Genomic DNA, 230686 nt, shown 5'->3' on the forward strand with positions numbered 1-230686 from the left:
TCGTCTGACTTCTTGATCTCAACCGTGATCATCTTCTCAACTCTTACAAAAGACAAGTATCCTACTCACAAACAAGATAGCATTTTGAAAAGAACTTTAAGGGCACCTCGATCAATTATTTTATTGCAAAAAAAGACCTGGTTACAAAAGGCTATTCCCAATAAGCACCACTAATTTTTCGAGGTGCTCTAAACACATTGCCAAAGTTCTATGGCAATATTATAGGGTAAACCAACTTAGATAGTATGATGATGAGTAAGTTTTTTATTTATGAGTTATGAGTATAATCAAACGAATTTGATATGCCCACCACAGAAGCAGAGTTTCGTGGGGCTGTACAAGCTCAAGGTGACGACATTAAAGAAGATGGGGGTTATACTCGCTCTTGGGCGCGGGATATTTCTGTGACGGATCAAGAAGGATTAGAATTTCTTGCTAAGATTGAGGGACAATGTAGTGAGTCACAGAAAGAACAACGAAATATAGCTTTTGCTAAAGCTAGACGTTTTATTAAAAGTGCTGGTGAACTTGGAGGTGTTAATCAAGATTCTCAACCCCATCCTTTTCAAAATCCTAGACGTACTGTTCCAAACGCTCGTGTTGATATTGAAATTCGCAAAGGTTTGACTTTTATTCCTGCTAAAAATTTGGAATGACAATACTTTATACCAAAATTCAAGCAATGTCAGACTCTACCAATTTGGATAGAGCAAGGGATGAGCTTGACAAAATTTCTATTAATTTTGGTGTCGTAGATGAACATATAAGAATTTTTTCATTTTTACTAGCAATTGCTGAAGAAAGTATTGCTGAGATTGCGTTAGGTATATTAGTTAGAGGAATAATGAGATATGAGCCCAATAAGGTTAATAATGAAGTTCTTTGGCTACTTTTAGCAGCCGTTTTGTCTCGTTCAAATATTAAACCTACCAGTGCTTTAAGAATTAGTCTTTTAGGAATAGTATCTCGTATTGAAAATTGGGGATCACCTATTTTTGCATTACTAGCTACCGCATTAGATAGTTTTTTACGCAACAGCCTGGAATATGGGGACCCTTTGATTGCAGAGCAAACTGTAGATTTTCTTGCGACTTGGGGTGAAAATTATGCTCAAGCACCTCGTACTTTAGAGCAAGTTGCAAAGGTCAATTCTTTAGCACGTTCAGTCTTAGAAAAAGTTGATGAACCCATTCTTCTTGAAGAATGGTCAGAAGGGTTAGATTCTTTTTTCAATATTGCTAGTAAAACAAAGTATTCGGATCAACGCATTTGGTCATCTTCAATAGAATTGCTTAAAATTCTTTATCCCATAAATATTTTAAATAACGATGAATATTCAGACAGGCACCGTCAAGTTCAAAAAAATATTCTAAAATTAATTGATTCTTCTCTGGCTGCAATCGGAACTATTTTTGTTAGAAGAGGCTTGTCTGTCGTAGTACACATTGAGCATTTAAATCAGGAAATAACATGGTCACTTGGAGCTAGTGCAATAGATAGAATCGAGCGTTTTTTTCAGGAAGTATCAAGCATTTTCAAATTAGGATTTCCTAAATTTAATCAAATACAATCAATTCAAGGTTCTTGGATTCAGGTTCTTAATCTTCCTATAACTTCTAGGGAAGCTGATATTTTAGCAACAGAAATTGCTTCTTTATCCTCAAAAAATCACAGACAAAGTGAGATTAATCAAAATACTATTGATAGTTGGCGAGAATGTGCAGAAGTCCTTAGTGAAAAGGACTTTAAAATCAACTTATCTGTTTCCACAAAAGATATAGAACTACAAATTATTCCTCCCATTTCTACAGAGAATTTTGCCAATATTTCTACAGGAGCAACTACTGATTCTAATGAACAAGAAAGAACACACATTAGAATTCTTTCTTGCGATGTTCCACAAGCTAATAATATTGAAAGAATTTTGGAACTCTCACAATTATTTGTTCAATATCCATCTTCAGCTCAAACTATTAGAGATAAGTTTCTTGAAATAAGAGGAACGAAAACGAGGGATTTTTCTTATTATCGTAGAGCAATTGAAATTCTTAACCTTATTGATTGGCGTGGGCATCCGACCAACGTCTGTTCTGCTTTGTCTCGCTTATCTAAAAAAGAAACAAAAATGAGACTTCTTGCTTATCAATTTATTTCTTCTAATGTTGGTTCTGCTTGGCTACTGTGGAAAAATGCCAATGATCTTTCAGAGATTAATCCTGATAGTGCAGAACAATTTTTAACGGCAACTTGTCCATCACTTTCTCAAAAAACAATTGAACGACGTTCACAAACATTAAAAGCGTGGCTCACTGTTTTTCTGCAATACTGGGATTCCTAACGATTTCAGTTAGAACTACGACTGATTTTCATGTTCTGGGATTTACAAAGGGAAAAAAATTAAGAGTCGATAGCCGCCCAAGAAACCGCCGAAGCCATTGTTACCCAGGGGAAAGCGGGCAATACGGACAGTGTGCTGGAATTTTGTCTTGGGGAAGTTACCTTTCCCGTTAAACTAGCCTACCTCCTCAGTGCCAGTGGCCTGTGCCCCAGCAGTAGTGAGGGTCGCCGCCAAATTAAGGGGGGAGCAGTGCGTTTAGATGGCGATCACCTAGAAGATATCAATGGGGAATACACACAGCCAGGGGATTTAGAAGGTAAAGTGCTTCAGGTGGGTAAGAAAAAATTTATTCGCTTCACCGTTGACTAATTCCCAAAACAGTAATTTCTAACTGCTCTTTCCGCGGTCGATCAAGGTAAAATTGGGTCGAAACAGACATCTTGAGACCTCTAAATCCGCCAATCTTTATCCCATTAGTCTCCACTGGTCAATATTAAACCAATATCGAGACAATTTATACTAACCCTAGCATTTAGGCACCATCCCTATGAACAGTTTTGTTTTAATGGCCACCGTCATTCGGGAGCCGGAACTACGCTTTACCAAAGATAATCAAACCCCTGTCTGTGAATTTCTGGTGGAGTTTCCCGGCATAAGGGACGATTCCCCTAAGGAAAGTTTGAAAGTGGTGGGTTGGGGCAATTTAGCCAACACCATCAAAGAAACCTACCACCCCGGCGATCGCCTTATTATCGAAGGGCGGTTGGGCATAAACACCGTAGAAAGGCAAGAAGGCTTTAAGGAAAAACGAGCTGAGTTGACCGCTGCCCGCATCAGTTTGGTGGATGGCGGAAATGCCATTAATGCCGGTGGATTTCCTCCCCCAGTACTTGAACCAGTGGACCTTAACAACACCGACGATATCCCTTTTTAACATCCATAACTCAGCTATTCCTAGTCAAATTTTTTCGTTAAACCTTAAACTTTCACAATGGCGGATTCCCTTCCCGATTTAGCCGATCTCACCCCCCTGCCTTTTTTAACCACAGCCGGAACAATCGATCCCAGCTACGAAAAACGCATTGGGGTTTACGCCATTTTTGACCAGCATCAAACCCTGCAATATGTTGGCTATTCCCGTAATTTGGCCATTAGTTTATTGCAACATTTAGTGCGCCAGCCCGACCATTGCCATGGGCTAAAAGTACACACTGTTGACCGCCCCGATCGCCAGCTATTAGTACAAATTCAAAACCATTGGTTAACAGGTCAATTTCCTCCCGGTAATGGCAGTGAGGCAAAACTCTGGTCTGAATCCATTAACGTGCAAGATTATTGGACTGCGGCGGAAGCTACCACCGTTGCAAAAAGTGAAGAGGGAGATAAACCCAAGCTATTAAAAAAAATTGCCCGTAGGCTAGAAGCTGAAATATTAGCCAAGCTAGAAGCCAGGGGAGTGCGGCAACAAATTCGGTTTAATCCCAAACTTAAAGAGCAAGGATTACTGGATGTTACCTAATGGGGTTAATGAACCCATCGAAGCCCATGGGCAATGAACTATAATCATGGGCATTGGCACCATTAATGTCCCCTCGGAAAATGGGTTTCCTCACCATTAAGCTTGACCCTTTAAACTTGTCCGATGAGCAGTTTTATCAACTGTGCCAAAATAACCGTGACCTACGCTTTGAAAGAAACTCCCAAGGGGATTTGTTGATTATGTCTCCCACCGGCGGGGAAACCGGCAACAGAAACCTGGAAATTGCCTATCAATTGCAAGCTTGGAATCGAGCTAAAAAATTAGGCGTTGCTTTTGATTCTTCAACGGGTTTTAAGTTGCCCAATGGGGCCAATAAGTCCCCCGATGTATCATGGATTCCCATGGCGAAGTGGAATGGTTTGACCCACGGGCAACAGCAGGGTTTTTTGCCCCTTTGTCCTGATTTTTTGATCGAATTAAGATCTAGGGATGATAGCCTAAAAATCCTCCAGGAAAAAATGCAGGAATACAGGGAAAATGGCACCCGTTTAGGTTGGCTTATTAACCGTCAAGACCAAGAGGTGGAAATTTACCGCCAAAACCAACAGGTGGAAGTTCTCCATGGCCCAATGCAGTTGTCTGGGGAAGACGTACTAGCTGATTTTATTTTAGATTTAATGCCAGTTTGGTAGGGTGCAGAAGTTGGTTTGCCCCCTTCTTGGCCAAAAAACTATAACCTAGGTAGGGAGAGTCGCAAGACTGTTTCACCACTCCCTGTTTACGGTTTTCCTATGATCAGCGTTGATTTGACCCTTAAATATTCCCCCATGCCCGTGTCCGTACAGCGCAAGGAAAAGGATGCGGCGGAAGCGCTCTATCAGACTATCATTGCCGCCATGCAGGGCGATCGCCCCCAACTGTTGGAACTAACCTGCGAAAAGCAAACGGAGAAAAAGGTGGCCATTATGAGCGATCAGATCAGCGCGGTGATTGTTTCCGAGAAAGATGGTTCCGCCTCGACGGGTAAGGTGCCGGGTTTTGCCGCGTTGGGCCAAATTGTCAATCAAGGTTAATGGAAAATTACGATGCCATTGTGGTCGGGGCCGGTATTACCGGAGCGGCGATCGCCTATGAATTACAAAACCAAGGGCAACGGGTATTGCTACTCGAAAAGCATCGTCAGCCTGTCAACGCCACAACCTTCAGCTATGGTGGCATTATCTATTGGGCCGGCACGACCCCTCTACAAAGGCAGTTGTGCCATGAAAGCCGTTACCGCTGGACCCATCTCAGTCAGGAATTAGGGGGAGAAACGGAGTACCGGGAACTGGAATTACTTCTCTATCTTCGTCCTGAAGATGACCCCCGGGCATTGGCCCAGCAATTTAACCATTGTTTAATTCGACCCCAACAGGTGGATCGTTTAACGGCGATCGCCATTGAACCCCAACTCAATCCCGATGGCATTGGCGGAGCGTTTGTGGTGCCCCAGGGCCATGTCCACGGCGGCAAAACCGTTAATGCTTATCTGCAAGCCTTTCTCCGGCTGGGAGGTATAGTCCGTATCGCTGAGGTGGAAGGGTTAATTACTAAACGAAACCGTGTGCAAGGGGTCCACAGTGGGGAAGGAAACTTTTTTGCCCATAAAGTGATTCTGGCCAGCGGGGGCCAAAGCCGCACCCTTCTGACTAGTCAGGGGGTAAATTTGCCCCTTTATTTCACCCATGCCGCCCTTCTGCAAACAGCCCCCACCAAAGAAAATTTGCGTTGTGTGATCATGCCAGCGGATCTACAACAGCGACCCAACTTAGAAGCCCTTGCCCCGACCTTGGATTGGCATCACCCCAATGACCATTGTGTGGCCACAGTTTTGGAACCGGGAGCAGTGCAGTTTTTCGACGGCCGACTATTCATTGGCCAGATCAGTCAACTGGTCACTTCCCCCCATTATCGCCCCGATCTAGCTTGGGCCCAACAGCAATTACAAACGGCGATCGCTAACATTCTGCCCCGCATTGCCCGACTACCGCTCACCGCCCACCATTGTTTAGTGGCCTTTAGTGGTAAACCTCTGCCCTTGGTGGGGGAAATTCCCCATTTATCCGGGTTGGTCTTGTTCACCGGTTTTACCCATCCCCTAGTCTATGTACCGCCCCTAGCGCAAAAATTGGCTCAACATTTAACCATTGGTAGGGAATGGGTGATTGACCATTTAGCGGCCCAGCTAAATTCCCTGCAAACGGAAAAGTAAGATTTGCGTTGTCTGATCCTCGCTAAAATTATCGTCACTGATGGCAATCAAACTAGCAGAACCATCCGGTAATCGAGGCCCCAGGGTAAGCCCCTCCAGATTATCCAATTCAATATCCAAATCCCCTAAGTTGAGCAATAACTGTTTTCGCATGGGGTTAATATCTCCCGTACCCGCTCGGAAACTGGCGATGCGGCTGGTGTCCGTGGCATTGGCATTGACCGTTTGAAAGAGCTTGCCATTGAATCCTGTCAGTCCAAAGGTTCGCTCTAAAGTGATGAAATAACCTTCCCTGGGGAGGGCTAGCATGGCGCTCAGGCCGTGGAGGAGGGTACCCGCTGGAGCAGGGTCAAGGGGGTAAAGATTTTCACTGACCAAAACGGGCGGCCCGACGGAATTAATCACGTAGTGCAACCAGCGCAGGGGGATTTCCTTGGGGGGATTATCGGGGTCAAAATCTTGGACCAAAACGCTTTCTGGGGCAGTGAAAAAACGAAAAGGGTCGTCTGCTAGGGTGCTGGTAGCGGCAATGGTCAAAGCTTCAAAACCAAAATTGTCTCGAATTCCCTGGGGCGGTTCCTTCTGCGGTAAAAATCTCCTAGGAATGGGCAACTTCTCCAACTCTTCCCCTGTTTGTAAGTCAAATTCCGCTATCGAAGGGGGACTTTGATTAGATAAAACCCCTTCACTGCTGATAAAAAGAGTCCGGCGGGGAGATAGGGCAATGCCTTCGGGATCTAATAATTGCTGGCCGTAGGTTTCTCCGTTGGCAGTTTTAAGGCGGGTTATATCTACCACCTCACCATTGCTAATCCCTATGCCCTGTGCTCCATTGTCTATGGTCAGACGCATCCTATAAAACCGGGGCGATCGCCGATCATCGCTGACAAGATAGTAAATATCCCGCTGGCGATCGTAGTTGATGTCAGATATGCCACCAAAGGGTAAATCTTCCAGTGTTTGCTTGGGCAGAGTGTAGCTGTCTAAAAACTCTAAGGAAAGGGGCAAAAATAGGCGAGTCTCTGCCTTAACCCCCCCCGGAAAGCCGCCCCAGATCACCAGGGTCAAACAGAAAATGGGCAGTAACAGCCTCAACAGAATTTTGGTCAGCAAGCTTGTCAAATCTCAATTCCTGCCATAACTCTAGCCAATAATTTGCGTTGCGTTGAGTAGTTTGACCAGAAAAAGTAGAAAGTCCCCATCTTCTAAAATCTGTAATCACTGTCTGAGTATTGTCAATAGCTTGCCACTAGCTATCGCCATTGGGAATGGCTGGGAATGGCAAAGATGGCATACTCACCATGATTGGGTACCAATGCTGTAGTCAGGATTATGGGCCAGAAACCTAGGAAAAGATCCCTTAGTTATAATGTGGGGGCCTTTGCCTCAACCGTTCATTGCTCAGGTTTTCCATGCAAAATCTCGGTTTACAGTACCCCCTATTTGGCCCAGAAATTCAGTGCCCCCATTGTCGGCAAACCATTCCCGCTTTGACCTTGACGGACACCTACCTCTGTAATCGCCATGGAGCCTTTGAAGTTAATCCCGACACAGAAGATTTAGTTCATTTACAATCTGGTCGCCACTGGCGCTTGTGGCAGGGGGAATGGTATCGCCAGCACACCCATCCCGATGGTATTCGCTTTGAAATCCACGAAGCCTTGGACCGGCTTTATACCGAAGGTTACCGGGCCACTAAGGTAATCATCGCCCACCGCTACTACGATTTGGTGAGTGTTTATCTGCAACGGCAAGGCACCTGGCGCAATCCCGAAGATAAGGATAATCCCCTCCCCCGTCTTTACGGCTTACCGGTGGAATTCAGCCCCCCAGGCACAGCGGATGATTGTTGGCGGGTGATCAATTTTGATCTGGAAAAAGAAAAGGGTATTCCCAAGCGCTATCCCTACTTCCGGTTGTTTGATTAGGATTTTCTTCCCCAGCGACAAAAGCGAGGAAGAATTTCAACAATGCCGGGCAAAGGGACTCGACGAACAAAAATTCCTGTGCTTAGGGATGGGAGTGTTGCAAGGGTTTCTAAATCCAACTCAAATAGCAAACAAATCCAGCGGAAAATAGCCGTAGGTTCCCGCCAAAGTATCTTCTTCGGTCTGGCAAGAAATTAATACTCCCCGATAATTCCCGTCATAACTGTCGAGATAAAAGCGCAGGGATTGGCTATTGCATTTCAAATACACTGGCCCTTCAATGGCTTTACCCGGTTCCATGGCGATCTCGCAGAGATCCGCTTTGCGGTGCGCCTCTCCGTAACCCAACGCCCGTAGATATTGCCCTAAAGCATTTTCTGCGCTGGCTTGGTCATCGGCACAAATACCAAAGTTTTCCGCTTCACTCTGGCCGCAAATCCAGACAATGGCTTGACGTAAATTTTCCCTTTCCTCCTCATTTTGGGGAATCCGGATTTCTAAACGACTGTAATCCTTTAACAACGCCAACTGAGGGGAAGCATCCATAGCAAAACTACCAAACTGTTCAGAAAAATTGCCCACAGCCCAGGTTACCACCGTTGGTCCTCTAAGCTGATGCAACTGAAACGGCGATCGTGGCGGATAATGGGAATATTTCGCTAACACCGCTTAAAAGCAGACGGCCTTAACTATTATATTTAACTGCCCCTAATTTCAGCCCATTATGCAAACGTCTCCCCTTCCCCGTCGTACCAAAATCGTCGCTACCATTGGCCCTGCGACCCAAAGCAAGGAAGTGCTGAGACAACTGATCCAAGCCGGTGCCACCACTTTCCGTCTCAACTTTTCCCACGGAGACCATGCTTACCACCAACAAAGTATCCGTTTGATTCGCCAGATTGCCTTTGAACTGAACCAACCAGTGGGGATTCTCCAGGATTTACAGGGGCCGAAAATTCGGGTGGGCAAATTTCTTAATGATGCCGGCTCTGTGCAACTAAAAAATGGCGACCCCTATACTCTCACTAGTCGTCCGGTGGAATGTACGGAAACCATTAGTTCCATTAGCTATGAATATTTAGCCGATGAGGTACCCGCTGGGGCAAGGATTTTGCTCGACGACGGCAAACTGGAAATGTTGGTGGAGGAAGTGGACACCGTGGCCAGGGATCTCCATTGTCGGGTGATTGTGGGGGGAACCCTTTCTAGTAATAAGGGGGTTAACTTTCCGGGGGTCTGCCTTTCGGTTAAGGCCATGACCGATAAAGATAAGGAAGATTTGATGTTCGGGTTAGACCAAGGGGTAGACTGGGTAGCCCTGAGTTTTGTCCGTAATCCCCAGGACATTGATGAGATTAAGGGCTTAATTGCGTCGGCGGGGAAATCCGTGCCGGTAATCGCCAAAATTGAGAAGCACGAAGCGATTAAGGATATGCAGGCGGTGCTGGAAAAATGTGATGGGGTAATGGTGGCCCGGGGGGACCTGGGGGTAGAACTGCCAGCGGAAGATGTGCCCATTTTGCAAAAAAAACTCATTGCCACCGCTAACCGGTTGGGCATTCCCGTTATTACTGCCACCCAAATGCTGGACAGTATGGTCAACAGCCCCCGACCCACCCGGGCGGAAGTATCCGACGTGGCCAATGCCATCCTCGATGGTACCGACGCGGTGATGCTCTCCAACGAAACGGCGATCGGTAAATTTCCTGTGGAAGCAGTGGCTATTATGGCCAAAATTGCGGAGCGCATCGAACAAGAAGATATCAATCCTTCCCAAGCGGAGGCCAGTCGCACCTCTATCCCCAATGCCATTTCCAGTGCTGTTAGCCAGATTGCCGAAACCCTCAATGCGGCGGCCATTATGTCTTTGACCAAAACCGGATCCACCGCCCGCCATGTGTCAAAATTCCGTCCCAAAACCCCGATTCTGGCGGTCACCCCCCATGTGGATGTGTCCCGTCAGCTGCAGTTGGTGTGGGGAGTGAAACCTCTGTTGGTGCTAGATTTACCCTCCACCAGTCAAACATTCCAGGCCGCCATTAACGTGGCCCAGGAAAACCATTTTCTCCGGGATGGAGATTTGGTGGTCATGACTGCTGGGACGCTACAGGGGGTAGCCGGTTCTACGGATTTAATCAAAGTGGAAGTGGTCAAAGCCATTCTGGGTCGAGGGGTAGGCATTGGCCAGGGAGCAGTTAGTGGCCGGGCCAGGGTAGCCAGTCATCCCCAGGCGATCGCCCAATTTACCCAGGGAGAAATTTTAGTGGTGCCTTCCACCAATGCCGATTGTGTGGAAATGATGCGACGGGCGGCGGGCATTATCACCGAAGAAGAAAGTTTGACCAGCCATGCCGCTATTATCGGTCTGCGATTGGGGGTGCCGGTCATCGTCGGCTTTAAAGGGGCAACCCAAAAAATCCGGGATGGAGCCATTGTTACCATTGATGCCCAAAAAGGGCTGATTTACTCCGGTGCATTGCCCCCGGTATCTAAAGCTTGACATCCTCTAATCGGCTAAGGCCGGGGGATTCATAGACCTCGTAATCCAGGCTTTCTGCTTCACAACCAGTTGACTACACCCTGTTGCCAAAGCAGCCGTCACCACCACTCCAGAGACATTTTTCACTCCCTGCTGCCCATGGCATGGGTACAAATTACTCAAGCGGTGGCAAGGGTCCCAGATTTAAAGGGACCAGATTCGGGATAATGGCGCATTCTTACAATCAAATTAGTAACACTCACATCTAATTTATAGTCGTTTCTAGTAAGACTGAGGCAGTCAAATTCACCGAAAAGCTTGTCAATAAAGACTTAAGCAGTCTCAAAATTATTTGAAATGACTATAATTTGTGGTCCGATTCCCTGTTAAGTGACCAATTTGGAACGGTGAAGACTGGAAAGATCCACTCGGCCAAAATGAATACTAAAGGCAATCTGCATATTTTCCAGGGTTCTCACCAACCAAGGCACCCCCTCCCGGGCCACCGATTCATAATGATTGAACAAAATTGAAAAGCGTTTTTCCAAGTAGGGTTTGACTTTAGAGCAGAACAACACAATTTTTAGTAATACTCCAACAGTCCTCTTAACGCCAATATTGGAAATTAAATCAATAAATACATAATGGTCAGGATTTTTACTACCTTCCACTACCAAAAAGTTGAGTAGCTGACTAGACGTCCGCATCATCAAAAATTCTGTAGGTTTCTGTTGATTACATTCCGGGTAAGCATTTTGGAACAGGTCAAACAATTTTTTATTAAAACTTCCATGCCTATATTTATCTTGGAGAGAACCGCGGATATATTCATAAAGCTCGTCCTTAAAAGCACCGAAAGATTGGGTATAGGCCACATGGTTACGGAAACTTTTAGAAAGGGATTGATAGCTCTGTCCGTTTTCCACCGAACCTACAAAATGTTTAAGGGAACTGTTGAGATCCCGGTCGCTCAAGAGGGTAGGATTTTTGACCGGTGTGATCAACTCTTGATCTGGCAAAATTAAACTGGACTTATTGACCCTGGCCAGACGCACCCGGTAAGTGACATATTGGGAAAGGTTGATTTCAAACTTACGCTCATTTTGAGCTTTGATGCGGTGGACTGTTTGACGGTGTTCCCGGCTGCTGTCGTCTCCCATTAAGCAATAGTCATATAGGTAGGGATAACGATGGATTAGGGTACCAACAGAGGTAGATTTGGTTTCAAATTTGGCAGCAATGACGGTGCCTAGTCTTTTCAGTCGGACAAATTGCTCACTGAGGGTAAAATTTTTAATCAGTTGACGAATATTACCTCTGGCATTACCGTTAGCACTAATGTTGGCCACCCCGTTTTCCAACATTTTTACCAGCTGAGGAATGGTGCGTTGGGTCTGGGGAGAAAGTTGCCAATAGTTGATGAGAATGTAGCAACAACGGTTGAAGAAATAGTTGAAATCTTCCTGGTTGTACTTAACTTTAATTACTTTTTCTAAATGGACGGAAACCTGTCCGCCGGAACTACCCTGGCCAGCTAAAAAGATTTCCCCTATTATTTCTAGAACCCTTTCCCCTTCTGCGGCTTGGACTAGGTCCAGCAGATAATCGTAAACTGCCTGCTCATCATTGACTTTCTGGGGGGGGTTAGGCTGGAGGTAGTTATGGTTCACAGTGGCAACCCTCCTGGGTGGAAAGGGAGCAGATTAGGGTGGTGGGAGAATGATAATGAAAATGGAAGTAGGCAATAAGCTCAACGATAGTCCGGAGACGGGTCAGGCGCCACTGGGAATGGTAATATACACCCTGATCACACTGTAGTAAATCAAGATCTAAACTACTAATCCTTGTTGATTGCTAACTCTTTTTGATCCATTTCTCTTCTAATGTAAGTGATGGGGGCACCAATGGGAAGTGATCTAGATCACAGATAAAAAATGCCAATGATTTTGAGCTTCAAAATGGATTTTAGCTTGCTTTTTCTTAACTATACTTTTTAATCTTAACTCCTCCTATGAGTCCTAAACTTTCCTTATTTGACATCCGTACATTCCTAGAAAATTGTTTGTTGTCTGTTTCTGACTTTTCCGAGGATATACGGATAAATAATATTTGCACAGATACAAGGGCTTTGGTGCCGGGGGATGTGTTTCTGGCCCTGCGGGGGGAAAGTTTTGACGGCCATAGTTTTATTCCCGAGGCAGTGGCGGCGGGGGCGATCGCCGTGGTGACGGATCGACCGGTGCGGGAAGTGGGGGAGACGGTGGCCCAATTTTTGGTTGAAGATACTCTGGTGGCTTATCAAAGGATAGCGGCGGGATGGCGACAAAGATTTACTATCCCGATTATTGGGGTGACTGGTTCCGTGGGCAAAACCACCACCAAAGAGTTGATTGCAGCGGTGTTATCCCAGTTTGGCAGAGTGCATAAAACCCAAGCTAATTACAATAATGAAATTGGCGTACCCAAAACTTTATTGGAGCTCTCCCCAGACCATGATTTTGCCATTGTGGAGATGGCCATGCGGGGAAGGGGACAAATTGCCCTGTTGGCGGACATTGCCCAGCCCACCATTGGTCTAATTACCAACGTTGGTACGGCTCATATTGGTCTTTTGGGATCGGAGTTGGCGATCGCCGAAGCTAAATGTGAGTTGCTGGCCCATCAACCGGCCGAAAGTACGGCTATTCTCAACCACGATAATCCTTTGTTGATGGAAACTGCCCCACGGTTTTGGCAGGGAAGAACCATTACCTACGGTCTCCAGGGAGGAGATGTACAGGGAACAATGGATGACCAAAATTTAATCCTCGACGGGGTCACTTTACCTCTCCCCCTAGCGGGTATTCACAATGCCTCCAATTACCTGGCGGCGATCGCCGTAGCCCAATGTTTAGATTTGGATTGGCAAAGGTTGCAATCAGGACTGACGGTGGAATTGCCCAAGGGTCGGGCCCGTCGTTATTCCTGGGGCGAAGACGTGGTGCTATTGGATGAAACCTACAACGCAGGACTGGAATCCATGTTGGCAGCGTTAGATCTACTGGCAGCCACTCCAGGGCAAAGGCACATAGCCGTGTTGGGAGCCATGAAGGAATTGGGAGATTACGGCCCGCAGTTCCATCAACGGGTAGGGGAAAAGATAAAAGCCCTAGGTTTAGATGGTCTATTTCTTTTGGCCAATGATCCCAACACCACTGCCATTGCCAAAGGGGCCAGCAGCATTCCCACCCAGTCCTTCAGTGATGGCCCTAGTTTGGTGGCTGCCCTGAAAACCACTCTTCAACCGGGCGATCGCCTCTTGTTCAAAGCATCCAATTCCGTCGGGTTAGGGACGGTAGTCAGTCGGTTATTGGAGGAAAATCCGACTTCTGTTTAGCGACAAAAGGGTGTAAAAAGTTCAAATAAATTACCTAGCACCGACTGTTGCTACAGTACAGCATCATGACTTTACGGAGATTCTTAGATGTAAATAACTTATGTTTGCCTATTGGCTTTATTTCACCTCAACAATTTGAGGATATTTTCCATATCGCCTTACCGAAAAAAGGGTGTAAAGCCCCCGAATTTATCCGTAGAGATATAAGCCGAGTGAGCGTAACGAATAAATTGTTTTATCATTTCCTTTGCACGATAGGGTAATGAGATGGTGGTGAGAAAAGCCAAGCTGCTGAATGGGATACTAGGATAATATTCTGCCCTTGATGGTACTATTCTTACCGCACGGTTCATTATGGACAAACGCACTCCGTACTGGATGGATAATTAAAATTTATGGAAGCTTGCTTTGTGTGTCCACTCTAAAGACTTAGCTAAGAAATTTGAGTTTGCAAAAAAGCTTAACTCAACTGCTCGTCAAGCAAGTACACAAAGAGCTTGGGCTTCTATATCTAACTTCTACTCTCGTTGTCACAAAGGGGTAAATAAAAAGAGCTACCCACAATTCAAAAAACACTGTCGTTCTCTATAGTACAAATAATCCGACTGGAATTTGTTTAATGAGGGAATGCAATTGTTGGGCATTGAGTGGGAAAACAGTACGCAAAGACGTTGCGGAACTGCCTTGGAAGAGAGAAAGATTGGGGAGACTATAACCTCTACATTGGAATCAAAAGTGAACAGTGCAAGTGATGTCGCCGAGCCAGTGACAATAATGCCCAGGATTTAGTCATGAATAATATTTCAAAACTATCTAATTCCATTGTCAACTTTTTCGAGTCAATGCTACACATTTAATTAAGTTCCCATACTCTATAAACAAGGTATGATCGGATGAATTGTATTAAATGTATTGTCCACTGAGCAGAAAAGGAAGAAACTAATCTTCCGGATAGGGGCGAGCCTTTAACCAGTTTAAGAATGCAAGCGACTTTTGAATCTGATCCTTATCAGTTAGAACAAACTCTGTACAATTAATATACTTTCTTTGTTGAGAAGTACACATTGCTCCCTTGAAAGATACTTCTATCCATCGGGAACCATTTAGATTTGCACCGGTTAAATTTGCGCCATTGAGGTTTGCCTGATACAGAACTGCATCTTTCATCTCGGCATCCGTCAAATTGGAATTTTCAAAATCTGTCTTTACTATCAAAGCTCCTGCGCGACTATCATCGCTTAATCCCATGGCTTCCAGAATATCATCGGCACTATTGTTTTGGGTTCCTTCACTAGCATTAGTTAGGATAACGTAGGGGCTAAGACGAGATAGGCGCAAATTAGCACCTTTAAAAATCGTTTCATCGAGCCGGGCTGAGCCCAGGTCGACAGCTTCAAGATTAGCATAACTAAAATCTGCCTTACTAAGTCTTGCTCTACCTAGGCTGGCTCCCATTAAGTTGATATGAACTGCTTTTGCTTCTAGAAAATCAGCGCTTTCCAGATCTGCACCACGGAACAGCGCATTACTGAGATTGGCACGCACAAATAGTGTCGATTCTGCATCAGAACCCTCCAAATCTGCATTCATGAGATCTGCTTCAGAAAAATCAGCACTCTCCATATCGACATCTCGGAGAAAAGCACCTACCAGCCGGGCACCGCGCAAATTGGCAGATTCCAGGTCTGTCCCAATCAATGTGGCATGACTGAGGTCAGCTCCCCGCAGATCTGAATCAGATAAAATAGTGCCAGTGAGTTGGGCTCTACGGAGATTGAATCCCTTTAGATTTGCTGACGAGAGGTTTAGCATTCTCAGATCAGCACCCTCACAATTCCGCTCCGCTTGTTGCAGGCATTCTGAACCCTTATTCTTTCCCCAGCTTAAAAAGGAATCTGATCGGCAACTGACAATTAGGGGAGATACAAGCGCTAGGACAACTAGGATATTGGCTTTCATAGATTTTTAGTTGGGGTCAGAGAACTGCGATGCTGGGGTTGGTTGATAGGTGCTAGCTAATTATCGATATTCCCAGTATTACTGACATACCTCTCAGGTAAACTTATTTGAGTAAGTAGCGAGAAGTTGTATCAGGTTTCAGACAAAACAAACATAAATAGCTTGAATATTCTATTTATGCTTTAGCTGTCATCCGTCTTGAGTCTTCACCACTATAGATAACATTACTCTTATTTTTACCTCCTCTAGCGACCAGAGGCTATGACCAGCAGAAATCAAATACTTGTCTATTTTCTAGACCTGATACCTTCTCCATCTCTATCTCTGGAAATATTTTTCTTTTTATATTTGTAATTAATTCCAAATGTAAATATTTTAAGTACTCGAAACTTTTGACTTTTGCAAGCAAGTCTTTGTAAGCTTAACAATATTGATTGGTGATATATACTATTCTGGGACTAAATACGACCGTACGCTACCTCTAGTTTCCAATCTTTTTGCCCATTGTATAGTCGTTTCTAGTAAGACTGAGGCAGTCAAATTCACCGAAAAGCTTGTCAATAAAGACTTAAGCAGTCTCGAAATTATTTAAAATCACTATATCTTTCTTTCTCTGATAGAAAAGCGATGGTAAAAAAATCCCTCCCTGTAAATCAGGAAGGGAATAATACTTTTGTCAGAGTTTTAATTCTAGTAATTTCAGTTCTTCAGTTACTACACTAGAAGCGCCAATTTGGCATTGTTACTAGCAAGAAGAGTCTGCAACTCTTCAGAATCAACGGTTTCTTTTTCCACTAGCATTTCTGCTAATTGATCCAGAATGCCTCGGTTTTCTACTAAGACTCGTTTGGCCCTTTGATAGGCTTGGTCTACCAATTGGCTCACTTCTTCGTCGATCGCCGCGGCGGTTTCATCCGAAAAGTCTCGGTCAGAGGCAATGTCCCGGCCAAGGAACACCCCACCACCCTGACGACCCAAAGCTACGGGGCCAAGGCGATCGCTCATGCCAAACCGGGTTACCATCTGGCGAGCTACCCGGGCCACCTGTTGCAGGTCATTGGAAGCACCGGTGGTGACTTCTTCTTCACCGAAAATAATTTCTTCGGCGACGCGGCCCCCTAGGGCAACAGCCATCTGATTTTGTAAATAGGAGCGGGAATATAAACCGGATTCCATGCGGTCTTCACTGGGGGTGAACCAGGTTAAACCACCGGCCCGGCCCCGGGGAATGATGCTAATTTTTTGCACGGGATCGTAGTCCGGCATTAAAGCACCCACCAAAGCGTGGCCGGCTTCATGGTAAGCCACTAGGGTTTTACGTTTTTCGCTCATCATCCGGTTTTTCTTCTCGGGACCAGCTAACACCCGGTCAATGGCATCGTTGACTTCGTCCATGGAAATTTCGGTCAAGTTGCGACGGGCAGCTAAAATGGCGGCTTCGTTCAACAAGTTGGACAGGTCAGCACCGGTGAAACCAGGGGTACGACGGGCAATTTTATCCAGATCCACATCCTGGGAAAGGGTTTTACCCCGGGCATGGACATTGAGGATTTCCCGGCGACCAGCATAGTCAGGACGATCCACTACCACCTGGCGATCGAAACGACCGGGACGCATCAAAGCGGAGTCCAAGACATCGGGGCGGTTAGTGGCGGCCACAATGATGATGCCGGTATTACCTTCAAAGCCATCCATTTCGGTTAGTAACTGGTTGAGGGTTTGTTCCCGCTCATCGTTACCACCACCGAGGCCAGCACCTCGTTGACGACCCACTGCATCAATCTCATCGATGAAAACAATACAGGGAGCATTGGCTTTGGCTTGCTCAAACAAATCCCGCACCCGGGAAGCACCAACGCCGACAAACATTTCCACAAATTCCGAACCGGAGATGGAAAAGAAAGGCACACCAGCTTCCCCAGCAACAGCTTTGGCTAGGAGGGTTTTACCGGTACCGGGGGGCCCCACTAGGAGTACGCCTTTAGGAATTTTGGCCCCTAACTCGGTAAAGCGGTCCGCATTTTTCAGGAAATCCACCACTTCGGTGAGTTCTAGTTTGGCTTGCTCAATGCCGGCCACGTCCCCAAAAGTAACCTGGGTTTGGGGTTCCATTTGCACCCGAGCTTTGGATTTACCAAAATTCATCGCTTGGGAGCCGGGGCCACTCTGGGCCCGACGGAAGAGGAAGAAAATCCCCACCAAAAGCAAGATGGGCAAAAATAGGGTGCTGGCTATGCGGAACCAGAAACCTTCGTCACTCTGGGGCTGGACCGCAATATCCACGTTGTGTTGGGTGAGGATATTGATCAAGTCGGGGTCATTGGGCAAATTAACCAAGTAAGGAGGGCCGCCGCTGGGGTTAGGCACTTGGGCCTGGGTGCGGTCGGCGCTGAGGTTAACCCGTTCAATTTGATTGGCCTCTACCCGATTGACGAAATCACTGTAGCTCAGGGTTTCTCTGGTCTGGGTCGGGCGATCGAAAAATGCCGATGCCAGCGCCAAAACGACAATTAACAACAAGGCATATAGGCCTGCGTTACGCCATTTTTTATTATTTTTGCTCACGCTAGAACTCTCCAATAGTGAGTGTAGTAATTATATTTCACCAATTGGCAATGCCCTGGTGAAGAATAAACAGTTGTTAACTTATGTTAACGCTTCTCAGAAACAATTGGTTACCGTGCCGGAAAAATGCTAGGGGCATGGGCCATGTTACTTTTATTCCCCCTGGGTTGGGGTGAAGCGTTTAAACTCCTGTTCCAGGGAGTCCTGGTCGGTGCGGTAGGTGATGTCCGCTGGGGTAATAACGGTGGTGGTGGCCCAATCCTGGGCGAATTCTAGTTTAGCTTTGAGGGGAGGGGAGGGGGGTTGTAAAAGTTTGGCCCGCTGTTGCCGATCGCCGTTGCGCTGTTCCAGTTTTTGATTGCGCTGCTGCAACCAGAAATATCTGATCAGGGGAATGCCTAGGAAGCCCACAGCATAGGCCAACAGGATGCCGTAGATACTCTGGACGAAATAAACCAATGCTCCCAAGTCAAGCTCGGCCCCGTAGGTTTTCAACATTACTCCCAAACTCAACGCCAAAACTAGGTTGACTCCCCCCAGGGCGATCGCCGCTATTTTTTGCCCAGAGGAAGCTTGGCTAAATTTCCAGGGCTTTTCCCTTAGGTAGGAAGCCAGGGTTGTGGATTGACGCTCCTGGGCACTGATTTGCAGATCGGGGAAAGTGTAAATTAGCTCACCGTTGGGGGAAACCTGGGGGTAACCGTTAAAGCGGGCCAGGACAGGAATCATGTAATCTTCATTTTCCCGATTAAATTTGGTCACATTATCCAAATAGGGAGAGGCCTGTTCTGCGGCGATCGCCCCACCATTATTGCGAATTAAACTACCCAGGGTTTGCCAGCGCCTCTCTTCCAAATCTTCGTTGGGATTACCGTCTCCAAATAGGAACGAGAAAATTGCTTCGAGGAAATTAAGCTCGTTTTTGGCTTTATTTTTCTTAGTCCGCTTTTGGCGATTGCCATCGGGGGAAAGGAGCCAGAAAATGTCGCCGGGCCAAAAGAATAACCCACCGCCTCCACCGCTACGATTATTGCCTCCAGAAAAATTAATGCCCCCATCGTTATCATTGTCAGATTTGGAGTTGACGGCGATGATAATGGCAATGATGGCCACCAGCATTAACAAAATGGAAAGAATGAGAATAATGCCAAAGGAAATACGGATCAGGTAAAACAAGACTTGCCAAATGCTCTGGAGCCAACTCTGGAACCTTAAACGCCAATACTTATTGCGGAGGATAGTCCGAAACTGTTTAGGAAAGGCAAAAACTATTTCCCCCGACTCTGCCACCTGGAGATGGCCCTCCACCTCCGAAGCTAGGGTTAATAGCCCCTGTTGGGTTTGGTTAATTTCCAACCCAGCCCGACTGGCCACGTCCCCTACGGTTACGACGTAGTCCAACTGCTCCACAGCGGTCATAATTTGCGGATTAAAGGCGACACCCATGCTACTGCCCCCAGCTCTGACAATTCCTAAAAGTCTTCCTCTAGTATAGGGAGGAAAGTTTGTGCCGATGCGTTGGCGAATTGACCATGAATGTGCGTTTTCCTCACCTGTGTTTTAGTTTGGCCTTTGCTAGTTTACTGACGGTGGCCCCTTCCCTGAAAGCGGCGGAACGGGTGGTGCTCACCTATAGCGTCTTGCAGGAATCCATCTCCATTGAGGAGTTGGGGGAGTTGAGTCGCACTGGGAAGGTCTCCCCCTCCCTCAAGGCCTATTTAAAGATGGCAAATAAAAACCCGGAGGAATTGCGGGGTTGGCTCAATCAACCGTTTCAGGCCGATCCAGTTACCCTCTCCCGGGTACTCAACAGTTTTGCCGGGGAATATGTGCTCAATCAAGTAGGTCAGGTAATCCACACCCCTTCTAAACGGGACAATAAAGAAGCTTTGCGGGGAGCCATTATCACCTCGGCGGAAAAAGATAATCAGGTGCGGCTCATTGAAGTGCTGGAAAATTATCCCACCCCGGAACTCCACGTCAATGGCGATCGCCTGATGGAACTGTATCAACAGGTGGAGGGGCTGACGGCGTTACTGGGGCGTTTACCCTTTTGACGCGATTTGTTATCAAAATTCTTCCAAACTTGGTTTGTGGAGTTTGCCGACAGACCCTAATCTAGGGCAATGGTGTTTCGATTCTCCTTTCCGCTATTTACCTGGGGTAACCACTTAATAGCTTCCGTTGGGTTGGCCCTAGCTCAACCAGCCGGAGCAGAAACCTTCAGCGTCCATTTACCCCCTCCCAATTCTGCCTCGGACTTATTATGGAGGCAGGAACCTAAGGTGGTACAAAGGGAATCTTTGGAACAAGCACAGGGGGAACAGGGAACCGAAACCACATCTCCCCCGGAGCCAACGCCGGCCAATCTGGAAAATGAGGATGATTTATTCGAGCGGGTCTTTGGTCGTCCGAGGCCGACCGGGGTGCAACGGTTGGTGGCGCCGTTTTTCATCAACGATTTGCAACAGGGGCAAATTGTGGTGTTTGTTTCCCTGGGAGGTAGCAGTAGCCTACAAATCACCGCCTCTACCTTATTGCCCAAAATGGAGGAGTATGCACGCCCCGACATACAAACAAGGTTAGCTAGTTTAGTGGACGACAGTGGTAATTTGACCCTAGCGGCCCTGCAAAGCGTCGGGCTAGATGCCACCTTTAACGAGCAATTATTGGAACTGAGGATTGTTATTCCCCCTAATCTGCGGAAAACCATCGTTTACGGTTCTGGCAATTTAAACCTCCCCCCGGGGGCCGCCACCGCTCTGCGGCCGAGCAATTTCAGTGGTTTTGTCAACTTAGTGGGGACCCAACCCTACGCCTGGGATGGCACCGGTGATTTGGGGCGACAACCGCTCAACTTGGGGCTGGAAGGGGCCCTTAACTACCAAGGCTGGGTGCTAGAAGGTAGCGCTAGTTTTGCGGAGCAGAGCAGCAATCCCTGGACCCGCTCCGATATTCGTTTAGTCAAGGATGATCCGGATAATGCGGTGCGCTATGTTTTGGGGGATTTATTTAGCACTGCCCGCAGTTACCAATCTTTTGTGCCCATGGTGGGGTTTGCGATGTTTCGTAACTTTTCCCTCCAGCCCTATTTGACCACTAGGCCCACGGGACAATTTGAATTTTTGCTCGAAAGTCCCGCTAGGGTGGAAATCTTTGTCAATGGACTGTTACGACAAACTTTGCAATTACCGGCCGGCCCCCAGGATATTCGTAATTTTGGGCTGAATACGGGTCTGAACAACGTAACGGTGAAAATCACTGATAGTGCAGGACGGGTGGAAGAACTATCTTTCTCTGCTCCCTTAGCGACGGATTTGTTGGCAGTGGGTTTGAATCAGTTTGGTTTGGGGGTGGGCATGCCGGCTTACACCACCAATGGGATACGCAGTTATGACACTTCCCGCCCTATTATTAGTGGTTTTTACCGCCAGGGTGTTACTCCTACCCTCACTTTGGGGGGTTATCTCCAGGCGGCGGGTTCCCAACAGGTGATTGGTACAGAAGGAACTTTGGCCACGTCGGTGGGCAATTTTGGCTGGGATGCGGCCCTGGAAAATGACGACAACGGTTTGGACCATGCTTTTCGAGTGCGGTATCAGTTTTTGGCCCTGGGAGGCAACCAAGCTCGGCTACCCAACTTCGGTTTGGAAATAGAATATTTGGGACCTTACTTTCAACGTTTTGGCAATTTTCCCATTGGTTTTGTCGGCGATCCGTTTGCTATTTTTAGCACCTCCACCAATGATATTTCCTGGTCCTTTGGGGCCAACTATAGCCAAACTTTGATCGATGGTTTGGGTATTAATCTGGGCTTGGGTTATCAACTTGGTAGTTTTGGCCAGCCCAATGCTTACCGGGCGGCGATCGGCTTCACCACTAACTTGGGTCGGGGTTTACAGGCTAATCTAACCCTGAATAATCGCTTGGACCAATCGGGACAGACAGAAACTCAGGTATTATTCAACTTTTTACAAACTTCCCAGTTTCAATCTCTGACGGCCCGCAGTAATCTGAGCAGTCAACGGGAGCAGGCCAGCACCCTCACTTGGACCTCCCGTAGCCCTGCCCAATATAACAGCGTTAACACCACTGTGAATCTGAGCAATAATCCCAATCCTGGCTATTTGGGCACCGGCTTGGGCCTGACTTACCGGGGTTTTGTGGGGGATATTAATTTAAACCATGACTATGACCAGTCCAGTCATCGCACTAATTTAAATTTTGGGACGGCTTTGGTTTATGCCGATGGACGTTTTGGCTGGAGTCGGCCGGTGCGGGATAGTTTTGTCATTTTCAGCCGTAACCCTAATTTTTCAGATCAGTTGGTGTTGATTAATCCTGGGTTGTACGGCCCTGTTGCCGAGGCTAATTATGTGGGGCCTGGGGTGGTGCCGGATCTGAGCTCCTATACTTTGACCACCATGCGGGTAGATGCCCCCAATATGCCCCTCGGTTACGATTTGGGCAATGCGGTGTTTAATCTTTTACCTAGCTATAAAAGTGGTACTTTGATTACGGTGGGCACTGAATCCACAGTGTTTTTGCGGGGTACTTTGGTGGACAAAGGGGGAGAACCCATTGCACTTCAGGTGGGGCGAGTTAGTTCCCTCTCCGATCCCAACTGGCCAGCGTTGGAGTTGTTTACCAATCGAGCAGGACGATTTGCCCTGATGGGACTGGGTCCAGGGGAATATGAGTTACAACTGTTCAGCAATCCTCCCCAAACTGTCCGTTTTACGATTCCGGCTGAGCAAACGGGTATCTATGATATGGGCACTATCACTGTGGGAGGTTGAGATAGTCCGTACTAATTATGCCCAATCAATTTTTGTGGCCCAGGAGGCGATCGCGCAAATGTTTAATGCGGTCTCGGTAGGTGGCCGCCGCTTCGAATTCCTGTTTTTTAGCCGCTTCCTGCATTTTTTCTTCCAATTGTTGAATTAAATCGGGAATTTTTTCTAGGGGTAAATCCTGGGCTTGTTCATACACTTCCTCCAACTGTTGACTATTTAAACGGCGGGAAATGTCGAGAAATTGCAAAATAGCGTTGTTAGCCCGCTTATTAATCGGTTGGGGAGTAATGCCATGTTTTTCGTTATATTCCTGCTGAATTTTTCTTCTCCTTTCCGTCTCGGCGATCGCCTTTTCCATACTATCGGTAAAATTGTCGGCGTATAGAATAGCTTGTCCCCGGATGTGACGGGCGGCCCGGCCCATGGTTTGAATCAAGGATCTTTCGGCCCGTAAAAAGCCTTCCTTATCCGCATCCATAATGGCCACTAAGGAAACTTCGGGTAAATCTAACCCTTCCCGCAGTAAATTGACCCCAATTAGCACATCAAATTCCCCTTCCCGTAAAGCTTGTAAAATTTCGATCCGCTGAATAGATTGGATTTCGGAATGGAGATATTGGACTTTGATACCCCGCTCGGAAAAATATTCCGTTAAATCCTCCGCCATGCGCTTAGTTAAAGTGGTGATTAATACCCGTTCTTTGAGTTTTACCCTTTGCTGAATTTCCCCGTATAAATCATCCACCTGGCCCATGGTGGGACGGACAAAAATTTCCGGATCTAAAACCCCAGTGGGACGAATTACTTGCTCGATTACCCTTTCTTCTGATTGTTCTATTTCCCATAGCCCCGGAGTAGCGGAAACAAAGACACATTGCTTCACTTTTTGCCAAAATTCTTCCGCTTTTAAAGGGCGATTATCCGCCGCACTGGGGAGCCGAAAACCATGGTCAATTAAGACTTTTTTTCTGGCTTGATCGCCGTTATACATGCCCCGCAGTTGGGGAATGGTCACATGGGATTCATCAATTACCAACAGCCAATCGTCGGGAAAATAATCCACTAAACATTCCGGTGGTTCCCCCGCCTGGCGATCGGCTAAATAGCGGGAATAATTTTCTACCCCGTTGCAATAGCCCACTTCCCGCAACATTTCCAAGTCATAGCGAGTCCGTTGACTGAGCCGTTGAGCTTCCACTAACAGATTATTTTTTTCTAAAAAAGCCACCTGTTGTTCCATTTCCGTTTGGATTTGCTGGCAAGCTTTTTCCAAGGTTTCTTCCGGGGTAACAAAGTGACGGGCGGGATAAATGCTAATGCGGTCTAAACTTTGCAAAATTTCGCCACTGACGGGATCAATTAACCGTAGAGCTTCCACTTCGTCACCAAAAAATTCAATGCGAATGACCCGGTCCTCGTAGGCGGGCACAATTTCCAGCACGTCCCCTTTGAGACGAAATCGTCCCCGTTGTAGCTCCACATCGTTGCGACTATACTGCACGTTGACCAAATCCCGAATCACTAAGCGGGGATCGTATTCAGCCCCCACCTGGAGGGGAACTGCCGCCTTGAGATATTGACTGGGAATACCTAAACCGTAAATGCAACTGATGGAGGCCACCACAATTACGTCCCGCCGTTCAAACAGGGAACGGGTGGCGGAGTGGCGTAACATATCAATTTCATCGTTGATGGAAGCCGTTTTTTCAATGTAGGTGTCCGTGACAGGAATATAGGCTTCCGGCTGGTAATAGTCGTAATAACTAATGAAATATTCCACCGCATTTTCGGGAAAAAATTGCCGTAGTTCGTTACATAGTTGGGCCGCCAAGGTTTTATTGTGGGCCAATACTAATGTTGGTCTTCCCAACTCCGCAATCACCGAAGCCATGGTGAAGGTTTTCCCTGTACCCGTTGCCCCCAGCAGGGTCTGGAACTTGTGTTGTTCCTGTAAAGAATTAATCAAACTGGCGATCGCCGTGGGTTGATCCCCGGTGGGACGAAAGGGTGCATGGAGGGAGAAGAGGTCTGAAGACATCGCGGCAAAGGGGCTATAGTCTGGGATAATGGGGCTGATTAAAGATAACTATCTTGGCTGGCCATTCAGCGGTGTATCTTTGAAGACAAGCAGAGTAATGCTAACAAAACACGGTGGGTGGCCTGTCTGTCTCGCACGGTGGTTTATTGTCAATCAATTAATCGAATATTTATACTAAGGAGATAAACAGCATGACTGAGGAACAGCAGGGGCCCAACACCACCCCCAATGAAGAAACCACCAGCAAAACCGCCGCTACCGCTAATAGGGGCCGTCGTCCCAGAGCCGGTGCCAGCAAGGATGAGTCTGCCCTGGTGAAACCTAAAAACGTCGGTGGTCTTGACCTACTGCCCACCCCCAAGGGCATGCCCACCAATCGTCCCATTGAAGCCAGTAAGATCCATGTGGTCAGTACCTATGGTTCCATGGGGGCCACCCGTCCCGTGGGGGCCAGCACTATGGAAGTCAGCAGTACCATGACCATTTCCGGTAATCGCCCCATTGCCCTGAGCCATCTCCACATCAGTGAAATTACCGCGGGTAATCGTCCAGTGGCTTCCAATGAGATTGATGATCCCAACACTCTTATGGGTTACCTAGATTAATTTTTCGGTGGGAATTTTTGCGGTCTTCCCTTGCCCCGGGCTTGAATTTAGGCGATCGCCACGGGCACGACGCACCAAAATAAATCTACTAAAAATGAGCCTCCAGCTTCGGAAACTATCGCCGACTGGAGGTTTTCACTGTCTGATTTATCCAAGGAAGAACCTAGGAACGGGTGATTTTGTCTTTTTGGCTGATGAAAATTAACCCGATGGTGGCAGGGATCACCACAATGGAAGCACCCAACACCAGGCTCCAGAGAAAGTTTGCTAAAGAAGGGGTCATATCGCGTTAACCTCATTTTATAAAGACATCGCTCCCCATTCTATCGCCATCGGATGTCAAAATTAGTCCGGTGAGGGCAGGATTGCCTTGGCCCCCAAGCCCCTGATTTTTACCCTATGTTGGCCATGCCAAATCCGTCGGATAGCTTGAGTTTCATTTCTCCCCCGGTTGCCCTAGAAGATATTGTCCAGCCCCGTTGTTTGTCCCTTGGGGTGATGGCCTCCGGCAGTGGGAGTAATTTTGAGGCGATCGCCAGGGCCATTGAGGCAGAACAGCTCAATGCAGTGGTGAAATTAGTGATTTATAACAACCCTGACGCTGGGGTTAAGGGGCGGGCCATTGACCAGGGAGTGCCCCATCTATTGCTCAACCACCGGGACTACGACTGTCGGGAAGCGTTGGATCAAGACATTGTGGAGCATTTTCGCCAAGCCGGGGTGGAATGGGTGATCATGGCCGGTTGGATGCGGATTGTGACTCCAGTGTTGCTGGATGCGTTTCATCGTCGGGTGTTGAATATCCACCCCAGTTTATTGCCTAGTTTTCGGGGAGTGCGGGCGGTGGAACAGGCCCTGGCGGCGGGGGTGAAAGTGAGTGGTTGCACCGTACATTACGCCGAAGCAACGGTGGATAGTGGCCCGATTGTGGCCCAGGCGGTGGTGCCCATTCTCCCGGACGATAATGCTGACCGTCTTCACCAACGCATCCAAGTCCAAGAACATCGTCTTTTTCCCCTGGCGATCGCCCTGGCCGCCCAGCAAAGCCCATGACTGCTCCTTACTTTTCCCTCAGCCAAGGTCATCTACAACTGTTGAGTATTTGTCCACCCCAATTTCAACGGCGTTATTGGCAACAGTTGGGCAGTCTATTGGAACCCCAACGCCAGGCCAAAACGGAATGGGGACAAAATTTTCACCAACTGGTTCAACAATGGACTTTGGGTTTACCCCTGGAAACGTTAGCAACCCACAACCTTGACCCCCAGGAAGTAAGCCTATTAAGTTCCTTGAAAAATTTGATTGCCACAGTGCCGGCTTTGAACCTGCCCCCTGGCCAAAGGCAAGCGGAACATCAACGGACGTTAGCTAGGGACGATGTGCTGTTGACAGTGGTCTATGACCTATTGGTGCTCACCCCGGATCAGGGAAAGATTTTTGATTGGAAAACCTATCCCCAGCCCCCCAAACCGGAAAAACTCCACCACCACTGGCAGACCAAGCTTTACCTATACGTTTTGGCAGAGACTAGTTCCTATGCACCGGAACAGCTATCCATGACCTATTGGTTTGTGCAATCCCCGGAGAAAATTCAGCATTACACCATTGCCTACAATGGAGCTCAACACCGGGCTACTGAAAGGGAATTAACTGATTTACTCCAGCAATTTCGCCAAGGGGTAACAGCTTGGCAACGGGAACGGATGCCCCTGGGCCATAGACATGATTGTCAACGCTGTCCTTACCATGACCAGTTTTTTCCAGCCGATTGGTGACTAAATCTATGACTTTCAGCGAAGAATTTGAGTTATTACTCCGGGCCTGTTATCCTCTGCTCTACATTCCCACCCAGGAAGAAGAACGGTTGGAAATGGCGATCGCCAGCAGTGCGGAGAAGCTGGGTAATCGCTCGGTTTACCATTGGGATTTTGTCGAAGGGTACCAGGGCAACCCCAACGGGGCCAATGTGGGCCGCCGCAATCCCCTGCAGGCATTGGAATTTATCGAAAAATTACCCGCCAGTAGTAAAGGCATTTTTGTCCTGCGGGACTTTAATCGTTTTTTGGACGACGTTTCCATTTCCCGCAAACTACGTAACCTAGCCCGGCGGCTGAAAGCAGAAGCAAAAAACATTGTCATTGTTGCCCCCCAAATTTACATTCCCAATGAATTAACCGAAATTATCACTGTCGTGGATTTTCCCCTGCCCAGCGGTGCCGAAATCCAAGGAGAAATTGAACGATTGCTGACGGGTTTGGGGCAAAGGTTAGATCCTTCTTTGCGGGACGAGTGGAGCCGGGCGGCCCAGGGTTTATCCATGGAAAGAATCCGGCGGGTGTTGGCCCGTTGCCTTGCCGACCATGGCCAGTTGGGGGCAGACGATGTGGAATTAATGCTGGAGGAAAAACGCCAATCCATCCGCCAAACCCAAATCCTCGATTTTTATCCCGCTAGTGAACGCATCAGCGACATTGGCGGCCTCGATAACCTCAAAGATTGGTTGCTCCGGCGCGGGGGAGCCTTCAGTGAACAGGCCCGCCGCTATGGTCTGCCCTATCCCCGGGGTTTACTACTAGCTGGCATTCAGGGCACCGGTAAATCCCTCACCGCTAAGGCGATCGCCCACCATTGGCATCTACCCCTGTTGAGGTTGGATGTGGGGAGACTGTTTGGTGGTTTGGTGGGGGAATCGGAAGCCCGCACCCGGCAGATGATTAACCTGGCAGAAGCGCTGGCCCCCTGTGTGTTTTGGATTGATGAAATTGATAAGGCCTTTGGGGGCATGGACAGTCGGGGGGATGGGGGCACCACCAGTAGAGTATTTGGGGCCTTCATCACCTGGCTAGCGGAAAAAACTTCCCCAGTCTTTGTGGTGGCCACCGCTAACAATGTCCAAAGTCTGCCGCCGGAACTGTTGCGGAAAGGTCGCTTTGACGAAATTTTCTTTGTGGGACTACCCAATAGGGCAGAACGGGAAGCTATTTTTGCTGTTCATCTCCAACGTCTGCGGCCCCATCGCTTGGGAGAGTATGATCTGGGCCGTCTAGCCTACGAAACCCCAGATTTTTCCGGGGCAGAAATTGAGCAAATTCTGGTGGAAGCAATGCATATTGGTTTTAGCCAAAATCGGGAATTCACCACCGATGATATTCTTTCTGCTGCTAGTCAAGTAGTGCCCCTGGCCCGCACTGCTAAAGAACAAATCCAATTTTTACAGGAGTGGGCCGCCGCTGGTAAAGCCCGTTTAGCTTCCAGGGATGGCGGTTTTCCCACCCTTTAACCCCTTTGATTAATTCCCATGGCCAACTCCCCCCGACCCACAGAGCAAACGAGAGAATTTTTCCAGCAATGGCAAACCTATCAACGGTTAATTGAGCATAATTACATGGCCCATCGGCAGATCCAGCAGGTGGTGGGGACATTAATTCAGCAACGGTTCGATCGCCCGTTTGACTTATTGGATCTGGGCTGTGGCGATGCCCAGGCGATCGCCAAAACTTTAGTGGGAAGTAAAATTAGCGCCTATACGGGGGTAGATTTATCCGCCAATGCCCTGGCCTTAGCCAAGAAAAACTTGGCCGCTTTGCAACGGGTAGCACTGATTGAAGCGGACTTTCTTACCTACTTGGACGACAAAAAACGAACCTCGCCAGCCAGCTTTGACCTCATCCACGGGGGATTTGCCTTGCATCACCTCTTTTTGGAGGAGAAAGAACAATTTTTTGCCCATTGCTTTTCCCTGTTGCGCCCGGGGGGATGTCTAGTCATCTATGACGTTTTTCGCCAGCCCCAGCAAAATCGACAACAATATATTGAAGCTTATTTAGCCAATGCCCAAAGCCAATGGACTGCCCTTGGCCCTGACCAACTCCAGGCGATCGCCAAACATATAAACGGGTGCGATTTCCCAGAATTAGTGGCTACCATGGCAGAAATTGCCCAAAAAGCGGGATTTTTGCCACCGGAACCCCTATTTACTGAATCCAATGGCTTCCACCATTGCCTGGCCTTCCCCGTTGGTTAAACTGGAAAAGCCCTGGCCCAAGACGGGGTGTAAAAAGCAATTTTCCGATAATATGGGCAGAAGCTAAACAGTGCCCCAATATGGGAAGCTGTGGGCTGTAAACATTCAATCCGCATAATACAAGGACTGGTTGAAGATGGAAGAACAAAAAACAGCAACCGCTGGGGTTAAAACTGATCTCGGGCCAATTACTGCTCCCAAAAAATCCCCAATCACCGACCAGGCTTGGCAGGAATGGCTACAACCGGTGTGGGAAGTATTGGGGAAAATTCCTCAAATGACCGGGGAGTTTTTTGAGGACAACAAGCAACCCCTGATTTCCCTGGGCATTATCCTGCTGGGTATTATCAGCGTCAAAATCTTGATTGCTGTGCTCGATGCCATTAATGACATCCCTTTGTTGGCACCAACTTTACAGCTGATCGGCATGGGCTACACCGCTTGGTTCATCTGGCGTTACCTCTGGAAAGCCGAAAAACGCCAAGAGTTAGCCTCCGAGTTTGGTGCATTAAAGGAACAAATTTTTGGGGGGTAATGTTCCCAGACCACCCCAGCCCCCTTTTCCTGCCCCTATCCTCCGGGTTTGATGTTCGGGGGATTTTTTCTGGCCCATGGCCGACCGCCCATTCTACCGGTGTGGGATAGTTCGCCCTTCATTGGTATTCTAGGAGTTAGTTTTTCGCCATTCTTCCTCCCCTTCTTTCAGGAGCGATGAGCAACTCCCCGTCTGTTCTCACAGAGCTATTGCAGACTTTACCCAATCTGCGGGCCCAAACCTATTTCAAATCTTCTCTCACGGCCTTGTCCCACGCCATGGAAGACCAGGTACTGGCGGAAAGCACAGCGGGCAATCCCCTGATCATTGCGGCTTTTCAGCGGGAGAGATTTTATCGTCAGGAAGCCCACCGCTATCGACGCATTGCCGATAAGAGTAATCAGGTTTACGTACTCTCCGCCCCAGAAACGGAATTTAAACATAGCTCTGGCATTTACGAAACCATTGCCTTCACCCCAGAAGATAGTCTCGCCCAGGAATGGCATTTGATTGTCATTGGCGATCGCTATGCCAGTTGTTTAATTTGTCGGGAACGGCCCACCCAGGATAAATGGGACAGTAACCGCCGTTTTGAGGGTATTTGGACGTTCGAACGCCAGGTGAGTCGGGTGGCAGCCCAACTATTACTGCAAAGGATTTTAGCCTACCGTCCGGAGTTGAAACAGAAAATTGAACAGGCGGAACAAACTTGGCTCCAGCCTTCTTGTACAGTGCCGCCCCGGGGCATTGATGATAACCCCGATCCCTTTGTGCAACGGTTAATTACCTATCTCCAGGCGGGACAGTATAAATTAATCAAGGCCAACCGCAACTTACAGGATAAGGAAGAACGGGAAAGATTGCTCAATTCCATTACTTCTGCGGTGCGACGTTCCCTCGATCCCGAGGAAATTATGCAGGTGGCAGTGGAAAAATTAGGCCAAGGCCTGGGTATTTGTCGCTGTGTCATTTACCGTTGTAACGCCGACGATGCAGTGGCCACCATTAGCCATGAATTTCTCAACACCGGTGTTGGCTCCATCAAGGGCTATCCCTGGCCCCTCAAGGATAATCCTCTCTTTCAGCAGGTGGTGGCCCTCAAAGAGGTGATCGCCATTGATAACATTGACCAGGACCCCAGGCTGGCGGAGTTGGAACCATCCAGTGGCGAAGTAAAAACCCTGGTGAAGAGTTGTGCCATCCTCTCTTGGATGTTAGTACCCATTTTTTACCGGGAAAGGCTGTTGGGCATGATGGAATTTCACCACTGTGGCCCAGGCCCAACGGAATGGGATGGCGATGCCCTGACCTTAGTGGATGGGGTGGCAACGCAAATCGGGGTGGCGTTAATCCAAGCGGAAGCCTACGCTAATTTACAAGAATTGAACGAGCAATTGGCCGCCCTGGACCGCACCCGGTCTAACTTAGTGGCCATTACGGGCCATGAACTACGCACCCCCCTTTCCACTATCCAAGTTTGTTTGGAAAGTTTGGCCACGGAGCCGGATATGCCCCAGGAGTTGCGGCAGGTGATGCTCAATACGGCCCTGGAAGATGCGGAAAGGATGCGGAAACTGGTGCAGGATTTTCTTACTTTGTCCCAACTGGAAAGCGGCCGGGTGGAATGGAATGCGGAACCCATTTCCCTGGAAGAATGTGTAGAACTTTCCCTCAGCCATATCCGAGCCCATAACCGGGACCGGGCAGTACCTGCCATTGTCAATGAAGTTAATGGGGCAACCCCCATGGTGGAAGCGGACGGGGAATGGTTAGTGGAACTGTTGACTAAACTTTTAGACAACGCCATCAAATTTACCCCCACCAATGGCCAAATTTCCATTGCCGTTGATCGCCCCAATGCGTCCCAACTAGAAGTCACCATCACCGACACAGGGCGGGGCATTGAGCCCAACCGTCTGGAAACAGTCTTTGATCGTTTTTACCAGGAAGAGGGAGCTTTGCGCCGCAGTACAGGGGGCACGGGCATTGGGCTAGCCATTTGTCGTCAAATTGTCAGTGGTTGGGGAGGGGAAATTTGGGCCGCCTCCGATGGCAAAGACCATGGCACCCAATTCCATTTCACTGTTCCCATCGTTATGCCGGAAAATCCAAATCTTGGCGTGGAGGAAATTGCCCCGAAAAAACGCAAAACGTCGCCTCCCCGCATTGCTTCCCGGAGCAAAAAGAAACAGAAGTTTTCCTGATTTATTCTAAAAAATAGCCCTTACCTTTACTGAATATCCGCCATCCCCTGACGGTGGCACCAGTCTTAGTCCCCGTATGGAGTTTAAAAAATTTTTCGATGCTCTACCCCTTGGTGTTTTCGTTGTTGATGCCCAGGGGCGACCGCTCTATGCTAACTTGGCCACCATTGATCTCCTGGGAAAAGGGCTGTGGCCCGAAGCGGCGATCGAGCAATTAAATGATATTTACCAAGCCTATCAAACGGGCACCAATCAACTCTATCCCCTCACAGAACAGCCTCTGCTTAAAGCTCTCCAAGGAGAAGCCTGTCGGGTGGACGATCTGGAAATTCGTCAGGGGGGCCAAATTATCCCTTTGGAAGTGACCGGTACGCCCATTTTTGATGACCAGGGCCAATTGCAATACGCCATGGTGGTGTTGCGGGATCTGCGCGATCGCCAACGGAGGAGTCAACAACAGATTTCCTTGCAACAGGATTTATTACGGCGCAACCAAGGATTAACCCAGGAAAATGCCACCCTCAAGCGCAAATTGGCCGATTTGGAGGCAGAGCTAAATTCTCAACAAACTCAGTGAAATGTAAAAATCTCCAGATGTTGGCGGGGATTCGTTGCCCATGGGGCAGAGGGCAATGGGGAAAGATTAGGCCCTACCACCGCTCTTCCTCGATAATGGCCCCTTGATCCATTGCAATCTAGCCTGTGTCTTCCTCCGGTAAATCTTCCCGCTCCCTGGCCAACATTGCTGGCATTGTGGCGATCGCCACCTTGGTCAGTAAAGTTTTTGGTTTATTCCGTGAACAGATCATCGCCGCCGCCTTTGGGGTGGGAACGGTGGTCAACGCCTATGCCTATGCCTATGTAATTCCAGGCTTTTTGTTTATTTTGCTGGGGGGCATTAACGGCCCCTTCCACAGTGCGCTGGTGAGTGTGCTGTCCAAACGCGATCGGGAAGAGGCGGCCCCCTTGGTGGAAACAGTCACAACTTTAGTCAGTGGGGTATTGCTGGCAGTAACAATTATTTTGGTGTTGGGGGCGGGACTATTTATCGATCTGTTGGCACCGGGGTTGGAACCGGAAACCAGGCGCATTGCAGTGCAACAGTTGCAAATTATGGCTCCCATGGCCTTGCTGTCGGGCCTAATTGGCATTGGCTTTGGTACTTTGAATGCAGCGGATCAGTATTTATTACCTAGTATTAGCCCCCTGCTTTCCAGCATCACGGTCATTTTAGGGTTGGGGGTAGCGGTGTGGCAGTTGGGGGATCAACTAAACACTCCCCCCTACTGGTTATTGGGTTCCCTATTGCTAGCAGGGGGGACCACAGCGGGGGCGGTATTGCAGTGGGCCGCCCAGATCGTACCCCAGGCGAAAGCAGGCATGGGTAAATTGCGGCTCCGGTTTAATTTTGCTCTGCCGGGAGTGAAAGAAGTTTTGCAGGTGATGATTCCCGCCACCCTTTCTTCGGGCATGCTGTATATCAATTTTGCTACTAACCTCTTTTTTGCTTCCTTTATTCCCAATGCGGCGGCGGCCATGCGCTATGGCAATTTTGTCGCCCTCACTCCCCTGGGTATTATTTCCAATATGATTTTGGTGCCCTTTTTGCCCGTATTTTCCCGCTTAGCGGATCCCCAGAATTGGCCGGAATTAAAGATTCGCATTCGTCAGGGAATAATGTTGAGTGCCCTGACCATGTTTCCCCTCACCGCAATTTTGGTAGGTTTAGCCATTCCCATTGTCCAGGTCATCTATGAACGAGGGGCATTTGATGCAGAAGCGGCGGCGGAAGTTTCCCCGGTATTGGCCGCCTATGGTTTAGGCATGTTTTTCTACCTTGGTCGGGACGTATTAGTTCGGGTGTTTTATGCGTTAGGGGATGGGCAAAGTCCTTTTCGGGTCAGCTTATTTAATATTTTCCTCAATGGTTTACTAGATTTCCTTTTCTACAAACCCTTTGGCACAGTGGGTATTGTCATGGCTACTGTGGGGGTCAATCTTTTTTCCATGGCTATTTTTATTTGGATGCTCAACCGTCGTCTATCAGGGCTTAGTCTACTGAGTTGGGCCATCGATCTGGGTAAGCTTGCGGGCATTACGGCGATCGCCAGTGTGGCCGGGTGGCAGGGCAGTATTCTTTGGCAAAAAATCTGGGGAGTGAATAGCCTGGTGGAGAATATTCTTGAGGTGCTGACCATGTCCAGCATTATCCTAGTGGTGTTTGCTGTGGGGACAGCCTTTGCTAAGGTGCCGGAAGTGGAACTCCTCGGCGATCGCCTCTTGAAAAAGTTCAAGCGGTTTTAGAGCTCTTCGGAGAGACTAGCCAAGGACGGGAACAACTGATGGCCACCTCTTTCTTAAACTAACCATAATTTTTGCCAGAGTAAGCTGGGGTAAAATTTACCTAATCGTTGTATTCCCTACCATTGGGGTTGTGCTTCCATGATCCAAGCTATGGCCTCTGCTCCCACCGTTAATTTTCAAGATCCTTCTTACTATTTTAATCGGGAGTTAAGCTGGTTGGCTTTCAATCAACGGGTGCTCCATGAAGGGTTGGATGACCGTACTCCCCTCTTAGAACGGTTGAAGTTTTTGGCAATTTTTTGCTCTAACCTGGATGAATTTTTCATGGTCAGGGTGGCGGGCTTGAAGCAACAGGTGGAAGCTAACGTCACCAAACTTACTGCGGACGGTCGTACTCCTTCCCAGCAGCTCAAGGAAATTAGCAAAGCCCTCCGGCCTTTGGTGTGTCAGCAACATCAGGTATTTGAATATGTACTGAGGGAAAAATTAGCCGAGGAGGGGATTTTCCTCAACGACCATGTGGATCTTAGCCAGGAAGAACGGCATTATCTCCATCGGTTTTATGATGACCACATCTTTCCGGTTTTAACCCCTTTGGCGGTGGATCCAAGCCACCCCTTTCCCTACATTTCCAACCTCAGTCTTAATTTAGGAGTGGTGGTAAGGGACCCGGAGACCGACGAGGAATTATTTGCCCGGGTCAAGGTACCCCCTACTCTGCCTCGCTTTGTGGCTCTGCCGGAAGATGTTTGTCAGCCGGATCCCGGTAAGCCGTGGCTCTGGACTGGCGTGCCCCTGGAGCAGGTCATTGCCCATAATCTGGAATCCCTCTTTCCCGGCATGATTATCCAGGAATGTCATCTCTTTCGGGTGACCCGTAACGCGGACATTGCGGTGGAGGAAGACGAAGCCGATGATTTACTATTGGCGATCGAAGAGGAATTGCGTAAACGACGGGTGGGCAAATCCGCAGTGCGTCTGGAAATCAATGCTTCTACCCCGAAAGCCATTCGCGATCGCCTGATGGCGGATTTGGGATTGGAGGAAATTGATGTTTACGACATTGACGGCATGTTGGGACTAAAGGACCTGTTCTTCTTCCTGTCCTTACCTGCCCCCCATCTTAAGGATGAACCCTGGGCTTCCGTTATTCCCCCCCGGCTTAAGCATGTCTATGAATTTGTCGATGGAAACGAAGACGGTAGGGTCCAGCAGGAAGGGGTGGATATTTTCACCCTCATTCGTCAGGGGGACATTTTGGTCCATCATCCCTATCAATCCTTTACCGCTTCGGTGCAACAATTTATTACCCAGGCGGCTTACGATCCCCATGTATTGACCATTAAAATGACTTTGTACCGCACTTCGGGGGATTCCCCCATTGTTAACGCTCTGATTGCGGCGGCGGAAAATGGCAAACAGGTAGCTGTGTTGGTGGAACTGAAGGCTCGTTTTGATGAGGAGAATAATATTAACTGGGCGAGGAAATTAGAACAGTACGGCGTCCATGTGGTCTATGGTCTAGTAGGACTAAAAACCCACACCAAAACGGTACTAGTGGTTCGCCAGGAAGGCCCGGACATCCGTCGTTATGTGCACATTGGCACGGGCAACTACAATCCTAAAACCGCCAGGCTCTATACCGATTTAGGGCTGATTACTTGCCGTCCAGAATTAGGCCATGACCTGACTAATTTATTTAACTTTTTGACTGGTTATTCCCGCCAAAAGGATTACCAAAAATTATTGGTGGCCCCGGTTAATATGCGGGAAAGAATGATAGCAATGATTGAGCGGGAAGCAGACCATTGTCTGAATGGGGGCACTGGTCGGATTGTGGCCAAAATGAATTCCCTAGTGGATACGCAAATCATTCGCGCCCTCTACGCTGCTTCCCAAGCAGGAGTACAGATTGATCTGATTGTGCGGGGTATTTGTTGCCTCCGACCAGGGGTGGAAAATGTCAGTGAAAATATTCGGGTCATTAGTGTCATTGGCCGGCTGTTGGAGCATTCCCGTATTTTTTATTTCCACAATGGCGGTGAGGAGGAAATTTACATTGGCAGTGCGGACTGGATGAGCCGCAATTTAACCAGACGGGTGGAAGCGGTGGTACCGGTGGAGCAAACCGATTTAAAACAGGAATTACAGTCCATTTTGGGTATTCTCCTGGCAGATAACCGTCAGGCTTGGGAGTTACAGCCCGATGGCACCTATGTGCAACGTCGCCCCCCTTCTCCGGAGCAGAGCCACAGTGCCCAGGCCATTTTCACCGCCCAGGCGATCGCCGAAAGTACGGAGGAAGCGGAAATTATTTGAGCAATGGGGCCAGTAAGGTCTGGCCGGGCTGAGTTAATTACCGGAATCCACCGGGGTTTCCTCTGGTTTGGCCGCAGGTTGGGCTGGGGTGACCGGAGGGATGATGCCTTTGTAATGCTGGTAAACGGTGCGGGAAATATCCTGAATGAGCAAACGGCCCGCCACATCGTTATGGGGTCGGGTAGCTAGCACAGCCCCCACATAGCGTTTTCCGTTGGGCATATCCACTATGCCCGCATCTCCCAAGACAGTGCCAATATCACCGGTTTTATGGGAAATGGTGGCGTCCGGCTCCAATCCCTGGGGCAAGAGGGTACGGGTTTGGGTTTCCTGCATGATCTTCAACAGGCGATCACGGGATTTGAGGGATAAAAGTTCTCCCCCCTGGAGTTTGACTAACAATAGAGCTAAATCCTGGGGGCTGGTGGTGTTGGTGCCCTCTAAATCCGGCAGGTAATTATTAATTTTGGTTTGGGGCATCTGCCATGCTTGGAAACGCTGGTTGAGAAATTCCTTACCCCCCAACCGCTTGATCAACATATTGGTGGCGGTGTTATCACTGATGACAATCATTTTGGTTACCACCTCTAGGGCCGGATAGCTGGACCGTTTACCCACGTCATACTGCATAGTGCCCGCTTCCCCCACAATCACATCTTCCGTTAAGGGCAGTTCTTCATGGAGTTGGATTTTGCCCTGGTCCACCGCTTCAAAAAAGGCGATCGCCACGGGAATTTTAATGGTGCTGGCAGCGGGTAGCTGGGTTTCTCCTTTGGCATTGGCAAAGCGACCGTTGTCTACGTCAATGAAATAGGCATAGGAATTGATGGCTGGAGCTTTGGACGTCCCCAGGGTGGTCAACTTTTGGGTTAGGGCCGGGTCTTCCTGGGTGGGCTGAATCGCGTCAGGAACAGCACTGGGGGCAGTGGCCACGGTCGTTTCCTGATTTTGTGCTGTTTCCGGTGTGGCCGTTGCCGGGGTTCCCCGTAATTTATCAGCTTCCGTTGTGACCCAACCCGCAATGGACGCTAGTACCTTTTGGGGGTAGATAACCTGTTTATCTTGATTTATTTGCTCTGAACCAGTGGTTGTGGCCAAAGGAGCCTGTTCTTGACCAGCCCGGATAAATTTAGTGGGGCTAAAGGTGGTGATAGTTGTGCCGGCGATCGCCCCAATACCAATACCCACAACCCCCAGACGAATGGAACCGAGCAAACCTTTTTGCCACCAGCTCAGGGGCCTACTCACCTTGCGGGGCCGTAGGCCAGAGGTTTTACCTTTGGGGACAAATTTCCCTGCTGGTTTAACGTCGGTGCCACTCACAACCTTAAACGGGTTGACCTTCCCCCCCCCGGACTTTGGGGTCAATGGTTGCAGTTCCCGGTCCACCGAATCCTCAACTTGTTCGGTAACTTCAGTAACGGCTTCGCCACTGGGGGATATGGGGGTGCCGGTAATGACCCGGAGATTACGGCGTTGGGCACGGCGAGACTTTGGACGACGGGGCATGGAAGTAATCATGGTGAGGCTTTGGGAAGGATATTATCCCGGAGGAAGAGGATTGGTTACCGGGGGGCGGCGTTTCCATTAGTTCAACACTCTAAAACGAAGAACCCATACAGGACAAGAACCAGACAAAAGTTTATTGGCCAGGCCATCACAATCGCCCCAGTAGTTGCTCGGAATGACTAATTCAAAGTTCAATTTGTTGCGTTAACCAGTCAATTTGCCCCAAAATTCCGCGCAATAGGGCCACTTCCTCAACATTCAATCCGGCTCGTTGATAAATTCGGCGTAATTTCGCCATTTTGCTGGGGGCGGTATGGGGATATAAAACCTGAATATTTAACAGGGTTTTTTCTAAGTGTTGATAGTAACCATCCAATTGGGCGTTGGTGGCCGGGGGGACGGGAGATAGAGTTTCAATTTCTGGGGGGGAGCTCTGCTTTTGTGGCAACGTGGCTAGGTTAGCTTGGTACAACTCATAGGTGCAGACTGCCACCGCTTGGGAAAGGTTCAAGGACGGGTACTGGGGATGAACGGGAATGCGGACAAAGCGATGGGCTTGATTTAATTCCTCATTAGTCAGTCCACTGTCTTCCCTCCCAAATACCAAGGCACTTTTCAGATTTGGGGCTAACAACCAAGGTAATGCTTGCCGGGGAGTTTCCGCCGGGGATGCCAATATTTGTTCCCGGGCACTGGTGGCAATGATACGCTGGCGATCGCCAAGGGCCGTGGCCAAAGTATCCACCACTTTTGCTTTAGCTAGGACATCTTTGGCATGGACTGCCATGGTTTGAGCCTCAAAGCTCTGGTGATCACAGCGGGGGTTGACCAAAATTAATTCCCCCAATCCTACATTCTTCATGGCCCTGGCGATCGCCCCTACGTTTCTTTCCCCCTGGGGTTCCACGACGACAATGGCAATGCGTTCCAAATTACTATCCTCCAAAATTTTTATTTGTTTGGGCGATGGGCCAGTGATTATTTTTTAACTGGGCATAATTTCCCACAAGGTTTTTCCTATTTCCATTTTCCCTAGGCAGAATATAAAAATTACTTTAATTGCTCTGGGTCTTGTTAAATGGTTTTTCCCATTGACTACGACTGCCAAAAATATAAGTGAACACAAAGGTGAATTCACAACCAATAAAAAAGACTTGAAAAATTAGATAAATCCACAACAACAGCACCATTACATTGCCCACAACTCCGTAGGCTTGCAAATTTTCACCAATGCGAATAATTCCGCTACTTACAGCATTTTGTAAGCCCACCATGGCTGCAGCCGTTAGAACTGCCCCTGGGAAAATATCCCACCATTGTAGCCGGATGGGAGGTAAAACTTTAAACAAAGTAACAATAACTGCGGTAATGACAAAGTAAGAAATACTAGTCTGTAGGGTAGCGATTAAACCTAAACTATCAAAGGCAACCCAGGGAATAGACTGTCCAAATTCCGCCAGGACAGTCAGAAAAATTTTAGCCGCCAAGTTGGCAAACATAGACAAAAGAAATACCATTACCGTGCTTAGCACCAGCAAAAAAGCAAGAATTTTATTCCTAATGAAATTGAAAGCGTGGTGTTTAACTCCCGCATTTTCCCTAGGTTGGTAAGCCACGGCCCAGATTTTTTTAACGCTTTGATTCAAGGCATCAAAAATGCGGCTAGCGGTGAGAACCAAAATGCCAAAGCCAATAATTCCAGCGCTAAAACTACTTTGGTTTAGATTGGTCAAGGCTTGCTGAAAAACCCGAAAGGGCTGTTCCGGTAAAATATTTTGGGCAAAACCAATCAACTGCAAATAATAGTTGGAGTCTGACCCCAATAATCGACCAGCAATGCTCAACATCACCAAGCAAATGGGAAAGAGGGAAAACAGCGCATAGTAAGCCAAGGCAGCCCCCATATCAATGCAATTATCCTTTTGCCATTTAAGAATAGTTTGCAATATCAACTGACTGATGCGGGCTGGTAAAACGACAGTCCGAAAGAGATTGATTAACCGCCTTATTTGGGTGAAATGATTCCCCATCAATCAGATAAAAGTTAAAAATCGGAAAGGTGGGCTTGAACCCACCTCTATGGTTGGATTGTGTCTCAGAAAACTCCTAGCATTAGGGTCGCTTTAGCCGGGCGATTTGGAAGACAAATGAAAACGCCGTCAACAAGTGCTTAGAATCCACTGCTGGAGGTTTGAGTCTGTCTCTCGAAGTTGCCATAATTGGGGCTAGTTAGGAGGACAGACTGATTGTTAGTGCCGGGCTACCATTTCCTTATCTTTGGCGAGAAATACTTCTAGTTCTTCCAGCATTTCCGCATCGACTTTAGTTTGCATGGGGCAGAATTTGGGCCCACACATGGAACAGAATTCAGCGGTTTTGTAAATATCCGCTGGCAAAGTTTCATCGTGGTATTCCTTGGCCCGCTCTGGATCAAGGGACAACTCAAACTGACGGTTCCAGTCGAAGTTATAGCGGGCTTTGGAAAGTTCGTCATCCCGATCCCTGGCCCCTGGGCGATGGCGGGCAATGTCGGCGGCGTGGGCGGCAATTTTATAGGCGATTAAACCGTTGCGTACATCTTCGGCGTTGGGTAAACCTAGATGCTCCTTGGGGGTAACGTAACAGAGCATGGCGGTACCGTGCCAACCGGCGATCGCCGCTCCGATGGCGGAGGTGATGTGGTCATAACCGGGGGCAATGTCCGTTACCAGGGGGCCAAGAACATAGAAAGGTGCTTCACTGCACTCTTCCATTTGCTTTTTAACGTTGAACTCAATTTGGTCAATGGGTACGTGGCCAGGGCCTTCCACCATCACCTGGACATCATGTTCCCAAGCCCGGCGGGTTAATTGACCGAGGGTTTTTAACTCAGACAATTGGGCATCATCGGAAGCATCGTGGGTACAACCGGGGCGCAGAGAATCCCCTAAGCTGAAGGAAACATCATACTTTTTGAAGATTTCAATAATCTCGTCAAAGTGGGTGTAGAGGGGATTTTGCTTGTGGTGATGCAACATCCATTTAGCAATAATGCCACCGCCGCGGGAAACAATGCCGGTGATGCGGGATTTCACCAAAGGCAAATATTCAATTAGTAGCCCCGCATGGATGGTCATATAGTCGACCCCTTGCTGAGCATGCTTTTCGATGATGTGGAGAAAATCGTCCGGGGTTAAATTTTCAATGCTACCGTGGACGCTCTCCAGGGCTTGGTAAATGGGTACGGTACCAATGGGGACGGGGGAAGCGTTGATGATGGCGGTACGAATTACATCCAAGTCGCCACCACCGGTGGATAAATCCATCACCGTATCTGCACCATATTTAACGGAAAGCAAAAGCTTTTCCACTTCCTCGTCAATGTTGGAGGAGTTGGGGGAAGCACCAATGTTGGCATTGACCTTACATTTGGAAGCAATGCCGATCGCCATCGGTTCCAAGTTGGTGTGGTTGATGTTGGCGGGGATAATCATTCGTCCCCGGGCCACTTCATCTTTAATCAAATCAACGGGCAGGTTCTCTCGCTTCGCCACATAGTCCATTTCCTCGGTGATCACCCCTTTGCGGGCATAGTGCATCTGGGAAACATTGGTTTGTCCCTGGCGCTTAGCAACCCAAGCAGTTCTCATACAAATTTCCTCGAATGGTGAGCTTCCCTCCGCTGGTATTACCCAGTCTCAGGTTCTAAGGGTTTTTCTCAGCCTAGCTTTCTAGACACCCCTAGCTATGGCAAATTTTAGCATCATTTTTCGGGGGACCAGAAAGCAAAATTCTGGCTTAACCCAACAAAGGCGGCAGATTAAGCAATGGGTGGCACTATTAGGATTGGGATTAACTACATTTAATCCACGATGATTCTAAATATTTTTGAGCCTGCGGCAACTGGAGCCTGGGCAGAAGAACGCATGATGCATGTTGAACTCACTGATGGCCGCATTATTGGTTTCCCTGGCGATAGTTTTCGTCTTCTGAAGCAGAGAACAAATGAGCAGTTGGCGGCGGTTAAGGTTGAGCTAAATGGTTATGCTTTAAGACGGGAAGGATTAGATGAAGATATTACGGTTCCTGGCATTGTAGCGGGTCGTTTTCAGCTTCCACTTTCTTGATGCAGACGATTAAAGTTTGCAATATGAAATATATCTTCTCGGGCATCGACGAAGATCGACAATTTGTTTTGTAATTAAAAATCTATAAACTCTATCGAATACTGTAGAAAATATACAATCATTCCGGTAAAGTTTCCAGGATGATATTCTCATAAATTTCGTCAACGGAGCAGTCAAATTCAAGGCTGGGAATATGGAAAACTTCATCACTACTATAGTCGCAATAGATCCAGATATCAGCAGTTTGCCGTTGATAAACTTCCACCAACACTTGATCGGTATTAACTAATAAATACTCTTGCAAACTAGGGATTTGTCGATAATATCTCAACTTGCGGGAACGGTCATAGTTGGCAGTACTGGGAGAAAGTACTTCAATGATCACCTTGGGATGTTGAATCCATTGGGTGGCGTTAAGATCCTGGGGATGACAACTAATCACCAAATCGGGATAAAAATAACGATCGCCTCGTTTTGCCTGCACTTTGACATCGGACATATTGAGACGGCAACCCCGATGCTTAATGTGGGGTCGCAGAATAGTCAGCAGATTAATGGCAAGGTCATTGTGGGGAATACTGCCACCAGTCATGGCCAGAATTTCTCCATCAATGTACTCGTGACGGATTTCTTGTTTTGCTTCCCAGGCCAGATATTCTTCTGGGGTAAGTGGCGGTAGTTGGGATTGGAGAGCAGAAATCATGGTTAATTTGCCATCAATGGGACAATCGCCATTGGGTTGATCAACAATTACATTTTAAAGACAAGTTTTGCAAAATCGCCCCAATATTGCCTTAGGCCTGTGGGAAAATCCCTTAAATCATACCTTTAATAATCTGCCCCTATGAAACGCCGTCAAATCCTTGGTCAATCGGCGATCGCCGCTGGAACCGCCGCCAGTTTAATTGCCTGTGGCCAGGCCACCACCTCCGACAGTAAAACCAGTACTGGGGGAGATTTGCCCAATATTCGTTGGCGCATGGTCACCAGTTGGCCCAAATCCCTCGACACTCTTTTTGGGGGTGCTGAAGACTTCTGCAAGGCGATCGCCGCCATGACCGGGGGAAAATTCCAGATTACGCCCTACGCCGCTGGGGAAATTGTGCCGGGGCTGGAAGTATTGGATGCGGTGCAAAACGGCACCGTTGAGTGTGGCCACACCGCCAGTTACTATTACATTGGCAAAAATCCGGCCCTCGGTTTTGCCTGTGTGATGCCCTTTGGTTTGACGGCCCAACAACAAAATGCCTGGCTCTATGCCGGGGGAGGGCTAGAGATGATGCAAAAGGTTTACAGCGACTTCAATATCATTAATTTCACTGCGGGTAACACCGGGGCCCAGATGGCCGGTTGGTTTAAAAAACCAGTGGAATCCCTAGCGGATTTGCGGGGCTTGAAAATGCGTATTCCCGGTTTGGGGGGACAAGTGATGGCCAAGCTAGGGGTTAACGTCCAGGTAATCCCTGGGGGAGAATTATTCCTAGCCCTAGACCGGGGTACCATTGATGCGGCGGAATGGGTCGGCCCCTACGACGACGAAAAACTGGGATTAAATAAGGCGGCGCGGTACTATTACTATCCTGGTTGGTGGGAGCCAGGCCCCAGCTTAGACGTATTGGTGAACCAAAGCCAATGGGCGAAATTACCTCCGGAATACCAAGCTATTTTCCAGGAAGCAGCCCGTAGTGCTAATCTGCTCATGCTATCCCGTTACGAAACTTTTAATAGCATTGCCCTGAAAAAATTAGTAGACGGGGGTACAATTCTCAAAGCATTTTCTCCGGAAATTTTAACTGTAGCCCAAGAAACTTCCCAGGCATTGTTAGAAGAATTTGCCGGCAAAGATATCCAATTTAAGGAGATTTATCAGCAATGGAAAGCATTCCGTACTCAAATACTTGCTTGGAACGTCATCAATGAGCTCAGTTATGCCCAACAGTTATCATCCCAGTAGCCCCTGTGCCAAAATAACGGGAGAGTTACTGTAACGGGTCAAAGGCATTCCGGTGGAAAAAGGTCAATTAGTTGAATTTCGGCATCAAGGGGAACGGCGGTTGGCAGTGGTCGATCGCCCGGATGGCAAAAAAGATTGGGTCGTCATTGACCAACAGGGACAAAACCATAAGTTAAAGCCCCAACGGGTGGAGTATGAAATTCCTGGGGGACCCTACACCGTTGCTGATTTACCGAGTTTTTTAGGGGAAGTGGAGCCATACCTAGACCCTTCTAGTTTGGAGGTGGCCTGGGAGCTATTGGTGGAAGACGGGGAAAGCATCACCCCAGCGGATCTAGCCCTGTTATTGTTTTCTGAGCAAAGCCCAAGCCAATGCTACGCCGCCCACGCCCTGCTAGCGGAAGATAAACTCTACTTCAAACAAAAAGGCGATCGGTATGAGCCCCGCTCCGCTAGTCAAATTGAGGAAATTAAACATCAAATCCGGGTGCAAGCCCAAAAAGAAGAGGAACAACAGGGTTTTATTGACCGGGTGAACAAAGCCTTGGCCGGGGAAACTGTTACTTGGCTAGGGAGTGATCGCCTGCGATTAGAAGCTTTAGAAAAATTTATTCTTTTCCCTGAACAAAACCATCGCCAAGCCTTGGACATTCTCCACACCCTTGGTAAACCTGGCCGCGCCGACGAAACCCAAAACCTCCTGATAGAATTAGGCATCTGGCAACGCCACGAAAATCTCTTTTTGCGTCGTAGCGCTTACCCGAATCAATTCCCCGCCAAGGTATCCGATGTGGCCCATGCTTACTTAATCAATCCTCCCCCCGACCCCGATCAAGAACGCCTCGACCTGACCGGTCTGAAAACCTACACCATCGATGATGAAAGCACTTCAGAAATTGACGATGGACTGAGCGTAGAGACTCTGGCCAACGGCGACCATCGACTCTGGATCCATGTGGCGGACCCCACCCGGCTGTTGAGCCCCAATGATGAACTGGATTTAGAAGCCCGTAAACGTAGTACCAGTCTTTATTTACCCACGGGAATGATTTCCATGTTTCCCCCGGAATTGGCCACGGGGCCGATGAGTTTGCTCCAGGGCCAACGGTGCCCTGCCCTCAGCTTTGGGGTCACTTTGGACGAAGCTGGAGCGGTGACTGACTTTTCCATAGCCCCCAGTTGGGTTAAGCCTACCTATCGTCTCACCTACGAAGATGTGGACGAAATGTTAGTGCTAAAAATCCAAGGGGAACCAGAACTGCCCCTTCTGGCCAACGCCGCCAAAAAACGGGCCCAATGGCGCAAATCCCAGGGAGCCATCACCATCAAAATGCCGGAAGCCATTATTAAAGTTAATGCTGACGATGAGGTGCAAATTTATCTCCAGGAAACTTCCGTTTCTCGTCAACTGGTGGCGGAAATGATGATCCTGGCCGGGGAGTTGGCGGGGCGTTTTTGTCAGGAGCATGGCATTCCGGTGCCATTTCGGGGTCAACCCCAGCCGGAATTACCCTCTGATGAGGAGTTATTGTCCTTGCCACCGGGCCCTGTGCGGGAATGTGCAGTGCGCCGTTGTATGCCCCGCAGTGAAGTGGGGATTACCCCCAGTCGCCACGCCAGTTTGGGGCTAGACCTCTATTCCCAAGCTACTTCCCCCATCCGCCGCTACACAGATTTGATTACCCATTTTCAAATTAAAGCCTACTTACGGGGGCAACCGTTACCTTTTTCTGGGGAGCAGGTACAGGAAATTTTATACAGCGTCATGCCGTCTTCCAAAGAAGCTACGTTGGTGGAACGCCAAACTAACCGCTACTGGAGTTTAGAATTTCTGCGGCGTAACATCAATGAAGTTTGGCAAGGGGTAATGCTCCGCTGGTTACGGGAGGATGATGGTTTGGGTTTAATCCTTTTAGAAGAATTAGGTTTGGAACTGCCCCATCGGTTCGATCGCCCCATTTCCCCCGGCGATCGCCTGAGCCTAAAAGTTAGTAACGCTGATCCCCATAGAGACGAAATTCGTTTTCGGGAATTGTTAGCCAACGAAGCCTAAACTGGAGTTTTTGAGTACTCAAAGATGCCATTAACCTCCCCCTAGTCCACCGATTTGGGGCAATTTTGGACTGGTTAAATGGGGGAAAGAAATTCTTTAAAACGGGGAAGCGGAACCCCATGAAAATTTTTCACCGCTTCCACCAGCGGGCTATGGGCAATCCCTGGCAAATTAAGAGCTAATAATCTTAATTGGTGATTTTATTAGGCAATGCTCAGCAAAAAATATTTTAATTCATAAGTACGGAAATTTTTTTGGACGACTAAAAATCCCTCTCCCATTAGCGTAGTTACAGAGAGTTTAACCTAAGTTAAACATTGAAATTTGACCCTAGTAAATGTAACAACAGATACCACCAAGCCAATAACTTTCACATAGATTGAAATGTAAAAAAACAATCAAGCATAGCTGGTTACTGTACAAGTGAGATAGTGCTTGATTTTGGGCGGAATATGGGGTTAAACTCTACTCATTAATTTCCGTTGTTCCCATGGCAAAATAGTTAACTTAGGATTAAGAAAATAGTTAACTTTAGCATTAATAATTAACTGACAGGTTTCACTCCACCCTTGATGGACTTTATCTGCCCAACCGCCATTTTGCCCCATGCAGTCTCCCCTGTCCTCTTCCCCGGCAACGAATCAGACCAAACTAGGGTTGGCCCATCCGCCGCCATCTCCCCCGAACGTTATGGAAGCTCCCCCCCCCTCCGTTAGTGAAAACCCTAACCTTTACCAGGTTTTGCACAATCTCATTGGCAGAGAGAGCTCTGGCAAGTTGATTGTCCATAGTGAGGGCAATCCCAACATCCAATGGCGGATCTACCTGGGTAATGGACGCATTCACTATGCGGGAAGTGACCAAGGACAATCGGAAAGGCTAAATTACCTGTTCCAACGCTACACCCCCACTAAAAGTATTCGCCTTGACCAGCCCATCACCAGCGATTACCAGTATCTCTGTGAATTGTGGGATTCCCAGCAATTTTCTTTTCAGGAAATTCGCTCTATCTTGGCAAAGTTAACCCAGGAAGCTTTGGTCCAAATTCTTTCCCTTTCCCAGCCGGTCTGCACATTTGAGGAAACGGTAGGTCTAGATCGCCTATTGCTCTATCTCGATTTCAAACAGTTAATGCAGCCGGTAGCTCCGGAAATTAGGCACTGGCTTAAGATCCGCAATGTTATCAACTCCCCTTTCCAACGGACGATCGCCGACAATACCGATGCCATTCTCCCGGGGCTGTGTAAGCTCGAGCACATTACCAGTGACCTGCTTAGCCGCTACCAGGCATTGCCGGAATTAGTGGACCAAAACATGTGTGTGTACGAAATTGCTGAATGTTTACACACCAGTAGCCTCAATGTGGCCATTATTCTCAAAACCTTAGTGGGCCAGGGAATAATCACCATGGGGCCCTACGAACCAGAACAGGAGGATAACCGTCCCGTCATTGCCTGTGTGGACGACAGCCCCTCCATTCAAAGGGTGGTGAGCTTTGCCCTAGAAGCCACTGGGTTTAAGGTTATCAACATCAAACAAGCCGCTAGTGCCTTAACCACTTTGATGCACGCTAAACCAGCCCTGATTTTAATGGACATTAATATGCCTGACATTGATGGGTATCAACTGTGCAGTATTTGCAATAAATCCGAGGCTCTCAAGCATATTCCCATTGTTATGTTGACCGGCCGCAGTGGGGTTTTAGACCGGGTAAAAGCAAAAATGCATGGCTCCGTGGGCTATATTTGTAAACCCTTTCAGCCCCAAGAATTGGTGGAAACGGTGCAGAGCTTTATCTCTGTAACTGCCTAATTACTTAATTACTGTGGGTAAATTGCTTGTCCAACTAGTTTTAATTACTGAGTTGCTTCTTCTATCCTATATCCTATGATTATCATCGTTAGCAATTGTTCAGGGAGATGCCAGTGAAAACTGTTTTAGTCGTGGAAGATACCAAATCTGACCAGCTGTTGGTTCAGGGTCTTTTGAAATCCATGGGCACGGAAACGGTCATTTGTAACAATGCCGATGAAGCCCTGGAATGGTTAGACAAAAATACGGTCCCCGACCTAATTATGTTGGACATCGTCATGCCAGATATTAGTGGTTATGATCTTTGTCGCAAGATCCGCGGTGAGTTGGCCCTTGAAGATGTGCCCATCGTTTTTTGCTCTACCAAAAATGAGGACTATGACCGCTTTTGGGCCCTGCGCCAGGGGGGAAATGCTTATTTGATCAAGCCCTATAGCCCCATTGAGCTGATGAAGACCGTTAAGCCCTACATTTCCTAGAAACTCGACAAGATTACGGCTTTTTCCCTTTAGTTGCAATTATTTTGTTGGTTTGGGCCTATGGTGACGGATTATTTTTGGGTGGATCTGGGTTTGGCGCTGACGGTGGCCATTCCTCTGGTCAAAACTCGGGAGGTGCTGTCCTTTCCCCTCAGTTCCCTTTGCCTAATTCCTGGGGTAAGACCGGAGTTGCTAGGGGTGAGTAATCAGCGGGGGAATTTGCTTTGGGTGGTGGATTTGCCCCGGTTATTGTCCCCTACCACAGCTCAACCCCTCAATTACCGTACCTTGAGCAATACTAAAGCCGTGGTACTGGTGGGGGAGTCGGCCCAGGCGGCGGCTATCGCCAAGGAATTTAAGGGAATTGTCAGCTTTTCTGAAGCGGAGTTAACCCCCATCAATGAGCCTTTTTTGCGATGGGAAGGTAACCGGGACGGGGAAGCCATTCTCATTTTAGATGTGGATCCGATTTTTGCTTGGTTTCAGGGTAGTAGCTCCCTCAAATTTCCCTAGCTATCGTCAAGGTAACCATTAGGTGAGGTTAATCTTTTAGGAAAAACTTTGAGTAATTTATCTTTTACTGCACTGATGGTTTTTACCTTAACTAAGCCTTAATTTTTATCGTTAATTCTGAAACTGTATTGATCCATCGCCCGATTATTTTCTAATTATTTTTAATCTTCATGGTTAGCACCTCCACTAAACCCCAATTTTCCCAAGAAATTCTGGAACTCCAAGCAATGGCTACGGCTACTCCAGATGATCTATTTGCCCAGATTGCCCTGGCCGGTGCCTTACAGGAAGAGGGTTTTTGGGAGGAGGCGGCCCAGTACTACCATCGGGCCCAGGAGTTGGACAGTGATGGTATTTACGGGGAGACCATTAGTAAGGCGTTAGCGGAGATTCAGCCTAATTTACCGGCGGTGGAGGAAAACTACGCTATCCCCCAATCCCTCTCTGAGGAAGAGAAAAAACAGGCTTATCCGCCAGAAATTCTCATGCTCCAGGAGACGGTGCGAGAAAGGCCCGAAGATTTAGTGGCCCAAATAAGTTTTGCCAGTGCCCTAGAAGCGGGGGGATTTTTAACTGATGCTCTCCAAGCCTATGAAGATTTAAAAATTCAGGATGAAGAAGGCATTTTTCACGCCACCTGTGACCAGGCGATCGCCGGCATTGAGGCACAATTGGCGGATCCAAATCGCATTATCCCGGCCATGGCTTGGGCTGGCACCCTCAAATACGCCGCCGCCACCGATGATTTAGCCCTAGATGAAGAACGATCCAACTTAACGTTGCAAAAACGCTGGGCTAACCTGCCCATTGCCACCAAGCAATTCACTGCCTTGTTGGTTTCCAGCGCCCTAACTGTGGTTGCAGTGGTGGGCACCGGGATGATGATCGCCATTTCTTCCGGCAGATTCCAACTGAAAAACCAGACCCTGGCGGAGTTGGTTGTCACCGAGGGCAATTACAACATCAAAATCAACCAGATGGGTTTTGGTTTTCGAGGCCAGTCGGACAACGTTGCCATCATCGAAGCGGCCCGACTCTACGGCAATAGGCAACCCATCCCCGCCAATTTAAGGAATCAGGTTCGTGGCATTTTGCAAAACGAAGTTAAATCGAGAAACATTGAGTACGCCACCCTCGTTGGCCAAGACCAAAGAATTATTGCCAGTGCCAACGCCCAGCGCAATGGACAAATATTTGACCCCAGTGACCTTGTAACCTTGAGACTTGGTTTTCCGGGCCAAATTAAATTCAGCACCACCATTAGCAAACAAGAACTACAGAAGGAGTCGGCTCCAAACGTTGGACAACTAGAACAAAAAGACGCTTTAATCCGCTACACCGTTACACCGGTCAGGGATCCCCAGTCGAAAGCTAATATTGGTACGTTGATTGCCGGGGATATCGTCAACGGTAAGGATGCAATTGTGCAGGGCACTGTGGATGATTTTGATGGGGGTTACAGTGCCATCTACTATTTAGATCCCGACGGCGCATTACAGTTGGCAACATCAAGCTTAAAAACCGGCAGTGGCCAAAACACCCAACTACTTAAAAATGTGCCTTTGCCTGATTTAAGTTTGCTCAAACAGGCCCAAGAAAATCCCGATGAGCCCGTAGTGGGAAGGCTCACAATTGATGGTGAACCCCTCACCCTCGCAGTTAAAGTCATCAAAAATATTCAGGGTCAACCCCTTGCCTTCTTGGTGCGGGGGACGTCTGAAGTAGAGTTCAATCAACTGCTGGAAAGAACCCTACTACTGCAAATGGGAGTGGGGGTCTTAGCTTTAGTTATTGCGGCGATTATTGCCTATTGGCTGGGGCAGACCCTAACAAAATCCCTCAAGAGTTTGCAGTCCACTGCCCAGAAGCTTGGGGAGGGAAGTACCGATGTACGAGCAGTGGTGGAGTCTAAAGATGAAGTGGGACAATTAGCTTTAACTTTTAACGCCATGGCGGAACAGGTGGAGGCTTCTACCCGTTCTTTACAGGAAACATCCCTGGAGCGGCAACAGGAGGCGGAGAAACAACGGCAATTAAAAGAAGAACTCCAAGATGGGGTGGTGCGTTTGTTGACGGACATTGAAGAATCTTCCCGGGGCGATTTGACTGTCCGCAGTTCCGTGGAAGCTGGGGCCGTAGGGGCGATCGCCGATGCGTTCAATGCCACTTTGGCGGGGTTAAGAAAACTGGTTAAACAGGTGGTGGATACGGCAACGGAGGTGAGTGGCCAAGCCCAGGAGGATAGCCAAGAAATCACCAGTTTGTCGGACAATGCCCTAGAACAAGCCCGGGCCCTGGAATCCGCCACTGCTTCCGTAGCAGAAATGGCCCAATCCATTGAGTCCGTAGCTAAAAGTGCCCAAACCGCTGCGGCGATCGCCAGACAAGGTAACGAAGCGGCCCAACAGGGGCAAAACACCATGGACGAAACGGTGGAAAGTATTTACAAAGTGCGGGGCCGGGTGGCGGAAATTTCCAAAAAATCAAAACGTTTGGCGGAATCATCCCTGGAAATTTCCAAAATTGTCGGGATTATTTCCGGTATTTCTGAAAAAACCAACCTGCTGGCTTTTAACGCCTCCATCGAAGCGGCAAGGGCAGGGGAAAATGGCCAGGGTTTCCGGATTGTTGCGGATGAAGTCCGGCGATTGGCGGAAATGGTTACTCTCTCCGCCCAGGAAATTGAACAGGTAATTCTCAGTATTCAAGAGGAAACCTCCCAGATGAGCCAACTGATGGAGGAAAGCACCAACGAGGTGGTCACCGGTACTCAATTAGTACAGAAAACCAAGGAAACCTTGCAAAATCTGGCCCAAATTAGTGAAGAAATTGACACGGTACTGGATTCCATCTCCCGCAACACAGAATCCCAACGGTTGGCATCCCAAATGGTAACGGAAACCGTACAAAACGTAGCCAGCGTCGCTAAAGCCACGTCGGATAAATCCCAACTGGTTTCCCAGTCCCTCCAGTCCCTTGCTAAAACCGCGGTAGATCTGCAAACCGCCGCCGGTAAATTCAAAGTGGAATAGGCGGGAATTTTTCTCCATGCCTTGTCAACACGCCTAACCCCGAATTTGGTCAACGTATGTTTGATGCCGCCACCCTCGCCGCCATTACCGCCGAAGCCCGCCAAGCTTTTTTGGAGGAAGATGCGCCGGAATGTTTGCAACAGTTGACAGTGGGTTTCCAGTCCTTAGAACGGGTATTGAATTCCGCCGGACAGTCCCAGCAACGGCAAAAGCTGATTCAAGATATGGGGCGGGCAGCCCATTCCCTTAAAGGGGGAGCAGGGATGTCTGCTTTAACTCCTTTGCAAACCCTCTGCCACAAATTGGAGGATTTGTTTGAAGCCTTGGAACAGGGAAGGGTGGAAGATAAAGCCATGGCGGTGGGCTTGATTGCCATGACCATTGAGGAAACCCAGGCCATGGTGGAGTTGGCCAATAGTGGTCGTTTGCAGGATACGGACGAGCCGCCGGAACTAGCTTTGGCCCTGGGGGAGTTTTTGGAAACATGTCAACCCCAACCTTCCCAGGAAGAAGCGGTTGCAGGAGATGTGTCCCAATTTGTGCGGACTTCTCTGACGGTGGAGCTAGAAGCTTGTTTGGAACGGGTGGAACGGCGACTGGAACGGGGCGGTACTGAGGGAGAGTTGCGGCAAAGTTTTAATCTTTTGCTTGAGGAATGTACTTTACTGGGCCAAGCCCTAAGTTGTGATTGGTTGGAGGCGACTGCTACGGAATTTCGCACCGCATTGACTCAGCCGGACTTGGATTTGCCTAGTTTTATGCCCCCGGCGATCGCCGAATTGAGGTCTCTACGGAAGCAATTTTTAGCGGGTGAGTTGACCCCGCCAACACCGGAAATTGTTGCGGAACCTGAACCGAAACCATTACCAGAGGTTATGCCGGTAACTACGGTCCCTGTCTCCGGCGTTCAAATTCCCGTTGTCGTTCCAGCTAAATCTTCCCCTGCTCCTATTCCCGCGACCCCGGCCCCCAGTGCCAGGCAGACTTTACGAATTCCCCTTGATCGCCTCAATAAACTGAGTAATACAGTTAGTGAGTTGCTCATTAACCAGGAAAGGTTATTGGAGTATGACAAGCAGCTACGGCAGGCCAGCCGAAATTTGAAAAAACGGGGGCAACAGTTAATCCCCATGCGGGAGCAAGTAGAATCCCTCTACGATGAACTTTCCTTCAGCGACCAAACTAAGATCAGGCCAAGTAACGGTGGTGGTGGCCAAAATGATGATAATCAGAGCAGTTTAGGTATAGCGGGGTTAGTGGACTTTGATGCGTTGGAAATGGATAGCTACACCGCTGTCCATGGCATTCTGCAAAGGTTTCAAGAACTGATGGTGCAGGTGCAGGAAATCCAGGAAGACGTGGATTTGGTGGAACGGGATTTACAGGAAACCCTGATCCAGATGAGTCAATCCCTCCATCAATTGGACAGTGAGCTAACCCAATCCCGCCTGGTGCCCTTTCGGGGCCTAGCTCAGTCCTTTGCCCAACCCCTGGAAAAATTAGGCGATCGCCATAAAAAGCCAGTACAGTTTGTGATCGCAGGGGAAAGCACCTTGATTGAGGTGGCCATTTTGGATCAGTTGCGGACCCCATTAACCCATTTAATTCGCAACGCCTTTGACCACGGTCTGGAATTTGTGCCGGAACGCCAAGCCCAAGGTAAATCCCCCCAAGGCACCATCACCCTTAGCGCTAGCACAGCCAATAACCAAGTATTAATTGTGGTGAGTGATGACGGCCGGGGCATTGATCCAGAAAAAATTGGTCGCAAAGCAGTGGAATTGGGCTGGCTAAGCCAGGATCAATTGGCAACCATGGCGGAGGCCCAAATACTTGAGTTCCTCTTTCAGCCAGGATTTTCCACAGCGGCGGAGGTGAGCAGCCTATCGGGACGGGGTTTGGGGCTAGATATTGTCAAACAAATGATCGAAGCTCTGCGGGGTACCCTGCAAGTGGAAAGCATCCCCGGCCAGGGCAGTCGTTTTCTCATCCGTATTCCCCTGACTCTGAACATTGTCCCCATCCTGCTGGTGCGCTATCAACAAAGGTTGCTGGCTTTTCCCTCTGAAAGTGTGTTGCGAATTTTGCCCTTGGACGATCACCCGATTAAAAATGGCTGGGTGGAATGGCAATCCCAAACCATGGAAGCTCGTGCCTTAGATGAAGTGTTACCCCAAATTTATCCCCAGGGCTTCAATCCTTCCCCCGGTCTACCCCACAAAGTTGGCTTAATGGTAAACCTCGGCGATCGTCCGGCATTGCTGACAGTGGAGCAAATTGTCGACGAGCGGCCCCTGGTGGTGAAAGCCCTCGATGCCATTACCCCCATTCCTTCCTATGTGGCTGGTTGCACTGTTCTAGGGACCGGTGAGGTAGTGCCCGTGTTAATTCCCAACAATTTTGGTGTGCTCTGGCGGAGCGAGCCAACTCTACCTCAGGATGCGGTTGGTTTGGGAGGCCGTCAAACCACCATTCTGGTTATTGATGATTCTGTTACGGTGCGACGAACGTTACAACGGGTGCTGGGGAGTAGTTTCCGTTTGATTGAATGTCGGGACGGGAAAGAGGCTTGGGATTTACTCAATCGGCAAAACCAAGGCATTGATTTAGCCCTGTGTGACATTGAAATGCCCAATATGGATGGTTTTAGTCTGCTCCAACTGGTGCGGGCCCACCGGGTTTGGCATAGCTTAACGGTGATTATGCTCACTTCCAGAGAAAATCCCCTCCACCGCAACCGAGCCCAAGCTTTGGGAGCCAGTGGCTACCTCACTAAGCCATTCCAGCCTAATCAATTGTTGAACACCATTGAGCAATTCTTGGCAAAAACTATGGCTAATTAGAGCTGATTTCCACAGTTCCATTGGCAAAAAGGGAAGTCAGGGAAAACTAAACCCTTCAGTATGGTAACCCTGGCAACAAATCAAAAAGAAACTTCCACTAAGTTTGACAGAAATTCTGGGCTTTCTTTCCCAGAATCAAAAACCATCAACAACATGATAACAATGGCATCAGTTCTACCGGTTACCGATGCCCATAAATCGCTTCGTTAACAAAAAATTTCTATTTCCCCACTGTTGAAATTAGAGATTTTAGAGACTATGGTGCTAACCAAGAAAAAGGAGCAAAGGGAATATTTCTGGCGACCCAGTAGGCCAAGATAGCTTGGAGGATGAACCAGATTAGTTGAGGGGGAACAAACCAGACTAATAAAGTTCGTCCAGTGATAGTTCTTAACCCATAGGCAACGTAGGAATAAACCATAAAAGGTAAGGAGATAACCATCAAAGGATTTAAACCAAAAGCTCCCACTAAGTTGCCATGTAATAACTGGTGCAATCCCCGTAATGTTCCACAGCCAGGGCAGTACAACCCAGTTAAACTGCGAAACGGACTGGGGGGAAACAATTTCGATGAGGCGGGATCGAATAGGAAAAGCAGAGTGCCAGCTACCACAATGGCCAGGGTAACCAGAGTGAAGCCTAAATATTCTTTGGCTTTAGGAGATAACGGAGATAACAAGGGCGATTGGGAATAGTTTTTCAAGCTAAACATGATATTCGTTGATGAATGGTGAATAGTAACAGAGCTACGAAAGTTTAATTTTGATCACTGACCAAAAATTGCGGCAATAACAACGAGCACAAAATAAATAGCAATGAAAATGATGCCAGCGCCAAAAGACCACCAACAGAACTTCTTGGCTTCATTGGAGGCCCGCACTGCTCCCTCGTAGTCCCCTGAAGCTAAACGGGAATTAACTTCCGATGCTTTAATAATGGCCACAATACCGAGGGGTAAACAACAAAATAGGGTTACCAGGATGGATTGGGCCAAATAATTTGGTACATTTTGATTTGTCATGCGATAAACTCACCTTCTACTAGGCTGCAATATAACAGCTAGGATAGACAGAAATTAGCAGAACGGTTCATTTTGTTGCGTTTTCTTCACAATTTGCCCTTTCTTAGTTAACGGTTTCAGGACAGTAGTAGCTTTGATGAATGAAATGGCTAGCTTTAAGATTGGGTAACCCCCTAATTTATATAAAAAGGTTACAATAGCCGTTTTTATGAAATATAAGATTGACCAGTTCATTAGCTCGTCTGAATTTACTCCTAGCTTTGTCAAACTTTCAGAACAAGGCAAAAATTCTTTGTCGTGCCAAGTAGTCAAAAGCTATTACATGATAGCCTCTACAAACTTAACTTCCACTCGTGAGTCTCTTAGGAGATGTCGTGATGAGAGTGGACAGCCACTTGGCTTAAGCTCTAGCGAATTAAAACCATCAAGTTATCGATTGGAGTTTGAACTAGTAGCACTAATTGCTTCAAATCTGACACAGATGCCAGATTTAGAGAGTCTTATCAAAAATGATAAAGAAACCACTAATGAAGATAAATTAATTTTATTGACTGCTTATCAGGGATTTAAAAGCAAAGTTGATGGATTATTTAAATTATTTGGTTGGCCATGCTTTGGATGTAAGCAAGAAAAAGAAACCTAAAAAATCTTATGTTTGTTTATCGTTTAAATTGTCACCAATTTTTGTGGGGATGTTGGGCTAAATTAACGTTGTAATAGCGGGCATCATCGGTCACTTCTTCTCCAATCCAGGGGGGTAAACTTATTTGTTCATCAGCTTGGGATAATTCTACTTCCGCCAAAATTAGCCCTTGGTTATCGCCCAAAAACTCGTCCACTTCCCAGGTTTTTCCTTGATAGTCGAGGCAATAACGATATTTTTCAATTAAGGGCGGGGCACAAAGTTCCGTCAAAATTTGATTGGCATCGACTGCGGGAATTTCATATTCAAATTCCAAGCGGGCCATACCACTATTTTTACCCTTAATAGTGAGATAGGCCCGATCGCCAATGGTGCGAATTCTGACCGTGGTTAGATCCTGGGTAGCAATGTAACCTTGACGGTACAAATAACCCTGGGCTAAATCCCGCCAGCGGTCATCTTTAACGAGAAATTTTCGTTCAATCTCGATGGCCATAGCCTCCGCCCCCCGGTGTTTTGATAATTAGGCGATCGCCAGGGGTTACATCCACCTGGGCACAACCCTCTAACCGTAACTCATCCCCAGAACGACGCAGTAACCAATTTTCTCCCACGGCCCCCGGTTCTCCCCCGGCCAACCCAAAGGGAGCTACCCGCTGCCGATTAGACAAAATGGCCACCGATAGGGGCTGAAGAAACTGAAACTGGCGCACAATGCCTTTACCACCAGAAAATTTACCTACACCGCCGCTGTGGGGCCGAATGGCAAATTGTTCCAGCAACACGGGGAAACGACTTTCCAAAATTTCTGGATCTGTCAACCGAGAATTGGTCATGTGGGTTTGCACTGCGTCGCAACCGGCAAAAGTAGGGCCAGCGCCACTACCCCCGGCGATGGTTTCATAGTATTGATATTGTCCGTTCCCAAAGGTGAGGTTATTCATGGTGCCCTGACTGGCGGCCAGACACCCCAACGCCCCATACAATGTGTCGGCGATCGCCTGGGAAGTTTCCACATTGCCGGCCACCACTGCGGCGGGATATTGGGGGTCAAGGAGGCAACCGGGGGGAATAATAATCTTTAAAGGTTTAAGGCAACCGGCATTGAGGGGAATGGGTTCCCGCACCAGGGTGCGAAAAACATACAAAACCACCGCTTGCACCACCGCTTTGGGGGTATTGAAATTATGATCGCCCTGGGGAGACGTGCCGGAAAAATCGATGGTGGCGGTACCCTGGGAACTATTAACAGTGATGGCCACCGCAATGCGAATGCCGTTATCCATTTCTGTGACAAATTGACCAGATTTGAGCTCGGAGATCGCCTGGGTTACCGCTTGTTCGGCATTATTTTGTACGTGGAGCATATATTGCTGAACGGTGTTTAAGCCATACTGGGCCACCATGTTTTCCAAACCCATTATTCCCCGTTGATTGGCGGCAATTTGGGCAGAAAAGTCAGCTAAATTTTGCTCAACATTACGGGCAGGATAGGGACTGTTGAGCAAATGAGCTCGAACGGCTTCTGTCTGCAATTTCCCTGCTTTTACCAATAATTGATTGTCGAATAAAATGCCTTCCTGGTTAATATTTTGACTATGGGGTGGCATAGAGCCGGGGGTGATTCCCCCCAAATCCGCTTGGTGACCCCGGGAAGCAACATAAAACAAAATTTCTTGACCAGTCAGATCAAATAAGGGGGTGATAACCGTCACATCCGGTAAATGGGTACCACCGTTATAGGGATTATTGGAGAGATATACATCCCCCGCTTCCAATTGCTGACGGCGATCCCGCAGAAGAGCTTTAACACTTTCCCCCATGGAGCCTAAATGGACAGGAATATGGGGGGCATTGGCCACTAAATCCCCTTGGGAATCGAAAATGGCACAGGAAAAATCTAGCCGTTCTTTAATGTTCACTGAGCTAGCAGTATTTTGCAAAACAATGCCCATTTCTTCGGCAATGAATTGATAAAGATTTTTGAATATTTCTAGCCGCATTGGATCGACTGGATTCCCATTGCTATCCCCATAACTATCAGTATTTACGTTGACCACAAATTCGTCTTTTTCATTAATTAAACGGAGAGCATTTTCCATCTTATTAACTACTTTTTCCAACACTAAATGACAAGGTTGAGGTTGCCCTGGGGATGCTTGACCCAACTGAGCTTGCCAACCAGGATCTATAACGATGGTGCCAGTACCTTCCACAATCATTGCCGGGCCGATAATTACCTGTTGGGGGGCTAGGTGGTGACGTTGGTACACAGGCATGGTATGCCATTGGCGATCGCCGTAAAAATTCACCATTTCGACGGCCTGGGCCGGTGCTGTTAACGGAGGTAAACATGGCTCTAGGGGCAAATCCAACGCTTGGATGTACTCCACACTAATGGCAGCAATGGTGAGGGATTGTCCTGGTTGACTAAACCCATAACGTTGTTGATGTTGCTCGGTAAATTGAGTTGTTAAATGAACTAAGTTTTGGCAAAAATCAAAGCTTAAACTGGTGTCAGTGCCTTGATATTTCAAATCAATTTGGCGGATTATAGCTGGTATTTGGTTAGATTTTTTTTCTTGATTGCCATTATGCTCATTCTCAGCAAAAGTGACGGTTAACTGGGCTTCTAAGCTTTGGTAATTAGTGAGTAAATTTTCTAAATTAACTTCCGTTAAAGGTTGCTCAATGGTCATGGCCCTGAGGGCTCTTTGTTCTGCTAAGCCCATGCCGTAGGCAGATAGAACACCACTGTAGGGATGGAGAAAAATCTTGCTAATCCCCAGGCGATCGCCTAACCGACAAACTAATTGCCCCCCTGCACCCCCAAAGCAACAAAGGATATAGCTTTCCAAGTCATAGCCCCGTTGTAAGCTAATTTTTTTAATCGCATTGGCCATATTTTCCACGGCGATCGTCAGAAAACCATCCGCCACTTCCTCTGGGCTAGATTTAAGTTGAGTTAGTGAGCCAATTCTAGTAGCTAAATCGCTAAATTTCTCTTTAACAATGTCAATATCTAAAGGTTGATTCCCCTCCGGGCCAAACACAGGGGGAAAATAGTTTTTTTGTAGTCTTCCCACCATCACATTGGCATCGGTCACTGTTAATGGCCCACCCCGACGGTAACAGGCCGGTCCAGGGTTCGCCCCCGCAGAATCGGGCCCCACTTGATATCTTTGCCCGTCAAATTGCAAAATGGAACCGCCCCCCGCCGCCACAGTATGGATAGCTAAACTCGGTACCCGCAGGCGCACTCCGGCAATTTCCGTTTCCCATAATCGTTCATAGGTACCGTTAAAGTGGGCCACATCCGTGGAAGTGCCCCCCATATCAAAGGTAATAATGTTGTTTAATCCTGCCCGCTGGGAGGTTTTCACTGCGCCCACAATGCCCCCCGCTGGGCCAGACAGGATACTATCCCGCCCTTGAAAATGCTTCCCATCCACCAAGCCCCCATGGGATTGCATAAACTGTACTGTCACCCCTGGCAATTGCCCCTGTACTTGGTCAACATAACGCCGCAGTAGTGGAGAAAGGTAAGCATCCACCACAGTAGTATCGCCCCGATAAATGTATTTAATTAGGGGGCTAACTTCCGAGGAACAAGAAATTTGGGTAAAGCCAATTTTTTCGGCAATTTCAGCAACGATTAATTCATGGTCCGGGTAGCGATAACTGTGCATTAAGGCGATCGCCACACTGCGAATTCCTTGGTCGTAGGCCTGTTGTAAATCGTGATTAATTTTTTCCCGGTCTAGGGATTGCAAAATTCGCCCCTGGGCATCGATTCTTTCCAGCGCTTCTATTACCTGGCAATGGAGCAAACTGGGCTTTTTTATCTCCAGAGCAAAAATGTCCGGCCGATGTTGATAGGCGATCGCCAACCCGTCTCGAAATCCCTGGGTCATTACCAACACTACCCGGTCTCCTTTTCGTTCCAATAGGGCATTGGTGGCGACGGTGGTGCCCATTTTTATCAGGCTTACTTTTTCCCGTGGGATAGATTGCCATGGCTCCAAACCTAAAATGGTGCGAATGCCATGGATGACAGCATCGCCATAAAGTTCAGGATTTTCTGATAATAACTTGAATAAAATTACCGTTTCTGTACTGGGCAAAGCAAATACGCTAAACCGTCCATCTTCAGTGCATCGCTGGGCTAACTTTTTGTCTTTGGTTATGGCAACAATGTCGGTAAAGGTTCCGCCCCGATCCACAAAGAATTTGGTCATGGTTACTTTTATTTCAGGCAATTAATCTCTGGCTAAACATGGCCAGTCAGACCAAGGCTGATCCCCTAGCCATGTTTTTGCTAATACAAATTAATTTTCCCGGGCAATGACCCAAATCGCATGGACAAGACCCAGGATATACAAACCAAAAATGGTCAGCAGTAGGTTGATCCAAAAATCTTTGCCAATGCCCACCTGTAGGAAAACCCCCAGGGGCGGCAATAGAATCGCACAAATGATCTTAACAATGTCCATTAGTTCACTCCAATATGTTGGGATAATCAGGGTCTTTTGACAGACCGAGGGAAAATGAGAACAGAATTGTCGCACTGACTATGCTATCCCATTGACTAATTTTGGTGAAATTAACTTTCACAGTACTACCGGAACCCAGATAAATTTTTCTTCGTTGTTTCCTTATAGTCTACGGCGATCGCCTAATGAAGACGGCTTTAACAATAATTTTAACCTATTGTATAATTGATTTAATTCAAAGTAAGATACTGACCAGGGCTAAAAGTGTCTTTGGTAAAGACCTTAGCCGTTTCAATCTACAAATCTTTTTTCCTTTCCTTCTGCCTGCCACTAGATTTTCTCCGACTCCCATTTTTCCTTGTCTATCTCCATAAACTTTTTTTCCTTTTTTTGACCAGGCATAAACACAAGCTTGGATTGTTTCAAATCCTGACTCATCTATGTATAGTCATTTCTAGTAAGACTGAGGCAGTCGAATTCACCGAAAAGCTTGTCAATAAAGACTTCAGCAGTCTCGAAATTATTTGAAATAACTATAACTCCCATTTACAGTTCTGTTTTAACAAATTCTAATAATCCTTATTCAAAGGAGTTTAGAGATTCTTATTCTTAAAGCGAACTATACTTTTGCGATAGAAACGCTATGGTCACCTTGATGTTCCAGACGTTTGCCAAAAACTTTTTCAACATTTTCCCAGTTCTTGGGCATAGGCTAAAGCTTCCTGTCCAGTCTTAATTTTGCCTTCAATGTGGGCGATGTGAATTTCTGTCAGTAGTTGGCCGATCAAGGGGCTAGGTTTAATCTGCAATTGTTCGATTAAATCCTTACCGGTAATTAAAGGTTGGGGATGGGCAAGACGATCGCCGGGGTCGAGGAAATGGGTTAACAGCTCAAAAATAAAACTGTGGTAATCGTGGGGTGAATGAGCTAGGGCATAGAGGACAAAGTGGGGTAAATATTTACCTAATTCGGCGAAAAAAAAGTATAGTTGCCGTAACGTGGGGCTGGCTTCTAAACAACTTAACTGGGGATAGGCCTGCAAAATTGCTTGCACAGAGCGCAATTCATGGCGGGAATATTTTAATTTTTGTAGCTCCGCCTCCGCTGTTTTTATATCGGCGTCCACTAAGCTGGCTAATTTAGCAATGGCAATACCCTTTTTACCCAATGCTTGAAAAAATTGTTGACGTTCCAGCAAGGTTAACTGGTTTTTGATGGCGGCGATCGCCAAATCTATGCAACCAATGGCGTTGAGGGAACTGAGGTTAGCGTGGGGGAACCAATGGGCTAACATGCCATCTTGCCAAGCGGCCAAAAGCCACTGACTACCCCGGGGACTACCCAGCAAATAGTTAAATTCCGCCTGTACCCGTTCTGCAGCCACCGTTTTAATGCGGGGAGCCAATTCCCGTAAAACTGTTCTTGTGTCAGGATCGAGGGCAAATTGCAGCTGGGCCGCCTGACGGTAAGCCCGCAGTAGCCGCAAAGGATCATCGGCCAGGTTCGCCGCCGCCACCATTTTCAGTTGACCCCGTTGTAAATCCCCCACCCCCGCCATGGGGTCAATTAGTTTATTTTGCTGGAAATTATAGGCAATGGCGTTAACGGTGAAATCTCGCCGGGCCAAATCCTGTTCCAAACTCATACCTTCCTGTTGGGCAAAATCCACCGTGCCATGGGTAAATACCACTCTGGCAATGTGTCGAGCCTTATCCAACACCACAAAACCAGCTCGATACCGACTGGCGATCGCCGATGCAGCTTCAATGGCTCCATTGGGAACGACAAAATCCCAATCCAAATATTCCCGCCGTCTTCCTAACAGAGCATCCCTTACGGCGCCGCCCACCAAACAGGCCTGGGGAGGAAGTAGAGCCAGATCAAAGGGAACCTGTTGACGTAAATCAGCCAGGTGGCTCACAGGACAAAGCATAATCAATAACCGTTACCCCAGGACAGTTTGCAGTTTAGGCACAATCTCTAAGTCTAAGCTAGAGTAGCGAAAAATAGGCCAGAATCGAGGTTTACCATGTGTATTTGTGTGAACTGCCATTACGTAGACCGCTGTATTACCTACCATGCGGTGGAACATCAACATCAACAACCCCATCTGAGCGATAACCCAGACTTTGATCCGGTTAATCCATCCATCAACGTTAATATCCGCACCCCTGACCACAGCATTGAAATGGAATGGGACGTGGTGGGTTGTGACAGCTTTACCGAAGAAATGGGCAAATGGAGCAAATTACGTCCCCATGAGTTGGTCCCAACCTAGGGTATGGAAATAATTGGCCAAATTTGTATTCCCTAAATTCCGACCCTTGATTTTTGTATTTCTATCAATAGGCCTATCTCCACCAGGGAAACTGAGCAAAGGTAACGCTATGGGTAAGTCCATGTAACAATAAACGCGGTATCAGTAACATATAGGCAATTTCGTTAACCAAGGTTTCAAGATGGAACTACTCTATCAATTAGCCTGGCTAATTCCCGTCCTGCCCCTATTTGGCGCAACGGTGGTTGGCATTGGCCTCATTTCTTTCAATCAAGCAACCAATAAACTACGGCAACTAAACGCCGTTTTCATCATCACCTGTTTAGGGGCTGCATTGGTGATGTCTGGGGCTTTGCTCTGGGATCAAATCCAAGGCCATGCCAACTATTCCCAAATGATCGAATGGGCATCGGCGGGGAGTTTCCATTTGGAAATGGGTTATGTGATCGATCACCTCAGCGCTCTGATGCTGGTGATTGTTACCTCCGTGGCTTTGTTGGTGATGATCTACACCGATGGTTACATGGCCCACGATCCGGGTTATGTGCGCTTTTATGCCTACCTTAGTTTGTTTGCTTCCTCCATGCTGGGACTGGTGATTAGTCCTAATTTGGTGCAGGTTTATATCTTCTGGGAATTGGTGGGCATGTGTTCCTACCTACTGATTGGTTTTTGGTATGACCGCAAGGCCGCCGCTGATGCTTGCCAAAAAGCGTTTGTCACCAACCGGGTCGGAGATTTTGGTCTATTGCTCGGTATCCTCGGCCTCTATTGGGCCACTGGAAGTTTTGATTTTGGCACCATTGGGGAACGCCTAGAAGGTTTAGTATCCTCCGGAGTCCTCAGCGGGGCGATCGCCGCCATTCTGGCCATTTTGGTTTTCCTGGGACCAGTGGCCAAATCCGCCCAATTTCCTCTCCATGTCTGGCTACCGGATGCCATGGAAGGCCCCACCCCCATTTCTGCGTTGATCCATGCGGCCACCATGGTGGCGGCGGGGGTATTCCTCGTTGCCCGCATGTACCCAGTGTTTGAACCGATTCCGGTGGTAATGAACACCATTGCCTTCACCGGTTGTTTCACTGCCTTCCTGGGGGCCACCATTGCGTTAACCCAGAACGACATCAAGAAAGGTTTAGCCTATTCCACCATTTCCCAATTGGGCTACATGGTCATGGCTATGGGCATTGGGGCCTACTCCGCTGGGTTATTCCATTTGATGACCCACGCCTATTTCAAAGCGATGTTGTTCCTCTGTTCCGGTTCCGTGATCCACGGTATGGAAGGGGTGGTGGGCCACGATCCTGTCCTCGCCCAGGATATGCGGGTGATGGGGGGATTAAGGAAATATATGCCCATTACCTCCGCCTGTTTCCTGATTGGCACCCTGGCCATTTGCGGTATTCCCCCCTTTGCGGGCTTTTGGTCGAAAGATGAAATTCTCGGTTTAGCTTTCCAGGCCAATCCCCTACTCTGGTTTGTGGGTTGGGCCACGGCGGGCATGACCGCTTTTTATATGTTCCGCATGTACTTCATGACCTTTGAAGGCGGTTTCCGGGGCAATGACGAGGAAGCTAAAGATGGAGTTTTAAGGTTCTACGGCTTAATTCCCAACTTTGGCCCAGGGGCAATGAACGTGAAAGAATTGGATCATGGATCTGGCCACGGTGACCACAGCCATAGTTCCGAACCCCATGAGTCTCCCTTGACCATGACCTTTCCCCTCATGGCCTTAGCCGTTCCTTCGGTGCTAATTGGTCTGTTGGGACGGCCCTGGGCTAACCAGTTTGAAGCCTTTATCCACGCCCCCGGTGAAGTGGTAGAACACGCTACTGAGTTTGAATGGGGCGAGTTTTATGTCATGGCCGGAAATTCCATTGGCATTGCCCTCATTGGCATTACCATTGCTTCCTTCATGTATTGGCAACATAAATTTGATCCCAAAGTGTTGTCGGATAAATTCCCGGCCCTGTACCAACTATCTTTGAACAAATGGTACTTTGACGACATTTATGACAAACTATTTGTCCAAGGTTCCCGTCGGGTAGCCCGGCAAATCATGGAGGTGGACTACAAAGTCATTGACGGGGCAGTTAACCTCACTGGTTTAGTAACCCTAGTGAGTGGGGAAGGTTTGAAATATCTGGAAAATGGTCGGGCCCAATTCTATGCCCTGATTGTCTTTGGGGCGGTCTTAGGTTTTGTCATTTTGTTTAGCTTGACCTAAGCTTGCTACGGGGAGCTGGTTGTCCAGGACTATCTCCCCAAAACAAATAGGGCGAGCTTTCCAGCTAAACCCCAGGCCTAGTGTGCTTCAACCATTTGGTTTCCATGCCAGATGGTTTTTTATTGCTCCCAAATTAGACAAAATTAATAGCTATCTTCCCCCTGGACAGTTTTGAGTACAAAACGTTGATTACCTTGCATTAGTAGGTCGGCGATCGCCGTTTTAAACCGTAGGGCCACGGAGGAATTGGCCAAGAAAGCCTGGGCCTGTTCCCGGTATTCTGCTCCCTGTACAGTTTCCGCTTGGTCTAGATTTTCCAATGCTTGGCAGAGGTCATGGATCTGGGCAGTGTGGTCAGACACGGTTTTGTTGCTCCAACGCAGTTTCCGGCCATGGTAACCCAGCTATCTAAAAACAAACCAAAAATAGAGCTTGGCTTAATGAAACTTTTGCGTTATTGCTGTTGCCACTGTGACCATTGCAAAGCTAGGCAAAAAAGAGCTTTCCCTTTTACCGAACAAGGGAAGAACTAGCCAGCGTTAAAATGGGAAAAACGAGATTCCCAACCAGGAGGTGTTGATTCGGTGTCCGGCAAAAAAAACGATTACGATGCCTTGTTAGCGAATTTCACTGACCGGGAAGGGGCGATCGCCCTACTGCGGCAACACCGACCCTACCTGGAAAAACTACCCAGTTTACGGCGGCCAGAACAAAGTATTATCACCATACCCTTGCCCATTGTCCGTTTGCGCCATCTTCCCCTCAACGATACCGACCAAGGCGGACGGCAAACCACGCCCCTGGCCAAGGTAATTCCCTGTGACCTGGCGATTTTGATGTGTGACCCGGAATGGCAGGTGAAATTAGGTCCGGAAATTTTGGTCTTTATCCACCGCCCAGAAGAGAATTTTTCTGACCTACTCAGTCGTTGGCGTCGGAGTCAAATTTATCTCGACCAGGATTATGAATGGTTAATGCCCCCCCAGGAAAAACACATGTTTAGTGAAGGGGCGGAGGAAATTTGTCCCCTTTTTATTATTTTTGAGCAAACCCCCAACCACATCCAAAAAGGTTTAGCTGGGGCCCGGTTGCCCTTTGTGCTCCACAGTGAAGGTAATTTGACAATGGCAGAAACCCCAGAACTAATCTCTGAGTAGTGGGTTGGGTGGACTTATAGTTGACTTAATTGAAAGTAAGACACCAACCAGAGCTAAAAGCTTCTTTGGTAAAGACCTTAGTAATCTCAATCTTACTTTGATTGACTATAAATCTAGAAATTTAAAGGGGATCCATCAGGTCAAACAAGCGAATTTTTAAAGCTTCAATTTGCGACAGAGGAGCCACCCCGGTGGGGCAAGAATCACTACACATGCGACAGTTGTTGCACCCCCATACCCCCTGTTTATCTTTGCCCAGGGCCTCAAGGCGGGCTTTGGTGGCTATGTCACGATTATCTAAAATTAAACGATGGGCTTTGGCTAGGGCGTGGGGACCGACAAAATTTTCGTTTTTCTTCTTTGCGTCACAGTCCGAATAGCAAACTCCACAAAGAACACAATTGCTCACATCGTCGAGGGCGGCCCTTTGCTCTGGGGATTGGGAAAATTCTGCTCCTTTTTCCCTTTGGTGCTTATTAATTAGATAGGGGTAAACCGCATCTAAACCAGCAAAAAACTTTTCCATATTCACCACCAAATCCTTGATGACGGGCAAATTGCCCAGGGGACTAATGGTGAAAACTCCGATATTTTCTCGGTTACTATTGGCGAGCCACTGGCCCGAGCTTTCAATACTTTCTTTGCAGGCCAAGACCGGGCGATCATTGACCCGTATGGCACAGCTACCACAGATAGCATTGCGACAATTTTTGCGGAAAGCTAGGCTGCCATCCTGTTGCCATTTGATCTGATTTAAACAATCTAGGATGGTGGCTTGGGGATCAACATCCAAAGAGTAATTTTGCCAATGGCGATCGCCATCAGTTAGTTGTCGTTGCACTTTAAAAATAATTTCCATGGTAGAGGAAGTTAACTGGGCGAAAAGGGCTCAACCTTCCTATTACCAAAGGGCCGGGGGCAATAATTTTTATTTCTGGCCCCAGCAAAATCCTGCAAATTAATGGGGAATTGTAGGAAGATGTTCTCCCTAAATTTTATCCCCCATTGACCATAGTAAATTAACCTTACTCTTCGTCGTCGTCGGCACCCACCTGCTTGAGATGAATGTGTTTGCGACCGAGGGTAATTTCAAATTCATCCCCCACGTTGAGGCTCATTTTTTTGGTGTAAGCTGCCCCGATGAGAAGATTACCGTTGGACTGCACACTAATGCGGTAACTGGCAGAACGACCACCCCGACCTTGGCCAGAGGAAGAACTATCTAAATCAATTCCTTGGGCATCCATTAGGGCGTTGTAGAACTTCATCATATTGACCCGGGGTAGGCCTTTTTTGGTGGAAGTTACATAACCGCAGATTTTAGCTTTCTCTTCTTTGGGCAGATCCCCTAATTCTTTAACTTTCTCGAGCAATGCTTCGCCAGTTAAAGGCTTGGTTCCGTTTGATTTAGCCATTAAAGTTTTTAGTGATTGAGATTGATCAGGATTGACAAGCAAGGTGGGGCTAGTCGAGGGAATAATTGACTCTTTTTCTCCTTGCTACCCTGCTTATATTACACGTTTCTAGCAATAATTATCTAGTTTGTTTAGGGAAATAGTTAATTTTATGGGGTAGTTGATGGACAAGGATGGCTTTTATACTGAAGGAATGAAGTTGACAACAAAAAGCCATTACAGTGTTAAAGCCTTGCTGGATTTAGCCTTACAACCAGACTATGGTCCCGCTTCGGTGAAGGCGATCGCCGAGCGACAGAATATCCCTGGGCCTTATTTGGAAAAACTTTTGATTATCCTACGGCGGGCTGGCATAGTGAACGCCTATCGGGGGGTAAGTGGAGGTTATCAATTGGCCCATACCCCGGATCAAATTTCCCTGGGGCAAATATTAGCGGCCCTAGGAGAAAGCTTGGAACCATTTCCCCAATATGGCGACGCCAAAAGTTTAGCGGAGGATTGGGTCACCCTGAGTGTGTGGCGACAATTACACCAAAAATTTGTCAAAGCGCTCTATTCAATTACTTTGGCTGACCTTTATTACGATGCCCGCAGTTGGCAAGCGGCCCAAGGGGAAGGGATTAATTTTATTGTTTGATTGATCGGAAAATAAGGGGAGGATATCAATCTTCAAACTACTCAATTGTTAGGTAATCGGGCTAAGCTTCCCCATCAACATCGGGTAACTGGACCCCTTCATAGGCCCGCCATTGGTTTCGACCTTTTGCTTTGGCTTCATACAGCGCCAAATCCGCCGCTTTGACCAGAGCGTTGGGGTTGATGTGGCGATCGGGAACACAGACGGCAATGCCGATGCTGAGGGTGACGTAGCCGGTGTCTGACTCACTATGGGGAACCGCTAGGTTAGCAACTCCGGCCTGGAGTGCCTTGGTGACATGGATTGCTCCTTCTAGATCTGTTTGGGAGAGGATAACGGCAAATTCTTCTCCCCCGTAGCGGGCCACTAGGTCGGTCGGTCTTTTGGCCACTTTTGCCATGGCATTGGCAATTTCCTTCAGACATCGATCGCCAGCGGGGTGACCGTAATTATCATTAAAACCTTTGAAAAAATCCACATCACAGAGGAGCAAAGCCAATGGTTCGGAGCCCCGTTGTAATCTTTGCCATTCCCTTTCCAAAGTGGAATCAAACAGGTAACGGTTACCCACTTGGGTGAGGGCATCCAAAGAAGAAATTTGCTGTAATCGGATGTTGCTGGCTTCCAACTGCTCATACAGTTCTCCCTGGTGAATGGCGATCGCCACTTGGGTGGCCAATTCCATCAACAATTGCAGGTCATCCTCTTGCCAATAACGGGGACTTTTACACTCGTGGGCAATGAGCAAACCCCAAAGATTTTCATTGAAAACCACCGGCACCACTAAATTAGCCTTGACTTGGTAATGACGTAGTAACTCCCTATGGCACTCGGCCAAATCAGCCATTTCGATGTCAGAAATGGCCCGCACCCTCCCTTCCCGATAAAGCCGCAGATAATGACCCTTAAAACAGGGGTCGTCAATTTCCTGATTGATAATTGACTGGCAAAAATCATTGTGGGACTCCGTCTGTACCCGCCCCGACCACTGGGAATTGAACTTAAACAACACCACCCGGTCAGTATTTAAGAATTGCCTCACTTCGGTCACAGTGGAATGCAAAATATCGTTGATGTTGAGGGAAGCGCGAATTTTATTAGCGATTTTCAGCACCAATTTTTCCTTGACATTCCGCTGTTGTAACCGTTCCTTGAGCAAAACATAATCGTGTAGTTTTTCTGTCCAGGGATTTTCCCGGTTGAGGGAATTGGGCAGGGGGGCATCTTCAACGTCCATATTTCCCTGACACTGGTCCGACTCGGTTTCTGCTGGGGATGGGTGGGGCGGGGGTGGAGTGGGGCCAAAATCGAGAATTTGCGGGTAGAAAAGATAGGTCATCATAGCTTCCGCCGGCAGGGGTCTAGTGAGGAAATAGCCCTGGCCCAGATGGCAACCCATCTTCCGCAAACGTTGCAGTTGGGCTTCCGATTCGATGCCCTCGGCGACAATTTCCAGGTTTAAACCATTGGCCAAATCAATCACGTATTGAATAATGGCGGTGTCGGCCCCTTCATTGAGCAAATCATCCACAAAGGATTTATCAATCTTCAGGCGGTGAATGGGCAATTGCTTGAGAATGCTTAGGGAAGAATAGCCAGTGCCAAAATCATCGATCGCCACTTGTACCCCCTCTTCCTGCAAACAATGGAGCAGGGTGACAGTACCCTTAATATCTTCCATCATCAAACTTTCGGTAATTTCCAGTTCCAGGTCCTCCGGCGGCATAGCTGTGCGTTTCAAACAGGCCAGGACGGAATTAAGCCATTTCTCATCCTGGAATTGACGAGCCGAAATATTCACCGCCATGCGTAGCCTACGCCCCGTTTCCCGGTAGAAATGTTGGTGGGTTGTACAGGCCGTTTCCAGCACCCATTGCCCCAAATGGTTAATCAGCCCCAACTCCTCCGCTAGGGGAATAAACACATCGGGGGCCACCTGCCCCAGTCGGGGATGTTGCCAACGAACCAAGGCTTCTACTCCTACTAATTTCCCTGTATCCAGAGCCACTTGGGGTTGGAAGTAGAGTACAAACTCTTCGTTAGTTAAAGCCTGCCGCAGGTCTGATTCCAAAGTCAGGCGATCAAGCATGGGGGCGGAATCCTGGGGACGATAAAACTGGTAAGTGTTTTTGCCCTGACATTTGGCCCTAGTAAGGGCAATTTCCGCAAACTTCAGCAAAGATTCCGCAGTTTCCCCATCGTAGGGGGCGGTGCTAATGCCCATACTGGCGGTGAGATAAATGGGTTGGCCCTGGAGGAAAAAGGGTTCTTGAAAGGTGCCCAACAGTCTTTCGCACAGGGGAATCATTTCCTGATTGTCACTGATTTTAGTCAGCAAAATAGTGAAGCCATCCCCATGCCAACGGGACAGGAGGGGATTGTAGGCCGCCAGGGGGAGCAATTTTTGATTGAGGCGATCGGCTACTTCCTGCAACAGACCATCGCCAGTTTTATGACCAAAGCTTTCATTAATGCGTTTGAATCTATCCATGGCAATAACCAAAACCCCCACCATTTTGCCTTCGTAGAGGGCATCAAGTAGGGCCAGGGTGAGTTGACGATTGAAAATGATCCAATTGGGTAATTGAGTTAGAGGGTCGTAGGCCGTTTGTTGGGTGATGAGTCTAGTCACAAACTGTTGGGTAATAGCCATATAAAGTTGGGTGCTGGCAACCTGGGCCAATTTTCTTTCCGCAGAACTCCAGGTGGGCACCAATTTTTGAGTTTCTTCCCAAGCTTCAAAGGAAAGACGAGGCAGCATATTTCTGCGGTCAACAATCCGCTTACCTGCCCAATGCTTGACTAAGGATTGCTCTTTGCGGAGCAGAATCAATCCCCCCACCCATTGCTGATCCGCCGCCAAGGGAACCATTAAAAAAGATTTGAAATTTTGCGCTTTCAAGGGTTCTTCTAGGGCAACCCAGTCACCCCTTTGTTCTAATTCGCTTAGGGTATAAACCTGGGGCACACAATTGGCGGGGGGCAGAGGCTTAACGCCGGTAAAAGGTTTAGGTTTTTCCCAGGAGGACTGTACAGAAGCTAGGGTACTAGTTGGGTTTGGTTTCCCCCGCATCAGCTCTTGCCAGAGGGCCATTTCGAGCCAATCTCCCCAGTCAAAGTTGAGATTCCATTGGTAGTGTTGGGCCGCAGATCCGGTCAGATCGGGGGCAATGTAGAGCACCCCCCCATCCGCTTCCATGGCTTGCCCTACTATTTCCAATGCATACTGCCAGGTTTCCGGACGATCGCCATACTGGGCTACGGTTCTTTCCAGCCGTTGAACCAAGGCTTCTTGTACCTGTTGCTGATGTACCTGTTGACTCAACTGGGACTGGGTAATGGCCAACGACACTTCCTTGCTCAGGAGGGCCATGGTTTCCCATTCCTGTTCTGTGAATCGCCGGGGTTTGCTGTGGTGTACTGCCATAATGCCCCAGAGTTGCTGATCCTGCATTACGGGCACCGTCAGCGAAGATAACACCCCCATGGCAAGGAGATATTGAATATGGCAACTGTCCACCGCCATATAATGCCCATTACCCTGGCCCATGGAGCTGACACGGCCAGATAAGTCATGGGATTTTTTACGACGGTGGGCCACATCCACCGCAATCATCTTTTTTTGCTTGCCCAACTCTTCCCTGGCGTGGGGAGGGATATCATCCGCAGGAAAATGCAAACCCAACAAAGATGGTAAAGATGTCCTGTCCACCGCTTCGGCCAAAACTTCCCCACTGCCGTCGGCAGCAAACTTATAAACTTTTACTCTGTCCACTTCCAAAAAGATGCGGGCCTCTTCCACAATTACCTGGAGGGTTTCCCGCAAAGTCAAAGCCCGGTGAAACTTATTGATGACATTACGGAGAAAATCTTCTAGGGATCGGTTAGGGTTCATGGTTCAACTTGGCGGGGAGTAGGCGGAGGCAAGATCCAAGATCATTGTTGTAACGACCAACAACAAAAGATCAATCACTGATAAAAACACAATGACAAAAGCAACCAAAACCGCGGCTGATCCCTCTGGTGGTCATGACATTAAGGGCAAACCTGAAAATTTTGATAGCTTTGCTTTGACCGTCTGTTTCTGTTTACCCCATCCCCTAAGGACCCAGGCCCACAGGCAAGGGAATAAAGTTCAATTCACAAATTCAAACCGTCAAGAAAAGTAAATATTGGTAATTGATCAAACTAGTTTGTCTCTATATGTTAACAAAACATGTAGCGGGGAGTCCCCTTCTTCACCCGCAGGTTTACTGGGACAAGTGGGTGGGGAATGTGCCTTGGGCCCTAGATTCAACCATTGATACTGTGATTCTTTGTAATACAGCAAAGGATAGAAAAAACTAAGCTAGATACATATCAAAATATTTTGGCCATCGTGGTTTTGACCCGGGAAACTGGGGAGTTTGCCGATCGCCAGAAAACAGCGAGTCCTATATTCTGGAATAGAAAGTAGTTCTTTAGGTAGGAACTTGCTTCCTAGCTTTAGCGGGCAAGAGTAGTTCATGGTTATAACCGTTATGGCTATGGGTATGGCTATGGGATTTTGTCGGGGCGGGGAGTTGCACATTGACCGGCTAGGATCAACAATGAAGCCAATTTGCAGGGCTTCGTGTCCCCAGCTTTATTGGCCATTCTTGTTAATATCACCCTAAATTCATTCTGTGATCGCCATTTATCCCGGTAGTTTTGACCCCATCACCCTTGGCCATTTGGACATTATTGAGCGGGGTAGTGGTTTGTTCGAGCAAATCATTGTGGCAGTGCTGTGTAATCCCAGTAAGCAACCCCTTTTTTCGGTGGAAAAGCGATTAGAGCAGATCCGCCACTGCACCCAACATCTGGCCAATGTGACGGTGGACAGTTTTAATGGGCTGACGGTGGACTACGCTAAGCAAAAACAGGCAACGGTGCTACTGCGGGGTTTACGGGTGTTGTCGGACTTTGAAAAGGAACTGCAAATGGCCCATACCAACCAAACCCTTTGGGACGGTGTAGAAACCGTATTTTTGGCCACTGCCAAGGAATATAGCTTTTTAAGTAGTAGTATTGTCAAAGAAATTGCCAAGTTCGGTGGTAGTGTGGATCATCTTGTGCCTCCGTCGATTTTGGCTGATATTTGTTCTTCCTACCCATCTCCCTAAAGAACTTGCGTTAAAACTGTCTTAATTTCGTTTTATTTGCCCCGTCAAGCGCCCAGATAACCCTATGACCCGCCGAGAGAGTGCCAATCCCGAAGTAACTGAGAACAGCGCCGTTGTGCCCGGTCAGGCGGTGGATTTCGACATTCAACAACAATTAGCTGAGCTTCAGGAATTACTCTATGACAGCTTTCATATTCCCCTGACGGCTTGGAGTGTGGTGGATGAGGAGAAAATCCTTGACCAAATTGACATCATTGCTGAGTTCATTCCAGGGGCTGTGCATCGGGCGATCGCCATTTTGGAAAGGGAACAGCAAATTTTACAGGGGGCCGAATTGGAGGCCCAGCGGCTGATTGAGGTGGCCCACCAGGAAGCCCAACGCATCAAGGATGAATCGGGCATTATTCAAAAGGCCCAATACGAAGCGGATCAGTACAAAGCCCAAGTTCAGCAGGATTGTGATGCCCTCCAGCGCCAGGTACAACAGGAGTGTGATGCTCTACAACGGCAAACCCAACAGGAATGCGATACCCTGCGGCGCCAAACCATGGGAGAACTAGAACAGATTAAGCAGGTTACCCACCAGGAAATTCAGCAGTTCCGTCAGCAGACGGTGCAGGAATGTGAAGCTCTTCAAAAGCAAACGGAACAGGAAGCAACGGAAATGCAACGGGATGTGGACACCTATGCCGATCGCCTGTTGAGCCGCCTGGAAGGAGAGTTGGGGCAGATGATGCGTAGTGTGAGCCAGAGCCGTCAGATTCTCTACGAAAATTCCGCTGAACATAACGCCACCATTACCAACCGTCCCCCTGTAGCGACCCCGACCCCTGTGATTCAACCTACTCCGGCCCCCAAACCCCCCCGGGGCGATCGCCCCCGCCGTCGTTCCCGTTAAGTTTGGGTAAGTAATTGTGTCAGCGAATTTAGACAAATCAGATCAAAAAGCGGCCTATTTTTCCCCCGATGGAGAGGATTTAGTCCAGTTCCGCCGGGAGTTGCTGGCCTGGCCCGGAGGTTTGCCATGGCAACCAGATGGGGATCAAGTCGAAGCCCTAGTTAAACTTTACCAAGGGGTGTTGGCCGGCAATGCTCGGTTGAATTTAACCCGCATCACCGCTCCCCTAGATTTTTTGGAAAAACATCTGTGGGACTCCTTGGCGGGCATTTTGTTGTCGGACCATTGTCGTAATTTATCCCAGCCAGAGGTGATTGATATTGGCACTGGGGGCGGATTTCCGGGATTGCCCGTGGCCTTGGTCTGGCCCCAATGGTCAGTGACATTGTTGGACTCCACCCGCAAGAAAATCAATTACCTAGAGGAGTTGGGCTATCGTTCAGGCTTAACTAATCTCAGTTATTTAGTGGCCCGGGCGGAGGCCCTGGGTCAAGAGGGTCCCCATCGCCAAAAGTATGACCTGGCTTTGATCCGGGCAGTGGGGGAAGGGGCGGTTTGTGCAGAATATGCCCTCCCTTTGGTGAAATTGGGGGGCATGGTGGTGCTATATCGGGGGCAGTGGTCGCCGGAGGAAGCGGAACAGTTAGAACGGGCCAGTCTGTTACTGGGGGGCAGGGTAATGGCAACGGTGGCGGTGGTTACTCCCTGGAGCAAAGCCCAGCGGCATTTTATTTATATGACCAAGGAAAAGCCCACTCCAAAAGATTTTCCCCGGGCGATCGGGGTGCCCCGTCAACATCCCCTGGGGATAGGGTCATAGATATTTTTCCGTTGGCAAAAATGTCATGACTTGTTAACAAAAAAGCTTTTGTTGGAGAGAAACACCATTGGGGATAGAATTTCTCGATAAGATGTGAGAAGTCTTACTCAGTTTTTCTCCTTTGCCCATTTCCAGGACTAAAGTTAACATCTACTAAGTTTGATGATGTACTTTAGTCTGCTGGGGGTGCCTTGGGGGAGCAGCCATCCAAATTTGAGGGTACGACCTTGGATCAACAGAAAATCCTCGGCTATTTTATTGAGGAAGCCCAGGAACATTTGGAAACCCTAGAGCGGGGTATTCTTGACCTGGGTAAGGTGGTGCAGGACTCGGAGCAGGTCAATGAAATGTTTCGGGCGGCCCACTCCGTCAAAGGGGGTGCGGCCATGTTGGGCTACACAAGTATCCAAAAAACCGCCCACCGCCTGGAGGATGCGTTTAAGGTATTGAAGGAACACAAGTTACCCGTTGATCAGAAGTTGGAGTCTCTGTTTCTCAACGGCTACGATGTCTTGCAGGATTTAGTGGAAAAATTGCAGAGTCCAGCGGGACTTCAGCCAGAGGAAGCAGATTCCATTGTGGATGGGGCTTCCCATCAGTTTGAGGAGCTACAAAATTATTTGAATTACCTCCTCACCCAGGGCAGTGCCCCGGTCACTTCCGCCCAGGCCCTCGCGGCCAAGTCCACCAATGTGGGTACATTCAATGAGAGTGATGTACCGGAGGAAATTAAAATCCTGTTGCACAAAATGCTCCAGGTGTTTAAGCAGGAAGCATCGGCCACTTCTAGGGAAAAACTACAGGAATATTGCACTCGCCTAGGTCGCTTGGCCCCCAAACAGGAGAATTGGCAACATTTGCTTTCCCTCAGTAAGCAGGCGATCGCCAATCCCTTACATTCCTACCGCACTTTGGCCCCGGTGGTGCTCAAGGATTTGAAACAGGGCTATGACTGTTTTACGTTGGCAAAACCAGAAAATATTAAGGTCAGCGATGGCTTGAAACAGTTGGCTTCTAGCCACGTGGCCCAGGTATTAGTTCCGGCGGAACCGACGGCGGCGGCGAATATTCTGATGAAGGTGTTTAACGATAGTCAACTGCGTCAATTGATTAAAAATCTTTCTTCGGCCCGTTAGTCGGAAGGTCTGGACTCAATCAAATAGCCACAGGTATGTTCCCCATTGTTGAGCCAATGGGTGCGTTCAATGGCGCAGTCCGGCAAAATGGCGGCAAACATTTCCAACTCGTGGCCACAAACGCTGGGATAGGATTCGGCCACGTCGGCGATCGCGCAGTGATGCTCAGACAAAATAAATTTTTCCGATTGTTCCACCGACAAAGGATGGAGTTCGGCCATGTAACCTTCCTGCCGCCGCAGCTCTACCAGTTTATGTACTCTTTTAGCTAAGGAGCCCTGGCCAATTTGCTGGCGATAGGCTTCTGCTTTCCGTTGCCATTGCTTTTTCAACACCGCTCCTAACTGTTCTTCCCCCACTGTTTCCACCAAAGAATCAATGAAGGAGAGGGCAAATTCACCGTAGCGCTGGGGAAATTGTTCCCGCCCCTGTTTACTCAACTGGTAGAGAAATTGGGGTCTACCCATGCCCTGTTTTTCCTGTTGATGCTCAATGAGCCCATCATTTTCCAAGTCCTTGAGGTGCTTTCGCATGGCCTGGGGACTAATGCCCAACTCTTCAGCCATGGCGATCGCCGATCCTTGTCCTTCTTTGAGGAGATAGCGCAGGATATCTTCTTTGGTGGAATGGGAAGAACTGAGGGTCATGGTCAACAAAAGGAGAGGGAAATTTGGGAACCGATGCGGTGGCCGTCCAGTAAACTGAAGGGACAACCTCTATGCTAAGCATGATTGCCTAAGTTAATTGTCGGGCCATTAGCCATTGGTAAGGTAAGGAAGCCCCAGGCGATCGCCAACCTCGGCACTTTGACAACAATCGGGTTGCTAATCTATTCTAGAATAGACTAAAACAACAAATAGGTTGTTTAACTCCCGTTCCTTGAGATTTATTGCGTCCCACTGCCCATCCATTGCTTGGGGCAGTCCCCCATCTGAATTCCCCGGAGAACACTGCATTCGATGAGTTCCACCATTGTTAAAAACCTTGTCAACCAACCCTATAAATATGGCTTTGTCACCGACATTGAAGCGGATGCCATCCCCCGTGGCCTGAGCGAAGACGTGGTGCGACTCATTTCCGCCAAGAAAAATGAACCGGAATTCATGCTGGATTTCCGCCTGCGGGCCTATCGCCACTGGTTGACCATGACGGAACCCAATTGGCCTGCGGTGCATTATCCCCCCATCAATTACCAGGATATTATTTACTATTCTGCCCCCAAGCAGAGTAAAAAAAAGTTGGAAAGCCTTGATGAAGTGGATCCAGCTCTGTTGGAAACCTTTGAAAAATTGGGTATTCCCCTATCGGAGCAAAAACGCTTGAGTAATGTGGCGGTGGATGCCATTTTTGACAGCGTTTCCATCGGTACAACTTTTAAGGAAAAATTAGCGGAAGACGGGGTGATTTTCTGCTCTATTTCGGAAGCGTTGCAGGAACATCCTGAGCTTGTGCAGAAATATTTGGGCAGTGTGGTGCCCACCGCCGACAACTTTTTTGCTGCCTTAAATTCTGCAGTATTCAGTGACGGTTCCTTTGTGTTTATTCCCAAGGGCGTGAAATGTCCCATGGAATTGTCCACCTATTTCCGCATTAATAATGGAGATACGGGGCAGTTTGAAAGGACATTGATCATTGCCGAAGAAGGGGCTTCCGTTAGCTATTTGGAAGGGTGCACAGCGCCCATGTACGATAGTAATCAACTCCATGCTGCGGTGGTAGAATTGGTGGCCTTGGATAATGCGGATATTAAATATTCCACTGTGCAAAACTGGTACGCCGGGGATGAAAATGGCAAAGGCGGAATTTACAACTTTGTCACCAAACGGGGGCTATGCAAAGGGGTTAATTCTAAAATTTCCTGGACCCAGGTGGAAACTGGCTCTGCCATTACCTGGAAGTATCCCAGTTGTGTGCTGGTGGGGGATAATTCCGTCGGGGAATTCTATTCCATTGCTTTAACTAATAATAAGCAACAGGCGGACACGGGCACGAAGATGATTCACATCGGCAAAAATACCCGTAGTACCATTATTTCCAAAGGGATTTCCGCTGGTAATTCCGCCAACAGTTACCGGGGTTTGGTGAAAATGGGCCCCAAAGCCCAGGGGGCACGCAATTATTCCCAATGTGACTCCATGCTCATCGGCGATCGGGCGGCAGCTAATACTTTCCCCTACATTCAAGTGGATAACAACACTGCCAAAGTGGAGCATGAAGCGTCCACTTCCAAAATTGGCGAAGACCAACTCTTTTACTTTGCCCAACGGGGCATTTCTGAAGAGGATGCGGTATCCATGTTGGTGAGTGGTTTCTGTAAAGATGTGCTCAACGAATTACCGATGGAATTTGCCGCGGAAGCTGACAAATTACTGAGCCTCAAACTAGAAGGCACTGTGGGTTAATCAAATCTATGGGTAAGGACAGTTGGCGCCGAATTATCCCAGCCCAGGCCTCTGACAATTACCTACTGTTTTGATCAAATGTGATTAAAAAACTAACTTCCTTCACCCAACTTATTTTTACTACTCAACTACTTAAGCAAATTGATTCATGAGCCAGACTGTTCTTTCGATTAAAAATTTGGCCGCCTCCGTTGATGGAAATCAAATTCTCAAAGGGGTTAACCTAGAAATTAAAGCAGGGGAAGTCCACGCCATCATGGGACGCAATGGTTCGGGAAAAAGTACCCTGTCAAAAGTGATTACAGGACACCCTGACTATGAAATTACCGGCGGTGAAATAATTTATCAAGGTCAAGATTTGTCGGCCCTGGAACCCCATGAGCGGGCCTTAGCAGGAATTTTTCTAGCTTTTCAATACCCATTGGAAATTCCTGGGGTAAGTAACTTGGACTTCCTCCGCATTGCCTACAATGCCAAAAGGAAACACCAAGGTTTAGAGGAATTAGACACCTTTGATTTTGAAGATTTAATTCAAGAAAAATTGGACGTGGTTAAAATGAACCCAGCTTTCCTAGAACGAAGCTTGAATGAAGGGTTTTCCGGTGGGGAAAAAAAACGCAACGAAATTTTACAAATGGCAATTTTAGAGCCAACTTTATCTATCCTTGATGAAATTGATTCGGGGCTAGATATTGATGCTCTCCGTATTGTGTCTGAAGGGGTAAATTTTCTCAAAAATCCCAATAATGCCACGTTGGTTATCACCCATTATCAACGGTTGCTTAATTACATTATTCCTGACCATATTCATGTAATGTATGACGGGAAAATTGTCATGAGTGGTGGTAAGGAGTTAGCCTTGGAATTGGAAGAAAAAGGTTATGACTTTTTAGATGAACAAGTTTTGGCTGCTGTTTAACCATTTTTTATAATACGATCGAGCTGAGAAATTTAAACCTTAACTAACCCTAACCACCATCGCCAAGGATATTTGTATATGACCGCCGCTATTTTAACCAATGCTTTAAGCAAAAATAGTCCCCACGTTGAAATGGACGAACGGCTACAAAGCCTTAAAGATCAAGCCTTGGTAGGGAAAGTTGAAGACGGAATTTTGTTAGCCAAACAAGAACGTTCAGAAAAGTTGCTCGCTGATTTACGTCTACCCAGTAGACGGGATGAAGAATGGCAATTTACCGATTTAACGAACTTAAAAGAAGTTGATTTTTCAGCGGCCCAAAAAGTTGATTTAGACGTTGCCACGGCGGAAAATTTCTATCTACCCGAAGCTAGTCACAGCCGTTTGGTATTCGTCAATGGTTTTTTCTCAGCAGAATTATCGGACATTAGCGATTTACCCGATAGTATTATCTGTGGAGCTTGGGCTAATTTACCCTTGAACCAACGGGAAAAGTTGGATCATTATTTAGCTCAACAAGTGGATATAGACAATGTTTTCAGTAACCTGAACACAGCAGGCTTGAAAGACAGTGCCATAGTTTCAATTTCCACCAATGTTGAACTGGAAATACCGATCCACTGCCTATTTTTGACAGTGGCTGATCCCACTCCCATGCTGGTGCAGCCCCGCTTACTTGTGGTAGCGGAGAGTAATGCTAAGCTAACCATTGTTGAGTCCTACGGAGCGATTACTAGCAATTGCACCGATCGCCCGCAACAACAGCCCTATTTCAACAACATTGTCAGTGAAATTTATCTGGGGGAAAATGCCCGGGTTACCCATGTCCGTAATCAACGGGATTCCGGTGATGGTTTTCACATTGCCACCACGGCGATCGCCCAAGGGAAACAGAGTCGCTACCAATTAATTGATGTTAATTTGGGCGCAAAGTTATCCCGCCATAGTTTGCAAATGGTACAGGAAGGGGAAGCCACGGAAACTGAATTTTTAGCATTGACTACCCTGGCGGGAAGACAGGTGAGCGACACCCACAGCACCATAGCTTTAAATCATCCCCATGGGATAACCAATCAACTCCATAAGTGTATTGTCGATGAACATGCCCAAGCCGTTTTTAGCGGTAAAGTTTTGGTGCCCCAGGCGGCCCAATTGACCAACGCCCAACAGTTAAATCGTAATTTGTTGTTATCTTCCAAAGCCCGCATTAATACAAAACCTGAGCTACAAATCACCGCTGATAATGTTAAATGTTCCCACGGGGCCACCGTTAGCCAGTTAGAAGCTGACGAGGTCTTTTATCTCCGCAGTCGTGGTTTAAATGATTACGATGCTCGCCATTTACTGATTGATGCCTTTGCTGGGGAAATTTTGGATCAAATTCCTTTAGCTTCTTTACGGGGACGTCTACGGCAATGTATTTCCTGTCGAACAGTTTAGTAAGTGAATAAACTTGATAACCATTTCTCCGTTCTTTTTATTAGTTAGTCCTAAGTTGTATTTGCCTTTTTATCTATGGTTGCCCTAGAAGTTCCTAGTCTCGCCCTCACTGTTCGTCAAGATTTTCCCATCCTAAACCAGCAAATTAATGGTCATCCTTTAGTTTATTTTGACAATGCGGCCACCTCTCAAAAACCGAAGGTAGTGCTGGAAAAATTGCTGCATTATTACGAAAATGATAACGCCAACGTTCACCGGGGAGCCCATCAGTTGAGTGTACGGGCCACCGATGCCTACGAAGGGGTGCGGAGTAAAGTAGCTGAGTTTATCAATGCCCGATCGCCAAGGGAAATTGTTTATACCCGCAATGCCACGGAAGCAATCAATGTGGTGGCCTATAGTTGGGCCATGAATAATCTCAAGCCGGGGGACGAAATTATCACCACGGTAATGGAACACCATAGCAATTTAGTGCCTTGGCAGATGGTGGCGGCTAAAACTGGAGCAGTGTTAAGGTTCGTTCAGTTAAATGAGCAAGAGAGTTTTGATTTAGAACAGTTTAAAAGCCTACTTTCCGAAAGAACTAAGCTGGTTACTGTTGTTCACATTTCCAACACCATCGGGTGCTTAAACCCAGTGGAAGAAATTACCAGATTAGCCCATCAAGTTGGGGCAAAAGTGTTAATTGACGCCTGCCAAAGTGCGCCCCATTATCCTTTGGATGTGCAAGTTATTGATTGTGATTGGTTAGTGGCCAGTGGCCATAAAATGTGTGCCCCCACCGGCATTGGTTTTCTGTACGGTAAGGAAGCAATTTTGGAGGCAATGCCCCCCTTTTTTGGTGGCGGAGAAATGATTGCGGAAGTCTTTTTCGACCATTTCACCACCGGGGAACTGCCCCACAAATTTGAAGCGGGTACCCCTGCCATTGCCGAGGCGATCGCCCTGGGGGCGGCGGTGGATTATCTCAGCAGCCTGGGTATGGAAACTATCCATAACTATGAGGTGGGATTAACCCATTACCTCTGGCAAGGATTGGAGCAAATTCCCCAACTGCGACTCTACGGCCCTAGTCCCTACCACGGCGATCGGGCGGCCTTAGCTTCCTTCAACGTGGCCGGACTCCATGCCAGCGATGTGGCCACCATGTTAGATCAAGACGGCATTGCCATCCGTTCTGGACACCACTGCACCCAACCATTGCACCGCTTATTTGATGCTTCTGGCAGCGCTAGGGCCAGCCTATATTTCTACAACACCAAAGAAGAAATTGATTTATTCTTGCAGTCTTTGCAGGCAACCATTAGCTTCTTCGGCGACGATGACTTCAGTGCTTAAGGCTATTTAGCCACGTTGGCAAACCTAATTTTGAGGTAATCATCTTCCATTTTTGCTCCAGCGGGGGCCAGCCCGGCCAAGGCTTGGGGCAGAACTAGGTTGCGACGGTGATTGCCAATGCGGACATTCAATTCATCGCCGGTTTTGTTCAGTTGAATTTGTTCTTTGGGAATACCCGGTAGATACAGTTCTAAACTGTAGTCATTGTTATTGCCTTGAACAATGTTAATGGTATTTTCCTTGTAATAAACCTGGGAGGGATCCTCATCTTTATAAAGCGTTTCCTTGAGTCGTTCTAGAGCAGGTAAACCACACATTTCTTCGGAAAATAGTGGCACTTCCTTCACTGGTAAAGGATGGAAATTGTCGTAGATTTCCTGTTTATAAACCTGTTGATTACTCTTCCAGCGTTGAAAGAAAGGATCATCAATGGCTTCCGGCAAAATCCGGTTAGCAATGACCAAATCCGTAGCCACATTGTACAAACTGAGATAGGCGTGGGCCCGCAATGATTCCTTTAGCACCATTTTTTCCGGATTAGTCACCAGGCGCACCGATGTCTGGGTGTTATCCGTCAACACTTTCTCCAATGCTTCAATCTGCTCATAGAACTCGTAGGGGGCATCCATCACCTCCTTATCCGGTAAGGAAAAGCCGGCGATCGGCCTAAATAGTGGTTCCACTAAGGGTCTCAGGGCCACCGACATACCCTGCAGGGGTTTGTAAAAACGACGCATATACCAGCCCCCCACCTCCGGTAAACTGAGCAGGCGCAATGCCGTGCCCGTGGGAGCGGAGTCAATAATCAGTACGTCGTAGTCCGCCTCGTCGTAGTGGCGTTTCATCCGCACTAGGCCGAAAATTTCGTCCATACCAGGGAGAATGGCTAACTCCTCTGCCTGTACTCCATCAAGGCCCCGAGCTTGTAACACCTGGGTAATATAGCGTTTCACTGCCCCCCAGTTACCTTCCAACTCCATTAGGGCATCCAATTCCGCTCCCCAGAGATTTTCTTTGACTAGGCGGGGCTCATGGCCCAGTTCCAGATCAAAACTGTCCGCCAGGGAATGGGCTGGATCGGTGCTCAGAACGAGGGTTTTATGGCCTAATTCTGCACAACGGAGGCCGGTGGCCGCCGCAACAGAGGTTTTGCCAACCCCCCCTTTACCTGTCATGAGAATTACGCGCATGAATAGATTTGCCTAGAAATGTGAAAAGATGGGGACGGAATGTTACATATTGTTAACTTCCATTTCTTCATTATGCCGGGAAACACTGGGCTTTGGGAAAAAGTATTGATTTTTGTCCTAGATTAGCAGTGGTTTTTGTCCAGATTTCCATATCGAACTTGAAGATCTGGGTACAAAATTTAGGCAAAAGGTAGATGATTGGCCACTAAGAGTCCATTTGTAAAGTGAAAGAAGCAGATGATCTTAGCCTGAAAAAGTGGACAGAAAAGTTAAGAGTGGATAGGTAGTAGAGAGAGATAAAAATTATCGTCAAATTGAGAAGGGGAAAGAAAGCTGATGGTGGAGTGTAATCGCTGGCGATTATAAAAGACTTCAATCCACTCAACAATGACAGTGCGAGCAAGGGCGCGGGTAGAGAAAGTAGCAGAGTGGATAAACTCAGTTTTAATAGTGATAAAAAAGCTTTCGGCTACAGCATTATCTCAGCAATTACCCCAACGACTCATACTACGGTTTATATTAACTTGTGAAAGAGCGTTTTGGTAGTCATGACTGGCATATTGGGAGCCTCGGTCAGAGTGGAATAATAAACCAGATTCCGCTGGCTTTCGTTGTCCCAATGCGGCATTCAGAGCAGTCAAGACCAATTCCGTACGCATATGTTCTGCCATAGACCATCCCACTATTTTTCTAGAAAACAGGTCAATAATGACTGCTAGATATAACCACCCCTCGGTAGTCCAGATATAGGTCATGTCTGCCACCCATGCCTTGTCAGGTTCTGTCGCTGTAAAGTTACGGGCCAAAACATTCTCCGCAATCGGTAGTGAGTGGTTTGAATCTGTTGTTACCTTGAATTTCCGTTTTAGGTGAGCATTAATACCGAGTTTTGCTATTAATCGTACTACTCGCTGGCGGCTTATGGGAAAACCCTGAGAGGCTAGCGCCGCCTGAATTTTCCGTGAGCCGTAGGTTTGACGGCTATCTTGGTGAATTTGTTGGATTTTTTCGGACAAGAGTTCATTCTCCTTATTTCGTGGGGATACTGGTCTCTTGCACTAGGCATAGTAGCCGCTTCTCGATTGCCGCAATACTCGGCACATCAGACTGATGGGGAAGTTTGCCTTCTCCGTATGGATTAGCTCATAGGGTCTGAGCTCTCCCTGGCAAAGAAGGTCGCTGACTTTTTTAGGAAATCCCGCTCCATTTCTACTCTTTGTAGTCGCGGCGCAAGGTATTTAGTTCTTTTCTTTCCACCGATGTTAATTGACCTTATCTTCCTCCTTGGATTTCAATTTTTGACTGGTTTACCCATTTTCTGTCAAACCCATTTCTCTTGCTACTTGGCTTATGGGTTTTCCTAATTGTTCTACTATCTTTACTGCCTCTGATTTTTGCTCGTCAGTAAATTGTCGTCTTGGTTTTTTCGCCATTTGAACATTCTCCTTGGTTGGCGACTCTTCTCGAATGTCCATTTTTTTCAGTCAGGGTCAATGCCGACTTGCAGCTTTTTCATTCACTACATTAAACGGGACAGGGATAGGACTGCGGTTAAACCAATTTTCACAACTGCGATTGGGATCAGAATCAATTAGGAGAACTTTTCCCTATCCGCTAAGTATCGTGCTGTGTGAATGCTGGTCATAGACTTTCCGCATCCACCCTTATAGCCGCTAATGGCGATTACTTTCATGATTGTATGCAAACTTGCATTTATTTTTTCATTAATGAATGACTCCCTTTCGCCGTCTTCCAGTTCCTATTATCTTGTTATTTTTTCTGCAAGTATGCTTTTAATCATGTGGCCATAAATAAATGTGAAATAATATTCTTGCAAGAAACTCAGAAAAAATTACTAGGGGTTATGACGAGAGTTAAATTTTTACTAGGGGTTTGGAATGAAAGATGAGCGTTATTCCCCCAATTGGCATCAGATCACCCTGGACAAAAAGCAGTCCGTTGGTTGGATTTGTGAACGGTGCGAGGTGTAATGTCTTCGCTTGGAGATGGCAAAGGGTTATCCGTTGGCAATCGGTATCGGCTTAAGATGGCAGTTCATGACTGTGATTATTCCCTTAGTAATTTCACGGCTTTGTGTTCCCCCTGTCATCTTCATCATCACCGTAGGCAACAGGGCAATATTTCATTGGGGCAATTGTCGTTGAAATTTTACTAGGGAAACAGTTTATAATTTTTGACTCTCACCCTATTCTTACCGGATTTTGCGCTAATTGTGGTTAATGTCTCAATGATTTTAATAACAATGACAGTTCTAATTCATGTTATCTTTTACGTCAAAATCAATTATAAAAACAAAAATTATTATCGCCTTGGGATAGAGAATAAATAGCAGATATTCACAACTTTGTTGATATTCAACACGCACTTAACGATCTAAATTTTGGTAAATGCTTACCTGATGCTGTCTACATTCACTACTCCACCATTTCCTATTAGCTATTTGTTTTACAACAATAGGAAAGCTATGCTCGACGTAATCCAAACAATCCACTGACTAAGGAAAAGACGATATCAATCCTGTTAAACTGCTAACCCTATTTTCAATAGCTTCAATTGTAAAAACTAGCTGAAATAATCCCTCTGTCGATAAAGCAAAAATAAAACATCTCATGCATTGATTTTGGAGAGTTAAAGATTGTTGATTTCTTCAGCAACTCGTAGGCCAGATAAATAAGCGCCATGGGCTGTAGCAAAATAATCACGTTCTGTTGCTTCCCCCGCAAAAAATATTTGGTCATTAAGAGATTTAGCCAGATGATCCCGCATATTAGGATGACTACCAAGGGCATTAAAAGAATAGGAACCTCTACTAAAAGGATCGGATTGCCAACGGGTAATTTGATAATCCGTAGGATCTGGAATATCGTCGCCAAAAAGATGTCGTAAAGTTTCCATCGCACTTTCAACAATTTCTTCATTTGTCCATGTTTCGATTTCTTTTCCCTCATTTGCTGCATTAAAACCGAGCAGAATTGGCAGTTGATTAACTCGGAAAATATTAACCCATTCTGACCATAAACCCCTCTGCGTTGGAACTTGTTCAATCCAGTCCACTTTTTTTGGCCAAAATACCTTAGGAAAACGTAAATAACATTTATTCAAAACACCCATACCAAGAATTTTGATTGCTTTTTGTTTAGAGGAAGGCAATTCAGGAATAAATTTCACCTGCCCTGATTTGAGAACACCAAGGGGCAGCGTAATAATGACTTGATCTGCGGTATAAGTCCTTTGATTGGTAATAACTGTCGGAATTTCTTCTGAGTAATCAATAGATTCAACAATTTGATTGAATTCGATTAAGATATCCTTTGCCAGATAATTCACGATTGCCTGGTATCCTTCCACAAAAATTGCATCATCACCACCAAAACCACCGTCTGCATCAAACCAATAAGTTGAAGTGTCTTCGAGGCTGCTAGCATATTCATGCTCAATAGTACTATTCATATACCAATCAATGATTTGTTTAGTCCCAAGGGGTTGATTCTCTAGACTAAATGTATTTTCAATGACAGCTTGTAAAGATTGATCTGTATCTCCATTTTGGGCGGTGGCGATCGCCCCTTGCCATTTTTTTTCTAGTTGTTCAATGATTTGTTCCTCCTTAGCAGTGAACGGCTGACCCCCAACCCCATAGGTGATTGCATTATCGTAGCTAGTCATCACTAGAGGTGTTGCAATTTTCTCAGCTAGTTTAGTAATCGGATTATCTTCAGTACCCTGAATCCAAGATGCCCCCATATCTAATGGCGCATCTTCCCAATAATTACTTGTCCAAGTCCGTCCACCAAGACGATTCCTCGCTTCCAACACTCGTACAGCATAGCCTTGTTTCATTAAGCTTTGGGCAGCAGCTAAACCGGCCAAACCTGCACCAATAATTAAAATAGATGGGGCATCACTCGCAGTGACTGGTGTATTATTTTTACCACAACTGGTACTGAGCAAATAACTTACAAACATTAACTGACTTAATTTTAAAAAACTCCGTCGCCTAATCATTTCATACGCTCACTAGATTTTATTCAATATAAAACATTAAAAATCAAATAGAGACAATTTGGATTGTCTTTAAGATATCAGTCCAAGGGTAATCGAATTCAAGGCCTGCCCCACTCTAATCAGAAAATTGCTAATTTTTCTTCTTGATGCTGAACAATTGCCGACACAGCTTCTAGCCTCAAAGCCATCATGTCGGGGTTGGTGATTACCCAAAAAAAGGAATACAAGCCTGGCCCTTTAAAGGGATTTTTATTAGGACAACGTGAGGATATTAACTCTTCTCCCTCTGGACTCAAGACAGGTTGAAACAGCTACGGTGCAAACAGGCGCAGAGAAGGCTAGAGAGACAATGGTTTATGGTCTAACCTTGAAGGCAAACAGTAAAATTCAATGGCTTATGTTTGGCTAGTCGCCGGAGGACATTCGGAGAGTTTAAATGGCCGTGGAGGGATGGTAAGACCATCTAGGGGGCACGATCCAAAGAAGCATTAACCCCATCCATTGACCAATACTCCAATACGTATTGTTAGATTGATGCGTGGTGGGCAATTCTAGCTCTTCAGGGCGGGGGGATGTGAACAGTGAGCTCAATTAACCGCTGACCCAGGGCCTGTACCATCAACTTGTCCCGCAGTTGGGTATCTCCTCGGCTCAAACCATAAACTATGCCAGTAATGGTTTCCCCTAGGTTTACCTTATCGTCAGCATGGCCCAAACGACTTTCCACCATGGCAATAATGGGTAATGGAAGAGATTGGCAAAATTCGAGCCATTGCTGTTGTTCTGCTTCAGTTTTATAGATGATAATGCCATGGGTTGCCTCGGCCATAATTAGCCGATTTTCTGGGGAAGGTTGCCCCCCTGTATCAGTTAAATTAATGGTTTCATTGGCAGAACGAACCCAGCCCGCTGCCATTGCTGCAAAAGCTGGGCTCCAGTGCCCTCGGTTTTGGGAGCGTAGGTCTTCTGCTAAGGGGGGATTGTTGACCTGGGTTTGGTGGAGCCAGGCCCCTTCCCCATCGGGACAGGCCCGGATGACATAGGGATAGGGTGCTCCCACCTGGGAGGAAATAACTTGCCGAATGCCTTCAATCAAACAGGATTTACCTACCTGGGGGAAACCACAGATGGCCACTTTTATTTGTCGGGAAATTTGCTGGGAAACTTTTATCGGTGCTTCAATGAGGCTCCCCAAGGGGTATTCCTTTACTCGTCTGATGGCCACAATATAAACCTTATAACCCCGACGACAGGCCTTGGGATCCATGATGGCGATCGCCCCATAGAGGGGAGCTAACCGTTGGGCAAGGGTATAGGCAACGGCAACGGATTGGGGTCCTTCTATTTTTAGTAAATTGCCTCCAGCTAAAACCCCCTGCTGGATCATTGCATCAATGCCGTGGGCCGCATCCATCACCAGGCAATCACCGGACGCGGGTTCTGCCCGATTGAAAGCCCCGTAGAGGGTATCCCCTTCCAAGCGCAAATGGTAGCTAGACATTCAACCAGAACATAAAAAAATCAGCATATCATTCAATGGAAAACCTGATTTCCAAAAGCCATCTAAAGTGGAATTAGTCCCACCGGAAAAGTCCAAAAATTATGGAATCTACCTTTGAGTATTCCCCCACAGTAGACCTACTTAGCCACCTAGTACCAAGGCAATCCCTGACCAGCCACATTTGTCTATCCAAAGCAGTGCGGCTGTGGGTGATGCTCCGCTCCATCTATGGCCACGAGTCTGACCCCATTTACTGCGACCTGGGCCATGGCTTCACCTTTCTAGACTGGCGCAATACTTTTTTCACTGATGTTCCAGGGTATCACCAACAATTTGATGGCAATAGCCTGGAGCACCTTAATCCCAGTTGCCATTGCAACAAAACTCTCCATAACTGGTTATTTGAAGGACATTTAAGGGAAGAAGAACAAAAATGGCATCAGGATTTTATTAATGTTTGTTGTCTGGAAAATGACGCGCCGGTAGCATCATTTCTACAATCCTTGACATGGGACCCGAAAGCCCCGGCTAATCCCTCAAAAAATCGTATCTTTGCCTGTGTGGGAAAAACCTTAAAAAACAATCTCAATGATCTAGTCAAATTGGGTTATCTAGACTATGAAAGTAAAACTTATTACCAAAAAGAAGACATCGCTAAAATTTATCAGCCCCCTGAGATAAAAAATAGCTCCCAGAAAAACATTGTCATCCCCATCATCCACGAAGATTTGAGTGAAGTACCAGGTATTTTTCAAGAAACGGTGGGAGAGAAGCAGCGCTTTTTTATGCACGTGGACTATGCCGTAGCAAGAAAAGACTTGGATAGTGATTTACTCTATCAGTTCAAAGAAATCTGGCAAGAAAACCCCTTTCCTGTAGTTAGCCTAGAATATGAAAGCATCAGTTTACATCGACTGGTGAAACGGATTATTCACCCAGTTTGCATCTATTACTATCAAAGGGCTTTGTACCTTTGCGGCTATGGTCAAACTCCCAAACATAAGGATGCAATTGATTGGTATAACTACCGCCTAGATCGTATCCGGCATTGTCAAACCCTGGATTGGTCTGACGATGCTATTCCTAACTTACTGAAAGACCAACAAAAAAAACCTTTCACTCCAAATTACATTGATCAACAATTACGGAAAGCTCTGGGATTTGACTTTTATAAACCCCAAAAAACTATGATCCTGCGGTTCAACCAGGAATTTTCAGAAAAATACATTGACGAGAGCTTCCGTCACGAAACCTTCGCTAAGTTTTCTAATCCCAAAGCCCTGGCAAGTTGGCAAAAAAAACAGACCCTATCCGCCAGGGAAAATCAACAACTGAACCAATACTTAGAACAATGGCAAGCCACAGATCCAGAAAACCCCACCCATAGTTATTACCGCATGGATTACCGAGTTGATGATAACAATGTGATCATGCGTCTACGGGCTTGGGGGCCGAATGTAGAAGTACTTTTTCCTTTGCCATTAAGACAACGGATGGCCGATGACAGTCATGCCATGGCAATCCTTTACTAGTCAAAATCAACATCACTACTCCAATTCGATGAATCCCTCAAAGTTTAATTGCCCTATCCTCATTTCCCGTTTTAGCAATGCTTTGGTATTGGCCAATCAACTCCATATCAATCAATTGCGTAAAGGTTCCCAAGTTCCCTACATTAGTCATCTACTCGGAGTCGCGGCCCTGGTGCTAGAAATGGGGGGCAACGAAGACGAGGCGATCGCCGCTTTGCTCCATGATGCAGTGGAAGATCAAGGGGGTGAAGCAACCCTAAAACTCATCCGTGAGCAATTTGGGGAAACTGTAGCAGAGTTAGTTCTAGGCTGTTCCGATAGTCAAGCTATTCCCAAGCCCCCCTGGGAAGAACGGAAGGAAAAGCACTTAACTAAACTACGCCATAGCTCTCTTTCTGTCCTGAAAATTTCCGTAGCAGACACATTACATAATGCCCGCACCATCCAAATTGATCTCCGCCGCCATGGACAAGAAATTTGGCCAAAATTTAGCCGTGGTAAATCTGGCATCCTTTGGTATTATCAGAATCTTTGGGAAATCTACCAAGACCGGAATCCCAATCCTTGGTCCATGGAGTTAGCTAATATTATTGATGATTGGCGCTACGAAAATCTCAAATGAACAGATAATTCAGCCAACAGGAAAAGGGTTTTTCCAATGCCGTGGTAGAAAGTAGATGTCGAGTTAATTCATCCACCATGCAACTAAAACATTGGCAGTCCCAAAAACAGGAGCAAAAAAAGAGCCCTGGGGCACCCAAAAAAGTGCGGCGACAAAAAGCCCGTCTGCAAGCCCTACGCAAAAAGCTCCATTCTTCTAGTGCTGGGGACTGACTTCAGTAAGCCATTCACCACAGTTCCTCATTTCCAACGGAGCAGCAAATAAACATGAACAGCATTTTCACCATTAACCCCTATTGGACTGGCAGCACCTGGGCCTTTGATGCCGAAGAAGTTGGTTTATTGGGGGAACCCTTTGTTTCCGGAGCTGATGCCATTTTGAGTGCCATTGTCAAACGGGAATTGGCATTGGAGACGCAACAAGGCAGTCAGTTCGAGCTAATCTTCAGTGCGGAGGGTTTCCCAGGTCACCACGCCTGTTTTGAGCGGCAAGAAGCAGAATATGGAGGCTATTGGTACAAAGTGATGGATGCGGACAATAATTATCAAGACCTCGACCACGGCGATCGGGGATGGTTATGTCCCGCTACCCTCTGCTTTTTCCCTGGCGGCCATCCCGAAAAACTCTATATTCAAGTGCGGGCTATTAATAAATAACAAAGCAACGCGGCAATAATGATATCTGTTTTTCATGTTCTAATCGGTTGCCCTACCAGTGGAAAATCCACCTTAGCAGCTTATCTCCATCAAGCCATACCCCAGAGCCAGATAATTTCCACTGACCAAATCAGGGAAGAATTGTTTGGGGATGCTAGTAAGCAAGAAAATTGGCCATTGATCCAAGCAAAAATTTCCGTTGACATTCAGCAGGCGATCGCCGCTGGAAAACAGATTATTTACGATGCTACCAATGCTAAAAAAGCTTGGCGCTCAGAATTATTACATACCTTGGAGCAGTTCAATAACTTACAAGTCATCGGTTGGTATTTAGAAACACCATTGAAAATTTGCTACCAAAGAAATAGAAAACGACAGGTTCCCTCGGAAGTTATTCAGACTTATTATCATGCCTTGGAACAGTTACCTCCCAGCAAAGATGAAGGATTCACCAAACTACACCATATTCCCTATGACCAGCTAGAAAGCATTGATTTTTCACGGTTAATAAGTTAATGGAAGAACCAATTTCCAACGGTGAGATATAACAATAAACGTCGAATGAATAGGATTAGAGAAGAGAAAATGACTACTTTTATCAACAATAGTTTATTCACCATCCAACCCTATTGGTTTGGTCGCACCTGGGTATTTAATGCTCCTAAGTTGGGAGTAATGGCGGAACCCTTTGTAGCGGGCACAAATATCGTTTTAACCCAATTAGCAAAAAAACACTTGGGCATTGAACCGGGTGACGGAGCCAAATTTCAATTAATTTTCAGCGCCCAGGGATTTCCCGGCTTACATTTAAGTTTTCAACGGCAGGAACCGGAATTTAATGGCTATTGGTATGTTAGTGAAGCTAAGGATTGGGCTTGGTTTTCCATGGCTATGACGAGCTTTTTCACCAATGGGCATCCTGAAGAACTTCATCTACAGGTTTTGAGGTAAAGGAACCATAGTCTTCCCCACAGACAAAGATGGTTTGATTCCCAAAAAACAGGGGAAAATTCAGCAGTTCAAACTAGACCGCCAATTACTGGGCAATGATGTTGCTTTTTTAAAGCAGGTGGCGCCAAATCAATACAATAAAACTTTTGTGGAAAAACAGCCCTTTTTCTTTTCGGGAGATGAAGCCATTGTTGAGGTACGTTCTGGCATGGAACTGGTTACCCTAGCCACGGAAAATTTTCTAGGCAAGCTCACCAACGGGGAATGGGAAAAACTTGGCTTAAATGGTTTTTTGGTTGGCTTATCGGCATCACCAGTTTTGCTTCCATTGTTATGGGTCTGAGTTTTGCTTTTTCGGCTGATACTCAAAAGTCCTACAACGATCGCCATCGGGAAAAGGTGAATCGCTTTTTCCAACGGGCCCGGATGGCCCTTTCCGCTATCCATGACGAGCAGCAACAGACATTGTTGAACCCTGACCAACCTTTGGAGCTAGAAGATGAACTTGGTAAATATAACTGATTTTGATCAAGCCCTAGCTCTGTTGGGTTTGTACGAACAGGAAGTAATGAAAACAAGCATTTGGGGTTATCTAGCTGAATGGCCCCAGCACCCTAGTCCCCCCCCGGCTAAGGCTGAACCTATGGAAGAAAACCCAACAAAGGCGATCGCCCCATCTCCCGATGGTGAATCGTTGAAAATAGCTGAGGTTGCCCCCACTCCAATTCCAGCATCAGTTCCCCCATTACCCGGCAATGTCAATGTGGACAATGCAGAGAATCTGACCGTCATTGTCAATAAAGCTCCTTTGTGCCCTAATGAACCTCCAGCAATAGTTGCGGTGGAGACTACCGCAGCAGAGCCAAACTTTGATGCCCAAAGGGAAGCATTGTCAGTGGAGCAGGAAAAGGAAAGACGGTTGTTTTATTTGTTTGTCCAAGAACTAGAACACACAGGGGATTTACGGAAATTGCCTACGGTACTACATCCCCCTGCCCGCTCGTAATTTACTCCCTTGATGCTCCACTCCTCTAGATGAAGTGGTTGTCCAGGTTTACCGTGCTACTGCGGGGGAAGTCCAAAAAGCCGTTGCTAATTCCGGCATTGACAGTGCTTTCGATTATGTCCCTGTGGGGGTTGGCCTTTACGTCGGCACCAAAACTAAGCCTTTCAATCTCCGGGCAGTCGAAGAACAGGTCAGGGCAGTGGAAAACCAAAATTTAGGACATTTACTGCTTGTGTACGAACATCTTCTACTCCATTATCTTTGTCCCCACTGGCTTGAGTTAACATCCTAAACTTCGACAAAGATAAATTAGAGGACTCAATTTTCCAAGATTTGAATTATTACAATGCTCCTAAGGCACTGCACAATGCGAACTAATGTTTATAAAAATAAGTAAAAACCTCATCTGACTATTGATCAAACATGAGGTTTCTAACTAATCTGATTTAATTCCATTGATAGGTTTTCTTAACTATTAATTAAGATTTGACCATTTGTAACCCTTGCTGTTTCCGACTAATCCGATTTAATCCAATCGGTAGGGTAGGGAGTACGTTAGAGGTCTTCACTCTCGCGCCAGACGTTTCCAACTAATCCGATTTAATCCAATCGGTAGGGATTAACTTACGGGACAAAGATTAATCCCTTACGTTTCCAACTAATCCGATTTAATCCAATCGGTAGGGCGTGCTTAAAGCACCACTAGCAGTCAAAATGATATGTTTCCAACTAATCCGATTTAATCCAATCGGTAGGGCGCAGAGGCAATCGAGCGTAAAAGCTCAATTGTGGTTTCCAACTAATCCGATTTAATCCAATCGGTAGGGTGCGGAAATTCTACCAGGGGTTTAAGCCGTACACCACGTTTCCAACTAATCCGATTTAATCCAATCGGTAGGGGATTTTTGAGCCATGTTGTGGCAATGGGCAGATGGTTCAGGTTTCCAACTAATCCGATTTAATCCAATCGGTAGGGAAGCAGTCGAGCTACACAGTTCCAGGGTAGATCTAAGGTAGAAGTTTCCAACTAATCCGATTTAATCCAATCGGTAGGGAGTTACCCTTTCAAACTTGCATCCAGAGCGGACTCCAGAGACAGTTTGCGAGGGCTACACATTTATACTGTCTCATTTCAGCTCCATCGTCAATCCAACAGCATTAAAACCCTTATAGGGCAAGACATCGAGGGCTGTAAAGTAATCAGTGGGTTTCAGGTCAATCATTGGAGTCCTCGCAGGGAAAAATTGGGCTAAATAATTACCGAAGATGAAGGCGTGGATAGAGGAGGTGACCCCCAAACCATAGTCTGGGAAAGCATAGATGGGGACAATGGATAAAAACGTATGCTATCTTCATTCTGATTAAATTGTTTGCGGAGCCTACGTTGTAACTCCTTCAGTTTTTTAGCAGAGAGGTAACACTCAAACACCGAATATTGCACCCGAACACCGTAACCTTCCAACAAATCTGCCACCTTTTTACGACGGCGATCATCGGGAATATCATAACAAATGATATAAAGCATCAACGAATACGATAAGGCTCATAGCCTTTAGAAGGAGCATAGACAAATCGTTTGTAGCATTTTACCTGCCGCAATAGTAAATGCCAACGGGGATGAAGTTGATTATCCACAGTTATTTCTTCCTCCATACGTTGGACAAAAGCTTGGAGAAAACATCGCCGACCAGACTCATTTAAAAAACAGCCCCCATCATGGAACTGGAAATGGAGATCAGTTTTAAGCGTGCCATTATTCACTAGATATAAAACCAAGGAATCTATCAAAGGAGCACGAAATTCCTCAATTAAATCCGAAGCTAAAGCTGCATGACGCTCTGAACCTTCATGCAAACAACCCTGGTAGGGATCGAGTAGATTCCTGACAAAGGCAGCGCGGGGAGAAAGGTACATGGGAAAACTCCGATTATGTTACTCCTTGGAAAACAAAAAAATAGAAAAACCCTTTTCCAGTGTTGTGGTTTACTCAGGGAACTCAAGGGCCTTGAAGTAAAGATAATGTGACAATTTAAGAATGAATGTAAATAAATATAAATATTCTTGCTTAGATCTTGATCTGAAATTGAAACATCAACTAGCATTCCTCTAATTGCTGCTCAGCCAACCCTTTGCCCCAGGTTCACCAACCAAAATTAGCCAATGACCAGCACCACCTACACTGCGGTTACGTTCGCCCCCGTCCAGGGCTTCATCGAAAAATCGAGGAAACTGCGGGATCTTTATGGTAGTTCATTTCTCCTGTCCTACTTAGCCAAAGCAATTTGTAATGCGGCGAAAGATCAAAATATGACTGTTATTTCCCCAGCCTTAATCAATGTGACTCAGGGGACACCCAACCAAATCATTATCAAGGGCAATTTTACTAAAAATGATGCAAAAGCTGCGTTGAGCAAATCATGGAATTATATTTGCGATACAGTTAAGCAATACATAGAAGATCAACTTCCCGATTTTCAAGATCAATTTCACTGGCAAAGAAATTGGAATTATACTAAATCCCATACCTGGGAGTTTTTCTGGGAACAGTCCCAAGTCAGTATTGAAGATGTAAGAAAAAGACTCAGTGAAAGTAAGCGAGAAAGAGATTGGACAGGTATTAATTGGCAAGGAGAAAGTTCTACCTTATCAGGGTTTGATGCTGTTGCTTGGTACGGTATGGCGGATAAAACTCACCCCCTCAATCATTCCATTCCGGAGCAAACCAGATTAATTCAGCAATTTTATCAACAATTAGACGATAAAGTTCAAGGCGGAATACTAGATAAAACCGAGCAGTTAAGCATTCCCGAATTAATTAAGCGATTGATTACTCTGCCCGATATTGCTAACCTATTAAATAATTTGACACCAGAAGAAATACCCAGTGTTGAGTATCCCAGATCATTTGTTGATTTAAATCGTAAAGAGCAATCTTTATACACTGGCTGGTTTCAAGGGGATGGGGATAACATTGGTAAATATTTAGCCGATCAGTCAAGACAGCTCGAAGAAGATATTGCTTTAGAGAAATTTAGTCGGGCGATGATGAACTGGGGTCGAGATTTAAAATACTATTTACCACCTCTGGCTGATCCTGTACCGAAGGTTCCAGAAAGGCGGCTTCCTCAACCCTTATTAAACAAAGATGGTCGTATTATCTACGCTGGGGGTGACGACTTTTTAGGGGTTCTCTATCGTGTTCCGCCCCAAGATAAACTAACGGCTAAGGAATGCTTAGACTGGTTATTTCGGTTTAATAATAATATTTGGTCTCAGCATAAAGTAACGATTACCGTTAGCATTGGCTTTGTCTGGGCCGCGCCGAATATTCCCCAAAGGGACGTACTGCAACATTGTCGAGAAACCGAAAAACTGGCAAAAGACAATGGGCGCGATCGCTTGGCAATCCGAATTTTATTTAACAGTGGTAATCATTTGGATTGGCACTGCCCCTGGTGGTTTTTACAAAAAATCTTAGAAGATTATCAAGATCGAGAAGGCAAGCAGAACTGGACACATTTTTATAATGATGTCGCTGTTTTAGAAACCCGCCATGCTTTTTCCAAAGATTCTGATCAAGTAGCCAAAGCATTATTTAATATTTATTTTCCCCATTGTTTTGAGGATCTTAAGCGTAATATGCTACCGAATAACAAGGAATATCAAACGCCAATCCTGCCCGATTCCGAACCAGAAACCTTAAACGACTGGGTAAGAAATCTTGCAAAAGTGGGGTTCCAAATTTATGCCTAACAAAACCGTGTCAAAACCTTTTTCATACCTTATACAAGTTACTCCCTTAGGCTTGCTTTACGGTAGTGCAGGACGTTTTCTTTCCCCGGAAAATCTCGTCGGGCGATCGGGAAATCATTTTCCCCCCAGCAGTGCCACCCTGTCAGGGCTTTATGCCCAACAACAAACCGCGGAAACCAAAGAGAAATTTACCCATCTACAAATTGCCGGGCCCTTTTGGGCTAAAGAAAGGGAGCCGCAAAACTTTTTTGTCCCCACCCCGTTAAATTACTTAGTCCCCAAAGAAAAATCAGAGATTGCTTATAAATTAAGTCCTGAATTTCCTACCACTGAGAATGAAACAATCCAATGGTTGCCCCAAGATCCGGCCAAACGTAAGGCCTATCAGGAAAAACCGGACAAATTCAGCGCTCGCCATTGGTTAGCCATTAAAGATTGGAATAAGGCAGAAAAAGTACATTCTTCCCCCTGGAAATTTTTGCCCCACCTCCATCCCCGCCTTGCCGAAGACCAAAGGAGAGTAGAACAGGATGGCGATCAAGGCAGTTTATTCCTGGAAAATTCTGTCCAACTTGGCCCTGATGTTTGCCTGATTTACCTCACCAATCATCCTTTGGAAGATGGCTGGTATCGCTTTGGAGGGGAAGGACACATGGTTGATATTCGCTCCCTTGAGCTTGATGGTAAAACCCAAGAGTTACTCAATGAACCCGTGGGGGAGAAATTTGCCCTCATTACTTCCGCAGTGTGGGGATCTAACCGTTTTTCGGAACGCTTCCCGGAACAGTGGTCAGTGAAAGCTCTATTGACAGACCGGGCCAGTCCTTTTCGTTACCGCTTGGGGGGAACCGGAAAAACCAAACGCCTCTCCCGAGGTCGCCATACGGTGCCAGCAGGAACAGTCTATGTGTTGGAAGAACCCATTGATCAGCCTTGGCATGACTGGTCAGAGGAATGGTTTCCCAAGGAAGGCTATTCCTTTAACCGATGGGGCTGTGGCCTCGCTTTACCCATTGCTGTCTAATTATTCACTTTGTCAAAATTCCATGTATCACAAGGCTTACGGCATTATTGAAACCCTCGCACCACTTCACGTCGGAGCAAGTGCCGGGGAAGAAACCGGTAACTTAAACCTAATTTTTCGGGATCAATTTACCCAAACCGGCATTATTCCCGGTAGTTCTATTCGGGGCCGCTTTCGGGCCGATATGCGATCAGATAATCCTGATGCGACCAGGACATGGTACGGACACGAAGCTGTTACTGGGCAAACAGACGGAAGAACCACCGAGGCGATCGTCAAGTTTGAATATGCTTCCTTGGTTTGGCTACCTGTATTCTGTCCCGGTCAACCAGTGGTGTGGATTAGCTGTCCTCGCTTGTTGAAGCGTTACTCTTTCCTAACTGGTATTTCCGCCACTGTGCCTAAACCTTACACTGGCTCTACTAACCTTAAAGCCCGCGCCGTTGGTAGCAAAAAAATCCTATTTTTCAACCTTGGGTTTATGGAAATTGAACATTCCCAAGATATGTCCCCCTGGGTTCCCGCTGGTACAACCCTCGATGAAGCCAATTTAGTGGTGGTGGGGGATAACGATATTGCCCAGTTGCATGACATGGCGCTCTATCGTCAAAGCCGGGTGAAATTGGCTGATGACATGAAAAAAGTTGAGGGGGGGGCATTTTTCAATGTGGAAGCCCTACCGGAAGGCAGTGTCCTGATTTTTCCCATTGCGCTTAAGGAAAAAGGTTGGCAACCCTTTGGCCAATCGACAACCCAAGACCTTTATTTTGGTGGTTTAGAGTCCATTGGCTTTGGCCACACCAGCGTTACATTAGGTGGAGACTTATAGAACCATGGCTTGGAAAACTTACGACTTGGATCAACAAGCCCAGAATCTGGTGCTAACAGCAAAAAAAAGGAACTCCGATTCCCTCAATCAAGCTTACAAAATGCGCATGGCGATCGCCTACGGGCTGGAACGCTTCTGGGGAGAACAATTGCGTTTAGCGAAACAGGACCCAGATAAGGCAGCTTTTTGGAAGGATACCTGGGCGGCATTGGTCAAAATTGTCGATAAAGCAGGCATTACCCTACCCAATGATGCAGTGAAAGCCGACAACACCCAGGCAGTACAAGCCATGAGTGAAAAACTTTGGAAAATTCCCCTAGAAGATCAGCGGGTGATTCTAGCAGTGCTAGCCCAGTTGTGTGATGCCATTGTTTGGTGGACTCAACGCTATAAAGATTAACCGCCCGTTGGTTGCCAATAGAACTGATTTTTTCCCTTCACAATCAATGGCGATCGTCGTCAATTGCCCGCAAATTATTTGGAGCCTGATGTCATGGTTAACATAACTGACCCCCATACTAAAATCCCGATGATGTTTCGGGCCCAAGTAGGGGGACGATGCCAACTAAATTACATCAACAACAAGGATGATAGCGACATTGACCGCTGGGCAAAGGAATGGGTGGAACGAGCCGATGACATCCCCCCCCAGTTCAGTGCCCAAGTGCAAACCAAAACCTATGAAATCGGTTGGCGCTTTGTCACCAATGGTGGGCAGGATGACGGGGTGATTCGTCCAGTGATGGGGGCCCAGGGAGTGCCCTTTTATCCCGGCAGTAGCATGAAGGGGGCATTTCGGCGGGTCTGTAATCTCAGTCAAAGGGAACGGTACTGCGGTAAACAAACCAGCAGTAAAGATATGGAGCCGGGAATTCTACGCTTCCATGGAGGCTATCCCACCGATAAAAGTTGGCAAGAAAAATTGGTTGACATTGTTCATCCCCAGCAAGGATGGCAGGTGCAAAGTTCAGAAAGGCCGGGCAGTGCTTTTGCCTTGATGTCCCTCTATCAACCGGAGTTGCGCTTTGGTATTTCCAGTACTATTACTTTGCCCGAGGAAGAATGGGACATCATCTGGCAACTCTGGGAAAAGGCCCTCACTACCGGCATTGGCTGTCGAGTAAGTGCGGGTTATGGCCAACCAAAAACTAGTGCAGTCAAACCTCTTTATCAAACTCAATTAAAAGGTCAAGGTATCGCCCCAAAACTTTTGGACGGTTCTGCGGAATTTCGTCCTAATATTTTTCGGGCGGCAATTCGGGGCCATGCTCTAAGAATTTTTGGTGGCTTAACCAATGCCGAAAATGCCGAAAAAGCGGTGGGTCAATTATTTGGTGACACGCAAAGGGATGGCGGAGTTGTAGGATTACTCACCATGGGGTTTGAGACGACTGAATTAGAGCTGGGTACTTTTGGCCAGGGCACGTGGAAAGTGCCGACCTATGAAGTAGAAGGAAAATTAAATTGGTTTTTAACCCAGAAGTCCTTGCCTTTGGATCATCAAAAAGCTTTGCTGAATTTGATTGCTTACCTAACCCGATTTGCCATGATTCTGGGGGGATTTGGTCGGTCTTGGCGACGGGTAGATCATCGCTTGTTTTATGAGGAGTACTATAACCCAGGGCCTAAAGGATTGATTGGTTGTCAGTGGGAATGGCAGGGCACCCAAGCATTAATGCGGGATGTGAAGGTCCGTAGGCCCGAGCATTTGTCCAAGTTTTTGGCAGAGGTGCAAACCATAGCCAGCACTTGGTTAGAGTTAAAGGGATTCCCCGTCAATCCAAATAACTATGCCCGTAATTGGCGAGAAGCTTGGCATCCTGAAAAAGTTAAAATTTTTGGTTGTCTAACTGATGGAGATTATTCCGAGGCGATCGAATGGTTTCATGGCCCTTATCGAGAGGCTAATTCTTCATTAGGAACCACCCAAGGCAGTATTTATAGGACATCAGTTACGGGGAGGATGAGTCAAATTGGCCGTATATGGCATCGCATGTACCCTGTGGTAAAAGTCATCCCAGATCCAGCAGCACCTAATGGTAGAGCCCCCCAAGAAACTGCAAATTATCTAGAATTTTTAACTATTTTTCCCGATGACAGCCCTGCCTCCAGGGACTTCGTTGATTTTCTGACAGCCCATGAAAAGTTTCAACTGCTCTGGCCCAATTGAGAATTGAGCTGGCGATCGCCATCCTTGGAGGCGTAATGGAGTTGATCAACTACTTCCTTTCGTCAATGCTTTAAAAAAACAAGGCCTAAAATATACCTGGGGAACGGAACCCAATTAAAACCTAATCTAATGACACGACTATGAACACCTTAGAAAAACTTGAATTATTAAAGGAGAACTGCGTTGATCAATCCGAACTAGACCGTATCCTAGGTCAACTTTTACAGGTAATGTTGACTCGATATTACCAAAAATTATCTGTTTATAATGCTGACATAGAAAAATTTGAGCAGGAATACAATCTTAATTCTGATGAGTTTGAACAACAATTTGACTCGGGAGAATTGGATGATGAAATGAACTTTTTTGAATGGTTTGGACTCTGTCAGTTGAGAAAAGAAGTTTCCCATAAGATTGAAAAATTGCAACAAGTATTATGAGGAATGCTGATGACTATCTGGCTTGGATCAAATCGGTGATTGCGCTTTGCCCTGTTGTTGTTGACCTTTCCCTCATTCGAGAAGAAACCTTAGCCGATAGAGGATTATGGCGATATCGTCTAACATTATCCGACGAAAGTTTATTAGAGCTATTTGAATTTTTTACTATTAAGTTCGATAAAATTAATGCTATTAAATATAGTTTTCATTGGCAAACCAAAGATGGGCAATTGATAAAACGTTGGGATAATGCAGCCCATCACCATGAAATTATTACCTATCCCCACCATCTGCATGATGGGATCAAAAACTTGGTTTTCCCCCATGAACCTGTTGATATTCAAGAAATTCTTAGCATGATTTCTGCTCAGATAACTTCCAGTTAATATTTTAATTTCTACCTATGTCCCGCGTTATTGTTTCCAGCATTGGTACTAGTCTTCTGAAGAAGGGTAATCCCGTCGAAAAACACTGGTATGCCCCTGGCGATCGCCGTCATAGGCCAGGAGTACGGAGAACTAAAAATGTGATTTAATCAACCTGTTATTCACCATGAAACTACTAATAACAACAACAGGGACATCTTTGCTTACAAATGCTGCCAAGCAATATGGGAAAAACAAAGCTGAAATCACTGATAATGAACTGCGCCATTACTTCGAGATTGCTGGTTCGGAAGCTGCATCAGCAGAGACCAATTCATTGCTGAAAATTGTTGAACCTAACGATTTTGTTTCACTCCTCCACACTGCCACCCCAGACGGCTCCCGCTGTGCTCAGCAAATAAAAAACTATCTCCAGAGCAACGGATGGAACAATGTAAGCCTACGGCAACTAGAACTTGAAGAAAACGAGTCCCAATTTGAGCGTCATGGTCTTCGTAACCTAGTCAATACCCTTATTGATGAAATTACGACGGGACAGCGGGAAGGTAAGGATGTCATGATCAATGCCACTGGAGGTTTTAAAGCACAAATTGCCTACACAACAATGGTAGGAACTATTTTTCAAATTCCAGTCAAATATATCTATCAAAATTTTCAAAAACCGGTTACTTTCCCTCCGTTGCCAATTACTTGGAACCTAGGCTTACTAATTCAGTATGATCATTTTTTTACCTGGATTGATGAAGAACCCCGTTCTATGCAGTTAGTTTGGCAACGACTACAAAGCATTCAGCCATCAGATAGGATTGCCATAGAACAGCTATTGCTTTTTCCCAATGAAAATGATAATAGCAATGAAATTTTTCTTTCGGCCGCTGGAGATATTCTTTGGCAACGCGTACAACAGCAAAGGCAAATTCCAGTTGGGGAACCACCACCATCGGATATTCCGACAGTAGATAAAATATCAAATTCTCTGACAAGGGTAAGACATCACTATCCCAGGGGAACTAGGGAGTTTGCAGAAACCGTGGCTTCTTTATCGGCTGTTGAAGAAATCATAGGAGGTCATTTTGAAAATACAACAAATCGACGCATCAAAAATGTCTTTGATGATGGAACTATTCGTGTTTTATGGGCTGATAATGAGAAAGCCACAAACTTAACCATCCGTACAACGGCAAGGGGACAGGCTCAAACTTTGCAATTTGCTGAGCGTTTCATCAAACCACTTTTGCAATAGTTTGTTACTTGTTTGTCTTGCTTGAATAACGCGGTAACCTAAAGGCAATCAGTTTTAAGTTCCTCCACCATGATTAAAATTATTACTTTCCTCGGCGATCGGGGAGGGCTAGACACAATCTATCAGCACCAGGGTAAAAACTATCGTGGACAGGTTTTTGCCGAGGCGTTGCATCAATTTTGTACCTATGATGCCATGCTAGTCTGTGTAACCGACAAAGCAAAAGAAAATAGTTATCCTATTCTTGCCGCTTATAATGACCCTCGCATTCAACCTGTTCACATTCCCACTGGATATACCACTGAGGAAATGTGGCAAACTTTTCAACTTATTACTGCCCAGATTAACGAAGGAGACCGGGTTATTTTTGACATAACCCATGGGCTACGTTCTCTGCCATTTTTAGTCTTCCTTTTTGCTGCTTATCTAAAAGCTGCTAAAAATATTGAGATCCAAGCTATCTATTATGGAGCCTTGGAGTTGCGAGAAGCAAAGGATAATCCTGCCCCCGTTATTGATCTTTCCGAATTTGTCGGTATGCTGGATTGGATTGCCGCCACTGATCGCTTTGTGAAAGTGGGGGACGGTTTACCTTTGGCAGAACTTTTGAAGAATGCTATTCCTGGCATAGAAAGGGCAAATGATCCGGCTGTCCGTCCTTTGGCAAGACAACTTGACCACGCTTCAAAAATTATTGGTGAAATTTCCCAGGCGATCGCCTTAGTTCGCCCCTTAGAAACATTAAAACTAACAGTAAGACTAGAAAAAATTTTAAATAAAGCCGATGCTAGCTTTGATCAACGGGCCAAACCATTCACTTTGATTGCCAGACAGCTTTTAGACGAATACGGTCAATTTGCCTTGTCAGACTCCCTGGATTCCGAAAACTTGAGCCGTAATCTTTGGCTTCAGTTTCAGATGATTGATTGGTATATGAAGCGGGGCCAGGTGATGCAGGCGATGACTCTAGCTGGGGAATGGTTGATTTCCGTTGTGGCTTATCGTTTGGGCTCAAATCATCTCCTAGACAATCGCCAGCAAGTGGGATTTGCCCTTAACAACGGGTCAGCAATTTTGCAAAAAAAACAGCCTCAAAAATCTTCTGAGTTTGACCAAGCTTTTCAAGCCTTGCCCGATTATAGGGAATTGAGCGATTTGCGGGGAAAGCTATCAGAAATTCGTAATGATCTAGCCCATGTAGGCATGAATAAAAATCCTAAATCAGCAAAGAATTTGATGGATCTAGCCAACAAAATTTTTCCTAGGTTACAAAGCCTAGCAGAAACTTTTCTGATTTCTGATAATTCTTCCTCAGTTGACGAACCTTCGTAAACTATTTGATCATAGCCTTTATTTTTACTATTCTTTTCCGTCAGCTCTTCCTCAGTCTTTGATTTTGGCTTATCCTTAATATCACCGTCCCTATCTTTGCTGTTCATTTGGCTGAATTTTTCTCTACTAAAGCTCTGATGATTGACCCGAAACCGATTGGTTATGTTACAGCCCTCGATGTCTTACTTCGTACTCCATCAATTGGATTAAATCAGATTTGTTAGAAACCTAAAATTAGCGCCTTGCGTGCGGAGAAATTCTCCCCAGCTACTGATTGGGTCAAGAATTAGTTAAAATTTGGCCGTCTCCGCCCATAAATCTTCACAGGTAATTTATTCTGATCCGAAGATAAATAATTCAGGTAAGCTATTTAGCTCCATTGAAGCCAGGGCTAGCAGTCTAACGGGCTGGATTATTAGCATTCTCTTTACCCTAGTGGGTTGATTGTTGGCATTACTGGGCAAAGTGACCTTTTTCCAAACTAAACAACTAACCCAATTTAACGTTACCTATAAACAGGGGCGATCGCCGAGGATGATTAGCTTTGACAACATGGAGGAGAAGATATAGTTGATTTAATTGAAAGTAAGACACTGACCGGAGCTAAAAGGCTCTTTGGTAAAGGCTTTAGTCGTCTTAATCTTACTTTGATCGACTATAAACCTTGGGTAGCGGAAAGTCGTCCCCATAATGCCATGGAATCGGGCACTCGTCAGGTGAAGGATGCAGACGGTTATTTTGTCGAAAATGGCATCCGTTTAAAGGAACATTGGTCGTTGGCGATCGCCAGCACAATCTCTTTCCTATTCCTCCTGATGGTGGAGCACATAAATTTGAACGGCGACACACTTTCGCTAGGGAAACAAAAACTTGGTTACGTTGTTGGTAAAGTTTTTTTACAAGGTTATCAGAAAAATGGGTTTAAAACCCCCTCCTTCAGGAGGGCTTTAGTTGGTTTTGTATGTAGAGTCTAAGCATTTCGATAGGAGCACCACCAACAGTAGAAGCGAAATAAGAAGGACTCCACAAAGAATCTTTGCCATAGGGTTTAGGGAGGTTCGCTTGTCCATATCGACGACTAGAGACACCTTTTAAGGCGTTGACTATTTGCGACACAGATAGCTTAGGTGGAAACTCAATTAAAGCGTGAACATGATCTGACTCGCCATTAAATTCAATCACTTGGAAATTCATCTTCTTTGCGACATCATTAAACGACTTTTCTAGTATAGCAAGCCCTTCTGAAGTTAGGACTTGACGACGATACTTGGTGACAAAAACCAAGTGAATTTTTAAGCTAGATACACTGTTTCTCTCCCTACGCAAATTAGTTGTCATTTTGGGGTTGTCTAAGCTAAAATTAGATACATACCCATTTTAGCTCAAGCAATGAAGTTAAGATATCAATACCGTTTCTACCCAACAGACCAACAGCGACAGAGTTTAGCTCAGTTGTTCGGTTGTGTCCGTGTAGTCTGGAATGATGCTTTAGCTTTTTGCAAAGATTCAGAGAAATTACCCTCGTACAATGTTCTGTCTAAAAGATTGACGGAGTGCAAGCAAACGGAGCAAAGAAAATGGTTGACTGATGTTTCGGCTGTTCCATTGCAACAGTCCATTAGGAATCTCAGTACAGCCTATAAAAACTTCTTTGATTCTGTTAAAGGGAAACGCAGGAGCAAAAAGGTTAATCCCCCTAAGTTCAAGAGTCGAAGATCAAAACAATCTGCTACTTTTGTTAACTCAGGATTTACCCTCAAAGACAATGACAGAATTTACCTTGCCAAAATTGGATTTCTTGATGTGGTGTGGAGTCGTCCTTTCCCATCAAAACCTAGTTCAGTAACGGTAATCAAAGATGCGACTAATCGGTACTTTTTGAGCTTTGTTGTTGAAGTTAACCCAGAACAGTTGTCCGACAATGGGCAGTCTGTAGGGATTGACCTGGGCATCATTGACTTTGCCACTTTAAGTACAGGGGAAAAGATTAAATCCCCCAAGCCCTTAAAGGCGAAGTTAAACCGACTCAGGAAGTGCCAGCGCAATCTTGCCCGTAAACAAAAGGGCAGTAAACGACGGGAAAAGGCACGGTTAAGGGTTGCAAAAGTTCATGCAAAGGTAAAAGATACCCGCACCGATTTTTTGCATAAATTGTCCACCAGATTGATCCGTGAAAACAAAACGGTGATTTTGGAGGATTTAAACACCGCCGGGATGATGAAAAATCGTTGTCTTTCCCGTGCCATTTCTGACCTTGGTTGGCGTAGCTTTCGCACTATGTTAGAAGCCAAAGCAGAAATGTATGGTAGGGACTTTCGGATCATCTCTCGTTGGGAACCGACTTCTCAACGTTGTTCCTGTTGTGGTGAAATTGGCGGCAAAAAAGAGTTAAATATCCGTGAATGGACTTGCCTTTTCTGTGGGGCAAACCACGACAGAGATATTAATGCCGCAACAAATATACTGGTCGCCGGAGGACATTCGGAGACCCAAAACGGACGTGGAGGAAACCATCAGACTACTTCGGTAGCGGCATCCTGTGAAGCGTCAACCCACCGAAAAGCTATTCAGTTAAATCTGTTTGCTTCGTAGGAATCCTTCGCCTTTAGCCTAGGGAGGATGTCAAATACCAAAGTTTTATATCTATTGTTAATTCTCTGTATAATCCGTAGTCAGATTGCCCAACAAAAACATTATGCCTCCAAGCTAATTAATGATTATGTATGGCGGTAACTACTTTCGTGTAAAACAGTCTCAAACATTATCAGCGTTCTCCTAGGTTAATTTAGATATAGTGACCCTGGGTCACAAACCTGCCAGTGAGTGGTGGCATAAGGCGGACAACTATCCTGATACCTGACACTCCAGTAAAGGAAGTCATATTTTTCCAGCCGATACTCACTATATCCCCCCCATGGAGACATCCTCTAACGTCAACTTTCGAGCCGCTATCCCCCAGGATGACGGGGTGATTGCCGAGCACTTTTACCACCTGTGGCGCGACCTAGGTATAGCCGATGCGGTGACTAAGCCACAGTGGGCCACCCTCTCCACCGAGTTTATCGCCCAGGCCCGTCAGCACCTGCACTATCAGGCCTTTGTGGCAGAAGTAGCAGGGACTATTGTTGGCTCGGCCGGAGGGCAGCGCTTTGATGGGCTTTATCCCTGGATTTTTTCTTACAGTGATCGCCAGTACGGCTATATATGGGGTATCTACGTGGAGCCTGACTACCGCCATCGGGGCATTGCCACCCGACTAACCCAGCTCACAGTGGAGCATTTGCGCGGCATCGGCTGCACTAGAGTAGTGCTAAATGCTGCCCCCAAGGCTCGCCCGCTTTACCAGCGCTTGGGCTTTATCGACAGCAATCTGATGCAACTTGATCTGAACGAAACTAAACTCCCATGACTCTTCTTCTCTCTCCAGAGTCTAACCATTTGGCAAACCATCTCTCTCCCTCAGCGGTAATTGACTGGCAACATCCGACCACTCTGCCCCTAGCGAAATACCTAACATCATTCGATGGTTAGGGCTGATATCGGCTAAGGCCTTTACCAAACAGCTTTTTAGCTCCGGTCAGTATCGTACTTTCAATTAAATCAACTATATGCTTTAGGAATAAGAATCACTGAGATATGTTTTGAAATTCATTCTGCAACTGCCTTATCCTTATTAAAATATCAGTAATTTCTTGACCAAAACTAGTAAGAAAATATTCAACCCGAGGCGGAGTTTCAGGATAGGTGAATTTCTGAAGAATTTTGTATTCGACCAATCTTCTTAAACATTCATTCAAAACTTTAGTAGATAGTCCTTGATTCTTCTTTAATAAAATTCCCGGACGATTAAAACCATCAGAAATACTGACAAGAATTGATATTGTCCACTTGCAACCAAGGCAGTCTTCAAATATGGAAATTAAGCTAGAAGAATCCTGGCTCCCTATTTTTACATCTTCTACTTCTTTAGACTTCATATTTATTACCAAAAAGTATCTATGTTACTAAAAAGTGCTTACTTGTCAAAGTATTGGGCGATTTCTATACTAGCTTTCATGAAATTACAAGGATGTAGAAAATGTTCAAAGTTCACGATGAAAGTTCCGCTCCAGAAGCATCTAAGCCTATTTTGACACAGGTCAAGAATGAGTTTGACATGATCCCAAATTTGGAAAGGGTTATGGCTGAAGCACCAGCTTTATTGGCAGGATATACCCATCTATGGAATTTGTTTGACACAACGAGCCTAACACCAATCGAGCGTCAAGTAGTTTACCAGACAGCTAATTTTGAGAATGAATGCGAATATTGTATTCCTTGGCACACAAAACTGGCTCAGATATCAGGGATGCCAGAAGTTGAGATTGAAGCTCTGCGGGATGGTTCTGGACTTTCAGATAGCAAGCTTGAAAGTCTAAGACGATTTACTCGAACCTTAATTACAGAACGAGGTAAAGCGAGTGGGAATGACATAGAAATTTTTTTCTCGGCTGGTTACAGCCATCAGCAAGCGTTAGAAGTAATTCTTGGTATTGCAATTAAAGTCATGAGCAACTACACAAACTCTATCGCTGAAACACCCATTGATCCACAGGTAGAAAATCTTCGTTGGAAAAAACCTAGGAAGTAATCATGGGATAGATCTATCTTTTTGGGGCAAGTAGTTTTGAAATTATCTTTACAGTCTCATTAAAATACTCTGAAGGTTACTTCAAACTCATGTCCAACATAATTATCACAGTTTTTGCAATTTCGTAAATTTCTTGATTTAATGAAAGTCATGTAGATGACGATGATTCTTGGCGGAGTTTTGGGGTTCTGATCGCTTATCCGAAAAGAAGCATAACAAATCACTGCACCCGACTGTGAGTTAAACTATTCTTATCACCCAAAGTCAATGACGGTGGGTGAATTTTACCATTTGACCGCTTTTTGAAACTCTATTCAAAAATGCTTTATAACGGATTTAATATTTGTGGAAATACTTATGAGCAAAGTCAGAAATATTCTACTAGTTCATGGTTTTTGGGCGGATGCCTCTTGTTATAGTGATCTCATCCCACTCCTTTTAGCGGAAGATTATCAGGTTATCGCTGTCCAAAATTCACTTATCTCTCTAGAAGATGATGTAGCTGCAACGAAACGTGCTCTGGATCGCATTGAGGGAAATTGTATTTTGGTTGGTCATTCATGGGGTGGTTTTGTCATTACTACAGTTGGCAATGACGAACGAGTTGCTGGTTTGGTGTATATCGCAGCGCTTGCTCCTGATGCTGGTGAATCCATGGTTGATCTTATGAGTAAATATGGCTCACCTTCGCCACATTTTCAAGAGAAAAATGATTTTGTTTGGATTTCTAAAGAAGGTATTGATGAAGTTTTGGCAAGTGATCTTTCAGAAGAAAGAAAGGCATTAATCTATGTGACTCAAACAACACCATCTACATCATTAACGGAAGTAAAGGCAAGTTTGCCCGCTTGGAAAAATAAACCAAGCTGGTATATTTTAGCGACAAAAGATAAAGCAGTTCCGCCTGATTTGCAGTGTGATATGTCTCGGCGAATGAATGCAAAAACAGTTACGGTGGAGTCAAGCCATTTTCCTATGATTTCGCATCCAAAAGAAGTTCTGGGAGTAATCAGGGAAGCAACAACCAGTAGTCAATAAAAATGCAATCGAACAAGTCTAGTACAGCAGATTAAGCAAAGCTGTTTGTAGAGAATCCACAGCGGTTGGAAAGTGCCCAACAACTGATTGAGGCCTTATTGATTCAGCACTAGAGCCGAGACTGACGAAAGCACCTTGCAAACAATCATGCTCAATCACGTAACTTTGCCACCAACTCCGCTCGGGCTAATACCTCTAGCTTTCGAAACATGCGCTTTAATGCTTGCTTGACGGTGTTTTGCGTAATCCATAGTTCTGTACCAACTTCGACATTCGTCAAGCCTTTGGCTACCAGGTCAGCGATTTGCCGCTCGCGGGGCGTGAGTTGTTTTGCCAATGAATTATCGGGCAATGAATATGCAGGCGATCGCCGCAATGCCGCCAGACAGACCGAAACATGACTGCACACCGCTCCTAGGTCCGCTAAATCCTTGGTACTAGAGGCTGGAGTTCCGGACATCCGGGCAAAGTGAATTGTCCCGATCAGGTGCCCCTGCCCAACAATTGGCCCGGTCATGATGTGCTCATGGCCATACTCAGAGCAGCAATGTTGCAAGTCGGTCAGCCGTTAATGGATGCCTTCTGGGCACAAACCGAAGCTACTGCGGCTCAACTATAGTTCTAGGGAAAATTCCGTTGCTGGGAAGTGGCGATTCCTCAGTGCATCTGGCAAGCTTTTAATCCTGAGACGGGAAGCTATTGGAAAAGAGAGGCCAACTTTTGGATCCCTGTGACGACCACATCCTCATCCATTTCCGTGAAGGTGACATAATCCCATCGCTGATGCAAGCATAGGGCCCAGGATTCTCAGTGACCCCCGGCAACCAATTGGGCATATCGTGAGCTTTATCGACCGGATGCCCCTCGGCCAATTTTCAATTCTTGTTTAATGGGGGCTTGGGTTTAAGTTCCTTGCTTTTGCACTTTCCGGTAGTCGTATTTCAGCTTTGGGTATCTACACTTTTACTGGGATGGAAATCCGTAGAAATGCCATATTTATTCTTTTTGGCATGTAGTCGCATTCTGGCTAAAGTTAAGCTTGCTATGCCAAAGATTACGCCGTGGCACTTCTCACAGGAGCTAAAAATGACTGGATGCTCTGCTCACCTCGCTGTGCATTGCCCGTGGTCAAAAAGTCGAGGGTGGCTCCCTGAAATAAGTGAAACAGTGATCGTGCCAATGCTTCATCCCCCGTCAGAGCTGTTAGAGAATCAATCCACTGCCGGGTTTCCCGGTCTAGAAATTGCTGAGTTTCGACATCCCCTTGCATGGCCCGCAGGTTGAGATCCATTGTCAACTTCAACCAGCCCTGCATCTCTGGGGCGGTAAATTGCTCCCACATCGTCAATAGTGACTCAGCAACGGTATCAGCATCTGCTACGGCGGTGTTTTGTAGTGACTGTAGCTGTTCACGCAGACGTACCTCTAACCGGGCGATTATCTGGCGCTCTAGCTCTTGCTTCGATCCAAAGTGATAGACCAGCATACGCCCACTGGTGCCGATGCGTTTGGCGATCGTGTTAATGCTAGTATCCAGTGCTCCCGCCTCAATGGCCATCTCCAAGCACTTTTCGAGCAACTCGGCTTTCTTTTGGGGTTCGGTGGGACGACTCATTGTTGACAATTAACGTAATAGCTATTACATTTATGATTAACGTAGTAATCATTACATTAACACCGTTTTACAGGTAAACACCATGAACAGAAAAGATCGCTTGAGCTTCGTGTTGGTGGGTTTTGGCATTTGGGCGGCGGCCACTGTGGCCTATCGGCAGGTGGGTTCAGTCTTCTTTGAGCGCTCGATTATGGAATACTGGTTCAACGTTGCCAGCACTGGCGGGCTATACACGCTGGTCTTTGTCGGGCTGATGCGGTGGCGGCGCATTAAAACCAAAGAATGGTTGCAGGGCGCAATCTGTATTGCGTTGCCTGGAATGCTAGGGGAAATTCCCATTTTGGCCGGCTTTAGTGACTTGATGAGCAACATGCACCCCGAAACCGCTGGACGCTACGCAGCGTTCTTATTTTCTGGGTACTCAATCTTGCTGGGCTTTGCTTGGTTCATGGCGACCAAAGATGTGCAATCACCTGCCAAGAATCATTAAGGGATAAGGTTGATTCAAGTTGCATCCCATGAAAATTACCAACCTTCAATCACTAATCCATTGCCTTGAGGGTGACGTATTCAGCGGTATGTTCTGGAACATCTCCCGATAAAATTTGATAGACAATAACCACACCAACCAAAAAACCAATAACCGTTCCCATTGTGAAAATAAAACCAATAGAAGTATTCTCTGACCAATGGGTTTTCTCAAAATCAATAAATTCTGCCTTGGTTAAAACTTTGATATTTTTGGGTAAATTTTAAGGGAAAATCGCTTTGTTCAGACTAACGTTGCCCAAAACCCTCTCCCCGTCTGGTTTTTGTCCAGAGGAATAGTTCTCCTTTTTGTCCCCCGGCGGCCAGTTGGTGCCCTTGGGGATGCCAGGATAGACAGGCAAAGCCCTGAGAGGCTCCCCGAAAATTTTGAGCCTGGCGTTTAGCCTTTTTCCATAAATGGACACAACCGTCTGCCCCAGCCGAAGCCAATAATAGGCTATGGGGTTGAAAGCCGATGGATTGGATGGTTTCTTGATGCCCGACAAGAACGCGACCTTCCCAGCCGAGGGCCTCGTCTGCTTGTTTTTCCCAGACCACCAGGTCTTCCCCACTGGCGGATACGAGGAATGGAGCCTCCATGTTGGTAAGCCTATCTGACCAGGCAAGGTGACGAATTTTACCCGGAAAGCCGCTCATTACCCAGGGGTCAGGGTTGTCCCACTCCCATAGGGCGATGGTGCGATCCAGGTTGCCAGAGGCAATGTATTTACCATCAGACGACCAGGCGATCGCCAGAGTGGCGGAGGGAATGGTTAAGACAGAAGGGTCATCGCTCCAGTCCTCTGCTGTCCAGACTTTCACCCCCTGGTAGCCCCCGACACTTAATCCTTTGCCATCGGGTTGCCAGGCCAGGGCCAAAACAGAAGAGGCCTCAAACTTCAAAGTGGCGACCACATCCCGGAGGTTTGCGTCCCAAATCTGGACAATTTTTCCCTGGCTAAAGGCCAGGAGATTTTGGGTGGGACTCCATGCCAAATGATCTATCCAAGTGGTGCCATTGCCCAGGGTGGCGATCCGTTCAGGGCCAGCGGGGGTAATCTGCCAAATATTAACGTGTCCATCTTGTCCCCCCGTGGCAAGATATTGACCATCCGGGGAAAATGCCAGACAATCCACGGATTTCCCCATCACTGGCTGTAAATTTTGTCTTTCTAAACCGTTAATGGCTAATAACACCACCTCCCCGGCCCCAGAACTGGCCGCGAGGATTTTGCCATCGGGACTGTAGGCGATCGCCGTCACATAATCCGCCAGGGTGCCTTGCCAGTGGGGTTCAAACTGATCGGAGTGCCGGTTTTTTAGACGAGACATGCCCGAAAATCCTCTCTCAGTTGGGCTTCATTCAGGTTGCGACCAATGAAAACCAGTTCATTTTTGCGCTGTTCCCCCGGTTGCCAAAGGCGATCGGCCCGGCCATCAAACAGCATGTGAACCCCCTGAAAAACAAAGCGTTGGTCTTCCCCCGCAATGGTGAGAATGCCTTTCATCCGAAAAATATCTGGCCCTTGGGTTTGCAGCAACTGACCCAGCCAAGCATCCAACCTATTAGCATCTAATTCACCAGATTCCACGATCGCCACCGAACCGACAGTTTGATCATGTTCGTGGGCAGTTTCGTTTAAAATTTCCGGGTCAATCTCCAAGGCCCGCCCCAGGTCAAAGGCACGAATACCCAACAGGGCATCCATTTCCAGTTCGGCGTTACGGGTGCGGTAAATCTTGGCCAGGGCATTCATGCCGCGAATCCGTTCCTCCAGTTCGTCTAATTGATCCTCTGTAACAAGATCGGTTTTATTAAGCAGTAGCACATCGGCAAAGGCAATTTGTTCCTGGGCTTCCTCCGCCTCCCAATGCTGCCAGATATGCTTAGCATCCACCACCGTCACCACAGAATCCAGATGGGTCTGGGTCTGCACATCCTCATCCATAAAAAACGTTTGAATTACCGGAGCCGGATCGGCCAAGCCCGTTGTTTCAATCACCAGATGATCAAACTTGTCCCGTCGCTTCATCAGATTACCGATAATCCGAATCAAGTCCCCCCGCACCGTACAGCAAATACAACCGTTGTTCATCTCAAAAATTTCTTCATCGGCATTAATAACCAGTTGATTGTCAATGCCCACCTCCCCAAATTCATTAACAATGACCGCCACCTTCTGGCCATGTTCATGGGTGAGGATACGGTTAAGCAGGGTGGTTTTACCCGCGCCCAAATAGCCCGTCAACAGGGTAACGGGAACCGTTGTTATTGTCTCGGTTGTCACCATAGGTTAAAATTCTATTTTTTAATAATGAAAATCATTCTCATATTATACGCAATCGAGGCAAAGCCATTGCCACCAGAAAAATCGCCAACTGGGTGGTCACAATGCTGGGGCCAGAGGGTAAATTAAACGCAGCGGAAACCAGCATTCCCCCTGCTGAACTCAGTGCCCCCAGGCCGGCGGCTAGCAATAGATAGGTGGTAAAAGTCCGACTGAGTAAACGGGCAGCACAGGCGGGAATAACAACAAAAGCACTAATTAGTAACACCCCGATCGCCTTAATGGAAGTACCCACCACCAAAGACAGCAGGATAATAAAAGCCCGTCGGTGGGCCGGGGCAGAAATTCCTTGGGCAATGGCTAGGGGTTCATGGAGAGTCAGCAAAGTTTGGGATTGTAGCGTTAGCCCCACAAATAGGACACAGACCACCAACAGGGCAGTTCCCACCAATAAATCTCCCTGATCCATGGCTAAAATATCGCCAAACAAAATACTATTGATGCCTCCCTTATATTGGCCCACAAAGGTTAGTAAAATAATTCCGATCGCCAGGGAAGAAGAATAGACAATATTGAGCAAAGCGTCCGTCCAGAGGCGAGTATTTTCCAACAGGTAATTGACCCCCAGGGCAAACACCACGGAAAAAGGCAAAAGCATGGAGGAAGGAGTCAGACCCAGCAACAAGCCAAAACTGATCCCCAACAAAGCTGAATGGCCCAACGCATCACTAAAAAAGGATAATTGGCGCAAAACGGTAAAACTCCCCATCAATCCCCCCATCAATCCCGTCAGAATTCCCCCCAACAGGGCCCGTTGCATAAAGGGAAAATGGAATAGATTTAGGTTCTCAGCGAGGGACTGCATAGTGGATAGATTTAGTTAGAAGAGGTGTTTGTGAGGGTTGGCAAGGACCGTTCCTTATATCGATCAATGGTGATGGCGGTAGCGCACAAACTCTGATCCGTATACCGCCACCAGGTTATCGGGGGAAAGGGCATAATCCGGAGTTCCCTGACAGCGGATTACTCGGTTGAGGCAGAGCACCCGGTCACAGTTTTTTCGCACCATGTCCAGGTTGTGGGAAATTTGCAAAACAGCCCATCCCTGTTCCCGTTTCAGTTGATAAATAAGGCGATAAAACTCTGATTCACTGTGGATATCCAGCCCGGCGGGGGCTTCATCCAGAATTAACAGACGGCGGGGGCGTACCACACAATAGGCCAACAATGCCCGTTTAATTTCCCCCCCAGAAAGGTTGCTAATGGGTTGGGGGCCCAAATGGAGAGCATCCACAAGATCTAGGGCCCGGTGAACCGCCAAGCGACGTTTGTGACGGTTAGCCCAAGGAAGTTTTAAGCCTAATTCATCCCACCCCAGGGCCACCAATTCATTGACGGTGATGGGAATACGGCGGTCAAAGAGAAAGTTTTGGGGCAGATAGGCGATCTGTTGTCGAACTTGGGGGGGTAGTGTTCCCCGACGGCCCAGGGGCTGTCCTAATACCAATACATGGCCTTCGTGCCGTGGTAAAACCCCCAAAATAGCTTGGATTAGAGTGCTTTTACCGGCTCCGTTGGGGCCCACAATGGCGGTATCTGTACCTTCTTTGAGGGCAAAGGAAACATCCTGCACCGCAGGGTAGGTATCTCGGTAAACCGTCAGTCCTTCCACCACCAAAACTTCATTTCTCAAGCTCACCTCCTAAAACCGGACTCCTAACCTTTGGGGAGCCATGGCCACAGGCTGCAGAGGCCCCAGCAGGAACCATGACTGGGGTGATGTATTGGTCGATGCACTAAAGGATGAAGCAAGGTTGCTGACGTTACTACGCATGGTAGCCAGGTAATACTCCGGGTTAACCGCTTCGGGGCCCCCAACTTCTATGGGATTAAAAATACTGACCTGAATCCCCATATCCTTGGCGATCGCCCCCAAGCTATCTTCTCCAGCACTGGGCTCGGTCAGAATGGTTTTCAGATTAGAGGCTTTCACCGTATCCATCACCCGTTTGATATCCCCTGGGGCTGGTTTATCCGCCGGCACATCCACCAGAAACTCTGCTTCTAAAGCGTAACTCTGGGCAAAGTAGGGGGCAAAATCATGGAATGCCACAAAGGTTTTCCCTGCAAAGGGGGCTAGCTTATCGGTAATTTCCCCATCTAGGGCTTCTAGTTCGGCGATAAATTTAGCGGCGTTGGCGGTGTAAATGTCTGCTCCCGCCGGATCCACTGCAATTAGCCCATCTCTAATGTTTTGCACCTGCTGGATAGCGCGCTTGGGATCAAGCCAAATGTGGGGATTGTATTGGCCATGCTGGTGATGGTGGTCGGCTTCACTGTGCTCCCCATGCTCATCGTGATCGTGACCGTGGCTATGACTGTGACCGTGACCATGGTGTTCTTCCTCTTGATTCTCCAGAACGGCAATGCCTTGACTAGAATCAATCACCACCAGCTCACCGTTTTCGGCATTGGCGATTAGGTCCTCCAAAAAGAACTCCATTTCTAAGCCATTTTTTACTAAAACACTAGAATTGGCTAGATTCCTGACGTCGGCGGGACTAGCCTGAAAGTCATGGGGATCAACGTTGGTTGGCATTAAAGGAATTACCTCGGCCCGATCGCCTACCACAGCATTGGTAAATTGAGTGATGGGTAAAATTGTGGTCATTACGATCAAATCGGTGGCTGGAGTTTCCGCTTGGGGGCTGTCGGTTTCCCTCACGGCCTGGCCACAACCCGTAATGGCGATCGCCAGGGAAGAAACAACAAATAGTATGGTTTTGCGGATAGGAAAAATTTGAGTCAAGCTGGTCAGGGTTTCTAGCACCACCTTTTCTTGGTTGATCCGGCCCCGGAATCCCGCAGCTTTGCCTATCTTGTGACCATCTGGGAATCTTAAGGACGGGAAACTGGGAGCCATGGATAAAAAATGAGAATGATTATCATTTTGATACTACCACAGTAATTTTCAAAGGGGAAATCAAAGACGGAATCCAAAACAGTGTCCTTGATTTTTCCCTAGGTTCACCCCTGGGATGTTTTTCTGTTGAGCGTGAGGATAATCATTATCACCATCCATATCTATACCCGAAACCTTGCAGAAGTTCATTGATTTGGCGATCACCAAGCGGGATAAGCAACGCCTCGAAATTGCTAAAGTTTCCTACAGGTTTGGGGAAGGGGACAGTGAGCAATATTTAGCCCAGTTGAGTAGCTATGGTCCGCAAAAAGCCGCAACTTTTCAAGAATGGTCACGGCTTAGCAGTCAGGTTATTAAGGTTAAAACTCAACTTCAACAATCTTTTGTAAACAATCGTCAACACTTTTATAGTCGTTTCTAGTAGGACTGAGGCAGTCGAATTCACCGAAAAGCTTGTCAATAAAGACTTAAGCAGTCTCGAAATTATTTGAAATGACTATAGCTTCTATCAGTAAATCACTCCAATCATCAGGGGGATGACCGCTTTCCAGCATTTTCCTAAAGACTTTACAGGCATCTGTACTGCTTTCATAGGCTCGTTTCAAGTTTTCATCATTAACCCAAGCCAAAAGAATTATTTTACTTTCTTGGTGGTAGCGAAAAAATATTAGCTCTAAAATAACATTTTTGATTATTATTAACCCCAATGAAAACCCTGACTAATTTTTCTTCTGCTCCCCAACTTAACCGCTGTTTGGGATTAATTCAGGTTACCACCCAGGCGATCGCCGTTGTGGGGCCAACCATAACCGCTGTGATCAACATTCCCCAGGTCTATCTCAGTTCCGGGAACAGTAGTTGGCTCACTTACCTGATTGCCTGCCTTTGTATTTTGTTAGTGTCCCAGGTGCTGATCACCTTTGCTAAGCAGGAAGCGGGGACAGCGGGCTTAGCTGCCTATGTTCTGCAGGGTTTGGGAGTAACTTTTGCACGGTTAACGGGCTGGTTGCTCTTACTGGCCTATGGCGGCTTTGGCATACTACTGCTAGCCATGGCCAGTCAAAGTTTTGCAATTCTGATGGGGATGGCCGGACTCAAATTTCCTCTGTGGTTTTTTGTTGTGCTTTTGGGGGGAATAATTTGGTGGCTGGTGTCACGGGATGTGCGAGTATCCAATGGAATGATGTTAGTTTTAGAAAGTCTTTCAATTATTATAATTTTCTGGCTATGTAGCATTATTTTATTCCACCATAGTATTAAATTTGATTTGTCAGAATTTCAACTCACCAGCGCCACAGGCAACCAAGTACGTTCGGGCTTAATGATTGCTTTTTTGAGTTTTGTGGGATTTGAAAGTGCAGCTACCCTAGGACGTGAATCTCTCCATCCCCTCAGGGATATTCCTAAAGCTCTACGGATTGCTACTTTGCTCCCAGGGGGACTATTTTTAGTTTGGGCTTATGTTTTAGGACTAGGTTTTAAAGCAGCTCCCAGCAATATTCTCAACTCAGCTAGTCCCCTCGTTAGTCTCGGAGATTTTTTGCAAATTCCGACGGCGGCGGTGGTGATTAGTTTTAGCGCTTGTGTTTGTTTTTTAAGTGCGAGTTTAGGGGCATTCAGTGCCCTGGCTAGGGTTGGCTTAAGTTTAGGGAAAGAAAAAATTCTTCCTCCATTCAGCACCACAATTCATCCTGATTTCCACACTCCGATAGGCTCCTTAAAACTAGGATTAGGGATTTGTATTCTGGGTACTTTGGTCCTGTTGGCAACGGGGTTAAAACCCAACGACATTAACGATATTTGTGGTACTTTTGGGACTTTGGCATTGTTGTTGGTCTATAGTCTTGTTTCCATTTCCCTACTGCGAGACCACTATCGCCGTGGTATCCTTTCCCATTCCATTTTAATACTTGGTATTGCAACAATTCTACTATTAGCAACTGCCACCATTGCTTTTTTAAGTGGGCTAAATCAAGGGGACTTGATCAATACAGTGTTGATTTTCTTTGTTCTAATGGTTCTGGGCATTGGAATAATTGCTCGCCAAGGCGGTGGCCACCCCTGAAAATTGGAGAAAAATCGAGTCTGCTTTCTAGGGAAAGTTGAGGGGAGGTCTTGCCAGTCTCTGCCCGCATTCTTAACGTATGGTATTTCCCTCTAGGGGGCGTCCCCTAGACTCCGCAAGCTGTTTAAATCTGGAATGCTTATCATCGGGCATCAGCATCGTTAAAGTTACTACGGATAGGTACCTCAAATTTTAATTATTTTGATCAGCAACGAATTTATTAACCAGTTCAACATCAATATCTAACTCCTTGGCAATTTCGGCGATCGTAAGGCCCAATTTTTTCAGCAGGGGTATGGTTTCCAGCTTTGCCTCCAGCCGACCTTCTAGTTTCCCTTCCAGTTTGCCCTTGAGTAAGCCCCGTTGTTCCCCTTCCCGTAAGATTTCTTGATAGACAGCGAATTCCTTCATGATTTCACTCCTTAAAATTGTTCTAATAAACTCAGGGCTCAGCAGAATTCCTCCAAAAACAGAAGTTGCTGCCATCAGATTTGCCTTAACTCGATTATCCTCAATCTTTTCCAACGCAGTCGCCACTTCCCTTAATTTTAATGCGGGGTCAGAGGTCTGCGTCAATACTGCTAGGGGCAATAACCCTGGACTCTGAAGAAATACCTCTGATGGTTGCTCCCAAAGCCGAATCGCTTGATAACGATGTACAGTCTCCCCCACTTGAAAACTGTCCTGATAAACCAAGTCATTACTACTGGGTTTCAAGGCCATAAGGTTCTGTTAAATGAAAATTGTCCATATTGATAAACCATTGACCTTCTGGGGTTTGATGAAAAATATCCACAAAACGATGCTGCCAACGAATATCTGCCTCCTCATAAACGTAACGACTGTGAATGGTTTGAGAAAAACTTTCATCTAAGCCGGTGAAACTAATCCAAAGTTCTAATCTTAGTTGTTTATTTGTTGCTTCCAAAACCCCATAAAGTGGGCTATTACTGTCTATAGGATGCATAACTAACCAACTTAAACCGAAAACTGGAGTGTGAGAACGTAATAAGTTTAAATCATAAAAACGGCGCATTTTATGTCCTTCTTGGCTTTGCTCATCGCGAACTAAACTGACTCTAATTTGGGCTTCTAAAATACGATTATCCCTTTGATTAGCAGCGCGAAACATTAATGTTGGGATATTTTCAAAGGGGCAAACCACAGCAACTTCACTAAATAAGACCCTGGAGGTGGGTTTGGCAAAACGTGAAAACATTAATCCCGTTAAAATAGCCAGGCTGATCAATCCAACAAAAATTTCCACACTGACAACGATGTGAGCGAGCACAGTTTGGGGATACATAGAACCATATCCCACCGTTGAAAGAGTTTGAATACTAAAAAAAAATAGATCTAAAAATGATCCAGGTTTAGCATTAGCAATACCGTCTCCAATTAAGGAAAAAACTAGAGCAAAAAAGACATTTAAACCAAAATAAAAAAAGCCGACAGTCGCCAAAAATTTTGGCCAAGAAAGTACGAGTAACCAATGATATAGATCTGTCTTCATTGCCTGGGATTCTCTATGCCTAGGATTCCCTGATCGAATCGGACGCTGGTGGCGGATTGGATTTGCATAAGGAGTCGGCTTTAGTCCATGGGATTTACGCCAACGCCAAGGAAAGGGAAATTTCATCAATATTTTCCAGCCATCATTCATTTAAATCACCTTTACAATAAGCGATCGCCTAGAGATCTGCTATGCAGTGCGCCCGTTAGTAGCTCAGTAAGCCTGAAGGTCGAGAACTTTGGCAACAATTACAAAGGGTTAATGGCGATCGCCTAACCATGGATTTACTCGGATGGAGTTACAGTTTCGTAAAGATTGGTTACAGACTGATCCAGGTTAGTGCTCTTTACAGTGCCTTAATCTGCCTAACACGCTTTTGGAAGTAGATATACAGAAAGTTTCTGTATAATCCTTAGTTAGTCCTCTCATCTACGTGATTTTGTTAGTATCAAAAGAATTTGGAATCAACTAACTGGATTGAAGGTCAAGCTACGATTTACTGTCGCGCTAATCAAGCCAGATTGACGGTGGCTATAACTTCACCGTTAGGCTAATTTCGAAAAAAACATGAAAGAAGACTTTGGTTTCACACACATTGCTCTATCTGCAAAAAATATTGACTTGAGCATTAGTTTTTACAACCGCTATGCCAACATGTCCGTAGTGCATGAGCGATTAGATAAAGATACTGGTAAACGAGTTGTTTGGCTGTCTGATAAAACTCGTCCTTTCGTTTTAGTGTTAGTCCAAGACGAAAATCCAACCCCCATCCTAGGCCCTTTTGCACACCTAGGCATTGCTTGCAAGGATAAGAGCGAAGTTGATTGCTTATGCGAACAAGCTAGACAGGAAGGAATATTGGCTAAAGATGCCACAGATTCTGGCTATCCTGTTGGTTATTGGGCTTTTATCAATGATCCTGATGGACACACCCTAGAAGTCTCCTATGGTCAAGAAATTGGATTAACCAGCGAGGAAGCCCTTGCTGACTAGATAGCCCAGGCAAAAAACGGCGATCTCGCAGAGATCCGCTACGCGGTGCGCCGAGGAAAATGCTGGCCCCTGTGCCCGCCAGATTATCGGATGACCATCAACGGAATTTATAGTCGTTTTTAGTAAGACTGAGGCAGTCAAATTCACCGAAAAGCTTGTCAATAAAGATTTAAGCAGTCTCGAAATTATTTGAAATGACTATATGCTGTTATGACTCGCATTATGCTTCGTCGTCTTTCTTCCTCTTGTGCTTCTTTCACTTTATAAATGGACTCTTAGCGGTCTCGAAAATTATTTGAAGTGACTATAATAACAATTTTCTAATAAAACCGCCCACCTCCTAATCAAATTGGTTATTTAAACCATCAACTACGCCATCAAGGGGGCGAATAATTGCTTCCCCCTCGAGTAATTCTGGATCAAAAATAGCATCTATAGCTTCATCTAAGCTGTCTGCCATGACAATTTGATTGCCATAAACCACCACCACCCTGGCGAGGGTGGGCAGGCTATTTTTCTCTGCTTCCAGATAAATAGGTTCAACGTATAACAAGGATTCTTCAATGGGAATTACTAGCAAATTACCCTGGATTGCCCTTGAACCCCGACGATTCCAGAGGCTAATACGTTCGGAAATAACTGGGTCTTGGTTGACTAAGGCTTCAATTTGTTCTGGGCCATAAACCAGTCGTTCTTTGGGTAAGGTATAAAGCAACAATTTACCGTAATTTTGTTCGTCACACCGGGCAAAGAGTAGCGCAATGAGGTTATTCCTGGCGTTGGGAGTGTAAACCTGGGAAAGAACAAATTCTTCTTCTTTAGCATTAATTCCCGCCAATTTCATAATCAAGTAATAGGGGGCAATGGGCTGTTGCTCATCGGCATAGGTTTCCTGGGGAATCCGCCATTGGTCTTCCCGGTTATAGAACACGTCAATGTCTTCCATGTGGTAGGTCAACAAACGCTCCGATTGGGTGCTAAACATATCCACCGGATAGCGAATATGACTTTTTAAGGTGGCGGGCATGGCGCTAAAGGGCAAAAATAACTCAGGAAATATTTTTTGCCACGCATTAATTAGTGGATCTTGTTTATCAATGGCAAAAAAACGCACGTCTCCGTTGTAAGCATCCACCACAATTTTGACGGAATTACGAATGTAATTAAAGTTCCGTGCCGGTTGATTAACTTCTCCCTCCCCCGGATCAGAATAGGGATAATAATTGCTGGTGGTGTAGGCATCAATGAGCCAGTAAAGGGTGGAATGGCCTTCCCCAGGCACCGTTGCTGTGACAAGGTATGGATCTCGGTCAAAACGTAAAAAAGGAGCAATGTGACGGATACGACGATTAATGTTGCGGCGAAATAAGACTCTCGTGTCGGGTTTAAAGTTTTCCGTAAATAACATTTGCCAGTCTCGCAAATAAACCGCAAATAATAATTTTCTGATGGGAGAATTGAGAAAAATACCGCCCCGACCGTCGTAAAAGTTGTAAACATTTTCCTCCCCGCTGGGAAAATCCAGTTCAGGAATGGCAGTGTTGGTCATGATGTAGTTATCGGTAATTTCGCCAAAATAAATGCGGGGTTTACCGATGGGAATGCTGGTGCGAATTAATTCACTGGATGTGCGTAGGGCACCTTCATTTTGGTCTGTACCAATATCCTTGACAAAGTAGTAAGGAAGCCCGCCTTGATCGACTAAATTGACAGGGGAAAGGGTAAAACCGTAGCCATGGGTATAGACCAAATGTCTGTTCACCCAGGTTTGGGCTTTTTCTGGCACAGCGGTGTAATCCAGTTCCCTGGGGGCAATGAGGGTCTGTTGTTTCGCCATCGAGACCGTACTGCTATCTTGTTTCTGGACTTTGATGGTGTAGCGGTCTAGGTCAGCATCGACGAATTTGTAGTAAAGACGAATTTGTTGTAGTTGCCGATTGGTTTTCAGTAGGGGAATGGGGTCCCAGAGGCGAATATTGTCTAGGGTAACTCGATTTTTTTGTAAGCTAGCTTCGGTGAGTTGACCCCGACCGGTGAGGGTGGTGGGCTGGATAATCTGTAGGTTAAACGCTTCCCTGGTGGCGGTAATGTTACGGGCTAGATAGGGCCTTTCCCTAGTCAGTTGATTCGGTTGCACCACCAATAGCTCGATCGCCCAACCGCCCAGATTTTGCAAGAGTAGGGTTAAAAAATAGAGGGAAACGGGTAACCAGAGGGTGATCAGAGGCAATCGTATCCGTTGCGGGGAAGTGGCCTTGGCTACCGGCCAACCTTTGATACTTAACCAAGCCAACCAAACGGCGATCGCCGTGGTGAAAATCGCTAAGCCTGTTTCCACCGGTAAACGCCAATGGACATCGGTGTAGTTAGCACCGTAAACCACCCCATGGTTGGAAAAAAGATAACCATAACGTTTGAGCCAATGTTCCACCGCTAAAGTTAGGGCCACCGCAGAGCCTAAACCACTTAGATGCCTGAGCTGGGCCGGAGAAAAACCCCGAAACTTCCCTTCTGATAAACTATTGCCGGACTTGAGAATGATCAGGGTTACCCCCAACAAACTGAACAGAAATAGCCCCCGCCACCAACTCTCCAGCAATTGCCAGAGGGGGAGATGGAAAATGTAAAAGCTAATATCCCGGTGAAATTGGGGATCAATGGCATTGAAAGGTTGACCATTGACCGAAAGTAGTAAGCGGAACCAGTTGCCCGAAAGCAACATTCCCCACACGGCACTCAGTAGGAAAACCAGGCCCGGTAACAGTCTGGGGCCCCGCAAGAGCCCAATGAGCGTCAAAGTGCCAGCCAGGGCCGTAGCTGCCAATTGAGCTGGCAAATTGCTGAAATTGACGAACAGTAAGCGGATATGAAAGGGTTGGGGGACCGCTGGAGTGATGTTCGGCAGAGTATAGTCAGGGGTCCAAACCTGGATAGTAATGAAAACGTAGTACATCACCAGAGCCACTAGAATTAATTGGAGGCCGGTAATGAGGGGTAATAATATGGGCAGGAATAAGGGGCGGGAATGGGCTTTGCGGCCCATCAGTGGTTCGGGAATAGGCAGGTATCGGGAACCCGCCGCTACAGGCATAAGAATGGGAGTTGATTGGGCAACGGTGGCGCTGAGGACTGCTGCTTCCCTGTGGGCTAAGCGCTTAGCTATTCTTACTTGGAGGACAACAAAACCCCAGGAAATGGCTCCAGCAATTAGGGCAATGCTCCCCTGCCACTGGACTCGCTTCCAGAAAACAGACTGGAAGTGTAACTCCTGAAACCAGAGATTTTCCACATAGATGCGGGCAATAACCTCTAAGCAGACCAGGGCAATGGCTACGGCGATCGCCCCTTTGAACCACCGTTGCATGGTTTTAATTTCCTTCTTTAGCGGTAAACCATTGGGAGAGTTTTTTGATAGCCCAACTGCTGAGGGCCCCCAAAATTAAAATACTAATGGCGGGGTTAAACAAAGGTATCCAGAGTTTTTGCCAGACTTGATAGCCCAAAGGAATACCGGTAGATTCCCCCACTACCGCAATGGCAAACCAGAGAAATCCCAGCAATACCAGGAATACATCGGCGATTAAAATACGGTCTAGCCAGGTTAATAATAAATTTTTCATACCATTCCATGCCGGTTCCATACACTCCCCATCAGTTCCACCCCAATGAGCCAGTAGTATTGGTCCCTAACCTACTCAACTTCTGCTTTCCACTTTCTATCTTAATGCTTTGGTGGTGAACCCCCATGGGCTGGGCCAGAATTCGGCAACAGGATGACGGGGTGGGCGATCGCCAAGCTGTTAAGCTTTCGTTTGGGAAATAAACACCCAGGGTTTACCTTAGAAATACCTATCTAATCTGTTGCCTAAAATTTTGATTGGAGAAACAAATCACCATGGATTTAATCAGACAATTTAGCTATTTTCTTGTAGGGATAGTACTAATGGAAATGACCTTCACTGCGGCGATCGCCAGGGGCAATGACCGGGATGTGACCCCCCAGGAACAGCAACGTATTGTCCAGACGCTCAACGCCATGGGCTGTAGATCCTTCGACGATGCGGAGTATGACATTGACAAAAGGCGCTTTGAAATCGATGATGCCGTCTGTGCCGATGGTCGAGAATACGAAATTTATCTGAATAGTGATTATCAGGTAATCAAAAAAGAGCCTGAGGATTGAAATCTTCCTCTTGCCCCATTCAGGTTAGGTAAGTATAGCGTCGCAGACTCTGCTCATAATCTTCCAATAACCGTCGGGATTCTTCCAGGGTAATCTGACCGTTGCTGAGGGCCAATTCCGTATGCCGTCGCAGACCTTCCAACAAATCCTCAGAATCGTACTGCACATAGCCTAAAACCTCGGTCATGGTGTCCCCCCGTACCACCGACTCGATCTGATAACCCTGGGGAGTGGTGGCAATGTGAACCACATTAATATCACCGAATAAGTTATGTAAATTGCCCATAATTTCTTGATAGGCACCGACTAAAAACATCCCTAAATAGTAAGGATTACCATCATTTTCTAGGGGGTGAACTTCCAGGTAGGGCTTGACATCCCACAGGTCAATGAAGCGATCAATTTTACCATCACTGTCACAGGTTAAATCAGCTAAAATTACCCTCTGACTGGGTTTTTCATGGAGATGATGGATGGGCAAAATGGGAAAGAGCTGATCCAAGGACCAGGATTCCGGTGCTGATTGAAAAACCGATAAATTAACGTAATAAATATCAGTCATTATTTTGTCCAGGGCTTGAAAGTCTTCCGGTATATATTCCAATTGCCTGGTAATTTCAAAAATTTTACGGCAACAGGCCCAGTGAATCTGTTCTGCCTGCCCCCGTTCGGTCAAACTTAAATAACCAAAATTGAAGAGGCTACTTGCTTCCGCCTTGAGCTGTAGAGCATCGTGGTAAGGTTCTTGATATTGGTGGGGAGTAATTGTTTCGTAGCATTCCCAGAGATTTTTGAGCAGGGGATGGGCATTTTTATCTGGAGGGGTTGGTTCGCTAAAACCCATTTGATTGGTGCCCAAGACGTCAAAAATCAGCACCGACTGATGGGCCATGATGGCCCGGCCACTTTCGCTGACTAAGATGGGAGGAGAAATATTGCCTAGGTCACAAGCATCCTGAATCGCCGCCACAATGTCATTGGCGTAGTTTTGCATGTTGTAGTTTTTCGAGGCGGGATAATTAGTTTTGGAACCGTCATAATCCACCGCTAAGCCTCCACCCACATTGAGATAACGCATTTTTGCCCCCAGTTTGACCAATTGGACATAGAGCTGACTAGCTTCCCGCATGGCTTCTTTGATCAGGGCAATGTCTGAAATTTGTGTTCCCAGGTGAAAATGGAGCATTTTCAGACAATCAAGGCAGTTATTCTCCTCCAGACGATGAATCATCGTCACAATGTCCGGCATGGTTAGACCAAGCTTGGCCCGATCGCCTTTGGGGCTAGAAGTTTCCGACGATTTGGGGGACTGACAGCTCAACCGGGCCCGCACCCCCAGCATGGGCTTGATGTTTAACTGCCGGGAGATATGCAACACCCACTCCAGTTCCCGCAGTTGTTCGATGATGATAATGGGACGATGGCCCAATCGTTTGGCTAACAGGGCCGTTTCTAAATAATCCTGGTCTTTATAGCCATTGCAGATAATTAGAGGTTTGGCGTGTTTATCCTGGCGATCTAACGGGGGGGGCAGGGTCGCCAAGGCAATCATTAATTCCGGCTTGGATCCCGCTTCCAGTCCACACTGGGAAGTTTGGCCAAATCGCACAAGGGCTTCCACCAAATGGCGCTGTTGGTTGCATTTAACTGGATAAACCGCCTGATAAGTGTTGGGGTAGTTATAACGGGCGATCGCCTTGGCAAAACAACTATTCAATCTTTCCAGGCGATCGGCAAGAATATCAGAAAAACGAATTAACAAGGGTAACCCAAGCTTCCTTTGCCGTAGGGCTTCCACCAATTCCAACAAATCCAATGATCCGCCCCGATCGCCGTTGGGGGAGACGGTGACGTTACCCGCCGCATTGATGGCAAAATAGGGCGCTCCCCAGGCATCCACCCGGTAAAGAGCTTCACTTTCTTCAATACTCCAGGGAGCATTTTTTTTCTTCGATTTCTTTCCCAATGGTTTTTCCCCCGGCAAAGGTTCTTCCCCCATAATTCCTCTACTGACGATGGATGGATTTGTCTTCTAATGGTAACTGTCTGGAGTCCCTGGCGATCGCCGGTTTTTTCGGCAGGCAAAAAGCACCCCCCGATGATAGGAGAGTGCCATTTGCCGATTATTCAGTTGATGTTACATCAAGGAATTAACCGTTGATAGCAGGAGCGGTCAAAGCCACAGGAGCTTGCTCCCCAGACGCTAAGTCAAGGGGGAAGTTGTGGGCATTGCGTTCGTGCATTACTTCAAAACCGATGTTGGCGCGGTTCAACACATCAGCCCAGGTGCCGATTACACGACCTTGGCTATCCAAGATGGACTGGTTGAAGTTGAATCCGTTCAGGTTGAACGCCATGGTGCTTACGCCCATCGCAGTGAACCAGATGCCGATTACAGGCCAAGCACCCAAGAAGAAGTGCAAGGAGCGGCTGTTGTTGAAAGAAGCATATTGGAAGATCAACCGACCAAAGTAGCCGTGGGCAGCAACGATGTTGTAGGTTTCTTCTTCTTGACCGAATTTGTAACCGTAGTTCTGGGATTCAACTTCAGTGGTTTCACGAACCAAGGAGGAGGTCACCAAGGAACCATGCATGGCAGAGAACAAGCTACCACCGAATACACCAGCCACACCTAACATGTGGAAGGGGTGCATCAGGATGTTGTGCTCAGCTTGGAACACGATCATGAAGTTGAAGGTACCGGAAATACCCAAGGGCATACCATCAGAGAAGGAGCCCTGACCGATGGGGTAAATCAAGAAGACAGCGGTAGCAGCGGATACGGGGGCAGAGTAAGCCACACAAATCCAAGGACGCATACCTAAGCGGTAGGACAGTTCCCACTGACGACCCATGTAGCAGAAAATGCCGATGAGGAAGTGGAATACTACCAACTGGTAAGGACCACCGTTGTACAACCACTCATCTAAGGAAGCGGCTTCCCAGATGGGGTAGAAGTGCAAACCGATAGCGTTGGAAGAAGGTACAACAGCACCAGAAATGATGTTGTTACCGTAGAGTAAAGAACCAGCAACGGGCTCACGGATTCCGTCGATGTCAACGGGGGGAGCAGCGATGAAGGCGATGATGAAGCAGGTGGTCGCAGTTAAGAGGGTGGGGATCATCAAGGTACCGAACCAACCGACATAAATCCGGTTGTTGGTAGAGGTGACCCACTGACAAAACTGTTCCCACAAGGAAGCGCTTTCGCGCTGTTGGAGAGTCGTAGTCATTTGGTTATGATTCCTTATGTATTTGTCAAGGTTCGAAGGGTTTGGCGTTGAGTTCGGAGGTTTCCTCGCTCGTCAGCCGGTTTTGTATGTATGTAATCAACATAACAAGATTGTAACGATTTGTAAAGGCTTTTCTGAAAAAATCTAGTCCGAGCCTTGTCAATGGTTCAATTGAACCGGTAGCCTCATGGTTGATAAAATTAGAACAAATACACGAAATATTTAAAAGATTTCCCCAGGTATCTTGGAGATAGGCGAATGCCTTCGTTTTTCATTTGGCCCATCCTGGTTTGGGTGAAATTTAGACAATGGCCTCCAGGGCAAAGGGTTTATCATGGGGGTCTGTTGTTGAACTGCTAGCCATGTCCTTCGTCGGTCTTCATATCCATAGTGACTATAGCCTTCTAGATGGGGCTTCCCAATTACCGGCCTTGATTGACCGGGCCATTGAGCTGGGCATGCCGGCGATCGCCTTGACGGACCATGGGGTGATGTATGGGGCGGTGGAGTTGCTGAAAGTCTGCCGGGGCAAACCGATTAAGCCTATCATTGGCAACGAAATGTATGTAATCAATGGTGATATTGAAATCAATAAGCGTCACCGTCGTTTTCATCAGGTAGTTTTAGCGAAGAATAATCAGGGCTACAGAAATTTAGTTAAACTCACCACCATTTCTAACTTGAAAGGTATTCAAGGCAGCGGTATTTTTGCCCGACCTTGTATTAACAAAGAGTTGCTAGAGCAGTATAGGGAAGGTTTAATTGTCACCAGTGCCTGTCTGGGGGGAGAAGTGCCCCAAGCTATTTTAAAAGGTGATCTGGGTCATGCCCGTAAGGTAGCAAAATGGTATAAAGATTTATTTGGTGATGACTACTATCTGGAAATTCAAGACCACGGTTCAGTGGAAGATCGTTTGGTTAATGTTAACCTGGTCAAAATTGCCCAAGAGTTAAGTATCAAAATTGTTGCTACTAACGACTCCCATTTTATTTCTTGCAACGATGTAGAAGCCCACGACGCTCTCCTTTGCATTCAAACGGGCAAGTTAATTACCGAAGAAAAAAGATTACGCTACAGCGGTACAGAGTATCTTAAATCTGCCGAGGAAATGCACTTGCTCTTTCGGGATCATTTACCGGATGAAATTATCGAAACAGCGATCGCCAACACTCTAGAAGTAGCTAATAAAGTTGAACCCTACAGTATTTTAGGGGAACCCCGCATTCCCCATTACCCTATTCCCCCCAACCATAGCCCCGAAACCTATGTGGAAGACATTGCCTGGGATGGTCTGTTAGAACGGTTGAAATGCCGAGAGAGAAGCGATATTCCTGCGGTGTACAAAGAGCGTCTGGAATATGAATTAAGAATGTTAGAAAAAATGGGTTTTTGCACCTATTTTCTTGTAGTTTGGGACTACATTAAATATGCTCGAGACCATGGCATCCCCGTTGGGCCAGGGCGGGGCTCAGCGGCGGGATCTTTAGTGGCCTATTGCATGAGAATTACCAATATTGATCCGGTACACCATGGTCTTTTATTTGAAAGATTTTTGAATCCAGAGCGAAAATCTATGCCTGACGTAGATACGGATTTTTGCATCGATCGCCGGGATGAAATGATTGAGTATGTCACCCGAAAGTATGGGGAAGATAAAGTTGCTCAAATTATTACTTTTAACCGCATGACCTCTAAAGCGGTGCTTAAAGATGTGGCTAGGGTATTGGATATTCCCTACGCAGAATCAGACAAAATGGCCAAAATGATTCCTGTTTCCCGGGGTAAGCCAGCCAAATTAAAAGTGATGATTTCTGACCAAACCCCTGAACCTCAATTTAAATCCCGTTACGACAACGAACCCTGGGTAAAAAAATGGATTGACATGGCAATTCGCATCGAGGGCACCAACAAAACTTTCGGTGTCCATGCTGCTGGGGTGGTAATTTCATCAGAACCACTGGATCAAATTGTCCCGTTGCAAAAAAATAATGATGGGGCTGTAATTACCCAATATTACATGGAAGACGTGGAAGCCATGGGTCTTTTGAAAATGGACTTTTTGGGCTTGAAAAACTTGACCACATTGCAACGGGCAGTGGAGTTGATAGCAGAAAATAAGGGAGTGCAACTGGATTTAGACGATTTGCCCTTACAGGAGCGTAAAGCCCTGCAAATTCGAGCTCGCAATGGTTCTAAAAAGTTACCTGATGACGTTAAACAAACCCACAAATTATTGGAAGCGGGGGATTTGGAGGGGATTTTTCAGTTGGAATCCCAAGGCATGAAACAAATTGTGCGGGATCTCAAACCTTCGGGCATTGAAGATATTTCCTCCATTCTAGCTTTGTATCGCCCTGGACCATTGGATGCGGGACTAATTCCCATCTTTATTAATCGTAAACACGGTCGGGAAGAAATTTCCTATCAACATAAACTTTTAGAACCAATTTTGAATGAGACCTACGGTGTTCTGGTCTACCAAGAGCAAATCATGAAAATGGCTCAGGATTTGGCTGGTTATTCCCTAGGGGAAGCGGATCTACTGCGGCGAGCCATGGGAAAAAAGAAAGCTGAAGAAATGCAAAAACATCGGGCGAAATTTGTCGACGGTTCCACTAAAAATGGAGTTCCTTCCCGCATAGCTGAAAATTTGTTTGACCAAATGGTTAAGTTTGCGGAATATTGCCTCAGCTTTGACGCCGAAATTTTAACCGTTGAATACGGTCCATTATCCATTGGTAAAATTGTTGGCGAAGAAATTAATTGTTCTGTGTACAGCGTTGATCCCCAGGGTCGGATTTATACCCAGGCGATCGCCCAATGGCATGACCGGGGAGTGCAGGAAGTGTTTGAATATGAATTGGAAGATGGTTCGGTGATTCGGGCTACCCCTGACCACCGTTTTTTGACTACCGATTATGAACTATTGGCGATCGAGGAAATTTTTGCCCGGCAAATGGATTTGCTAACCTTAACGAACCTCAAGCTTGAAAATCTGGCTACTTTGCCCATTACGTCAGGGTAATTTCAAACTAATAATTGTTGATACTGATTGAAATATTGACGGTAAACAGCGGCGGTAACGGCAATGGTGCTGAGGGTATTGGTCAACAAAATTAAGAACATAATTAAAATCTGATAGACCGAGGCATTGAGGGGATCACCCCCGGCCAACACTTGCCCCGTTAACATCCCTGGCAAACTGACCAAACCCACCACCATCATTTGGTTAATGGTGGGAATCAAACTGGCACGAATGGCATCTCGACGGTAATTGGCGATCGCCTGCCCAGGGCTGGCCCCCAAACAAAGGTGGGTTTCAATTTCCCGAGGATTTTGTTGAATAGCACTGGCTAGCCTTTCGCCGGCTAAAGAGGCACTGTTCATGGTTTGTCCCAAAATCATCCCCGTCAAAGGAATCAGATATTGGGGGGAATACCATTGGGGAGGTTGAATAATCACTACCAGGGCGTAACCCAAACTAATGGCAGTGCTAGCCCCCAAAGAAAGCCAGAGCCAGCCGAATAGGGATTGACTCCGGGGATTAATGCGGTTTCTGGCCACCACAGCGGCAATGGTTAACATAATGGCCAGTACCAGCAGCACTGCCCCAGCATTATCTAGGGAAAAAACCACCGCCAGAAAATAGCCCACCACAATCAGTTGCAGAATGGTGCGCCCTCCGGCCCAGAGCAGTTGCCCTGTTAAATTTAGCCCCTGCCATTGCAACAGGGCGATCGCCGTGCCCAGCAGTCCCAACATCCAACCAATATCGGCCCAATCCAACTCGATTAAGGCATGTTCCATGGCCTTTTTCCACTTATTCCCTGAGCTACAACAATCCTAAATTTTTCAATGCATCCAGAGCCGCCTGTTTGGTGGCCATTTGTTTACTAGGGCCAGAACCCTTTCCTTGGACTTTGCCAGACACACTAACAGTGAAAGTAAATTCCCGGGCATGGGGAGGGCCTGCGGTATCGATCAGTGTGTATTCCGGTAACTGTTTGGTTTTCTCCAAAGCCCATTGTTGCAGCATATTTTTTATGTCCACCGTAGGGGAGGGTTTTGGCGATCGCCCGTCCTGGCTTTGTTCCCACTGTTCCAAAATGGGAATAAATAGCTCTTCAACAAAATCCCTCACAGTTTCCAAACCAGCATCCAGGAAAGAAGCCCCCAACCAAGACTCAAACACGTCCGCTAGTATGGAGGGATTATCCTGGCCGTCATCCCTTGCTAAACTGCGGCTTAGGCGAATTTCTGGGCCAATTTCCAAAAATCTGGCCAGATAAGCTAGCTGATTTTGGTTAACCAACTGGGCCCGTAAACGACTCAGCTCTGCCTCCGTAAAATGAGGGTAACGTTCAAAGAGAATCTGTCCCACTAAAAAGCCCAGCACCGCATCACCAAGAAACTCCAACCGATCATAGGAAGGAGTACCTGGATGTTCGTTGCTATAGGAGCCATGGGTCAGGGCCTCTAGCTTTAACTGGGGATCCCCAATGGCAGGTAAATCAGGATGGTTCACACGCCCCGTTCAATGGATCTTTCTGCTTGGGTAAATTCTAGTTGTAGACGCTTTTTCAACTTTTCGGGAATGGGGCGAGCACCATAGGAGGTGTAATAGCCAGCTAAGGAGTTGAGGGCCGTTTGCATGGTGGTGAAAGATTTCAGTCCACCGGCATTACCCTTGCGGCGGTAACGGGAAATGTAATCGTTAATTTGGGCCCGGGCAGTGTCCTGTAATTCCTGACGATTGGGGGCATCCTGGGGCAGATCAACTGCTTCCCGCAGAGTAGCAATAACAGTTAGGGTATCTTGGCTATAGTTGCCGGTGAGTCCTGTGCCACTGTCGCAGGCCGTCAGACCGATCGTCACTACTAAAACTAAAGCTAACAGCCGTGACAACTGATTTTTTAAAAAGGACATCACTGGGGGTTCCCTCGCTGGAATATTACTAGATTTTGCAGCTGAACTACCCCTCCCTGTTAAATCCAGGAAGGAGCTTCCTATCCAAAGAATCACTTTCCATTCCGAAAAATAGTAAGCCTTAGATTCTGCTGATAGGCGGACTCCCCAGTTCCTGAGGACAAAACCACGGTTACAAAAATATTTCGCTGTTTATTTAGCTTAGTTTTCGCTGTCCGTTGCCGTGTTAACAAGGTCACTTTATCAAAAATCGAAGCTAAGTCGCAAGGCACATCCCGCCCTCTGCTTCTCCCAGTAAACCAGCCTGTGGGGAGGGGGACTTCCCACAACATAATTTTGTTAAATTTTTGTTAAATTCTCTGACGGGTTCAACCCTGATCTGTGGATATGTTGAAAAGCTTGGCGGGAGTGGTGCTAAACTCGCTCCGTTGGGGTAATGGGGGGAATCTCCATTAAGCTAGCCCTATATTGGGGAAATTCTCCCATAAGCTTTTCGAGGTGGCGACTATCAAAATTTTCCAATGCTTTGATGATTTCATGCCCGTAGGCCTCTAAGCCATCCCAATGGTGTTCTTTTCCCAGCTTCCTGAGGCGATCGCCAAAGTTTCTGAGTTGTCGGGAAATGAGTGTGTGGCGCAGACTTTGCCAAATTTCGTTTTCCTGCTCTGTCAACAGGGAAATTAATTGTTCCCGCTGGCCTGGGGTCAGTAGGGGTACGGCGGTGGGTTGGGTCAACAGGGCGTTATCGATGCTTTCCGGAAAAGATTCTGCTGGAATAGAAGATTTACTTTGCTCAGCAATGTTCAGCTGGCCAGTCAAACCCAGGCGATCGCCGTCGACGGAGACAGAATTTTCCACCAAACGCACCGAAGGAAAACGTAAAATAAAAGTACTTCCTTCCCCCGGTTGACTCTGCAAACTGATGCTTCCCCCCAATAATGCTGTTAACCGCTTGGTAATGGTCAAACCCAGGCCAGTGCCACCATATTTTCGGGTACTTTGTCCCTGACTTTGGGTAAAAACATCAAAAATCCGGCTTTGATCTTCCGGTGCAATGCCAATGCCTGTATCGGTAACTTCAATGGCCAAAGAAACATATTGATCGGATTTTTGAATGTGCGTGTCCTCTACACCAATGTAAACAAAAACTTGACCTGTATCAGTAAACTTAATCGCATTACCCACCAAGTTAAACAAAATCTGCCGCAGACGTACCGCGTCAAAATAAATTTCTTGGCTTAAACTGGCATCTAATTGAGTGATTAAAATTATCCCCTTATTCTCCGCTGTGTAGTCAAAAATTTGTTTAATTTCTACCAAGGTTGATTTTAGATTCACCGGCTCCTCATTAATAATTAATTTGCCAGCTTCAATTTTGGAAATATCTAAAATATCGTCAATGAGAACCAATAATACTTTACTGCTGGAGTTAATGGCATTGAGATAACTTTCGGTCTGAGCTGGGCTAATATTTTTCTGCAGGAGTAAATCACAAAAACCAAGAATAGCATTCATTGGGGTGCGGATTTCATGGCTAATATTGGCAAGAAACTCACTTTTAAAGCGATTGGCAAATTCCGCATTTTCTTTTGCTTTCCTCAGCTCTATTTCAATGTGTTGACGTTCTTCAATTTCCCCCGCTAGCTGCTTATTAATTGCTATTAATGTGTTGGTTCTTTCTGCCACCCTAACTTCTAGATTGTCCCGAGCTTGCTTAATAGTTTTAAATTGATTTTGTAGGGTTGTCAACATTTCATTAAAGTTTTCATTCAGCGTCACTACTTCGCTGACTTCACTGTGGAGTGCAACGGGAGTTAAGCCCTGGTATTGTAACTTGGCTGGGATGTCGGTGGTAATCTTAGCTAAAGTTAATAATGGCTTAGCAACTCGCTTACTAATGCCAATGGCAATTACTAGGCCTATCAGGGTCAAACACAATAGTAAGCCTAGTTTTTGTACGGAGTGACTTTGCAATTGTTCAACGCTTTCCTGGGCAGGTAAACCAATGATTAATTGCCAACCATTAATATTTTCTAAAGAGCTAATATGATAATAGTAGGAATTGCGCCAACGGAGGGTTGGATTTGCCGGTTGATCCGGATACCAATGGTAAGTATTTTCATCAAGATTGCGGATTTCTCCTGCTTGGAATGGTTGGTAAACTTCCAGAGGTAAAAGGTTTGCAATGGTACTGGCTACCACTTGATTTTTGCCATCGGTGAGGGTAATGCTTAGTTGATCATTAACCCGGTCTGCATATAAAAGATTTTCTGCTTTAGATAAATTTAAAGAGGCATTGACAAACCCTTGTAAACCATTGTCATTCATCAGGGGAATGGTGATGCTTATGTGAGGCTTAATATCGAGGCTAGTACGATGCAGTGGCGAAATTTTCATTCCTGGTTGGGCAAGGGAAAAATTAGCCACTTTTTGCGATTGAATCAAGCCTAAGCGTGATTGACCCACTTCATTGAACTCAGGGGAGCTGGCAATTATTTTTCCTTGGCGATCGCCGATGTAAATATAGCTGAAACCATCGAAAGCTTTTTGGGTAGTTTCCGTTTCCAGGGAGAGGAAGAATAACTGTTCATCATTTCCCCGATTAACTTCTGTTAACAGAGGCAGAATTTGTTCGGAAAAAATCTCTGCTCCCCTTAAATGATTTTGATACCAGTCTTGAATGGAATTTTGAACTGGAATAGATAATGAGGTTAAATTCTCTGCCATTTGCTTTTCCATTTCCAAAAAAGATTCCTGACCGTTAAATACGGTAACAAATAGTAGAGGAAAAAAGATAAATGCAACTAGTAGATTAAATAAAGTTTGTTCAAAAGATAATCTTTGCCAGCGGGGGTAAGTAGGTTTTAAAAGAACAGGAAGTGTTACATTTGTCAGCCCAAAACTAGTAATTAGAAAGCTGGCAATTAAGCTATTAAAAATGCCATTAGTTGCTTGTTTTAACGTTACCAAACGAGCCGGCACCGGGGTCATATTTAAGCCCCAATGATAAAAAATATAAACCAGAGGCATACCGATTAATAGCCAAAATAAACTATTAAGCAGCACCAAGTTCCTTTGCTTCTGACGTAACATGATTGCCACCACTAAGGCTTCGAGTAAAATTACCACTAATGCATAGCCATGGTGCCAAATTAATAGGGTGTAACTACCGGCGATCGCCGCACTAATTAAGCCCCAAAATAAGCCGAAGTAAACGATAACTAATAGGGTGGCAATACTACCAAAAAGAAAATCAACACCAAAGAATAAATGTAAGCGAAAGTAATTTCCCCCATAACCGGCTAACAGCAGACAGGGCAACAGCCAATATTTTTGCAACAAAGGGAGAATTTTACCCATGGAAAACTGAAGCTAAGGCTAGGGAATGGCAGGAGAACGGCGGTAAAGAATCACCTCATTGTCTTGATATTCTGGCGCAAAAGCTGGGTCTTCGCTCACCTGTTGGGCTAATGTTTCTACGGTGCCCTGGGAATTTTCCCAACCGGCATAGTTTATCTGTAACAACACCGCATCAAAACGGTTTAAATCAAAGGGTGCTTCCGCTTCGATGGCTAATTCCAAGTCCGGTCGATGGCTGAGGTGAGCAGCAATGTGGGGGGAAGTCAACACTCGATCGCCTGGTTGAACCAACTGCACCGCCGCCTGTAAATTTTCTAACTGCCCCCAATGTTGCCAGTATCTCCCGAAAAAGTAGGTGTATTTGCCCAGGGCTAAAAAGGCGATCATCGTCCAGAGAATAATCCAGCGGGGTTGCTTGAGCCAACTACTGCCCCGGTACCAATGGGTCATCACCACCAATAATAAAAAGGGCAAGATGGGAATGGCATATTGATGAATTAAATCTTTTTGGGGTAAATAATCGGTAACCAGATTAATAAACAGAGCTGGAATAGCTGGGATAAACATAGCCCAAGCTCTACCCCAAATGCCCCAAATTACGGGTGCGGTTAATAGGACTAAATAAAATAAATTATCCAGGGTAAATAATGCCCCTAAAACAATTTGGGGTTTCAACACTAAGTTGATGATAATTTCTAGCACCGAATCGCCGAGAAAACTATAACGGCCCACCGCCGCCGCTTCTTCGCCGCTAAAAGCAGGAATAATCCCCTTAGTGGCAATGATAAACCAGGCTAAACCGGTCACTGTGGCAACTAATCCCATCAATCTTTTTCTTTCCCAAATCAGCAACCAAATGCCCAACATAAACACGGTTAGGGAAAGCACTGCTTTACTAGCTAAAATGACAATTAAACTAATGACAAAAATTGTCCATTTATTAGCCCTGGCACTCCACACCGCCCAGAGTAAGGCCGGTAAGGCCACCACCTCCGTATGGAAATCAAACAAATTAACATTAAAAATTAGGGGATATAGACCATAAACCAAAGCCATGGTTAAACTTTCTTTTTCCCCTAACCCCGTTTGTTTTGCCAATTGCCAGGTAGGCCAAGCCCCCAGAGCCAAGGCGATCGCCTGAATAAGAAATAACCAATAAACAGAAGGATAAATTTTATAAAAAATCGCCAGGGGATAGACCAAAAAGGCGGCGTGGTCCCCCAAAATATGAAAGCCCCGAAAGGAAACCCGGGGATATTCCCCTTGGCTAATCAGGTAAATGGACTGATCGAAAAAGCCCAAATCCAAAGCGGTGGACTGGAAAAGCCAATGGCGCACCGTGGCACAGATAAAGAAAATAAGGGCACCGATCGCCATGCCAATTAGCAGGGGACGGGGGAGAATAACTTGCTCAACGGGGGACTGATTTCCTTCCATGGGGGATAATGCGGGGTGAAAAATGCCCAAAACTCCCCCAAGATTAGCAAACCCTGGCCCAGGTTCAATTTCCCGGAACGGCGATCGCCAAAGGGAATTTAAGTGGGGAGTAGGATGGAACCAGGGACAGTATCAGCTCACCAAGTCAGGAGGTGTGAACGGTGGCCACAGCCCAGGTGCTATGTTTTGGCGAAATGTTGTTTGATTGTCTGGCCGACCAGTTGGGGCAACCGTTGGAATCGGTGCATTCCTGGACTAATTATCCCGGTGGTGCTCCCGCCAATGTGGCCTGCGCTTTGGTTAAACAGGGAGTTTCCTCCACCTTCATTGGCCGTTTGGGGATGGACAGGGCAGGGCAAGAATTAAAAAGTGTTCTCCAGCGATGCCAAGTAAATCTGGATGGCCTCCAAATTGACCCCCAGCGACCCACCCGTTTAGTTTACGTTACCCGCACATTGGACGGCGATCGCCATTTTGCTGGATTTGGGCAATACTCCACCGGGGATTTTGCGGACACTGCCGTAGATCCCAGCTTGATCCCTGAATCTTTATTTGCATCCGCTCAATATCTAGTAATGGGCACCATTGCCCTGGCCTATCCCGACAGTCGGGCCGCCACGGAGCGCATAGTAGCCTTCGCAGAACAGCATCAGGTAAAGATTTTTTTAGACATCAATTGGCGATCGGTCTTTTGGCAGGATGAGGCAGAAGCAAAGGAACGCATTCAAGCCCTGATTCCCCAGGCCGAAATTTTGAAATGCACCGACGAAGAAGCGGTCTGGCTCTTTGGTCGCCAAGATCCTGTCACCATCCACGACAAGTTTCCCCATCTCCAAGGGGTGCTAGTGACCGCGGGAGAAAAGGGTTGTGCCTATTCCTTGGGCGAAAACTACGGGGAAATTCCAGCGTTTAAAGTCAATGTGCAGGATACCACCGGCGCAGGGGATAATTTTGTGGCGGGATTTTTAGCCCAGGCCCTTACCCATGGGGAAAAGTTATTTACAGATAGCAATCTCAGTCGCCAGGCTGTGACCTATGCCAGTGCCATGGGAGCTTTAACCACCCTCCATCCAGGGGCGATCGCCAAATAATCATTGCCCATCAAAATGAAGTAATTGCAGATGAAACTTGAAAACTCAAGGTTAATGGGCCAAAATCTTCTACATATCATTATCTCGGAGAAGTTTATACAAAGTTTTTTATACAACTTCACCGCTCTCCAAAAAAGAAATCATGGCCAAATCCTTAACAGAAAAATCTTCCATCGAAGAAATTCGAGCACGGTTCGATGCAGATGTGGAAAGATTCTCCAATCTTGAAACAGGACAAGTCACCACCATTGACGCTCCCCTATCCATGGAGCTAATAACCCAGGCCGCCATTGCCGCCACACCAAAGATTGAGCGCATCTTGGACATAGGGTGTGGAGCGGGAAATAACACAATCCGCCTGGTTAGGGAATATAAGGGAAATTTTGCCTGTGATCTTTGTGACGTTAGTCAACCCATGCTGGAACGGGCAAAACAGCGTCTTTCTCAGGAAACAAACGATGAAATACGTCTTTTTGAGGGAGATTTCCGAAGTATTCAATTTGAAGAATCCAGTTACGATGTTATTATCGCCGCCGCAGTGCTCCATCATTTACGGGATAATGCCGACTGGGAGAACGCCTTCAAGAAAATTTACGGATTGTTGCGTCCCGGAGGTAGTTTTTGGATCACAGATTTAGTAATCCAAGAATCCGCTGCCGTTGATGCCTTGATGTGGCAAAGGTATGGCTCCTATCTTGAAGATTTAAAAGGAGCAGAATATCGGGAAAAAGTATTTGAATACATTGACAAGGAAGATTCCCCCCGTCCTCTAACCTTTCAGCTTGAACTTATGCGGCAGGTTGGCTTTCAATCCGTTGAAGTACTGCACAAAAATTCCTGTTTCGCCGCCTTTGGTGCCATTAAAGGAAAATAATCGGATAAGGCGATCGGTAATTAATCATTGCTATAGTCATTGGGAGATAATACGCAGCTCAATCCACAAGGTCAGCCAAGGTTGAGTTCTGAGTGAGCGGCGGCAAGATCTATCGGCAGTTTACTCCAGCCATATTTTTAGGTCGCTTTCACAGATCGCTCCTCCCAAGTTGCAACCAAAAATGCTGCCATTGAACCGGCTAAATTAACGGCAAGTGTAGCGTGCCGAGGAGAGGGTTTGACAGCTTTTTTGCCTCTACCATGAGCATCGCTTAGCCTATTTCGTAAAGTACCAAGCCCTTGAATTACTGACTCACAACCACCAAGAATTTGCTTAAAGATCTTTTCTTGATGCTGTTCAGGAGCCATATTAAGTTGTTTAGCAGTTTCTTTATAAAGTTTAGGCAAATCATCTTTATAGCTGTGAGCAATACCTGCTTCATCCAAAATATGTTTGCAGACTGATTCAATTAATGTGCGTGCCATAGTAATTGCTGCTTCTGGATCTTCACTACGCCGCTCAAGAGCTTTTTGCCAAGCAATGTGAACGTGTTCAATATCGAAATCGACAAGAATCGCAGAAATGTCGTCATCTGCTGGATGAGCTTCAATAACATTTTGCTCTAAAAAATTAATTAATGAACTAAATTTTTCCCATATGAACATCCTTCGTTCTTGGTAGGTATCAAAGCTTCCTTTAATGAAACCCCAAAATTTTGAGAGTTCATCGTAAGTCTTCACAAATTGAGGAAGACGATCTCTGACAGTGGGATCTCTTAATAATTTTAAACGGAGTTCACTGTACTTTTCCTCACTGGCATTACTATCTGTGGCGCGAGCAATTAATATATCTTGTAGTTGTCGTACTTTGTCTAATTTTCCCAAAAGTATTGTCATCGTTTCCAAAAGCTGAATTCTAAAATGTGCTAACCCAAGTTGTCCAACAACAGTCAAGTTAACACCAAAAGTCTATAGATAACCCCAAACAACAGCCTTAACCATTAACCACGTAACATTTTATCTCTATTGATTATACAAAAACTTTCCATGTGATGTTTCAAATTGAGTGATTGCAGAAAAACTTTATGTAATGCTTGAAATTATGGCGATCGCCAGTGAAACAGGTATTGGTTTATGATTCTTTGAATAGGACTAGTCATAATCTGATTCTTGCTGGTCTAAGGCCAAGAATAACTCCTCAGCATTTAAGCTTAAATCTTCGTCTGTCAAGGGTAGAGAATCAAAATGAGCTATTCGCCTGAAGATTTCCAATGCTATCTTTCTTTGTTCTATATTGGGTAACTTGTCAAAGTTATTAAGAATTTCTTGAGCTAAGGCAGTCATAGAATTATACTGAACACCTACTTTAAAGCCTAGCATAGTTGCCAGAACGTAAGCATATTTCCTTAGAATCGCTGCCAACATTGGTTTAAGGACATTTAACCTGTTCAAATAGGGTAATCGCAGGAAAATTTCCATGTAATACGTGAAATCATGGCGATCGCCATTTTGCTGGGTTTGGGGAATACTTCAGCGGGGACTTTGCCGACACTGCGGCATCCAGAGGCCGCCATTCCTAAATCACTATTTAACTCCGCCCAATATTTGGTGAAGAGCACCATTGCCCTGGCCTATCCCGACAGCCGGACCGCGCGGAACGTATAATCGCCCTGACAGAATAGGATCAAGGAAATATTTCAAGTGGTGATCGGTGGTGTGGGATGTGCCCCGTCGTCAGGCTGTAACCTATCCCAGTGCCATGGGAGCTTTAACCACTCTCCATCCAGAGGCGATCGTTGCTTCAAATACAGCTAAAATTTCCCCAACCCGATGAACTTCTCCAGGTAAAAGGTTTAAATTTGGGTAAGTAGGAGTCTGTCACCACTACAGGAAAAAGTATTGCAAAATACATAACTGGCAAATGAGGATGGGCAAAATATAGAAAGAAGCAAATCGCAAGCATAGAAAACGGCAAAGTTAAACCACTAAAACTATGGAATTTACATTTTTGCTCCCCCTCACCATTGGTTTAATGGTGGGCTATAAGGCCTGGGGTTCTCAGCACGACATTGCCCATCTAGCAGTGGTTTTTGCCATTGTTAATCTACTGGTGAGCTTACTATTGGCCCCGTGGGAAATACAAGTTGTTTTGCTAATCTTAATAGTTGTTTTAGCTGGGCCATTGTGGCAAAAATTTGACAATAAAAATAATTTTCAAGTTGCTCAAACTAACGAAGATAAAGATGCCACACTTCATTACCGTGGAGTTACCTATGAATCTCCAAAATCAGCTGTTTCCATAGAAGAAACCAAGAAAGTTACGAAGTGCTACCGAGGCATTGATTACGAATCCTCTGGAGCGTACACCCGAAGCGATAATGATCCCAAGGGCAAGGTAATTAAATATCGAGGCATTAATATAAAAACCAAAGCAGAAGACCAAGATTGACCGAATTATTAATGATTAAATGCTGCTGGTCAAATTCTCCCCCAAACACTCTGACAATTTCGGGGGAGTGGAAGATGCTTACCTCCCTATTGATAATGGCTTGGGAGGTGTGCTCAGTGCGATTAATAGTTAAGTCCGTTAAACCTGTACAGGGACATCCTTGCTAATTAACTTATCCCAACCTAATTCCCCTAATTGGGAGTTACGACGCAGAGGACGGGTGGCTAATTCCAAAATATCCCGAGCATTGGTAAAACCATGGATTTGGGCAAAGGTAAACTCCACTGACCATTTAGTATTAATACCCTGGGCTTCCAAAGGATTAGCGTGGGCCATGCCAGTGATGACCAAATCCGGTTGTAGGGCTTTAATCCGTTGAATTTGATTGTAATTATCCGGCTTTTCAACAATATTTGGTAAGGGAACCCCCATGTCAGCACAGGTTTTTTCCAGCAAAGCTAATTCCGCCGCTTGATAACGTTTATCCATATAGGGAATGCCAATTTCAGGACAAGTCATACCACAACGAATTAGAAAACGGGCTAGGGAAACTTCCAGTAAATTGTCCCCCATGAAAAATACTGATTTACCCCGAATTAACTTAATATAGTCCTCCAAACTTTCCCAAATTTGGGCTTCCCGTTCTGCTAATCCCTGGGGTTCAATACCCAAGACAGAACAAATTTTTTCAATCCAAGCCCTGGTACCATCGGGACCAATGGGAAATGGTGCACCAATTAATTTACATTTACGGCGACGCATTAAAGTGGTGGCGGTACGGCTTAGGAAAGGGTTAACCCCAGATACATAATAACCTTCGTCAATTACTGGCAGTTCAGTATAGCGTTTTGCAGGCAACCAACCGGATACTTTAACTCCCTGTTTCTTGAGCTCTAAAGTTAAATTAGTTACCACTGGATCTGGCAGGGAACCAAATAAAACTAATGGTTGATGATCCACATATTCCGATTCAACTTTTTCCGTATCAACCTTGCGGCCAAAGGTTAATAATTTCTGAATGGCATTGCGTTCTTCCTTGTCTTCCCCTTGCACCTGGGCTGAGGTGGGGCATTTATGGGCCATGGAAGCTAGCACCGTATCTTCCCCTTGGGTAAAGGCATAATCTAAGCCATTGGCTCGGGCGGTAACAATGGGAATGCCAATTTCTGCTTCCAGTTGGGGCGCTAAGCCTTCAAGGTCCATTTTGATGATTTCGGTGGTGCAAGTGCCAATCCAGACAATTACACTGGGGTTACGATCTCGTTTAATTTGTAAGCAAAGTCGTTTCAGTTCTTCATAGTCCTTTAGCTGGGCAGAAATATCCCCTTCTTCTAATTCCGCCATGGCGTAGCGGGGTTCCGCAAAAATCATTACCCCCATGGCATTTTGCAGAAAATAACCACAGGTTTTGGTGCCAATAACCAAGAAAAAACTATCTTCAATTTTTTGGTAGAGCCAAGATACGCAACTGATGGGGCAAAAGGTGTGATAATTGCCAGTTTCACAGTCAAAGTTAAGGGCGGAAGGGGCTTGTTGAGCAACAGTCATAGTTTAGGTTCTCCTAGGATAATTTTTATCTTGCCCCCCTAACCCCCCAATACTGGGGGGAATAGAGTTTGTGTTGTCTGAGTAATTTTTTCTAAAACTTTTGGTAAATCATCAATAACTTGATCGTTGGTAAATCGTAAAACATAATGACCAAATTCTTTGAGTTTTCCAGATCGATATTGGTCATACTCCTGTCGGCTATGATGAATACTTCCATCCACCTCTATTACTAATTTTAGTTGTGGACAATAAAAGTCAACAATGAAATTACCAATAGGATGTTGCCGACGAAACTTAAAGCCTAAAATTTGGCGATTTCGTAATGAATGCCACAAAATTTTCTCAGCCTGTGTTGCTCCTTTTCTCAAAGTACGAGCTGCTTGCTCAATTTCTTTAGTTGTTCCACGAATCCTATGGGAATCTTTCATCAGAAATGAATTCAAGCTTGTCTAAAATACTGTCGGCAACTCTTTGAAAATTTAGGGTTACCAAGTCCCCCAATTTTGGGGGATTTAGGGGGCTTAGTTATCAATCGACGGATCAGATTTAGGGGGGCAGGCCTAAACCATCATCAAGTCTAATTCTTTGGTTTGGCTAGCGGGCTGGGTAGGATTGAGGTAGAAATCAGAGAGTAGGCTAAACAAATCCCGATCCTGGGCATCCTTGGGCACTACTCCTTCCGGTTGGGCCAAAAGTTGATCCGCAATATTCAAATAATATTCACAAACGTATTCCAGGGAAGGGTCGGACTCGGCCATTTCAAATAAGGTTTTGCCTTTGACTCGGGAAACCCGAATGTCTTCAATTAAGGGCAAAATTTCCAACACTGGCATGGGAACGGCTTCCAGATATTTATCAATTAAGTCCCGTTTGGAAGTGCGATTGCCAATTAAACCAGCCAGGCGGAGGCTATGGGTACGAGCTTTTTCCCGCACGGAAGCAGCGATTCGGTTGGCAGCAAACAGAGCATCAAAACCGTTGTCTGTAACAATCAAACAATAGTCGGCATAGTTTAACGGGGCGGCAAAACCACCACAAACTACGTCCCCTAGCACGTCAAACAGAATCACGTCGTACTCGTCAAAGGCGTTGAGTTCCTTCAGCAATTTCACTGTTTCCCCCACCACATAACCGCCACAACCAGCTCCAGCGGGGGGTCCACCGGCCTCTACACAATCAACCCCAGCATAACCTTTGTAAATTACATCCTCGGGCCAGATGTCTTCGTAGTGAAAATCTTTTTCTTGCAACGTGTCAATGATGGTGGGAATCAAGAAACCGGTGAGGGTAAAGGTGCTGTCATGTTTGGGATCACAACCAATTTGGAGAACTTTTTTACCCCGTTTGGCTAACGCTGTAGAGATGTTGCAACTGGTGGTGGATTTACCGATTCCGCCTTTTCCATATACCGCAAGTGTCAGTGTCAAGGGAGTTGCTCCTAAAAAAATGCTAGGTCTGGGATGATGCTCAGGAAGTTTCATTCTCCGCTGGGCTGATCGCATTATTAGCGAGGTTTAAGGTCTTGGTGAAATAGATCAGGGCAGAAATTCAGCTTAAAAAAGTTCATTTATAATTTAAATCACATTAAAACATTCGTTTAAGTCTTTAAATCTATAAAAACGACTATTTTGAAATTTTGTGTTTATATTTTTATTAAAGTAAGACAAAAATAAAATATTGCTTTTGAGTAACTATACCCACGGCGATCGCCGATCAACTCTAGACCCCCCTTGCGTTAACTGTACTTAATCAAACTTGAGTTATACTCCTTAAGGATAGAGTGTTTAGAGATTAACTCAGGGAAGTTTCCACCAAAATGAACTATCTAAACTCCAACTTGTCCCATTGATCCCCAGAAAAATTTGGGCCCCTGGGCCGGGAAAAAAGCAGAGAAAGATTAATAAATGTGAATTTTTGCCAAAAGTACTCAAATCAGCCCAATACCGCAATCAAACTTAACGAATTCGGCCATAAGTTCCCAATGATTGAGGCCGACGGCGACGGGGTCCGGGGGCACCAAATTGATCACTAATATCCCGGAAAATATCTCGACGCACCACCGGATAATCCCCCACCCAGAGATCCAACTCCGGCAAATGGAGATCGCTGAGTTTATCCACCCGTTCCAACTCCGCATTTTTGGAGAACAACAACATTTCCGCCACCATGCCCGCACGAATTGCTTTATACGTCTTTTGTACCGGAGCCTGCACCACCGCCCGGAATCCCTGGCGATCGCCTACTTCAAGGTTAATGCGCCGCTCAATATTTTCCACCACCACTAAGCGACCAAACTGATCCGCCTGCTGGGTTTCATTAATAACCTCTTCGGTAATAAAAATATCCAGCACTTCCCCCCGCCAAAAACCCACATAGGGAAAACGACGGTACTGATTATTTCGCACACTGGCCACATACACTGGGCACCAGAGCCAATACATGCCGCCGATGATGAAACAAACCAATTCCACCCCCTGGGCTCCATGGCCAAAAATTAGGCCCACAATCCAGATGGAAACTACGATTAATAGGGAGATCAATAACCGGGCCAAGAGATTGTAGACCTTACCCCAGGCGAAGGAATATTGTGCCCCGGTGGCGATGAGTGGCACCACTTGATCAAACGTTTCTCTGGTTAGGGGAACGAGCATGGCATTAACGGCGATGGGCTATGGGGTGTATTATATCGAGCTTGGCTAAATGATCCCCGCCCTGCAAAGCAAAATTTTCCCGTGGCCATATTTTGATAAGATTGGCTACAAGTTAGCCGCTAACTTTGTACTATCCCGCATCAGGTGCGTAACTCCTATGGCTCTTGGCTATGTTGCCCTTGTCCTCCACGCCCATCTTCCCTTCGTTCGGCACCCAGAAAGCGATTACGTTTTGGAGGAGGAATGGTTATACGAAGCCATCACAGAAACTTATGTTCCCCTTATCCATGTATTTGAGGGTTTAAAGCGGGATGGGGTAGATTTTAAAATTACCATGAGCATGACGCCGCCGTTGGTTTCCATGCTCCGGGATCCCCTGTTGCAACAACGTTACGAAGCCCATTTATCTTTGTTGCAGGAATTATTAGAAAAGGAAATCGTCCGCAACGAACACAATGGCCATCTACAATATTTAGCTGATTTTTACGCCAAAGAATTTGCCGCTATCCGAGAAACTTGGGAGCGTTACGATGGCGATTTAGTAACTGCTTTTAAACAATTTCAAGATAGTAATAATTTAGAAATTATTACCTGTGGTGCCACCCACGGATATTTTCCTTTGATGAAAATGTATCCCCAAGCGGTGTGGGCTCAAATTAAAGTCGCCTGTGAACATTACGAAGAAAATTTCGGGCGATCGCCAAAGGGCATTTGGTTGCCGGAGTGTGCCTATTACGAAGGGGTAGAAAGGATGCTGGCCGATGCCGGTCTGCGGTATTTTCTGGTGGATGGCCATGGCATTTTATACGCCCGTCCCCGACCCAGATTTGGCACCTATGCTCCGATTTTCACAGAAACTGGAGTAGCCGCCTTTGGCCGGGATCACGAGTCTTCCCAACAGGTGTGGTCTTCCCAAGTGGGCTATCCCGGCGATCCGGTTTATCGGGAATTTTATAAAGATTTGGGCTGGGAAGCGGAGTATGAGTACATCAAGCCCTATATTATGCCCAACGGTCAGCGGAAAAATATTGGCATTAAATATCACAAAATCACCAGTCGGGATGGGGGGTTATCGGAAAAGGCTTGGTACGATCCTTACTGGGCTAAAGAAAAGGCTGCTGAACACGCCTCGAATTTCATGTACAATCGCCAGCAACAGGTAGGTCACCTATCGGGCATCATGGGTCGTCCGCCCCTAGTGGTGTCCCCCTACGACGCAGAACTATTTGGCCATTGGTGGTATGAAGGCCCGTGGTTTATCGACTACCTATTCCGTAAATCCTGGTTTGACCAAGACACCTTTGAAATGACCCATTTAGCGGACTATCTCCGGGGCAATTCCACCCAACAGGTATGCCGTCCTTCCCAATCCAGTTGGGGTTATAAAGGTTTCCATGAATACTGGCTCAATGAAACCAATGCTTGGATTTATCCCCATTTGCACAAAGCGGCTGAGCGCATGATTGAATTAAGCCATCGAGAAGCGGTGGATCAGTTGGAAGAACGGGCCTTAAACCAAGCGGCCCGGGAATTATTGCTGGCCCAATCCTCCGACTGGGCGTTTATTATGCGGACGGGAACCATGGTGCCCTATGCGGTGCGTCGTACCCGCTCCCATCTATTGCGCTTTGATAAGTTATTTGATGATATTCGGGCTAATAAAGTGGATTCCGGTTGGTTAGAAAAAGTCGAGGTGATGGATAATATTTTCCCTAGTATTGATTATCGGGTTTATCGCCCCATTTAGACTTTCTAAAAGCCCCCATGTTTAAGTTTTATTTACGTAAATTACTGGTGGGTTTAGGTCTGTTTTTAGCAACATTTACCATAGTGGCCGGTGTGACTTGGCTGGAGAAAAGTTCCCTGGCTTCCCCCAACAAAATTCGGGGAGTTTGGCTAACCAATGTTGATAGTAACGTACTCTATGATCCGGCCGAGCTAAGAACGGCGATCGCCGACTTGAAAAGCACTAATTTCAATACCCTTTACCCGACGGTGTGGAACGATGGCCATACCCTTTATCCCAGTGCCGTGGCTCAAGAATGGTTAGGGCAAACCCAGGATCCAAAACTTGGCGATCGGGACATGTTAGCGGAGGCAATTAACCTAGGCAAGGAACAGTCTTTTCGGGTTATTCCCTGGTTTGAATTTGGCTTTATGGCTCCAGCGGAGAGGGAGTGGATCAAAAACCATCCCCACTGGTTGACCACCAATGCCCAGGGGGAAACTATTTGGCTCGAAGGGGGCGTTATTCCCAGGGTGTGGTTAAATCCTCTCCATCCGGAAGTGCAACAATTAATTACTGCTTTGTTAGTGGATTTAGTCCGTCGCTATGATGTGGATGGTATTCAATTGGATGATCATTTTGGTTATCCCTACAATTTTGGTTATGACCCCATCACCGTTGAGTTATACCGCCAGGAAACTGGCAATGAACCTCCCCCTACCCCTGAGTTAAACCTCAATCAAAACTGCGTTAGCTCCGACCCGGCGTGGCAGCAATGGACCGATTGGCGATCGGCTAAAATTAGCCGTTACGTACAGAGTTTGGTGCCTATTTTAAAAGCAGTAAAACCGGATTTAATCGTTTCCATTTCCCCCAATCCCCAAACCTTTTCGAAAAATTGCTTTTTATTAGATTGGCAAACCTGGCATCAAGGGGGGGTAGTAGATGAGCTGGTTCTGCAAGTTTACCGGGAAAAACAAGCCTCTTTTATTGGGGAATTGCAACAGCCTTTGGTACAACAAACTAAAACGGAAATTCCTGTGGTGGTGGGTGTCCTCAGTGGCCTAAAGAATCGTCCCATTCCCCTCCAAAGAATTAAGCAACAGGTCGAATGGGTTGATGGAGATGGTTTTGGTGGCACCGCCTTCTTTTTCTATGAAAGTTTATGGAATCTGGAAGCAGAAGCTAACCCCAATCCCTTTGGTTTACGACAACAGTGGCAAAGATTTTACCGAGGGTTAAACCACCCATAAACAGCACTAAAGTCCAAATAAATTGATAGACTCTGCAAAACGATGGACTTTACCTCAGTTGTGGATCAGTAAGAGTTCTGCAACCGGTAAAAATAAGCTCGCCGACGTTGGGCCGCCTGTTTAAACACCGTTACATACTGTTCATAGCCACCGGGAAAGGCCACATTGATCTTCAATGGTTCTTCCGTATCTCGCATATCCCCTGGGCCGGCCACCACTTGGGTTTGTCCCGCAACGGTTTCCAGTTGTAGAGGTTGGCGGTTTTTCACTTCCCCTCGGGAACTGTCCACATACACCACTAAGTTGCCGTGATTTCCCAAATCCCCCAAATCTTGAATTAATTGCAAAAATTGGCGATCGCTCCCGCCGCGTCGAATTTCTCCCGTGGCTTCATCCACCTGGCTGGTGACCGTATCCCCTACCCCAATGATCAGGGGCATCAAGTCCGGATCAAATTTCGTTTTCACCAGATGCAACAGGTCCTGATGGGATGGTGGGGCTTGCCGAGCACTAAAACTTTCCCCCAAAGGATATTCCCCTGTCCGACTGTGGTAATAACGATTGAGCAGAGCCAAAACCCCTGCCTCTTTGACCCCCCCCCGCAACATAAATTGGAAGTCGGTGGTGCCGGAATCCCCAACTTTGGCCCAACGAACAATTTCCTTACCATTTTCATCCCGACCCAAATTGGGGGCATAGTGGATAAAAAAACTGTTTGCCAAACCCTGTTGCTCTGCCTCAGTTATTAACTCATCTAATAACTGAGCAATGGTTGCCTGCAAATCTCGGTAAACGTGTGGAACATCCTGCAATAAATTAGCCAAGGTATTCAAATTAGCCGTGGGGGAAGCCACATTATCTAAAACCGAAGCTTCTATGCCCATTTGCAGTTGTTCTGGGGACAAAGGATGGAGGCGATCGCCAAAGAAGGTTTTTAAACAATTGGTGATTTTCTTAGGCACCGCCGCTAAAAACTCCAACTCCACTGGCCCCACTCCGGGATGACCTACATTGCCATGGCGATCCTGCCACTGCACTCCCCCGGCCGCCAAACCCGGCAAATATAAACCTTCCCGTTGGACAAAGGAAACATCTCCAAAGGCCCGTTCCACAATGCCCTGAACTCCCCTTTTCCCCACGTGCTCCCCATTGGTCAACACATAAAAATGTCCAGCAAAAAGCCTAGTGGCCCGCACATAATCAGCATCAAGGCGACGGTTGAGGGGATCTTGCACTAGCTCCATGCAAACCCCGTCCAGGTCTTGGACGATGAGTAAATTTTCAGTTTGGGCTAGGGTGTGACAAAAAGCTCCATGGTCGAGGGAGAGATGTTTTTGGTGTAATACCATTATCAATCTGAGGGATTTTTCGCGTCTTGATTAGCTAAGGGTGGCGTAGGGGCAAAATAGGGCTATCAGTGCCCCGGCTCAACAACTCTGTGAAATCCGCCACCGGCAGAGGGCGACTAAAAAGATAACCTTGCAACTCGTCGCAGCTCATGTCCGCAATGGTATCGTATTCTGCCCAAGTTTCCACCCCTTCAGCCACTACCCGCAAATCCAGTTCATGGGCCAGGTTAATAATTGAGGCGGTAATAGTTTTATTTTTAGCATTTTGGTCAATATGCCGGACAAAACTTTGATCTATTTTGAGCACATCAAAGGGAAATTGTTGTAGATAACTAAGGGAAGAATAACCTGTGCCAAAGTCGTCGATCGCCACGCTAAAACCTTCAGCCCGGAGAACGTTGAGCTGTTCAATGGAATCCTGCACATTTTTGACCAAGAGAGTTTCTGTTAACTCCACTTCCAACTGTTGGGGGTCAATATGATACTTGCGGACGCCAGCCCTCAGAATGCCAATGAGATCTTCTCCATGGAATTGATCAGCGGAAATGTTGATGGCCACCTGGATCGGATTCAGCCCCAGACATTGCCATTGCTGACATTGGTTCAGGGCGGCCTCAATCACCCATTGCCCCACCACGCTGATAAAACCAGTTTTCTCGGCAATGGGAATAAAAATTCCCGGTGAAACAAAACCCTTACGGGGATGGTGCCAACGAATCAGGGCTTCACAACCCACCAAACAGTGATTGTGGATAGCCACCTTCGGTTGATAGTAGAGGTAAACTTGACCTGCGTTTAAACCCTCTTCCAACTCCCGCCAAATTTCCCCTTCCTCCGGGGTCAGGGTGGGGGTGCCAGAACGGTGGGAACGGCGACGCCTCTCAGTGGACAAACCAGGGGTTTCCGATTGGTAAAAAGCCGACAGTTTAGCTTTTTTTTGTAAACGACTATTAACCGCGGTTAATAAATCCTCTTGCTTGAAAGGTTTAATCAAATAATCATCTGCGCCGGAATTCATCCCTTTACGAAAATCCTGCATCGTCCCTAGGGCCGTCAGGAAAATGAAGGGAATGGCCGCTGTTTTAGGATTGTGCTGTAGAGCTTCAATTAGGCCATGGCCGTCCATTTCCGGCATCATGATGTCACAGATGATTAGGTCGGGCATCACCGGCAAAGAGTCGAGCAAACCCAGGGCCATGACACCGTTTTCAGCTTCTAAAACATCGTAGTTTTCCAAGCTGAGGGTTTCCCCAATCAACTCCCGGATAATGGCCTCATCTTCAACGATTAAAATGGTGCTCATGTATGTTAATCCATCAAATCCCTGTCAGGGTAGGGTAAACGAGGGTTCCTTGATGCTCTTAGCACCATCCACCGGCAGTTTACTCCATGGAACCCAGATTTTTTTCGATGGAGCAATTAATTTAGACCAAATTTTGGAAAATTGTTGATTATCGGAGCACCCAGGGGTCCCACCAGCCCAAGTTTTAAAACCTAATTCCTCCCTCAGCCAATACTTTCGGTAAATTTTAGGTTCCATTTTAACGACCCTCAGGTCAAGCTAAGATAGTGGCAGTTACAACCATCACCAATTTTTTCGTCCTCTGTGGGCGATCGCCCTGTCTAGACTTCCACCTATGAGCGCAAGAACCTTATTCGATAAAGTTTGGGATCTCCACACCATCACCGTTTTGCCATCGGGTCAAACCCAACTCTTCATCGGTTTGCATCTGATCCATGAAGTCACTAGTCCCCAGGCGTTTGCCATGCTGAAGGAGCGGGGCCTGCGGGTGATGTATCCAGAACGAACAGTAGCCACCGTCGATCACATTGTCCCCACAGAAAATCAGCAGCGGCCTTTCACCGATTCCCTCGCTGAAGAAATGATCCAGGCACTGGAAGAAAATACCACCGCTCACAGTATTCGTTTCCACCATATTGGTTCCGGTAATCAGGGTATTGTCCATGTCATTGCTCCAGAGCAAGGCCTCACCCAACCCGGCATGACCATTGCCTGCGGTGATTCCCACACTTCCACCCACGGAGCTTTCGGGGCGATCGCCTTTGGCATTGGTACTTCCCAGGTGCGGGATGTGCTGGCGGCCCAGAGTTTGAGTTTAAATAAGTTAAAAGTTCGCAAAATTGAAGTTAATGGTGAGTTGCCCCCAGGGGTATACGCCAAGGACGTCATTCTCCACATCATCCGTAAGCTAGGGGTGAAGGGGGGCGTGGGCTACGCCTATGAGTATGCAGGGTCCACCTTTGCTGCCATGGATATGGAAGAGCGCATGACCGTTTGCAATATGTCCATCGAAGGGGGGGCCCGCTGTGGGTACATTAACCCCGACCAAGTAACTTTTGACTATCTCCAGGGACGGGATTTTGCCCCCAAGGGAGAGGATTGGGACAAAGCAGTACAGTGGTGGCGCAGTATTGCCAGCGACGAGGATGCGGTGTACGACGATGTGGTTACCTTCCGGGCTGAAGACATTGAACCCACTGTCACCTGGGGCATTACCCCCGGCCAGGGCATTGGCATCAGTGAACCGGTACCGACCCTAGACAGTCTTGATCCCGACGACCAGGCAATCGCCCAGGAAGCCTATAAATATATGCAGTTTCAGCCGGGGCAACCGCTGAAGGGGACAAAAGTTGATGTTTGTTTCATTGGTAGTTGCACCAACGGCCGTTTAAGCGATCTGGAAGAAGCGGCCAAAGTAGCCAAGGGAAACCATGTGGCAGAAGGGGTGAAAGCTTTTGTCGTACCGGGTTCAGAACGGGTGAAACAACAGGCGGAAGCGGCGGGGCTAGACCGAATCTTTGAAGCGGCAGGTTTTGAATGGCGGGAAGCAGGCTGTTCCATGTGCTTGGCCATGAACCCCGATAAGCTCCAAGGGGATCAACTCAGCGCTTCTTCTTCTAACCGTAATTTTAAAGGTCGTCAGGGCTCCGCTTCTGGTCGCACATTACTGATGAGTCCAGCCATGGTGGCGGCGGCGGCTATTAAAGGTCAAGTGGCCGATGTGCGGGAATTAGTGCACTAATTTCTGCTTTCTGCCGGGTTATTGCCGAACTCAGGATTCAGTTCCAGCTAAAACAGCAAGGGAAAAAACAAGTCCCCCAAGATGTGAGCCTCAGGGGACTAAAAAGACCTAATTTACCCATTTACGCCCCTAGCTCATCCAGTGACTGGGGAGATTTAGGGAATTAATGCAGTTGGATCACTTTGGGTTGTTCGGTCATGTGAACGGTGTCCACAAAGCGGGCGGTGCTGGACTGGCTAGAAATTACCAAGCTCTGGGTCCGCACACCACCATGGAAGAACCGTACTCCTTCCATCAAGGTGCCAGGGGTGATGCCACAGGCGGCAAACAGAACGGTTTCGCCACAGGCCAATTCTTCGCAGTTGTAAACCTGGTCGGGATTTTTGATGCCCATGGAAGCTAAACGCTCTAGGTTCCCTTCCCGACTCTCACCGATTAGGCCGGTTTTAACCACTTCGGGATCATAAATTAACTGTCCTTGGAAGTGGCCACCAAGGCAACGCATGGCGGCGGCGGAAATTACCCCTTCAGGGGCGGCCCCGATGCCCATCAGAGCATGGATGTTTGTACCGGAGAAAGCACAGGAAATGGCGGCGGAGACGTCTCCATCACTGATTAGACGTACCCGGGCTCCGGCATTGCGGATTTCTTGGATCAACTCTTTATGGCGAGGACGGTCCATGACCACCACCACTAATTCCTCGATGCTACGGTTGAGGCAGTCGGAAAGGATTTTCAGGTTTTCGGTGGCGGATTTGTCGATGTCCACATGGCCTTTGGCTGCCGGGGGAGCTGCCAGTTTTTTCATGTAAAAGTCGGGGGCGGCAAACAAACCACCTTTTTCGGAAATGGCCAACACGGCCATGGAACCGTTCTGGCCATAGGCCACTAGGTTGGTGCCTTCACAAGGATCAACGGCAATGTCAATTTCCACTAATTCGTCGGGATTGCAGAAGGACTTAGCATCTTCCCTGGTGCAAATGCCTACTTCTTCACCGATGTAGAGCATGGGAGCATCGTCCCGTTCCCCCTCGCCAATGACAATCCGGCCCCGCATATGGATTCTGTTCATCCGTTCCCGCATGGCTTCCACAGCCACTTGGTCGGCGGTGTTCTTTTCACCTTTGCCCATCCATTTTGCCGAGGCGATCGCCGCTTGTTCTACAACTTCGATAATTTCTAAACCGAGGGTGCTATCCACTAATTAAATCCTCCCAACTGCTGATTAGGTTTCCCTAGCTTGTGATATAGGTTATTAGTCAAAAGTCTATCAGAGGGGGGGATCAGCGTACAGCATCGACTTGAGGAGACCCCCTAAATCGATGGTGGCGGTTTAATCGGCTATGGCCTGGGGAACTAATCCTCTAACATTAAATGTTGAGCACAATGTAACTGCTCAATTTTCTCTAGCTCAAGCGTAATTTGCCATGACTGAGTCCGTACTTTCCCAGGAAGATGCTTTCAACCAGGCGATCGCCAGATATAACGAAGGGGAGGAGCCCGAAACCCTAATTCCGGTGTTCAAAGAAATTGCCGAAGGTGCCCCCAAAAATGCAACGGTCTGGGCTTGTTTGGCTTGGTTATATCTCCTGGATGATAAGCCCAGTTTGGCGTTTAAAGCGGCCCAAAGGTCTATTAAAATTGACGGCTACCATCCCCAAGCCAGAATTAATTATGCCCTGGCCATGCTAGCCAACAAGCGGACAGGAGTAAGAGAGCAAGTGGAATTAGCCGCCCAAATGATGTCCTTTGACAAAGAAATTGCCGATGGGGTAATGGAAAGTCTTGAGGATGGACTTCAGCGGAAACCGGATTGGCGGGACATTGAAAAAATTAAGAAATGGCTGACTGAATAGCCTGACCTCCAAGTCCGTTGGGTCGGTTTTCATTCACTCATTAAAGCTCCGGCAGTAGCTAAGCCCAGAGCGCTCCTACCGCCTTGGCCAAAATACTCCCATGGACTGAAAGTTATAGTCAGTCAAAGTAAGATCGAGATGGCTAAGGTCTTTACCAAAGAGGCTTTTAGCTCTGGTCAGTGTGTTAACTTTCAATTAAATCAACTATGGTCTTCACCCATAAATGATTTGCATCTGCAGGAGTCAAGAACCTGTTTGTTTATCTACCCGCCAGACTCGAATACCTTGTCGGGGAATATAAACCGTCAGGGTTGTACGGTCAGCGCTGAGGGCCGAGGGGCCAAGGGGAAACCTGAGATCGCTCTTTGCCCTTTCCTCTGGTGGTTGTAAGTCCAGCTTTTGCCGAGCCTCCCCCGTTTGTGGATCCCACACCTGGAAAGCACCATCGCTACCCACAAAAATTCCCTGTTCCGTCCAATACAAAACTTCAGCCCGGTCAGCCTTGGCAATGCTCTTAATTTCCTTTGGCGATCGCCAATCCCAAATGGAAAGGGGTGAACCTTGACCCAGAGCAACGGCCAATTGTTCTCCATCGGGGGAAAATGCCAGGGATAAAACCCCCGCCGGCTGGTTACTGGTCAGGGCCGCAATTTGTTTCTGGTCGCCCATATCCCAGATTTCAATGCGATCGCCGTAAAGTCCAGGGGGAAAAGCCAGTAAACGACCATCGGGGCTAACCGCAATGGGTACACTTAATCGTTCCGTAGGGGCAAGGTCAGCATCAATGGTTTGTAATAATTTCCCAGTGTCTAAATCCCAAACCTTGAGGTTATGGGGTTCTGGCTCATTGGCCCAGGCATCCACCGATGCCAGAGTTACCAGCTTATTATCGGCGATCGGATAGGCCACTTCCCCTCCGTCTAAGCGCATTTGCACTCCACCGTTGGCCAAATTCCGCACTTGCACCTGTCGAACCGCCGCAGTGATTAACTGTTGGCCATCTTCACTAAATTCTAAGGATGAAAGAATATCTTTTAGGGTTACAGGGCCGTTGGGTTTTGTCCGAAAGGAATATAAAACTTTTCCACGGGGTAAATCCCAAATTTCAACCTTATCTTCCCCATATCTCACCGTCACCACCGCCAGCTGTTGACCACTATCACTGAGGGCAAGGTCTTTAGGCCCACTTTCATAACCCTTCAATTCAGCCACCACTGGAAAAGGATCACTCCCGGTCGGTTTGTCCATGACCAGTGCCGGGGGAGCCAGGCCAACGTAAAGGATAACAGTTGCAAAAAAGTAGGTTAGCAGCAAGATAATACCAATTAACCTTTGCCGCCTAATTTGGGAAGACTGCTTAGTTGCAAGGGTTGCACCGATAATAGCCCCAGTAATAGAACCGAGGGGAGCCAAAAACACAAACATCATCAAAAACCAGAGTCCTCCGTAGGGCCCACCAACAAGGGAAGCTTGATTGGCTTCGATGGGCAACAGGCCGATGAGTACCATGCCAATGAAGGAACCGAATATGGCCGGTTTGATTAACCATGCCCTGGGATTAGGGGAATCTGACAAATCCGATAAATTTTTTCCTCGCCAAATTAGAGTGGCGATCCAGCCCACCACTACCCCCACAACACTGGCGATTACAAAGCTAACCAGGGTCATGCGTAAAAGTTTAGGCAAAACCAATGTTATGAATGTGTCTAGGTTTAAATAGCTCATCAGTTTTGGCCAGATGGGGATTACAAAGAAAAAAGGTCAACTAAGCTTAAAATTTTGTTTACAAATCTTTAAATTTTTTCCTAACTAATATCGACCAACTGAAGTTAAAGCAACATCAATGAGATTTTATCTGTTTTTTCTCCCAACCAGGCGTTGGAAAGGCTTTATCAATAGACTCTGACAACTTTTCCCCAAACCCAGGGGAACCGGATAGATTGTTCATTTTCTCTGAATTCCTCGGCTATGGGTTGACTATTATTTATACATCCCTGGCAAGGTTGACTACAATACCAATACAATCAACTTGGATTAGTAGAATAGTAATTGCCTGTCTTCTATATTTAAGCAAAGCAGTTTATCATCAACCACTAAAGCAACATAAATATTTTAGTAAATCTTTACTTTAGAGTTTTTGGAAACTTAAGTTAAATGTTGTTACCCAATCAAATTCCTTTTCTTTTTAGTCAAAAAATTCAGATTGGACAACTAAATATACCAGTCGGAATATTTTTTTACTTACTGGCATGTTCCTCTGTTGTTGCAATTTTAAACTATAAATATCTACAAAAGTATAATCAGCTAATAACATATATCAAAAGACATTACCCAGACACCTATGAACAAATACGCCACAGACCAGACGTGGCAGGCATAGGCTATTCCAAAGGCTATAAGCGCTTAACACCATTGATTAAACTTTCCAAGGGCATAGATGAGTTTAACGACCCCAAGCTAAGTAAAATGTTGTTTGATTTTATTGAATTTGATAGAAGCTTCATGATTTTTAGCTCAGCTTTGATAGTTTTCATGATTATTGTTGGCTTAACCATTGGCATCTATTTATTCACATCTACAAATTGATAATTATCGTCAATTTTTTAACGCAATGGTTTTTATTGGTGTTTTGCTCTAATTAACTGACAAAGTTTGCTGGGCAATGGGACATCGGTTGGCAATGGGGAATTTTGAAAAATGAATCATCTTGTTTCCTTTGAGTAATGATGGGGAGAATATCACTTCCTTCAATAGCCGAAAATTTATCTCCTTCCCAGAAGGGAGTGTATAGTTGACTTAATTGAAAGTAAGACAGTGACCGGAGCTAAAAGCGTTTTTGGTAAAGACCTTAGCCGTCTAAATTTTACTTTGATTGAATATAAATTGATGCAGTGATGGCAGAAGTTGACATTTGATGAAAACTTGCTGATTAAAATCTTGTTAAGACTCCTATTGCCCTTTATTTGCTCTGCCTTGGTGGCCTGTAGCCTTTCTCCCGATGCTGTCCTAACTTACACAATCTTTGCTATAGCAAAAGTCGGGTGTGAGGTTATATTCTCGCCACCATATTCACCAGACTTGAACAAAATTGAGAAGTTTTGGATAAAGCTAAAGTGTTATGTTTCTCGGTGGATTAGCAATGGAGAGTCGCTTATTTCTTTTACATTAAATATAGGCTTGAGAAAGCCATCCTAACTATCTCGATCTTTGCTATATCAATCTAATTCTTGATAATATTGTTCACCGTTCTACCGACAGATACCGGCTAGCCTGGGGTAGATTGTAGTGTAGTAATGCACGGTCTTGGCGATCCAGGTTATAAACAGGTAAATCCTCAACGGAACAATTCAATGCTGCCCTAATCTCTTCTCCCAAAGCCTTGGCCAGCAAAGGCACAACGGAGTTACCGATTTCCCGAAAGCCGTGCCAGATGGTGTTGTGGAACTGGAACCAATCCGGATAGGTATGGAGTCTTGCGGCTTCTCTAATAGTAATACATCTAGGTAAAGCGTAGTGTATTGGCCTGGGAGCAGTGTAAGCACCCTTATCACTAGCAGTGCCGGCCCTTAAGGTATTACATAAACCAGTTTTTGATAAACGTAAAAACCGACTGGTTTTTTCTACCGTGCCAGGGATAGTATCGGCAAATCTTTTTATTGATTTTTCAGTATGTTGAGAACCAATATGGCCATAAACTAAATTATTGACTCGACGCTTATGGCAGAGGGAAAATGCTCCGTTTGCGTTGATGGCATAGCTTTTTCTGAGGGCTGAATAGTCTAATAAATCTGCCGAAATACCCAGATCTTCTCCTACTAAATAGGGTGTATGTTTAATTAGATCATCAATGGCTTCCCCACAGGTAAATAGAGGTTTACAAGCTATGTTAGAAATTAATTTTCCAGAACAATTATTTTGTTTTAATTCAGCAAGGTCAAAATGAAATGGAAGGGGATAAGTGACAGGCTTGACATCTTTTCTGGAGCCGAGAATGATTAACCTTTTTCGTTTTTGGGGAGCACCGTAAAGGGATGCGTCCATTACTAAAATTGGTTTTTCTATATGGTAGCCAATGGTTTCAAATTCGCTAATCAACTCTTCTAAAAATTTTTTATGTTTCCCCGATTGGATGCCCGGAACATTTTCAAATAAAAAATATTTGGGTTTGATATCCCGAATCATTCTCACATATTCAAACACCAACGAGTTACGAGGGTCATCCAACTGCCTTTTACCCATGAGGGAAAATCCTTGGCAGGGAGGGCCTCCGGCAATCAGATCTATGTCATTTGAGTAACCTTTATTATTTAACTTTCTCAGAATTTCGCCCGCAGTTACCAGAGCAATATCCCGACAAATAGTAACACCATAGGGGAAATTGTGATGATGCACCAAACAATGTACGGCATCAAATTCCACCGCGGCGACAATATCAAATCCAGCGGCTTCTAAACCCAAGGACATGCCGCCACAGCCCGCAAACAAGTCGATGGCAATGGGTCTGGCCATGGTTTTTCGGTTTTCTGCTAATGCCTAAATTTGACTGCGTTGCTTAAATTCGTTGCTTAAAATTGGGGAATTTACTTACATCTTCCCCATTGTTGTCATCATTCCCATTCAATGGTGCCAGGGGGCTTAGAAGTAATGTCATAAACCACCCGGTTAACTCCTTTGACTTCGTTGACAATGCGGTTGGAAATAGCTTCGAGAATATCGTAGGGAACCCGAGCCCAATCGGCGGTCATGCCATCCTCACTGGTGATGAAGCGTAGGACAACTGGATGGGCATAGGTGCGTTTGTCGCCCATTACCCCCACACTCCGGATGGGTAACAGTACAGCAAAGGCCTGCCAATAATCATGGTAAATACCCCGTTTGGAAATTTCGTCCCGCACAATGAAGTCCGCATCCCGCAAAATATTGAGCCGCTCTGAGGTGACTTCGCCAATGATGCGAATGGCTAGGCCTGGACCAGGGAAAGGATGACGACGGACAATTTCCTCTGGCAGTCCAATGGATCTTCCTAATTTTCGTACTTCGTCTTTGAATAGTTTGCGGAGGGGTTCCACCAGCTTAAAGCGGAGATTTTTGGGTAAGCCCCCAACATTGTGGTGACTTTTAATTTTCACCGCCACCCGTTCGCCGGTTTTGGGGTCCACATTGCTGTCAGCCGACTCAATTACGTCGGGATAAAGGGTCCCCTGGGCTAGGTAATCAAAGGGCCCAAGGCGGTTAGATTCTTCTTCAAAAACCTGGATGAATTCGTGGCCAATCAGCCGACGCTTTTCTTCGGGATCGGTCACCCCTTCCAGTTGCTTGAGGAAACGATCACGGGCGTTGACGTATTGAACGGGAATGTGGAATTGGTGATCAAATAGTTCCACTAACCTTTCCGGCTCCCCTTTACGCATGAAGCCTTGGTCAATGAACATGCAGGTGAGGTTATCCCCGATCGCCCGATGGAGCAGAAAAGCTAAAGTGGAGGAATCTACCCCACCGGATAGGGCCAGCAGTACTCGGCGATCGCCTACTTGGGCCCGCACTTCCCGTATGGATTCTTCAATGAAAGCGGCGGTGGTCCAAGTGGGTTCACAATGGCAAATGTGGTAAACAAAGTTACGAATGAGGGCAATGCCCCCCACAGAATGCACCACTTCCGGGTGAAACTGCACCCCAAACAAAGCCTTTTGATGATCGGCGATCGCCGCACAGGGAGTATTGTCCGTGTGGGCTAGAATTTCAAAGCCGGTCGGCAGATCCACACAGGAATCTCCGTGGCTCATCCACATGGTACTGTCGTTTTCTACATTGGTGAGCAAATCAGTAGGGTCGTCAATGTGCAAGCTTGCTTTGCCATATTCCCCCCGCTTGGCCCGCTCCACCCGGCCGCCCAATTGTTTAACCATCAGTTGCATGCCGTAGCAGACCCCCAACACAGGAACCCCCAACTGGAAAATTTCCGGGTCACATTGGGGTGCTCCCTGGTCGTACACGGAACTGGGACCGCCGGAAAGAATGATGCCTTTGGGCTTAATCTCCCGTAACTGCTCCGCTGTGGTGCGGTAGGACAAAACTTCGGAATAAACTTCAGTTTCCCGGATGCGTCGGGCAATCAGTTCTGAATATTGGGAACCAAAATCTAAAATAACAATGATCTGCCCCTTGAGGCGATCGGATATGCTGTCTGGCACAGAATGGTCGTTTACAACGGGAGGAATGGGGATTTGGGTAGTCACGGCGATCGGCAGTCAGGAATTTATACTGGAGGTGAGGGCGAATCCCCAGGCAAACCTCAGAGAGACTAGATTCGTGGTGTCGTTTCGGGGTCTAACTGACGGCAAGGCCATGGTCGTCAACAATCCCAGTATTCTAACCCAATACCTGGAGCCCAGAATGACCCACGGCAAATCTGCGCTAAGATGGGGGCGGAAAATTGCAGAAATTCTTCGCGAAGATTCCCTGGAGAGGTGGCAGAGCGGTTGAATGCGGCAGACTCGAAATCTGTTTTGGGGCAACTCAACGGGGGTTCGAATCCCCCCCTCTCCGTAGCTAAAATAATCCTTAACCCATTCATGTAGGTTCGATGGATTGGTGGCAGTTTGGGCCGATGATTACCCGACCTTCTTCCTAACTTCCTTGACCCTAGCTTGACAGAATTGATGTTAATGCAGTAGGAAAGGGCTTGTTGCCGAAACTATTCTCTTGTTAAGCTGGTCTTTTTTAATCAGATTCGGTCTCCCCGTGCCTACCCACCGCCGTGTTTAAATCCTTCTCCCGCAAACTTAAGCGCTCCACTGTCAACTTTCTCCACCAGTTAGCGAACACATTGGAAGTGGAGGAAGGGGGTCAATCTTCGGCGATCGAGGAAAAGGCTCTCCCCATTGAACAAGATTTTGAGTCCGAAGCAGAAAATTCCGTCGATGGTGATGATGAGTTGATCCCCCCTGTTGACGCCAATGCCACCAAAGTTGAACCTGGTTATGGCAGGGGAAGGGAGATGGTTACAGCCATCAATATTCAAAATGTTCAACACCATAGCTCAGCTAATGGGATAGTGTCACCGGAGCAAAGCAAAAAAAGCAAAAGTGGTGATGGTGGTCTAGGCCCATCCTCCAATCTTCCTGAAGAAATTAACCCTGTTCCCCCATCTTCTGCGACCGCCACATTGGAGCGGGGTAGCCGTCGCCGTCGACGCAGAAAAAAAGTTAAGAATAAGCAGTCCAAAACCCCCCTTGCCTTGGCCACAGGACTGAAAACCTTTGGGCGCTCGGTTTCCCGATTGACCCAACAGCCTCGATTTTGGTTTGTGTTTGGCTTTGGTCTGGGGGCTGGGATGGGGACTTCCGCTTTGGTTTGGGGTTTTTATCAGTTGGAGACCATGACCCAAGTAGCGATCGCCGATGTGGTGACCTATGCTCCTCCGGGCACTATGACCATCAAAGCAGCCAATGGTGCCATTCTCCAGGAAATTGGTAATGTTAGCCACGATAAGCTCACCATGGGTAAAATTCCCCCCCTCATTGAGCAAGCGTTCATTGCCAGTGAAGATAGTCGCTTTCGGGAACACCGGGGCATTGATCCCCAGGGCATCATTCGGGCTTCCCTATCCAATGTGCAATCAGGGGATGTGGTGCAAGGAGCGAGCACCATTACTCAACAGTTGGCCCGCCTGGTTTTTCTCACCCAAGACCGCACCCTAGCCCGCAAATTGAGGGAAGTGCGACTGGCGCAAAAAATTGAAACGGCTTTGCCCAAAGATCAAATTCTGGAACGCTATTTGAATCTGATCTATCTCGGCTCTGGGGCTTACGGTGTGGCGGATGCGGCCCATGCTTATTTCAGTAAGGCACCGGAGGATTTGACCCTAGGGGAAGCGGCTACTTTAGCAGGGGTAGTGCCGGCCCCGAGCGTTTATTCTCCCCGACAAAATTTGGAACTGGCCACCCGTCGCCGCAATGAAGTGCTGAATCGCATGGCGGAAGTAGGTTTTATCACCCCCGCAGAGGCCCAGACGGCGATCGCCGAACCATTGGTACTTAAACCCAGTCCCCTGAAGCGCTTTAACCGGGAAGCGGAATTCTTTGCTGATTACATTTTGGATGAGTTGAGGGCCAAAGTACCGGAAGAAGAACTCCAACAGGGGGGGATAACGGTGAACACCACCCTCAATCAACAATGGCAAGAAGAAGCTCAAACCATCCTCAGTGATGCAGTGCAAAAATATGGCCGTTGGCAACGGTTTTCTGAAGGGGCCATGGTGGCTATGGATCCCCGCACCGGGGCCATCAAAATGATGGTGGGGGGCAAAGATTACAACACTAGTCAATTTAACCGGGTGACCCAGGCCAAACGGCAACCGGGCTCCACCTTTAAACCCATTCTTTACGGAGCGGCGATCGCCGCCGGCATTTCCCCCAACAAAAGTTATCCCAATGTGCCCATTGATATTGGTGGTTACCAACCGGCCAACTATGGCGATCGCTATACTGGCGGCAACATGTCCCTGGGGGATGCCCTCACCAGTTCTGTCAATGTGGTAGCGGTGCGCTTACTGCTGGATGTGGGCTGGAATCCAGTGATCAATTTGGCCCGAAAAATGGGTGTTACTTCCAAGCTCGAACCCACCTACTCCTTGGCCTTGGGAGCTTGGGAAATGACTCCGTTGGAAATGACCAGTGCCTACGGGACCTTCGCCAATAAGGGCACCCATGTGCAACCCTACGCCATCCAAAATGTGGTCAACGCCAAAGGGGAAGTAGTGTATAAGGCAAAGCATAAGCAAACCCAAGCTTTAGATCCCGAAAGCAATGCCATCCTCACTTCCATGATGCGCCGCGTAGTGACTTCCGGCACTGGTCGCCCAGCCCAATTAGGCGATCGCCAAGTGGCAGGGAAAACTGGCACATCGGATGAAGCAAAGGATCTTTGGTTTATTGGTTATATACCCCAACTGGTTACGGGGGTATGGTTAGGCAATGACAATAGTCGACCCACCAATGGGGCTAGCACCACCGCCGCCATGGTTTGGGGACAATTTATGCGGGATGCCACCAAGGGGATGCCCGTGGAGTCCTTTCCTGCCCTGCCCAAAAATCTAGACCAGCGCAAACCCAGCATTAAGGCTGAACCCATCAAACGTCGAGTCAGAGCCCTTGCTCCTCCCAGCTCACCGGATAGAGAAGAGCAAACCACCAATGATCAACCCCGCCGTCGCCGTCGTAGTCAGACCAACAATACCCAGGCGGCTAGTAATACTTCTCCTCCCAGGGCATCGGCATCGGCCCCAGCTTCTGCGCCGTCAGCCCCTCCAAGGACAATCAGTGCCCCAGCCCCGGCTTCCGTACCCGCCGCTTCTTCCACCGCTCCCCCTGCTGATAGTGGATTACCGGCTCCCCCCTCAGCCCGCAAATCGGAATGATCAACCCTAAAACTGATGTCAAGGAATTTTATCTAAGTAATTTGGTATTGATGCTGCTCCACGGCAATGCTGGGGATTAGGTTTACTTTGCCTATGAGTTCGACAAAATACAACTCCACCCTTAAATCTGAGTAACGCCGACGAATTTCTGCTTCAGCTTGGTGGAGATAAGGGCTATGGAAACCTTGCTCCGACTGGCGATCGCCAAAGGGTTGGGGATGAACTCTAGCATAGGCTCCACAATCTTCATGATCGAAAATAATCACCTTATTGATGTTGTGTAACTGTTTGGACAGGGCCAACTGATCCCAAAATGTTTCTGCTTCAGCAGGGTGGGGGAAACCAGTCAAAGCGAGGGAAGCCCCCGCCAACGCAACCCAATCATAGGCTTGGTCCAAATTTTGCCGGCTCAGAAAAGAGCGCTGGTGGTCGAGGAAACGAAAATCAATGCAACTGAGCACCAACGCCTGGGCTTGGTATGGATTCGGCAGCTGGGAGGAAGTAACCAAGGGTGTTAATCCCAGCATTCCACTCGCAGCCACACCGCGGAGAAAACTGCGACGGGAAATAGAGTTCGTTGGCGAGCAACAAGCACAGAAAGAATGATGAGGGGCTTTAATCGGTGGAGCCATGGCTGGAGAATACTGGGATCAGTATTATTAAATTATTAAGGCCTGTGCTAGAATCAAACCTCAATAGATAACAGTATCAAGTCAGCCTAATTTTTGTCGCCTAAAAGTGTACTAAGTTTGCCTAACTTCTGTATTTAGGACGACAAAGAGCGGGGGAACCAATTCTGGGGCTTATTTCTAAGTAAATTAGGAAGGAAAAACTCTCATTTCTAGCCCGTCAGCTAACCCCGTAGGCATTGAGGGAGGACTAATAAATCATCATTGTTCAACGATGTTTTGACTTTATTCAGGAACTCAGCTACGGACGCGACTGTTATTTCATCCTGTTCTAAATAAAGTTGAGATTGATGATGAAAGAATTTTTTGATTAATTGTTGTTCATATTTGCCACTAACTGGGGAAAAGTTTTTGCCTCCTGGTTTTGTGCTAGTTACAGCCTAGTTATGCCCTGGTCTGATTGTCTGCAGGCTAGAAACTCTGGCTATTGCTTGTGGGCTAATTTTTTTGCTTTTGCTATTTTTTTAATCACGGCTTACTTTAACTTTAATCGTCCGGAGATTTTATGGTGGCCAATATACCTGCTTTGCTCTCCCTAGGGATTTTCATTGGAGTTATCCTCCTAATCATGTCGGAGAAACTCCACTTAACCATAGCGGCTTTTCTGGGAGCATTAATCCTCGTTTTTACCCATGTAATTACCCTTAAGGAAGGCATTGATTACATCAGCCAAAGTTATGCCACCCTAGCGTTATTCTTTGGGGTGATGGTCCTGGTGAGATCCTTTGAGCCGACTAGGATTTTTGAGTATTTAGCCACCCAAATGGTACTACTGGCCCAAGGGAGTGGGAAACTACTCCTCCTAGGGGTAATTGCCATCACCACCCCCATCTGTGCGGTATTGCCCAATGCCACCACGGTTATGCTTTTGGCTCCGCTAATTCCGCCCTTGGCTCAGGAAATTGGTGTGGATTTTGTGCCGATATTAATCCTAATGGTCTTTGTGGCCAACAGTGCCGGACTATTAACCCTAGTGGGGGATCCAGCAACTTTTATTGTCGGTGATGCCATTAATATTAGTTTTAATGATTACCTATTTAAACTCAGTTTTATGGGGGTTTTAGCTATTATTAGTATTGTGGTGATCACTCCTTTTTTATTCCGACATATTTGGCGCAGCCGTTTTACCCATCTAGAAGATTTACCCCATCCTAAAATCAATCATCCGAAGGTATTAATGGCCGGTGGGGTTATTATCGCTTTAGTGCTTATCTTTTTTGTCATTGGCGAAAATTTGCCAGTTCCCATTCCCCCTGCGTCGGTGGCTTTAATGGGAGCTTGCCTTGCTTTATTGCTGGCCCACCAAAGCAAAATTGATACTGTACATAATATTTTACGGGACGTGGATTGGAGTACTTTGATCTTCTTTATGTCCATTTTTGTCATTATTGGTTCTTTGGAAAAAACCGGAGTGACTGCTTCCCTAGCCCAACTTTTAGCTGTGGTGGTGGGTCAAAACATTGCTTTCGGCGCGATCGTTTTAATATTTACAGTAGGGTTACTATCCAGTGTGGTACCCAATATTACCTTGGTGGTGGCCATGGTGCCCTTACTCAAGCAATACGTGGTTAATATTGGCCTTGCCGGGCCAGAAGTGTTGAGCCCTGACTTTGCCGGACAATTTCCCCCTGCGGTGTTGCCATTGTTTTACGCCATGATGTTTGGCGCCACTTTAGGCGGTAACGGCACTTTGGTAGGGGCTTCCTCCAATATTGTGGCAGCGGGCATTTCTGAACAACACGGCCGACCAATTTCTTTTCATCGTTTTCTCCGCTATGGTTTACCGGTGATGGGGGTGCAATTAGTTGTGGCCGCCGCATTTGTGGCCTGGTTGATGTTAACCCAAGCAGGTTAATGGGAAGATTGAAACTCGTCTTGCGTGGGGGAGGGATGATTTTTATCCAAAGCCATCGTCTGCCCCACTGAGTTAGGGAAAGGCCAGGAAAAAAGACCAGCACAGGGAAGTTATAGTGGCCCCAGTCAAACGAGATTAACAATGACTAGTTCCCTTTACTTGAGCACCACCGAAGCCCGCAGTGGGAAGTCCCTAGTGGTGTTGGGCATTTTAGATTTAATTCTCAAAAAAACCACTCGCATTGCCTATTTTCGCCCCATTATCCAAGATCCAATCAATGGCAAACACGATAACAATATCATTCTAGTGTTGGAAAATTTTCGGCTCCAACAAACCTATACTGATTCCTTTGGTTTGTATTTCCATGAGGCGGTCAGTTTAGCGGGGGAGGGAGCCATTGATGAGGTCTTAGACCGCATTTTGGCTAAATATCGCCATTTGGCCGATCAGGTGGATTTCATTCTCTGTGAAGGTTCTGATTATTTGGGGGAAGAATCAGCTTTTGAGTTTAATCTCAATACCAAGATCGCCAAGATGTTAAATTGCCCTATTTTGCTGTTGGGGAATGCCATGGGCAATACCATTGAGGACAGTTTGCAGCCCATTGAAATGGCCCTCAATGCCTATGGAGAACAATTCTGCCAAGTGGTGGGGGTAATTATTAACCGAGTTCAGCCGCAATTGGTACCTGCAATTCAAGCTCAACTGGAAAAACTTTACGGCGATCGCCGGATGGTTTTGGGTACTATTCCCCAGGACACCATGCTGAAAAGTTTACGCCTGAGGGAAATTGTCAGTGGTTTAAACGCCCAGGTGCTCAGCGGTGCGGATTTGCTCGATAACTTGGTCTATAACCATTTGGTGGTGGCTATGCACATTGCCCATGCTCTCCATTGGTTGCACGAGAAAAATACTCTGGTCATTACCCCCGGCGATCGGGGGGACATTATTCTGGGGGTAATGCAGGCTCACCGTTCCCTCAACTATCCCAGCATTGCCGGTATCTTGCTCACAGCGGACTATCATCCTGAACCAGCAATTATGAAACTAATTGAAGGTTTGCCCGATGCCCCTCCCCTGTTGCTGACCAGTACCCATACCCACGAAACTTCCGCTCGTTTGGAGGCAATTCATCCCGCCCTCAGTCCCACGGATAATTACAAAATCCGCCATAGCATTGCCCTATTTCAAAGGCAGATTGATGGGGAAAAGTTACTTAATTACCTCAAAACCATTCGTAGTCAGGGGGTCACCCCTAAATTATTTCTTTATAACCTAGTCCAGGCAGCCACCGCCACCCAACGACATATTGTTTTACCGGAGGGAGAAGACGTTCGCATTCTCAAAGCCGCCGCTAGTTTGACTAACCATGGCATTGTGCGTTTAACTCTACTGGGTAACATTGAGGCCATCGAACAGGCGGTAAAAATTAATCATATTGACCTAGATCTGGGCAAAGTTCGTCTCATGGACCCCAAAACTAGCCCTGACCGGGAACGCTACGCGGAGACCTATTACCAGTTAAGAAAACATAAGGGAGTCACTCTAGCCATGGCACGGGATACCCTCACCGATATTTCCTATTTTGGGACAATGATGGTGTATTTGGGGGAAGCGGATGGCATGGTGTCTGGCTCCGTTAATACCACCCAACATACGGTGCGTCCAGCTTTGCAAATTATTAAAACTCAGCCCGGGTTTTCCCTTGTTTCTTCTGTCTTTTTTATGTGTTTGGAAGACCGAGTATTGGTATACGGCGATTGTGCGGTCAATCCCGATCCCAATGCGGAACAGTTGGCGGAAATTGCCCTTAGTTCTGCGGCCACGGCGAGAAATTTTGGCATTGAACCCAAGGTAGCACTATTGTCCTATTCTTCTGGTTCTTCTGCCCAGGGGGCTGATGTGGAAAAAGTGCGCCAAGCCACGGCGATCGCCAAGGAAAGGGAACCAGATTTGGCTTTGGCAGGGCCTATTCAGTATGATGCAGCGGTAGATCCCACTGTGGCTGCCCAAAAAATGCCTGGGTCAGCGGTGGCCGGCCAAGCAACGGTATTTATTTTCCCCGACCTCAATACGGGTAATAACACTTACAAAGCAGTACAACGGGAAACAAAGGCGATCGCCATTGGGCCAATTTTGCAGGGACTGAATAAACCAGTCAACGATCTCAGTCGAGGTTGTTTAGTGGAAGACATTATCAACACAGTGGTGATCACAGCTCTGCAGGTCAAATGACCGTGTTATGACAAAAAGTGGGCTGTTTAGGACATTTTCAATCTTCAGTAATCTCTCTATTCCCCGCTGAAAAGCGTCGGTGGTGGCAATTTTTTCGTAGGGCGCCTTGCCGTCAACATAGCAATCTGGATTATCAGGCCGGGCCCCCAACTCTGCCCCCAGGAAAACATAGCGAATTTCCGCCATCGGTAAATAGGCCTGCAATGCTTGCTTATTAAAATGGGGCAAGTAGGGACTATAGGAGGACGAGCGTACGTCTGCCAGGGCTGTAATACCATGACCATCCAAAGGTTTCATAAATTTTTCTTGACTATGGTTAGAATGGCCAATAGTAAATAGGGGTTGTACAGTTATAGTCAATCAAAGTAAGATTGAGATGACTAAGTCCTTTACCAAAGACGCTTTTAGCTCCGTTCAGTGTCTTACTTTTAATTAAATCAACTATAACCCTCTTTCGTCAGTCTGAGCAGGAAATTTCAGACCAAATCACCAAAACTCTTTGATAGCATAGGTTTTAGGGATCGTACTCAATAAAAATTCCATCTCCTATTTTTTCTCTTCAAATAATGCTGAGAGGCATACCTGGTAAGAACCTTAGCGATTCAAGTTTAAATTTGTTTCCGAGATCGACGGAAGGGGGATAATCCTCTATTTCGGTTTTTGCTTATAGACTGCCTGTTAACTAATCAATTTCCGGATCTAACACTTCCACTATGGGTTCTTCTGTCTCTTTTTCTAGAACCAAAGGGGCTTCTATTTTTTGTTGTAAAGGCAAGGGTTCCACCTGACGTTGAGGCACTACAGCCTTTTCTAATTCCGGCAGGGCCACCAATTGCCGTTGTTTTTCCCGAACCTGATTGGGCAGAAGCATGGGCAGAGGTTCATTCTCGTCCAACCAATAGGTAGCTACCGGCAGGGTATGTTCTAAGTCCTCCAGCAGTCGGGGAATAATCATCACCGCATGGAGCTCGCCGATCCTTTCGGCTTCCTGCATACCGACCTCGATCGCCATGGCTACATTAGCCACGGTTCCCCGGACAATGGCAGTGCAAAGGCCGTCTCCAATGATTTCGTAGGAAGCTAATTGCACATCGGCGGATTTCAGCATTGCATCGGCGGCCCCCACCATAGCAGGAAAACCCCTAGTTTCCAGCAGGCCAATGGAACGGTTGCTCAAACGACTGTAACCCCGCTGTTGTTGAGCGATTTCCACCAGATGACTACCAATGGGAAACACCGCCTGGAGGTTAGGCATGGGCCGGGGAATAACCAATTTTGACACCAACTGTCCAAACTGTTCCGCCGTTCTGGCCCCCTCTTCCACTGCTAGACGCACATCGGCGACCTTTCCTCGTACCACCGCTGTGCAGTAACCACTGCCAATTTTTTCGTAGCCCACCAGGGTCACTTGGGAAGATTTCAGCATCATATCCGCTGTCCCCACGATCGCCGGAAAGCTTCTGGTGGAAACCAATCCCAAAGCACTATCACTGGGCTGGTGCTGATTTATTGGTTGATAGCTGGTGCGGGGGGAACGGGCAATGGGGACACTAGTCATTGTTGGGAAATTCGGCACAACCGGAGAGGATTGGGGCCGCTGTGGCGATCGCCTTCCATAATAACTCACCGAGTTGGAAGGACTCAATTGAAGGCTGGGGGAGTAAAAACTAGACCCAATGGAATTACTTACTACAGCGTACCACCCAAAAATTCTTCAATCTCCCGATCGCCAAGGCGACAGAGCACGGGTTCCCGGTCAGTTTCCGAGCAAGAACGATAATCCGATTCCCACTGCTGTTCCGACTGTTGTTTTTGTAAGTTGGCCACCTGTTGCTCCAAAAGTTCAATGCGCTCCAACAGAAGACGAATTACTTTACCTTCCGAGTCTGGTAATTTGCCATGCTCCAAAGGATTTACCCTTTCCCCGGAAGGATGGACCATGCGGCCAGGCACCCCCACCACAGTGAAATCCGGCGGCACATCCCGCAAAACCACCGAACCAGCCCCAATACGTACATTATCGCCGATGGCAATATTACCTAAAACCTTAGCCCCAGCCCCCACCACCACGTTTTCCCCCAGGGTGGGATGGCGTTTGCCACTTTCTTTTCCCGTTCCCCCTAACGTTACCCCCTGGTAGATCAAGGAATAATCGCCCACAATCGCGGTTTCACCAATCACTACTCCCATGCCATGGTCGATGAATACCCCCTGGCCAATTTGGGCCCCCGGGTGAATTTCAATGCCGGTTAAAAAACGGGCAATGTGGGACATTAAGCGGGGGAAGAAAGGTAGCCCCAGAGTATAAAGGCGATGGGAAAATCTGTGTATTAGTAGAGCTTGTAAACCAGGATAGCAAAAAAGCACCTCTAACCAATTGCGGGCGGCGGGATCTCGCTCGAAAATAATCCGAAAGTCAGCAATTAGTGAATTTAGCACCCGGTCAATACCTACCTAAAATTTGCATTGTTGATGTCTATCGGACAAAAGCTTGAAGGGGTTTTCAACCAGTCTAACGGCCATGGTTACCGGGAACCCCGATAAATACGCTCCGCCTGTTCCTTCGGTAGATGACCAAAACCTGGCAGAGGGGAAAGTTGGGGGGAAGGGGACTTTTTCCCGTTGCCATTCTGGGGGGGAGTTTTACCAGGAACCTTGAAAGAATCGTAGGAAATCAAAGGGGAGTTAGGGTGTAATTCATACCCATATTCCGGTTCTAGAGCGTTAATGCGGCTTTGGGGCGGGACAAAATCGTGGAGCACTCCGTCATAAGCCAAAACCTCGCCGGTCTCAATGCGATAAATCCAGCCATGGAGGGAAAGATTACCCTTATGGAGCCGGGAATGGATGGCGGGATAGGTTTGGAGATTTTTCAGTTGGGTGAGAATATTTTCCGCCACAGTAACTTCAATCAAATCTTCCCCTTCCAGATGGCCATAGTTATCCAACACCAGGCGACGGGTAGCTTCTGTGTGCTTCAGCCAATCGAACACCAGAGGTAGTTTTTCTTGAAGAGAATTGAGTTTCAGCAAACCCTTCATGGCTCCACAATGGGAATGGCCACAGACAATGATCTGATTAATTTCCAGTGCCACTAGGGCATATTCCATAGCAGCCCCTTCCCCACCGTTGGCCGCTCCGTAGGGGGGAATGATGTTGCCAGCGTTGCGAATAACAAACAGATCGCCCACTTCCGACTGGGTGATTAGATTGGGATCCACCCGGGAATCAGAACAGCAGATGAACAAAATACGGGGATGTTGGCCGTGGGAAAGTTGCTCAAAGAGGTCACGGTGGGAGGAAAAATAACCCTCTCGAAATTTTTGTAGTCCCTCGATGAGTCTTTGCATACGATCGCCGTTAATGGAATTCCAGCCTCCCATTGTATCATTGAAGACTTGCGGCAGAAGGTCTAGGCCAAAGGGGCAATGGGCTGAAAATTTCGGCCAACGTGCTGGCCATAGACCGGCCTGGTTGGCAAAAAATCCAAGGGATAGCAAAGGCAAAATGGTGCAGGTTTTTCGGACAATAGCAGGGTTACAAACCTATCTCCGCAATGCTGGTCGGGGTAAATCCATTGGCTTGGTGCCCACCATGGGGGCCCTCCACGCTGGCCATGGTAGTTTGCTCAAACGGGCCATAGCAGAAACGGATCTGGTGGTGCTGTCTATTTTTGTCAATCCGCTCCAGTTTGGTCCCCAGGAGGATTTAGAACGTTACCCCCGCAATTTTGATGGCGATCGCCAATGGGCGGAATCTTTAGGGGTGGCAGCAATTTTTGCTCCGACGGTGGCGGATTTAGGCATTGACACCAAGGGAGGTCAAACCAGCGTACTCCCTCCCCCGGCTATGACAGAGATTTTATGTGGGGCCCATCGTCCCGGCCATTTCCAGGGAGTGGCCACCATTGTCACCAAATTGTTCACCATTATCTGCCCTGATGTGGCCTATTTCGGTGAAAAAGATGCCCAACAATTGGCCATTGTGCGTCGCCTAGTGCGGGATTTAAACTTAACCGTTAATATCCGTAGTTGCCCTACGGTACGGGAAGAGTCCGGCTTGGCCATGAGTTCCCGCAATCAATATTTGACCAGTCAGGAAAAGGAACAGGCTGCGGTGCTATACCGAAGTTTACAAGCCGCCCAACAACAATATCGCCATGGCGATCGCCAAGCGTCTTCCCTGTTAACCAGCGCTGAGGCAATTTTGGCCACGGAACCGGCCGTTAAGGTGCAATATTTGCAACTGGTGGAAGCTGACATCCTCCAGCCCATTACCGGGGAGTTACCTGGTCAAAGTCCCGTCCTAATGGCGATCGCCGCCTATGTGGGTCAAACCCGTTTAATTGATAATCTTGTGCTAAATAATCGACTGCCCATTATTGCCATTGATGGCCCCGCTGGAGCTGGAAAATCCACCGTAACCAGGCAAGTGGCGGACCGTTTGGAGTTGACCTATTTAGACACTGGGGCCATGTACCGGGCCTTGGCCTGGCTGATTTTGAATCAAGGCGTTGATTCCCAGGATGAAGCGGCCGTAGCGGAACTGACCAGCCCGGCTGAAATTGAACTAATTTCCCGCCCTGCGCCCCAGTTAACCGGCGTGAAGGTAAATGGACAGGATGTCAGCGATGCTATTCGTACCCCAACAGTAACCCAGTTGGTTTCCACCATTGCTGCCCAGGGAGCCGTTCGGGCCAAGTTGCTAAAACTACAAAGACAATATGGCGATCGAGGGGGAATAGTGGCGGAAGGTCGGGATATTGGTACCCAGGTTTTTCCCAATGCAGAACTGAAAATTTTCCTCACCGCTTCAGTGCAGGAACGGGCCCGCCGTCGCCTCAAAGATTTTGAAGCCCAGGGCAATCAGACCGTGGATTTATCCCAATTGGAAGCGGACATTGCCCAACGGGATTACCTCGACAGCACCAGGGCGATCGCCCCTTTGCAAAAAGCAGGGGATGCGGTAGAAATTGTCAGCGACGACCTCACCATTGCCGAGGTGGTAGAGATAATTATTGATCTTTACAAAGCAATTTAATAAGTTATGGCAAAGAGTAAGATAATCAGTACAGTTCTCTCAATGCTGTAGTGAATCAAAGTAAGATTGAGACGACTAAGGTCTTTACCAATGCTGCTTTTAGCTCTGGTCAGTGTCTTACTCTCAATTAAATCAACTATACATTCAATGCAGAAGAAATAAGCGACTCTCCATTGCTAATCAACCGAGAAAGATAGCGTTTTAGTTTTGTCCAGAACTTCTCAATTTTGTCCAATTTCGGTGAATATGGTGGCAAGAATATGACCTCACCCCCGGCTTTTGCTAGCAAGTTCTTTATTCTTTTCTAAGGGTAATAAAAATCCCCCTCCCAGTTAGTCAAGGAAGAGGGATAAAAGGCGACAGAGCCTTCAGATTAGCAATAATGGGCCAGCAATTCTATCGCCTAACAAACGGGGAAAATTTATATGGGTTTTATTACATCATGCCCATGCCACCCATGCCGCCCATACCTCCCATTCCGCCCATGCCACCCATATCGGGCATAGCAGGGGCCGCAGGTTCAGGCTTTTCCACCACCAAAGCTTCAGTGGTCAATACCATACCAGCAATGGAAGCGGCATTTTGCAAAGCGGAACGCACCACTTTGGCGGGGTCGATGATACCAGCGGCGATCAGGTCTTCAATTTTGCCAGTGATGACGTTGTAACCCTGATTACCCGTGGCTTCTTTGACCTTTTCGACAATCACAGAGCCTTCTACCCCAGCATTACTGCCCAATTGGTGGAGAGGAGCTTCCAGGGCTTTGGCAATGATGTCAGCGGCAACCCGTTCTTCATCGTTACTCAACTGTCCTTTAAAGCCTTGGATTTTAGCGGCTAAACGAATTAGGGTTGTGCCACCGCCGGGAACAATGCCTTCTTCCACAGCGGCTTTAGTGGCGTTGAGGGCATCTTCAATGCGGAGCTTACGATCCTTGAGTTCGGTTTCCGTAGCAGCACCGACTTTAATCACGGCTACACCACCGGCTAGTTTGGCGATGCGTTCTTGGATTTTTTCTTTGTCGTAATCAGAATCGGAAGCGGCATATTCCTTCCGTAACTGCTCAATGCGCTCCTTAACTCCAGCGGAGGCCCGTTTGTCGGCCCCAGCAACCAGGATGGTGTTGTCTTTTTCCAAGGTGGCTTTAACGGCTTGGCCCAATTGATCGAGGCTGACGGTGTCAAGACTCAAACCAATGTCTTCGGAAATGACGCTACCACCGGTGAGGATGGCAATGTCTTGCAGCACAGCTTTACGCCGATCGCCAAAGGCGGGGGCCTTAATGGCGGCTACGTTGAGTACACCCCGAGCTTTGTTAACCACCAGGGTGGCGAGGGCTTCTCCTTCAATGTCTTCCGCAATGATTAACAGGGGACGACCGGCCCGGGCAACGCTTTCCAATACGGGCACCAGGTCAGCAATGGCGCTAATTTTTTTGTCGGTGATTAGGATTAAAGGATTATCAAACTCCACCAATTGGCGATCACTATCGGTGATGAAGTAGGGGGAAATATAACCCCGATCAATCTGCATCCCTTCCACCACTTCTAACTCGGTGTTGAGGGATTTGGATTCTTCTACGGTGATGACTCCGTCTTTGGTGACTTTGTCCATGGCATCGGCAATCATGGCACCCACTTCGGGATCGTTGCCGGAGGATACGGTGGCCACCTGGGCGATCGCCGAACCTTCGACGGGTTTAGCCAAGGCTTCGATTTCTTGAACGAGAAAAGTGGTGACTTTTTCAATGCCCCGACGGAGAGCCACAGGGTTAGCGCCGGCGGCCACGTTCCGTAAACCTTCCCGGACTAAAGCTTGGGCAATGATGGTGGCGGTGGTGGTGCCATCTCCAGCAATTTCCTTGGTTTTGGAAGCAACTTCCTGGATTAACTTAGCCCCAGCATTTTCTTCCGGGTTGGAGAGCTCAATTTCCTTAGCGACGGTGATGCCATCGTTGACAATCTGGGGAGCACCGTACTTTTTTTCTAATAAGACGTTGCGACCTTTGGGGCCGAGGGTAATGCGTACTGCATCGGCCAGGGCATTAATCCCCGCTTCCAAAGAACGTCTGGATTCATCCTTAAAGGAAATAAGTTTAGACATAGACTAAAAAGTTACAAATAACATCAAAGGTGGCGCACAAGTCCATAAAGCACTCTAGCACTCTTGGCAGTGGAGTGCTAAGTCAGGCAAGGTTCGGTTTTCCGCTCTTGGGGCGGCTTCTGGATATTTCTGGCTCTTTTACTGGCTGGTGGTGATGCCCCGTTCCCGCAATTGACGGATGAAATAATCTTCTAGGGAAGGACGGGCCAGGTTCATGCTGATCAAACGGGCATTGAGGCTGGGTAGTGCATCCACTAGGGCTTGGGCATCCCCCTGGTAATGGCCGTGCCAAACATCCTGTTCCCGACTAAGATTGCGTAAATATTTGCTCAATTGTTCCTCTTCTCCGCCCTGCAACACCACTTGATAACCTTCGTCGTTGCCCAGCACTTCTGCGAGGGAACCACTGCAAAGCAATTCTCCCCGGGCCAAAATGGCAATGCGGTCACAAATTTGCTCCACGTCCGCCAAAATGTGGGAGTTGAAAAAGATGGTTTTGCCTTGCTCTTTGAGGGAGAGGATAATTTCCCGCACTTGGTAGCGCCCTAGGGGGTCTAAACCGGACATGGGTTCATCCAGGAAGACCACTTCGGGGTCATTGATTAATGCCTGGGCCATCCCCACTCTTTGCAACATACCTTTGGAGTATTGTCGCAACTGCTTCTTTTTAGCGGTTTTTTGGGCCAGGCCCACCAGGTCACACATGGCTAGAATGCGCCGTTGCCGTTCCTGTTTACCAATTTGAAATAGACTGCCGATATAGTCCAAAAATTCCCAGGCGGTTAAGAAGTCATAAAAGTAGGCATTTTCCGGCAGATAGCCTACCCGTTGCTTAGTCTGGCGATCGCCGATGGGTTTACCCAGTAAAGTACCCCGGCCGCCGGTGGAGCGGATTACCCCCAGTAAAATTTTCAATAGGGTAGTTTTACCTGCCCCATTGGGGCCCAATAGGCCAAAGGTTTCCCCCTCCTGAACGGCAATGGACAAAGGTTTAAGGGACTCTACTTTTTGGTTGAGCCAAAAACCGGTGCGGTAGGTTTTACTAATTTCCCAGGTTTCCACCACATGACCCTCAATGGAGGGTTTCTTTGCGGCGATCGGGGTTGACGCGACCATTAACTTTTTTCCTCCCTGAAAAATCTTTTTACAAGTGGACTAGCCAATGACATTAAAAACACATTGGTCTGTTTTGATCATGGTGGGAAAAGTCTTGAAAATCATTGTGCAGGACTTTACATATTGCTGGGCCCATCCTTGGGCGGCTTCTATTTGCTCCGGGGTTAACTTATCTTCTTTAGAACCTTTATAGCTTAGTTTAACGCTCTTTTTATCCACTTCAAATTGGGCAAACCATTCCCCTTTTGGCTGGGTTGACTGGAGATACCGACCAGCCATGGTATTACCGAGATAATGATTACCCAAATTGCCTAAATGCTCGAAAGTTAACAATAAATCCTCCACACTCAGACCATTGGGTAAAGGAGATTGATTCGTCACTGCCCGATTAACAGAGTTTGTGGCACCAACTTGGGCAACATTAGTTCCACTTTCCGTCACCTTTTTCAATGCCAATTTTTCTGGGTTAAAACCAATATCAAATCGAGTTTGGTCATTGTACTGGGCATCAGTCAACTTTGCTCCGGCCAAATCCGCCCCCGTCAATGAAGCTCCCTGTAAATAAGCCCCTTCAAGGTTGGCTCTGGTCAACACAGCCCCCACAAAAATAGCCTCTTCTAAGTGGGTTCCCCGCAAATTAGCCTTGAGCAAAAAAGTTTTGAGTAAAGATGCCCGTTTAAGGTTGGCCTCTTCGAGATTAGCCCCGGACAGGTCAGCACTGTTGAAATAGGCCTCTTGGAAGTTACAGCCCTGTAAATTTGCCCCCCGTAGGTTAGCTTCACCAAAGTCTGAGCCGCTGAAATCTGCCCCCACCAAACTAATACCGTGAAAATCAATGCGCCGTAGGGCCAAATTCTGAAAGTTGCGTTTTCCTCCCTGGTACTGACTGAGGATTGTTTGGACTTGACTATTATCTACCATCAGAATTTTTTCCGTTGCCAAGGTTACTGGTCAATCACAATTGTCTTTATCCAGTTTAACGAACTGCGTCACCAATCTTTTAAAAATTTCCGTTATCAGTCTTGAATCGCCTAAAGCTTAACTTAAAAAGGGGAATTTTTTGTTAGGCACAAGCTAATTGACGCCACCGTAGTTAACAATAAACCACTGCCAAACAATTGCCCGGCTAGATGTCGAGCCGAATCAAACACTTTTGCTTGCTCAACTTCCACTAACAAGACAAAACGATATGCGGGCAACCAACGATAAACGCCTAAAACAGGAATTTGATTATGATTCAAATACATAGCTTGGCCACTTTCTGTTCCTAAGCCTCTATCAATGCCATAACTTTCCAATCTAGGAATTTGGTTGTTATTCTTGTCATTATTTTTCCCATTCTGCCCCTGAGAAAAGTTGTTGCTGACAATGGTATTAGTGGTTAAGGATAGTCTTCCGACTAAATAACTTTCCATAATCGTCGCTAATTCCTTGATCTGTTCTGTTGGGACGATGGATTGACCCATTAATTGGTCAAGGTCAGATAAGTTCAAATCTATGGTCAGCACCCCCACCCTTTTTTCCGACTGGTTGAGGAGGGGGGTCGCCAGGGTAATGGCTGGCATTTGGTTAATAGTGGACTGGTAAAAGTTAGGGATAGCCTTATCAATATTTTCTAACTTAAAGTAAGTTGTAGTATTTTGTAAGGGCTGATATTGCCCTTCTCGGTCTGGATCGGTGGAAAAAATTACCATGCCATTGTTGGTAATTAAAGAGGTGGCAAGACGTTGCTGTCTTTGGCTAAAATACTGATAAAAATAACGGTAAGCTTCTTGATACTCCACACTATTATTCAATTTTTTACCTAGCAAAATATTGGCATTCTTTCTGACTTCAAAATTCTCTAGATCCGCTTTAAAATCAGTTTTTAATTGGTCAAACCAATGATCTAATTGCTCGGCTTTGAGTTCTGAGACTTGTTCCAAGCTCTCAAAGGTAGGTTCAACTCTGGCTTGGCGCAGGGTGATGTAGGTGGAGAAAGCAATCAAACTAGTCCAAAATAAACAAGCCAAAATCAAGTAGCTTAGGAAACGGCGTCGCCAACGTTGCATGGGCTTCCTACTTCCATTGACGAAAAATATTAGTTATTTTCTCTATAGCCTGATCTGTCGCCTTTTCAGGGGTTAATTTCTCAGTAGCAACGGCGTAAATGGCCTGCCCCCAGATATTCTGAGCTAAAACTTCACTATAGGCTGGGTTGTCCACCACATAGGAACTACGGGCATTGGCAAATTGGGTGATAGCCACGGAAATATGGGGATCCTTTCCATTAGACCAAAATTCACTCTCGGTGATCGCCGGCATAACGGGTAAAAAGCGGCCCTGGGCCCCTTGTAAATAGGTTTCCAAATTTTCCGGCTCGATTAGGAAAGCGACAAGACTTTTAGCCTCTTCCAGGCGATCGGTCTCCGCCAGAATGCCGATTTGTTTAACGGAAGTTACATAGCGCATGGGAGTGTTATTGGGCTTATTAGGCCAGGGAATTGTCCGCATCCGCTGAAAATAGTTAACTTCGTCTCCCCTTTGGGAGCCGGGGATGGACAAAGAACCGTTGGCTGTCATCAAAGCGCCATTACTCAAAAAATTAATATTATTGTCTGGGTCTCCCCATTCTGTGGCATTGGGGGGAACAAATTTGTTTAGATAAGGAGCGGTGTAAGCTTCCAGAGCCCTAATGATGCCCTGGCGAACCTGGGGATCATCCAAACGAAGGCTACCCTGTGCATCTAGAAGTTCCACGTCATAGGCTTCCAAAAACTGCTCAAACACCGTAAAAGTGTCCGTTGCCACCATAGACATTGGCAAACCAATGGCATAAATATCACTCACACCTTGGTTCCTGAGAGTATTCTGGGCCGTTTCCCATAGGCGCCAAAAACTTTCCCATTCTTTGGGCAGATTGCCCCCATCAACACCGGCTTGGATTAGTAAATCTTGCCAATAGTGAATATATGTTGTTTGTTGAGAAATGGGCACTGCATAATAGGAACGTTTTTTTGTTTGGTTGTTGAAATAGTAAACATTTTTGAGTGCTTCAGGGAAATATAACTGTTTGATCGGCTCAATAATGCTAGAAACATCAGCTAATTTTCCTTGCCAAGCTAGCTGGGGCAATAATACCAAGTCAATGCTATAACTATAGATAATGTCAGGAGGATTGCCAGCTTTCATGGCGTTTTCCACTTGTTGTACTAAATCTTTTTCACTAAAAAAAGTTATTTGGACATCAGTTTCATTCTCGGCTTTCCAGGCATTAACTGAGGCTTGAATTGCTTCCGTTTCCTCCGGATAATATCCTTCACTCCACCAGACATTTAGTACATTTTCATTGGCGTTAGATAAAATAGTATTAACTTGTCCATAGCGGCAGCCAACTAAACTAAGGGAGCTAAACGTGACTAGGCAGATGCCTAGGGAAAAGGACAACAACTTTGGCAACGGTTTGTACAAAATATTGAAACTAGTTAATTAATAATTGATGGAAAAGATAAAAATTGAACAAACTTAAGGGTAGCTTTATTAAGCTTACCAAGTAGCAAAGCCCCATAGCCAAAAGGGTAAGGTGGCAAATAATGCCAAGGAACTCAACCCCAAAGAAGTTACCACCAAATCCCTATCTAAATCATAGGCCTCCGCCAATACTAAAGTAGCGAAAGCAGAGGGCATTGCAGATTGCAACACCAATACTAGGCAAGAAGGTCCACTAAATCCCAAACTAGTCAGTGCCATAGCAATAAGTAAAGGGACTAAAAACATTTTAATTGAGACTGCGCTGAAAGCAATCTTGATATTACCCCAGGAGTCAAGCTGTTGCAGCCGCATGCCCATCAACACCAAAGCAGTCATTATAACTGACCAGGCAAACCACCCTAAACAAATATCTAACCAATCAGGAAAAGTCACTAGTCTCAACATTAAACCCAGAACAAAAGCAATTAGGCTAGGGTTTTTAATTAAAATTGCTAAATTATCCTTGAGCCAACGAATAATTCCGATCAAAATTAATCTTAAAGCACTACTTTTTTTTGCCTGCTTTGTAAAAGAATGGGATGGATTTGAGGAAAGTATATTCAGTTTGTTCTGCTTCAATAAAATGCTACGGTTAGCTAAAATTGATCCAAGGCCATAGGCGGCTAAAAAAGTTCCTAAAAGATCATATAAAATGGCCCAACCAAAATATTCTGGTCCCAGTTGGGGAAGCAGTAGAATAATCGGAAAGCCAATATAACCAGTATTGCCAACTGTACTGACTAGGGTGAAGCTAATTTGGGAATCGGAGGAAAAGCTAGGGCGACGGGTTTGCAGCCAGAGCCAGCTGAGAAAAAGTCCGAGCAAAATTGCACACCAAGCAACAATAGGAGATAGCCAAACAGCCCCCGACAGGTTTGCTTTACGAATAAAATTGATTATTCCTAGGGGAACCCCTAGCCAAAAAAGAAATTTCCCCAAATACTGAGCAGTGCTTGGGGAAAGCTGGACTGATTTTAAGATTTTACCCTGTAATTTTTCTAAGCAAAAGCTCAATGTAACGCCAATTAAAATAGCTACGGTAATGGGAAAATAAAGACGAATAATAATAGTAACCAGGGAATTCATTAAGTCAAGGGAAATGGCTAACGACAGATAATGAGTGGCTCTTGTAAAAAAGCAATATGCAGATCTTGAGATTTTTGATTATAGTATTTGCCATAGCTTATAGCTAAGTCCAAACATTTTTGGGGTGAATAATTTTTTAAATCAATGCCCCAAATGCCCAGCAAATTTATCCGTATATTTTTTCTTTTTAGTATATTTTTTAATAATGGAGGTAAATAGTTAGTTAGATCCGGATCAAGTTGAGCTAAATAATTCAAAACTTTTTGATTGTCAGTAGCAAGGAAAAATGTTTCAAATTTATGTAATAGTTTTAAACACCGCAAAGCTCTTTGTCCCCCTTCCCCTAATCCTTCCGAGAGATGATGTTGTTGCCGTAGTTGCTCGATTTTATTAATTAGTGGGGGTAAATTTTGTTCAGTAAGATAAATATTAAGCAATGCTTGAATCGATTGTCCTTCCTCGGTATAGTCATTGGCATAATTAGCCAAAGTAGCCTGTAGAAATTCCTTAGCATGGGTCTCATCCATGGATAGACCCCTCAGTTCTTGGATAATCAGGATTAAGTTGTTGATCATTACTAAAAAATCATCGATTTCACTGGTGAGTTGTAGATGGTGAGTCCAGGCAGTCAAGACTTCACGGCGATAATTTTTTACAATCCCCATGGCACTGTCTAAGCTTTGGCAGGTATTTAATTCTTTTTCGAGCAAATTAATTCTTCTACTAACTAGTTTTTGCAATACATCTAATTGCTTTTTGGTTCCTTGATTACCAATACCACCATGGTTTTGTTCTTCTCGACAGGGATTAAATAATAGGGCGACCCTCTGGCGGGGGGTATCTGCTAAGAGGCAATTATCTTCGTCGTCCCACTCGCATAAATATTGCAATGCCCTTGCTCCAGCTAATATATCAGTGCCTTTTTTTTTGTCTGTGTCCACCACCAAGATATGAATTTTTTCTGGTAAATTGACTGTGCGACTTTCCTTGGCGATCGCCGTTAGGGCTTGGCGATTTTTATCCTTTTGTCCAAACCAAAAGCCATTAATGGATTGATTTTGCAAAGAAACAATAGAAAAGCCGAGGGGATAGGTGCGGGCAATGTGGGGGGTCTGGGTTAAGAGGGACTGATTAAGACATTCTGCTAGGTAATCCAAAGTATGAACAAAGGCATTTTCTGTTTTTTTTCTGTTTGTGGGGGAATGGAGTAAAATTTTAGTACTATGGCTGCGACGGATAGCCTGGATGTTAGCTAATCCTACCACCAACATCTTATGTAAACCACCGCTCCCGCCCCTTATTTCGTAGGGGTGCAATTCCGTATCCCCCGCCACAATAGTGAGGTGATGTTGCCATAATTCCTGGGGCAAGGAAAGTTCGTATGTCTGAGTTGGAGTTAAGTTATCAAGAATTTCTACTGTGTTTTGTTTGTCTAAATTAATTTGATTACGATTAATTATATTGAGCTGATCTTTTATCAATAAATTTTCGTCCAGGTCAGACAAACTTTCATCACTAAATCCGGCGATCGCCTGGTGGATAGTATGTTCTAGCTGGGCAATAAAACTATTGATATTAGCAAAACTATGGGTGGAAATTTCCCCAAGATTTACTTGGTCTTGGACCTTAATTATAGCCTGAGGTTCCAATGGAGCTATTGTGGTTTGTTGACGAATAACAATCCCAGAAGAAACAATCGTTTTATATCGTTCCCTGCCTAAATATTGACTAATACTTTCCTCTGTCATAGGGGGATGAGTGCCCAAGCCAAATAATATTGTCAATTGCAAATTGCTGTGGCTTTTTTGAAGACAAAAAATTGCATCTAAGAGTAAATGAACTGCAATAGCTGTTCGGGTATTATCGGGTAAAACCAACAATAACTTCGCCGGGAGATAGCTATTTATTAAGCCTAATTTATCTAAAACTATTTGAAGATAATCAATGCAATTTGCCAAAACTTCAGCAGAACTAAAATCTGCATACAAATCTTTTTGAGCTTGTAAAAAATAAGCATTGGCTGGTAAATTCAAACTCAATTCTGGAAAGCTTTGCAAAGTAATCTGTTGTTGTTGTCCATCCCGTCTTTGCCCTGACCCCACTCTCCGGGGGGCGATTTGACAATAATCTGGCAGGGGGAGCATTGCCATGGAAAAATAAGAAATAATAGCGAAAGCGCCGAAGCAATTAAAGGCAAAATTGAAAAACTTTAATCTATCTGTCTATCTATCCAACACTGACTTGCTAATCATTGTCGGCAGAATCAAGGTTCATAACTAGACAACTAATATTTTTATCGCCCTTAACTTCATAAGTAAATTCATCCACACTTTGTAATGCTAAAAAAATTCCTAATCCGCCGATGGGCCGCTCTTCCGCCTCTAGACTAAGAATTGATTGATCAAACTGGCGATCGCGGGGATCATAGGCAATACCAGTATCCACCATGGTGACGGTCAATTTATTTTCATCTGCTTCCAATTCTATGCTAATTTGATTATGCCCTGGCGTTTGAGCATAGCCATAATTAATGATATTAGTAACCAATTCGTCCACCGCCAACCTTAACTTATAGGCTCTTTTTTTCGGTAATCCCACTGCTTGGGCCTGGCTTAAGATATGCTTGCCAATGCTATTTAAAGCATCTAAGTCAGCAGGAAAAGTTAAAATACTCATGGCATTAATTACGATAAACAGCAATCATGGTAATGTCATCAAACTGAATGGAATTATCAATATGACTAATTAATTCCTGCTTGATTACGGTTAAAATTTCTGTCCTTGCTGAGAAATTTTCCGTTAACATTGTCATTAGTCGTTGGCGACCAAAAAATTCTTTATTTGGGGATCTTGCATCGGTAACACCATCAGTATAGCCAATTAACATATCCCCAGTATCGATTGCCAAGCTATTGATGGTAAAAGTGGATTGGGGCATCATGCCCACCGCTGGACCTGTGGATTTTAATTTATGTTTAATGCCCTGAGAATTTAAAATAAAAACTGGCTCATGGCCGGCATTGATATAACTTAAGTTGCCGTTCTTAATATCAATGACCCCGAAAAATAAGGTAGCAAACATCACCATATCCCCATGTTCAGTGGCAATGTAATCATTGGTGAGTCGCACTGCATTTAAAAATTGAACAATAACTGTTTTTTTGCCGTCATCATCGTCATTATCACTAGCCCTACACTTATAGTTAGCATCCCGGATACAGGTATCCCCAGGCATAGTTGCCCCTGAAAATACCCTTAACAGGCTGCGAAATAGGCCCATAAACATGGCGGCGCCTACCCCTTTATCACAGACATCACCAATGACGATCGCCAAATAATCATCCCCCAATAGAAAAGCATCATAAAAATCACCAGAAACAGACCGCGCTGGCTCAAAAACTGCATTTATCTCCCACTGGGGTAGATTAGGTAAACTAATAGGTAGAAAGTTTTGTTGAATTTGTCGGCCTTTTTCTAGCTCTAGACGATTCATCCCATCCTTAATTTCCTGGGCAATCAAGGTTTTGATTTGATTTCTCATGTGGATGAAACTATTGCCCAAAATACCAATTTCATCCTCACCTCGTACTGTGATGGGATAGTCCAAATTTCCCTCAGCCATGGCCCGGGAAGCGCTGGTTAATTGCAAAATAGGAATAGTACTGTGATGAATAACCATCCAAGAAGAAACGGCAACAATAATACCAATCACCACCACTAATAGGTAACCAACTCGATTGATGTCGAAAATAGCCCCTTCAATACTGGCCTCTGAATCCTCTAAAATAATGCCCCAAGTTTTAGATCCCCGTAAATGGATGGGGGAAAGGTAGGCAAACTGACCTTCGCTGTAAATGATGCCATCGCGGTTATTGAGAAGCTGGTTAACGAGGGGAGAGTCCTGTTTATTTTCTAGATTAGTATATTTTTTAATACTTGTGTCCGCATAAATATAGCCCTGGTAATTAACTAATAAAATTCTGTCCAGCTCTGCATCTTTGGCTATGTTCTGCACTAATTCAGCAATAACTGGGAGAGGTAAACATTCAACAATAATGCCAATCTGGACCTTGGAACCGGGGCTAAGAATCGGCATAATCAGACAATCCTTGCTCTCATTGTAATCTTTGCCGGGAAACAATCGGTTTAAATGTCTATGTGCCTGTGCTACTTCCTCTGACCAACGCTTGAGAGGTAAAGGCTTGGTGGAATGATAGCCATCACTGCTGGCAACTATTTTTCCCTCCCGGTTAACTACGAGAAAGAAGCCCCGCCATTGGTGAAACTTAATAAATTCATTTAAAAAAAAACGAGCTTGCTCAGCTTGAAAATTGACTATTTCGGGTTGGGAGGCGACAAAGGCAGTATTTTCTTGGCGCTCTTCATCTAATCGGCGTATCATCTGAGCGGTCAGCTTGGCATGGCCTTCCAAATCTTTTCTGGCAATCTTTTTTAACTGTCTTTCTGTGTATAAATCCAGCAAAAAAATCCCTCCCAAAGTAGAGGGAATGAGGCAGAGTAGGAGGAGCCCAACAATGCGAAACCGAATTGATTTCATGAAAGATTGAATCAGTTTCATGGGGATGATTTACCGAGGATGGTTCGAGTTCCTGCTAACGCGATCTCCGCTCTATTTTGACGATGTTTACTCCTCCTGGGGAAACGAGACCTAGCTAAGTTGAATTAGGCTGAATGGGTTTCGGTTTTTAGGCCGTAAAGTCGTAACTATCCACCATGTGAAAACTTTGGTGTAATCCAGTTTGCTCGATGGTGTCGTTTACCATTTCCTGGGTTCCCACCAAGAAAATTTCCACCCCCGTTCCCATCTTTTGTTTGGCAAACACTAAAACCCTGAGCCCCGCACTGGACATGTATTCCAATTGATCCATAAATAAAACCAATTTGGTCGCGTTAGCCTCGGCGGCGGCTTCGATTTTTTCCTTGAACAATGGAGCAGTACCCCCATCCAACTCGCCAATCAGGGTTAATTTTGCTTGACCATTAATGGTCTCCAATTCAATGCTAAAAGCCATGGTTTAAAGGGATAATTGAACAGAATTAGGTTTACTTTAGCCGGTTATTTAGCGATTAGGATAACCACACTTCGATCGCCAATGAGCAAGGACGACTGGGATTCGAGGGGGGGTTCCTGGCCGGGGGCATGTATATCTTCCGGGGGCTGGGCTCCTGTGTTGGCAAAAACGTGCCAAGCTGTGCCCACTGGAGGAGCTGGCAGTTCAAACCAGAGACTCTCGTAGTGCATATTCATAGCCACATAGATTTGGTTATCTTTAACTCGGCCACCTTTAGCGTGTTGACCACAAAGCATAAAAGCTAGAACCCGGCCATCGGAGGACCAATCGGCATGCCAAGCCTTGACCCCATGCCAACTAATATCGGGAAATCCCACACCAAGGTAATCGCAGTTTTGGAAATGTTCACTATTGCGCAACACGGGATGGGCTAAGCGGAAAGCAATGCAGTGTTTGACAAACCGAAACCAATCCTGGTTTTGTTCGACTAAATGCCAATTGAGCCAATTCAAAGGGGAATCATGGCAATAGGTATTATTATTGCCCCCCTGGGTTTTGCCCATCTCATCCCCCATCAACAGCATGGGCACCCCCTGGCTCACCAACAAAATGGCGATTGCATTCCGCATTTGCCGAGCCCGGAGTTTAAGGATATCGGGGTTATCGGTAGCACCTTCCACCCCACAGTTCCAGCTGTAGTTGTCATTGGCTCCATCATTGCCATTTTCCCCATTGGCATAGTTATGTTTGCCGTTATAGGCTACTAAATCTGCCAGGGTGAAGCCGTCGTGGGCGGTCACAAAATTGATTGAAGTGGAGGGCGGTCGCCCGGCTCCCCGGTAAAGGTCTGGGGAACCCTGTAGCCGTTGGGCCATTTCCCCAATCACTCCCGCATCCCCTTTGATAAATTTTCGCACCGAATCTCGGTATTTTCCATTCCACTCCGCCCAGCGGCCATAACTGGGAAAAGACCCGACTTGGTATAAGCCACCTGCATCCCAGGCTTCAGCAATCAATTTAGACCGGGCCAAAATAGGGTCAAAGGCGAGGGTTTCCAATAGAGGTGGATTGGCCAAAGGATAGCCCCAGGGATCCCGACCCAAAATGGAGGCCAAATCAAAGCGAAAACCATCAATGTGAAATTCCGCTGTCCAGTAGCGCAGACAGTCCAGCACCATGCCCCGCACAATGGGGTTATTGCAATTGAGGGTATTGCCGGTGCCACTAAAGTTGAAATAGTAACCCTCCGGGGTAAGCATGTAATAGGTTTTGTTATCCAATCCCCGAAAGGAAATGGTGGGACCCCTTTCATTGCCCTCTGCCGTATGGTTGAACACCACGTCCAAAATGACGGAAATGCCTACTTTATGCAGTTCCTTGACTAGGTTTTTCAACTCATCAATCTGCATGCCAAATTTGCCAGTGGCCGCGTAACCTGCTTTGGGAGCAAAAAAATTAACGGTGCTATAGCCCCAGTAGTTAACTAAAAATTCCCCCGTTTCTGGATGGTAACGGCTATGTTCAAATTCATCAAACTCAAACACCGGCATCAATTCAACGGTATTAATGCCCAATTCCTGTAGATAGGGAATTTTGGCCAGAATGCCGGCAAAGGTCCCCCGGTGATTTTCCTTTACCCCAGAGGAAGGGTCTTTGGTGAAACCCCGCACATGCATTTCATAAATGACCATGTCTTCGAGGGGAACATCCAAGGGGGAGTCGTTTTCCCAATCAAAATCGTCAAAGCTGAGGCGTCCCCGATGTTGGTAGATATCGTCCCAATTAGGTTGGGTCCCCCAAACATCCCGGCCACTGACAACTTTGGCGTAGGGATCAAGAAGTACTTTACTGGGGTCGAACCAATGGCCCTGCTGGAAGTTATTGGGCCCTTCCATGCGATAGCCGTATTCCAGATTTTCGAAATCCAGGTCAAACACCACCATGCAATAGACATTACCAATGCGGAAGGATTCTGGAAAAGGAATCTCCACAAAAGGCTGGGGAGCCCGCTTCTCGAATAGTACTAGGGTGCAAGCGGTGCTATGGCTAGAGTAAATAGAAAAGTTGACCCCCCCTGGCACAATGGTGGCTCCGAAAGGAAAGGGCTGGCCGCAGCGGAGCTGATAACCGTTGCTGGTGTGGGTTGGATGGACATCAATGCGTTCCATAGTGGCCTAAGAAAATGCGTTTTTGCCTTCGGCAAGGGTGGGACAAATCGAAAAAAAGTCGAGAAAACCAGTCACAGCCATGGTGTCCAGCAGTTCTTCCGACAGACCGACTAAAACGAGCTGGGCCGAGTTGCCTTTGGTCTGGCGATAGAGGTATAGCAAAAGCCGGAGCCCAGCACTGGACATGTAGGGCACTGCGGTCATGTCTAAAAGTATTTTTGCTCCTGGTTCCGCTAGGGGCAGAATCACTTCATGGATTTTCGGGGCCGTGTTGGCGTCCACTTCCCCGCTAAGGGTGACAACGGTAATGTCTTCCTGTTGATTAATTTGAATATCCATGGGGCTTAGGCAGTGGGGACTAAACGAACTTTGATTTTGACCCGTTCTTGGCTGTCGGGTAAGGTCACAGTTAAGCCCTGGGCATCGAAATTTTCATAGGGTTTGCCGTCAATTTCCACACTGGCGATCGCCACACTGCCGGGGGGAAGAATATCGGGGGATACCCTTAGAATGCCGTCGGCGAAACCATTGGGTAAGGGCTTAAAGTAAAAATCCATGGGGTGCTTGGTGATCAAAAAGTTGGTATACACCGCCGCCAAATAACAAAGCTCGAAGGAATGGTAACCGCTCATGGAATGGCTACCTTTAGCCCGCTCATTGCCCCCTGCCAGGTAAGGAATGCCGTTGGCGAGTACATTGAAATAAATACCCCCATCTTCCAAATCCAGGAACCAGGCATTGTAAAAGGCCGCTGCTTCCCGACCGTGGCGATGGTATTCCCCGTCAGTCAAAATGCCACCCATGATCAGGTACGCCAGAATGGCTTGTTCCTGTTGCCACCAGGCTTTGCGGTCATGCCAAACAAATTGATGGCAACCACTATGGTTATTAAGTAACCGTTCCACCACATCGTACCAACCACCCCGCTGTTGGTCACTGCCCACCGCCGGCATCAAGTCGGCAATTTTTTTGGCCAGCTCCACATACTTGTCCTTGGGCTTGAGGCTATTCATCCGCATCAAATTCCAGGCAATTTTGAGATTATGGCCCACCACTGCCCGATTTTGTTGCCAGCCCCAGGTGGTGTCGTGGCTCCAGTCTTCCTAAAAACGCTCTTGGACAAAGGGACTATGGTCGTAGTCAGGGAAATATTTCTCAATGGTGTCGAAGGTATACTCCAACATATCGGCGTATTTTTCTTCCCCGGTGGCAAGCCAAAGATTAATCAAATAGGCCGGAGCATGATCCCCGACGGAGTTCCAGTTTTTCCGGGCCCGATTTGCCCCGAGGGATTCACTGCGGGGATCCAACATCAACGGATCTAGATGGGAAAAATAGCCGCCATATTCGCTTTTGTCCAGAAAGAATTTGTCGAATAGCTTAATAGTTTGTTCTGCGTCATGGAGAATACGGCGATCGCCGGTGCAACGGTAGGTTTGGATCGGCCCCGCCAGAGCATAAATCTGTTCGTAGGCGGGAATGGCATCATAGTCATCGCCAAATTCCGAAGCAAAGATTTTTTGTTCCTTTTCCCCCTGCACATCGATGGCGTGGTACCAGTAGACAATATCTTCGTCCTTATCAACAAAGCGCATATGCTCCCGCAGGTATTCCGTGCCCTTTTCCGCCGCTTCCAGAAACTGATCCTCTCCGGTCATCATAAACGCGGTGGCAAAGCCATAAACCAACCGGGAAATGGTGTCGGTTTCCTGGCGAAAATTCACAGCAGACCGTTGACCACTGACGGAAAGGTCAGTCCGATAATGGCGATAATCGATGGCATCCTCACCAAACTGGGCCTTCACATAAAATTTGCCCAGGGCGTAAACCTGTTTAATCCACCAATCCTGCTTTTCAAAAACATATTCCTCAATTTTTTTGCCGGCGAAAACCACTTGTTTGCCGTCAAAAATATCGCTGTCCGGATAAAAAACACCGTAAACAAATAGAAATCTGCCAGGGGTTAACCAGCTGCCCATGGTGGCGGTGGCATCGATATAGGCTTCATCAAAGTTTTGGATCACCTTGGCATAGGCCATGGGGCTGAGCTTGACCTGAAACTCCTGACCAGCGGAGGTTTTGAGACCAAAAGTGCCTCCTTGTTGGTCGTAACTTGTCACATAACCCGCAATCAGATCAGAAAAAGGAAAGTTAATTTTAGGACTCATATTGTTGATGCCACGGGAAGGCGGGAAATATTTTTTAAGCTTCAATTTGCTCGATAAAGGTCTTGACAAATTGTTCAATCATGCCGGGATGTTTGCCGGTAATTAGATCGCCGTCAATTACCAACTCGGCGGTCTGATCCCCTTCATAGACCACATCAGCCCCGGCATTTTCCACGTCACAAATAATGTTGTGGGCACAGGTTACTTTTTTGCCCTTAAGCAAATCTGGGTCGGCACAGAATAACCACAAACTATGGCAAATAGTTCCTAGTTTGAGACCTTTGGTTGCCACTGCTTGACGCAGAAAAACCACCGCTGGTGCCTGATTTTTTTCACCTTTTTTGACAGTGGCTTGGTACCTTAGGCGGTCCATAGCATAGGCTCCAATGGCAATGATACCTTTATAATCCACGGGATCTATGTCATTAACTTCCGTAGTGACAGTAACGTGGTATTCCACCTGATCATTTTCAGGGTTAGAACCAAATTTTAGTTCCGGTTGCCCCCACAGATGGCTAATATATTCCACTTCATAACCCTGGGCAGGAAAATATTCATTAAACCAGCGATATTCAGTGCCATCAAAATGTTCTTCAATTAAGACACCAATTTTGCCTTTCACGGTAGTCATAGTTACCTGTTTTCTCCCTTAAAGTGAGGGTAATTAGTTTTCTTAAGCAGATGGCTCAAAGATTTCTTTTAAGGCGGCAAAAGCTCCGGCAGCTTTATTAAATCCACCATAAACGCACATAAAGGAGAGCACTTCTTCGATTTCTTCCTTAGTAGCTCCCTGTTTCCGGGCCATATCCACATGGGCTTGGAAAGGGCCGTTTAGGGTTTGGTTGGCCACATCCACCGCAATGACAATTAGGGCTTTAGTTTTTTGATCAATCAACGGTAAGCCCCAGGCTTCTCCGGCTACCCTGGTGCAAAAATCACCAAATTGGGGATTAATCCCGCTCAAGCCTGCCTGGAGGTCTTTATCATCGAGCACAGCATTTTTAAACTCACTCATGGGGCTAGCTCCTAGGTGGTAATCAGTTTTAGTAAGCTATCGGGAGCAAACACGTCCCGATAAAAAGTGAGTTGTTCTGTTTTTAAGTAACAGCCCCCCCGGTGACCCCGGCGCACCCAGGTGACATTCCCTTTGGCAATGGTTTCGTGGGTTTCATCGTCCACACATTTCCATTCAAAAAAGGTGTGTTCGCCGTAGAACATAACAATGGGCCAGACCATGGTTACCCCCGGTTGAGCAATGAGGGCCCACCAATGTTTTTCCCTTTCCTGCTGTTGTTCCAAACCCGAATAGGGGCCATCTTGGCAAAAGTAGACTAGATCGTCCCGGTACTCCCCGGTCAGAATGTCCCCCCGTCCCTGTCGTAGGGCCTCACAATGGGTAGGCCACCAATCCTTATTTTCCTGTTCAATGGTTTCTAGGGTATAGTCAGCGTCAATGGCTGGTAAGGTAGCTTCTTTTTGGGCAACATAGGCAATGCCCTCGGCGATTAGTGTTTCTTTGAGGGCGTCAGGGACAAGACCGGGCTGGGAATAGTCCGCTTTCAAACCTAAGTAGTAATTTTTTCTTGATGACATAGATGGTTTGCCAAGATAACTAAAAGTAACCAGTTTAATTTAAGTAAAGCGGGGTTAAGTCCCTATGGGCGAGGGGCTTGAAAAAATTTCACCCATTCAGAACTGGGATACTCCACACCCCTAAGGGAGAATTCAAGGAGAACTAATTGGTGCAAAGCATAGCACAATCTTTTAACCAAACCACCACTGTAACAAAATGTTACTGAAGGCGAATTAGCCTGGCTTTTTCGACCATTATGTCTTCGCATTGGTCAATAATTCTTGACATTTAAATTGTCCTTTGGCGATCGCCAAAATTTATCTATGTAAATATTTGTAAATGTATCAAACAGAATTCTAGCAAGGTTTCTATAATGCGTGGTGACTGGCAAAATTTCGTGAGTAAGTTGTCTCTATTTCCTTAGGGAGCTCAGTCAGAATATTGCCTTATATACCCTGTTGATTTATCGGTACATTTGACCATGGAAGTTAATTTTTTCTTATCTGGCAACAGGACTTCCTGGCTAAAAAGAGGGTTTGCCCTGATCTTTACCCTTCTTGTCCTTGCTAGCGTTTTTTTGTTTCCATCCTCCAGCTGGGCTGATGCCACAAAAGCAGTTGACGATCCAATTGTGGTGGCAGGCAACATCAAAGTAAGGCCAGATAAAAGAGAAGAATTTATTGCCCTATCTCAAACATTTATTGAGCCTTCTCGGTCAGAGCCCGGCTGTATTTCCTACAGTTTTTACGAGGATGAAACAGAAGCTAACACCTTTCTATTTTTTGAAGTGTGGCGCAATCGATTAGCTCTAGACGAACATTTTCAGACCCCATACTTCCATGAATTTGTTGAAAAATCCCCGGATTTATTGGCCAAGCCAGCGGAAATTACAATTTATAAAATAGCTGAAACTCAAACTCTATAAATTTTGATCAAGTTCCGATTGAAGTTATGAAAATTTTGCGTTTACCTTCATTATTTTTTCAGTTATTTCTAGTTCTTGTAATCGCTTTAGGTGGTTTGACCATAGGCGTTCCCGGGGCTCTGGCGATCGCCACATTGGATAATTTTCCTACCCCCAACATAGATAAAACGGAAAAGATTCTGGGACCGGCGGGGGAGATTTTTGAATTTTCCACCTGTAATGCCGATGGCATTGGCTTTACCATTGCGGAAGCCCAGATTCCTCCGGGGGCAGGGCCATTACCCCACATCCATCACTACACCAATGAGTGGTTTTGGACTCCGAAAGGGGGATTACAATTATTTCAAAGTGTAAAGGAATATCCCGACTTGGAGAATCCCGCCACCGATGAACAGGCCGGAAATGCCACTGTATACACCGTTAACACTGAACCCAACCAGATTGTTTATGGGCCCAAATATCGGATCCATGGGTTTGCTAACACCACGATGGAAACCCGTCCTTTGACCTTTATTTGGTTGGAAGATCCCATTTCGCCTGCATACGAATTGCATGACGGTGGCATCCGCGAGTATTTCCAAGATGTGGGTATCCCCATTAAAGACTTAAAACATTTGCCCGCTATCACTGATCAATCCAAGATAGAATTTGTTAGCCAAGCTCCTCTCTATGGTATCAACCAAAGCTACTACTTTTTTCAGTATGTGGATGGGGTTAGCGGCAAATTACCAACGCCCCTGCTCAATCTGAACAACGATAAAAAGTTAAATCGCATCATCGAGACAATTAATGCCTATAATCAAGGCGATACTTCGATTCACTGCTTTTAACTTTGTTGCACAACTTTCTAGGGAAAATTTATGAATAAAGAATTGGGATTTGCCATTCTCGGAGGATGGATTTTAGGAGTAATTTTTGGTTTTTTTAAATTACCGTTGCCAGTTCCTCCCTTTGAAGGTTTGGTGGCAGCAGGGGCCTGTCTTTTGGGGCAGGTTACCTACACCTTTATTAAGCAGAAATTTGGTTTTTAGTTTTCCGATCTAAACTTAGCTTGGGGCAATGATTATGTTATTAAAAGTTAAACTTTGGGGTATTGGCCTGGTTTTAACTCTAACTTTGGGAGCTATTCTTTTTCTGCAAAATTTTAGCGTAGCTGCAGAACTAGAGATTCATACTTTTGATGATATTCCTATGCCTAAATTGGCAGATCCTCTGCTGATTTATACCCCCGCCAATGAAATTTTTGACATTGCTTCCTGTAGTGCTAAGGACATTGGTTTTGCCATTGCCCACGCCCAAATCCCCCCCGGAGGCGGTCCCATGCCCCACATTCACTATTTCATTAACGAGTGGTTTTGGACTCCAGAAGGAGGCATCGAACTATTCCACAGCACTAGACAATATCCCAATATGGATGAGTTACCGGTGGTGGGGGGAGCCGGTCGAGGAGATCTGTACAGTATTCAAAGCGAGCCAAAGCAACTGATTTATTCCCCTAATCACTATATGCATGGTTTTGTTAATCCTACGGATAAAACATTACCCATTGTTTTTGTTTGGATGCGCAATGAAGTGGCACCGGATTTTCCTTACCACGACGGCGGTATGCGGGAATATTTCCAAGCAGTGGGTCCCCGCATTACTGACTTGAATAATTTACCGCAATTAACCAATGCCCAAAGGGCCGCTTTTGCAACCGAGGCTCCCAAGTACGGCATTAACCAAAGCTCCTATTTTATGGAATATGTCAACACCATTAGCAATAAATTACCTGCTAAAATTGCCAGGCTAAAAAATGATAAAGATCTGGAGCGAATGGTAGAAGTAATTGAAGCCTTTAATCGTGGTGATAAATCGGTAAGCTGCTCATGATTTCTGCCCCAAAAATTAAATTTGGAGTTCATACTTTCATCTGGAAAAAAGAATTTCTTGGTGACGAAGAATATGTTTTCCAAGATGCCAAAAAGTGGGGATTTAATGGGGTAGAAATTGCTACCCACTATTTTGACCAAATCGATCCCCTCCAACTTAAAAGCTATGGCCAAAAGTATGGTTTAGAACTAACTTTTTGCACCAGTTTACCCCAGGGCTTATCCCTAACCGCCGAGGACAAAACCTGCTGGCGGGATTCCATTGCTTATCTACAAAGGGCAATTAAATTCTGTCAGCAATGCGGCATTACCCAATTGTCTGGCCCGTTTCCCCATCCCGTGGGCTATCTCAGTGGAGAACCTCTCCAAAAACAGGAAAATATTCGCATGCAGGAAGCCTTTAGGTTGGTAGCGGAAACCCTGGTCAAAACTGATCTAAAACTGGCGATCGAACCCCTAAATCGTTTTCAAGGTTATGCCATCAACACGGTGGCTCAGGGTCTGGAATTACTCGACGCAGTGGATTGTCCCCAACTGGGTCTGTTACTGGATTTATTCCATATGAATATTGAAGAAAAGGATGTGCTTGAGGCTTTTCGACAGGCAAGAGGCAGTTGTTTTCATATCCATGCCTGCGCTAAAGATCGAGGGACCCCTGGCAGTGATTCCTTTGCCTGGAATGATTGGTTTCAAGTTTTGCAAGAAATTAATTATTCTGGTTGGGTGACCATCGAAAGTTTTAATTTTGAGGACAAAGAATTAGCTTCCGGCGCTCGTCTGTGGCGCCCTGTGGCTCCTAGTAACAAAGTTCTAGCTCAAGATGGACTGAAATTTTTGCGGCAAACCTATCAAACTAACTAAATTTACTAAGTAAATAAACTATGAATAGCCCCTTTATTCCCACCACTCTGCCATCTGGATTTGAACACACCTACACCAACGTTGACGGGGTAAATCTCCATGCCATTGAAGGGGGAAACGGGCAACCATTACTTTTACTTGGTGGCTGGCCCCAAACCTGTTACGTCTGGCGGTTATTGCTGGAACAATTGGGAGAACATTTCCGGGTAATAGCTCTAGATATGCGGGGTCAGGGGGATTCAGATATTCCCGACGGCCCCTATGACTGCGGCACAGCGGCTAAGGAAATTAAAGCTTTTTTAGAACAAAAAGAAATTAATTCTTTTTACTTAGTAGGCCACGATGTGGGAGCTTGGGTGGCATTTACAGTGCTAAAGTTTTTTCCGGATGCGGTGCTCGGGACAGGGTTAATTGATGCGGCTATTCCTGGTTTAGTGAGTAGCGATTTCTTTGCCGTTGTTAATGCGCCAAAAGTTTGGCAGTTTTATTTCCACATGGTGCCAGATTTAGCAAGTAGTTTGGTAACAGGAAAAGAAAATGAATATCTCAGTTGGTACTTCACCAATAAATCTAAACGAAAACAAAACCTTACACCAGAAGTGATTGACTATTATGCCCGTTATTACAGTCGTCCAGGGGCTATGAAAGCCGGTTTTCTTTGGTACTCTGCTTTGGAAGAAACAACAAAAGCAAATACCCCGACGGTGGATACCCATTTTAACCAACCAATTTTCGCCATGGGGGGAGAATTTGCCACTAAATCGTTAATTTATAATGGTTTATCTCCCTATTGTGATGACATTACCGGTTATGTGATTGAGCAGTGTGGTCATTACATTCCCGAGGAAGCACCAGAGGAAATTTTCCAGGCAATTTTAACTACTTTTACAACCGCGAAGGAGTCCTGAACTATGCAAAGAAGAGAGCTGTTTAAATATGGTCTGGCCACCGGAGCTGGGGCGATCGCCAGTTATGGTTTCATGGGCAATAAACCATTGTTGGCGCAACAGTCTAATGCTGGTGGTGGCAAGTTTTGGCCCGATAATATTCGTCTGCCCATTTCCTTGTCTTTAATGTTTGAAACGGGCAGTCAACCGGCGAAAGGTGCCCCCACTCCCTTTGGTAATTTCACCCCGCCGCCGGATTACTACGATATGCCCACCATTACCTGGTATCGGTATGGCTATACGGAAGGGGTTCCCCGTATTCTTGATTTACTGGATAAGTACAAAATTAAGATTACGTCCCATATGTCCGGGCGCACGGTGGAAATGTACCCAGACCGGGCCAGGGAAATTGTCGAGCGGGGCCATGAAGCGGCGGCCCACGGTTGGAATTGGGACAATGAATTCAACATGACTGCCGCCCAGGAAAAAGATTTTATTCAACGCAATGTGGATATGATCCTAAAAGTTACAGGGCAACGGGCCGTTGGGTATAACGCACCCGGTTTACGGGGTTCTGTGAATGTTCTTTCTGTACTGAATGAACTAGGTTTTGTCTACCACATTGACGATGTTAGCCGGGATGAGCCTTTCATTGTTAACCTCAATAACGGCGGATCCATTATGGTGGTGCCCTACGCTGTTTATTTAAATGACATTCGTGCCTATGAGGCAAGGTTCTTTTCGTCTGAACAGTATTTAGCAGAGTTAAAAAACTCTTTCGATCGCCTTTATGAAGAGGCCGCTTACCGGCGAAGGATGATGGCAGTAACCATGCACGATCGCCTACAACGGCCGGAACACGTCTATGTATTTGAGGATTTCCTGAAGTATGTAATGTCGAAACCAGGGGTAGAATTTATGAAAAAAATTGACATTGCCAACTTTGCTTTAAATGACAAAAATACCATTCGGGAAGATATTCAAAATGTTTATCCCAATGTGCCTAATTTTGTCCCCGGCGCTACCAGTTAACTAACTGATAAATATGTCGGCAAGTTTATTGTCAAAAAGAAATTAACAAGGAATTTAACCATGCTCAAATCCACTTTTGCTCCGTTGTTAACCGCCATTTCTTTAACTGGTTTAACCCTACCGGCCTTGGCTCTAGAAGAAACCCCCGTTTTATCGTCGGACATTGCCATTAAAGCAGCCCAGTCGGCGATCGCCGCTTGTCGTCAGGAAGGTTATGGAGTTACCGCTACGGTGGTCAACCCCGAAGGCAATGTCTTGGTGGTCATTCGTAGTGATGGAGCTTTGGTACATACAGTACAAACTTCATTTAACAAAGCCTATTCTGCTGTTACTTTAGCCACCAACCATAATCTGGACAGTACTTCCGGCATTCTGGCATCAATGCAGGCTAAGGGAGCCCAGGGTGTGGGGACATGGCCTATGCCCGCCGATCCCCTCACGGGCATTACTCTTTTTCCCGGCGGAGTACGCTTACTTTCCCAGGGCAAAGTGGTAGGGGGTTTGGGGGTTTCCGGCACTCCCGTTGGTATGACGGATGAAGGTTGTGCCATCAAAGGTCGGGATGCCATATTACCGGATTTGCGTTAACTTTTGCAGTTAGTGACTATTGTAATTCTAGCAAAATAATGGTGCCGTGGTAAGCGGCGATCGCCAAGTTTTTGCCGTTGGGATGGAAAGAAACACTGCCCAATCTTTCTAAATTTGGGTCATATTGGTCCAATAATTGTCCCTGCAAATTCCATACTCTTAAAACGCCATCATCGGAAACGGTGGCAATTAAATTATTTTGGTTAATGGCAACTCCGGTGACCCAACCGTCATCGAGGACATCAATTTTTAATATTTCTTTGCCATCAAGATTAAATACCCGGGCCGTACCATCGAACCCGCCAGAAACTAATAATTGCCCGTCCTTACTAAAACGGACACTGTTAAGGCGGCCTTGATTAGTTTCAATGATTTTTACCACTTCCCCCGCCGGATTTAGTAAAGTGATTTCACCAATATCTTGGGTGACCGCAATTAAACTTGCCTGGGCATTAAAGTCCATATTACGACTGACCCCAGGGCGAGTTACCGAAAACAAGGGTTTATTCGTGTTTGACCAGCCTTGAATGGTACCATCATCGGAACTGGTCACCATCCCCATATCTTGATTAAAAAAAGCAACATCGGTAACAGCGGAAGTGTGACCTCTGATTTCCCCCAACACATTACCCTGTATATCCCAAATGCGGGCAACACCGTTGTAACCGGCGGTAATAATAGCTTTCCCATCACTACTAAATGTACCATTAAAAATCATAGCCACAGGGCTACCAGCAAATTCTTGCACCAATTGTCCGTCCGCGGTCCAAAGTTTGCCTAAACCATCGGTGGCCGTTGAAAGTAGATAATTGCCATCTTGACTGTGGTGAATTTGGATAATTGCTTCCCCTTTTAACTCATGGCCTAGGTAACTTTTAATTACCTGCAATTTAACCCGGGAGTCAACCTTGCTTTCCCTGACTAAAAAACTATCAGTCGGGGGATTTTTAGCTGAGACATCGCCGCCGGTAAAACTAATCGTTAAACCCAGCAAAAAAACGAACAAAAATTTAAGTTTCATATTGCTTTTACTACTCACTTAGATAGATGAAAAATCCACACTTGCCCTTGACTGCCGGTGGCCGCCAAATATTTACCATCGGGGGAAAAACTTAAACTAGTTAATCTGCCGGAACCCAACGGCAATTCATGCAGTAACTGGCCATCTTTGCCCCAAAGTCTGATAGCGCCGTCATCACTGGCGGTGGCAAGCCATTCCCCTTGGGGGTAAAACTGGGCACTGTTCACCCAACCAGTCGGCACAACTTTATATTCAGTGATTAATTCCCCAGCTAAATTCCATAACTTGGCAGAACCATTGGTGCCTGCGGTTAACAATTGCTGACCATCGGGGCTGAAATTAACATTATTAATTCGTCCCTGACCCGTGGCAATTTCCCGCTCAATTCCCCCCTGGGGATTAATCAAATATAAGGAACCACTATCGGAAACGCTGGCAATTAAAATACCCCGGGGATGGTAAGCCAAATTTCGGGCTGTGCCGGGGTTTAAAACCCCCACTAATTTTTCCCCTTGCCGAGTAAAAACTTGAGTTTGGCCGTCATCGGAACAGGTGACAATGGTTTGGCCATCGGGGCTAAATAGAGCATCGGCCACTGCCGCTCGATGGGGGCGTTGTTCCTCTATTAGTTCCCCCTGCAAATTCCACAGACGAATAGTGCCATCATAGCCGGTGGTAATTAACGTTTGGCCATCGGGGGAAAAGCGAGCATTGAACATAGGAGGTTTTTGCCCCCGCAGTTGCTTTAACATTTCGCCTTCTTTAGTCCACAAAGTCCCCACACCATCGGCGGAAGCAGTGAGCAAAAACTTGCCGTCAGGGCTAAAGTAAATCCTATTGAGGGCGACCTCAGCCCCGGTAAATTGTTTTTGTAAGTGGAGTTTGATGGTCGATTGCTGGTTGATAGAAGCCGCCTTGGGGACCTCTGCCTCCACTATTTCTACCCCCATAAGTGGCAAACTTAGGGCTAGTAAAACTGCTGGAAAAGTTCTCATCTATGGCACCAAACGGGATTTAATTTTTTCGATGCCTTTGATACCACAAATCTGGTCTAAATTGCCATTGGGGGAACCGGAAACCCCGATCGCCGCCACCAATTCGTCCCCCACTTTAATGGCCAGGCCGCCGGTGCTAAAACTCAGGCCAGTGACTGGGTCGGGGGCCAGGGGTAAGGAGCCTAGGGGCAGAGGAGTTGGGGTCATTTTTTTGGCGATCGCCTCGGTGGAATCCTCCCCAGTAATGGGGCCTAGGGTAATTAGGGTAAAAGCCTTGTACAAACTATATTCTATGGTGTGGGGGGTAGCGCCATCACCCCGGACTACGGCCTGCACTAAACCTTCTTGATTAACCACTGTGGCAGTGACATTGTAGCCATCCCGTTGACAACTATTCACCGCTTCCATGGCCGCCTCCACCGCCAGGGCCACTGGTAATTGATAGTAGGTTTTCAAGGCCAGGGCCCCGGAAGAAAAAGTCAAAGATAGGCCAAGGGAAATCCCCAGTACCAGACAAGGTCGCAAAATTATTTCTCTCAATTTCACAGGACACTCCCTTTGGTGAAACAATCCTAATTGTACTCACACCTAAGGTTTTTTTTAATAAATCTACTGCCCCCGCCCTAGGGTAGAATCCAATGGTAATTGCATTGCCAAAGGCCTTAATATTTAGTTTTCCCAGGACTTGATTTTATTTACGTTACTTAACTTTACATAAAGTACTAAGTTGGGGAAATTCCAGCAGGGGCAAGCACTTAATATTTCCGTTGATATTTTTCCAGGTATGCCCATGGCGTTTGATATTGCCGACAAAATAATTCTTGTTACTGGTGCCAATCGGGGCATAGGCAAAGTGCTAGTGGAGTCTTTTTTGGACCACGGGGCCGCAAAAGTTTACGCCGCCGTCAGAAAGCTGGCCAGTGCAGAACCCCTAGTGGAGCAATATGGCGATAAAGTAGTGCCCACCTTGATTGATCTAGCGGAGCCACAGTCTATTACCGCCGCCGCCCAAATCGCAATGGATGTGGAAGTGGTGGTCAATAATGCTGGGGTACAGAAAGTTGCAAATCCCCTAGCTGAAGAAGCGATCGCCTACCTGAAATTTGAAATGGAAACTAATGTGTATGGGTTGATTGCCATGGCCCAAGCCTTTGCCCCCATACTTCAAGCCAATGGGGGAGGAGCTTTTGTGCAACTTAACTCGGTGGTGTCCCTGAAGTCATTGCCCAATATTGCCACCTACTCCGCTTCCAAGGCCGCTGCCTATTCCATTACCCAGGCATTACAAGAACTTCTCCGTCGTCAAAATACTCTTGTTTTAAGTGTCCACCCTGGCCCCATCGCCACCGAAATGACCCATGCTTCTGGAAGAGCTGACATTGCCGAATCTCCCACCCTAGTGGCGGAAGCTATTATTTCTGGACTCCAATCTGGTGAGTTCCATGTTTTTCCCAACGACACAATGGCGAAAGAAATGGGTAATGCCTATCGAAGCTTTGCCAAAAATGTAGTCGAAGTCAGCTTTGACTGAAAATTGGACTTTATAATTCACAGCTAAATAACGGGAAATGTCAGTCATGAAACATTCACGGAGAAATTTCCTCGCTTTGGCAGGGGCCAGTTCCCTATTGGCGATCGCCGCCCCAAAGTTATGGGCCCAGGGTATACCCCAGGAAATTTTAAACAAAATTTTGCCCCTGCCCGGCCAATACGGTGAATATTACGGCCAGGCAAAAATTAGGGCCTTTCACCTCCACAATCAACCGGACACTAGCCCATTACATAAAGCTTTAGAAGAACTCTGGTTAGATGTATTTAAACAAACTGAGGGGGAACTATTTGTCACCCCTATCCCCCAAGATGCTTCCATTCCCGCCGGGGATCCCCAGGCTGTGCAATTTATTACCGGGGGACGTTTTGAAATTGTTAGCGTTGCCGGCCCCATTATCGATAAAGTAGCCCCCGATATTATCGGCGTTCAAAATTTTCCTCTCATTTATCAATCGTCCCAGGATGCTTTTGAGATTATTAATCAGCCCCTTTTTGCAGAGACTCTTAATGGTTCAGTAGCCCAATATAATCTAACCTATTTGCCCAATGGTACTTTCGACAACGGCATGAGAGTGGTCACCTCCATTGCCAAGCACCCCATTAATAAACTGGAAGATTTTCAAAATCTCAAAATCAGAATTCCCCCTTCCAATGACATGGAAATGACCATGAAAGCCCTGGGAGCCATTCCCGAGAAAATTACTATGAATCAAGTTTTTCGTTCTCTAGAAAATGGTACTGTCGAGGCCCAGGAGAATCCCCTTTCAGTGGCCCTAGGATTTGAACTTTATAAAGTAACTAAATATTTAAACATGACTAACCATGCTTGGTCAGGATATAACACTTTCTTTAATACTAGCTTTTGGAATAGTCTTTCCCCTGAAGTCCAGAATGTTATCAGGGAACTTCTGCCCATTTACCAAGCAAAGCAAATAAAAGCCCAGGAAGAATATAATCAACAGGCTTATCAAAAATTAACTAGTAATTTAGCTATGGTGGTAACGGAACCCAACCTATCCCAAGCCCATAGTCAATTGATTAAGGTTTATCAGTCGATGTATGGCAAGTTAAATCCCCAGGCTCAATCTCTGATCAGAAATAAGTTAGAAGAAAAAACTGGCATCAAGTTTACTTAGGCTAAAATCGACTTTGTAGTTAAGTTTTGTCAATTAGTTTTCAATAATGCTAGCAATATGAAGTTTATACTTGGTTTTGCCAATCCTTGGCTCTGTTCCACCTATTGTAAAAACATCAAACTTAAACGTTCGTCACTGACCATATTACTTTTGGTTAGCCTGTGGCTAATTCCTCAACAGGAACAGGTCTGGGCCCAGGAAAAACCCTTTGTGGTCAAAAAGATCGACCTAACTCATTATGGAACACCGGCTTCCATTGCCCAGGATCGGGAATCTCAACAATTGGCCATTGCTTTCTATAACTGCAATTTAGTTTTCCTTGATGGTAATTTGAACCAAGACCAGAAAAATAGTTTATTTCTTAAAGATTGTAAACGTTTTTTTCGGGCTAGATATGGGGAGCTTGGTGCGATCCCCTTTCTTATTTCTTCCATTTACACTGGAAGCAGTGTTTTGCATAACTCCCAGCAGAGTTTCGATATTCCCCTCCACAAAGCGGCGGTGACAGATTCCCTCATTGTCCAGGATTATCTATTATCATCTTCCGATGATGGTTCAGTAACCATATCAAGGTTAATCAGCCTTTCTCCCCCCAAAGTTAATACCTTAAAGCTTTACCAATCCATTGGTGTTGCAAGGAATTTGGCCTTTGTCCACACCCCAGATCCAGATGTTGGTAAAGTTGCCGTTAGTTACGATACTGGTGAAATTGTTATTTTTGATATTGACCGCAACACCGGTCTTAATCCAGTTGAGCCCACCATATTTAGAAATATCAATAGTCGAATTAACACTTTTAAGTTCACCGAAAATGGCTCCAAATTATTAATTGGCTACTTCACCGGGGAACTGGTGCAGTTGGATGTCGATAATAAGACTAGTAAAACCCTTTTAAAAGTTGATTCCTGGCTTAATACGTTGGATATTAACTCCCAAGATTTAGTGGCGATCGGTGACGATAGTGGTTTCGTCAAAATTATTTCTTTGTCCACTGGAAAGCTAATCAAGGAAGAAAAAATCTCCCAAACTGGCATTACTGCCCTGATTTTTATGGATGATCAAACCATACTCGCCGCCGATGCCGCTGGCATGGTTTACCTAGGAAAATTGTAACTACAGCAAAAAACCCGATCGCCGGGGTTAAACCCTCAACCATCGGGGCAAAATAGTTGGATGTAGGCATGGAAGTTGCTGGCAAGCCAAAGGGACTAGGACTAGGCGTAGGCGGCATCAGCAAGGGGGTAAATTAGCCCCGCATTTTCTGGGCCCAAACCTTGGTGGGTAGACCCCAGATATAGATGAAACCCTCCGCCGCTTTATGGTCAAATTGGTCTTCCATACCGTAGGTGGCTAGCTCCGCATCATAGATGGAGTAGTCAGATTTACGGCCAGCAACGTTAGCATTACCCTTAAAGAATTTCACCCGCACCATGCCAGTAACCCGTTCTTGGGTTTTGGTAATGAATGCATCCAAGGCATCCTTGAGGGGGCTGTACCACAATCCCCGGTAAATTAACTGGCTATAAATTTCTTCAACGGTGTTTTTGTAATGGGTCACATCGGCGGTTTGGGTCAAGCTTTCTAGGTCTCGGTGGGCATCGATTAGAACCAACAAGGCTGGAGCTTCGTAAATCTCCCGGGATTTAATCCCTACTACCCGGTTTTCTACCATATCCAAGCGCCCTACCCCATGGTTACCGGCGATTTCATTTAGACGCTCCACCAAGGCAACGGGGTCTAGCATCACCCCATTCAAGCTGACGGGAATGCCCTTTTCAAAGCCAATATCCACATATTCTGGCTCATCCGGGGTGTCGGCGATCGCCTTGGTCATCAGATAAATTTCTTCGGTGGGTTCCGTCATGGGGTCTTCTAGGGGCCCCGCTTCGATACTACGGCCGAGGATATTGCGGTCAATGCTGTAGGGTGAAGACTTTTTCACCGGGGATTCCACACCGTACTTTTCCCCGTAGGCAATGGTTTCTTCCCGGCTCATTTTCCATTCCCGGGCCGGAGCCAACACCTTCAAATTGGGATTGAGGGCCATAATGCTGATGTCAAACCGTACTTGGTCATTACCTTTCCCGGTACAACCATGGGCCACCGCATCGGCGCCATATTTTTCCGCCGCTTCCACTAACATCTTGGCAATCAAGGGCCGAGCCAGGGCTGTGGACAGGGGATAGCGGTTTTCGTAGAGGGCATTGGCCTGGATGGAGCGAAAAGCATAGTCCTTGACGAATTCTTCTTTGCCGTCAATAACCAACGATTCCACCGCACCACAACGGAGGGCTTTTGCCTGAATCGGCCCCAGTTCATCTCCCTGGCCCAAATCCGCCGCCAGGGTAATAACTTCCTCTACACCCCATTCGTGCATTAAATAGGGAATACAAACCGATGTATCTACCCCACCGGAATAGGCGAGAACGACTTTTTTGGCGCGGCCCATACTGCTTTTACCTGAAGAACTGATTCAATGTGCCATTCTAGCAGTAATGTCTTGGTCAAAATTGTTTGTTTTAACACCACGCAGGTCCTGGCTCTCGGCTATCTGCAAGGGGTTTCGCCTAGCTTACCGAATCTCCAGCGCCCGCAAATGTCAGGCTTTCCAGATAGAGCCCATCTAAACTAAGATCCACTCCGTTCGGCCATTCCACGGAACCGAAGACAATTCTTTTAGAGCTAAACTGACAAAGCAATAAATCTTACTAAGGCTAATTTCTACCATGGCTCAGCACTACCCGATAATGGGCCTTGCCGTTTTCTAAATGGGCGATCGCCTCGTTGATCTGGTCAAAACTGAATTGCTCCACCACGGGCTTAATATTGTGACGCACCGCAAAATCCAACATGGTGGTAATGGTGGCGGGACTGCCCACCGGGGAAGCGGCAATGGACCTTTGTCCCATCAAGAGGGGGAAAAGACTCAAATCTAAGGGCTCCAACACCACCCCAACAAAATGGAAATGGCCCTGGGGGGCCAGGGTGCTGATATATAAATTCCAATCCAACTTCAGGTTCACCGTGGAGATAATATAGTCAAATTTGCCCTGCGCACTGGCGATCGCCTCGGGATCTCTGGAGTCGATCACATGGTGGGCCCCCAACTCCAAAGCCTCTGTTTTTTTTCTAGTACTGGAGGTAAAGGCAGTCACCTCACAGCCCCAGGCCCGCAGGAACTGCACTGCCAAATGCCCCAGACCACCAATGCCAACTACCGCCACCTTAGCAGTGGGTTTTAAACCTAATTCCACCATGGGACTGAATACTGTAATCCCTCCACAAAAAAGAGGACCTGCCGTGGCTAAATCAATTCCTTCGGGTAATTTGACTACACTCACTCCCTTAGCCCGTACCCGATCGCCAAAGCCGCCATAATGACCAACAATGGTGGATTCCGCTGTGCCACAAAGATTGTGGTAGCCAGATAAACAACTCCGGCAGGTCATGCAATAGCCCGCATGCCATCCCAATCCCACCAGATCCCCCACCTGGACATGGGTTACATTTTCACCAATGGCCGCCACAGTCCCCACCACCTCATGGCCTGCCACCAGGGGATAACTGGAAATGCCCCATTCGTTATTAATCATGGACAGATCGCTGTGGCAAACACCACAGTACTGCACCTCAATTTCCACTTCGCTGGCCCCTAAAGCACCGGGATCGTATTCAAAGGACTCAAGTTTTCCATTGGGTTCCAGGGCGGCGTAGGCTTTAATCATTAGGAATAAGGTTCAAAATTCAATTCTTTATTGATATGCTCAAAGCCGGATTAAACGAAATTGGCGATTCAGATCCGGGGCTCAGTTTCCCAGATTGTAGTCCATTACCCAGGGGATGACACCGCAGTTCCAATCGCTTTCGCTAGTCTTCCCCATACAACTGGCTAACCTGCTCCACCGAGAGGCGGGACTGAATGCCCAAAGTCAAAGGGGAACGATCGCCGTTTTGGAAATGGTCGGCGGCGGCACAGGCAATCATCGCCGCATTATCGGTACAAAATTTCAGGGGAGGGAAAAAGACCCGTAATTGGTGTTCTTGGGCGGCCAATTGCAAATGGTGCCGTAAACGACTATTGGCGGCGACACCTCCCCCCACAGTGATGGTGGTCAGGCCATGGTCCAACGCACATTGAATAGTTTTTTTTGTTAGTGAACGGGCCACCGTCTCTTGGAAGCTGGCGGCTAAATCATCCACTGGTAAAGGGACAGAGCTTTGTTTGAGTTCTTGGGTGAGGCGCAACATGGCCGTTTTTAAGCCGCTAAAACTAGAGTCGTAGGGATGATAACCCCCTTGGGGCAAAGAAATTCTGCCTTCGGGTAACTTAAATGCCAAAGGATCACCCTTCTGGGCCGCCCGGTCAATGGCTGGGCCCCCTGGGTAGCTCAAATCCAGCAGGCGAGCCACCTTGTCAAAGGCTTCCCCCGCCGCATCATCCCTGGTGGTACCCAATTGTTGGTAATCACCACAACCTTGGACTCGGATCAAACTGGTGTGGCCGCCGGACACTAATAAACATAAAAATGGCGGTTGTAGATCCGGCTGACTGAGATAGCTAGCGTAGATATGACCCTCCAGGTGATGAACCCCCAGAAAGGGTTTTTGATGTACCATGGCCAAGGTTTTTGCCGCCGTTACCCCCACCATCAACGCCCCCGCTAACCCCGGGGCCACCGTCGCGGCGATCGCCCCAATGGCAGACCACGTTAAACCAGCATCCTGCAAGGCTTGGTCAAGGCAGGCATTAATTAATAGCAAATGCTGACGGGAGGCCACCTCCGGCACCACCCCCCCGAAAAGCTGATGGGTTTTTATCTGGGAAGAAACCACGTTACTGCAAACGTTACGATTATTTACAATTGCCACCGCAGTTTCATCACAACTTGTTTCAATTGCTAAAATGATTGCCATTCTCTGCTAGTTTGAGTTTGATCCAAAAGACGACGGTTTATTAGCCTAGTCTTTCCTATTATCGACTAACGATCCCTGGATCACGGTAATAGGTTGCCAATCTTGCTTATTTATTTAGCCGCCTTTTTAGTCTTTTGTTTAACCAAGGAAACGATTCTTATGAAACATTTGTTGGCGTTGCTCCTAGCCTTTACACTCTGGTTCAATTTCGCCCCGACCGCTTCAGCGGACGATTTTGCCAATCTGACCCCCTGTAGCGAGAACCCCGCTTTCCAAGCTAAGTCCCAAAACTTCCTCAATACCACCGACGATCCCAACTCCGGTAAAATCCGCGCGGAACGTTACGCCTCCGCCCTCTGTGGTCCCGAAGGCTATCCCCACTTGATTGTGGATGGTCGTTTCACCCACGCCGGTGATTTTCTCATTCCCAGCATTTTATTCCTTTACATTGCTGGTTGGATTGGCTGGGTTGGCCGTTCCTACCTCATCGAAGTTCGGGAAAGCAAAAATCCCGAAATGCAGGAAATTATCATCAATGTACCCCTTGCCATCAAAAAAATGTTGGGTGGCTTCCTCTGGCCCTTGGCCGCCGCTGGGGAATTTACCTCTGGCAAATTGGTGATGAAGGATTCCGAAATCCCCACCTCCCCCCGCTAATCATTAGTGATTGACTGGGAGCTATTGATATTAGCGTTTTATATCTAGGTCCCTCCAATTGCATTGTTATTTTTTGTTTACCTCAATTCTGGAGACTCATATTTATGGACGGTTTGAAATCCTTTTTGTCAACAGCTCCGGTCATGATTATGGCTTTGTTGACCTTCACCGCTGGTATTTTGATCGAGTTTAATCGTTTTTACCCCGATCTTCTTTTTCACCCCTAGTTTTACTGGGCAACTAAATTTCCCTCACTATTGTTTGTGGTGAGACAAGACTCTGGTTAGGATTTACAGTTAAGATCCTAGCCAGTTTTTTTTGCTAACAATTCCCTAAGAAATAGTTGAATTACTGTCGTTTCTAGTAAGACTGAAGCAGTTAAATTAACCGAAAAGCTCGTCAATAAAGACTTAAGCAGTCTCGAAGTTATTTGAAATGACTATGCCGGATCATTCTGTCAATTTACCTGGGTTGAGTAAATCAAGGGGATCTACTTGGCGTTTAAAAATTAATTGGGATTCCGGCAGGGGCTGTACAGAACCTCCAGCTAAGCTGTAGGTGTGGGGGTTAGCGATTCTTGCCCCTAAGGTTTGGTGGGCCGCCATAATCTCTTCTAGGCGATCGCCGTTGGTAAATTTAACTAAAGGAAAACCCGCTAGGCACATTACCCCTTGGATTCGCATCATTTCAATGTGGAACATAATCTCATCCTCGAATAGTTTTTCTAGGGTAAGAATTTGTTCTAGATCTTGATAGAAAAATACCTGGAGATAGGTCAGATTAAGGTCTACGGTCCTAGCCAAAAGGGTGGTGTGATTCCAATTGAATTCAATTAAATTAATTTTTTTGCCAGAGGTTTGGGGATTTTGCTCAAAAATAATTTCCCCTTTACTTGTCCTTGCTAACTCCCTAAAAGCAAACCAATCTAACTCAGAAATAATCACCATCACCCAATGGGCACCGGGCTGATAATAGTTTTTCAAGCCGCTGAAATATTGGGGAATGGGATGGCCTTGGATGGAAATTTCCCTACTGACAATGCCGTCTTGGTTAGCTAGTTCCTGGGCAAAGGCGATCGCCGATGATAGATCCGTAAAACTAACTATGGCTTCCCGCCAGGGCAGGGCTGGGGTAAGGGGCAAAGTAACTTCGGTGATAATGCCGTTGGTGCCATAGCCGTGGATAACCGGTTGGGCCCCTTGACCAGGTAAAACTAAGCGTTGGGGTTCCGCCTCCATGGTCAATACGGTCAGGCTCTGGACGTTGCCAGGGTCAAAGAGGGTGCCATAGTTCACTGCGCCGATGCCGGTACTGCCTCCGCTGACGAAGCCCCCCACTGTAGCGGTTTGATAGGTGGAAGGTAATAAGCGTAATTCCCAACCTATTTGCCTAGCCTGTTGTTCCAGCCTACCTAGTTTTACCCCCGGTTCCACCACCGCTTTCCCCGGTTCCAGGCTCATAATCCTTTGCATGGGAGACAAGTCCAAAACAATGCCCCCCTGGAGAGGAACACATTGGCCGTAATTACCGGTACCAGCCCCCCGCACTGTGAGGGGAATTTTGTTAGCTACACAACAACGGATCACGGCGATCGCCTCCGTTTCCGAGCGGGCCAATACCACCAGATCTGCCTGTTTGCCCTGTAACTGCACCGTTAAAATGGGGCTGAAATGGGCATAATCAGTGGATAGCTTTTTTCTTTGCTGGGGGTCTTGGATTACTTCCAAGCCTTGGGCGGTTAACGAGGCCGCAATGGCTGACCAATCCATTTTCATAATTCCTTGCTAAGTCTGGATTAGTTGCAGGCCCCCATATTATTGATTTGCACCACCAACTGGTCAATGGCCCGCACCAAGTTATCCCCAGAGCGGCTCCAATCATTGGCCAAAATACTGAAGACTACGGTGCCGTGGGAGGGAGTGTTGGCATAACCGGACAGGGCCCTTACCCCCCGCAGGGTCCCAGTTTTGGCAAAGACATTATTTTGGGCCGGGGTGGCTTTCATCCGCCGAGCTAAAGTTCCATCCTGACCGGCGATCGGCATGGAAGAAACGAACAAACTACTGTTGCTGGTGCGGTACATGGCCTGGAGGGTATCCACCAGGGAACGGGGGGTGGCCGCGTTATTGCGGGATAAACCAGAACCGTCTGCTACCCGGAAACCTTGGGGATTAACCCCTAATTCGGCCACCGCTGCCTTAACGGCCCCAGGGCCCCCCACCGTGTTAAGCAAAACTTCCGCATTGTTATTGTTAGAACTTTTGTTGACCGTCATCACCCAGTTGCGGATAGGTTGGGAGCGCACTGTGGCATTGGAGCCTAACCGTTGTAGGGCCGCCGCCGTGGTGAAGATTTTAGCGTTGGAAGCGGGAATAAAAAATTTGTTCTCATTATGGCTGTACAGCACTTGGCGATCGTCTAACCGTTCCACCAACACCCCCCAATTGGCCATGGCGTTGGCTCCCACAATTCGTTGCACAATGGGTTGAAATGTGGCTGGACAAGCCCCTTGGTAAATAGGAGAGCCAATATTGCCAAATCCCCCGGTCGGCACTTCCACTTCGATGGGAATCGAATTTCTACCCTGGAAATAGTCAACGCTGGCAAAGGTTTCTGGCTGGTCGGCGAAGGCTGGGGTGGCACCTAACAGAGCGGCACTGGTGGCCAAAACACCGACTTTTAACCAGGGGGGACACTTCTTAATCATGGGCTTCCAATAAAGTTCAGAACCGTGAACCATGGGAGAGCAAATCGCACCAGTTTTGATTGGCAGTACTTAGCAATATCGAAACTGACGGATTTTTCTTCTTCCACATCTAGGCTCGGGCTTTTTGTGGCGCACCATTTTTGATGCAACAAAGACAGGATTATACCACCATGGCCCACGGCGATCGCCTTTTTTCTGGAAACAACCAACACAAAGACCAGCCAACCATGCTTTTGGTGAGCCGTTCCAATGCTGGAACTAAGAGTAAAGTGCTGGGCCTAGTCCCTAGCGGCATTGACGGGAAATAATTTTTTCCACCATGGCCTGGCTTTCATGGACTAGGCTTTGGCAGGGACCAGGGGTCTGGGTCAGGGTAGGGACAAGATTACGGGCTTGGAGGGTCATGTGGAGTTGCAATTCCGCCACGTAATCACTGATGGCTTCTTGGTGCTGGGGAAGGTTTACCGGGCTCGCTGACACTGTCGTTTTTCCTCCTTGAGCAATGATGTTAACTAAAAAATAAGGGAAAAATGCTTAATCGAGGGACTTGCGATCCCTATAAAAACTACCATGGCCCTATACGGAGATGCATGGTTCTGCAACAGTCTTTAACATTTGGCTGTCTTTCCATCTAATATTGTCCCCCACGGGTGCTAGTTCTCCTAACCCAATCAGTCATTCACTTTTTCCATGTCAGAGCTTCAAATCCTGATCCGCCATATTCGTCAAGAAGCAGAACGGGAGCCATTTCCCCTGGACTCCCCTATTTATGAGCAGGCCGGCAAGGATGCCCTAGAGCCAATTCTGTTTGGCGGGAACCTCGGTGGCCAGCTTTGTTTTTTTGGTCGGGACCTGGGGGCGGATGAGGTGCGCCAAGGACAACCATTGATTGGGGCCGCGGGACGTTTAGTAAGGAAAGGTTTTTTTGAAGCTTGGCAGGGCCGTGCCCCCAGGGGTCAAGATGATTTACAAACGGTTTGCCAACGGATTTTGCTTACCAATACGGTGCCCTACAAACCACCGGAAAATAAAGCCTATTCAGTCAAAGTTAAGGAACGGTTTCGTCCCTTTGTCGAGCAATTGTTGGTGTGCCATTGGCAGGGTAGACAAATCATTACTTTGGGAACGGAGGCCTTTAAGTGGTTTGCGCCCTATGGCCCGAGGGGGCAGTTGGATGAATTTTTCCAGGGAGGCGATCGCTATGAATCCTCCTTGGATGTGTTGATCAAGGCGAAGACAGCCGCGGGCAAAAGTAGTCAAAAAATTGTTAAATTGATGCCTTTACCCCATCCCTCACCGTTGAATAAACGGTACTACGGACAGTTTCCCCAGATGTTGCAACGGCGCTTGGCGGAAATTGCTTTCTAGCTCCAGGTTGAGGGCGCTAAAATTACTTAAGAATCTATAAAGTCGATCAATTTTACCTATGAAAGTTTTAGTTATCGGTGCCACCGGAGAAACGGGCAAACGGGTTGTTAATACCCTGATTGATCGCCAAATTGCTGTGCGGGCTTTGGTGCGGAACTATGACAGTGCCAAGGCGGCGTTGCCCCCAGGGACGGAAATTATGGTGGGGGATTTGCTCGCCCTAGAAACAATTAAGGCGGCGATCGCCGGTTGCACGGTGGTGATTAATGCGGCCGGGGCTAGACCCAGTGCAGATTTAACCGGGCCTTTCAAAGTGGATTATTTGGGTACCCGCAACCTAGTGGATGTGGCTAAAGCCAGTGGCATAGAACAATTAGTGCTGGTGTCTTCCCTTTGTGTGTCCAACCTTTTCCATCCCCTTAACCTCTTTGGACTAATCCTAGTCTGGAAACAGTGGGGCGAAAATTATCTCCGTCAGAGCGGGGTTCCCTACACCATTGTGCGGCCGGGGGGCTTGAAAAATGAGGACAACAATAACGCCGTCGTCATGGCCGGAGCAGATACGTTATTTGAAGGCAGTATTCCCCGGCAAAAGGTAGCAGAAGTTTGTGTGGAATCTCTGTTTAGCCCCAGTGCCAAAAATAAAATTGTTGAAATTGTCAGTAAACCGGATATTCCCGTGCAGTCCTTGGAGGAACTATTCACCATGGTTAGCTGATCAAAAAATTATTTAATCTTTTCAGCTAAAACAAATAAAAAGTCCCCCAAGATTTACATCTCTTTAGGGGACGAGAGCTTCTTGATTAAAAAGCAACGACTACAACGCAACTATTGCATCTGGTTTTTGTAATCAATCAATTAACTTACTGTTTGGTCAAACGGGTTAATACCGCATTAGAACGTTCAATAAAGCCCTTCATGCCCTCCGCATCAAAACCTTTTTGGGCCATTAATGCCAGGTCATAAACGTGTTGACAAAGGGATTTAGCCAATTCCGCTGAGGGGGATTCCCCGCTGCCCGTGACAATACTGCCTTGGCTGAGGGAAAGAATATTTTGAATCAGGGGATGGTTAGTGTTAATGGCTAACACATGTTGTTCTGGGAAAGCCATTGCCTGCTGTTGCATCATGGCGGTCATTTCCTGGAGGCGACGCATGGCTTCCGGTAGGAGCACCATGGCTGGAGGTGTGGACTGGGGATCGTCGGATTTAAGGGATTGGGTTTTAATGTTTATGTTGGGATTATTCAAAGCCTTTTCAAAGATTTCTTTGATTTGCTCACTGCGGGATTTGTTGGTGGTGGGGTCCACAATGTCACTGGCTTTGTCTTCTTCAATCAAACTTTGGTCCAGTTCCGAATCCACCCGGGAAAATTTGACGTCACTGTACTCTTTTTCCAAGAAGGGAATGAAGTAATTAGTGTCAATGAAGGAATCCATAAACAGGACTTCAATGCCCTGGTTCTTATACAGTTCCACATAGGTAGCTTGGGTGGCTTGATCGGTGCAATAGAAAACCCGATTTTCGTGGCGTTCTTTATTGCGCTCTAGATAACGTTTTAGGCTGGTGTAACCTTCTTTTTCGTAAGGATTCACCCCGTCAGTCTGGTTGGTTTCAGCCCAGGCGTCGCCATCTTCGGTCAGAACTTCTACTTTTGGTTCCGCACTTTCCGCCTTAGCTTTATAGGTGGTGCGGTAGAGCAATAAATCCTCCACTTGTTGTTTGAATTTATCTTCCCGTAGGGAACCAAATTTGACAAAAGTACCAATGTCTTCCCAACATTTGAGATATTCCGCCGGATTTTCGTCGTACAAAGATTTGAGGCGATCGCCAACTTTTTTGGCAATGTAATCGGCAATGCGGCGCACGGTGCGATGGTTGGTGAGGGCACTGCGGGACACATTGAGGGGAATATCAGGACTATCAATGACTCCCCGGAGCGGCATCAGGAATTCGGGAATAACTTCTTCGCAATGGTCACTGACAAAAACCTGGTTACAGAACAGTTTAATTTGCCCTTTGGATACATCCACATCGGGGCGTAATTTGGGAAAATAGAGAATACCATTAAGCAGAAATGGGTAATCAGTATTTAAATGTACCCATAGCAGAGGATCTTCCTGAAAAGGATAAAGATAGCGGTAAAATTCTAAGTAATCTTCTTTGGTTAAATTTTGGGGCGATTCTTTCCAAATGGCCCTTTGTTTATTTAACGTTTCCCCCTCAAAGCGGATAGGCACCGCCATAAAGTCAGAGTAGGTTTTCACCAGTTGACGGATGCGGCCGGCTTCTAAATATTCTTGCTCATCATCCAACAAAGTTAGGGTTACCGTAGTTCCCACCTGTTGGCGATCGGAATCCATCAGTTCAAATTCCGGCGAACCGTCGCAACTCCAATGTACCGCCTGGGCCCCCTCTTGGTAGGAAAGGGTCTCAATTTCCACTTTTTTAGCCACCATAAAAGCGGAATAAAAACCCAAACCAAAGTGACCAATCAGATCATTGGCGGACTTTTGAAATTTTTCAATGAACTCCTCCGCACTGGAAAAAGCCACCTGGTTGATGTATTTTTTCACCTCGTCGGCGGTCATGCCAATGCCATTATCCGTAATGGAAAGGGTCTTATTCACCTTATCCACCACCAGCGTAATTTGGGGATCCGGCACTTCTCCAGAGCCATCACTGGCAAAGGCGGCCATTTTTCGTTTACTAATGGCATCAACAGCATTGGAGATCAATTCCCGCAGAAAAATTTCATGGTCAGTGTAGAGAGACTTTTTAATAATCGGGAAAATATTCTCGGTGTGGATCGTGATATTGCCTTTTTCGAGTACTGCCATAGGTCTTTAAAATGTGATGACCCCACCATCATACGAAGCCGGAGACAGTTTACTCAGCGGCAGTTCCCGACCTTAGGCATTTCGGTTATCCGTACCAAAAGTTATCCCGCAACTCAGCACCGAACCACCATGGCGATCGCCATTCCCATTTAGGAAGTTAGAACCCGTTTGCCAGCGGGAATTTCGGCCAAGAGTCCCTTTGCAGATGTCCCCCTCGGTTCTACACTTGACTTCGAAGTGTGTTGTTGGCAATCGAGAGGTCTGCTTGTGAAACGTGTCTTAGCGATTATCCTGGGCGGTGGGGCCGGGACCCGCCTCTATCCTTTAACCAAACTCAGAGCCAAACCCGCTGTGCCCTTGGCCGGAAAATATCGTCTCATAGATATTCCCGTCAGTAATTGCATCAACTCAGAAATCGTTAAAATTTACGTCCTCACCCAGTTTAACTCTGCCTCCCTCAACCGCCACATTAGCCGAGCCTATAATTTTTCTGGGTTTCAGGAAGGATTTGTGGAAGTCCTCGCCGCCCAACAAACGAAAGATAATCCTGACTGGTTTCAGGGCACGGCCGATGCCGTACGGCAATACCTCTGGTTATTTAGGGAATGGGACGTAGATGAATACCTCATTCTGTCCGGCGACCATCTCTACCGCATGGACTATGCCCAATTCGTTAAGAGACACCGGGAAACCAACGCCGACATAACCCTTTCCGTTGTGCCCGTGGATGAAAAAAAGGCACCGGAGTTGGGCTTAATGAAAATTGATGCCCAGGGCAGAATTACCGATTTTTCCGAGAAACCCCAGGGAGAGGCCCTCCGGGCTATGCAGGTGGACACCAGCGTTTTGGGTCTAAGTGCAGATAAAGCTAAGCTAAATCCCTACATTGCCTCCATGGGCATTTACGTCTTCAAAAAAGAAGTGTTGCACAATCTCCTCGAAAAATACGAAGGGGCAACGGACTTCGGCAAAGAAATCATTCCTGACTCGGCCAATGATCACAATCTGCAAGCCTATCTCTTCGATGATTACTGGGAAGACATTGGTACCATTGAAGCCTTTTACGAAGCTAATTTAGCCCTTACCAAACAACCGAGTCCCGACTTTAGTTTTTATAACGAAAAAGCCCCCATCTATACCAGAGGCCGTTATCTTCCCCCCACCAAAATGTTGAATTCCACCGTGACGGAATCCATGATTGGGGAAGGTTGCATGATTAAAGAATGTCGCATCCACCACTCGGTTTTAGGCATTCGTAGCCGCATTGAATCCGGTTGCACCATTGAAGACACATTGGTAATGGGCAATGACTTTTACGAATCTTCATCGGAAAGAGAAGCTCTCAAGACCCGGGGGGAAATTGCTGCTGGCATAGGCTCCGGCACCACTATCCGCCGAGCCATCATCGACAAAAATGCTCGCATTGGCAAAAATGTCATGATTGTCAACAAGGAAAATGTCCAGGAAGCTAACCGAGAAGAGCTAGGTTTTTACATTCGCAACGGCATTGTAGTGGTAATCAAGAATGTAACGATCGCCGATGGCACGGTAATCTAGGGTCAGTTCCTTTCCCTAAGCCCATGGCCATGACCGCTCCAGTTAAAGCAGTGAAATCATTCACCCAAAAATTTGCTCCTTTCCGTTCTCTCCTGAACCAGTTGGACGGACTGGGTATCCTTGCCTGGGGAGTACTAATGATTAAGTACTCCGTATCTGGGGAGTTGAGATTACTCATCCACCCCAACTATTTTGGCTTGGTGACGGTGACAGGTTTCGTCCTACTATTTTTGGGAGGCTTACGGTTGTTCCAAACAGGGCGCCGTTGGCTAAAAAGGGCCCGTCGCAGTGGAAGCAGTAACAATAACCAAGACAGCGTTACCCATGTGACAGTTTTACCTCTGGGTATGGGCACTGCCCTATTGTTGGTTACGGCCCTGATGGGTTTATTCATCACCCCTTCTGTTTTTACCAGCCAGTTAGCAATCCAGCGGGGTATTAGTACTACTCTGCCCCCCACCCAAACCCAGATATCCAGTTTTGCGACCCAAATCAAGCCGGAGGAGCGCACCTTAGTGGACTGGGTCCGCACCATCAGCGCCTATCCAGAACCAGATGTGTATGCGGGGCAAAAGGTTAATGTGACAGGGTTCGTCGTCCATCCGGACTATTTGCCGGATAATTACATTCTGATTAGCCGCTTTATTTTGACCTGCTGTGCAGTGGATGCTTATCCTGTGGCTTTGACTGTAAGGCTAGAAGGTTCCCGTAGTCAGTACCCTCCCGATACCTGGCTCACCATTCAGGGGCAGATGGAGGCAGCGACTCTACCAAGCTCAGCGGATCAGGGTAGACAGGGGGCAGACAAGCGGCAGGTGGTGGTGGAAGCTCAATTGGTGGAAGTAGTGCCCACTCCGGCCGATCCCTACAGTTATGCTGATTGAGCCATTAACCAAGGAACCTAATCTTCCCCCAACCCATCGATACAAAAGCGGGCATTCCGTCAGAAACGATTAGCTATTCGCTAAGATAACTCAGCATTGTTACGCAAATGTGTTGACCAGTATGAAAGGTTTGTCTGGGCTGTTACAGTTTTTCATCGGCTTTATTTTGGGGGTGACCTTGTTTGTGGGAGGTATTTCCCTAGCTGGTTATTTAGTTTTTAATCGTTTTGCGGCTAATCCGGAAAAGCCGCTATTTCCCGAAGAACAAAGTCAGCCCCAAGATGGCCAGTCTGTCCCGGAACAATCCGAGTCCCCCCAACCTCCGCCGAAACCTAGTCCGTCTCCCACCGATGAGCTTCCCCCTGGGGCCTATAAAGCCAAAGTCATTTGGAATGGAGGCTTGAATGTTCGTACCGATCCAGATCGGGAGTCAGAATCCCTCACTACCATTAGCTACAATGACGAGGTGGTGGTGTTAGCAACCCAGGGGGAATGGTCTAAGTTAAGGGTACCTGGAGGCACAGAAGGATGGGTGAGATCAGGCAATCTGGAAAAACTACCAACACCATAGCTATTCTCAGGGCAAAAACCTTGGTAAGGAGAAATAGTTGATCAATTCCGACCATCAGAACATTTAGGGGCAGGACATTGTATTGCATTGGTTTAATTAGTGGAACTTCTGTGGATGGTATTGATGCCTGCCTAGTCAAGATCAGCGGGTCTGGATTAGATCTGGAGGTGAAGTTAGTGCAGGGAGAAACCTATCCCTACCCAGTGGCATTGCGTCAGGAGATTCTAGCTTTGTGTGCAGGAACTCCCTTTAGCCCGGAGGCGATCACCTTTTTAGATGATGATATTGCCAAGGAATTTGCCCAGGCAGCCCAAAAAATTCAACAGTCTTTACCCCCGGCGGACTTAATTGGCTCCCATGGCCAAACTATTTTCCACCGTCCCCCTAATCCAGAGAAGGCTTTTTCCCTCGGTTACAGTTGGCAGTTGGGCCGAGGAGAGGCGATCGCCAATTTGACAGGCATTACCACGGTGAGTAATTTTCGGGCGGCGGACATCGCGGCCGGGGGCCAGGGTGCTCCTCTAGTTTCCAAAATTGATATTTGTTTGCTAAGCCATCAGTATGAACACCGTTGCGTGCAAAACCTAGGGGGCATTGGCAATGTCACCTATCTTCCCCCCCGTAGTCAGACAAATTGGCAGACAAAGATTTGTGGTTGGGACACTGGGCCCGCCAACGTGCTAGTAGATCTGGCTGTGCAAAAATTTACCCAGGGACAAAAAACCTATGATCAGGGCGGGCAATGGGCCGCCCAGGGTATTCCCCACCAAGGATTAGTCGATCACTGGCTACAAGAACCGTTTTTCCAGCAACACCCACCTAAGTCCACTGGCCGGGAACTGTTCGGGCCAGAGTACCTAGACCGCTGCTGGCAGCAAGCTCAATCCCACGGGCTTAATGAAAAGGATTTCCTGGCTACCCTGACAGAATTTACCGCCCGATCCGTTGTTACCGAATACCAACGGTTTTTGCCCCAACTGCCCGATCGCCTGTTGCTGTGCGGTGGTGGTGCCCATAATCTTTATTTGCGAGAACGACTACAGTACCATCTCGGTTCCAAAGTGTCGATTCAATCCAGCGATGATGTTGGTTTAAACAGCGATTTCAAAGAGGCGATTTCCTTTGCGGTGTTGGCCTATTGGCGTTACCAGGACCAGTTTCCGGGAAACTTGCCCGCAGTTACCGGCGCCGGCCAGGACTGCCTGTTGGGGGATATTCACCCAGCACTGGGGAAACCAAAACCTGGCAATTGTTAGAATTCCAGGCCAGGAAATTGTCTTTTTTTATTTAGTAAATGGAGCCGAGCAGAATTGAACTGCTGTCCAAACTGGGTATTAACTTTCCGTTCGTTCACAGGTTTAGTCCTTCTAGCCCTAGGACGGGGACCATCGATTATCCCTGATGGTGGGATGCTCTAGTCTAAGTCTTAATCGTCTGGCTAACTAGAGGAGAGCCAAACAAAGCATCCGTTGGGGTTAACCTCTAATCCTTAACGGAGTCAGAGAAGAAGTAAACGGTCTTTGACAAGAAAATGTAGCTTTTACAGACTAGGCTGCTACGGCTACCCGTTTGAAGCTGACGATGTTATTCGCAGTTACTTTCTTTTGAGCCTTTGATTTACGAGAGGAGACTCACTCTCGACCTGCATCACAGAAAAGCTTTCGCCAACCTGTCGAAACCATTGCGGCCCCTTGTTATGCGCTTCCCATTATAAACTACTTCCCTGGGGAACGGCAAAAGGAGAGTTGGGAAACCTAGAGAACCTGCTCCACTTCCGCAATTTCTGGAATCATTTCCCGAAGCTTGCGCTCAATGCCCATTTTTAAGGTCATGGTGGAACTCGGACAGGATCCACAAGCACCCTGCAAACGTACTTTGACAATGGGGCCGTCTAATTCCACCACCTCCACATTGCCACCGTCGGCCATCAGGTAAGGACGGAGTTCGTCTAACACCGTTTCCACATTATTTAGGGTGAGTTCCATGGCTCGCTAACCTCAGTTAAAAATTTGACTTTTGACTATGGCTATTATCCTAACGCTAACCCCAGGGCCAAGGTTGGCAAAAATCCCGGGGTCAACGATAGAGAAAAACAATTACCGGTCTTTCAACCAACTGAACATGGCCCGCAGGTCTTTGCCCACTTCTTCGATCAGTTCTTCCGATTCCCGACGACGCATGGCGGTGAAACCGGGTTTACCAGCTTGGTTTTCCAAGACAAATTCCCGGGCAAATTGACCAGACTGGATTTCGTCGAGAATTTTCCGCATTTCTTCCCGAGTTTCCTCAGTGACAATGCGGGGTCCCCGGGTTAAATCACCATACTCAGCAGTGTTGGAAATGCTGTCTCGCATTTTGGCCAAACCACCTTCGACAATTAGATCGACAATTAACTTAACTTCATGGAGACACTCAAAATAGGCCAATTCAGGCTGATAGCCAGCTTCTACTAAGGTGTCGAACCCCGCTTTGATTAAAGCCGTCAGACCACCACAGAGCACTACCTGTTCGCCAAAAAGATCGGTTTCCGTTTCTTCCCGGAAAGTGGTTTCTAAAATACCGGCCCTGGTGCCACCAATGCCTTTAGCGTAGGCCATAGCATAGTCCCGGGCTTGGCCGCTGGCATCTTGGTACACGGCAAACAGAGCAGGAACCCCTTGCCCTTGCTCATAGGTACGCCGCACCAGGTGGCCAGGACCTTTGGGAGCAGCCATAACTACGTCTACATCGGCGGGGGGCACAATCTGGGCAAAGTTAATGTTGAAACCGTGGGCAAACAAAAGCACGTTACCGGCAACTAGGTTGGGGGCAATCTCTGCTTCGTAAACGGATTTTTGCACTTCATCGGGCAGGAGAATCATAATTAGATCCGCCGCTTTGGCCGCTTCAGCCACAGATAAAACTTTTAGTCCGGCTCCTTCTGCTTTGGCTACGGACTTACTACCGCTGTATAGCCCGACGACCACGTTAACGCCACTATCTTTGAGGTTGAGCGCATGGGCGTGACCTTGGGAGCCATAGCCGATAATAGCCACGGTTTTTCCGGCTAAGAGGTCAAGATTGGCATCCTGATCGTAATACATACGAGCCATGTAACTATCTCCTTGCTGCGATTGAATGGTGCTCTGCAAACTTTTAATCATAGCAAAGGCCGGTCTGCTTATTCTGTCCTGTAAGTGTTGTAGGATCAGATTCTGCGCCCGTTAAATTTTAGCTTTTGGCCTATGCCTGCCCTAATCGATACTGTTAAATCTATTGATGATGAACTTTCCCGTCGTCCCATCGACCTAGACCCAGCCGGTTACTGGTTGGTGATGTTAGACCGGGAAGCCGGGCTATTGAAAGTGGAACACTACAGCAATGACATTAATGACCAGGGTTTAGCGGTGGACCCGGAAACGGGGGAGGTGATTGCCTGCCAAGGGGGGAGAAAAAGATTGCCCACTTTGACGTTAGCTGGTCGCACTGCTAAGGAATTGTGCGTGAAAATTTTTGAGGAGTTGGACTCTTGTCCAGTAACTATGCTTAACCATGCAGCTTACCTGGGCCGGGAGTTGATGCGGGCGGAATTGGCTCTAACTGGGGGCGGAGAATATATTCAGGATTAGTTAAAACGTCCTAGACAAGCAAATTTTGTCAACGGCAATCAATAGCAATAAATCTGGAGACTGAAACGATGGAAATTTTACCGGCGATCGATTTACTAGGGGGCAAGTGTGTCCGTCTCTATCAGGGGGATTATGACCAATCCCAGGTGTACCACGAAGATCCAGTGGAAGTAGCTCGCCAGTGGCAAGCCCAGGGAGCTAGTCGTTTGCATTTGGTGGACCTCGATGGAGCAAAGGAAGGGAAGCCGGTCAATTTAGAGGCGATCGCCAATATTGTTAAAACCCTAACCATTCCTGTACAGGTAGGCGGAGGTTTGAGGGATAGAAACCGGGTTAAACAATTGCTAGATCTGGGGGTGGAGCGAGTCATTCTGGGCACAATCGCCGTGGAAAATCCTGACTTAGTCGGGGAATTATGTACGGAGTTTCCTGGTCAAATTGTGGTGGGTATTGATGCCCGCAACGGCAAAGTGGCCACTAGGGGTTGGCTAGAAACTTCTACGGTGGAAGCGGGGGAACTGGCCCAACGTATGGAAAAACTGGGGGCGGCGGCTATAATCTACACCGATATTCATCGCGACGGCACAATGCAGGGGCCCAACTTGGAAGCTCTGCGGCAATTAGCCAATCAGTTGACCATTCCGGTAATTGCATCGGGGGGAGTAAGCCAAGTCAAAGATTTATTAAATTTACTCAGCCTGGAAAGTTTAGGGGTCAACGGAGTCATTATTGGCAAAGCACTGTACACCGGAGACATTCAGTTGGCAGAAGCAATCCGGGCGGTGGGTAATGGTCGCTGGCAAGATGTGCCGCCTATGGACTTTCCCCGTTTGGGCTAGTTTTTTAGTTCCTTGAAATCAACTTAGTCTTGACTCTGGCTGGATTGGAGAAAAACCTTAGTTCCTTCAATGACAGTGTGGTTTTGCCATGTAACTTGGACATCGGGAAAATCTAATCGATAATGTCCCCCCCGGCTTTCCTCCCGAAACAGGGCACTGGTCAAAATTAAATGGGCTATGTCCAGCAGGTTGTGGGTTTCTGTCCACAGTTGCATGAATTCGTCCAGTCCGGAGCCGTTCAATTTAACCTTATGACCCTGGGGCAAATCAGCCAAAAGTTTACTCGTATCGAGTCGTTGCCATTCTGCTCGCCATTGTGCCAATTGGGCGATCGCCATTTGGAGGGCTTCAGCTTGGCGACAAATACCAGCGGTTTGCCACATCAAACGAGGCAGTTCGCTGCGCCAATGGTTTAGGATGGCTAGGTCATTAGTCGTGTCTAGCTCAATTTCCATCGGTGTCAATTGATTAATATCTGTGGCATTGGGAGAAATGGATGGTAGGTTCAAATTTCTTAATTGCCTAGCAAAAACGATGCATTCTAGCAGGGAATTGCTGGCTAGACGATTGGCCCCATGGACCCCCGTGCTGGCCGTTTCCCCCAACGCATACAAGCCCGGAATAGTGGTTTGGCAATTAATATCCGTAGTAATGCCCCCCATCCAGTAGTGGGCCGCTGGGGCAACGGGAATTGGTTCGCGAAAAATGTCTACTCCCCATTGCAAACAACGGCGAACAATATTGGGAAAACGCCTTTGAATGCGCTCCGGCTCAATGGGACTCAGATCTAAAAAAACGGTAGCTTGGGTGGGATCTTTTTCTGTATTGGCCAAATGCTGAAAAATTGCTCGACTAACTACGTCCCTAGGAGCTAATTCTCCTTTGGGATGGTAGTCAAACGCAAACCGTTTTCCTCGGCGATCGAGTAGATGGGCCCCTTCCCCCCGGACTGCTTCACTGATTAAAAAATGGGGCACATCCGGTTTAGTTAAGGCGGTGGGATGAAATTGAAAAAATTCCAAATCCCGCACCTGGGCCCCCGATCGCCAAGCTAGGGCAATGCCATCTCCAGTGCTGACTTTGGGATTGGTGGTTTGGGCAAACACTTGACCGCCGCCACCAGTTGCCAATAACACCGCCCGGGAAAGAAAAGTTTCAATGGTTTGATTAAGAAAAACTTGAATGCCCCGACAATGACCTGTTACGGAATCAATATTCAAAGATAAGGCGATCGCCTGGGAAAAGATTTCCACATTGGCTCGAGCTTGCACCTGTTCCATCAAAGTTGAAACAATGGCCCTGCCGGTGGTATCCGCCGCATGGAGTACCCTCGGTTGGGAATGGGCCGCCTCCAACGTTAAAGCCAGATCCTGCCCATGGCGATCAAAGCTAACACCGAACTGCACCAACTCGGCGATCGCCTGGGGAGCATGGTTAACTAAAAAATCCACCGCTCCGCCATCACATAAACCAGCCCCAGCGGCCAAAGTATCTTCGTAGTGGGCCTGGGGAGAATCCGTCGGAGCAATGGCTGCCGCAATGCCCCCCTGGGCCCAATCACTGGCCCCTGTCTTTAATTCCGCTTTAGTGACCAGAGCTACACGGTAATGACTAGGCAAACAGAGACAAGCGTAGAGTCCCGCCGCTCCGGAGCCCACCACCACCACGTCAAAGTGATTTGCCCCCATATCCCCAACTCCCAAAAGATTGTCTTCCCAGATTAGCGGTTCTGGTCCTGCTTGGGCCCCTTTGTCTAGATGGAGTTGATGGCCGAAAATTGAAAACTTCCAGGGGTTATCTAAGATTAATGTTCCAGTCCCGTCCCAAATCCCGTTGGAAGTCGTCCAGAACCCGCTTTAAAGTTTGTTCCACGGTATCTCCGTCGTTGTACTCATAGGTGCGACATTGATTGGTGGTGTAGGTGTCGGTGCGATCGGGCACCACATTCTGTTGCCCAGAATAGGTTCTGCCGTAATAACCATCTTCAAAACCCCGGGCAAATTCTCCCCCAGCGGAACGGGGTTCAAAGGGTTTCTTGTCCCTCGCCGCCCTGGCCCCTTCCCGATAGCCATCGTCATAGGCCTGGGGGTGACTACCGGGATCCTGTAAAGTCCGGCTTTTTTCCACCGGATAACAATACTGGATCTTGCCAGCGGAAGCAGGGGCGATCGCCAGTAAGGGGAAAAAAACTAAAACCCCTAGACAACAAGGAACAAAACGGCAGAAACCCACAGCTATTGTTCAAACTCCACAAAAACATCTGGGCGTAAATTTTAGCCGGGTAGATGCCTAGAGAATGCCACTACTAGCTAGACCCAACACCATGCCAGCTCCCAAAATATGACCAAAGCTCATGGTAGCCAACAGTTCCGGCAAACCAAAGGTTTTCTTCGACGCCAATTGGGGCAGAGCCAAATCCCTACCCTTACCGGTTTTCTGGATGGCAAAGTAACCAATGGCAAAGGCAAACAGATTGCAGACACACATAATAATGCCCACCGAAAGATTCCAATTAGTGGTGGTAGGGCCAGCCTGGGCTAAAAATAGAGCAGTATTAAACATTGATAAAAGTTCTCCTGAGATAATCTCAAAGACTTGATTCTCTTTAAAGGTATTCTAGCTGACCAAGAGCAGTCCCCCTGTCCCTAGTTTTCCCCAAGCGTCCATCTTCCCCATTTCCTCTCCTTTGGCGATCGTCAATCAGCTCTTCACCATTCTGCCAATCGCCAATTAGTAATGAAAGCTTGACCTAGTAAGACCCTACCCAGCAATCTCAAAAAAGATCAAAAAAACAACTATCATGCAGATAATTCCATTGAAGTAGAAGCTTCAACCCCCTTTTAGGTCAATCGTCAGCCATAATTTTCAAGCCTCTGACCCCCCATAACAACCAATGTTCAAAAAAGTTGTGGTCACACCATAATTAAGTCCCATTTTTTTGTTATCGAGGCTACAATCAATGAAGTCTTTTTTCACTGATTCACCAAGCTCTACCGCTGAATAGTCTTCTCTAACACTCTTAACGTCTGAATCCTTGCATTCTGTTTTTCCACCAGAAGAAGTTAGAGAACCCTGAATCAATAGACTGATCGAGTGTGCACCGTCTGGCAATACCTAGGGGTGGCCTCGATTTTGACCGACCATCTAATTTTTGTACACGACTTAGGAGTTAACG

General features: G+C 46.7%; 211 protein-coding genes, 1 tRNA gene, 1 other RNA gene, 6 pseudogenes, 1 CRISPR repeat array and 2 riboswitches (1 of these 222 cut by a window edge). Of the genes and pseudogenes, 115 read left to right on the forward strand and 104 right to left on the reverse strand.

All coding sequences use genetic code 11. The features are described from left to right. From tyrS to D082_RS04150, 9 genes and pseudogenes are all read left to right on the forward strand, one after another. Nucleotides 1-16: the 3' portion of a tyrosine--tRNA ligase gene (gene tyrS, locus D082_RS04110; RefSeq protein WP_028949017.1), read on the forward strand. It extends 1199 nt beyond the left edge of the window; 16 of the gene's 1215 nt are visible here — the last part of the coding sequence; its start codon lies off the left edge, out of view; the stop codon is at nt 14-16. Nucleotides 17-302: 286 nt separating this feature from the next. After that, a complete protein-coding gene (locus D082_RS04115) occupies nt 303-656 on the forward strand; it encodes a hypothetical protein (RefSeq protein WP_028949016.1) in 354 nt (117 codons plus the stop codon). Nucleotides 657-682: 26 nt separating this feature from the next. Beyond that, nucleotides 683-2338: a hypothetical protein gene (locus tag D082_RS04120; protein ID WP_238546829.1), complete on the forward strand. Its 1656-nt coding sequence runs from the start codon at nt 683-685 to the stop codon at nt 2336-2338. Between the two features lie 66 nt (nt 2339-2404). Then, a pseudogene (locus D082_RS04125) lies at nt 2405-2707 on the forward strand (S4 domain-containing protein); the annotation flags it as partial. Nucleotides 2708-2885: 178 nt separating this feature from the next. Next, nucleotides 2886-3272: a single-stranded DNA-binding protein gene (locus D082_RS04130; protein ID WP_028949013.1), complete on the forward strand. Its 387-nt coding sequence runs from the start codon at nt 2886-2888 to the stop codon at nt 3270-3272. A 57-nt stretch (nt 3273-3329) separates the two neighbouring features. Further along, nucleotides 3330-3857: a GIY-YIG nuclease family protein gene (locus D082_RS04135; RefSeq protein WP_028949012.1), complete on the forward strand. Its 528-nt coding sequence runs from the start codon at nt 3330-3332 to the stop codon at nt 3855-3857. Nucleotides 3858-3922: 65 nt separating this feature from the next. Beyond that, a complete protein-coding gene (locus D082_RS04140; RefSeq protein WP_238546830.1) occupies nt 3923-4510 on the forward strand; it encodes a Uma2 family endonuclease in 588 nt (195 codons plus the stop codon). A 99-nt stretch (nt 4511-4609) separates the two neighbouring features. Next, nucleotides 4610-4891 (forward strand): hypothetical protein, encoded by a 282-nt coding sequence (locus D082_RS04145; RefSeq protein ID WP_028949010.1) that lies wholly within the window; start codon nt 4610-4612, stop codon nt 4889-4891. Beyond that, on the forward strand, nt 4891-6069 hold the full coding sequence (locus tag D082_RS04150) for an FAD-binding oxidoreductase (RefSeq protein ID WP_028949009.1): 1179 nt from the start codon (nt 4891-4893) through the stop codon (nt 6067-6069). The genes D082_RS04145 and D082_RS04150 overlap by 1 nt, the downstream gene beginning before the upstream one ends. Here the strand turns inward: D082_RS04150 and D082_RS04155 are convergent. Further along, nucleotides 6043-7182: an esterase-like activity of phytase family protein gene (locus D082_RS04155; RefSeq protein ID WP_238546831.1), complete on the reverse strand. Its 1140-nt coding sequence runs from the start codon at nt 7180-7182 to the stop codon at nt 6043-6045. The genes D082_RS04150 and D082_RS04155 overlap by 27 nt on opposite strands. Nucleotides 7183-7481: 299 nt before the next feature. Between D082_RS04155 and D082_RS04160 the strand changes: the two genes are divergently transcribed. Further along, nucleotides 7482-7997: a TIGR02652 family protein gene (locus D082_RS04160; protein ID WP_028949007.1), complete on the forward strand. Its 516-nt coding sequence runs from the start codon at nt 7482-7484 to the stop codon at nt 7995-7997. 120 nt (nt 7998-8117) lie between these two features. On the opposite strand, the gene D082_RS04165 is transcribed toward D082_RS04160, so the two are convergent. Further along, nucleotides 8118-8594, reverse strand: a complete 477-nt coding sequence (locus D082_RS04165) for a DUF1824 family protein (protein ID WP_238546832.1) — start codon at nt 8592-8594, stop codon at nt 8118-8120. Nucleotides 8595-8721: 127 nt separating this feature from the next. Here D082_RS04165 and pyk point away from each other — a divergent pair, with 127 nt between their 5' ends. Then, nucleotides 8722-10497 (forward strand): pyruvate kinase, encoded by a 1776-nt coding sequence (gene pyk / locus D082_RS04170; RefSeq protein WP_028949005.1) that lies wholly within the window; start codon nt 8722-8724, stop codon nt 10495-10497. Between the two features lie 365 nt (nt 10498-10862). On the opposite strand, the pseudogene D082_RS04175 reads toward pyk, so the two are convergent. Further along, nucleotides 10863-12176 (reverse strand): annotated as a pseudogene (locus D082_RS04175) (hypothetical protein); the annotation flags it as partial. A gap of 311 nt (nt 12177-12487) precedes the next feature. Between D082_RS04175 and murF the strand changes: the two are divergent. Next, nucleotides 12488-13852 (forward strand): UDP-N-acetylmuramoyl-tripeptide--D-alanyl-D-alanine ligase, encoded by a 1365-nt coding sequence (gene murF / locus D082_RS04180; protein WP_028949003.1) that lies wholly within the window; start codon nt 12488-12490, stop codon nt 13850-13852. Nucleotides 13853-14791: 939 nt separating this feature from the next. Here murF and D082_RS04185 read toward each other — a convergent pair. The 4 genes and pseudogenes from D082_RS04185 to D082_RS04195 all read right to left on the reverse strand — a co-directional run bounded on the left by D082_RS04185 (nt 14792) and on the right by D082_RS04195 (nt 19822). Then, nucleotides 14792-15811, reverse strand: a complete 1020-nt coding sequence (locus D082_RS04185; protein WP_028949002.1) for a pentapeptide repeat-containing protein — start codon at nt 15809-15811, stop codon at nt 14792-14794. A gap of 228 nt (nt 15812-16039) precedes the next feature. Next, a pseudogene (locus D082_RS19390) lies at nt 16040-16220 on the reverse strand (hypothetical protein); the annotation flags it as partial. A gap of 305 nt (nt 16221-16525) precedes the next feature. Continuing rightward, nucleotides 16526-18376, reverse strand: coding sequence for an ATP-dependent zinc metalloprotease FtsH3 (ftsH3, locus tag D082_RS04190; RefSeq protein WP_028949001.1), 1851 nt, complete (start codon nt 18374-18376; stop codon nt 16526-16528). 153 nt (nt 18377-18529) lie between these two features. Then, on the reverse strand, nt 18530-19822 hold the full coding sequence (locus tag D082_RS04195) for a hypothetical protein (protein ID WP_028949000.1): 1293 nt from the start codon (nt 19820-19822) through the stop codon (nt 18530-18532). A gap of 86 nt (nt 19823-19908) precedes the next feature. Between D082_RS04195 and D082_RS04200 the strand changes: the two genes are divergently transcribed. Together D082_RS04200 and D082_RS04205 are read left to right on the forward strand one after the other, a co-directional pair. After that, nucleotides 19909-20433: an alpha/beta hydrolase gene (locus D082_RS04200; RefSeq protein WP_038530187.1), complete on the forward strand. Its 525-nt coding sequence runs from the start codon at nt 19909-19911 to the stop codon at nt 20431-20433. A gap of 69 nt (nt 20434-20502) precedes the next feature. Next, a complete protein-coding gene (locus D082_RS04205) occupies nt 20503-23175 on the forward strand; it encodes a fimbria/pilus outer membrane usher protein (RefSeq protein WP_028948998.1) in 2673 nt (890 codons plus the stop codon). Nucleotides 23176-23200: 25 nt separating this feature from the next. On the opposite strand, the gene uvrB is transcribed toward D082_RS04205, so the two are convergent. Beyond that, nucleotides 23201-25210, reverse strand: coding sequence for an excinuclease ABC subunit UvrB (gene uvrB, locus D082_RS04210; protein WP_028948997.1), 2010 nt, complete (start codon nt 25208-25210; stop codon nt 23201-23203). 191 nt (nt 25211-25401) lie between these two features. Here uvrB and D082_RS04215 point away from each other — a divergent pair, with 191 nt between their 5' ends. Beyond that, a complete protein-coding gene (locus tag D082_RS04215) occupies nt 25402-25815 on the forward strand; it encodes a hypothetical protein (RefSeq protein ID WP_028948996.1) in 414 nt (137 codons plus the stop codon). Nucleotides 25816-25978: 163 nt separating this feature from the next. On the opposite strand, the gene psbX is transcribed toward D082_RS04215, so the two are convergent. Continuing rightward, entirely contained in the window at nt 25979-26098 is a 120-nt protein-coding gene (gene psbX, locus D082_RS04220; RefSeq protein WP_028948995.1) for a photosystem II reaction center X protein, read from the reverse strand. Between the two features lie 116 nt (nt 26099-26214). Here psbX and purN point away from each other — a divergent pair, with 116 nt between their 5' ends. The 9 genes from purN to ppk1 all read left to right on the forward strand — a co-directional run bounded on the left by purN (nt 26215) and on the right by ppk1 (nt 37201). Further along, nucleotides 26215-26868 carry a phosphoribosylglycinamide formyltransferase gene (gene purN, locus D082_RS04225; RefSeq protein ID WP_028948994.1) on the forward strand — a complete coding sequence of 218 codons (654 nt, stop codon included), beginning with the start codon at nt 26215-26217 and terminating at the stop codon, nt 26866-26868. Beyond that, nucleotides 26865-27590, forward strand: coding sequence for a PD-(D/E)XK nuclease family protein (locus tag D082_RS04230; RefSeq protein ID WP_028948993.1), 726 nt, complete (start codon nt 26865-26867; stop codon nt 27588-27590). The genes purN and D082_RS04230 overlap by 4 nt, the downstream gene beginning before the upstream one ends. An 8-nt stretch (nt 27591-27598) precedes the next feature. Then, nucleotides 27599-29095, forward strand: a complete 1497-nt coding sequence (locus tag D082_RS04235; protein WP_028948992.1) for an AAA family ATPase — start codon at nt 27599-27601, stop codon at nt 29093-29095. An 18-nt stretch (nt 29096-29113) separates the two neighbouring features. Next, entirely contained in the window at nt 29114-29839 is a 726-nt protein-coding gene (locus tag D082_RS04240; RefSeq protein ID WP_028948991.1) for a class I SAM-dependent methyltransferase, read from the forward strand. A gap of 136 nt (nt 29840-29975) precedes the next feature. Further along, complete coding sequence (locus D082_RS04245) at nt 29976-30374, forward strand: CAAD domain-containing protein (protein WP_028948990.1); 399 nt, start codon at nt 29976-29978, stop codon at nt 30372-30374. A 176-nt stretch (nt 30375-30550) separates the two neighbouring features. Further along, a complete protein-coding gene (locus tag D082_RS04250; protein WP_028948989.1) occupies nt 30551-32578 on the forward strand; it encodes a DICT sensory domain-containing protein in 2028 nt (675 codons plus the stop codon). A 76-nt stretch (nt 32579-32654) separates the two neighbouring features. Next, complete coding sequence (locus tag D082_RS04255; RefSeq protein ID WP_028948988.1) at nt 32655-33155, forward strand: PAS domain-containing protein; 501 nt, start codon at nt 32655-32657, stop codon at nt 33153-33155. 125 nt (nt 33156-33280) lie between these two features. Further along, on the forward strand, nt 33281-34882 hold the full coding sequence (gene murJ, locus D082_RS04260) for a murein biosynthesis integral membrane protein MurJ (protein WP_028948987.1): 1602 nt from the start codon (nt 33281-33283) through the stop codon (nt 34880-34882). A gap of 138 nt (nt 34883-35020) precedes the next feature. After that, complete coding sequence (ppk1, locus tag D082_RS04265; protein ID WP_028948986.1) at nt 35021-37201, forward strand: polyphosphate kinase 1; 2181 nt, start codon at nt 35021-35023, stop codon at nt 37199-37201. A gap of 33 nt (nt 37202-37234) precedes the next feature. On the opposite strand, the gene D082_RS04270 is transcribed toward ppk1, so the two are convergent. The 4 genes from D082_RS04270 to thiC form a co-directional block, all read right to left on the reverse strand. Further along, nucleotides 37235-38722 (reverse strand): class A beta-lactamase, encoded by a 1488-nt coding sequence (locus D082_RS04270; protein ID WP_028948985.1) that lies wholly within the window; start codon nt 38720-38722, stop codon nt 37235-37237. Between the two features lie 172 nt (nt 38723-38894). Continuing rightward, on the reverse strand, nt 38895-39656 hold the full coding sequence (locus D082_RS04275; RefSeq protein WP_038530194.1) for an RNA methyltransferase: 762 nt from the start codon (nt 39654-39656) through the stop codon (nt 38895-38897). Nucleotides 39657-39765: 109 nt separating this feature from the next. Further along, complete coding sequence (locus D082_RS04280) at nt 39766-40740, reverse strand: YihY/virulence factor BrkB family protein (protein ID WP_028948983.1); 975 nt, start codon at nt 40738-40740, stop codon at nt 39766-39768. Between the two features lie 219 nt (nt 40741-40959). Next, entirely contained in the window at nt 40960-42339 is a 1380-nt protein-coding gene (thiC, locus tag D082_RS04285; RefSeq protein ID WP_028948982.1) for a phosphomethylpyrimidine synthase, read from the reverse strand. 7 nt (nt 42340-42346) lie between these two features. After that, a riboswitch (TPP riboswitch) is annotated at nt 42347-42442 on the reverse strand. A gap of 119 nt (nt 42443-42561) precedes the next feature. Between thiC and D082_RS04290 the strand changes: the two genes are divergently transcribed. Next, the gene (locus D082_RS04290) at nt 42562-42816 is read left to right on the forward strand and encodes a DUF2442 domain-containing protein (RefSeq protein ID WP_051738674.1); all 255 of its coding nucleotides are present in this window, start codon (nt 42562-42564) and stop codon (nt 42814-42816) included. 118 nt (nt 42817-42934) lie between these two features. On the opposite strand, the gene D082_RS04295 is transcribed toward D082_RS04290, so the two are convergent. Continuing rightward, a complete protein-coding gene (locus D082_RS04295) occupies nt 42935-43519 on the reverse strand; it encodes a Uma2 family endonuclease (RefSeq protein ID WP_028948980.1) in 585 nt (194 codons plus the stop codon). 141 nt (nt 43520-43660) lie between these two features. On the opposite strand from D082_RS04295, the gene D082_RS04300 reads away from it, so the two are divergent. The 7 genes from D082_RS04300 to D082_RS04330 all read left to right on the forward strand — a co-directional run bounded on the left by D082_RS04300 (nt 43661) and on the right by D082_RS04330 (nt 55502). Next, nucleotides 43661-44770 (forward strand): TRAP transporter substrate-binding protein, encoded by a 1110-nt coding sequence (locus tag D082_RS04300; RefSeq protein WP_028948979.1) that lies wholly within the window; start codon nt 43661-43663, stop codon nt 44768-44770. 52 nt (nt 44771-44822) lie between these two features. Continuing rightward, nucleotides 44823-46823 carry a ribonuclease catalytic domain-containing protein gene (locus D082_RS04305; RefSeq protein WP_028948978.1) on the forward strand — a complete coding sequence of 667 codons (2001 nt, stop codon included), beginning with the start codon at nt 44823-44825 and terminating at the stop codon, nt 46821-46823. A 606-nt stretch (nt 46824-47429) separates the two neighbouring features. Continuing rightward, on the forward strand, nt 47430-48635 hold the full coding sequence (locus tag D082_RS04310; protein ID WP_028948977.1) for a response regulator: 1206 nt from the start codon (nt 47430-47432) through the stop codon (nt 48633-48635). 113 nt (nt 48636-48748) lie between these two features. Beyond that, entirely contained in the window at nt 48749-49114 is a 366-nt protein-coding gene (locus tag D082_RS04315) for a PleD family two-component system response regulator (RefSeq protein WP_028948976.1), read from the forward strand. 60 nt (nt 49115-49174) lie between these two features. Beyond that, nucleotides 49175-49627: a CheW domain-containing protein gene (locus D082_RS04320; protein ID WP_028948975.1), complete on the forward strand. Its 453-nt coding sequence runs from the start codon at nt 49175-49177 to the stop codon at nt 49625-49627. A gap of 170 nt (nt 49628-49797) precedes the next feature. Continuing rightward, on the forward strand, nt 49798-52659 hold the full coding sequence (locus D082_RS04325; RefSeq protein ID WP_028948974.1) for a HAMP domain-containing methyl-accepting chemotaxis protein: 2862 nt from the start codon (nt 49798-49800) through the stop codon (nt 52657-52659). Nucleotides 52660-52715: 56 nt separating this feature from the next. Further along, nucleotides 52716-55502 carry a hybrid sensor histidine kinase/response regulator gene (locus D082_RS04330; RefSeq protein WP_028948973.1) on the forward strand — a complete coding sequence of 929 codons (2787 nt, stop codon included), beginning with the start codon at nt 52716-52718 and terminating at the stop codon, nt 55500-55502. A 256-nt stretch (nt 55503-55758) separates the two neighbouring features. Here the strand turns inward: D082_RS04330 and D082_RS04335 are convergent, their stop codons facing one another. Beyond that, a complete protein-coding gene (locus D082_RS04335; protein ID WP_028948972.1) occupies nt 55759-56214 on the reverse strand; it encodes a DUF2752 domain-containing protein in 456 nt (151 codons plus the stop codon). 54 nt (nt 56215-56268) lie between these two features. After that, nucleotides 56269-56523: a CD225/dispanin family protein gene (locus D082_RS04340; protein ID WP_028948971.1), complete on the reverse strand. Its 255-nt coding sequence runs from the start codon at nt 56521-56523 to the stop codon at nt 56269-56271. A gap of 208 nt (nt 56524-56731) precedes the next feature. On the opposite strand from D082_RS04340, the gene D082_RS04345 reads away from it, so the two are divergent. Next, nucleotides 56732-57166, forward strand: a complete 435-nt coding sequence (locus tag D082_RS04345; protein WP_038530199.1) for a hypothetical protein — start codon at nt 56732-56734, stop codon at nt 57164-57166. Between the two features lie 31 nt (nt 57167-57197). Here the strand turns inward: D082_RS04345 and D082_RS04350 are convergent, their stop codons facing one another. The 5 genes and pseudogenes from D082_RS04350 to D082_RS04365 form a co-directional block, all read right to left on the reverse strand. Next, the gene (locus tag D082_RS04350; protein ID WP_028948969.1) at nt 57198-57662 is read right to left on the reverse strand and encodes a CYTH domain-containing protein; all 465 of its coding nucleotides are present in this window, start codon (nt 57660-57662) and stop codon (nt 57198-57200) included. Next, the gene (locus D082_RS04355) at nt 57646-61404 is read right to left on the reverse strand and encodes a hydantoinase B/oxoprolinase family protein (protein WP_028948968.1); all 3759 of its coding nucleotides are present in this window, start codon (nt 61402-61404) and stop codon (nt 57646-57648) included. The genes D082_RS04350 and D082_RS04355 overlap by 17 nt, the downstream gene beginning before the upstream one ends. A 90-nt stretch (nt 61405-61494) precedes the next feature. After that, nucleotides 61495-61659 (reverse strand): YqaE/Pmp3 family membrane protein, encoded by a 165-nt coding sequence (locus D082_RS17580; protein WP_038530201.1) that lies wholly within the window; start codon nt 61657-61659, stop codon nt 61495-61497. A gap of 304 nt (nt 61660-61963) precedes the next feature. Then, a pseudogene (locus D082_RS18240) lies at nt 61964-62107 on the reverse strand (IS630 family transposase); the annotation flags it as partial. A gap of 235 nt (nt 62108-62342) precedes the next feature. After that, nucleotides 62343-63593 carry a CCA tRNA nucleotidyltransferase gene (locus D082_RS04365; protein WP_028948967.1) on the reverse strand — a complete coding sequence of 417 codons (1251 nt, stop codon included), beginning with the start codon at nt 63591-63593 and terminating at the stop codon, nt 62343-62345. A 96-nt stretch (nt 63594-63689) separates the two neighbouring features. On the opposite strand from D082_RS04365, the gene D082_RS04370 reads away from it, so the two are divergent. Both D082_RS04370 and D082_RS04375 read left to right on the forward strand, forming a co-directional pair. Further along, on the forward strand, nt 63690-63938 hold the full coding sequence (locus tag D082_RS04370) for a Ycf34 family protein (protein ID WP_028948966.1): 249 nt from the start codon (nt 63690-63692) through the stop codon (nt 63936-63938). Between the two features lie 181 nt (nt 63939-64119). Further along, nucleotides 64120-66165 (forward strand): NAD(P)H-quinone oxidoreductase subunit 5, encoded by a 2046-nt coding sequence (locus D082_RS04375; RefSeq protein WP_028948965.1) that lies wholly within the window; start codon nt 64120-64122, stop codon nt 66163-66165. Between the two features lie 143 nt (nt 66166-66308). On the opposite strand, the gene D082_RS04380 is transcribed toward D082_RS04375, so the two are convergent. Beyond that, entirely contained in the window at nt 66309-66527 is a 219-nt protein-coding gene (locus D082_RS04380) for a hypothetical protein (protein WP_028948964.1), read from the reverse strand. A gap of 222 nt (nt 66528-66749) precedes the next feature. On the opposite strand from D082_RS04380, the gene D082_RS04385 reads away from it, so the two are divergent. Beyond that, nucleotides 66750-67322: a hypothetical protein gene (locus D082_RS04385; RefSeq protein WP_028948963.1), complete on the forward strand. Its 573-nt coding sequence runs from the start codon at nt 66750-66752 to the stop codon at nt 67320-67322. A gap of 121 nt (nt 67323-67443) precedes the next feature. Here the strand turns inward: D082_RS04385 and sdhB are convergent, their stop codons facing one another. Both sdhB and D082_RS04395 read right to left on the reverse strand, forming a co-directional pair. Further along, complete coding sequence (gene sdhB, locus D082_RS04390; protein ID WP_028948962.1) at nt 67444-68181, reverse strand: succinate dehydrogenase iron-sulfur subunit; 738 nt, start codon at nt 68179-68181, stop codon at nt 67444-67446. 166 nt (nt 68182-68347) lie between these two features. Beyond that, nucleotides 68348-68737: an AbrB family transcriptional regulator gene (locus tag D082_RS04395; protein ID WP_028948961.1), complete on the reverse strand. Its 390-nt coding sequence runs from the start codon at nt 68735-68737 to the stop codon at nt 68348-68350. A gap of 163 nt (nt 68738-68900) precedes the next feature. Here D082_RS04395 and D082_RS04400 point away from each other — a divergent pair, with 163 nt between their 5' ends. Next, nucleotides 68901-69374, forward strand: a complete 474-nt coding sequence (locus D082_RS04400; protein WP_081857608.1) for an RrF2 family transcriptional regulator — start codon at nt 68901-68903, stop codon at nt 69372-69374. Between the two features lie 61 nt (nt 69375-69435). Here the strand turns inward: D082_RS04400 and D082_RS04405 are convergent, their stop codons facing one another. Next, nucleotides 69436-73269 carry a diguanylate cyclase domain-containing protein gene (locus D082_RS04405; protein WP_028948959.1) on the reverse strand — a complete coding sequence of 1278 codons (3834 nt, stop codon included), beginning with the start codon at nt 73267-73269 and terminating at the stop codon, nt 69436-69438. A gap of 769 nt (nt 73270-74038) precedes the next feature. Between D082_RS04405 and coaD the strand changes: the two genes are divergently transcribed. From coaD to D082_RS04430, 4 genes are all read left to right on the forward strand, one after another. Next, nucleotides 74039-74518 carry a pantetheine-phosphate adenylyltransferase gene (gene coaD, locus D082_RS04415; protein ID WP_028948957.1) on the forward strand — a complete coding sequence of 160 codons (480 nt, stop codon included), beginning with the start codon at nt 74039-74041 and terminating at the stop codon, nt 74516-74518. A gap of 64 nt (nt 74519-74582) precedes the next feature. Further along, nucleotides 74583-75416, forward strand: a complete 834-nt coding sequence (locus tag D082_RS04420; protein ID WP_028948956.1) for a DivIVA domain-containing protein — start codon at nt 74583-74585, stop codon at nt 75414-75416. A gap of 16 nt (nt 75417-75432) precedes the next feature. Next, the gene (rsmG, locus tag D082_RS04425) at nt 75433-76236 is read left to right on the forward strand and encodes a 16S rRNA (guanine(527)-N(7))-methyltransferase RsmG (protein WP_028948955.1); all 804 of its coding nucleotides are present in this window, start codon (nt 75433-75435) and stop codon (nt 76234-76236) included. A gap of 227 nt (nt 76237-76463) precedes the next feature. Next, nucleotides 76464-77372, forward strand: coding sequence for an Hpt domain-containing protein (locus tag D082_RS04430; protein ID WP_028948954.1), 909 nt, complete (start codon nt 76464-76466; stop codon nt 77370-77372). Here the strand turns inward: D082_RS04430 and sufR are convergent. After that, nucleotides 77369-78019, reverse strand: coding sequence for an iron-sulfur cluster biosynthesis transcriptional regulator SufR (sufR, locus tag D082_RS04435; protein WP_028948953.1), 651 nt, complete (start codon nt 78017-78019; stop codon nt 77369-77371). The two genes, D082_RS04430 and sufR, sit on opposite strands and share 4 nt — an antisense overlap. A gap of 312 nt (nt 78020-78331) precedes the next feature. On the opposite strand from sufR, the gene sufB reads away from it, so the two are divergent. The 4 genes from sufB to D082_RS04455 all read left to right on the forward strand — a co-directional run bounded on the left by sufB (nt 78332) and on the right by D082_RS04455 (nt 83471). Continuing rightward, on the forward strand, nt 78332-79774 hold the full coding sequence (sufB, locus tag D082_RS04440; RefSeq protein ID WP_028948952.1) for a Fe-S cluster assembly protein SufB: 1443 nt from the start codon (nt 78332-78334) through the stop codon (nt 79772-79774). A gap of 148 nt (nt 79775-79922) precedes the next feature. After that, entirely contained in the window at nt 79923-80693 is a 771-nt protein-coding gene (gene sufC, locus D082_RS04445) for a Fe-S cluster assembly ATPase SufC (RefSeq protein WP_028948951.1), read from the forward strand. Between the two features lie 78 nt (nt 80694-80771). Beyond that, nucleotides 80772-82133 carry a Fe-S cluster assembly protein SufD gene (gene sufD / locus D082_RS04450; protein ID WP_028948950.1) on the forward strand — a complete coding sequence of 454 codons (1362 nt, stop codon included), beginning with the start codon at nt 80772-80774 and terminating at the stop codon, nt 82131-82133. 75 nt (nt 82134-82208) lie between these two features. Then, nucleotides 82209-83471: a SufS family cysteine desulfurase gene (locus D082_RS04455; protein ID WP_028948949.1), complete on the forward strand. Its 1263-nt coding sequence runs from the start codon at nt 82209-82211 to the stop codon at nt 83469-83471. Between the two features lie 2 nt (nt 83472-83473). Here the strand turns inward: D082_RS04455 and D082_RS04460 are convergent, their stop codons facing one another. The 4 genes and pseudogenes from D082_RS04460 to D082_RS04485 all read right to left on the reverse strand — a co-directional run bounded on the left by D082_RS04460 (nt 83474) and on the right by D082_RS04485 (nt 90188). Further along, on the reverse strand, nt 83474-84661 hold the full coding sequence (locus D082_RS04460; protein WP_028948948.1) for a TRC40/GET3/ArsA family transport-energizing ATPase: 1188 nt from the start codon (nt 84659-84661) through the stop codon (nt 83474-83476). 269 nt (nt 84662-84930) lie between these two features. Next, nucleotides 84931-86094: pseudogene (locus D082_RS18025) on the reverse strand (IS3 family transposase). Nucleotides 86095-87310: 1216 nt separating this feature from the next. Then, a complete protein-coding gene (locus D082_RS04480) occupies nt 87311-88648 on the reverse strand; it encodes an NAD(P)/FAD-dependent oxidoreductase (RefSeq protein ID WP_238546834.1) in 1338 nt (445 codons plus the stop codon). 598 nt (nt 88649-89246) lie between these two features. Beyond that, nucleotides 89247-90188 carry a hypothetical protein gene (locus tag D082_RS04485; protein ID WP_028948946.1) on the reverse strand — a complete coding sequence of 314 codons (942 nt, stop codon included), beginning with the start codon at nt 90186-90188 and terminating at the stop codon, nt 89247-89249. 101 nt (nt 90189-90289) lie between these two features. Here D082_RS04485 and D082_RS04490 point away from each other — a divergent pair, with 101 nt between their 5' ends. The 10 genes from D082_RS04490 (at nt 90290) to D082_RS04530 (ending at nt 95247) form a co-directional block, all read left to right on the forward strand. Continuing rightward, complete coding sequence (locus D082_RS04490; RefSeq protein ID WP_028948945.1) at nt 90290-91720, forward strand: TIGR03985 family CRISPR-associated protein; 1431 nt, start codon at nt 90290-90292, stop codon at nt 91718-91720. Between the two features lie 28 nt (nt 91721-91748). Further along, nucleotides 91749-92342, forward strand: coding sequence for an HD domain-containing protein (locus tag D082_RS04495; protein WP_028948944.1), 594 nt, complete (start codon nt 91749-91751; stop codon nt 92340-92342). A 77-nt stretch (nt 92343-92419) separates the two neighbouring features. Next, on the forward strand, nt 92420-92554 hold the full coding sequence (locus D082_RS19275) for a hypothetical protein (protein WP_255356934.1): 135 nt from the start codon (nt 92420-92422) through the stop codon (nt 92552-92554). A 54-nt stretch (nt 92555-92608) separates the two neighbouring features. Beyond that, the gene (locus tag D082_RS04500; RefSeq protein ID WP_028948943.1) at nt 92609-92998 is read left to right on the forward strand and encodes a DUF6717 family protein; all 390 of its coding nucleotides are present in this window, start codon (nt 92609-92611) and stop codon (nt 92996-92998) included. A gap of 18 nt (nt 92999-93016) precedes the next feature. Next, complete coding sequence (locus D082_RS04505) at nt 93017-93514, forward strand: ATP-binding protein (RefSeq protein ID WP_028948942.1); 498 nt, start codon at nt 93017-93019, stop codon at nt 93512-93514. Between the two features lie 69 nt (nt 93515-93583). Further along, nucleotides 93584-93949: a hypothetical protein gene (locus D082_RS04510; protein ID WP_238546835.1), complete on the forward strand. Its 366-nt coding sequence runs from the start codon at nt 93584-93586 to the stop codon at nt 93947-93949. Nucleotides 93950-93983: 34 nt separating this feature from the next. Continuing rightward, complete coding sequence (locus D082_RS04515; protein WP_028948940.1) at nt 93984-94292, forward strand: hypothetical protein; 309 nt, start codon at nt 93984-93986, stop codon at nt 94290-94292. Next, entirely contained in the window at nt 94283-94471 is a 189-nt protein-coding gene (locus tag D082_RS04520) for a hypothetical protein (RefSeq protein WP_028948939.1), read from the forward strand. Before D082_RS04515 ends, D082_RS04520 begins: the two co-directional genes overlap by 10 nt. Beyond that, entirely contained in the window at nt 94449-94955 is a 507-nt protein-coding gene (locus D082_RS04525) for a hypothetical protein (RefSeq protein ID WP_028948938.1), read from the forward strand. The genes D082_RS04520 and D082_RS04525 overlap by 23 nt, the downstream gene beginning before the upstream one ends. Before the next feature lie 34 nt (nt 94956-94989). After that, complete coding sequence (locus D082_RS04530; protein ID WP_051738676.1) at nt 94990-95247, forward strand: hypothetical protein; 258 nt, start codon at nt 94990-94992, stop codon at nt 95245-95247. Between the two features lie 136 nt (nt 95248-95383). Continuing rightward, a CRISPR array of direct repeats spans nt 95384-96010; the repeat unit is 36 nt; unit sequence GTTTCCAACTAATCCGATTTAATCCAATCGGTAGGG. 194 nt (nt 96011-96204) lie between these two features. Here D082_RS04530 and cas2 read toward each other — a convergent pair. Together cas2 and D082_RS04540 are read right to left on the reverse strand one after the other, a co-directional pair. After that, a complete protein-coding gene (gene cas2 / locus D082_RS04535; protein WP_238546836.1) occupies nt 96205-96480 on the reverse strand; it encodes a CRISPR-associated endonuclease Cas2 in 276 nt (91 codons plus the stop codon). After that, nucleotides 96480-96869: a CRISPR-associated endonuclease Cas1 gene (locus D082_RS04540; protein ID WP_028948936.1), complete on the reverse strand. Its 390-nt coding sequence runs from the start codon at nt 96867-96869 to the stop codon at nt 96480-96482. Before D082_RS04540 ends, cas2 begins: the two co-directional genes overlap by 1 nt. Nucleotides 96870-97115: 246 nt before the next feature. Between D082_RS04540 and D082_RS04545 the strand changes: the two genes are divergently transcribed. From D082_RS04545 to D082_RS18950, 11 genes are all read left to right on the forward strand, one after another. Next, the gene (locus tag D082_RS04545; protein ID WP_028948935.1) at nt 97116-98708 is read left to right on the forward strand and encodes a type III-B CRISPR-associated protein Cas10/Cmr2; all 1593 of its coding nucleotides are present in this window, start codon (nt 97116-97118) and stop codon (nt 98706-98708) included. A gap of 7 nt (nt 98709-98715) precedes the next feature. After that, on the forward strand, nt 98716-99732 hold the full coding sequence (locus D082_RS04550; protein WP_238546837.1) for a type III-B CRISPR module-associated protein Cmr3: 1017 nt from the start codon (nt 98716-98718) through the stop codon (nt 99730-99732). A 22-nt stretch (nt 99733-99754) separates the two neighbouring features. Beyond that, nucleotides 99755-100561, forward strand: coding sequence for an RAMP superfamily CRISPR-associated protein (locus D082_RS04555; protein ID WP_028948933.1), 807 nt, complete (start codon nt 99755-99757; stop codon nt 100559-100561). A gap of 4 nt (nt 100562-100565) precedes the next feature. Further along, nucleotides 100566-100961: a hypothetical protein gene (locus D082_RS04560; protein ID WP_028948932.1), complete on the forward strand. Its 396-nt coding sequence runs from the start codon at nt 100566-100568 to the stop codon at nt 100959-100961. A gap of 93 nt (nt 100962-101054) precedes the next feature. After that, complete coding sequence (locus D082_RS04565) at nt 101055-102731, forward strand: hypothetical protein (RefSeq protein WP_028948931.1); 1677 nt, start codon at nt 101055-101057, stop codon at nt 102729-102731. Between the two features lie 140 nt (nt 102732-102871). Continuing rightward, nucleotides 102872-103171, forward strand: a complete 300-nt coding sequence (locus D082_RS04570; protein ID WP_028948930.1) for a hypothetical protein — start codon at nt 102872-102874, stop codon at nt 103169-103171. After that, complete coding sequence (locus tag D082_RS04575) at nt 103168-103557, forward strand: DUF6516 family protein (protein ID WP_028948929.1); 390 nt, start codon at nt 103168-103170, stop codon at nt 103555-103557. The genes D082_RS04570 and D082_RS04575 overlap by 4 nt, the downstream gene beginning before the upstream one ends. A 17-nt stretch (nt 103558-103574) precedes the next feature. Then, nucleotides 103575-103706, forward strand: a complete 132-nt coding sequence (locus D082_RS19280) for a hypothetical protein (RefSeq protein ID WP_255356935.1) — start codon at nt 103575-103577, stop codon at nt 103704-103706. Between the two features lie 17 nt (nt 103707-103723). After that, entirely contained in the window at nt 103724-104800 is a 1077-nt protein-coding gene (locus tag D082_RS04580) for a putative CRISPR-associated protein (protein ID WP_028948928.1), read from the forward strand. A gap of 69 nt (nt 104801-104869) precedes the next feature. After that, entirely contained in the window at nt 104870-106132 is a 1263-nt protein-coding gene (gene csx2 / locus D082_RS04585) for a TIGR02221 family CRISPR-associated protein (RefSeq protein ID WP_028948927.1), read from the forward strand. Nucleotides 106133-106779: 647 nt separating this feature from the next. After that, nucleotides 106780-107106 carry a type III-B CRISPR module-associated Cmr3 family protein gene (locus D082_RS18950; RefSeq protein WP_038530218.1) on the forward strand — a complete coding sequence of 109 codons (327 nt, stop codon included), beginning with the start codon at nt 106780-106782 and terminating at the stop codon, nt 107104-107106. Here D082_RS18950 and tnpA read toward each other — a convergent pair. Next, complete coding sequence (gene tnpA / locus D082_RS04595; RefSeq protein ID WP_028948880.1) at nt 107069-107470, reverse strand: IS200/IS605 family transposase; 402 nt, start codon at nt 107468-107470, stop codon at nt 107069-107071. The two genes, D082_RS18950 and tnpA, sit on opposite strands and share 38 nt — an antisense overlap. Nucleotides 107471-107521: 51 nt before the next feature. On the opposite strand from tnpA, the gene D082_RS04600 reads away from it, so the two are divergent. Both D082_RS04600 and D082_RS04605 read left to right on the forward strand, forming a co-directional pair. Further along, nucleotides 107522-108724 carry an RNA-guided endonuclease TnpB family protein gene (locus D082_RS04600; RefSeq protein ID WP_038530224.1) on the forward strand — a complete coding sequence of 401 codons (1203 nt, stop codon included), beginning with the start codon at nt 107522-107524 and terminating at the stop codon, nt 108722-108724. Nucleotides 108725-109046: 322 nt separating this feature from the next. Then, complete coding sequence (locus tag D082_RS04605; RefSeq protein WP_028948907.1) at nt 109047-109541, forward strand: GNAT family N-acetyltransferase; 495 nt, start codon at nt 109047-109049, stop codon at nt 109539-109541. A 217-nt stretch (nt 109542-109758) separates the two neighbouring features. Here D082_RS04605 and D082_RS04610 read toward each other — a convergent pair whose 3' ends face one another. Continuing rightward, the gene (locus D082_RS04610) at nt 109759-110109 is read right to left on the reverse strand and encodes a helix-turn-helix domain-containing protein (protein ID WP_051738677.1); all 351 of its coding nucleotides are present in this window, start codon (nt 110107-110109) and stop codon (nt 109759-109761) included. 101 nt (nt 110110-110210) lie between these two features. On the opposite strand from D082_RS04610, the gene D082_RS04615 reads away from it, so the two are divergent. Then, nucleotides 110211-110762 carry a carboxymuconolactone decarboxylase family protein gene (locus tag D082_RS04615; RefSeq protein WP_028948909.1) on the forward strand — a complete coding sequence of 184 codons (552 nt, stop codon included), beginning with the start codon at nt 110211-110213 and terminating at the stop codon, nt 110760-110762. A gap of 357 nt (nt 110763-111119) precedes the next feature. After that, on the forward strand, nt 111120-111800 hold the full coding sequence (locus tag D082_RS04620) for an alpha/beta fold hydrolase (RefSeq protein ID WP_028948910.1): 681 nt from the start codon (nt 111120-111122) through the stop codon (nt 111798-111800). A gap of 151 nt (nt 111801-111951) precedes the next feature. Here the strand turns inward: D082_RS04620 and D082_RS04625 are convergent, their stop codons facing one another. Beyond that, nucleotides 111952-112260 carry a helix-turn-helix transcriptional regulator gene (locus D082_RS04625; RefSeq protein WP_238546839.1) on the reverse strand — a complete coding sequence of 103 codons (309 nt, stop codon included), beginning with the start codon at nt 112258-112260 and terminating at the stop codon, nt 111952-111954. Nucleotides 112261-112269: 9 nt separating this feature from the next. Between D082_RS04625 and D082_RS18690 the strand changes: the two genes are divergently transcribed. Further along, nucleotides 112270-112419, forward strand: a complete 150-nt coding sequence (locus D082_RS18690; protein WP_162472466.1) for a hypothetical protein — start codon at nt 112270-112272, stop codon at nt 112417-112419. A gap of 435 nt (nt 112420-112854) precedes the next feature. Here D082_RS18690 and D082_RS04630 read toward each other — a convergent pair whose 3' ends face one another. Then, nucleotides 112855-113415, reverse strand: coding sequence for a TetR/AcrR family transcriptional regulator (locus D082_RS04630; RefSeq protein ID WP_028948911.1), 561 nt, complete (start codon nt 113413-113415; stop codon nt 112855-112857). Between the two features lie 82 nt (nt 113416-113497). Here D082_RS04630 and D082_RS04635 point away from each other — a divergent pair, with 82 nt between their 5' ends. Further along, nucleotides 113498-113905: a DUF5367 family protein gene (locus tag D082_RS04635; RefSeq protein WP_028948912.1), complete on the forward strand. Its 408-nt coding sequence runs from the start codon at nt 113498-113500 to the stop codon at nt 113903-113905. 287 nt (nt 113906-114192) lie between these two features. On the opposite strand, the gene D082_RS04640 is transcribed toward D082_RS04635, so the two are convergent. The 5 genes from D082_RS04640 to D082_RS04660 all read right to left on the reverse strand — a co-directional run bounded on the left by D082_RS04640 (nt 114193) and on the right by D082_RS04660 (nt 119154). Further along, nucleotides 114193-115275 carry a WD40 repeat domain-containing protein gene (locus D082_RS04640; protein WP_028948913.1) on the reverse strand — a complete coding sequence of 361 codons (1083 nt, stop codon included), beginning with the start codon at nt 115273-115275 and terminating at the stop codon, nt 114193-114195. Continuing rightward, complete coding sequence (locus tag D082_RS04645; protein ID WP_028948914.1) at nt 115263-116234, reverse strand: GTP-binding protein; 972 nt, start codon at nt 116232-116234, stop codon at nt 115263-115265. Before D082_RS04645 ends, D082_RS04640 begins: the two co-directional genes overlap by 13 nt. A 37-nt stretch (nt 116235-116271) precedes the next feature. Next, nucleotides 116272-117096 carry a metal ABC transporter permease gene (locus tag D082_RS04650; protein WP_028948915.1) on the reverse strand — a complete coding sequence of 275 codons (825 nt, stop codon included), beginning with the start codon at nt 117094-117096 and terminating at the stop codon, nt 116272-116274. A gap of 63 nt (nt 117097-117159) precedes the next feature. Beyond that, entirely contained in the window at nt 117160-117930 is a 771-nt protein-coding gene (locus D082_RS04655) for a metal ABC transporter ATP-binding protein (protein ID WP_369796136.1), read from the reverse strand. 3 nt (nt 117931-117933) lie between these two features. After that, on the reverse strand, nt 117934-119154 hold the full coding sequence (locus D082_RS04660) for a metal ABC transporter solute-binding protein, Zn/Mn family (RefSeq protein ID WP_081857610.1): 1221 nt from the start codon (nt 119152-119154) through the stop codon (nt 117934-117936). Between the two features lie 175 nt (nt 119155-119329). On the opposite strand from D082_RS04660, the gene D082_RS04665 reads away from it, so the two are divergent. Next, complete coding sequence (locus tag D082_RS04665; protein WP_028948918.1) at nt 119330-119575, forward strand: hypothetical protein; 246 nt, start codon at nt 119330-119332, stop codon at nt 119573-119575. A gap of 46 nt (nt 119576-119621) precedes the next feature. Here D082_RS04665 and D082_RS04670 read toward each other — a convergent pair whose 3' ends face one another. Continuing rightward, complete coding sequence (locus tag D082_RS04670; protein ID WP_081857611.1) at nt 119622-119861, reverse strand: type II toxin-antitoxin system YhaV family toxin; 240 nt, start codon at nt 119859-119861, stop codon at nt 119622-119624. Here D082_RS04670 and D082_RS04675 point away from each other — a divergent pair. Further along, the gene (locus tag D082_RS04675; RefSeq protein WP_028948919.1) at nt 119861-121219 is read left to right on the forward strand and encodes an APC family permease; all 1359 of its coding nucleotides are present in this window, start codon (nt 119861-119863) and stop codon (nt 121217-121219) included. The genes D082_RS04670 and D082_RS04675 overlap by 1 nt on opposite strands. A 192-nt stretch (nt 121220-121411) precedes the next feature. Here D082_RS04675 and D082_RS04680 read toward each other — a convergent pair. Both D082_RS04680 and D082_RS04685 read right to left on the reverse strand, forming a co-directional pair. After that, nucleotides 121412-121936: pseudogene (locus D082_RS04680) on the reverse strand (Rpn family recombination-promoting nuclease/putative transposase); the annotation flags it as partial. Next, complete coding sequence (locus D082_RS04685; protein ID WP_238546840.1) at nt 121923-122882, reverse strand: ion channel; 960 nt, start codon at nt 122880-122882, stop codon at nt 121923-121925. The pseudogene D082_RS04680 and the gene D082_RS04685, both read right to left, overlap by 14 nt. A gap of 417 nt (nt 122883-123299) precedes the next feature. On the opposite strand from D082_RS04685, the gene D082_RS04690 reads away from it, so the two are divergent. After that, entirely contained in the window at nt 123300-123725 is a 426-nt protein-coding gene (locus tag D082_RS04690; RefSeq protein ID WP_028948922.1) for a VOC family protein, read from the forward strand. A 340-nt stretch (nt 123726-124065) separates the two neighbouring features. On the opposite strand, the gene D082_RS04695 is transcribed toward D082_RS04690, so the two are convergent. Then, entirely contained in the window at nt 124066-127089 is a 3024-nt protein-coding gene (locus tag D082_RS04695; protein WP_038530233.1) for a UPF0182 family protein, read from the reverse strand. A gap of 4 nt (nt 127090-127093) precedes the next feature. Beyond that, nucleotides 127094-127345: a hypothetical protein gene (locus D082_RS04700; RefSeq protein ID WP_028948923.1), complete on the reverse strand. Its 252-nt coding sequence runs from the start codon at nt 127343-127345 to the stop codon at nt 127094-127096. Between the two features lie 275 nt (nt 127346-127620). Between D082_RS04700 and D082_RS04705 the strand changes: the two genes are divergently transcribed. Beyond that, on the forward strand, nt 127621-127908 hold the full coding sequence (locus tag D082_RS04705) for a PepSY domain-containing protein (RefSeq protein ID WP_028948924.1): 288 nt from the start codon (nt 127621-127623) through the stop codon (nt 127906-127908). Nucleotides 127909-127927: 19 nt separating this feature from the next. Here the strand turns inward: D082_RS04705 and speA are convergent, their stop codons facing one another. Both speA and psbA read right to left on the reverse strand, forming a co-directional pair. Continuing rightward, the gene (speA, locus tag D082_RS04710; RefSeq protein WP_028948925.1) at nt 127928-129907 is read right to left on the reverse strand and encodes a biosynthetic arginine decarboxylase; all 1980 of its coding nucleotides are present in this window, start codon (nt 129905-129907) and stop codon (nt 127928-127930) included. A gap of 151 nt (nt 129908-130058) precedes the next feature. Next, nucleotides 130059-131141 (reverse strand): photosystem II q(b) protein, encoded by a 1083-nt coding sequence (gene psbA / locus D082_RS04715; protein WP_028949231.1) that lies wholly within the window; start codon nt 131139-131141, stop codon nt 130059-130061. 362 nt (nt 131142-131503) lie between these two features. Here psbA and D082_RS04720 point away from each other — a divergent pair, with 362 nt between their 5' ends. Continuing rightward, nucleotides 131504-134167, forward strand: a complete 2664-nt coding sequence (locus tag D082_RS04720; RefSeq protein ID WP_028949230.1) for a trans-splicing intein-formed DNA polymerase III subunit alpha N-terminal partner DnaE-N — start codon at nt 131504-131506, stop codon at nt 134165-134167. Between the two features lie 2 nt (nt 134168-134169). On the opposite strand, the gene fetB is transcribed toward D082_RS04720, so the two are convergent. The 5 genes from fetB to D082_RS04750 all read right to left on the reverse strand — a co-directional run bounded on the left by fetB (nt 134170) and on the right by D082_RS04750 (nt 140865). Then, a complete protein-coding gene (fetB, locus tag D082_RS04725) occupies nt 134170-134949 on the reverse strand; it encodes an iron export ABC transporter permease subunit FetB (RefSeq protein WP_028949229.1) in 780 nt (259 codons plus the stop codon). Nucleotides 134950-134974: 25 nt separating this feature from the next. After that, nucleotides 134975-135667 carry a ribonuclease III gene (rnc, locus tag D082_RS04730; RefSeq protein WP_028949228.1) on the reverse strand — a complete coding sequence of 231 codons (693 nt, stop codon included), beginning with the start codon at nt 135665-135667 and terminating at the stop codon, nt 134975-134977. After that, entirely contained in the window at nt 135664-136071 is a 408-nt protein-coding gene (gene psb27, locus D082_RS04735; RefSeq protein WP_028949227.1) for a photosystem II protein Psb27, read from the reverse strand. Before psb27 ends, rnc begins: the two co-directional genes overlap by 4 nt. Nucleotides 136072-136482: 411 nt before the next feature. After that, entirely contained in the window at nt 136483-139428 is a 2946-nt protein-coding gene (locus tag D082_RS04745) for a hybrid sensor histidine kinase/response regulator (RefSeq protein WP_028949226.1), read from the reverse strand. Between the two features lie 18 nt (nt 139429-139446). Then, nucleotides 139447-140865 (reverse strand): DUF2079 domain-containing protein, encoded by a 1419-nt coding sequence (locus D082_RS04750; protein WP_028949225.1) that lies wholly within the window; start codon nt 140863-140865, stop codon nt 139447-139449. Nucleotides 140866-141026: 161 nt separating this feature from the next. Here D082_RS04750 and D082_RS04755 point away from each other — a divergent pair, with 161 nt between their 5' ends. Continuing rightward, on the forward strand, nt 141027-141956 hold the full coding sequence (locus tag D082_RS04755; protein WP_028949224.1) for a carbohydrate kinase: 930 nt from the start codon (nt 141027-141029) through the stop codon (nt 141954-141956). A 142-nt stretch (nt 141957-142098) separates the two neighbouring features. Continuing rightward, the gene (locus D082_RS04760; RefSeq protein WP_028949223.1) at nt 142099-142830 is read left to right on the forward strand and encodes a class I SAM-dependent methyltransferase; all 732 of its coding nucleotides are present in this window, start codon (nt 142099-142101) and stop codon (nt 142828-142830) included. A 137-nt stretch (nt 142831-142967) separates the two neighbouring features. On the opposite strand, the gene D082_RS04765 is transcribed toward D082_RS04760, so the two are convergent. Beyond that, nucleotides 142968-143783 carry an abortive infection family protein gene (locus D082_RS04765; RefSeq protein ID WP_238546841.1) on the reverse strand — a complete coding sequence of 272 codons (816 nt, stop codon included), beginning with the start codon at nt 143781-143783 and terminating at the stop codon, nt 142968-142970. Nucleotides 143784-143981: 198 nt separating this feature from the next. Next, entirely contained in the window at nt 143982-144254 is a 273-nt protein-coding gene (locus D082_RS04770) for a hypothetical protein (RefSeq protein WP_238546842.1), read from the reverse strand. 69 nt (nt 144255-144323) lie between these two features. Between D082_RS04770 and D082_RS18255 the strand changes: the two genes are divergently transcribed. Next, nucleotides 144324-144494 (forward strand): hypothetical protein, encoded by a 171-nt coding sequence (locus tag D082_RS18255; protein ID WP_238546843.1) that lies wholly within the window; start codon nt 144324-144326, stop codon nt 144492-144494. A 328-nt stretch (nt 144495-144822) separates the two neighbouring features. Further along, nucleotides 144823-145278 carry a DUF4278 domain-containing protein gene (locus tag D082_RS04775; RefSeq protein WP_028949220.1) on the forward strand — a complete coding sequence of 152 codons (456 nt, stop codon included), beginning with the start codon at nt 144823-144825 and terminating at the stop codon, nt 145276-145278. Between the two features lie 138 nt (nt 145279-145416). Here the strand turns inward: D082_RS04775 and bchN are convergent, their stop codons facing one another. From bchN to D082_RS04795, 4 genes are all read right to left on the reverse strand, one after another. Next, the gene (bchN, locus tag D082_RS04780; RefSeq protein ID WP_028949219.1) at nt 145417-146826 is read right to left on the reverse strand and encodes a ferredoxin:protochlorophyllide reductase (ATP-dependent) subunit N; all 1410 of its coding nucleotides are present in this window, start codon (nt 146824-146826) and stop codon (nt 145417-145419) included. A 38-nt stretch (nt 146827-146864) separates the two neighbouring features. Then, the gene (locus D082_RS04785) at nt 146865-147254 is read right to left on the reverse strand and encodes an endonuclease domain-containing protein (protein ID WP_038530247.1); all 390 of its coding nucleotides are present in this window, start codon (nt 147252-147254) and stop codon (nt 146865-146867) included. A gap of 132 nt (nt 147255-147386) precedes the next feature. Beyond that, nucleotides 147387-148247 (reverse strand): ferredoxin:protochlorophyllide reductase (ATP-dependent) iron-sulfur ATP-binding protein, encoded by an 861-nt coding sequence (gene bchL / locus D082_RS04790; RefSeq protein WP_028949217.1) that lies wholly within the window; start codon nt 148245-148247, stop codon nt 147387-147389. 534 nt (nt 148248-148781) lie between these two features. Beyond that, on the reverse strand, nt 148782-149477 hold the full coding sequence (locus D082_RS04795; RefSeq protein ID WP_028949216.1) for a hypothetical protein: 696 nt from the start codon (nt 149475-149477) through the stop codon (nt 148782-148784). A 157-nt stretch (nt 149478-149634) separates the two neighbouring features. Between D082_RS04795 and D082_RS04800 the strand changes: the two genes are divergently transcribed. Together D082_RS04800 and D082_RS04805 are read left to right on the forward strand one after the other, a co-directional pair. After that, nucleotides 149635-151224, forward strand: a complete 1590-nt coding sequence (locus D082_RS04800) for a glycoside hydrolase family 57 protein (protein WP_028949215.1) — start codon at nt 149635-149637, stop codon at nt 151222-151224. Between the two features lie 17 nt (nt 151225-151241). Beyond that, the gene (locus D082_RS04805) at nt 151242-152456 is read left to right on the forward strand and encodes a family 10 glycosylhydrolase (protein ID WP_028949214.1); all 1215 of its coding nucleotides are present in this window, start codon (nt 151242-151244) and stop codon (nt 152454-152456) included. Between the two features lie 65 nt (nt 152457-152521). On the opposite strand, the gene stpA is transcribed toward D082_RS04805, so the two are convergent. Together stpA and D082_RS04815 are read right to left on the reverse strand one after the other, a co-directional pair. Beyond that, a complete protein-coding gene (gene stpA, locus D082_RS04810; RefSeq protein ID WP_028949213.1) occupies nt 152522-153805 on the reverse strand; it encodes a glucosylglycerol 3-phosphatase in 1284 nt (427 codons plus the stop codon). A gap of 34 nt (nt 153806-153839) precedes the next feature. Then, nucleotides 153840-155108: an EAL domain-containing protein gene (locus D082_RS04815; protein WP_028949212.1), complete on the reverse strand. Its 1269-nt coding sequence runs from the start codon at nt 155106-155108 to the stop codon at nt 153840-153842. A 334-nt stretch (nt 155109-155442) separates the two neighbouring features. On the opposite strand from D082_RS04815, the gene leuC reads away from it, so the two are divergent. After that, entirely contained in the window at nt 155443-156849 is a 1407-nt protein-coding gene (gene leuC, locus D082_RS04825; protein ID WP_028949210.1) for a 3-isopropylmalate dehydratase large subunit, read from the forward strand. A 163-nt stretch (nt 156850-157012) separates the two neighbouring features. Here leuC and glpX read toward each other — a convergent pair whose 3' ends face one another. Beyond that, nucleotides 157013-158050 (reverse strand): class II fructose-bisphosphatase, encoded by a 1038-nt coding sequence (glpX, locus tag D082_RS04830; RefSeq protein ID WP_028949209.1) that lies wholly within the window; start codon nt 158048-158050, stop codon nt 157013-157015. A gap of 226 nt (nt 158051-158276) precedes the next feature. Between glpX and D082_RS04835 the strand changes: the two genes are divergently transcribed. Next, complete coding sequence (locus tag D082_RS04835; protein WP_028949208.1) at nt 158277-158705, forward strand: M48 family metallopeptidase; 429 nt, start codon at nt 158277-158279, stop codon at nt 158703-158705. A gap of 243 nt (nt 158706-158948) precedes the next feature. On the opposite strand, the gene D082_RS04840 is transcribed toward D082_RS04835, so the two are convergent. Continuing rightward, nucleotides 158949-160430 (reverse strand): WD40 repeat domain-containing protein, encoded by a 1482-nt coding sequence (locus D082_RS04840; RefSeq protein WP_028949207.1) that lies wholly within the window; start codon nt 160428-160430, stop codon nt 158949-158951. A 429-nt stretch (nt 160431-160859) separates the two neighbouring features. On the opposite strand from D082_RS04840, the gene D082_RS04845 reads away from it, so the two are divergent. Together D082_RS04845 and D082_RS19395 are read left to right on the forward strand one after the other, a co-directional pair. Next, entirely contained in the window at nt 160860-161291 is a 432-nt protein-coding gene (locus D082_RS04845; protein ID WP_028949206.1) for a hypothetical protein, read from the forward strand. Between the two features lie 390 nt (nt 161292-161681). Beyond that, nucleotides 161682-161900 (forward strand): transposase, encoded by a 219-nt coding sequence (locus D082_RS19395; RefSeq protein WP_369796143.1) that lies wholly within the window; start codon nt 161682-161684, stop codon nt 161898-161900. A gap of 45 nt (nt 161901-161945) precedes the next feature. Here the strand turns inward: D082_RS19395 and D082_RS04850 are convergent, their stop codons facing one another. Both D082_RS04850 and guaA read right to left on the reverse strand, forming a co-directional pair. Next, nucleotides 161946-163214, reverse strand: coding sequence for a DNA cytosine methyltransferase (locus D082_RS04850; protein WP_028949205.1), 1269 nt, complete (start codon nt 163212-163214; stop codon nt 161946-161948). Between the two features lie 98 nt (nt 163215-163312). Next, a complete protein-coding gene (gene guaA, locus D082_RS04855) occupies nt 163313-164941 on the reverse strand; it encodes a glutamine-hydrolyzing GMP synthase (protein ID WP_028949204.1) in 1629 nt (542 codons plus the stop codon). Here guaA and D082_RS17605 point away from each other — a divergent pair. The 3 genes from D082_RS17605 to D082_RS04865 all read left to right on the forward strand — a co-directional run bounded on the left by D082_RS17605 (nt 164922) and on the right by D082_RS04865 (nt 168123). Further along, the gene (locus D082_RS17605) at nt 164922-165188 is read left to right on the forward strand and encodes a hypothetical protein (protein WP_071880775.1); all 267 of its coding nucleotides are present in this window, start codon (nt 164922-164924) and stop codon (nt 165186-165188) included. The two genes, guaA and D082_RS17605, sit on opposite strands and share 20 nt — an antisense overlap. Next, a tRNA-Ser gene (locus tag D082_RS04860) sits at nt 165167-165251 on the forward strand. Before D082_RS17605 ends, D082_RS04860 begins: the two co-directional genes overlap by 22 nt. 211 nt (nt 165252-165462) lie before the next feature. Next, on the forward strand, nt 165463-168123 hold the full coding sequence (locus tag D082_RS04865) for a transglycosylase domain-containing protein (RefSeq protein WP_028949202.1): 2661 nt from the start codon (nt 165463-165465) through the stop codon (nt 168121-168123). Between the two features lie 32 nt (nt 168124-168155). Here D082_RS04865 and D082_RS04870 read toward each other — a convergent pair whose 3' ends face one another. Next, complete coding sequence (locus D082_RS04870; RefSeq protein ID WP_238546844.1) at nt 168156-168632, reverse strand: carbonic anhydrase; 477 nt, start codon at nt 168630-168632, stop codon at nt 168156-168158. Nucleotides 168633-168863: 231 nt separating this feature from the next. Beyond that, nucleotides 168864-169005, forward strand: a riboswitch (cyclic di-AMP (ydaO/yuaA leader). A gap of 312 nt (nt 169006-169317) precedes the next feature. On the opposite strand from D082_RS04870, the gene D082_RS04875 reads away from it, so the two are divergent. Next, nucleotides 169318-170667 (forward strand): ArsB/NhaD family transporter, encoded by a 1350-nt coding sequence (locus D082_RS04875; RefSeq protein ID WP_038530253.1) that lies wholly within the window; start codon nt 169318-169320, stop codon nt 170665-170667. Nucleotides 170668-170808: 141 nt separating this feature from the next. Then, the gene (gene pta, locus D082_RS04880; protein ID WP_028949200.1) at nt 170809-172902 is read left to right on the forward strand and encodes a phosphate acetyltransferase; all 2094 of its coding nucleotides are present in this window, start codon (nt 170809-170811) and stop codon (nt 172900-172902) included. Here the strand turns inward: pta and D082_RS17610 are convergent. The 4 genes from D082_RS17610 to D082_RS04895 form a co-directional block, all read right to left on the reverse strand. Continuing rightward, entirely contained in the window at nt 172849-173199 is a 351-nt protein-coding gene (locus D082_RS17610; RefSeq protein ID WP_028949199.1) for a DUF488 domain-containing protein, read from the reverse strand. The genes pta and D082_RS17610 overlap by 54 nt on opposite strands. A gap of 385 nt (nt 173200-173584) precedes the next feature. Further along, nucleotides 173585-174478 carry a BMC domain-containing protein gene (locus tag D082_RS04885; RefSeq protein ID WP_028949198.1) on the reverse strand — a complete coding sequence of 298 codons (894 nt, stop codon included), beginning with the start codon at nt 174476-174478 and terminating at the stop codon, nt 173585-173587. A 113-nt stretch (nt 174479-174591) separates the two neighbouring features. Further along, on the reverse strand, nt 174592-175341 hold the full coding sequence (cysE, locus tag D082_RS04890; protein ID WP_028949197.1) for a serine O-acetyltransferase: 750 nt from the start codon (nt 175339-175341) through the stop codon (nt 174592-174594). Nucleotides 175342-175427: 86 nt separating this feature from the next. Then, nucleotides 175428-176285 carry a carbonic anhydrase gene (locus D082_RS04895; protein ID WP_238546845.1) on the reverse strand — a complete coding sequence of 286 codons (858 nt, stop codon included), beginning with the start codon at nt 176283-176285 and terminating at the stop codon, nt 175428-175430. 124 nt (nt 176286-176409) lie between these two features. Between D082_RS04895 and D082_RS04900 the strand changes: the two genes are divergently transcribed. Then, complete coding sequence (locus D082_RS04900) at nt 176410-177942, forward strand: bifunctional pantoate--beta-alanine ligase/(d)CMP kinase (RefSeq protein WP_038530259.1); 1533 nt, start codon at nt 176410-176412, stop codon at nt 177940-177942. 136 nt (nt 177943-178078) lie between these two features. On the opposite strand, the gene D082_RS19400 is transcribed toward D082_RS04900, so the two are convergent. The 18 genes from D082_RS19400 to D082_RS04980 form a co-directional block, all read right to left on the reverse strand. Beyond that, nucleotides 178079-178231: a transposase gene (locus D082_RS19400; protein ID WP_158506491.1), complete on the reverse strand. Its 153-nt coding sequence runs from the start codon at nt 178229-178231 to the stop codon at nt 178079-178081. A 146-nt stretch (nt 178232-178377) separates the two neighbouring features. Beyond that, nucleotides 178378-180045, reverse strand: coding sequence for a chaperonin GroEL (gene groL / locus D082_RS04905; RefSeq protein WP_028949194.1), 1668 nt, complete (start codon nt 180043-180045; stop codon nt 178378-178380). 138 nt (nt 180046-180183) lie between these two features. Further along, a complete protein-coding gene (locus tag D082_RS04910; protein WP_051738682.1) occupies nt 180184-181161 on the reverse strand; it encodes an ABC transporter ATP-binding protein in 978 nt (325 codons plus the stop codon). A gap of 39 nt (nt 181162-181200) precedes the next feature. After that, entirely contained in the window at nt 181201-182103 is a 903-nt protein-coding gene (locus D082_RS04915; protein ID WP_238546846.1) for a pentapeptide repeat-containing protein, read from the reverse strand. Nucleotides 182104-182204: 101 nt separating this feature from the next. Further along, entirely contained in the window at nt 182205-183212 is a 1008-nt protein-coding gene (locus D082_RS04920) for a cache domain-containing protein (RefSeq protein WP_028949191.1), read from the reverse strand. A gap of 7 nt (nt 183213-183219) precedes the next feature. Beyond that, nucleotides 183220-184587 (reverse strand): ABC transporter substrate-binding protein, encoded by a 1368-nt coding sequence (locus D082_RS04925; RefSeq protein WP_238546847.1) that lies wholly within the window; start codon nt 184585-184587, stop codon nt 183220-183222. A gap of 99 nt (nt 184588-184686) precedes the next feature. Continuing rightward, nucleotides 184687-185757 carry an AEC family transporter gene (locus D082_RS19405; protein WP_028949189.1) on the reverse strand — a complete coding sequence of 357 codons (1071 nt, stop codon included), beginning with the start codon at nt 185755-185757 and terminating at the stop codon, nt 184687-184689. 17 nt (nt 185758-185774) lie between these two features. Further along, on the reverse strand, nt 185775-187907 hold the full coding sequence (locus tag D082_RS04935; RefSeq protein WP_028949188.1) for a hypothetical protein: 2133 nt from the start codon (nt 187905-187907) through the stop codon (nt 185775-185777). A 94-nt stretch (nt 187908-188001) separates the two neighbouring features. Next, nucleotides 188002-188433 carry an anti-sigma regulatory factor gene (locus D082_RS04940; RefSeq protein ID WP_028949187.1) on the reverse strand — a complete coding sequence of 144 codons (432 nt, stop codon included), beginning with the start codon at nt 188431-188433 and terminating at the stop codon, nt 188002-188004. Nucleotides 188434-188437: 4 nt separating this feature from the next. Continuing rightward, nucleotides 188438-190342 (reverse strand): SpoIIE family protein phosphatase, encoded by a 1905-nt coding sequence (locus D082_RS04945; RefSeq protein WP_028949186.1) that lies wholly within the window; start codon nt 190340-190342, stop codon nt 188438-188440. A gap of 121 nt (nt 190343-190463) precedes the next feature. After that, on the reverse strand, nt 190464-190790 hold the full coding sequence (locus D082_RS04950; protein ID WP_028949185.1) for an anti-sigma factor antagonist: 327 nt from the start codon (nt 190788-190790) through the stop codon (nt 190464-190466). Nucleotides 190791-190834: 44 nt separating this feature from the next. Next, nucleotides 190835-192958 carry a glycogen debranching protein GlgX gene (gene glgX / locus D082_RS04955; RefSeq protein WP_028949184.1) on the reverse strand — a complete coding sequence of 708 codons (2124 nt, stop codon included), beginning with the start codon at nt 192956-192958 and terminating at the stop codon, nt 190835-190837. A gap of 6 nt (nt 192959-192964) precedes the next feature. Then, nucleotides 192965-193297, reverse strand: a complete 333-nt coding sequence (locus D082_RS04960) for an anti-sigma factor antagonist (RefSeq protein WP_028949183.1) — start codon at nt 193295-193297, stop codon at nt 192965-192967. A gap of 5 nt (nt 193298-193302) precedes the next feature. Further along, nucleotides 193303-194010, reverse strand: a complete 708-nt coding sequence (locus D082_RS18970; protein WP_238546848.1) for a hypothetical protein — start codon at nt 194008-194010, stop codon at nt 193303-193305. A 51-nt stretch (nt 194011-194061) separates the two neighbouring features. Continuing rightward, nucleotides 194062-195126 (reverse strand): AGE family epimerase/isomerase, encoded by a 1065-nt coding sequence (locus tag D082_RS18975; protein ID WP_238546849.1) that lies wholly within the window; start codon nt 195124-195126, stop codon nt 194062-194064. Nucleotides 195127-195160: 34 nt separating this feature from the next. Continuing rightward, on the reverse strand, nt 195161-195757 hold the full coding sequence (locus D082_RS04970) for a DJ-1/PfpI family protein (RefSeq protein ID WP_028949182.1): 597 nt from the start codon (nt 195755-195757) through the stop codon (nt 195161-195163). A 42-nt stretch (nt 195758-195799) separates the two neighbouring features. Next, nucleotides 195800-196141, reverse strand: coding sequence for a carboxymuconolactone decarboxylase family protein (locus D082_RS04975; RefSeq protein ID WP_028949181.1), 342 nt, complete (start codon nt 196139-196141; stop codon nt 195800-195802). A gap of 11 nt (nt 196142-196152) precedes the next feature. Further along, on the reverse strand, nt 196153-196719 hold the full coding sequence (locus tag D082_RS04980; protein WP_028949180.1) for a hypothetical protein: 567 nt from the start codon (nt 196717-196719) through the stop codon (nt 196153-196155). Nucleotides 196720-197180: 461 nt separating this feature from the next. Here D082_RS04980 and D082_RS04985 point away from each other — a divergent pair, with 461 nt between their 5' ends. From D082_RS04985 to D082_RS05015, 8 genes are read left to right on the forward strand one after another with little or no spacing between them, the layout of a single operon-like run. Then, the gene (locus D082_RS04985) at nt 197181-197624 is read left to right on the forward strand and encodes a putative quinol monooxygenase (RefSeq protein ID WP_028949179.1); all 444 of its coding nucleotides are present in this window, start codon (nt 197181-197183) and stop codon (nt 197622-197624) included. A 26-nt stretch (nt 197625-197650) separates the two neighbouring features. Beyond that, a complete protein-coding gene (locus D082_RS04990; RefSeq protein ID WP_028949178.1) occupies nt 197651-198454 on the forward strand; it encodes a cupin domain-containing protein in 804 nt (267 codons plus the stop codon). A 30-nt stretch (nt 198455-198484) separates the two neighbouring features. Further along, complete coding sequence (locus D082_RS18735) at nt 198485-198655, forward strand: hypothetical protein (protein ID WP_193386679.1); 171 nt, start codon at nt 198485-198487, stop codon at nt 198653-198655. Between the two features lie 34 nt (nt 198656-198689). Then, complete coding sequence (locus tag D082_RS04995) at nt 198690-199496, forward strand: cupin domain-containing protein (protein WP_028949177.1); 807 nt, start codon at nt 198690-198692, stop codon at nt 199494-199496. Then, a complete protein-coding gene (locus tag D082_RS05000) occupies nt 199493-200356 on the forward strand; it encodes a sugar phosphate isomerase/epimerase family protein (protein WP_028949176.1) in 864 nt (287 codons plus the stop codon). The genes D082_RS04995 and D082_RS05000 overlap by 4 nt, the downstream gene beginning before the upstream one ends. 20 nt (nt 200357-200376) lie before the next feature. Further along, a complete protein-coding gene (locus tag D082_RS05005) occupies nt 200377-201264 on the forward strand; it encodes an alpha/beta fold hydrolase (protein ID WP_028949175.1) in 888 nt (295 codons plus the stop codon). 3 nt (nt 201265-201267) lie between these two features. Continuing rightward, entirely contained in the window at nt 201268-202275 is a 1008-nt protein-coding gene (locus D082_RS05010; RefSeq protein ID WP_028949174.1) for a polysaccharide deacetylase family protein, read from the forward strand. A 60-nt stretch (nt 202276-202335) separates the two neighbouring features. Then, nucleotides 202336-202863, forward strand: a complete 528-nt coding sequence (locus D082_RS05015) for a heme-binding protein (protein ID WP_028949173.1) — start codon at nt 202336-202338, stop codon at nt 202861-202863. A gap of 16 nt (nt 202864-202879) precedes the next feature. Here the strand turns inward: D082_RS05015 and D082_RS05020 are convergent, their stop codons facing one another. Genes D082_RS05020 through D082_RS05030 form a run of 3 tightly spaced genes read right to left on the reverse strand, consistent with a single transcriptional unit; the run spans nt 202880 to nt 205425 of the window. After that, nucleotides 202880-203884: a WD40 repeat domain-containing protein gene (locus D082_RS05020; protein WP_028949172.1), complete on the reverse strand. Its 1005-nt coding sequence runs from the start codon at nt 203882-203884 to the stop codon at nt 202880-202882. Between the two features lie 14 nt (nt 203885-203898). After that, a complete protein-coding gene (locus tag D082_RS05025; protein ID WP_028949171.1) occupies nt 203899-204879 on the reverse strand; it encodes a WD40 repeat domain-containing protein in 981 nt (326 codons plus the stop codon). Next, nucleotides 204880-205425, reverse strand: a complete 546-nt coding sequence (locus D082_RS05030; RefSeq protein ID WP_028949170.1) for a heme-binding protein — start codon at nt 205423-205425, stop codon at nt 204880-204882. A gap of 244 nt (nt 205426-205669) precedes the next feature. Here D082_RS05030 and D082_RS05035 point away from each other — a divergent pair, with 244 nt between their 5' ends. From D082_RS05035 to D082_RS05045, 3 genes are read left to right on the forward strand one after another with little or no spacing between them, the layout of a single operon-like run. After that, on the forward strand, nt 205670-206410 hold the full coding sequence (locus tag D082_RS05035) for an SDR family oxidoreductase (RefSeq protein WP_028949169.1): 741 nt from the start codon (nt 205670-205672) through the stop codon (nt 206408-206410). Nucleotides 206411-206456: 46 nt separating this feature from the next. Further along, a complete protein-coding gene (locus D082_RS05040; RefSeq protein WP_028949168.1) occupies nt 206457-207566 on the forward strand; it encodes a TRAP transporter substrate-binding protein in 1110 nt (369 codons plus the stop codon). Between the two features lie 57 nt (nt 207567-207623). Further along, nucleotides 207624-208679 carry a WD40 repeat domain-containing protein gene (locus D082_RS05045; protein ID WP_028949167.1) on the forward strand — a complete coding sequence of 352 codons (1056 nt, stop codon included), beginning with the start codon at nt 207624-207626 and terminating at the stop codon, nt 208677-208679. 133 nt (nt 208680-208812) lie between these two features. On the opposite strand, the gene argG is transcribed toward D082_RS05045, so the two are convergent. The 3 genes from argG to tsaD form a co-directional block, all read right to left on the reverse strand. Then, nucleotides 208813-210015, reverse strand: coding sequence for an argininosuccinate synthase (argG, locus tag D082_RS05050; RefSeq protein ID WP_028949166.1), 1203 nt, complete (start codon nt 210013-210015; stop codon nt 208813-208815). A 265-nt stretch (nt 210016-210280) separates the two neighbouring features. Further along, nucleotides 210281-211291, reverse strand: a complete 1011-nt coding sequence (locus tag D082_RS05055) for an NAD(P)-dependent alcohol dehydrogenase (protein ID WP_028949165.1) — start codon at nt 211289-211291, stop codon at nt 210281-210283. A 142-nt stretch (nt 211292-211433) separates the two neighbouring features. Further along, on the reverse strand, nt 211434-212480 hold the full coding sequence (gene tsaD / locus D082_RS05060) for a tRNA (adenosine(37)-N6)-threonylcarbamoyltransferase complex transferase subunit TsaD (RefSeq protein ID WP_028949164.1): 1047 nt from the start codon (nt 212478-212480) through the stop codon (nt 211434-211436). 159 nt (nt 212481-212639) lie between these two features. Between tsaD and D082_RS05065 the strand changes: the two genes are divergently transcribed. Then, nucleotides 212640-213137 carry a photosystem I reaction center subunit III gene (locus tag D082_RS05065; RefSeq protein ID WP_028949163.1) on the forward strand — a complete coding sequence of 166 codons (498 nt, stop codon included), beginning with the start codon at nt 212640-212642 and terminating at the stop codon, nt 213135-213137. A gap of 104 nt (nt 213138-213241) precedes the next feature. Next, entirely contained in the window at nt 213242-213364 is a 123-nt protein-coding gene (gene psaJ / locus D082_RS05070; RefSeq protein ID WP_010872732.1) for a photosystem I reaction center subunit IX, read from the forward strand. Between the two features lie 222 nt (nt 213365-213586). Here the strand turns inward: psaJ and D082_RS05075 are convergent, their stop codons facing one another. Together D082_RS05075 and dacB are read right to left on the reverse strand one after the other, a co-directional pair. After that, a complete protein-coding gene (locus D082_RS05075; protein ID WP_028949162.1) occupies nt 213587-214906 on the reverse strand; it encodes an FAD-binding oxidoreductase in 1320 nt (439 codons plus the stop codon). 26 nt (nt 214907-214932) lie between these two features. Continuing rightward, complete coding sequence (dacB, locus tag D082_RS05080) at nt 214933-215844, reverse strand: D-alanyl-D-alanine carboxypeptidase/D-alanyl-D-alanine-endopeptidase (RefSeq protein WP_238546850.1); 912 nt, start codon at nt 215842-215844, stop codon at nt 214933-214935. Between the two features lie 143 nt (nt 215845-215987). On the opposite strand from dacB, the gene D082_RS18510 reads away from it, so the two are divergent. Then, nucleotides 215988-216152: a hypothetical protein gene (locus D082_RS18510; protein WP_158506492.1), complete on the forward strand. Its 165-nt coding sequence runs from the start codon at nt 215988-215990 to the stop codon at nt 216150-216152. Here the strand turns inward: D082_RS18510 and D082_RS05085 are convergent. Next, entirely contained in the window at nt 216130-216324 is a 195-nt protein-coding gene (locus D082_RS05085) for a hypothetical protein (RefSeq protein ID WP_028949160.1), read from the reverse strand. The two genes, D082_RS18510 and D082_RS05085, sit on opposite strands and share 23 nt — an antisense overlap. A 210-nt stretch (nt 216325-216534) precedes the next feature. On the opposite strand from D082_RS05085, the gene D082_RS05090 reads away from it, so the two are divergent. Together D082_RS05090 and D082_RS05095 are read left to right on the forward strand one after the other, a co-directional pair. Further along, a complete protein-coding gene (locus D082_RS05090; RefSeq protein ID WP_028949159.1) occupies nt 216535-217212 on the forward strand; it encodes a uracil-DNA glycosylase family protein in 678 nt (225 codons plus the stop codon). A gap of 58 nt (nt 217213-217270) precedes the next feature. Continuing rightward, a complete protein-coding gene (locus tag D082_RS05095) occupies nt 217271-217930 on the forward strand; it encodes an SDR family oxidoreductase (protein ID WP_028949158.1) in 660 nt (219 codons plus the stop codon). Between the two features lie 145 nt (nt 217931-218075). On the opposite strand, the gene htpG is transcribed toward D082_RS05095, so the two are convergent. Beyond that, the gene (gene htpG, locus D082_RS05100) at nt 218076-220052 is read right to left on the reverse strand and encodes a molecular chaperone HtpG (RefSeq protein ID WP_028949157.1); all 1977 of its coding nucleotides are present in this window, start codon (nt 220050-220052) and stop codon (nt 218076-218078) included. A 237-nt stretch (nt 220053-220289) separates the two neighbouring features. On the opposite strand from htpG, the gene D082_RS05105 reads away from it, so the two are divergent. The 4 genes from D082_RS05105 (at nt 220290) to D082_RS05120 (ending at nt 224320) form a co-directional block, all read left to right on the forward strand. After that, complete coding sequence (locus D082_RS05105) at nt 220290-221609, forward strand: glucose-1-phosphate adenylyltransferase (protein ID WP_369796138.1); 1320 nt, start codon at nt 220290-220292, stop codon at nt 221607-221609. A 23-nt stretch (nt 221610-221632) separates the two neighbouring features. Next, nucleotides 221633-222493 (forward strand): TIGR03943 family protein, encoded by an 861-nt coding sequence (locus tag D082_RS05110; protein ID WP_238546851.1) that lies wholly within the window; start codon nt 221633-221635, stop codon nt 222491-222493. Between the two features lie 121 nt (nt 222494-222614). Then, on the forward strand, nt 222615-223064 hold the full coding sequence (locus D082_RS05115; protein ID WP_238546852.1) for an SH3 domain-containing protein: 450 nt from the start codon (nt 222615-222617) through the stop codon (nt 223062-223064). A 77-nt stretch (nt 223065-223141) separates the two neighbouring features. Next, complete coding sequence (locus D082_RS05120; RefSeq protein ID WP_028949153.1) at nt 223142-224320, forward strand: anhydro-N-acetylmuramic acid kinase; 1179 nt, start codon at nt 223142-223144, stop codon at nt 224318-224320. A gap of 36 nt (nt 224321-224356) precedes the next feature. Here the strand turns inward: D082_RS05120 and ssrA are convergent. The 3 genes from ssrA to ilvC form a co-directional block, all read right to left on the reverse strand. Further along, nucleotides 224357-224755: a transfer-messenger RNA gene (gene ssrA, locus D082_RS17620) on the reverse strand. 63 nt (nt 224756-224818) lie between these two features. Next, complete coding sequence (locus tag D082_RS05125; protein ID WP_010874147.1) at nt 224819-225049, reverse strand: NifU family protein; 231 nt, start codon at nt 225047-225049, stop codon at nt 224819-224821. A 111-nt stretch (nt 225050-225160) separates the two neighbouring features. Next, nucleotides 225161-226207 carry a ketol-acid reductoisomerase gene (gene ilvC / locus D082_RS05130; RefSeq protein ID WP_071880777.1) on the reverse strand — a complete coding sequence of 349 codons (1047 nt, stop codon included), beginning with the start codon at nt 226205-226207 and terminating at the stop codon, nt 225161-225163. An 81-nt stretch (nt 226208-226288) separates the two neighbouring features. Between ilvC and D082_RS05135 the strand changes: the two genes are divergently transcribed. Both D082_RS05135 and hisA read left to right on the forward strand, forming a co-directional pair. Continuing rightward, nucleotides 226289-226672 (forward strand): DUF4346 domain-containing protein, encoded by a 384-nt coding sequence (locus D082_RS05135; RefSeq protein WP_028949151.1) that lies wholly within the window; start codon nt 226289-226291, stop codon nt 226670-226672. Nucleotides 226673-226740: 68 nt separating this feature from the next. Next, nucleotides 226741-227511: a 1-(5-phosphoribosyl)-5-[(5-phosphoribosylamino)methylideneamino]imidazole-4-carboxamide isomerase gene (gene hisA, locus D082_RS05140; protein ID WP_028949150.1), complete on the forward strand. Its 771-nt coding sequence runs from the start codon at nt 226741-226743 to the stop codon at nt 227509-227511. Nucleotides 227512-227534: 23 nt separating this feature from the next. Here the strand turns inward: hisA and nadB are convergent, their stop codons facing one another. The 3 genes from nadB to psaK form a co-directional block, all read right to left on the reverse strand. Next, nucleotides 227535-229199 (reverse strand): L-aspartate oxidase, encoded by a 1665-nt coding sequence (gene nadB / locus D082_RS05145; protein ID WP_028949149.1) that lies wholly within the window; start codon nt 229197-229199, stop codon nt 227535-227537. Nucleotides 229200-229305: 106 nt separating this feature from the next. Continuing rightward, the gene (locus D082_RS05150) at nt 229306-229743 is read right to left on the reverse strand and encodes a hypothetical protein (RefSeq protein ID WP_028949148.1); all 438 of its coding nucleotides are present in this window, start codon (nt 229741-229743) and stop codon (nt 229306-229308) included. Nucleotides 229744-229800: 57 nt separating this feature from the next. Further along, nucleotides 229801-230073, reverse strand: a complete 273-nt coding sequence (psaK, locus tag D082_RS05155; protein WP_028949147.1) for a photosystem I reaction center subunit PsaK — start codon at nt 230071-230073, stop codon at nt 229801-229803. Nucleotides 230074-230686 lie beyond the last annotated feature (613 nt).

The sequence above is a fragment of the Synechocystis sp. PCC 6714 genome (assembly GCF_000478825.2).
GTDB lineage: Bacteria > Cyanobacteriota > Cyanobacteriia > Cyanobacteriales > Microcystaceae > Synechocystis.

Excerpts from the sequence above, each read along its gene's own strand:
- D082_RS05125 (WP_010874147.1), bottom strand. The coding sequence starts at position 225,049 with ATGGAACTCACCCTAAATAATGTGGAAACGGTGTTAGACGAACTCCGT.
- bchN (WP_028949219.1), bottom strand. The coding sequence starts at position 146,826 with ATGACTGTTGCTCAACAAGCCCCTTCCGCCCTTAACTTTGACTGTGAA.
- ilvC (WP_071880777.1), bottom strand. The coding sequence starts at position 226,207 with ATGATTAAAAGTTTGCAGAGCACCATTCAATCGCAGCAAGGAGATAGT.
- D082_RS04350 (WP_028948969.1), bottom strand. The coding sequence starts at position 57,662 with ATGGCCATCGAGATTGAACGAAAATTTCTCGTTAAAGATGACCGCTGG.
- D082_RS05090 (WP_028949159.1), top strand. The coding sequence starts at position 216,535 with ATGTCAGAGCTTCAAATCCTGATCCGCCATATTCGTCAAGAAGCAGAA.
- D082_RS04950 (WP_028949185.1), bottom strand. The coding sequence starts at position 190,790 with ATGGCTTTTAGCATTGAATTGGAGACCATTAATGGTCAAGCAAAATTA.
- D082_RS04295 (WP_028948980.1), bottom strand. The coding sequence starts at position 43,519 with ATGATTTCTGCTCTCCAATCCCAACTACCGCCACTTACCCCAGAAGAA.
- D082_RS04910 (WP_051738682.1), bottom strand. The coding sequence starts at position 181,161 with ATGGTCGCGTCAACCCCGATCGCCGCAAAGAAACCCTCCATTGAGGGT.
- sufD (WP_028948950.1), top strand. The coding sequence starts at position 80,772 with ATGACCGCCGCTATTTTAACCAATGCTTTAAGCAAAAATAGTCCCCAC.
- D082_RS04960 (WP_028949183.1), bottom strand. The coding sequence starts at position 193,297 with ATGGATATTCAAATTAATCAACAGGAAGACATTACCGTTGTCACCCTT.
- D082_RS04625 (WP_238546839.1), bottom strand. The coding sequence starts at position 112,260 with ATGTCCGGAACTCCAGCCTCTAGTACCAAGGATTTAGCGGACCTAGGA.
- D082_RS04770 (WP_238546842.1), bottom strand. The coding sequence starts at position 144,254 with ATGTTGGCAGCGATTCTAAGGAAATATGCTTACGTTCTGGCAACTATG.
- stpA (WP_028949213.1), bottom strand. The coding sequence starts at position 153,805 with ATGGTATTACACCAAAAACATCTCTCCCTCGACCATGGAGCTTTTTGT.
- D082_RS04355 (WP_028948968.1), bottom strand. The coding sequence starts at position 61,404 with ATGACCAAATTCTTTGTGGATCGGGGCGGAACCTTTACCGACATTGTT.
- D082_RS17605 (WP_071880775.1), top strand. The coding sequence starts at position 164,922 with ATGGGGATTTGGGTAGTCACGGCGATCGGCAGTCAGGAATTTATACTG.
- D082_RS19275 (WP_255356934.1), top strand. The coding sequence starts at position 92,420 with ATGCAACTAAAACATTGGCAGTCCCAAAAACAGGAGCAAAAAAAGAGC.
- D082_RS04995 (WP_028949177.1), top strand. The coding sequence starts at position 198,690 with ATGTTATTAAAAGTTAAACTTTGGGGTATTGGCCTGGTTTTAACTCTA.
- D082_RS04565 (WP_028948931.1), top strand. The coding sequence starts at position 101,055 with ATGGTTAACATAACTGACCCCCATACTAAAATCCCGATGATGTTTCGG.
- D082_RS04575 (WP_028948929.1), top strand. The coding sequence starts at position 103,168 with ATGAGGAATGCTGATGACTATCTGGCTTGGATCAAATCGGTGATTGCG.
- D082_RS04460 (WP_028948948.1), bottom strand. The coding sequence starts at position 84,661 with ATGCGCGTAATTCTCATGACAGGTAAAGGGGGGGTTGGCAAAACCTCT.
- D082_RS04365 (WP_028948967.1), bottom strand. The coding sequence starts at position 63,593 with ATGCTTTGTCCTGTGAGCCACCTGGCTGATTTACGTCAACAGGTTCCC.
- D082_RS05010 (WP_028949174.1), top strand. The coding sequence starts at position 201,268 with ATGCAAAGAAGAGAGCTGTTTAAATATGGTCTGGCCACCGGAGCTGGG.
- psbX (WP_028948995.1), bottom strand. The coding sequence starts at position 26,098 with ATGACCCCTTCTTTAGCAAACTTTCTCTGGAGCCTGGTGTTGGGTGCT.
- D082_RS05025 (WP_028949171.1), bottom strand. The coding sequence starts at position 204,879 with ATGAGAACTTTTCCAGCAGTTTTACTAGCCCTAAGTTTGCCACTTATG.
- D082_RS04745 (WP_028949226.1), bottom strand. The coding sequence starts at position 139,428 with ATGGGTAAAATTCTCCCTTTGTTGCAAAAATATTGGCTGTTGCCCTGT.
- D082_RS04795 (WP_028949216.1), bottom strand. The coding sequence starts at position 149,477 with ATGCTCGTTCCCCTAACCAGAGAAACGTTTGATCAAGTGGTGCCACTC.
- speA (WP_028948925.1), bottom strand. The coding sequence starts at position 129,907 with ATGGGGGAAGAACCTTTGCCGGGGGAAAAACCATTGGGAAAGAAATCG.
- D082_RS04160 (WP_028949007.1), top strand. The coding sequence starts at position 7,482 with ATGCAAAATCTCGGTTTACAGTACCCCCTATTTGGCCCAGAAATTCAG.
- D082_RS04600 (WP_038530224.1), top strand. The coding sequence starts at position 107,522 with ATGAAGTTAAGATATCAATACCGTTTCTACCCAACAGACCAACAGCGA.
- D082_RS04685 (WP_238546840.1), bottom strand. The coding sequence starts at position 122,882 with ATGAATGATGGCTGGAAAATATTGATGAAATTTCCCTTTCCTTGGCGT.
- D082_RS05045 (WP_028949167.1), top strand. The coding sequence starts at position 207,624 with ATGAAGTTTATACTTGGTTTTGCCAATCCTTGGCTCTGTTCCACCTAT.
- D082_RS04255 (WP_028948988.1), top strand. The coding sequence starts at position 32,655 with ATGGAGTTTAAAAAATTTTTCGATGCTCTACCCCTTGGTGTTTTCGTT.
- D082_RS05135 (WP_028949151.1), top strand. The coding sequence starts at position 226,289 with ATGCCTGCCCTAATCGATACTGTTAAATCTATTGATGATGAACTTTCC.
- D082_RS04700 (WP_028948923.1), bottom strand. The coding sequence starts at position 127,345 with ATGAAAAATTTATTATTAACCTGGCTAGACCGTATTTTAATCGCCGAT.
- D082_RS04835 (WP_028949208.1), top strand. The coding sequence starts at position 158,277 with ATGACTGAGTCCGTACTTTCCCAGGAAGATGCTTTCAACCAGGCGATC.
- purN (WP_028948994.1), top strand. The coding sequence starts at position 26,215 with ATGTTGGCCATGCCAAATCCGTCGGATAGCTTGAGTTTCATTTCTCCC.
- D082_RS04490 (WP_028948945.1), top strand. The coding sequence starts at position 90,290 with ATGGAATCTACCTTTGAGTATTCCCCCACAGTAGACCTACTTAGCCAC.
- D082_RS18975 (WP_238546849.1), bottom strand. The coding sequence starts at position 195,126 with ATGAGTCCTAAAATTAACTTTCCTTTTTCTGATCTGATTGCGGGTTAT.
- D082_RS17580 (WP_038530201.1), bottom strand. The coding sequence starts at position 61,659 with ATGGACATTGTTAAGATCATTTGTGCGATTCTATTGCCGCCCCTGGGG.
- D082_RS04605 (WP_028948907.1), top strand. The coding sequence starts at position 109,047 with ATGGAGACATCCTCTAACGTCAACTTTCGAGCCGCTATCCCCCAGGAT.
- D082_RS04985 (WP_028949179.1), top strand. The coding sequence starts at position 197,181 with ATGGAAGTTAATTTTTTCTTATCTGGCAACAGGACTTCCTGGCTAAAA.
- D082_RS04775 (WP_028949220.1), top strand. The coding sequence starts at position 144,823 with ATGGAATTTACATTTTTGCTCCCCCTCACCATTGGTTTAATGGTGGGC.
- pta (WP_028949200.1), top strand. The coding sequence starts at position 170,809 with ATGACTAGTTCCCTTTACTTGAGCACCACCGAAGCCCGCAGTGGGAAG.
- D082_RS04150 (WP_028949009.1), top strand. The coding sequence starts at position 4,891 with ATGGAAAATTACGATGCCATTGTGGTCGGGGCCGGTATTACCGGAGCG.
- D082_RS04975 (WP_028949181.1), bottom strand. The coding sequence starts at position 196,141 with ATGAGTGAGTTTAAAAATGCTGTGCTCGATGATAAAGACCTCCAGGCA.
- D082_RS04135 (WP_028949012.1), top strand. The coding sequence starts at position 3,330 with ATGGCGGATTCCCTTCCCGATTTAGCCGATCTCACCCCCCTGCCTTTT.
- D082_RS04280 (WP_028948983.1), bottom strand. The coding sequence starts at position 40,740 with ATGGGGAATCATTTCACCCAAATAAGGCGGTTAATCAATCTCTTTCGG.
- pyk (WP_028949005.1), top strand. The coding sequence starts at position 8,722 with ATGCAAACGTCTCCCCTTCCCCGTCGTACCAAAATCGTCGCTACCATT.
- D082_RS04935 (WP_028949188.1), bottom strand. The coding sequence starts at position 187,907 with ATGGCAATGCTCCCCCTGCCAGATTATTGTCAAATCGCCCCCCGGAGA.
- D082_RS04405 (WP_028948959.1), bottom strand. The coding sequence starts at position 73,269 with ATGAACCCTAACCGATCCCTAGAAGATTTTCTCCGTAATGTCATCAAT.
- D082_RS04195 (WP_028949000.1), bottom strand. The coding sequence starts at position 19,822 with ATGGGTGTCGCCTTTAATCCGCAAATTATGACCGCTGTGGAGCAGTTG.
- D082_RS04540 (WP_028948936.1), bottom strand. The coding sequence starts at position 96,869 with ATGTACCTTTCTCCCCGCGCTGCCTTTGTCAGGAATCTACTCGATCCC.
- cas2 (WP_238546836.1), bottom strand. The coding sequence starts at position 96,480 with ATGCTTTATATCATTTGTTATGATATTCCCGATGATCGCCGTCGTAAA.
- D082_RS04270 (WP_028948985.1), bottom strand. The coding sequence starts at position 38,722 with ATGATTACTTCCATGCCCCGTCGTCCAAAGTCTCGCCGTGCCCAACGC.
- D082_RS04615 (WP_028948909.1), top strand. The coding sequence starts at position 110,211 with ATGTTCAAAGTTCACGATGAAAGTTCCGCTCCAGAAGCATCTAAGCCT.
- D082_RS05040 (WP_028949168.1), top strand. The coding sequence starts at position 206,457 with ATGAAACATTCACGGAGAAATTTCCTCGCTTTGGCAGGGGCCAGTTCC.
- D082_RS04690 (WP_028948922.1), top strand. The coding sequence starts at position 123,300 with ATGAAAGAAGACTTTGGTTTCACACACATTGCTCTATCTGCAAAAAAT.
- D082_RS04130 (WP_028949013.1), top strand. The coding sequence starts at position 2,886 with ATGAACAGTTTTGTTTTAATGGCCACCGTCATTCGGGAGCCGGAACTA.
- D082_RS04115 (WP_028949016.1), top strand. The coding sequence starts at position 303 with ATGCCCACCACAGAAGCAGAGTTTCGTGGGGCTGTACAAGCTCAAGGT.
- D082_RS04495 (WP_028948944.1), top strand. The coding sequence starts at position 91,749 with ATGAATCCCTCAAAGTTTAATTGCCCTATCCTCATTTCCCGTTTTAGC.
- D082_RS04560 (WP_028948932.1), top strand. The coding sequence starts at position 100,566 with ATGGCTTGGAAAACTTACGACTTGGATCAACAAGCCCAGAATCTGGTG.
- D082_RS05110 (WP_238546851.1), top strand. The coding sequence starts at position 221,633 with ATGGCCATGACCGCTCCAGTTAAAGCAGTGAAATCATTCACCCAAAAA.
- D082_RS04640 (WP_028948913.1), bottom strand. The coding sequence starts at position 115,275 with ATGTCTCGTCTAAAAAACCGGCACTCCGATCAGTTTGAACCCCACTGG.
- thiC (WP_028948982.1), bottom strand. The coding sequence starts at position 42,339 with ATGAGAACTGCTTGGGTTGCTAAGCGCCAGGGACAAACCAATGTTTCC.
- htpG (WP_028949157.1), bottom strand. The coding sequence starts at position 220,052 with ATGGCAGTACTCGAAAAAGGCAATATCACGATCCACACCGAGAATATT.
- D082_RS04290 (WP_051738674.1), top strand. The coding sequence starts at position 42,562 with ATGATTCTAAATATTTTTGAGCCTGCGGCAACTGGAGCCTGGGCAGAA.
- D082_RS04610 (WP_051738677.1), bottom strand. The coding sequence starts at position 110,109 with ATGAAGTCTAAAGAAGTAGAAGATGTAAAAATAGGGAGCCAGGATTCT.
- D082_RS05015 (WP_028949173.1), top strand. The coding sequence starts at position 202,336 with ATGCTCAAATCCACTTTTGCTCCGTTGTTAACCGCCATTTCTTTAACT.
- D082_RS04675 (WP_028948919.1), top strand. The coding sequence starts at position 119,861 with ATGAAAACCCTGACTAATTTTTCTTCTGCTCCCCAACTTAACCGCTGT.
- leuC (WP_028949210.1), top strand. The coding sequence starts at position 155,443 with ATGAGCGCAAGAACCTTATTCGATAAAGTTTGGGATCTCCACACCATC.
- D082_RS04990 (WP_028949178.1), top strand. The coding sequence starts at position 197,651 with ATGAAAATTTTGCGTTTACCTTCATTATTTTTTCAGTTATTTCTAGTT.
- D082_RS19280 (WP_255356935.1), top strand. The coding sequence starts at position 103,575 with ATGTCCCGCGTTATTGTTTCCAGCATTGGTACTAGTCTTCTGAAGAAG.
- D082_RS04120 (WP_238546829.1), top strand. The coding sequence starts at position 683 with ATGTCAGACTCTACCAATTTGGATAGAGCAAGGGATGAGCTTGACAAA.
- D082_RS18510 (WP_158506492.1), top strand. The coding sequence starts at position 215,988 with ATGCAACAAAGACAGGATTATACCACCATGGCCCACGGCGATCGCCTT.
- D082_RS17610 (WP_028949199.1), bottom strand. The coding sequence starts at position 173,199 with ATGAAACCTTTGGATGGTCATGGTATTACAGCCCTGGCAGACGTACGC.
- D082_RS04215 (WP_028948996.1), top strand. The coding sequence starts at position 25,402 with ATGACTGAGGAACAGCAGGGGCCCAACACCACCCCCAATGAAGAAACC.
- psbA (WP_028949231.1), bottom strand. The coding sequence starts at position 131,141 with ATGACTACGACTCTCCAACAGCGCGAAAGCGCTTCCTTGTGGGAACAG.
- D082_RS04545 (WP_028948935.1), top strand. The coding sequence starts at position 97,116 with ATGACCAGCACCACCTACACTGCGGTTACGTTCGCCCCCGTCCAGGGC.
- psaK (WP_028949147.1), bottom strand. The coding sequence starts at position 230,073 with ATGTTTAATACTGCTCTATTTTTAGCCCAGGCTGGCCCTACCACCACT.
- psaJ (WP_010872732.1), top strand. The coding sequence starts at position 213,242 with ATGGACGGTTTGAAATCCTTTTTGTCAACAGCTCCGGTCATGATTATG.
- D082_RS04375 (WP_028948965.1), top strand. The coding sequence starts at position 64,120 with ATGGAACTACTCTATCAATTAGCCTGGCTAATTCCCGTCCTGCCCCTA.
- D082_RS05005 (WP_028949175.1), top strand. The coding sequence starts at position 200,377 with ATGAATAGCCCCTTTATTCCCACCACTCTGCCATCTGGATTTGAACAC.
- D082_RS05020 (WP_028949172.1), bottom strand. The coding sequence starts at position 203,884 with ATGAAACTTAAATTTTTGTTCGTTTTTTTGCTGGGTTTAACGATTAGT.
- dacB (WP_238546850.1), bottom strand. The coding sequence starts at position 215,844 with ATGATTAAGAAGTGTCCCCCCTGGTTAAAAGTCGGTGTTTTGGCCACC.
- D082_RS04850 (WP_028949205.1), bottom strand. The coding sequence starts at position 163,214 with ATGGCCAGACCCATTGCCATCGACTTGTTTGCGGGCTGTGGCGGCATG.
- D082_RS05095 (WP_028949158.1), top strand. The coding sequence starts at position 217,271 with ATGAAAGTTTTAGTTATCGGTGCCACCGGAGAAACGGGCAAACGGGTT.
- tnpA (WP_028948880.1), bottom strand. The coding sequence starts at position 107,470 with ATGACAACTAATTTGCGTAGGGAGAGAAACAGTGTATCTAGCTTAAAA.
- D082_RS04300 (WP_028948979.1), top strand. The coding sequence starts at position 43,661 with ATGAAACGCCGTCAAATCCTTGGTCAATCGGCGATCGCCGCTGGAACC.
- sufC (WP_028948951.1), top strand. The coding sequence starts at position 79,923 with ATGAGCCAGACTGTTCTTTCGATTAAAAATTTGGCCGCCTCCGTTGAT.
- D082_RS04335 (WP_028948972.1), bottom strand. The coding sequence starts at position 56,214 with ATGTTTAGCTTGAAAAACTATTCCCAATCGCCCTTGTTATCTCCGTTA.
- D082_RS04240 (WP_028948991.1), top strand. The coding sequence starts at position 29,114 with ATGGCCAACTCCCCCCGACCCACAGAGCAAACGAGAGAATTTTTCCAG.
- D082_RS04205 (WP_028948998.1), top strand. The coding sequence starts at position 20,503 with ATGGTGTTTCGATTCTCCTTTCCGCTATTTACCTGGGGTAACCACTTA.
- D082_RS04695 (WP_038530233.1), bottom strand. The coding sequence starts at position 127,089 with ATGCAACGGTGGTTCAAAGGGGCGATCGCCGTAGCCATTGCCCTGGTC.
- D082_RS05115 (WP_238546852.1), top strand. The coding sequence starts at position 222,615 with ATGAAAGGTTTGTCTGGGCTGTTACAGTTTTTCATCGGCTTTATTTTG.
- D082_RS04485 (WP_028948946.1), bottom strand. The coding sequence starts at position 90,188 with ATGTCTAGCTACCATTTGCGCTTGGAAGGGGATACCCTCTACGGGGCT.
- D082_RS04505 (WP_028948942.1), top strand. The coding sequence starts at position 93,017 with ATGATATCTGTTTTTCATGTTCTAATCGGTTGCCCTACCAGTGGAAAA.
- D082_RS05055 (WP_028949165.1), bottom strand. The coding sequence starts at position 211,291 with ATGATTAAAGCCTACGCCGCCCTGGAACCCAATGGAAAACTTGAGTCC.
- D082_RS04875 (WP_038530253.1), top strand. The coding sequence starts at position 169,318 with ATGGTGGCCAATATACCTGCTTTGCTCTCCCTAGGGATTTTCATTGGA.
- D082_RS04345 (WP_038530199.1), top strand. The coding sequence starts at position 56,732 with ATGAAATATAAGATTGACCAGTTCATTAGCTCGTCTGAATTTACTCCT.
- D082_RS04970 (WP_028949182.1), bottom strand. The coding sequence starts at position 195,757 with ATGACTACCGTGAAAGGCAAAATTGGTGTCTTAATTGAAGAACATTTT.
- uvrB (WP_028948997.1), bottom strand. The coding sequence starts at position 25,210 with ATGTCTTCAGACCTCTTCTCCCTCCATGCACCCTTTCGTCCCACCGGG.
- D082_RS04650 (WP_028948915.1), bottom strand. The coding sequence starts at position 117,096 with ATGCAGTCCCTCGCTGAGAACCTAAATCTATTCCATTTTCCCTTTATG.
- tsaD (WP_028949164.1), bottom strand. The coding sequence starts at position 212,480 with ATGGCAATCATTTTAGCAATTGAAACAAGTTGTGATGAAACTGCGGTG.
- D082_RS04720 (WP_028949230.1), top strand. The coding sequence starts at position 131,504 with ATGTCCTTCGTCGGTCTTCATATCCATAGTGACTATAGCCTTCTAGAT.
- D082_RS19405 (WP_028949189.1), bottom strand. The coding sequence starts at position 185,757 with ATGAATTCCCTGGTTACTATTATTATTCGTCTTTATTTTCCCATTACC.
- groL (WP_028949194.1), bottom strand. The coding sequence starts at position 180,045 with ATGTCTAAACTTATTTCCTTTAAGGATGAATCCAGACGTTCTTTGGAA.
- D082_RS04520 (WP_028948939.1), top strand. The coding sequence starts at position 94,283 with ATGGGTCTGAGTTTTGCTTTTTCGGCTGATACTCAAAAGTCCTACAAC.
- D082_RS05000 (WP_028949176.1), top strand. The coding sequence starts at position 199,493 with ATGATTTCTGCCCCAAAAATTAAATTTGGAGTTCATACTTTCATCTGG.
- D082_RS04940 (WP_028949187.1), bottom strand. The coding sequence starts at position 188,433 with ATGAGTATTTTAACTTTTCCTGCTGACTTAGATGCTTTAAATAGCATT.
- D082_RS18735 (WP_193386679.1), top strand. The coding sequence starts at position 198,485 with ATGAATAAAGAATTGGGATTTGCCATTCTCGGAGGATGGATTTTAGGA.
- D082_RS04660 (WP_081857610.1), bottom strand. The coding sequence starts at position 119,154 with ATGGCTCCCAGTTTCCCGTCCTTAAGATTCCCAGATGGTCACAAGATA.
- D082_RS04620 (WP_028948910.1), top strand. The coding sequence starts at position 111,120 with ATGAGCAAAGTCAGAAATATTCTACTAGTTCATGGTTTTTGGGCGGAT.
- D082_RS04250 (WP_028948989.1), top strand. The coding sequence starts at position 30,551 with ATGAGCAACTCCCCGTCTGTTCTCACAGAGCTATTGCAGACTTTACCC.
- D082_RS04800 (WP_028949215.1), top strand. The coding sequence starts at position 149,635 with ATGGCTCTTGGCTATGTTGCCCTTGTCCTCCACGCCCATCTTCCCTTC.
- D082_RS04330 (WP_028948973.1), top strand. The coding sequence starts at position 52,716 with ATGTTTGATGCCGCCACCCTCGCCGCCATTACCGCCGAAGCCCGCCAA.
- D082_RS04395 (WP_028948961.1), bottom strand. The coding sequence starts at position 68,737 with ATGGCTAAATCAAACGGAACCAAGCCTTTAACTGGCGAAGCATTGCTC.
- hisA (WP_028949150.1), top strand. The coding sequence starts at position 226,741 with ATGGAAATTTTACCGGCGATCGATTTACTAGGGGGCAAGTGTGTCCGT.
- D082_RS04320 (WP_028948975.1), top strand. The coding sequence starts at position 49,175 with ATGGTGACGGATTATTTTTGGGTGGATCTGGGTTTGGCGCTGACGGTG.
- D082_RS04235 (WP_028948992.1), top strand. The coding sequence starts at position 27,599 with ATGACTTTCAGCGAAGAATTTGAGTTATTACTCCGGGCCTGTTATCCT.
- D082_RS04310 (WP_028948977.1), top strand. The coding sequence starts at position 47,430 with ATGCAGTCTCCCCTGTCCTCTTCCCCGGCAACGAATCAGACCAAACTA.
- D082_RS04815 (WP_028949212.1), bottom strand. The coding sequence starts at position 155,108 with ATGAGCACCATTTTAATCGTTGAAGATGAGGCCATTATCCGGGAGTTG.
- D082_RS04840 (WP_028949207.1), bottom strand. The coding sequence starts at position 160,430 with ATGAGCTATTTAAACCTAGACACATTCATAACATTGGTTTTGCCTAAA.
- glgX (WP_028949184.1), bottom strand. The coding sequence starts at position 192,958 with ATGGAACGCATTGATGTCCATCCAACCCACACCAGCAACGGTTATCAG.
- D082_RS04805 (WP_028949214.1), top strand. The coding sequence starts at position 151,242 with ATGTTTAAGTTTTATTTACGTAAATTACTGGTGGGTTTAGGTCTGTTT.
- D082_RS04555 (WP_028948933.1), top strand. The coding sequence starts at position 99,755 with ATGTATCACAAGGCTTACGGCATTATTGAAACCCTCGCACCACTTCAC.
- D082_RS04420 (WP_028948956.1), top strand. The coding sequence starts at position 74,583 with ATGACCCGCCGAGAGAGTGCCAATCCCGAAGTAACTGAGAACAGCGCC.
- D082_RS04370 (WP_028948966.1), top strand. The coding sequence starts at position 63,690 with ATGTGTATTTGTGTGAACTGCCATTACGTAGACCGCTGTATTACCTAC.
- D082_RS04245 (WP_028948990.1), top strand. The coding sequence starts at position 29,976 with ATGGAAGAACAAAAAACAGCAACCGCTGGGGTTAAAACTGATCTCGGG.
- D082_RS04145 (WP_028949010.1), top strand. The coding sequence starts at position 4,610 with ATGATCAGCGTTGATTTGACCCTTAAATATTCCCCCATGCCCGTGTCC.
- ppk1 (WP_028948986.1), top strand. The coding sequence starts at position 35,021 with ATGATCCAAGCTATGGCCTCTGCTCCCACCGTTAATTTTCAAGATCCT.
- D082_RS04510 (WP_238546835.1), top strand. The coding sequence starts at position 93,584 with ATGACTACTTTTATCAACAATAGTTTATTCACCATCCAACCCTATTGG.
- D082_RS04525 (WP_028948938.1), top strand. The coding sequence starts at position 94,449 with ATGAACTTGGTAAATATAACTGATTTTGATCAAGCCCTAGCTCTGTTG.
- D082_RS04920 (WP_028949191.1), bottom strand. The coding sequence starts at position 183,212 with ATGCAACGTTGGCGACGCCGTTTCCTAAGCTACTTGATTTTGGCTTGT.
- D082_RS04705 (WP_028948924.1), top strand. The coding sequence starts at position 127,621 with ATGGATTTAATCAGACAATTTAGCTATTTTCTTGTAGGGATAGTACTA.
- D082_RS04900 (WP_038530259.1), top strand. The coding sequence starts at position 176,410 with ATGGTGCAGGTTTTTCGGACAATAGCAGGGTTACAAACCTATCTCCGC.
- nadB (WP_028949149.1), bottom strand. The coding sequence starts at position 229,199 with ATGGGGGCAAATCACTTTGACGTGGTGGTGGTGGGCTCCGGAGCGGCG.
- D082_RS05075 (WP_028949162.1), bottom strand. The coding sequence starts at position 214,906 with ATGGATTGGTCAGCCATTGCGGCCTCGTTAACCGCCCAAGGCTTGGAA.
- D082_RS04635 (WP_028948912.1), top strand. The coding sequence starts at position 113,498 with ATGAACAGAAAAGATCGCTTGAGCTTCGTGTTGGTGGGTTTTGGCATT.
- D082_RS04760 (WP_028949223.1), top strand. The coding sequence starts at position 142,099 with ATGGCCAAATCCTTAACAGAAAAATCTTCCATCGAAGAAATTCGAGCA.
- D082_RS04845 (WP_028949206.1), top strand. The coding sequence starts at position 160,860 with ATGTTGTTACCCAATCAAATTCCTTTTCTTTTTAGTCAAAAAATTCAG.
- D082_RS18255 (WP_238546843.1), top strand. The coding sequence starts at position 144,324 with ATGGCGATCGCCATTTTGCTGGGTTTGGGGAATACTTCAGCGGGGACT.
- D082_RS04455 (WP_028948949.1), top strand. The coding sequence starts at position 82,209 with ATGGTTGCCCTAGAAGTTCCTAGTCTCGCCCTCACTGTTCGTCAAGAT.
- D082_RS04325 (WP_028948974.1), top strand. The coding sequence starts at position 49,798 with ATGGTTAGCACCTCCACTAAACCCCAATTTTCCCAAGAAATTCTGGAA.
- D082_RS04140 (WP_238546830.1), top strand. The coding sequence starts at position 3,923 with ATGTCCCCTCGGAAAATGGGTTTCCTCACCATTAAGCTTGACCCTTTA.
- sdhB (WP_028948962.1), bottom strand. The coding sequence starts at position 68,181 with ATGGAAATTATTTTTAAAGTGCAACGACAACTAACTGATGGCGATCGC.
- D082_RS04480 (WP_238546834.1), bottom strand. The coding sequence starts at position 88,648 with ATGTTTGTAAGTTATTTGCTCAGTACCAGTTGTGGTAAAAATAATACA.
- D082_RS04580 (WP_028948928.1), top strand. The coding sequence starts at position 103,724 with ATGAAACTACTAATAACAACAACAGGGACATCTTTGCTTACAAATGCT.
- murF (WP_028949003.1), top strand. The coding sequence starts at position 12,488 with ATGAGTCCTAAACTTTCCTTATTTGACATCCGTACATTCCTAGAAAAT.
- D082_RS04185 (WP_028949002.1), bottom strand. The coding sequence starts at position 15,811 with ATGAAAGCCAATATCCTAGTTGTCCTAGCGCTTGTATCTCCCCTAATT.
- D082_RS04895 (WP_238546845.1), bottom strand. The coding sequence starts at position 176,285 with ATGGGAGGCTGGAATTCCATTAACGGCGATCGTATGCAAAGACTCATC.
- D082_RS05065 (WP_028949163.1), top strand. The coding sequence starts at position 212,640 with ATGAAACATTTGTTGGCGTTGCTCCTAGCCTTTACACTCTGGTTCAAT.
- D082_RS04340 (WP_028948971.1), bottom strand. The coding sequence starts at position 56,523 with ATGACAAATCAAAATGTACCAAATTATTTGGCCCAATCCATCCTGGTA.
- D082_RS04645 (WP_028948914.1), bottom strand. The coding sequence starts at position 116,234 with ATGGTGACAACCGAGACAATAACAACGGTTCCCGTTACCCTGTTGACG.
- csx2 (WP_028948927.1), top strand. The coding sequence starts at position 104,870 with ATGATTAAAATTATTACTTTCCTCGGCGATCGGGGAGGGCTAGACACA.
- D082_RS04785 (WP_038530247.1), bottom strand. The coding sequence starts at position 147,254 with ATGAAAGATTCCCATAGGATTCGTGGAACAACTAAAGAAATTGAGCAA.
- fetB (WP_028949229.1), bottom strand. The coding sequence starts at position 134,949 with ATGGAACATGCCTTAATCGAGTTGGATTGGGCCGATATTGGTTGGATG.
- D082_RS04980 (WP_028949180.1), bottom strand. The coding sequence starts at position 196,719 with ATGTCATCAAGAAAAAATTACTACTTAGGTTTGAAAGCGGACTATTCC.
- sufB (WP_028948952.1), top strand. The coding sequence starts at position 78,332 with ATGAGTTCCACCATTGTTAAAAACCTTGTCAACCAACCCTATAAATAT.
- D082_RS04570 (WP_028948930.1), top strand. The coding sequence starts at position 102,872 with ATGAACACCTTAGAAAAACTTGAATTATTAAAGGAGAACTGCGTTGAT.
- D082_RS04500 (WP_028948943.1), top strand. The coding sequence starts at position 92,609 with ATGAACAGCATTTTCACCATTAACCCCTATTGGACTGGCAGCACCTGG.
- D082_RS04750 (WP_028949225.1), bottom strand. The coding sequence starts at position 140,865 with ATGGAAGGAAATCAGTCCCCCGTTGAGCAAGTTATTCTCCCCCGTCCC.
- D082_RS04630 (WP_028948911.1), bottom strand. The coding sequence starts at position 113,415 with ATGAGTCGTCCCACCGAACCCCAAAAGAAAGCCGAGTTGCTCGAAAAG.
- argG (WP_028949166.1), bottom strand. The coding sequence starts at position 210,015 with ATGGGCCGCGCCAAAAAAGTCGTTCTCGCCTATTCCGGTGGGGTAGAT.
- D082_RS04400 (WP_081857608.1), top strand. The coding sequence starts at position 68,901 with ATGGACAAGGATGGCTTTTATACTGAAGGAATGAAGTTGACAACAAAA.
- D082_RS05035 (WP_028949169.1), top strand. The coding sequence starts at position 205,670 with ATGGCGTTTGATATTGCCGACAAAATAATTCTTGTTACTGGTGCCAAT.
- sufR (WP_028948953.1), bottom strand. The coding sequence starts at position 78,019 with ATGACCCTCAGTTCTTCCCATTCCACCAAAGAAGATATCCTGCGCTAT.
- D082_RS04230 (WP_028948993.1), top strand. The coding sequence starts at position 26,865 with ATGACTGCTCCTTACTTTTCCCTCAGCCAAGGTCATCTACAACTGTTG.
- D082_RS04200 (WP_038530187.1), top strand. The coding sequence starts at position 19,909 with ATGAATGTGCGTTTTCCTCACCTGTGTTTTAGTTTGGCCTTTGCTAGT.